The following is a 230,686-nucleotide window of genomic DNA, read 5'->3' on the forward strand; positions in this document are numbered from 1 at the left end:
ACTCACTAAAAAGATTGTGGTTAAGTAAAGATTTAATATAGCCAAAACAATTAATTATTTTTTTAACTAAAATCTCAATATAAAGCTAGCCTATTTAGTCAAAATTTTTTTCAGGATCTTTGTATTAATGTTAGCAATAAATGTTAACGCCAAATTTACTAATGGTTTAGGAAATGTTAAAATTAGTAAGACAAAGAGTTGTTTAACAAAAACTACAGCTTTAGGATTTAAAAAAAATTAGAATAGAGTTTAACCGTATTGAAGTTGTTTGTAAGCCGAGAGTTACTGTTAGGTTTTAGCGAGAATATTACCGATGGTTACGATTATGGATATGACACCGAAACAACTTTATAAAAAAATGAATTATGCTTAAATATAAATAGGCAGAATTATGGTATGTAGGCATATACAAAATTAACACTAGAAAAAATCATAAAATTAAATCATAATGTTATTGGAAATTGGCGATTTGTAATTAATATTCCAGAATTGGAAATATAAATGAATCTCAAGAAATCTTTTTAAAGGATAAAATCGCTCAGCTTTATTTTGATTTATCAAAAGGAGAAGGTTATGAGTTTTATTCTAATAAGGGCAGTTTTCCCGACCGTTTTGAAATTGTATTTCAAAAAAACACTGACTTTAAAAACCAATGACTTATACTTCCGTAATCACCAACACGTTTTTTGTAAAGTATTTAAATAGTGTAAATAGTTTAACTGTTATAAATTTACAAAGCCAAACAGTTTTGGAGTTAAACAATGTATCTCGACATGATTTAGAGTCGGGTATATCTTTCTATAATTTTTTATGTAATACTTATGTGGTTTTTCTACAAACAAAAAACTATGGTGTTATTACAAAAAAATAATTATTAATTGAAATATTTCAAATGATGTTTCAGACTTCTTTATTTTGAGTAGACTATATCTTTTGTAAACACGAATTATTTAAATCAGTATGTTTGTTTTTTTAAAAACATTTACTTTTCTTTTTAAAATAGAAAGTAAAATACTACAATAAATAGATGAAATGACAATTTTTAACGATTAAGTGTATTAAAATTAGTTAAAATGCTATTTTGTATCGATTTTTCCTAAATCTACTTAAATACTTTCCTAACTTTACAAAAGCAAAAGGTAGCTATTGTAGTGATACATAATTTATCTTCCAAATCACCCCAAACATCTATTTATTATGAAACATATTTTCTATAAAAATTATAAAGTAATAATTGCGGTTTTATTATTTCAATTAATTTCAATTAGTGAACATTTAATCGCTCAAGAAAACAGTATTTTAGGTCATGTAAATATGTCTTTGGTAGAAAATACGGTGACATCAAAATCGACTATCGTTAAAAAAAATACTTCTTCAGGCTTTCAAAAAATAAGAGTAGAATTTAGAGGTTTAGAAGGTGTTTATATAAGAAGAGAGTTGCTTTTAGGTTTTAGTGAAAAAACAACCGATGAGTACGATTATGGGTATGATGCAACTGTTATAAAAACCTATCAAGACGATTTAAATTTAGACTTAAATGGGGTTAATATGAGTATACAAGCTTATTGCCAATTAACTAATGATAAATTAATAAAGTTCAACCATTATTCTTCAGGAGACCATACTTTCGCAATTAAAGTAATTGAACTAGAGAATATAGATGAAGATCAACAAATATTTATTAAGGATAATCAAACAGGACAACATTTCGATTTATCTTCTGGAGAGGCCTATGAGTTTGTTTCATCTAAAGGTTCTTTTACGGAACGCTTTGAACTAGCTTTTCAAGTAGAGTCTACAACAACCTTAAACACAAACGAGGTGGCTTACAATTCTAAAAATATGTATTTCCAAAATCCAACAAATACGTTTTACGCTAAACAATTAAAAACTATGGTTAAAAAATTAGTTTTAGTAAACTTACAAGGTCAAAAAGTGTTGGAATTAAACAATGTGTCTCAAGATACTTTAGAAGCGGGAATTTCGTTAAATAATATGTCGCCTAATACATATGCGGTTATGCTTCAAACCGATAACCAAGAGGTTTTAACCAAGAAGTTTGTAATAAATTAGCACAAAATCAACCTTTAAAATATTTTAAAAGCCATTACTTAAGTTTTGGCTTTTTTTAATGCTTATAATTTCAGTTTAAATGCTTAAATTCGCGCATCGAAACGAAAAATGTATAAATGAGCATGAAATTTGCTGAATATAAAGGACTTGACCTGCCAAAAGTATCCGAAGAAATTCTTAACTATTGGCAAGAAAATAACATATTTGAAAAAAGTGTAACCACCAGAGAAGGCAATGAAACATTTGTGTTTTTCGAAGGGCCACCATCGGCAAACGGTTTACCTGGTGTACACCACGTGTTAGCACGCGCTATAAAAGATATTTTTCCACGATATAAAACCATGAAAGGGTACCAAGTAAAGCGTAAAGCTGGTTGGGATACGCATGGTTTACCTATTGAGCTTGGTGTAGAAAAAGAGTTAGGTATTACTAAGGAAGATATTGGTAAAACTATTTCTGTTGAAGATTATAATGCCGCATGCCGTAAAGCGGTAATGCGCTACACCGATGTTTGGAACGATCTTACTCAAAAAATGGGGTATTGGGTAGATATGGACGATCCATACATTACCTACGAACCTAAATACATGGAATCTGTTTGGTGGTTATTAAAACAGATTTACAATAAAAGTTTATTATACAAAGGTTATACTATACAACCATATTCTCCAAAAGCAGGAACCGGTTTAAGTTCGCATGAGTTAAACCAACCAGGAACATATCAAGATGTAACCGATACCACAATTGTTGCGCAGTTTAAGGCTGTTGCCGAAACGCTGCCAGACTTTTTACAAAACGAAGGCGATATACATTTCTTAGCTTGGACCACCACACCTTGGACATTGCCAAGTAACACAGCGTTAACCGTTGGTCCAAAAATAGATTATGTTTTAGTTGAAACATACAATCAATATACTTTCGAGCCAATCAATGTAGTTTTAGCTAAAAAATTGGTGAACTATCAGTTTTCTGGAAAGTTTAATCGTGTTGAAAATAAATCTGAATTATTAGCATATAAATCTGGCGACAAAAAAATTCCATACTTCGTTGTAAAGGAATTTGTTGGTAAAGATTTAGTTGGTATAAAATATGAGCAATTAATGCCGTATGTTTTACCAAACGATAATCCAGAAAATGCATTTAGAGTTATAGCTGGAGATTTTGTAACTACCGAAGATGGTACAGGTATTGTACACACCGCACCAACCTTTGGTGCCGACGATGCTTTGGTGGCAAAACAAGCAACACCAGAAGTACCGCCAATGCTTGTAAAAGATGAAAACGGAAACTTAGTGCCGCTTGTAAATTTACAAGGTAAATTCCGTCCAGAGTTAGGCGATTTAGCTGGTAAATACGTTAAAAACGAATATTATAACGATGGCGAAGCTCCAGAGCGTTCGGTAGATGTTGAAATTGCCATTACATTAAAAGAAGAAAACAAAGCCTTTAAGGTTGAAAAATATAAACACAGCTACCCTAATTGTTGGCGAACCGATAAACCAATTCTTTATTATCCTTTAGATTCTTGGTTTATAAAAGTTACCGACATAAAGGATAGAATGTATGAGCTTAACGAAACCATAAACTGGAAACCAAAAGCAACAGGAACAGGTCGTTTTGGTAATTGGCTAGCCAATGCTAACGATTGGAACTTGTCGCGCTCTCGCTACTGGGGAATTCCGTTACCAATTTGGAGAACCGAAGATGGTAAAGAAGAAATTTGTATAGGTTCGGTGGAAGAACTTAAAGCAGAAATGCACCGTGCCGTTGAGGCAGGCGTTCTTGAAAAAGATATTTTTGAAGATTTTGAAGTTGGAAACAATTCCGAAGAAAATTATGCAAAACTAGATTTACATAAAAATATAGTTGATGGCATAGTTTTAGTGTCTCCAACGGGCCAAAAAATGTTCCGCGAAAGCGATTTAATAGATGTTTGGTTCGATTCTGGTTCAATGCCCTACGCACAATGGCATTACCCATTCGAGAATAAAGATTTAGTTGATGGTGGCGTATCGTATCCTGCCGATTTTATCGCCGAAGGTGTCGATCAAACTCGTGGATGGTTTTACACACTTCACGCTATTGGAACCATGGTTTTCGATTCTGTAGCCTACAAAAATGTAGTTTCTAACGGGTTAGTTTTAGATAAAAACGGACAAAAAATGTCGAAACGTTTAGGTAATGCTGTCGATCCGTTTGAAACTTTAGGTAACTACGGTGCCGATGCTACACGTTGGTACATGATTAGTAACGCTAATCCTTGGGATAATTTAAAATTTGATATTGATGGTGTAGAGGAAGTAAAGCGTAAATTCTTCGGAACACTTTATAATACGTATTCGTTCTTCTCGTTATATACAAATCTAGATGGTTTTAGTTATGCTGAAGCTGATATTTCGTTTGAAGATCGCCCGGAGTTAGACCGTTGGATTTTATCAGAATTACATACCTTAATTAAGAAAGTAGACGAATATTATGCCGACTATGAACCAACTAAAGCGGCTAGAGCAATTTCAGACTTTACGCAAGATAATTTAAGTAATTGGTTTGTACGTTTAAGTAGAAGACGTTTCTGGAAAGGCGATTACCAACAAGATAAAATTTCGGCCTACCAAACATTATATACATGTATGGAAACCATAGCGAAACTTGGGGCGCCAATTGCACCTTTCTTTATGGATAAATTGTATTTAGATTTAAATGCAGTAACTAAAAAAGAAGGTTTCGAGAGTGTACACTTAGCTAATTTCCCAGTTTACAACGAAGCTTTTGTAGATAAAAGTTTAGAGCGTAAAATGGAAAATGCTCAAATAATATCATCGTTAGTATTATCGCTACGAGCAAAAGAAAAAATAAAAGTACGCCAACCACTGCAAAAAATTATGATTCCGGTGGTAAGCGAGCAACAAAAAGAAGAAATTTTAGCCGTATCTAATTTAATAAAACACGAGGTAAATGTAAAAGAAATTGAACTTTTAGATGATGCTTCAGATATATTAGTAAAACAAATAAAACCAAACTTTAAAGTACTTGGTCCACGCTTTGGAAAGGACATGAAAGCTGTTGCAGCTAAAGTAATTAACTTTTCTTCTGAAGATATTAACAAAATTGAGCAAAACGGTAATATTGAGGTTGATATTAATGGAAAAAATATTACTTTAGAACGCGGAGATGTAGAAATTACATCTCAAGATATTGAAGGCTGGTTAGTTGCAAATGAAGGTGCTTTAACAGTAGCGCTAGATGTAACAATAACCGACCATTTACGTAAAGAAGGTATTGCAAGAGAATTAGTAAACCGAATTCAAAATTTACGTAAAGATTCTGGTTTTGAAGTTACCGATAGAATTGATGTAGTGCTTCAAAAGGACGATAACATTGTAAATGCTATTGAAACCAATATCGAATATATTAAAACAGAAACATTAACCGAACAATTAGAAATAAAAGACCAAATTAAAAATGGTATAGAAATTGCTTTTGATGATGTAAATACCAGATTGTTTATTCAAAAACATTAACATTATGAGCTCAGATACAAACGTTAGATATTCCGATAAAGATTTAGCCGAATTTAAAGTATTAATTCAAGAAAAAATTAATAAAGCACAACACGATTTAGATCTTATTAAAAGTGCTTACATGAACGACCATAATAATGGTACCGATGATACATCGCCTACCTTTAAAGCGTTCGACGAAGGTAGCGAGGTAATGAGCAAGGAATCGAATTCGCAATTAGCTATTCGTCAAGAAAAATTTATTCGCGACTTAAAAAATGCCTTAATCCGTATAGAGAATAAAACCTATGGTATTTGTCGTGTAACCGGTAAATTAATAAACAAAAAACGCTTAGAGTTAGTACCGCATGCTACTTTAAGTATTGAAGCAAAAAACATGCAAAAATAGGTTGCATTAATTTAAATTAAACAAAACGTCTCTACCTTAAATTTTAGGCCAGAGACGTTTTTTGTTTCATGTTTTCTTAACATGACTCTTAACAGGTTTTAACTCCAAAATATGTCTTTAAAAAAATCTATTTTATTTATTATTTGCGTTTTACTTATCGATCAATTAAGTAAAATTTATATAAAAACAAACTTTGCACTTTACGAAAATGTAGAGGTTTTTACTTGGTTTAAAATATATTTTATAGAAAACGATGGAATGGCTTGGGGTACTAAAATTAGTGATTTCACTACTTTAATTTCCGACAGAACAGCCAAAGTTATTTTAACCGTGTTTCGTATTGTGGCCATTTTTGGTATTGGTTATTGGCTTGTTTCGGCTATAAAAAAACAAAGTCCTAAAATACTTGTTGTGGCTATTGTTTTAATATTTGCTGGTGCCTTAGGTAATATTATTGATTCGGTATTTTATGGTGTTTTGTTCGACGACAGTTTAAACCAAGTGGCGGCGTTTTTACCAGAAGCTGGCGGTTACGACACCTTCTTACATGGTAAAGTGGTCGATATGTTGTATTTCCCGTTAATAGAGGTAGATTTACCACAGTGGTTACCAATTTATGGAGGTAAGCGTTTTAATTTTTTCGAGCCTGTTTTTAATATTGCCGATGTAGCCATTAGTACAGGGTTTATAATGCTTATTGTGTTTAATAAAAAAGCCTTTGCTAAATAAATTTACGTGAGTATTTTCTTCTAATATTTTAATTCTTATATTTAGTTTTTAAATATTACTAAATGAAAATTAAAGTCCTGTTCTCGCTTTTTGTTATTTCCCTTTTTTCAACCGTTGTATTTTCTCAAAACACTTTCGATATTGTTTTTCCGCAGCAAGATCGCGACAAAATATGTCAACAGTGTTTTCAAATTTTTAGGCAAAAACCAAAAGAAGTTCAGTTTTCTATAAAGCGAGATAAAAACAGTTTATATTTTCATGTTAACGATAAAAACTGGTTTAATACATTGTTTAAAAATGCAGGCGATGGTATTGCTATCGATGTAGTTACTAAAAATCGCTATAATTGCGAAAATCCAAATATTGAAAGCACTCAAATTAAAGGCGTTTTACAGCGCCCAAAATATGCTAATAAACTTCGTTCAGAATTAAAACCATACGGCGAAAACGACTATCGTGTGCATGTTGGTAGAGTGCCAGAAAATTTAATAAACGACCAGTTAGAGTATAACATCCTATTTTTAAGCAATAAAAATTTATGTAATTACTACGTTATTTATAACCTAGAATCGTATCCTTGGGATTTGCTCGATATGGGCATGTATTTAGACTCCTTAACTTACGATACCAAAAAAATTAAGCCAACTAGCGAGTCTGAGTTTGTTATAAAAAATAAAACTTTAAAGTTTAAAATTCCATTCGAAAAAAATAAATCGGAGTACTCTCAAGCAGATATAAAACCTATTTACGATTCGCTTAGGTTAACCGATTTTAATATTAAAACCATCAATATTAAGGCCTACGCATCGGTTGAGGGTAGTTTAGAACGAAATATCGAATTGCAAGAACAGCGAGCCAATAGTATTGTTAGTGCGCTGCAAACATTTCAAAAGCCAACCATACAAACCACAGTATCTTCTTCGGAAAATTGGGTAGAATTTTTAAATGATATAAAAGGTACATCGCATGAAGGTTTAGGTAAGCTGAGTAAAAATGAAGTGAAAGCAAAACTTGTTGGAAGCTTATCGAACACCTTAGAGCCTATTTTACAAAACCACCGAAAAGCAGTTTTAGAGCTTGAATTAGAAAAGAAAGATAAATACAAAAACATGTCGGCTAACGAGCTGTTAACTAAATTTAATTCTGCAGTGCAGTCCGACGAATTAGAAAAGGCTTTGGAAATTCAAAATTCAATTTTCAAGAAATTAAATAGTAAAGAAATTTCACCCGACTTTTTACGAAAAATGGAAATTCCAAAACAAGCCAAATTCGCTAAAATATTTAATAAAAACTCTGCAATTCGATTTTTAGATAATGTTAGGCAAGGTTTAATTGTTTACAACGAACTTCAAGAATTAGAAAAATTAGTGCCTAAAAACGGAGAGGTAAAATATAATTTAACGGCGCTTACCATAAAATTATGGCGCTATAATGCTATAAAAATTGAAGAAAGTAAATTAAAAACTCAAATTAATAACCTTAAAAATTATGGTATCGATGCGAGCTTAATTACTAGAATGTTGGTGAATTACAACATTATTTTAGCCGAAAACTTTATGAGGCAACGCCAGTACGATGAAAAGGATAAATCGGTGGAGTTTATAAATGCAAACTATAAATATTTCCCTTTATCCGATTACGATTATTTAAGTTTAGCACAGTTTTTTAGTTATTATGCCAATACCAGTTTGGCCGTTACTTTGCTAGAAGAAAAGGCCAAAAGCATCGAGATAGACGAAGATTTACTGTTTTACTATTTAAACCTCACTTTAATAAATAAAGAGTTAACTAAAACGCCAGAATACAGAACCATTATGCTAAACGCTATAAACATGAATAAGCAGCGCTATTGCAAATTATTTAATGCTATAGAAAAAGGTGGTGTAACATTCCAGATGTTAGAAGACGAATATTTAAGAACAACCTATTGCGAAAATTGTAATGACTAAAATTTGTAGGTTTTGTTTGGTGTAACACAATAATTTAATTGAATATCACTTTCAAAAACATCGGTAATTTCTGTTTCGGCTTCAAAAAAGGATAAACCAATTTTAATAGTGTCTGGGCGGCATTTACTTAAAAACCTGTCGTAAAAGCCTTTGCCATAACCCACACGATTACCTTTTAAATCGAAGGCTAAAAGCGGGATAAAAACCACATCAATTTTATCATTACTAATTTCAAAACCATCAATAGGTTCAGGAATATTATAAGCGTTTTTTTTAATTCTGGTATTGTCGGTGAGTAAAAAATGCGTCATTTCGTAAGTTTCAAAATCACTTTTAGAAATCACTATATTTTTGTCTTTACCAGAAAGGATGTTCAAAATATAATCGGTATTTACTTCGTTTTGTTCTTCAATAGTTAAAAAAATATGATAACATGATGCGTTCCAAACGGGTAGTTTTAAAAGCTGATTAGCAACAGAAATACTTAAGGCATCTACATCTTTTTCAGATAGTTGTTGTCTTTTAGCTCTGTATGTTTTTCGCAGTTCGGCTTTTTTCATTTTACTTCAGCATGGTTGAAATATGAAACAAAGCATCGCCTTGATATACAATTGGCGATTCGTTTACATTAATAATATAACCAGTGTTTGACGCTCTTACAAAGTAGTTAAGCTTTCCGTATGGGTCTGTAATGTTGCCAATAATGTCATCTTTTTGTACTAAAGAACCAACAGGAATTGAGGCTTTAAACATGCCAGAGTATTTGGCGCGTTGCCATTTACTATCTATTATAAAAATGCACTCGGTTTTTGGTTTTGTAGCCTTGAAGGTAGTTTGAAGCATGCCTAAATGTTTTAAAATACGTTTAGAGCCATTTACACCAGAGTGAGTTACAATATCATCAAAATGAAACGATTTACCACCTTCGAAAAGCAATAAAGGTTTGCCTAATTTATTACAAGTACTTCTAAAGGATTTTGATAAGTTGCTTGAATATAAAACAAAAGGCGCTCCGAAAATTTTGGCAAGTTCGTCTAGATTGGTTTTATGTTTCGAGTAGCGTAATTGAGGTGCATTGAACCTGCCAGATCCGCCTGTATGGAAATCTATAATTAAATCGGCATGAGGAATAATGTCTTTTACTAATTTGTAAGCCACACGACTTGCTAACGAACCCGATTTACTTCCTGGAAATACTCGGTTTAAGTCACGTCCATCGGGAAATTCTCGCTTTAAGTTAATAAAACCAAAAATATTAATAACAGGCATGCAAATTATAGTGCCTATTTTGGGTTTATTTATACCTTTTGCAATAAGTTGTCGAATAATTTCGGTGCCATTAACCTCATCGCCATGTATGCCAGCTGTAAATAAAACAGTTGGCCCTGGTTTTTTAGCACGCTCAATTATTACAGGCACATTTACGGCACCCGAGGTGTGTAAATTAGCAACATCAAAATTAACTTCTTTACTTTCTCCGGGATAAATATTTTCTCCTAAAATAGATAGAACATTGTCTTTTTTTAACCGCATTTATTTTCTGTTTCTTTCTATAAAAGTAATAATAGCTTTGGCAATGTTTTTTCCTGTAGCGCCCTCAATACCTTCTAAACCGGGTGTTGAGTTAACTTCAAGAAGTAATGGCCCACGTTCCGATTGTAACATATCTACACCACAAATAGGCAGTTTTAAGGCACGAGCAGCATTCATGGCTACTTTTAATTCTTCGTGGCTTAGTTTTACTATTTGTGCCGAACCACCACGGTGTAAGTTAGAGCGAAACTCGCCTTCTTTACCTTGGCGTTTCATGGCGCCAACTACTTGGCCATCTACAACTAAAGCGCGTAAATCGGCACCTTTGGCTTCAGAAATATACTCTTGAACTAAAGCACGAGCTTGTAAGCCGTTAAAGGCTTCCAGAACAGATTCTGCTGCATTTTTAGTTTCAGCTAAAACAACACCCAAACCTTGAGTGCCTTCTAAAAGTTTTATAATTACAGGAGCACCACCAACATGCGATAGTACTTTTTCTACATCTCGAGAGTAATTAGTAAAAACAGTTTTAGGCATACCAATACCAGCTTTAGATAAACGTTGAAAACTGCGAAGTTTATCGCGCGAACGTATTATAGCATCACTAGTAACCGAGGTGAAAACACCCATCATTTCAAATTGCCTAACCACAGCGCAACCAAAAAAGGTAACCGAAGTTCCAATTCTTGGAATAATAGCATCAACGTAATCTAGATATCTATCTTTATAATAAATGGTTGGTTTTTCTTTTTCAATAATTATGTCGCATTTTAATGGATCTATTACTTCAATAAGATGACCGCGTTTTTCGCCTTCTTCAACCAAACGGTTTGTAGAGTATAAGTTTGTGTTTCTAGATAGTATTACTATGTTCATTCTGTGTGGTTTTAAACGAAATGTTTTCTAAATCAACATCCACTAAAAATTTATGTTTTAAAAATTCTCTGCCAATTAAAACAGGAAAGCGCATATCCTCGCGCGTGCTTAAAGTTAAGTTAATCTTATATGTTTTACCAAAAAATATAACTTCAGATTTTACTTTATAACGATTTTCTTTGTAGCCATTACTACTTTTTACATTGGTATTAGTAAAGGTATCAAAAACTATTTCGCTTTTACCAAAGTTTTGGTGCACATCGCTTTTGAACATACAGCGCAGGCTGTTATTTTCTTCAATTATACGCGAGCAATGAATGGCCGATGTATATGCACCGGTATCTATTTTTACGTTTATGCCGAAAAGTTCTAATTTTGGAAAGTCAACTTTGTCAACTCTTCCTATAATTTTTTTACTCATTTTTTAATGTTAAAAAAGTGGCGCAAGTTAACAAATTACACCTTTTAAATATCTATTTTTTTAATAGATATTTAAGAAAGAAAATTAGTGATAATATTTTAAATATTTACCTTTACAGTAATGGATGTTCCTGCTTTAGAAATACAACTAAAAACCTTACCAAATGCACCTGGAGTTTATCAATATTTTGATAAAGAAGGTACTATTGTTTATGTAGGTAAAGCTAAAAATTTAAAAAAGCGAGTAAGCTCATATTTTACAAAAACGCATGATAGTGGAAAAACCCGAGTTTTAGTAAAAAAAATTGCTAACATAAAGCATATTGTTGTTGAAACAGAAACAGATGCCTTATTGCTTGAAAACAACTTGATTAAAAAGCACAAACCTAGGTATAATGTACTTTTAAAAGATGATAAATCTTACCCGTGGATTTGTGTTAAAAACGAACGTTTTCCTAGAGTTTTTTCTACGCGTCGCGTGTTTAAAAATGGAGGCGATTATTTTGGGCCATATACAAGCGTTAAAACAGTACATACTTTACTCGATTTAATTCGTGGTTTATTTTCGTTGCGAACTTGCAATTACGATTTACATGAAGAAAAAATACGGTCAGGAAAGTACAAGGTATGTTTAGAATATCATTTAGGAAATTGTAAAGGGGCTTGCGAAGGTTTAGAGAGTGAAAAGCATTATAACGAAAATATAAAGGCCATAAAGCAAATTTTAAAAGGAAATTTTAAAGATTCCTTATCAAAGTTTAAAGAGCAAATGATGGAACTTGCAGAAAACATGCAGTTTGAAGAAGCCCAGAAAATAAAAGAAAAAGTTGAGGTTTTAGAAAATTACCAAGCCAAATCTACCATTGTAAACCCTAAAATTAGTAATGTAGATGTTTTTAGTGTAATAAGCGACGAGAGTTATGGTTATATTAATTTTTTACAACTCTCTTATGGATCTATAATTCGTTCGCATACACTTGAAATTAAGAAAAAACTTGATGAAACTGATAAGGAATTATTAGAGTTAGCAATAACCGAAATTAGGCAACGTTTCCACTCTAAATCTAAAGAAATTTATGTGCCTTTTTCGGTAGATATTGGTGAAGGTATTAAAGTTACCGTGCCGCAATTGGGCGATAAAAAGCATATTTTAGATTTATCTATTCGAAATGCCAAGTATTTTAGAATGGAGCGTTTTAAACAAATTAAAATTGTTGATCCAGATAGGCACGCCAACCGCATTATGGCCCAAATGAAAGCCGATTTACGTTTACACGAAGAACCCCGACATATTGAGTGTTTTGATAATTCAAATATTCAAGGAACCAACCCTGTGGCAGCTTGCGTAGTGTTTAAAAATGGTAAGCCAAGTAAAAAAGATTACCGTCATTTTAATATAAAAACGGTTGAGGGTCCAGACGATTTTGCTTCTATGGAAGAAGTTGTATATCGCCGTTACAAACGTTTGTTAGATGAAGAGCAGCCTTTACCACAACTTATAATTATTGATGGCGGAAAAGGGCAACTATCGTCAGCATTAAAAAGTTTAGATGCTTTAAATTTAAGAGGAAAAATTGCCATAATCGGAATTGCTAAGCGTTTAGAAGAATTATTTTACCCAAACGATCCAATTCCGTTATATTTAGATAAAAAAAGCGAAACACTAAAAATAATTCAACAATTACGAAACGAAGCACACCGTTTTGGTATAGAGCATCACCGTAATCGTAGAAGTAAAAGTGCATTAAATACCGAATTAGAAACTATAAATGGTGTAGGCGAAAAAACAGTTGTAGAGTTACTCAAACATTTTAAATCGGCTAAACGAGTTGCAAATGCAAAACTTGATGAGTTAGAAGATGTTGTTGGAGCATCTAGAGCAGAAAAAATTTATAATTATTATCACAACAATTAAATTGTTTTAGTTGAGTTAAAAATAAACACAATCATCTTATTTTGAATTTAAAACACATTGTATTAGCCTTGTTATTGCTTGTTTCAGTTTCCGCGAAAGCTCAAGACAATAATATAGAAAAAAACGAGCCAAAAGTAGGTTTGGTTTTAAGTGGTGGTGGCGCAAAAGGGCTTGCTCATATTGGTGTTTTAAAAGTAATTGATAGTTTAGGTGTAAAAGTAGATTATGTGGCGGGAACAAGTATGGGCGCTATTATTGGCTCATTGTATGCTGCCGGTTATACCGCAAAACAGCTCGATTCTGTGTTTCATGAAGTAGATTTTGATAATATTTTAAATGATAATTTACCAAGAAACGTTAAATCCTTTCATGAGCGTGAAAATGCCGAACGCTATGCGGTAAAATTACCTTTTAATAAGTTTAAAATTAATTTGCCTTCGGCCTTATCACGTGGTCATAACACCTATAATTTACTATCTAAACTCATGTTACCTTTATGCGAAACCGAAGATTTTAGTAAGCTTCCTATTCCGTTTTTCTGCGTTGCTACAAATGTTGAGACAGGGATGCCTGTTTTTTTAGAAAAGGGAAATTTACCCTTGTCTGTTTTGGCAAGTGCGGCTTTACCTTCGGTATTTAAGCCAGTTTTTATTAACAACGAAATGCTCATTGATGGAGGTGTTGTTAATAATTATCCTATTGATGAATTACGAGCAAAAGGAATGGATATAATAATTGGAGTTGATGTTCAAGATGGTTTAATGGATAGGCAGGAATTAACTTCTGGCCTGGATATATTATTACAAATCAACAATTTTAGAACGATAAATGATATGAAATCTAAAGTTGGAAAAACCGATATTTATATAAAACCAAATATTAAAGATTACACCGTTGTTTCGTTCGATGAAGGTAATAGTATTATGGAAGCTGGCAACGAAGCTGCAATACAACAAATTGAAGCATTAAAAGCATTGCCTTTAAAAAAGCCTAGAGCTGTTGCTAAAAAGCCTTTAAAGTGTTTGGATAGTATTGTAATTAAAAATGTTAGCATTGAAGGTTTAAATAATTATACCCGATCGTACGTAACGGGTAAATTAATGATAAAGAGTAAAGAAAAAATTAGCTACAATCAATTTGAAAATGGCTTAAACAACCTTGAAGCTACCAATAATTTTGATGGATTTGAGTATAGCTTAAAAAAAGCAGATGATAATGTAAGCTATAACTTAAATACCAAGTTAAAAGAATCTCAGGTAAATACCTTTTTAAAATTAGGAGTGCATTTCGATAATTTATACAAAAGTGCTGCCCTAATTAACTTAACAAAAAAGCGTTTACTGTTTAATAATGATGTTGTTTCGTTCGATTTTATTGTGGGAGATAACGTGCGTTATAATTTCGATTATTTAATCGATAAAGGTTTTTATTGGAGCGTTGGTTTAAAATCGCGTTACAATCAATTTAAAAAAACAATAAGCGCGCAGTTATTGCTTGATGATGACGAAATTTCGAACGCTGGATTAAATAAATTAAATGTAAAATTACAAGATTTTACAAGTCAGTTTTATGTGCAAACCCTAGTTTATCGCGATTTTGCTTTTGGCATGGGAGCCGAACATAAACGATTAGAAATTACCTCCGAAACTATTGCCGACGAAGCATCGGAAGACGACTTTCATTTCGAAAACTCCGATTATTTTAGTGTTTTCGGACATTTAAAATTCGATTCTTACGATAATAAATATTTTCCAAAGCGTGGTGTTTATTTTAATGGCGATTTGCATGTGTACTTGTTTGGGTCTAGTTTTATTCAGGAATTCGAAAATTTTTCCATTGCTAAAGCCGATATGGGTTATGCCTTTAGCCCAACAAAACACTTAGCTTTTAATATTGAAGCCCAAGGCGGATTTAAAATTGGAAGCGATGCTATTAAAACGCTCGATTTTGCGCTTGGTGGTTATGGAAATAACCTAATAAATAACTTTACACCATTTTTAGGTTACGATTTTATTTCGCTTCCAGGAAATAGTTTTGTAAAATCTACCCTAACGGCCGATTTTGAGGTGTTCAAAAAGCATCATATAACGCTTGAAGGAAATTGGGCAAACATTGAAGATAATATTTTTGAAACTGGTGAATGGTTTACTGCACCAGATTATAGTGGTTATGCCATTGGTTATGCTATAGATAGCTTTTTGGGACCATTACAAATTAAATACAGTTTTACGCCAGAGTTGAGTGAGAGTATTTGGTATTTTAGTATCGGGTTTTGGTTTTAGATAATGGCTAATTTTGGTATTATGAAATTTGTTATAGTATGATGATACAATTCAAAAAAATCACTTTTATTTCTGCCCTTTCAAAATAAACGGAAACCTTTATAATGTGCTTGTTTTTACTTATCTTTATAAGACCAACAATTAAATAAGTTATCCATTACCTAATTCGGGATTACTTTCAATATTTAATTTATTAAAATTATTAGAAGCTATGCCTTTTTACCACAAATTAGGAAGCATTCCTGCTAAACGCCACACCCAATTTAGAAAACCAGATGGCAGTTTATATTACGAGCAATTATTTGGTGCTATTGGTTTCGATGGTATGTCCACAAATTCGTACCACGAGCAACGCCCAACAATGGTTAAAAATATTGTAAAACAATATAGTGTAGCTCCAAAAATTGCTAAAAGTAACAATATACAGTCTTACCGTTTTCACGGGTTTAAAGTGGCTCCAGAAAACGATTATCTCGATAGCCGAAAAACCATTTTAGTAAATAGCGATTGCGCCATAATATTGGCAGCACCAAAACAATTAACCCAAAATTACTTTTATAAAAACACCGATGCCGACGAGCTAATTTTTATACATAAAGGCAGCGGTAAATTACGTACCCATTTAGGGAATCTCGATTTTAAATTCGGCGATTATTTGCTTGTTCCGCGAGGTGTTATTTATAAAATAGATTTCAATACTTCAGAAAATAGGTTGTTTATAGTAGAGTCGCGGCATCCCATTTACACGCCAAAAAGGTATCGAAATTGGTTTGGACAAATGCTAGAGCATGCACCATTTTGCGAGCGCGATATGCGTCGTCCGCAAGAGCTCGAAACCCATAACGAAATCGGCGATTTTTTAATAAAGGTTAAAAAGCAGGACGACATTATCGAAATGGTTTACGCATCACATCTGTTCGATGTTGTGGGTTACGATGGTTACAACTATCCGTATGCCTTGTCCATTCACGATTTTGAGCCCATAACTGGCCGCATTCACCAGCCGCCTCCAGTGCATCAAACCTTCGAAACCAATGCCTTTGTAGTGTGCAGTTTTGTACCGCGTTTGTACGATTATCATCCGCAAAGTATTCCTGCACCTTACAACCACAGTAATATCGATAGTGATGAAGTGCTGTACTATGTTGCTGGCGATTTTATGAGCCGAAACAATGTTGAAGCAGGACATATATCATTACATCCGGCAGGAATTCCGCATGGGCCACATCCCGGAGCCACCGAGCGTAGCATAGGTAAAACCAAAACAGAGGAACTTGCCGTAATGGTGGACACCTTTAAACCGCTAAAAGTAACCGAGGAAGCCATTAAAATTGCTGACGATACGTATTACCAATCGTGGTTATAGGCCTCACCTAATCCCTCCCAAGTAGGGAACTAAAAAACGTTCATTAAAATAATTTTTAGAAGCTATTTCCTGCTTTCGGCAGTCGCTCTTTTCAAGGAGCTCCAACAAATGCCTCAATCAGGGCTAAGCTTATTTGCGAAGGACATAGCTTCATTCAAAATAAAAGGTAAATTAAGTACTCTTTTTCCTCCCAGTTAAGAGTCTCTCCCCTTTGGGGAGATTAAGAGGGGCAAATTATGAGTAAAACAGAAATAAAATCAGTAAACTACGGACTAGAAAAAATTTTCGAAGGAGCACAAGATTTTCTGCCACTTCTTGGCACCGATTATGTCGAATTTTACGTTGGCAATGCCAAACAAGCAGCACACTTTTACAAAACAGCTTTTGGGTTTCAATCGTATGCTTATCGCGGATTAGAAACGGGCTCTCGAGATCAAGTGAGCTACGTATTAAAACAAGATAAAATTAAATTGGTGCTTACTACGCCACTTAACAGTAAATCACCTATAAATAATCATATTGTAAAACACGGCGATGGTGTAAAAGTTGTAGCGCTTTGGGTTGATGATGCTAGAAGTGCCTACGAAGAAACGGTGAAACGCGGAGCAAAATCATATCAAAAACCAAAAGTAGAAACCGACGAATATGGCGAAGTTATTCGTGCCGGCATTTACACTTATGGTGAAACCATACATATGTTCGTTGAACGCAAAAATTACAAAGGCACTTTTTTACCAGGTTTCCAGGCTTGGGAAAGCGATTATAATCCGCCATCGGCAGGATTAAAATATATCGATCATATGGTTGGTAATGTAGGTTGGGGACAAATGAATACTTGGGTAAAATGGTACGAAGATGTAATGGGTTTCGAGAATTTTTTGTCCTTCGACGATAAGCAAATTCACACCGAATATTCTGCACTTATGAGTAAGGTGATGAGTAATGGTAACGGACGCATAAAATTCCCAATTAACGAACCTGCAAAAGGTAAAAAGAAGTCTCAAATAGAAGAATATCTCGATTTTTATGAAGGCGCAGGTGTACAACATATAGCAGTGGCAACCGACGATATTGTTAAAACAGTAAGCCAATTACGCCAACGAGGTGTCGAGTTTTTATCGCATCCGCCAAAGGCTTATTACGATGCCGTTCCTGGGCGTTTAGAAGCATTTAGTCATGAGCTTCGCGAAGATATAGAAACCTTAAAAAACCTGGGTATTATGATTGATGCCGACGAAGAAGGCTATTTATTGCAAATATTTACCAAACCAGTTGAAGATCGTCCAACCTTGTTTTTCGAAATTATTCAGCGCATGGGTGCCAAAGGGTTTGGCGCAGGAAATTTTAAAGCACTGTTCGAGTCTATTGAACGCGAACAAGCCAAACGAGGCACCTTGTAAAATATTAGATTATAAAATTAAAAGCATAAGTTTTGCTAGCTACTTTAAATATTGAATTTAGAACTAAATATAGGGGGTGTATTTATTGTTAAATCGCATGAAGGAAACGTTAAGACTTTCTATAATAAAAAAGTAGTGTGAAGAAATTTTATATTTTTGGAATGGTAATTGTAATTTTTAAATACACAATAAAGCGTTTTAAAAAAAGTTACAAAATAAATAGCCCATTATACCATGAAAAATTTATTGCTATTAATATTTACAATTGTGGTTTTGCCTGCAGTTAATGCCCAAGAACCAGCTTTCGAAACTGGCGAATGGTTTAAATTTAAAATGAGTTACAGCGGCTGGATGAAAGCTGGAAATGCAACCTTAAAGGTAAACCAAACAAAGTTAAACAATAAAGAGGTGTTTCATGTAGTTGGCAAAGGTTGGACCACTGGAATGATTAAATGGGTATTTAAGGTTGAAGATAGGTATGAAAGCTATTTCGATAAAGAAAGTTTAGTGCCATACAAGTTTGTTAGGAAAATAGATGAAGGTGGCCACACTAAAGATATTGTAATAAATTTCGACCAAGAAAAAAACAAAGCGCATGTAAATAATATAAAACACAAAACCAAAAAAGTGTTCGATACAGAGCCTAATATTCAAGACATGGTATCTACGTTTTACTACCTGCGAAATAAACTAGATACCAAGGTTATGAAACCTGGCGATGAGGTGCGTATTGATATGTTTTTCGACGAAGAAAATTACGGTTTTAAGCTTAAATATTTAGGTGAAGAAACTATTGAAACCGAGTTTGGCGATATAGAGTCTTTAAAGTTTCGTCCGTATGTAATGGCGGGTCGTGTTTTTAAAGAAGAAGAAAGTTTAACACTGTGGGTGTCTAAAGATAAAAATAAGTTACCTTTGCGTATCAAAGCCGATTTAGCCGTAGGTTCTTTACGAGCCGATTTAGAAGCTTTTAAAGGCTTAAAACATCCGTTTAAAATAGTTGTTAATAATTAAAGGCCTTGAACTCCAAAATAAACGATCAACTTAAAGAAAAATACGATAGTATAAACCAAGATGTCGATACGCATCTTGAAGGTTTGTTACATAGTAAACCTATTAACTATTGGGACTATATTCAAACCGATGCGCTGTTAAGTCTTCAAGTGCAACGTACTGTTTTTCCAGACGAGAATGTATTCATAATGTATCATCAAATTTCCGAACTTTTGTTCAAAATGATACTTAGTGAAATAGAACAGTTGGCTAAAACCGAGCACATTTCAGTTGATGTTTTTACCGATAAAATAATGCGTGTAAGTCGTTATTTCGATGTGCTTACCTCGTCATTTAGCATCATGAAAGACGGTATGGATGTAGAGCAATACAATAAGTTTAGAACCACATTAACACCTGCTAGTGGGTTTCAAAGCGCGCAATACCGTAAAATTGAATTTGCTTCAACCGAGTTAATAAACCTTATTGATAACCGTTTTAGAAAAACAATAAACAAAAATTCTTCGTACGAACATGCTTTCGAGCATTTGTATTGGCAAGCCGCTGGTAAGGATTTTAAAACCGGTAAAAAAACCTATACTTTAACAGCTTTTGAAGCGCGTTATAAAGAGGAATTTATTAGATTTACTAAGTTTTATCAATTTAATAATTTGTATTCTAAATTTAAATCGCTTCCGCCAGAAGCCAGAGAATATAAACCATTAATTGACGCCATGAGGCATTACGATTATACTGTAAATATAAAGTGGGTTATGGCACATTATACTACAGCAAATCACTATTTAAACATTGGCGGAAAAACAGCCGAAGCTACTGGTGGTAGCGAGTGGGTAAAATACATGCATCCTAAATATCAAAAACGAATATTTTTTCCAGATTTATGGACAGAAAACGAAATAGCAACGTGGGGAACAGATTTGTAGTATTAATAATTGCAGTATGTTGTTTTATAGGTTGTAAAAATGAAGTTGAAAAACCTGAAACCGAAAACAACGAATTAGCTGTTGTAGAAAAACCAGTAGAGCCAAAAGAATTTGGCTTTAAATTAAACGATTACATTGTAAAACGCGATACCGTGCGTAAAGGCGATACCTTTGGAATAATATTGGATAGAAACCATGTTGATTATCCGAAAATATTTCAAATTGCCGAAAAAGCTAAAGATACTTTCGATATTAGAAAACTTCAACTTGGTAAACCTTATACCTTATTGTGTGCCAAAGATTCTATAGAAACACCACAAGCCTTTATTTATCAGCCAAATAAAGAAGATTATGTGGTTATTAATTTTAAAGATTCTATACATGCTTTTAAAAGTAGTAAACCAATAACGTATGTTGAAAAGGTAGTTACGGGAGTAATTAATAGTAGTATTTCCGAAACTTTAGACGAGCAAGGAGTAAGTGCGGTTTTAACCAATATGTTGGCCGATAATATTTATGCTTGGACCATCGATTTTCGTAGATTACAAAAAGGCGATCGCTTTAAAGTTATTTATATGGATAAGTACATCGATGATAGTATTTATACGGGTGTTCACGATGTTAAAGCAGCTTATTTTGAGCATAACCATGAGCCATTTTATGCATTTCAATTTGAAACAGATTCTGTAAAAGGTATTATTGATTATTTTAACGAAGAAGCCAAAAATTTACGTCGTGCTTTTTTAAAGTCGCCAATAGAATTTGGAAGAATTTCTTCAAGGTATAATTTAAGGCGTCGTATAGCCTATTACGGAAATAAAATTCGTCCGCATAAAGGAACCGATTTTGCTGCAGCTGTAGGTACACCTATTCGAGCTACAGCCAACGGAACCGTAACCGAATCTACCCGTCGTGGTGGTAATGGAAAGTATGTAAAAATTAGGCATAATGCAACCTTCGAAACCCAGTATTTACACATGAGTAAACGCTTAGTAAAAGTGGGACAATTTGTAAAGCAAGGCGATGTTATTGGTTTGGTAGGTATGACTGGAAATACAGGAGGACCGCATGTGTGTTACCGTTTTTGGGTAAATGGCAGACAGGTCGATCCGTTTAAGCAAAAACTACCAGAATCGAAACCAATTTCCGATTCTTTAAAAGCGAAATATTTAGATTTTATAAAGCCTATAAAATATAAACTTGATAATATATTTTTTGAGCCCGAAATTGACGAACAGCCAGATCAACCTGTAATAACGCAAGCAAACTCATAAAAAACAATGGCATTACCAACCGTAAACCCAACTACAACAGACGCCTGGAGTAAACTTCAAGCGCACTTCGAAGATTTAAAAAACACGCACATGAAAGATTTATTTGCTCAAGATGCAGAACGAGCAAATAAAAATTCTATTACATGGGACGATTTTTATCTGGATTTTTCGAAAAATAGAATAACCGACGAAACACTAAAGCTTTTACTAGAATTGGCCGAAGAGGTAAAACTAAAAGAAGCAATTACAAGTCAGTTTTCGGGTGAAAAAATTAATCAAACAGAAGGAAGAGCCGTACTACATACCGCATTACGTGCACCTAAAGACGCTCAGTTTTTTGTTGACGGCGAAAATGTAATGCCAGAGGTTTACGACGTACAAGAAAAAATAGAAGGTTTTACAAACAAGGTGGTATCTGGCGAATTAAAAGGTTTTACAGGTAAATCATTTACGCATATTGTAAATATAGGTATTGGCGGATCGGATTTAGGACCGGCCATGGTTGTTGACGCGCTTCAGTATTACAAAAACCAACTAACTACGTATTTTGTTAGTAATGTAGATGGCGATCATGTAAACGAGGTTATAAAAAAGTTAGATCCAGAAACTACGCTTTTTGTAGTGGTTTCTAAAACCTTTACTACTCAAGAAACCCTTTCTAATGCTAATACTTTAAAGTCGTGGTTTTTACAATCGGCTACCGAAGCAGATATTGCGAAGCATTTCGTAGCAGTATCAACAAATCTTGAAAAAGTAAAAGATTTTGGTATCGACGCCAATAATATTTTCCCAATGTGGGATTGGGTTGGCGGTCGTTTCTCGTTGTGGAGTGCTGTAGGTTTATCTATTAGTTTGGCTGTTGGGTACGAAAATTATAGTAACTTATTATTAGGGGCTCATAAAATGGACGAGCATTTTAAGACTTCTAGTTTCGATAATAATATTCCGGTAATTTTAGCTTTAATAAGTGTTTGGTATAACAACTTTTTTGGAGCCGAAACCGAAGCTATTATTCCATATTCGCAGTATTTAAACCAGTTTGCAACATATTTGCAGCAAGGTATTATGGAAAGTAATGGTAAAAGTGTAGATAGAAATGGAAATGCTATAGATTACCAAACAGGAACAATTATTTGGGGCGAACCAGGAACAAATTCTCAGCACGCATTCTTTCAGTTAATACACCAAGGAACCAAGTTAATTCCGGCCGATTTTATTGGTTTTGTTGAGTCGTTACATGGCAATACCGATCATCACGATAAATTAACGTCGAACTTTTTAGCTCAAACCGAAGCACTGCTTAATGGTAAAACGGAAGCTGAGGTGGTGGCAGAAGGCACGCAAGAATCTATAATTCCGTTTAAAATATTTCAAGGAAATAAACCAACCAATACCATTTTTATAAATAAACTAACACCCGAAAGTTTAGGGAAACTTATTGCGATGTACGAACATAAAATATTTGTACAAGGAATTGTTTGGAATATATTTAGCTACGATCAATTTGGAGTGGAGTTAGGAAAGCAGTTAGCGAATAAAATTTTACAAGAATTTAACACTTCAGAAGTGAAGCCTCACGATTCGTCAACTCAAAATTTGTTGAAGCATTATAAGCGTTTTAAATAAAACGTTGCATATTTTTTACTAAAAAACTTACAAAGCTCATTATTTTTCATATAAATAGTGGGCTTTTTTTTGGTCGAATAGTTATTTTCTTAACGGTTTGTTAATATTGAATGACATATAATGCGTATTTTTGCACCGACTAATTTCGAAAATAAATAATTAATTCTTTTTTTAAAATTATGAGAAAATTCACTCAAAATTTATTAATAGCTGTAGCTTTATTGTTTGGTGCGGTTGTTATGGCACAAAGTACTATAACAGGTACGGTCTTGGAAGCTGGAACAGATATTCCTTTACCAGGTGCAAACGTTATTGAAAAAGGAACCACAAACGGAGTTGTAACAGACTTTGATGGTAACTTTTCAATAAAAACAAACGGTTCTTCAGGAGAGCTTGTTATTTCTTATGTAGGTTACACAACTAAAACTGTAGCTTATACAAATGGTGCCTTAGGGAACATTTACTTAGAGTCTAGCCAAGTAGGTCTAGAAGAAGTTCAAATTATTGCTTCTGTAGCAGTAGACAGAAAAACACCTGTTGCGGTATCTACAGTAAAAGCTGCAGATATTGAGCTTAAATTAGGTTCACAAGAATTTCCTGAAATTTTAAATTCAACACCTGGTATTTATACAACTAAAGCAGGTGGTGGTTATGGAGATGCCAGTGTTAGAATTAGAGGTTTTCAGTCTGAAAACGTTGCGGTAATGATAAACGGTATTCCTGTTAACGATATGGAAAATGGTGCAGTATACTGGTCTAACTGGGCTGGTTTAGGTGATGTAACATCTTCTATGCAGGTTCAAAGAGGGTTAGGAGCTTCAAAAGTAGCTGTGCCTTCTATTGGTGGTACTATTAACGTTATTACTAAAACTTCTGATGTTGAGCAAGGTGGTAATGTGTTTACTTCGGTTGGTAACGATGGTTATCAAAAATACGGGTTTACTTATTCAACTGGTTTATCAGAAAAAGGTTTTGCAGCAACAGTAAACGCAGCAAGAACACAAGGAGATGGTTACGTAGATGGTACAGAGTTTAGTGGGGTTTCTTACTTTTTAAACTTAACTCAAGAAATTAATGACCAACACGAATTATCTTTTACACTTTTTGGCGCTACACAACGTCACGGACAAAGACAAAACAGACAGTCTCTAGCTACATTTAGAGAAAACGAAAGAGGTAGAAAATATAATGCAGATTGGGGTTATAAAAATGGTCAAGTAACACATCAAGAAGACAATTTTTATAACAAACCTAATATGTCATTAAACCATTATTGGGATTTAAATGAGAAAACTACATTATCTACCGTGGCTTATGCATCTATAGGTTCCGGCGGTGGCGGCGGTTATTTTAGTAATGATAGCAGTAATGTTGATTTAACTACAGATGAAACGGCCGATGAACCTGCAGGTTACAGTGATTATAGAATCGGACAATACGGTCCTATAGATTTTGATAGAATTGTTGATGAAAACATAGAACAAGGTGCTAACGGATCGTCATATGTATTAAGAGCTTCTATTAACAGTCATAACTGGTACGGTGTGTTATCTACTTTAAAAACAGATATTACAGACGACTTAGTATTTTTAGGAGGTTTAGATTTTAGAAATTATAAAGGTATTCATTACACAGAATTAACAGATTTACTTGGTGGTCAATACTGGTCGGATGTTAATAGTGACGGTGAAAATAATAACGTAAACGCATCAACACCTATTTCTAAAGTTGGAGATAAAATTTCTTACAATAATGATGGTTTAGTTGGTTGGTTCGGGCTTTTTGGTCAATTAGAGTATGATGTTAATGAAGATTTTAATACATATCTTTCATTAGCAGCTTCTAACACAGGCTATAAAAGAGTAGATTACTTTAACTATTTAGATAGTGACCCTTTACAAGAAACAGACCGTTATAATTTTATAGGTTATAGTGTTAAAGGTGGTGGAAATTATAGATTGGATAACAATCATAATGTATTTGTGAATGTTGGTTATTTTGAAAAAGCACCAGATTTTGATGCTGTTTTTCAAAACTTTGATAATGAACATATTAACGAGGATGCCGAAAACCAAAAAATCTTAAGTTTTGAATTAGGTTATGGTTACCGTAGCGAGAAGTTATCGGCAAATGTTAATTTATATAGAACAACTTGGAAAGATAGAACTGAAACTGTAAGCTTTACACAGCCAGATGGGTCAAATGCATTCGCTAACATTTTAGGTGTAAATGCAATTCACCAAGGTTTAGAAATAGACTTTAAATATAAAGCTACAGATAAATTAAATATTACTGGTATGGCATCTTTTGGAGATTGGAGATGGGATAGTAATGTAACTGGTGTACAAATACTAGATGACGCTCAAGAAGTTGTAGAAACTGTAGATCTTTATATTAAAGACTTGAAAGTTGGTGATGCAGCGCAAACAACTTTAGCATTAGGTGCAAACTATAGTGTTGGACCAAAAACTAAATTGATAGTTGACTATAATTATTTCGGTAATTTATATGCTGATTTTAATCCAAGTGATAGAGACGATGAAACTATACCTCAAGCATTCAAGTTACCAGATTATGGTTTATTCGATGCTATTGTAACTCATAGCTTCGATTTCGGATTTTTCGATGCAACACTTACAGCAAGAATGAATAATATTTTAGATACAGAATATTTTACAGATGCTTTTGATGCTGAAGACGCTAGTGGTGTATCTGGTTTCTACGGTTTTGGTAGAACATTTACTTTAGGAGCAAAACTTAAATTTTAAAAAAACTTTGAAAATGAAAAAAATAATTTATTGCTTAACAATTTTAGGAGCAGCTTTATTAGTAAGTTGTGATCCTTTAGAAGACGTTAATGAAGAAGTAAGTTCAGGTGAAATAGCTGGTATAGATTATATTAAATCAACAGGTGAAGTTTATACTTTTACAGAAGATGATTATGAGCTTTACGAGACAGAATTAGATTATGAAACTTATTTCGAATCTCAAGACGTTGCAGATGAAATAATCCCTGGTTTCCTTGCAAATAAATATCCATTGTTAGGACAAGGTTCTTTGGTAAATGTTACTTATAATTTATTTAGCCCAACGGATTATGAAGTAATGACAACCACAGATACATTATCTAATATTGGTTACATTGAAGATTATTTATTTGATAATTTTCAAACTTCATCTAACGGTACATTTGTTGAGTTAACATACAACTCTGAAGTTGTAGGTTATACTTTTGAAGCTGGAGATTATGAAACAATAGGACAAGAATTGAGCGCATTATACCCAGGTCCAGCTGCTAACGTTGCTAGTTATGGTAATTTCGATAGAAGAAGCACTAGCTCAAATTATTGGTCTGATGAAATGATTCTTGATGCAATGAATGTAGTATTTGGAGATAGCTATTCAGTTGGACAAATAGTAACAGTAACCTTCGATATGTACGATGGTTCTTCTGGTACAGAATCAATTACTGGAAAATACAACGGATACGAGTTTTTAGATTTTGGTAGTGTTGTTGAAATTGAATCTCAAGGAACCGCTTATGTGTTTTCTTCATCTGATTATGACGCTGTTGTTGCTGCATTAGGAGCTACTTATCCCGATGCTACAGGAAGTATGGCAAGTTATGGTAATTTTGAAAGAAGAACCACTAACAGTGCTTATTGGACAGATGACATGATTCTTGAAGCTATTAACGTAGTGTTACCAGCAGGAGACGAAGGTGATATTTATATTGTTAGCTACGCCATTTATGATGGAGGTTCTGGTACAGAAACTGTGCCAGTAGCATACGAATCTGGGGCTTATGTAAGCACCGAAATTGAAGTTGTTCCTACAATAGTAGAAAACACCGAAATTATTGCTAAAAATAATAATGAATGGGCATTACCTTATACCTTTACCGATGCAGATTACGAACTTTTAAGTCAATCTTATGGTAATTTCGATAGTGGGTCTGTTTATAAATTAGATATTTTCTTAAAATCTTTATATCCTTACGCTGCGTCAGGAGATGCTGCTAGCGTAGCCTATGAATACTATAGTGGTGGTACTTCTACTAAATACGGTACTAGTGTATTCGATGGTGTTAGCTGGACACTTACTCCAGAGGTTCTCGAAACAACTTTCCAGTATGGTTTCGAAGATGGTGTTTGGGTTCCAGATAATACAATCCCTTATACGTTACTAAATGCAGATTACGAATATATGGCTTCAGCTCTTGAAGATAATTCTGATTTTGATGGGCTTTTAGGAACGTTAGTTGACTATCATGATTACGATTACAATTGGTCTGATGATCAAATTGTTTTTTCTCTATTAATATTAGCAGAGCATTTATTTCCAAATGCAGAAGAAGGTCAGAAAGTACAGTTTACTTATTTAGTTTACGATAATGGACTTAATACATTATCTACTGTTGTGATTCTAACCGATGGTGTTTGGATTGAAAAAGTAGACTAATTTAAACTTATAATTAAACAAAAAACCGTTACCTTAATATAGGTAGCGGTTTTTTTCTCTTTATATAAATTTGGGATTATGAAATATTTTTATCTAATAGTTGTAATGCTTTTATTGGTGAGTTGCGGATCGGATGACTCCGTAACCGTGAACCCACCTGTGGCTGTTAATGATACTGTAACAGTTACAGAAAATCAATCGGTAAATATATATGCGTTAGAAAACGATGACTTAAAAAGTAACGCATCTATTAACAGGTACGATGATGAGTCTGTAAATGGAGGAACTATTTATTTAGCACAAAATGGTTATTTTGTTTATACACCAGAAACAGGTTTTGTAGGTACAGATACTTTTACATATACTATTTGCGATATTTTAAGTACACCTAATTGTTCTACAGCTACAATTACTATTACAGTAACAGATGAAGGCGACGCTATTGCGGCCGATGATACTTACGAAGTAGTTGAAACTAATGCCGTTACTTTTGATGTAAGAGAAAATGATGCATTATTAGACGGAGCAGAGTTGACCTCAATCGATTCGAGCCAAACCAATGGTACAGTAGTTTTAAATAGCGATTTAACCATTACCTATACGGCAAATAATGGGTTTTCGGGTAACGATACGTTTACTTATTCCTTATGCGATAACGATTTAACGCCAACATGCGTTACGGGAACTGTTAAAATTACAGTAATTGATGAAGGAAATCCTGAAGTATTGGATGATGCTTTTAATATTGGTGAAAATTCAAGTGCAACAATATTAAATGTTTTATCAAATGATGTTGTCATTGATGATGCTGAAATCGATTCAATAGATTCCACTTCAACCTCGGGAATAGTGGTGTTAAATACAGATGGAACTATTAGTTATACGCCTGCGGCGAATTTTACAGGTGAAGATTCTTTTACCTATACGCTTTGCGATGACGATGCAACACCAACATGTTTAACAGCTACGGTTAACCTTAATGTAATAACACCAATTGCTTTTAATGTTCCAGCTACTTTGACGGATTATTATCAAGGTGTAGTATTTACAGCTGATGGCGATATTATGATGAGCGAGTTAGAAAGATTAACCGGAAATAAGCACACAACAGTTTTAGTTTATACAGATAGACATGACTATTTATATGATGCCGACGAGGATATGAGCAATACCGACAATGTTATTTTAATGTACACCGGCGAGAGTAGATACTGGCGAGAATATCAATCACCATTAAATTCGTATACGCCGCAAACTTTTAATACCGAGCATATTTATCCGCAATCCAAATTTGAAGGTGGTGAAGGTGGCGATGAAAAAGATGAATTAGTAAAAGCCGATTTACATCATTTACGTGTTGCAGACGCATCAATAAATAGCCAACGTAGTAATCATCCATATGGAGAAGGTGATGGTAGTTCAACATATAATTCATATAATAGCGAGTGGTTTCCTGGTGACGATTGGAAAGGCGATGTTGCTAGAATGATTATGTATGTTAATATGTATCACGGCGAAGATTTTTCGAAAGTAGGTTCATTAGAGTTATTCTTAAAATGGAATGCAGAAGATCCTGTTTCAGATTTTGAAAAACAACGTAACAACGTTATTTACGGTGCTCAAGGAAACCGTAATCCGTTTATCGATAATCCGTATTTAGCAACCTTAATTTGGGGTGGCGATGCGGCCGAAAATACTTGGGAGTAAAATATTAAAACGAAATACGTCTATTTTAGGTAGTCAAAAACGCAACTTAGTTTTTAAGTTGCGTTTTTTTTGTTTGTTCAAAACTCATTACAAGTTCCTGTAAAAAAAGCCGAAATTCTACGTATTTTTATAAACTCGTTTTTTCAAACACAAGCTATACAAATCAATTTATAAATTTTAAGGAATGTACTTAATTTTCGATACAGAAACTACCGGATTACCTAAACGTTGGGATGCACCCATTACCGATGTAGATAACTGGCCAAGGTGTATACAAATTGCATGGCAATTACACGATGCCATGGGTAATTGTATCGAAAGTCAAGATTATTTAGTGCAACCAGAAGGTTTTAATATTCCTTACGATGCCGAAAAAATTCATGGTATTTCTACCGAATTGGCGGCCGAACAAGGCGTGCCGTTATCCGAAGTTCTAGAAAAATTTAATGTAGCATTAAGTAAAACCAAATTTGTAGTTGGGCAAAACGTAAAGTTCGATTTAAACATTATGGGTGCCGAATTTGTGCGCGAAAATGTAACAAATTCATTACAAGAATTACCCGTGCTGGATACCTGTACCGAACATACGGCTCAACTTTGTAAAATTCCGGGTGGTCGCTATGGTAAATTTAAATTGCCAACATTAACCGAGTTGCACGAGTTTTTATTTAACCAGCCTTTTGCCGAAGCGCATAACGCAACCGCCGATGTTGAGGCTACAACACGTTGTTTTTTAGAACTTATTCGTCTTGAAGAATACACTAAAGAACAGCTAGATGTAGAACCCGATTATTTTAAAAATTTCAAGGAAGCCAATCCGCAAGAAATTCAACTCATTGGTTTAAAGCACATCAATCTTAAAAAGGAAAGTGCTAAAATTAGAGCGAAGCTTCTAAAAAATGAAGGGACTCAAATTTCATCGGAAGAAATAAAGCAAAATATATCCGATTTAAAAGATGTAGATTTTGTACATCTTCATAACCATTCTCAATTTTCGGTATTACAATCTACCATGGGTGTGGCCGATATTATTGCTGCAGCGGGAGAGCATAATATGCCTGCAGTTGCTTTGACCGATCATGCTAACATGATGGGGGCATTTCATTTTATAAATGCAGCAAACAAATACAACAAGGGTATACAGGACAAAAAAAAGGCAGCTGAAGAGAATGGGGAAGATTTTACTCTTAATGAAGTGAAACCTATAATAGGATGTGAGTTTTTTGTTTGCGAAAACCATACCGATAAAACAAGAAAAGACAATGGCTATCAAATTGTTTTATTAGCAAAAAATAAAAACGGCTACCATAATCTTGCCAAATTATCGTCGCACGCTTTCGTAGATGGGTTCTATTATTTACCTAGAATCGATAAAAAACTTATTGAGCAATATAAAGAAGATTTAATTGTGCTTACAGGAAACTTATATGGTGAAGTGCCTAGTAAAGTTTTAAACATAGGTGAAAACCAAGCCGAAGAGGCTTTGCTATGGTGGAAAGATCAATTTGGTGACGACTTGTATATTGAAATAATGCGCCATAATCAAGAAGACGAAAACCGTGTTAATACCGTTTTAATTGAGTTTTCTAAAAAGCATAACGTAAAACTAGTTGCTACAAATAATACATATTATTGTAAAAAAGAAGATGCTAACGCTCACGATATTTTACTCTGCGTTAAAGATGGTGAAAAACAAGCCACACCAATTGGCCGTGGTCGTGGTTATCGTTATGGTTTGCCAAATCAAGATTATTACTTTAAGTCTTCAGAAGAAATGAAAATCTTATTTAAAGATGTTCCTGAAGCAATAATCAATATAAAAGAAATAACAGATAAAGTTGAAGCTTTTCAGTTAGCGCGCGACGTATTATTACCCGCTTTCGATATTCCGGAACAATTTAAACACGAAGAAGATTTAGTTGATGGAGGAAAACGTGGAGAAAATGCCTATTTAAAACATTTAGTTTACGAAGGAGCTAAAAAACGCTATGGAGAACCACTTTCGGAAGAGGTGACGGAACGTTTAGATTTTGAGTTAGATGTAATTGAAAAAACAGGATATCCTGGGTATTTTTTAATTGTAGAAGATTTTATTCGAGAAGCCAGAAATATGGATGTTTCGGTAGGTCCTGGAAGAGGTTCTGCTGCAGGTTCGGTTGCGGCGTATTGTTTATGGATTACAAATATAGATCCCATGAAGTACGATTTACTTTTTGAGCGTTTCTTAAATCCAGACCGTATTAGTATGCCCGATATTGATATCGATTTTGATGACGAAGGCCGAAGCAGGGTTATGGACTACGTTATTGAAAAATACGGTGCCAACCAAGTTGCGCAAATTATAACCTACGGTACAATGGCTGCCAAGTCTAGTATTCGCGATACGGCACGTGTGCTTGATTTGCCCTTGTTTGATGCAGATAGAATTGCAAAGCTAATCCCGAATATGTCTAAACTAAATAAGATTTTTGGTTTAGATGAAAAGGCGCTTGCCCAGAAATTTAGAGCAGAAGAACTAGAAAAGGTTAATGAGCTTTTAAATATTGCTGAGGGGTCAGATTTACAAGCAGAAACATTAAACTTAGCAAGAACTTTAGAAGGCTCGGTGCGAAATACAGGAATTCATGCCTGTGGTGTTATTATTACTCCCGATGATATAACCAAATTCGTTCCAGTTTCGGTTGCAAAAGATTCCGATTTATACGTAACTCAGTTCGATAACTCGGTAGTTGAGTCTGCAGGACTATTAAAAATGGACTTTTTAGGGTTAAAAACATTAACCTTAATTAAAGACACCGTTAAAATTGTAAAGGCAAAACATAATGTGGAACTCGATCCCGAAAACTTTCCTTTAGATGATGAAGAAACGTATGCATTATTCCAGCGAGGAGAAACAGTTGGTGTGTTCCAGTACGAATCTCCGGGGATGCAAAAACACCTTCGAGATTTAAAACCTACAGTTTTTGAAGATTTAATTGCCATGAATGCTTTGTATCGTCCAGGGCCAATGGAATATATTCCGAGTTTTGTTCGTAGAAAACATGGCGACGAAGAAATTGAATACGATTTACCAGCAATGGAAGAATACTTGAAGGAAACTTATGGTATTACGGTTTACCAAGAGCAGGTAATGTTATTGTCTCAAAAATTAGCAGATTTCTCAAAAGGTGAAGCTGATATTTTACGTAAAGCAATGGGTAAAAAGCAAATTGCGGTACTCGATAAAATGAAACCTAAATTTATTGAGCAAGCTAAAGCTAATGGGCATGATGCTAAAGTATTAGAAAAAGTTTGGAAAGATTGGGAGGCCTTTGCAAGTTACGCTTTCAATAAATCACACTCCACATGTTACGCATGGATAGCTTACCAAACCGCTTATCTAAAAGCACATTATCCTGCCGAATATATGGCGGCAGTATTATCTAATAACATGAACGATATCAAAACGATTACCTTCTTTATGGAAGAGTGTAAGCGAATGAAATTAGAGGTTTTAGGGCCAAGTGTTAACGAGAGTTATTATAAATTTTCAGTAAATAATGAAGGCGCAGTGCGGTTTGGTATGGGTGCCATAAAAGGTGTAGGTCATGGTGCAGTAATGACTATTGTAGATAATAGAAAAGAAGACGGACCTTATAAATCTATTTTCGATTTTGCGAAACGTATCGATTTACGAGCTGCGAATAAAAAAGCATTTGAAAATTTAGCCTATGCCGGTGGGTTTGATTGTTTTCAAGAAACACATAGAGCGCAGTACTTCCATAAAGAAACCGATTTAACTTTTTTAGAAATGGTTATTAAGTATGCTCAAAAACATAAGGAAAACGAAAATTCGGCACAGGTAAGTTTGTTTGGTGAAGCAAGCGAAGTACAAATTGCTGAACCAACAATTCCGCCATGTGAAGATTGGGGAACCATGGAAAAACTGTCTAAAGAGCGAGAAGTGGTTGGTATTTATATTTCTGGTCATCCGTTGGATGATTTTAAAACCGAAATGAAAACCTTTTGCAACGCCACTGTTGGTATGTTTAATAATTTAGAACCCTATGTAAATCGCGAACTCGTGTTTGGTGGTGTAGTTACCGATGTGCAACACCGTGTTAGTAAACAAGGTAAGGGTTGGGGTATGTTTACTATTGAAGATTATACCGATAGTTATGAGTTTAGAATTTTTGGAGAAGATTACTTAAAGTTTAGGCATTTTTTAATGATTAATAACTTTGTGTTTGTAAAAGCATTTGTGCGCGAAGGCTGGACCAATAAAGATACTGGTAAAAAAAGTGACCCGCGAATACAGTTTAATAGTTTCCAGCTTTTGCAAGATGTTATGGAGCAGTATGCTAAAAAACTTTCGCTTCAGTTGGATATAAACGATTTAAACGAACAAAAAATTATTGCCTTAAAAGAACTTATTCATCTACATCCCGGAAACCAAGCTTTAACCTTCTTGGTTTACGATGCTAAAGAAAAAATAAAACTGGACATGCCTAGTAGAAGACAAAAAGTAAAAGTGAGTCAAGAATTATTAGACGAATTACAAACAATGGACGTAAAGTTTAAACTTAACTAATAAATTGCGAAAAGCCTGGTTTATGCGCCAAAATTTTAAAGAAAATAGCTCTAAACAATTAAGTTATAAACAAAACAAATAGTTAGTTTGTAAGCTTTAGAGAAAAAATTGACTAATTTTGTGATGTAAAAAGATTTAAAAACATTTAAAAATATATATTATGGCATTAGAAATTACAGATGCAACGTTTGAAGATACAGTTTTAAAAAGTGATAAACCTGTTTTAGTTGACTTTTGGGCTGCTTGGTGTGGACCATGTAGAATGGTTGGACCAATTATTGAAGAAATTAGTGGAGAATACGAAGGTAAAGCTGTTGTTGGTAAGGTAGATGTAGATGCTAACCAAGAATTTGCTGCAAAATATGGCGTGCGTAACATTCCAACAGTTTTGGTTTTTCAAAATGGTGAGGTTGTTGGCAGACAAGTTGGTGTAGCTCCAAAAAATGCTTATACAGAAGCAATAGATTCGTTATTATAATAAATCACTGAAAAAGAAATTTGAAAAAGGTTTACTGTTATGGTAAACCTTTTTTATTTTAGTAAAAATTAAAAATAAAGATGAGTAAACCAATAAAAGTACAAGATGCTATTGATAGCAAATTGTTAGAAGACCGCAAAGTATTTTTGTGGGGTCAAGTAGACGATAAATCGGCAAAGCATGTAATTGATAGATTACTGTATTTAGATGCCCTTGAAACCAAAGATATTACCTTATATATTAACAGTCCTGGTGGTTATGTAACTTCGGGCTTTGCTATGTACGATTGTATAAAATCTTTAAATAGCGATGTTGCTACGGTTTGTACAGGATTGGCAGCGTCGATGGGATCGATTTTATTATCGGTTGGTACGAAAGGAAAGCGTTTTATACAACCACATGCGCGTGTAATGATACATCAACCAAGTGGTGGTGCACGCGGACAAGCCAGTGATATTGAAATTACAGCACAAGAAATTATAAAAACGAAAGAACTTAGTGCTAAAATTTTAGCCGATAATTGTGGGCAAGATTACGATAAGGTGATGAAAGACTTTAATCGAGACCATTGGATGGGTGCCGAGGAATCTTTGGCTTACGGCATTGTTGATGGTATTATTTAAATTTTATTAGTTGAATTTACAAAACGAACTTAATAAAGCAGAAGGTTTTAAAAATTTGGAGCTACTGGCAAAGCAAGTAGTCGAGGGTTTTATTGCCGGTATGCATAAAAGTCCGTTTCATGGGTTTTCTGCGGAATTTGCTGAGCATAAAATTTATAATCAAGGTGAAAGTACCCGCCATATTGATTGGAAGTTATTCGCAAAAACCGACAAGTTGTATACCAAACGCTACGACGATGAAACTAACTTGCGTTGCCATATTATTTTAGATAATAGTAGCTCGATGCATTATCCAAATGTTGAGGTACAGCAACTAGATACGCTTAATAAAGTAGGGTTTTCGGTTTTGTCTGCGGCGGCATTAATGCAAATTTTAAAAAAACAACGCGATGCTGTTGGCTTAAGTGTTTATAGTGATAATTATGATTACTACGCCCCTGAAAAGGGTAGCGAGCGGCATCATCAAATGTTGTTAAATCATTTAAGTGAGACTGTAGTTAATAAATCGGTTAGTAAAACAACAGAAACATATAAATATTTGCATGAAATTGCAGAAAAAATACACAGGCGGTCTTTAATTTTTTTATTTACAGATATGTTTCAAACGCGTGAAGATGAAGCTAAACTATTTGAAGCATTAAGGCATTTAAAATATAACAAACATGAAGTGGTGTTATTTCATGTTTTTGATAGTAATAAAGAGTTAAAATTTGATTTCGATAATAAACCTAAAAAATTTATTGATGTAGAAACTGGTGAACATGTAAATTTATATGCCGATAACATTCGCGAAAGTTACCATACAGCAGTCGAAAATTATTTTACGAACTTAAAGTTAAAGTGCGCGCAATACAGAATAAAATACGTTGAAGCCAATATAAATAAAGGCTTTAACGCTGTTTTAAGTGCTTATATGATTGAAAGGCAAAAATTCGGATAATTTTTTTTAAAAAAAGTTTAAAAAACATTTGACAAATAAAAAAAGGCGTGTATATTTGCATCCGCAATAACGCAACGGTCTGGTAGTTCAGTTGGTTAGAATGTCGCCCTGTCACGGCGAAGGTCGCGGGTTCGAGTCCCGTCCAGACCGCAAATATTGCAAAAAAGCCTTAACACTTCTTAAGGCTTTTTTTGGCAATAAAAAGAAGTTGTGTTGTTCAGTAAGCCAAGTGTTTACTGAAGGTTTAAGTAGTTAAACCAATGGAAAGCTTTCCTTTTTTCTTCATAGAAAATTGGGATGCTTTTTTGTTTTTTGGGCTTTTTTTAAAAATGAGTTTGATGATATTTTTTTTGTTTTACGATGTACTGGTGTAATTCATTAAAAATACTACACTATGTCGTCACACTTTTTAAAACTTTCACTTTTATTGCTTGTTTGTTTTACCAGCTGTAAACAAGCTAACGATTCTAATTTATCTAATCAGCCTGAAATGGCTACTAAAAAATCATTGTTTGGTTTACTTGGCAATGGTAAACAAACGCATGCCTTTCGCGATGCAAGAACCGGAATAGTGGTTAATAGCACCGAGTACCCTAAAAGTTGGCAAGTGATATCGAAACCTATTTATACAATCGACCAGAAGTTACCAGTTTTTTTAACTGAAATTCAAGGCCCAAACAATTTAAAATCGTTTAATACACCAATAAAACTGTTTTTGCATTACCCGAATTACCATACCGAGCAAATGATGCGTCAATATGGTAGAAACTCCAATATGATTCGTCGTATTGTAAGTAGTGAACAAATTATGCACAGCGAAGCTGATAGTCGAATGATTAATATTGGCTTTCAATTGGTTGGTAAAAAACGAATTCCGAGAGCGGAACAGTTTATTAGAAATATGCTAAACAAATCTGGAATGTACCAAACACAGTTTGAACATTATGCTACAGAGTGGACGAATAATAAAGGGCAAAAAGCACTAGTGTCATTGGTTAAAATAGCAATGCAACAACCCCTTTTAAACAACGATTCCATGGTGATGTGGTTTTATAGTTTAGATTATATGTTTGTTGATGAGTCTGAATTTGAAGATACTATTAACCAATTACTCGAAGCTGGAGAAAACACAAAGGATAACCCACAGTGGCAACAATATACTGCACAATTAAATGCTGCTAGAATGCAAAAGGCGCAACAAGACCATCAAATACATATGCGAAATAGACAAGCGGCTTTTAATGCGCATCAACAAAAAATGAAAGGTATTTGGGCGGCGCAAGATGCTAATTATGCCTCGTTTATGAACCGAACATTTGGTAGTGGTAGTAATACGGCTCAAAAACAATTTGTAAACATGATTAACGAACAGGAAATTGTATATAACCCAAATACTGGTAAAAATTACGAAGTAAACGCAGGATCGACAGAATATTGGATGGATAGTGATGGTAATTATATTCGAAACAACGATCTGTTTTATAATCCCAATGGAGATATTAATTTAAATAATAGGGAATGGACTAAAGTCAAGCCTGTATATTAGTTTTATTTGGTTAGTTAATAAAAAAGCATTTTTACCGCACTAGTAATGGTAAAAATGTTTTAGTTACATCTAAAAAAAAACTTGGTATTATTAATGTAATTTTAAAAGAGATTTTAAATCGTAACATCTTCCTCAAACAAATTCTGACTCATATCGTTATAATTTACGTTTTCTTTAATTAGAATATCAATAGGTAGGTATATTTTTTGTTTCGGTTTTTTCGATTTTGATAAGTAGTCCGATATAATTTTAATAGACTCGTAACCTTGTTCGAAAGGTTTTTGAGAAATTAAAAACGATACTGTTTCGCGTTGTAAGCAGGCTACATTTTGTGGTGTATTATCAAAACCAATTAAAGTAAATTTTGCGCTGTTGTTTAGGTTGTTGGCCACAGCAGAAATTCTACTTGAAGGAACAAAAATTCCGGAAATATCGTTGTGCTCTTTTAAAACGTCGTTTACCGATTGAGTTAAATTTAAAGGGTTATTAAAACCATCAACTTTTAAGGTGTGCGTAGCGTGTTCTATTTTGTTTTTAAAAAAATAATCTTGAAAACCTTTTACACGTTTAGAAATGGCATTATTATCTGTTCTGTTTTCTCTGGAAAGAATAATTAAATATTTGTTAGTTGTTGCGCTTAGGTGCATTAATTTACCAGCAATAGTTCCTGCCATAAGTGAGTCTTGCCCAACGTAAGTTAAATTATTATGGTTTTCTACATCAATATTTAAAAATTGATAAGGAATGTTTTGAGTTTCTAATTGTGATACAATTTGGGACGTTTCAGATAAAAACATGGGAACAAAAACGACAGATGAAGGCTGAGTTTTAATTAATTTTTGAAATGCTTTTAAATACGACTTAGGATCGAATTGATTGAAGTTATAAATTGCTAAATTAATGCCAAAACTCTTAATTTCTTCGGCTGCTTTTAAAATGCCAAGATAAGGTGCTTTCCAAAAAGCATCGGTGTCGTTGTAATTAGGAATTAAAACGGCAATCTCGTATTTATTTTTAGAGGCCAGTGCGCTTGCTACTGGGTTAATGCTGTAGTTTCGGCGCTCTAATATTTTTCTAATTTTTTGTTCCGTATGTTTAGAAACACCACCTCTATTATGTAAAACGCGGTCTACCGTGCCTTCCGAAACATTAGCTTCTCTAGCTATGTCTTTAATCCTTACCATGTTAATTAATTAAAACACCTCATTTTTTTTGCAATTTAGTAAAATATTCTATTTCGTCGTGTGCGAACACGAAAACATTTTTTTATATTTGCGTGTTCGCACACGAAAATAAAACTAAACATAATGAGTAAAGTAGTAGTAGTAACAGGAGCAGGAGGTGTATTATGCAGCACCTTAGCCGTAGCCTTATCAAAACAAGGACATAAAATTGCATTATTAGATTTAAATCTTGAAGCCGCACAAGCAGTTGCCAACGAGATAAACAAAATAGGAGGAACAGCCATTGGTGTTAAAGCTAATGTGTTAGAAAAAGAGTCGCTTGAGGCAGCTAAAAACGAAGTTAATTCGGCATTCGGATTATGTGATATTTTGGTGAATGGCGCAGGAGGTAATCATCCGTTAGGTACTACTTCAAATCCGTTTTTTCAGCAAGAAGATTTAAGTAATACTGTTGAAGGTTTTAAAACCTTTTTCGATTTAGATCCTAAAGGAATTGAGTTTGTATTTAACCTAAATTTTATTGGTACGCTTTTACCAACTCAAATATTTGCAAAAGACATGGTTGGTAAAAAAGGTTGTAGCATTTTAAATATTTCGTCTATGAATGCCTACACACCACTTACAAAAATACCAGCGTACAGTGGGGCAAAGGCTGCTGTTTCTAATTTTACACAATGGTTAGCGGTTCACTTTTCGAAAGTAGGAATTCGAGTAAATGCTTTGGCTCCTGGTTTCTTTTTAACCGAACAAAACAGAACTTTATTAACTAATGAAGACGGTTCGTTAACCCAACGCGGACAACAAATAATAGACCAAACACCAATGGGACGCTATGGTGAACCAGATGATTTAATTAGTACAACGCTATATTTATGCGATGAAGCATCGTCGTTTGTTACAGGTGTTGTAATACCTATTGATGGTGGCTTTAGCGCGTATAGTGGTGTGTAATTAACTAAATAAAATATAAATATGGAACAAACATGGCGTTGGTACGGGCCAAACGATCCTGTATCATTATTAGATATTAAACAAGCTGGAGCAACTGGTGTAGTTTCGGCTTTACATCATATTCCAAATGGTGAAGTTTGGACAATTAGCGAAATTGAAAAAAGAAAGCAAACCATTGAAGCCGAAGGGTTAACATGGAGTGTAGTTGAAAGTATTCCGGTTCACGAAAACATTAAAACACGCTCTGGAAATTTTCAAACTTATATTGAAAATTATAAAAAGAGTATTGAAAACTTAGCCAAATGTGGTATTAACATTGTGTGCTATAACTTTATGCCGGTGTTAGATTGGACACGTACCGATTTAGAATTTAAGGTAGAAGACGGCTCGAAAGCACTTCGATTTGATGTTACAGCATTTGCTGCCTTCGAACTTTATCTTTTAAAACGGCCTGGAGCAGAAAGTTTATATTCGAACGAGCAACAGGCAGAAGCAAAAGCTTATATTGAAAAACTTTCAGATTCCGAAAAAACCAAGTTAATTAATAATATTATTGCTGGTTTGCCAGGAGCCGAAGAAGGTTATACTCTAGAGCAATTCCAAAATATTTTAGACACTTATAAAAATATAGACGCCAATAAATTGCGCGAAAATTTAGTGTCTTTTTTAAAGGAAATTATTCCGGTGGCCTCAAATAACGGTATGCTTATGTGTATTCATCCCGACGATCCGCCATATCCAATTTTAGGTCTGCCACGTGTGGTAAGTACCGAAAATGATTATGCTCATTTATTTTCTGAAGTTCCAGATAGAGCAAACGGCATTACCTTTTGTACAGGATCGCTTGGTGTGCGCCCAGATAATAACTTAGTGCAAATTTTTAACCGTTTTGCAGATCGTGTACATTTTATTCATTTAAGAAGTACCAAACGCGACGAAAAAGGCAACTTTTATGAAGCCAATCATTTAGAAGGCGATGTAGATATGTATGGTGTTATTAAATCGGTTTTAGTAGAGGAGCGCAGAAGAAAATCGGAAGGTTTTAAAGATGCGGTAATACCTATCCGTCCCGATCATGGTCACCAAATGCTAGACGATTTAAAGAAAAAAACCAATCCTGGTTATTCTGGAATTGGGCGTTTACGTGGACTTGCAGAACTTAGAGGTCTGGAATATGCGTTACAAAAAGAGTAAAAACATAAGAATACATTAGAAATATTAATATCAAAATCAGTATTAAAACCCATACTATTATAAGGGAATTAATAAATTACAAAGGCTGTAGCAATAGTTTATTACTTCTTTTGTGCTAAAAATAAAAGAGCATTTTTCCTTTTATCGAGTTTCTTCGCTACTTAGGTAAGATTTTTTTATATTTAGCACAAAATAGTCAAACAATACAATCGATTGTATTTTGGTTTTATAAATGATTAATAGGAATATTATTAATGTGTAAATTTCTAATAATAACGTACTAAAAAAAATAAATCAAGATGTCTATTTTAAAAACCAATCAAGCTAAGTTATGAACAATCAGTTTATTCACGATAATTTTCTGCTGGAAAATAAGTATGCCGAAGAATTGTATCACGAGTATTCTAAAAATCAACCTATAATTGATTATCATAATCATTTACCACCTCAAGAAATTTTAGAAGATTCTGTTTATAATAACTTAACAAAGGTTTGGATTAATGGCGACCACTATAAATGGCGTGCCATGAGAACTTTAGGAGTAAAAGAAGAATTCATTACAGGTCATGCTTCCGATAAGGAAAAATTTATGCAATGGGCAAAAACAGTGCCTTACGCTATGCGAAACCCTTTGTATCACTGGACGCATTTGGAGTTAGCGCGTTATTTTGATATTTACGATATTTTAAACGAAAAATCGGCGGATAAAATTTACCAACAAACATCAGAAATGTTAAGCGGCTCTAATTTCAGCTGTCGTAATTTACTTCGTAAAGCAAATGTTGAATTTGTTTGTACTACTGAAGATCCAACCGATACTTTAGTGCATCACCAAGCCTTGGCTAAAAGTGATTTCGAAATTAAAGTAAGTACGGCATTTAGGCCAGACAAAGCCATGTTAATTGAAGCTGATTCTTTTTTTAGTTATTTAAAAGAACTTGGTGAAGCGGCTAATCTGGATATTAATTCCTTTACCGCTTTAAAAGAAGCATTAAAAAATAGAATTGAATTTTTTAATAAAAATGGATGTAAACTATGCGATCATGGTTTAAACCAAATGCCTTTTGAAAACTATACAGAAGCCGAAGTTAATATCATTTTCAATAAAAAGTTAAAAGCCGAAACTTTACTTCCTCAAGAAATTTTAAAGTTTAAAACGGCAATCTTAATGTTTTTATGCGAAACTTATCATGAATATGGTTGGGTGCAACAATTTCATTTAGGGCCATTGCGAAACAATAATAAGCGTATGCATAGCCTGCTTGGTCCGGATACTGGGTGGGATTCTATTGGCGATTATTCGCAAGCTGAAAGTTTATCGGCCTTTCTAAACACTTTAGATAGTAAAGATAAATTATGTAAAACTATACTGTATAATTTAAATCCAGCCGATAACGAAGTTATGGCTACCATGATTGGTAATTTTAACGACGGAAGCATAAAAGGAAAAGTACAATGGGGTTCTGGTTGGTGGTTTCTCGATCAAAAAGATGGCATGACGAAGCAACTAAACACCTTGTCTAACATGAGTTTAATTAGCTGTTTTATTGGAATGTTAACCGATTCTAGGAGCTTTTTATCTTTTCCAAGACACGAGTATTTTAGAAGAATTCTTTGTAATCTTATTGGCGATGAAATAAAACGAGGCGAATTACCAAAAGAAGAAATGCAGTGGATTGGTAAAATAGTGGCAGATATCAGTTATTTTAATGCCAAAGAATATTTTAATTTTTAAAACATAAAACTAATATAAAAACAAGCGCAAGCTAAAAGTAAGTAATGAGTAAAGTTGTAACATTTGGGGAAATCATGTTAAGATTAGCCCCACAAGGATTTTTAAGATTTTCACAAGCGAGTAATTTCGATGTTGTGTATGGTGGTGGCGAATCAAACGTTGCAGTGTCGTTAGCCAATTATGGTGTAGATGTAGATTTTGTAACGCGTTTACCAAAAAACGATATTGGCGAATGTGCCATGATGGAAATGCGCAAACGCGGCGTTGGTGTCGATAAAATAGTTTGGGGTGGCGACCGTTTAGGAATTTATTTTCTTGAAACAGGAGCTGTAAGTAGAGGTAGTAAAGTCGTTTACGACCGCGCACATTCTGCCATTGCAGAGATTGAATCAGGAATGATCGATTGGGATGCTGTTTTCGATGGGGTAGAGTGGTTTCACTGGACGGGTATTACACCAGCTATTTCGCAAGGTGCTGCCGATGTTTGCTTAGAAGCTGTTAAGGCTGCTAGCGAAAAAGGGATTACAATTTCAACCGATTTAAATTACCGTGCTAAACTTTGGAAATACTGCGACGAAGCACATAGAGAAAAAGTTATGACCGAGTTAACAGCATATTGTGATATTATTTTAGGAAATGAAGAAGATGCACACATGCACTTTAACATTCATCCAGAAGGTTTAGATGTACATAAACATGGGCACGACGTAAAAGCTGAAGCTTTCTTATCGGTGTGTAAGCAAATGATGGAGAAATTTCCAAAGGCTAAAAAAGTTATTACAACACTTCGCGGATCTATTTCTGCTTCTCATAACACTTGGGCAGGAGTTTTATATGATGGAAGCAAAATGTACGAAACACGTCAATACCAAATTACTGATATCGTAGATAGAGTAGGTGGTGGCGATTCGTTTATGGGGGGATTAATTTATGGATTATTAAAATACCCAGAAGACGACCAAAACGCCTTAGATTTTGCAGTAGCAGCGTCATGTTTAAAACACACAATTAAAGGTGATGCGAACTTAGCAACTGTTGCCGAAGTTGAAAAACTTATGGGTGGTGACGCTTCAGGTCGTGTAGCAAGATAAAAATAGCATAACAAAATCTGTCTGAAAAATTAGAAATGCACATGTAAATCTAATGGTTTAGACAGATTTTAATAAACTTTATAAAATAAAAATGGCACAATTTTCAAGATTAGAGGTCGCTCAAGTAATGAAAGATACCGGTATGGTACCTTTATTTTTTAACAGCGATATAGAATTAAGTAAAAAAGTATTAAAAGCTTGTTACGATGGTGGCGCACGCTTAATGGAGTTTACCGCACGAGGCGATTTCGCTCACGAAGTGTTTGGAGCATTAGTAAAATATGCCACCAAAGAATTGCCAGGTATGGTAATGGGTGTAGGTTCTGTAACCGATGCCGGAGCAGCTTCATTATACATGGCATTAGGAGCAAACTTTATAGTAACACCTGTTTTACGCGAAGATATAGCAATCGCTTGTAACCGTCGTAAAGTATTATGGTCACCAGGCTGTGGCAGTTTAACAGAAATAGCGAAGGCTGAAGAATTAGGATGCGAAATCGTAAAATTATTCCCAGGTGGTATTTACGGACCAAACTTTGTAAAAGGAGTAAAAGGACCACAACCATGGACAAGCATAATGCCAACCGGAGGAGTATCTCCAACCGAGGAGAACTTAAAAGGCTGGTTTGACGCTGGAGTAACATGTGTAGGTATGGGCTCGCAATTAATTTCAAAAGAAATTGTTGCTAACCAAGATTTCGATACATTAACTAAAAAAGTTGCTAGTGCATTAAGCATTATTAAAAATTTAAGAAGTTAAAAACCAACCAAAACTAAACTAATAATGAGAAACCTGATATTATTTATAACAACTGTTTTTTTGTTTACAAGTTGTGGTCAACTTAACGAAAATCGAACAATAAAATTAGCCCACGGACTCGATGTTAACCACTCGGTTCATAAAGCTATGGTGAAAATGGGCGAAGATTTAGCCAACATATCAGGTGGTAAAATGCAAATTGAAATTTACCCTAGCCAGCAGTTAGGTACCGAACGCGAATGTATCGAGTTGCTACAAATTGGAAGCCTTGATATGACTAAAGTTTCCGTAGGTGTAATGGAGAATTTTGCGCCGAGAATGAAGGTTTTCGGACTCCCATTTTTATTCAGAGATAAAACTCATGTTAATCAAATTTTAGATGGTCCTATTGGTCAAGAATTGTTAGATGAAGGCACACAATATTGGCTTAAAGGTTTAGCTTATTACGATGCTGGAAGCCGCAGTTTTTATACTAAAGATAAACCCGTAAATAATCCCGACGATTTAAAAGGATTAAAAATTCGTGTTATGGAAAGCGTAACTGCCATGAATATGGTAAACAGTTTAGGAGGTTCGGCAACGCCAATTTCTTGGGGCGAATTATACACCTCGTTGCAACAGGGTGTTGTTGATGGTGCAGAAAATAATCCGCCAAGTTTTTATTTATCAAGACACTACGAAGTATGTAAATATTACACCTTAGATGAGCATACAGTGTTACCAGATGTTTTAATTATTGGAACACATATTTGGGACGATTTAAACGAGCAAGAAAAAAAATGGCTTCAAACTGCAGTTAATAACTCGGTAGTTTATCAAAGAAAATTATGGCACGAAGCCGAGCAAGAAGCACTAAACGAAGTGCAAAAGGCTGGTGTAGAAATTATTTATCCAGACAAAACATTGTTTTCTGAAAAAGTAGAAGATGTTTATACCACTGTTAAAAAGGATAAGGATATGTATAGTTTAGTCCAACGTATTAAAAACACTAAATAAGATGGAATTAAGAAAAAAAATAGATAAAATTTTAGGCAATGCCTTAATAGTCATCATGGGTGTGATGGTTATAAATGTACTCTGGCAGGTATTTACCAGATTTGTTATGGGTACACCAAGTTCGTTTACCGACGAGCTAGCACGCTATTTAATGATTTGGTTAGGAATTCTTGGAGCAGCTTATGTTTCTGGTCGTAATATGCATGTGGCAATCGATGTGTTACCTTTACGATCAAGCAGTAAAACGCAAAAAAAAATTAAACTATTAGTTTATGTTTTAATAATTGTATTTGCCTTATTAGCTATGGTAATTGGTGGTTCGCGATTGGTTTATATCACGTATATACTCGATCAATTTTCACCGGCTTTACAAATGCCTTTGGCCGTGGTTTACGCCGCTATTCCTTTAAGTGGTTTATTAATTATTTATTACAAAGTTTCAGACATTAAAAACATTTTATAGCCATGGAATATATACCAATTATTGTTTTAGTATTAAGTTTTGTTGGGTTATTGGCTATAGGTATGCCAGTGGCTTGGAGTATTGCCATTTCATCGGTTTTAACCATGTTAGCGAGTATTCCTGCCTTACCTGCATTTACAACCATATCGCAACGTATGGGAACGGGTTTAGATAGTTTTGCTTTACTCGCCATACCGTTTTTTGTGCTCTCGGGCCAACTTATGAATAAAGGCGGAATTGCCCACCGGTTAATTGCATTTGCCAAAACTCTTGTAGGTTCGTTACCTGGTGGTTTGGCGCTTATAAATGTTATTGGAGCTATGCTTATGGGAGCTATTGCAGGTTCTGCAATGGCATCGGCATCGGCTATGGGGAGTATTTTAGGGCCAGAAATGGAAAAAGAAGGATATTCTAAAGAGTTTGGTGCTGCGGTTAATATTACATCGGCAACCACAGGATTAATTATTCCCCCAAGTAACGTTTTAATTGTTTATTCTTTGGCTAGTGGTGGTGTATCTATCGCGGCATTATTTTTAGCGGGTTATATTCCTGGTATTTTAACGGGTTTATTTTTAATGATTGTGGCCATGTTTTGGGCTAAAAAGAAAAAATATAAACTCGGAGAAAGAAGCTCGATAAAACAAGTGTTTAAAACATTTATTGATGCTGTACCAAGTTTGTTTTTATTAGTAATTGTAATTGGAGGTATTATTACAGGAATTTTTACCGCCACAGAAGCTTCGGCTATTGCGGTTTTATACACCTTGATATTGGGTTTTGCATATAAAGAAATTTCATTTAAATCCTTGCCGGAAATATTATTAGATTCTTCTGCAACTACAGCTATTGTAATGTTGTTAATTGGTGCTTCCATGAGTATGTCTTGGGTTATGTCTTTCGAAAATATTCCACAAAACATTAGCTCACTTTTATTAGGTATAAGCGACAACAAAATCATCATTTTACTTATTATAAACTTACTCCTGTTATTTGTAGGTATTTTTATGGATATGACGCCAGCGGTTCTCATATTTACACCAATATTTTTACCGGTTGTAACCGAGTTGGGTATGGATCCCATTCAATTTGGAATTATTATGGTGCTTAATTTATGTGTTGGGCTTTGTACACCGCCGGTTGGTTCGGTGCTTTTTGTTGGTGTTGGTGTAGCGCAAACAACCATTCAAAAGGTAATAAAACCTTTAATACCGTTGTTTTTAGCCATGATTTTTGCACTGTTTTTAGTAACTTACTTTCCGCAGTTAACTTTATGGTTGCCTAAGTTATTCGGATTGTAATAAGCCATTTTAAATAAGAATACATTTTCTGTAAGAAATAAAAATATAACCGACTTAAGCTTTTAAGTCGGTTTTTTAATATTAATATTATGTTCAAAAATTTAACAAATAAAGGTCTTGCGGTAGCATTATTACAGTTATCGTTTGGAATTAATTACTTTTTTCATGGCGTTGTTAGGTTGCCAAAGCTTAGTAAATTTGTAGCAGGAATGCAGGCTGGTTTTTCCGAAACACTGTTACCAGAACTATTTGTTACGCCATTGGCTTACATTATTCCGTTTGCCGAAATAGCTATTGGTGTCTTATTAATAATTAACAAGTTTGCAAAACAAACGATTATTGCGGCTTTTGTTTTAATGAATATTTTAGTTGTTGGCTCTTGCTTTGCCGAAAATTGGGCTAATGTTGGACTTCAAACAACTTATATTGGATTTTTATTTTTATTGCTTTTCTTTTTAAATGAAAAAGAAGCTTAATTTTAATTCATTCTATATTTTTCGCGGTATGCTTTTGGGCTAATGCCGGCCTTCTTTTTAAATAATCTTGAAAAGTACGGCGGATATTCAAAGCCTAATTCAAAAGCAACTTCGGCTATGGTTTTACTTGGGTTTAGCAACCTATTTTTAGCTTCATCAATTAAATAAAGCTGTAAATGTTCGGTCGATGTTTTTCCGGTTTCCTTTTTAAGTGTGTCGCTTAAATAACGCTGTGAAACCGATAATTTATGCGCGATTTGTTCTATACTTGGAATACCGTTTTCTTGAATTTCACCCGAATCAAAATAAATAGATAGTTGCTTATTAAACTGTTCAAGTAAGTCGTTTGATAGTTCTTTGCGGTTTAAAAACTGCCTTTCGTAAAAGCGATTGGCATATTTTAATAACGTGCTTAACTGCGAAATAATAATGTCTTTACTAAATTCGTCTTGATTGTTTTGGTATTCAATATCAATATTTTCTACAATTGATTCTATTTGTTTTTCTTCCTTTGGTGATAAATGAAGCGCCTCGTTTGCAGCGTAAGAAAAGAAACTATATTTTTTAATTTGATGTGCTAATTCTGTGCCTTTTAAAAAATCTTCATGAAAATTTATTGAAAACCCTTTTTGGTTGTAAACCACACTGTCGTCCCATTGCATCACTTGCCTTGGTGCAATAAAAATTAAAGCACCGTTGGTAAAATCGTATTTGGTTCGTCCATAATTTAAATCGCCTTTTACAATTTTTTTTAAGCTAATAGAATAGCAATCGTTGGTAATAGGAGGTGAACTTTCTTTTGGGCAAGGTAAAAAACCACCGCCCGATGCCGTAAATACACTAAACATAGGATGTTCTGGTCGTGGTAATTCCAGATAATCTAAATAAGCCGATAGTGTTTTAAAATGTTGCATATTAATTTTTAAGTTGGTTTTTAACGGCGATTAATTGTTTGTTATAAGCATCGATTCTGCCATGTGCGGTGCCATCAATTAATAAAATAACTACAAGCATTGCAATAGTTGTAATCATACTTGCTCGCCAAATAGGAGTTTTTAAAAATATAATTAACAAGGCACATGTTGCTATAATTATTGGTATGGTAGTAAACACTACGTTTTTATATTCTTTTAAAGTGCTTTCGGCACGCTCAAGCTCTGCTTCAACAAAAGTAACAGCGTTGTTATTATAGGCTTCTTCAAATTGTTTTATTCTAGATTTGTTGGTGTAAAACAACCCAAGGCCAATAGTTAAAAGTAAGACACCAGCAACTAAGGTTGGTATTATGTAAGCTTTAGCAATTTCGGTTTTTCCTAATTGCCAAAAACCAACACTTGCAATTAGAAATAAAATGGCGAAAATTATAAAAAATCGGGTAGAGAACACTTCGGCTTTTGCCCAATCGGTTGCTATTTTTAAAATATCCATAATTTAAGTTATTGGTTTATTCAAATTTAAACATTCCATTTTATTCTCACAGCGTCTTCAGAAACGCTCCAAAGTTTTTGCATTACAGCTTTGTCTTTGGCGTGTGGTTCTAATTTGCATTCACCAACTGGTCCTGTCCAGTAATTTTTTCCTGTTGGCCCGTAAAACCCTGCTTGATCTAAATCGGGTTCGGTAGCACACATTAATTCTGGGTATGCGCCTTTTTCTGCCGATTGTACCATAGGTGTTAACTTCATAATTTGCCAAACAAAACGAGTTAATAAACTACCGCTGGTTTTAATTAACGATGTGCTTGAAGCCCCAGGGTGACAAGCATACGTTTTTACATTGGTTTTTCCTGCTTGTTTTAATTTATCTTGTAGTTGGTAAGCCGTCATTATTTGCGCTAATTTACTCTGGCTATAGACACCGTTTGGATTATAGTTTTTATCCCAGTTTAAATCGTTGAACTGAATGGTTTTTATTCCTAAGTTATAACCCATACTGCCAACAGTTACAATGCGCCCGTTTGAGGCTTCAATTCTAGGAAAAAGTAATGCTTGTAACAAAAAATTGCTATAATGGTTTACTCCCATTTGGCTTTCTACACCATCAACCGTAAAGGTTTGTTTAGGCACTTGTGCAATGGCAGCATTTAGCATTAAGGCATCTATTTGTGGTACGGTTTTAAGCACTTCTGCAGCGGCTTCTTTTACCGATGCTTGCGATGCTAAATCCATGCGAATATTAGTAACATTAATGGTATTACCAAGTTCGTGTTTTAAGGTGGCTATTGTAGCTTCTGCTTTTTGCACATTACGGTTAAGCATCACTACTTTTGCGCCTTTAGATAGTAATATTTTTGCAGCTTCAAAACCGGTACCGCTGGTTGTACCAGTTATAACAAATGTTTTGCCGTTTAAGTCTTTTATTCTGTTGGGTGTCCACCCTTTTTTTCCAAATTTAGTTGTACTCATCATCTAATGTTTTAATGATTTAAAATAATAGTACAAAGGTAACCTTGGAGTAGATGTTGCGACTTACACAATTTTTCGAATTTTGTATACTTTTTGGTTGTTGCGGCTATTTTACAGCGAATTGCGAGCTGTAAAGTAGCATATTTTAGTAGCAATCACTTTTAATTTGCTGCTTATTTTGGTAATAACTTAAAGGTTTGTTGTTGTATTTTGTAACAATATCTTCAAGCACAGCCAGCACACTTTTGTACATGGCAAGCGAGCCACAAACCATAATAATACCATTGCCATATAAAGTTTTTGCAATGGCTTCAGCATCATTTAAAAGAAGATCTTGAACGTAATGTTTCTCATTTACACGAGATAATGCTAAGGTAAATGAGCTTAATTTTTCAGATGAAATACATCCATCAATTTGATTTTTATAAAGTTGAAATGAAGCCTCGGTGCGCAAACCTAAATACAAATGCGTTGTTGTATTTTTATTTTGATTAAGCATGCCTAAAAAAGGAGCAATTCCGGTACCGTTTGCAATCATTATAACTTTGGAAGCGTTTTTTGGAAAATGAAATGCTGAATTTTTTACCAAACGCGCTTTTATTTTTTCGTTTACTTCTGAAGCAAATAGAAACCCAGAGCCTAAACCGTTTTTATGAAGTTTTACACTTAATTGAATGTTACCATTTACTTTTCCAATAGAATATAACCGTTCGCGATGATCGTTTTTTGGGTAAATAGCAAGCAAATCGCCAGAAGTGAACTTATGATGTGTTTTGGGTTTTAAAGTGAGTAAAAACGTATCGTCGGTATTTGTTTTGGTTTTACTTAAAACCTTTAATTTTTTAAGTTGTTTGGGTTTTGTAGTTAAAACTTGTTCTTCAATTTTAACAGGAATACCAGAAGCATCGCTCCATTGCGAAGTCCATTGGTTAAAAGCTTCAACCGATTTATCGTTAATGGTAAAAATAGGTAAAAGTTGTTGGTGCTTTTGCTGAAGTGTTTTATCAACATCCATCGCAAATTTGCAAAAATCTGGATAAGCCAAAGAGCCCAAACCAACTACCGAAAATTTTAAATTGTCTTTTAAATTTTCAGATTTAAACGTTTTAAAGAATTGATTCGCGTTTGTTGGCGCTTCACCTTGGCCATAAGTTGCGGTTATTATTACCATTTGTTTGGCTTCGGGGAAATTGGTGAAGTTATTCATTTCGGTAATAAATGCGTTTTCCCCTTTAGAAATTAGGGCTTTGTAAAAGGCGTTGGCAAAAGTAAAAGTACTTCCGTTTTCCGAGCCAACAAGAATTATAATATCAGCCTTATCGGATTTATATTTATTTTTTATACGCGTTTTTCGTCGGTTTAAAGTCATCGCGAAGCCCGAATAAATAAAAAACAGAATGTTTATTGAGGCAATAATTAAAATAACCGACCATAAAATACTGCCTTTTCCGGTGTGCAGATTTAAACTTAAGCTGGTAAAAATATTAACTAAGGGTGTTTTAGTTTCACTTAAAACAGTTCCAGTAATTTGATTTATAAGAAGTTCTTTAGTTTTAAGTGTTAGCGTAAAATAATCTTCAACATCTGGAGAAAAAGGAAATTCTATAGCTTTTACTTCGGAAAGTGGCGTGTTTTTAAATACTTCAATTTCAGAAAGTTCAACTTTTGGTGTTTCAGAAATAGCGTCAAAATCAATAGCGTGTTCCGTTTTGTTTTCTGGAAGTAATTGAAATTTATCGAGCGATAAATACACACCAGTTGCTGTAATAATTAAAATAGGAATTAGCAACAAACGCCCTAAAACCACATGCCAATATTGGTTGAAATTATCGTTTACAATTTTGGCAAAAAACTGCTTAATAGCACGTTGGCGTTTTAAAATTAAAACGGTTCCTGTAATGGCAATTAAAAACAATAAAAAGGAGCAAAGCCCAACAAAAAAACGACCAATACTTTTTAAAAATAACGAACGGTGTAAACTGGTTACCCATTGAAAAAACTTTGAAGGTTTAATTTCTTCACCTAAAAATTGAGCGGTTTTTGGGTTAAAATAGCCCTCTAAATTATCGCCATCTTCTGTAAAAACTGATGCGATAACAAAATTGTTATCATCAACTTTTATATCAATAATTTCAGGGTAAGTTGCTTTAAAAATCGCAATGGTTTCAGCAACTGTAATGTTGTTAAGGTTTTCGGTGTTGTAGGGTTGAAGTTGTTCTGAAATAGGTTGAAACCCTAGAATTATCCCTGTTACCGAAGCAAGTATTATAAAAACAAAAGAAGATACAGCCAAGGCTAAATGGCTGTATCTCCAAATGGAAATGGTCATATCTTAATGTTTTAAGACTTATTTTTTGCGTTTGAAGCGATTATGAAGGCTTCAAACTTTATAACGATTTAATTAGGCATCATTCGAATGTAGCGAATAAAGCCTTTGCCTTCGTGTTTTGCTTTAATGTTTGCAGAAGTTAGCTCGAATTGAACATCTTCAACAATGTATTCATCATCTTCAACTGCAGTTTCAAAACGAATACTATATCCAGCATCAATTTTAGAATCTTCAATATTTATAACTTCAATAGCACGCTCGCCACCAGCAATAGTTTCACCAGTAATAGCATCTATATTGTTACGTTTTTTCCCGTAGAATTTCCACCATTCTTCAACGGTGTTAAACCATTCATCATCATCACCTTTTACATATAAGGTTTCGTCGTATTCGCCTTCTGGATTAATAAGCGAAATAACTACGTAAGCACCATGACCTGTATAATTTGTCATTTGAATCATGCACTTGTATTTTGTAGATTCTGATGTTGTAAAAGCGACTAAGCTTAGCAATATTACACTTAAAAGTGTTATATATTTTAATTTCATATTCGTGTATTTTTTAAGATCCTGAAACGCTCAGGATGACTATATTTTAGTTATTTTAAAAAGTCTACAGAAACGTTATTCGCTTTAAGTAATTCGTTTTCTTGAGCTAAATCGAAGGCCGTTTCTTCAAAATTGGTAGTAGCAGTTTTGTTTGCCCCGTTTTTAATTAAATATTTTAAAATTTTATCGTCTTTAGCTTTCATTGCAGCTAAAAGTAAAGCCGTGTTACCTTCACTGTTTTTAGCGTTTATATCTTGATTAAATTCTGAAGCTAATTTAAGTAACTTAAAACTATTTTTTTCGATAGCAAAATGGTACCAAGTGTTACCATTTTTTTGTGGTGTACTTAAGTTGTAACCTAATGTTTTTAAGGTTTCTAATTTTTCAGTGAAATCTTTTTCAGAACGCTTTGAGTAGTTACTAACTAAATAATATGAAAGGTTATTTCCTTTATTATCGGTAGCATTTAAATCGGCCTTGTTTTCAGCTAAAAAAGTAACCACATCAGCTTTGTTAGATCGCACAGCAAGCATAAGTGCAGTTTCGCCGTTTTTGTTTTTTAAGTTGATATCTTTTACGTTTTTATAAAGCGCTTTAACAACACTTAAATCGTTTCTATTAACCGCATTTAAAAATGGCGTATTACCATGTTTGTCTGTAGCGTTAACACTTAAACCTTTACTTATTAAATAGTTTATAACGTTTACATCTTTGCTACGAGCTGCTGCAATGTGTAAAGGAGTTTGGTTGTCGTGGTTTGTAGTATTTGGGTTTAAACCTTGGGCTTCTAAATATTTAAAAACACTAACGTCGTTAAAAGAGCGTCTTTGTCCCATGGCAGCAAAAGTAAAAGCTTGGTCGTTACCTTTTATTCCTTTAGCCATAAGTTTATCTAAAAGTTTGGTGTTACCAGTTCTTGCAACATAGTTAAATGCGCCGTTTCCGTTAGCATCAACATCAGAAAGACTTAAACCTTTTGAAGTAAAGTACTCGGTAAGCTTAAAATCTTCATCTTTAGTAATAGCTAATAATAGGGCATTTGCCCCATCGTGATTAACATCTTCTTTTAAATTTGCGCCTTTGGCTATAAGTAAATCGTAAACTTTTGTGTTTGTTACACCAGTGTTTGCTGCAAAATTTAACGGTGTGTAGTCGTGATCATCTCTAATATCGGTTTTTGCTCCGTTTTCAAGCAAGTAGCTCATAAATTTATCGTTACCACTGTAGGCTGCCCAAAATAAATAGGTTCTGCCATCGTGTGTTAGTTTATTAATGCTATTACCTTCTTGTTGTTGCATAAACACCAAAGTTTCGTAAGGTGCTTTTTGTAAAATAGCATAAACTAAACCATCAAAATGGGCTTGGTTGGCTTCTGTAGGATTATTGCCTTCAGCTATTTTAGTTTTTACTGTTTTTATGGTTGGCTTTGTATCCCAAAATTCGCGTTTTAAAAATATGTTGTCCTGCGAAAAGCTTTGTACAGTTACTAAAAGTAGTAAAGCTAAAAGTGATAATGTTTTTTTCATCTTATTTTTTTACAAATGATTCTATTATTGGATTAATTGTTTCTGCGGAGTTGTAGTTTTCGGCATCGAATAAATATTTATACAATACTTTGTTGTCTACTTTTTCTTCAAGTATTAAATCGGTATTTCTTGAAAATACATCGTCCCATTTGGCACGAACTATTGCCCATTTAGCTTGGTTTTCTTTCCAGTAGTCTTGAGCTGCTTTACACTTGGTATCATCGACTTTTACATAAGTGTTAAAGCCTTTTTCCTGTGCAATAATTACGTCTGGTTTTCCGTCTTCACGAATTACTTTATCGTTGTCTTGGTCGTGAATCCAACCGTTTGCAACAATTTCGTGTCGGTTTCTTCTGGTAGTTACGTTATAATCGCTTCGTTTTGTGTATTCACGACGTGGTAATGGAGCCGATGTTTCGTTTTCCCAATAGCTTTTCCCATCAACATGAACCCAGGTTGAAGAACCTTCGTAGCGCGGACTATCATCAACTTGAAACACTTTTTGAGTCCACTGACCTTTCACGTCATTTTTAGAAAGTTGTACAAAATCCCATTTGTTATCGTGGTTGTACTGGTATAAATTGGTGTTTTGGTATTCCCAATCTTGTCTCCAGTGTTTTACAATATAAGGTTGTGTTGGCGGGCCAACAATTAATAAATGTTGCATAGATATTTTATTATCTTCATCTTCAACAAGTTGCACCCATTCTAAACCTTTATCATGTTTGGTTTTAGATGCTATGTAGGTAGAATCTTCAACATACTCGAAAGTTTCAGCAAAATTAAAATTTACTTCATAACAACCACACATGCTTTTAATAGCATCTTGATCTTGTTTTTTCTTGTTTTGAGCTATTACCGTAGAAACAGATAATAGTGTTAAAGTTAAAATAACTATTTTTTTCATTTTATTTAGATTGGTTTTAAATAACATTTATATATTTGTGACAAATTTAAATAGAATGAGTCTAAATAAAAATAAAATTATAATTTATTTTTTAACTTTTGTAAGTTATTTTGCTGTAGCTCAAAATGAAAAAACAAAAGTAACAGATTCTTTACCAGAAGCTTTAGAAGAAGTTATGGTAACGGCCACTCGAACGGTTAGGCAATTATCTTCGGTTCCTTTACCTGCACAAATTGTATCGAAAGTAGATATTATTCAATCTAACTCCATTAGGTTAAGCGATATTTTAAACGAACAAACCGGATTAATTACCGTTCCAGATTTTGGTGGAGGAGAGGGCATTCAACTTCAAGGTTTAGATTCTCAATACACTTTAATTTTGGTTGATGGTGTACCGCTAATTGGCCGTTCTGCTGGAACTTTAGATATTTCTAGACTTACTGTTGGCAACATAAAACAGATTGAAATTGTAAAAGGAGCATCGTCTAGTTTATATGGTAGCGATGCACTTGGTGGTGTTATTAACATAATTACAGAAAACCCTAAACCAGGTTTTAAAACCGACTTAAATTACAGATTGGGCGCTTTTAATACAAACGATTTAAGTTCTTCAATTAGCTATTCTAAGAAAAAATTGGCAACTAGTTTTTTTGCAAATAGATACAGTAGTTCTGGTTACGATTTCGACGAAACAGATGCTTTAAATACCGTAGAACCTTTTGTTAATTATACTTTAAACGGAAAAATAAATTATCAATTTAACGATAAAACATCGTTAACTACTTCTGGACGTTATTATTATCAAAATCAAGATTATGTCGCTGCTGAAACTATTGCCGGAGAAAGCAACATAAATGAGTGGAATACACATGTAAAACTAAATCATGATTACAATAATAAATGGAGTAGTTACTTAGAGTTTTATGCTTCAAGATATAAAGCCGAAGAATATTTAAATAATAATGATGGTAGCTTATACAGCAATAGTTATTACAATCATTTTTTAGTTCGCCCCGAAATTAGAGCTAATTTTAAACCAACAGCAAAAACAACTTTTACAGGTGGTTTAGGGTTTAGCCATGAAACTTTAGATAGAACTTATTTTACAAGTACCCCAATTTTTAATTCGCCTTACGTGTATTTACAATATGATGGTTATTTAAATGAAAACCTAAATGTAATTCTTGGTGCTCGTTTCGATAGTCATAATAAATACAAATCTCAATTTAGTCCTAAAGCTGCTTTGCGTTATGAAATTAATACAAAACTGGCGGTAAAAGGTTCTGTAGGTTATGGTTATAAAGCGCCAGATTTTAGGCAACTGTATTTCGATTTTACAAACTCAACCGTGGGTTATACGGTTTTAGGATATAACACAGTAACTACAAAAATTCCAGAATTAGAGGAACAAGGAGAAATAGAAAATATTATAGTTCCAATTTCAAATTACGACGATGCGCTTTATCCAGAAAGTTCAATGAGTATAAATTTTGGTGTAGATTATAAGATTGCTTCTTCTTTAAAATTATCTGTAAACATCTTCAGAAATTTAATAGAAAATTTAATAAACACCCAAGTTATAGCAACAAAAACCAACGGCCAAAACGTGTTTAGTTATTATAATGTAAACCAAGTTTACACAAAAGGTGCCGAGTTTAATGCACACTGGAAACCTAACAATAACTTAAAAATTTCAGGAGGTTACCAATTGCTTTATGCAAAAGATAAAGAAGCCGAAGAAGCATTTAAGAATGATGAGGTTTTTGCTAGAAACGAAAGCGGATCTTCTTTTCAGCTACAAGAGTCAGATTATTTTGGGTTGTACAACCGATCAAGACATATGGCGAACCTAAAAGTGTTCTATAATATTCCGAAAATAAATTTAGATGCAAATCTTAGAGCGACTTACCGAAGTAAATATGCTTTATACGACAGTAACGATAATACTTATTTAGATGATTACGATGATTTTGTATCGGGTTATTCGGTTATAGATGTCGCGGTAAATAAAACTTTTTATAAAAATTACACGGTTGGTATTGGTGCAGATAACCTTTTTAATTTCACCGATACTCAAAATATAACCAATATACCAGGACGCATTTTATACGGGAAAATCAACATTAAATTTTAATATATCTTATGAAAACAATTAAATATTTATCACTTTTAGCTTTATTTATAGGGTTTACATCTTGTAGTACAGATGATGAAAATTCTGAACCAGAATTATTAGACACAGAAACTGCTACAGTTAGTAATTTAGCAGCAGTGCAAACGGCAGATTACACTACAACACCTGCAACCATTACAGGCGATTATACTCGTTTTTCTTTTGAAAGCGGAAGCATTGTAACAGACGATAGTTGGGATTTAGCCTTCCGTGGCACAACCATTATTGTAAATGGAGGAACTGCAGTTTCAGATGATGAGCCTGAACGAACTGGAACGGCAGGAGCTTACATTGCAACCGGAACTTTAGATGGTATTACAGAGGTAGATACCTCGTTATTTGTTAGCGATAGCGAAACCGATGGCTTAGCTATAACCACTGGTTCTGGCAATGGTTGGTATAGTTACGATTACTCCACACACATTATATCACCAATTGTAGGTAAAATAATTGTAGTAAGAACGAGCAGTAACACTTATGCAAAAGTTGAAATTTTAAGTTATTATTTAGATAGCGATACCTCTAGCGATTCGCAGTATTACACGTTTAACTATGTGTATCAACCAAACGAGGGAGAAACTACGTTTTAGTTATTTAAATTTGAATTAGTTTTTTTGTAAAGCCCTTCACATAATTTTGTTAAGGGTTTTCTTTTTTCGTCCAATCAAAAAAGTTATTTTGTAAATTGCGGCACTTAAATTCGGGTATTTATGGTTACACTAAAGCAATTGGCAAAAGAATTAAACGTTTCAATCTCCACGGTTTCTAAAGCATTAAACAATAGTGAGGAAATTGGAGAGGCAACAATAAAGCGTGTAAAAGAACTTGCTGAATTGTATAACTATAAACCCAATAAAGTTGCATTGAGTTTAAAGAATAATAAAACTAAAACTATTGGGGTTATTATCCCGAATATACTTAATAGGTTTTTAGCTAAAGTGCTTTTTGGAATAGAGCGTGAAGCTACAAAGCATGGTTATAATATTATCACTTGTATTTCCAATGAATCTTTAGATAAAGAAAAAGATAGTTTACAGCTTTTAGCAAACGGAAGTGTTGATGGATTTATCCTTTCGATGGCCGAAGAAACTCAAGTGAGTAATGAAGTTGACCATTTTAAAAAAACCATTAGTCAAGGTTTACCTATTGTAATGTTCGACAGGGTTGCGCATGATGTTATGTGCGATAAAGTAATAGTTGATGATTTTGATGCTACTTACAATGCAACTCAGTTATTACTTAAAGAACAACGAAAAAAAGTGGTTTTTATAAGTAATATTAACGATTTAAGTGTTGGTAAATTACGCGAACGTGGTTATAACAGGGCAATACTCGAGCATAAAGGACAAGATCCGTTGGTTTTAAAAATTAAAAAGAAGGACGATCATCAAAAGAAAATTAAATCCTTTTTTAAAAAAAACCCAGGAATTGATGCTGTTTTGGCTGCCGATAGCTCATCGGGTATTATTGCTTTGAATACAGCTATAAATTTTGGTTTAAAAGTTCCAAAAGACGTTTCTGTTATTGCCTTTGCTAGTAAATCTGATTCTAATCATACATTACCTAAACTAACCACTATAAGGCAACATGCTAAAACTATTGGTGAAAATGCAGCCCAACTACTAATAAACCGTATGCTTAACAATAATAAAGATGAAGATGTTAAAACTAATATTGTAAAGACAAGTTTAGTTAAAACAAAATCAATAATGTAAACCAAAACTTACATTATCGACAAAAAGCTTTTTTTCACCCTTGTAATTATGTTGTTTGTCTAATAATTTGTAATTTATTAGTAGTTTTAGTATATATTAGCATTAACTAAAGTGAGCGCATTTAAGTTCCCTAAGTTCGGTTTAGAAAAAATTAATCCAAAAGGCAGTTATTGCTTATTCCCTCCTAGTAAAATTTACATAATCGTAAGCTATTTGTGCTTTTCGGTTTATAGTTAATTATTCCATTTATCCCTCAAAAAAACAAGACTTTTTCAAGTCTTCTAGATATGAGTTTTAAAAAATAAAATAGTTAACCTTTAAAATCGAAATTAATATGAAAGCCTTAAGAATTACTTTAATTTTAGCAGCACTTTTTTTAACCATAGCTTCTTGTACAAAACAAGATTTAAACGAAGATGATGTATTACAATCTCCTGAAACCGAAGAAACGCCTTATACAGGAGGTAATGGTTTAGATTAAAACTAATTTTAATCTAATATATAATAGACCTCGATTTGTTATAATCGAGGTTTTTTTATTTAAATCGATAAAAATTAAATACATTTGAGTATTAATTTTTTAATTATAATTGAGAGTTTTAAAGCATATTGTTTTTGTATTTCTATTAAGTACAGTTGTGCTTAATGCGCAAAATTCTCAGGTTTTAAAGCAAATAGAATCTGCTAAATCTAGTATCAATAAAATACCTAAGAGAGACTCTGTAGCCATTGCAGAAATTAATTACAAAATAGGCGAGTTGTATAGAAAATCGTTGTTTAGCGATAGTGCTCTGGTCTATTTTCAAAAGGCCGAAAAAGTTTTTAAAGCCTATAATTTAACCTATAATGTTGCAATTACCTTGTACGGCATTGCTGTTTGCCAGACCTATCATAAAGATTACACAGGGAGCGAAGCTACTTCTATCGAAGTTTTAACACTGTTAAATACTTTAAACGAAACAAACAACGTCAAGCAATATAAATCATATGCTTACAATAATTTAGGGGTTGTTTTCGATGAATTAGATCAGTATGATCAAGCTATAAAATATTACGAAATATCTTTAAATTTAAAAAAACAGTTAAAAGGAGATTATGAACGTAGCATAGGGCTAACATTAAATAATCTGCTTAAAGTTTATAGGCGTTCGGGAAAGTTTAACTTGGCGATAAAAAAATATTTTGAAATTTATAACAATAAAAGTTTAATAAGTAAATATCCGGATGTTTATGGTTTAGCTCTTGGTAATTACGCTAAAACGTTACATTTATCTAAAAATCATAAGGAATTACCGGGGCTTTATTTAAAGGCTTTAAAAATTTTTGACAGTATAAATAACCCCTACAATTCAATTATAATTCATCAGCATTTAGCAGAGTTTTATAATGATATTAATAAAAAGGATTCGGCAAGATTGCATGCTTATAAGGCAAAAAATCTTTCAGAATTATACAATAATGATGATTTACTTAAATCGTTATTTATTATTGCTAGTATTGAAGAGGGAGAAATAGCTAATAAATATTTAAACGAATATATAGAGTTAAGTGATAGCCTACATAAAATAGAGCGATTTAATCGTGATAAACTTGCTAGAATACGTTTTGAAACTGACGAAATTGAAAAGGAAAATCTTAAAAAAGAAAAAGAGGTTAGGTTATTGTTTATAATATCTATTATCGTCATAATAATATCTATTTTATTATATCTTTTTCTAACCATGCGCGAAAAAAACAAGATATTACAATTTAAGCAGTCCCAGCAAGAAAGCAATGAAGAAATTTATAATCTTATGCTTTCTCAAAACGAAAGTATTGAAGAAGCAAGAGCCCAAGAAAAAACAAGAATTTCGCAAGAGTTACATGATGGTGTTTTAGGAAGACTTTTTGGAACTCGGTTAAGTTTAGATAGCTTAAATATGAATACAACTACCGAAGCCATTAAAGCGAGAGAGCAGTATATAAATGAGTTAAAAGATATAGAACACGACATTCGGAAAGTATCACACGAATTAAATACCGATTTTATTTCGGGTTCTGGTTTTATTGATATTATTAAAACATTGGTTGAAACTCAATCTTTAAGTTATAATTTACAGTATATTTTTACCCCAGACGACAGTATTAACTGGGACCAAATAAGTAATAAAACGAAAATACATATTTATAGAATAATACAAGAAGCATTACATAATATTCATAAACATGCTAACGCTACCATTGTGAAAATTAGCTTTAAATTAAAAAAAGATGTAATTTGCATTTCTATTAAAGACAATGGTTTTGGTTTTGATGTAAGCAAAGCTAAATCTGGAATAGGATTAAAAAATATTAACTCCAGAGTCAAGGAAATAAGAGGGAAAATAAACATAAAGTCTCAAAAGGAAGATGGAACGACCTTAGTTTTAGAAGTTCCAATTACGTAATAACCTAGCATGACCGAAAGTATAAAAATATTAATGATAGATGATCATCCCATGATTATTGAAGGATATCAAAACACATTATTATTTACCAAAAAAGAACATCAAGAACTAAAAATAGATATTGCAAACAACTGCGACGAAGCAGTTGCTTTAATCAATAAGTCGGTAAACCAAATACCATATGATGTATTGTTTGTAGATATTAGTTTACCACCATCATCTGATGGTGTTATGAGTTCTGGTGAAGACTTGGCAGAATATGCGAAATCGGTACTTCCAAAAGCTAAAATTGTAGTGTTAACTATGTTTAATGAATCTTTTAGAATCCATAACATAATTAAAACCATAGATCCCGAAGGTTTTTTAATAAAAAGTGATTTAACATCAAGTGAACTGGCAAGTGCTTTTCAGGCCGTTTTAAATAATCCACCATTTTATAGTGGCACCGTAAACCAACATATTAGAAAGTCCTTAACAACAGATATTGTAATTGACGAAAAAAACCGAAAAATACTATATTTACTATCTCAAGGTATAAAAACTAAAAACCTTGCTCAGCATTTAGGTATTTCCTTAAGTGCTATTGAAAAGCGTAAAAAGCATCTTCGTGAAATTTTTGAGGTAGAAGACGGACAAGACGAAACTTTAATAAACAAGGCAAGAAAAACAGGTTTTATATAAACGTGGTTAATTATTTTTATAATTTTTTGTTGTTAAAACCCTTGTAATCATTGAGTTTTATGACTTAACCGTAAATTAAGTGCGGTTTTCCCACATCCAAAATTCGAAAGTTATAGGTATATTTGTATAACAACGCTTCAAAAAAATTAATTAATCCCTCATTTTTTTGTTGATAATAGCAATTTACACAAAACCCTGTGGAGGTGAGAGACCCACAGGGTTTCTTCTTATTAGCTAAATTTTAAAATAAAACAGCCCTGTTTTCCCAAACCAGTCCTATAAATAAGCCGGTGTAAATTACGGCAACAACAAATTTTATGAAGGTAGAAGTTATAAAGCCTAAAAAAGAACCAAATGCGGCGCGTGTTGCCGTTTTCGTGTCGCTTTTATTTAGTAATTCTCCCACTAAAGCACCTAAAAAAGGACCAATAATTATTCCTCCAGGAATAGGGGCAATTAGCCCAACTATTAACCCAATGGTTGTTCCAATTACGCCATATTTACTGCCGCCAAAACGTTTGGTTCCTATGGCAGGAATTATATAATCGAGTATGTAAATAAATAAGGCAATGACACCTGTAATAATTAAAAACGAAGTTTCCAACGTTACGGCATTGGTAAAATGAAGTACTAATAAACCTATCCAACTGGTAACAGGTCCAGGTAAAATGGGTAAAAAGCTACCAATTATGCCTAAAAACATTAATAAACTGCCAATAATAACTAAAGTAATATCCATAAATATTAGGGTTGATTTTGTTTATTTAGACGAATAATCGTGCCAAATGTTACAATTTTAAACTAAAAAATTAGTTTAAACTAAATTTTTAGTTATATTTGTTAACTAAGTTTTTAGTTTAAAAGTTTAAAACACATAAATATGATTCAACTAACGAAGGCAGAAGAGGATATAATGAAAATACTTTGGCAACTTAAAAAAGCCAATGTTAAAGCTATAATTGAAGAGTTTCCAGAACCTAAACCGGCATATAATACCGTTTCAACCATTGTTAGAATTTTAGAAAACAAAGGCGCAGTAGATTACGAAAAGCAAGGTAAAGGACATATTTATTTCCCAATTTTAAAACAACAAGATTACAGTAACCAAACTTTAAACAAATTGGTCGATGGGTATTTTCAAGGGTCATTTAAAAGTATGGTGTCCTTTTTTATGAAGAAAAACGATATAAGCGTAAACGAGCTAGAATCGGTGTTAAAGGAAATTAATAAAAACGATTAATTATGGTATATTATTTACTTCAAACCATAACATTTCAGTTGTGTTTTCTTTTAGTTTACGATGTGTTTTTAAAAAGAGAAACCTTTTTTAACTGGAATCGTGCTTATCTTTTATTCACGACATTGTTATCGGTGTTTTTACCATTTATAAAAATTGAAAGCTTTAAAAAAGCAGTGCCAGAACAGTTTGTTGTGGCTTTACCCGAAGTGTTTTTAGGGCAAACAAATAAAATAATACAACTCGATCCGGTAATTATTAAAGGTGAAACTACAGAGGTTATATCGCTTTTTTCATGGCAAAATCTGTTTTATTTAGGAATGCTTGTAGCTTTGATTTTATTTGTGTTTAAGCTTTATAAAGTCATTTTTTTAATAAAAAGCAATCCTCAAACAAAATACGGTAAGCTAAGTTTGGTTAGTTTATTTAACAGTACTAATGCCTTTTCATTTTTTAATTACGTGTTTTTAGGAGAGCAATTATCGCAGAAAGAAAAAGCCAGTATTTTGCGACACGAAATGGTTCATGTAAACCAAAAACATACACTCGATTTACTGTTTTTCGAGTTGCTTCGCATTGTGTTTTGGTTTAATCCGCTGGTATATATCTATCAAAATAAATTAATAACGCTGCACGAATTTATAGCCGACTCACAAGCGGTAAAGCATCAGGGTAAAAAAGACTATTATCAAAATTTATTAGCGCAAGTATTTCAAACCAAGCGCATATCATTCATCAATCCATTTTATAAACAATCATTAATCAAAAAACGAATCGTTATGTTACAAAAATCAAAATCGAAACAAGTGCACTTATTTAAGTATGCTTTGTTAATTCCGGTTGTTTTAACTATGTTAATTTATTCGGCATGTACAGTGCAAAACGAATTAATTGATCAAAATTTAGAATTAAGCAGTTACACTTATGAGATTAAGATGGGAGAATCGCCAACAGGAGAGAATGCGATTAAATATGAAAAGTATGAAGCCTTTTTAAAAGCAAATTCTAATTATGTAGGTTGGGCAGAACTAAATAGAGAAACCAAAGTGGCGACTTATAGTGTGCATCATAAAGACGAAAAAGTTCCAGAAGGGTTTGGTGAATGGACATTTAATTTTGAAGACGGTAGATCATATATTGTGTTTATGCAAGGCGCAGATAAAGGAGGAGAAATAAATATGAGTGAACTATCGAAACAAGATTATTTAAACGCATTGGATGTTCCATTTTCAGTAATCGATGAAGTTCCTGTATTTCCAGGATGTGAGTACTTGTCAACAAATCAAGAGAAACGAGAATGTGTTTCTAAAAACATTTCAATATATGTTAATAAAAATTTCAACACCAAAATAGCCGATAGTTTACAATTAAAAGGCAGACAGCGTATCAATGTCATTTTTAAGATTGATACCGAAGGTCATGTTACAGATGTACGTTCAAGAGCGCCACATCCAGCTTTAGAAGAAGAAGCAATACGAGTAATTAGTAGCTTACCAAAAATGATTCCTGGTGTACATCAAGGTAAAAAGGTAAATGTGCCTTATAGTTTACCCATAGTTTTTCAGTTGGCTAACGTAGAAGTCGATACGGTTGATGATAAATTAAATGATATAGTTTCTGAAGATATAGAAGTCCCTTTTTCGGTCGTTGAAAATGCTCCTGTATTTCCAGGTTGCGAAACCTTACAAACCAATGAGGAACGTAAAAAATGTATGTCTAAAAAAATCAGTGAATTTGTAGCTCAAAAATTTAATACAGATTTAGGAAACCAATTAGGCTTAACAGGAAGGCAACGCTTAAATGTTATTTTTAAAATAGATGAATTTGGAAGCGTAACTACCGATGACATTAGAGCAAGAGCGCCACATAAAGTATTGGAAGAAGAAGCCATTCGCGTTATAAGTGAACTTCCTAAAATGACTCCTGGAACCCAAAAAGAAAAAACTGTAAAAGTACCATACAGTTTGCCAATTATTTTTACTGTGGACAAAGCCAAAAAAGATGATTAGAATTTCATGTCTATTACTTTTAGTTTTTTTTAAAACCGAAGCACAAACTTCGGTTTTAAATGTTGGAGATAGTCTGTTTGTTTTGGGAAATTATTCAAAAGCAATTCACGCTTACAAATCGCTTTCAAATCAACCCGAAGTTTATGATAAGTTAGCCAAGGCTTACACGGCTATTGGCAATTACGATGACGCGTTAAAGTATTATGAATTGGGAGTAGAAAGCAATCCCCAGAATACGTTGTTAAAATACGATTACGCAAAATTGTTATCAGGTACAAAAAAGTTTAAAGAGGCGAAAAGTATGTTTAGTAGTTTGATAAAAACCGATAGTTTAAACCCAAATTTCCATTACGAATTGGGCTTAGTGCTCGAAAAATTAAACGATTCCACAGCAATAAATGCTTTTAAAACAACCTTTAGTTTAGACAATACACACCAAAAAGCCATTTATGAAATTGCAAAAATGCATTTGCAACAACGCGAGTATGCTCAAGTGGACGAGTATGTTGATAAGGGTTTGGAAAGCTACCAAAACAACGTGAAACTAATAAGCTTGAAAGCACAAAATTACTTTTGGTCTCAAAATTATCATGAGGCTATAGCGTGGTTTGAAAAACTTTTAGATTTAGGAGAAAAATCGGCATTCGTTTATGAAAAAATAAGCTTAAGCTATGCCCAGCATTTTAATTATGAAAAAGCGATTGAATACCGATTAAAAGCTTTAAAATTTAATCCTCATGATGCCACCGCACTTTACGTCATTGGAACCTATTATTTAAATACAAACGATTACGAAAACGCAGAAAAGTTTATTGATGATGCACTGTTTCTTTTAGACAAACCGCTTGATAAAGAATATATGAAGTTAGCAACGGTATTTAACCTACAAAAAAAATATAAAGAGTCCATTGAAACTTTAAAAAAAGCTATAAAAGAAGCTCCCGATAATTACTTTGCACATTTTCAAATGGCTGCAACTCTGGATAGCTACTATGAAGACTATGATGCAAGAATTAAAGTTTATGAAAATTTGCTTAAAAAGTTTTCCGATAAAGGCATGAATCCTTTTATAGAAGACAGAATATCAAAGCTGAAGCAAGAAAAATTTATCAAAGAAGGCGAAAAGAAAGATTGAAAACCGAAAAAAATTGTAAATTTCGGTTTCAATGTAATGTATGAGGTTAATTTTTACTTTTCTTTTAGTTTTTTTACTCACGTCCTGCGATTTTTTTATGGTGAAAAAAACGTCTTCTCAAGATATTTTAAATGAAGAATTAAACGCCTTTAACTGGACCGATGTTGATGAGTATCCGAGCTTTTCGAGCTGCGATTCTATAAAAGTAAAAAGCGATAGAAAAGACTGTTTTCAAAACAGTTTAGCAATTCATATTTGGGAGTTTTTAAAAAAAGAAAAAATAACAGTAACCCAAGATATAACCGATACTATTGTTTTAAATTTTAACTTGTCGAAAACTGGGGTTTTAAAACTCACGGACTCTAAAATGGCGACTGCCACCCGTAAAGAAATCCCTAATATTGAAGCATTAATAACCCAAAGTTTAGATTCGCTTCCAAAAATTTATCCGGCCATAAAACGCGGGCAGCATGTAAATGCAGCCTTTAGTTTACCTATTATAATTAATGTGAATTAAAACCAGGTTGGTATAACATTAAAATACTAAATTAAGCAGTTTAGCTTATTTTTTAAACTGACGCCCTTTCCAGGTATAACCACCAAAAATAGATTTAACGGCCACAAACACATTAAAAAATGAATATACAAAGAAGCTAAAAACAAAATATTTTAAGGTTTGTTTTTTGTTGAAAAACGAAGCGGTTTTTGCAAGTAAAATATAATCGATAATTAATTTCGTAATTACAATTGCAATTAGTAAAAACCAATTAAAACTATTTAAAACGGCAAGTATAATTCCTGTAACAATTAAGGCGTTCATAAGTAAAACAATAATTCCTGTTAGTTTGCCAAACGTATTGTTGTAAGCGCTTGTTTTTGCTGCCCACCTAACATGTTGTGCTACTAAACTGCGCCAACTTTTTTTAGTTGTTGTTTTTACAACGGCATGTTTGCTTTTTAAATAGGCAACGTTTTTATTGTATTCTAACAATTTTTCAAGCATAAAAATATCGTCGCCGCTAGCCATATTTTCGTTGCCTTTAAAGCCATTAACCTCATTAAAAAGCGTTTTTTTGTAAGCAAAATTAGCACCATTGCACAAAAATGGTTTGTTTAAGCCAAATCCGCCAATAGTGGCACCTTGCAAACTAAAAGCATCTAATAATTGAAATTGATTTAAAAACGAGTTTTCGCTTTGGTAACTTACAGGAGCAACCAAGGCATCTGCCGAATGGTTTTGTATAAAGGCATCGAAAGTATCGAGCCAGTATTTTGGGAGTTCGCAGTCGGCATCTGTTGTAACTATCCATTCGTTTTTTGCAAAACTCATGGCTGTAGTAATGGCATCTTTTTTTGGCGCGTTGCTTTTGTGTTTATTCGGAATTAAAATAGCATCGGTGCCACTGCTAACAATAATTTCGACCGAGTTGTCTTCCGAGGCATCATCAACCAAAAAAACTTCAAACAGTAATTTATGATAGTTTAAATTTTCTATCGATTTTAAAAGACGCGGTAAATTTTCAGCTTCATTTCTAAATGGTATAATTATAGAAAATCGTGTTTTTGGAGCAGGTTTTTTCGGCTTAAAAGTTTCTACTTTATTAAAGCCAATAATAAAGCCTCCTATTAAAATTAGGTATCCCAAAGTTATAAAAAGACTCAATACAATCATGCAACGCTGTTTGTTGTTGGTAGTTTAAATTTTAGTACATAAACACTTCCGATAAGGCTTGGTATAACAAAATTAAAAATCCACATTAAACAAACAATGCTTAACACCGTTAACTCGTTAACGTGCACATAAGAAAATAGATAAACGGCAATACTGCCTTTAATAAGTACGTCGAAAATAAAAATTGATGGAATTATTGAACTTAGAAAGTACATGGTTGAAATGATAATCATAGCTTGTAAATAGCCAATGTTTACATGAAAAAGTTGAAGCAGAATATAAAACTGAAACGAAAAAACGGCATAACGCACCAAACTGTAAAAGCCACCTAAAATTAAGTTTTGTTTAGGGAATTTTAAAAAGAGGGATTTTAATTTATAAAACGAAAACCCTTTAATTTTAAACTTTTTGTTTTTTAAACTGAAGATAATCAGGATGGCAGAAACTATAATTATTACCAGAATTAGGCTAAGTTTAAAGTAATTAATTTGTAGCCTAAAGTTACTTGAAAAAACTAAAAAACCTGCAACGCCTATAACTGTTGTAACCAACATTTGTAAACTGTTATGAAGCAGGTTTACCAATAATACTTTTTTTCGATTATTGCCCAAAAAGTACATGGCTTTTGCGCCGTATTCACCAATGCGATTGGGTGTAAAAAGCGATGCTGTTAAACTGCCTAGACTTTGTTCGATGGCATTTTTAAACCTTAGTTTTTTTACGAAACTAACAAGAGTTTGCCACTTTAAAATTTCGAAAAACCAGTTAAAACCACTTAAAACCAAGAAAAAAAAAGCATTTTTTAGACTAAAAACATCGTTTTTTTGTGAAAATCTAATAAATTCTGAAAAACTTAAAGAACTGTTATTTGTGAGTTTTTGGTAAATAAAATAAAAAGCACCAACAACAATGCTTAATTTAATAAGCACAAAAAAGAATTGCTTAGTTTTGTAAGGGAGTTGGCGCATATTTTTTGCAAATTACGCAATTAAATGGCGTTTAAAAACTTGCTGCTTTTTAAGTGGTTGATTTTAAAAAGATAAATGAAAGAACGAATAATTTTAGGTATAGATCCAGGAACAACCATTATGGGTTTTGGTCTTATAAAAGTGGTGGGAAAAAAAATGCATTTTTTACAACTTAACGAGCTCGATTTAAAAAAATACGGCGACCACTACCTAAAGTTGAAACTTATTTTTGAGCGTACTATTGAATTAATTGATACGCATAACCCTGACGAAATTGCTATTGAAGCGCCTTTTTTTGGTAAAAACGTGCAGAGTATGTTAAAACTTGGTCGCGCACAAGGCGTTGCTATGGCTGCAGGATTAAGTCGTGAAATACCTATTACCGAATATTTACCTAAAAAAATAAAAATGGCTATTACTGGTAACGGTAACGCTAGTAAAGAGCAGGTTGCAAAAATGTTACAAAGTATACTAGGACTAAAAACCTTACCCAAAAACCTCGATTCAACCGATGGTTTAGCGGCGGCAGTTTGCCATTTTTATAACTCCGGTCGTGTAGATGTTGGTAAAAGTTACTCGGGTTGGGATGCTTTTGTGAAGCAAAATTCCGATAGAGTTAAAAAATAATGGCCGGAATTTACATTCACATACCGTTTTGTAAACAAGCCTGTTTTTACTGCGATTTTCATTTTTCTACATCACTTAAAAAGAAAGATGAACTTATTGATGCGTTAATATCCGAAATGGAATTACGTTACCCAATTTTAAATAGTGAAGTAGTTGAAACCATTTATTTTGGTGGCGGTACACCATCGATGTTAAGTAACATAGAATTACAAAAAATTATCGATGCGGTTTATACAAGGTTTCAAGTTTGCGAAAACCCAGAAATAACTTTAGAAGCGAATCCAGACGATTTATCGTTGGAGCGCATAAAAACCTTAGCGAAAGAAACTAAAATTAACCGATTAAGCATTGGTATTCAGTCGTTTTTTAACGACGATTTAAAAAGCATGAACAGGGCACATAACGCCACTGAAGCCGAAAAATGTTTAAAAGAAGCGATAAAATATTTCGATAATATAACTATCGATTTAATTTACGGCATTCCTAATATGAGTCTGGAAAAATGGAATGATAACCTAGAGAAAGCATTTAGTTTTGGGGTAAATCATATTTCTAGTTATGCTTTAACTGTAGAGCCAAAAACAGCTTTAGATACTTTTATTGAAAAAGGAAAATACCCACCAATTGATGAAGATTTAGCACTTAAACATTTTAATCATTTAGTTGAAAAAACAACCGAAAAAGGTTTTGTGCATTACGAAATTTCTAATTTTGGTAAACCTGATTTTTTCTCAAAACACAACACGAGTTATTGGTTGGGTAAGCCTTATTTAGGTATTGGCCCTTCGGCGCATTCGTTTTATAACAATCAGCGAAGTTGGAATGTTTCAAACAATGCTAAATACATAAAAAGTATTCAAAATAAAGAGCTGCCTTTATCAACAGAAAACTTAACTAAGCAAGATGCTTTTAATGAGTATGTCATGACAGGTTTACGAACCATTTGGGGTGTTTCATTTAATAAAATTAAAACTGAATTTGGAGATGACTTCCTTCAGCATTTAAAAAAGAATTCCAATAAATTTATTAATCAAGATTTGTTGTATATTGAAGATGGTAAGTTATTAGTTACCCAAAATGGGAAGTTTTTATGCGATGGTATAGCTTCCGAGTTATTTTATTTGTAAATGAGTATAAAAAACTACATAATTTGTAAAAATTGTAACCATCAAATTGATGGTAAATATTGTAGTAATTGTGGAGAGAAAATAGTTGAAGATAAGGATTTCTCAGTTAAAAGTTTGATAAGTCAGGCAGTGAATGGGGTGTTCAATGTCGATTCAAAAGTTTTAAAAAGCTTTTACTATTTGTTTTTTAAACCAGGGAAATTGTCGGTTTTGTATGTACAAGGTTTACGAAAACCGTTTATGAAACCATTTCAAATTTTTATTATAGCGAACATTCTTTTTTTTATTTTACTTAGTAAAGCCGATATTTTACGTATTCCTTCAGAAATTTATTTTGCCGATGTTTTGGGCCAGCAAAAAATACAAACATTAAGTGAAGTACAAGGTGCTTCGGTTCTTGAAATAAAGCAACTTTACGATACTAAATCTATAAATTACTCTAAAAGTTTTGTATTGATTTTAATTCCATTATATGCGTTGGTGTTTTGGTTGTTAAATTTTAAAAAGCGGTATCAATTTGGAAAGCATTTAATTTTTGCAACTCATTTTTTTTCATTTTTCTTAATGTTTTGCATTTTTCTATTGCTAATTCCAATGTCTAAACCAACAAGACTTATTCAAATATTGATATTCTCGATAAATTTTTTATACTTATTATTTGCCATAAAAACGTTTTACAAGGGCACTTGGCTATTGGCTATTTTAAAAGGAATGGCAGCATTGGTTTTAAGTATAGCTTTGGCTGTGGCGTATCGAGGATTAATAAGTAACTTGGCATTTAAACTTTTATATTAACTATGCTAGCAATAATTCAATACAATTCCCGAAAATTAAAAATAGATTTAAAACAACCTAACGATATTTCAATGCCGTTGCGTGCTTCTAAAAAAAACGTAAATGCGTGGTATGTTGACGAACCCAAAATAGAACCTGCAAAAGAAGACGATTTTATAATTAGTGTTGCCGAAGGTGCTAGCGTTAATTTTAATAATATTTCTTTTAATCCGCATGCACATGGTACGCACACCGAAACGGTTGGGCATATTACAAAGGAAGTGCACTCTATAAATAAAAATTTAAAGCAGTTTTTCTTTTTAGCTGAGGTTATTACCGTAGCTCCAGAAACGTTTAACGACGATAGAGTGATCTCGAAAAAACAAATACAATTTGCTTTAGGTAATAAGAAGCGTGATGCTTTGGTAATTCGTACTATTCCTAACACTCGAGATAAATTATCTAGGCAATATTCTAATACTAATTGGCCGTATTTACAAGCCGATGCTGTAGAATTTTTAGTTAAAAAAGGCATTAAACATTTACTAATAGATTTGCCAAGTATTGATAAAGAAAAAGATGGCGGCGAACTTTTAGGGCACAATATTTTTTGGAATACAAAAGGTAAATTACGTTTAGATGCTACAATAACCGAGTTTATTTATGTGTCTAATAAAATTGAAGATGGCGAGTATTTTTTAAACCTGCAAATCGCACCTTTTGAGAATGATGCTACGCCAAGTAAACCCATTTTGTATAAAACTTTAAGCTAATGAAAGCCGTTTTAAAACTAGAAGAATTACTCATGTTTGTTCTGGGTATGTATTTGTTTTCACAATTAAATTTAAGTTGGTGGTGGTTTGTTGGCTTGTTATTAACTCCAGATATTGGCATGTTAGGCTATCTTGTAAACCCTAAAATTGGTGCTTATGCTTACAATGTGTTTCATCATAAAGGCATTGCTATTTTATTCTATTTTTTAGGCGTTTATTTGCAAAACGATATAGTAAAATTAATTGGTGTTATACTTTTTTCGCATTCGTGTTTCGACAGAGTTTTTGGCTACGGATTAAAGTATATTACCGATTTTAAAAACACCCATTTGGGTAAACTTTAAAACTTTATGGAAGCGTTTTTAGGTATAATAATTGGTGTTTTGGTAACTACTGGTGTGGTTACTGTTGTAAAATCTTTTAAAAAGAAGAGTTTAGTAAATTCGCAGTCTACCATTTTAATAGATAAGATTAAAAAGGTATGTAAGTTTATAACTGTTGAAGGTGATTTTGCCGAGATTTATCATTACGAAGATGTTAAAGAACGCTTTTTAAAATTAATAACAAGTAAGAAAAAAGCCTTAGTGGTAATAAACGCCAAGGCGCATGTAGGTTACGATTTGGCTAAAATTAAAATTGAAGCCGAAAATGATAAGAAAAGAATTATTTTGAAGCATTTTCCGCAACCTGAAGTACTTTCAATAGAAACGAATTTAAATTATTACGATAAAAAAGATGGCTACTTTAATAGGTTTGAAGCGACGGATTTAACCGGATTACACAACGAAGCTAAACTTCATATTCAAGAAAAAATACCAGAAAGTGGTTTAATTGAAATAGCACAAAAAGAAGCGCTTGAAACTATTTTACTTATTGAAACCATTGTTGAAACTATTGGTTGGAAACTAGATTATTCATCTTTAGAAATAGATAGCGTAGAACCTAAAAAATTAAAATAATGTTCGAAATATCTACCGATAAAAATAAGTTAGATGTTTCTGTAATTCATCAATTTTTAAGTCAGACTTATTGGGCAAAAGGAAGAACCGTAGCGCAAGTACAAACAACAATAAATAGCTGTTTGTGTTTTGGTGTGTATTTAAATAATGAGCAAATTGGTTTTGCACGCGTTGCAACAGATTATGCGGTTTTCGCTTATATTATGGATGTATTTATACTTCCGGAATATCGTGGTAAAGGCTATTCAAAAAAATTAATGGAAGCCGTTACAACACATAAAACTTTGCAAGAGTGTAAAGTTTGGATGTTAAAAACAAAAGATGCCCATGGTTTATATAAACAATTTGGTTTTACAGATTTAAGTCATCCAGAAAAGCTCATGGAAAAACTATTGTAGCGTATGAATATAGAACAATACAGAGCCTATTGCTTAAATAAAAAAGGGGTTACCGAGCATTTTCCTTTCGATGAAGATGTGTTGGTTTTTAAAGTTTTGGGTAAAATGTTTGCCTTATCGTCGTTAAAAAAATGGGAAGAAGGTTTGCAATCTATAAACTTAAAATGCGATCCAGATTATGCTTTGGAGCTTCGTGCAGAATACGAAGCTATAGAACCAGGTTACCACATGAGTAAAAAACATTGGAACACCATTCAATTACATAAAAACGAAGTGCCTCCGGCTTTAGTAAAAGAACTTATAGATCAATCATATAATTTGGTGGTTAAAAGTTTACCTAAAAAGCTTCAGAAAGAATTAGAAAACTAAATTTTAAAAATAATGAGTGTATTACAAACACTAAAAGACCGCAGTGGCGATTGCTGCGAGTTGTGTAAATCTACAACCGAATTAAGTCAGTATACCATTCCGCCATCGTTAAACGAAAATGTAGATAACGATGTGTTGACCTGTAAAGTCTGTTTAGATCAAATTGAAGAACGTACCGATATGGATGCTAACCACTGGCGCTGTTTAAACGATAGTATGTGGAGCGAACACGTGGCGGTACAAATAATGGCATGGCGTATGTTGCAAAGGTTACGTAATGAAGGTTGGCCAAAAGATTTACTGGACATGATGTATTTAAGCGATGAAGCTTTAGCATTAGCCAGAGCAACGGGCGAAGATAAAGACGAAAGCGAAAAAGTGATACATCGCGATAGTAACGGTGTTATTTTAGATAATGGCGATTCTGTTGTATTAATAAAAGATTTAAAAGTAAAAGGAAGCAGTATGGTTGCTAAACAAGGTACTGCCGTTAGAAATATTCGATTAGATCGTGATAACGCGCAATATATTGAAGGTAAAGTCGATGGGCAACACATTGTAATTATTACCGATTATGTAAAGAAAACCTAATTCTCGTTTTTCTTCTTAAAAAGGTTAAATCCAAACGGAAACATAAAAACCAAAAATAAATAGCGGCCAGTAACCAAGCCATAAATGGTTATGGCTGCTAAAACTACCATTAAAATTACTTTATAACTGTATTTCATTTTCATTAACTAAAAAACAATGTAAACATACAAGTTAAATTTTTTATAATAAAAACATACTAGTTGGTATTTTTTATAACTTTACAGCATGCAGCAAGAATTAAAATCGCAATTAACCAAGCAACAAATTGTACAAGAAGCCTTTACGTTATTCTACGAAAATGGTATTAAATCTACAAGTATAGCCGATGTTATGAAGGCAGCAAAACTTACCAAAGGCGCATTTTATCATCACTATAAAAACAAACAAGAACTGGGTTTAGAGGTAATAGAGCATAAAGTGAGAAAGCGCGTTTACGATGGTATGATTTTACCATTAAGCGATGCAGGAAACCCAATGGAAATTCTTGAGCAAACCTTTTTAAGCAGAATAAAATCTTTTCCGTTTTACGATAAGCAAAATGGTTGCCCCATGAATAATTTTATTAACGAAATTGGGAATTACGAAACCGCGTATCAGTCGGCACTTAAACATATTGTTGAAACTTGGAAAGCTGCTTTAATTACCTTAATAAATCGTGGTAAAAACGAAAAATGTATTAAGCAAAATATTTCTAGCGAAGCCGTAGCGGTGTATTTAATTAGTGCTTTTGAAGGTATTCGCGGTATTCGAAAAGTATATAACGACGATGCCATTTTAAATCAATACATAACGGGATTACAAATTTATTTAGACCAATTGAAACCTTAAAAAATTTTTAAATAAAAACATACCTATTAGAATGTTTTTAAAAATTAATTATATTATCTATGAAAAACAACAGGAGAAATTTTATTAAAAACACAGCAATGCTCGGTGTTGCAGGTGTAACAATGCCTAATTTTACCAATGCTTTAAACCAAAATATCATGCAAGAAGAAAAAAAATCAACAGGTCGCCCAAAGGTGTTATTTTTTGATGTAAACGAAACGTTACTAGATTTAACAGCCATGAAAGAAAACGTTGGAGAAAAACTTAACGGACGTAGCGATTTGTTATCACTTTGGTTTACAACGATGTTACAATATTCGTTGGTAACAACAGTAGGTAGGCAATACAACGACTTCGGAATAATTGGTGCTGCGGCTTTACAAATGGTAGCCGCAAATCATGGTATTAAAATTGGAGAAAAAGAAGCTCAAGAAGCCATTTTAGGTCCGCTACGTTCTATACCACCACATCCAGAAGTAAAAGAAGCATTAAAACAATTAAGAGGTGCCGGTTACAAATTGGTGTCTTTTACAAACTCATCTAACATTGGTGTTAAAACCCAATTTGAAAATGCCGGTTTATTAGATTATTTTGATGAGCGATTAAGTATAGAAGATATGGGAAAATATAAACCACATACCGATGCTTACGATTGGGCAGCACGAAAAATGAAAATAAAATCATCAGAATGTTTAATGGTGGCTGCTCATGGTTGGGATATTGCAGGAGCACTTTGGGCAGGATGGCGTGGTGCTTTTGTTAGCAGACCAGGTGCACAGTTATATTCGTTAGCTCCAAACCCAGAAATTAATGAACCAAATTTAAAGTTAATTGCAGAAAAATTAATCACAATAAAATAATTAACTAATGAAATTACAAGACAAAGTTATTATCGTTACAGGTTCTTCACGAGGAATAGGTAAAGAGGTGGCAATACAATTAGCAAAACATGGTGCTAAAGTTGTTATTAATCACTCTAATAGCGAAGCCGAAGCTCATGAGACTTTAAATAAAATTACAAATGAGAGCGGAGAAGGTATTGTTGTAAAAGCAGATGTAAGCAATAAAGAAGATGTAGAATCTTTGTTTAATGAAACAATTAAGGTTTACGGTAAAGTTGATGTTTTAATAAATAATGCGGGTATAATGTATAATAAGTTATTAAAAGATAACACCCAAGACGATTTTTCTAAATTATTCGATGTTAACGTGCGTGGGGTTTTTAACACTTTGCAAGAAGCTGCAACAAAACTTTCGGATAATGGTATTGTAATTAACTTTTCTTCGAGTACTGTAAAATTAATGTTTCCTAGTTATGCGTTGTATTCGGCTTCAAAAGCAGCTGTAGAGCAAATGACTCGCGTATTTTCTAAAGAAGTTGGTCGAGGCATTTCGGTTAATGCTATTGCTCCTGGAGCTACTGCAACCGACTTATTTTTAAACGGAAAATCGCAAGAAACTATCGATAAATTAAAAAGTATGATTGCTTTTAACCGATTGGCAGAACCAATTGATATCGCACGAGTTGTTGTGTTTTTAGCTAGCAACGACTCTAAGTGGATATCCGGACAAGTTATTGGTGCAAACGGTGCTTTAATTTAACATTATTGGTGATAACCATTAAAATAAAAATAATTTAGAAAGTGAATTAAAAAGCTTAACTTGTTATTAGAGTTTTAATAGTTATTCCTTTTTTATGCTAGAAATACGCCCAACTTGCGAAAATTGTAATAAAAAATTACCATTTGATGCCAAAGATGCGATGATATGTACTTTCGAGTGCACCTTTTGTAAAACCTGCGTAGAAACTGTTTTGCAACATGTTTGCCCTAATTGTGGTGGTGATTTTGTAAAACGACCAATTAGACCTAAACAGTTACTTGAAAAATATCCAATTTCAACAAAAATCGTTTTTAAACCAGTCGATATAGACGCGCATAATAAACTATTGCAACGTCTAAAAATTAACTAGAAGTATCGGCTATAATTTTCCATTCGCCATTTATTTTCTTAAAAACGACCATAAAAAAACCATCGGCATTTCCAACTTCACGTTTTAAATGGAATTCACCTAATACGTAATACGAATTGGTTTCAATTTTGTTAATGGCATTAATTTTAAAACTTAAAGTACCTGTGTGGTCTGCTGTTGGGTACGCACGTTTATAGCGCTCCAAAGTTGCTTCCCAACCATTTACAACACCATTCGCTCCGTAAAATGTAAGCGAATCGCTTTTCCAATAGCCTTCCATAAAACCTTCAATGTCATTTTTAGACCAAGCCAAACGTTGTTTTTTAAGTACTTTATTAATGGCTTTTTTGTCATCTTCTTCTGTTTGAGAAAAACTAAAAAAAGCAGTTAGTAAACAAAAAACTAAGAGAATTTTCTTCATAAATAAGTTTCGTTTTTAAGTTTTATTTGGGTAAAAATATAAAATTTTAGTTTGTTACTCATCGATAATTTTGACAGAAAATTTTTATTCATCTAAAGTAATTTCTATTTATCGATAAAATAGTATTTGTTATCTACTTTGTTTTTATATTTAATTCGAAGTCTGCGACTTATACTCCCTCAAATTTATTATTAACAAGTAAATCACCAAAATTATGGAATTTAAAATTTCTGGTTACAACAATTTTTACAAAGTAAAAGGTCAATTAACTAAAAAAAACGCCTACACTTTTAAGTCTGAATTTAAAACTATTTTCGCTAATTTAGAGTCATTAACTATTAGTATTGAGGATGTTGAGCGTATCGATAAGTATGGTGTTGCTGCTATTTCTCAACTGCATTTTGATGCAATTAAGCAAAATAAAAAACTATCTATTATTGGTTACGGTTGTAAAGATTTATACGAGCATTTTAGCTCAAATTCGGCAGCCTAATTACAAAATTGTTTTCTGTTTTTTATAAAATGCATCGGCTTGTAATTGCATAAGTTCGCGTGCTTTTTTACGTTTGTAATTGTAAAGTTCGTCTTCGTTTTTAATGTCGTTGTATATGCGGTCGTTTATGGCTGTATCTGTTTCTAGCATAATTTCCCGCTGATTCTTATTTTGAAGCACTTGCGTTTTTAATGCGTTTTCTTGGTCTTCGAGTTTAAAATCGTAAGCACCTCGTGGCGACAGTAATTTTGCGAAAATAGGTGAGGTTTCTATAGCTAAAAACAATAGGAATATAAAAAACGAAGGAAGCCAAGGCAATTTATTTAAAGCATTTACTCGTGCCATTAAACCATCGAAATTATTAATTATAGGTTGCGATGTCGTTACTTTGTTGGCATAATCGGTTTCAGCTTGAGCAATTTGGGCTTCAATAGTTTCAATTTTTGCTTTGTTTTCTGTTTTTAGTTGTTGTAAATCTGCTAAAGCAGTATCGTGTTTATCGCGTTTTTCTTTATACACAGGACCTTTACCTAAGCGTTTTGTTCCTGCTATTCCTTCAGCTTCATTTATATAGATGTTGTATAATGCATTTACTTCGGCTTCTTTGCGGTTTATCTGACTTTGTAATGAATCAATATTACTGTTTAAAGCCTCAAGTTTGGGAGTGAATTGTTCAGCTATTTGATTTTTGTTACTTAAGGTCAGAGTATTTTTCTCTTCTAATAACACTTGATTTATTTCTTTTTCAAAAATTTTAAGTTCTAAAGGTTTCGAGATCACTATGGCAATAATTAGTGCTAAAATTATTCTTGGTGTAGCTTGAATTAATTCATCTGTAAAATTGCCATTTTTTTTAATGGTTGAAATGATGTAGCGATCTAAATTAAAAATGAGTAAACCCCAGATTAAGCCAAAAAGTATGGCAGAATATAAATTATCGAAAATAGTAAATAGAGCATAACTAGCGGCAATTGTAGCCATTATTGCAGTAAAGAAAACCGTAGCTCCAATTCCGGCATATTTATTTTGTTCGCCGTTGCTACAGGCACGTAAAATATCGGTATCTGCCCCCGAACAAAGGATGAAGAATTTTTTTAACATAACTTGATTGTGATTTGATTGATGATTGTCTATTAGAACGCTAAAAGTTATGTTTTGTTACAGAAAATTGCAGTTAATAAATTTTTTAAATAAAAAAAGCCCCGAATATTACGGGGCTTTTAAAAAATGTAAAAATTGGCTATTTAATCAGGACTTTTTTGGTTAAGATATTGTTGTTGGATTCTATTTTTATTAAGTATAAACCACTATTTAGGTTTAGATTTATTTTTTCGGATGATATTATGCCTTTTTTAATAAGATTACCAGAGCTACTATATATTGAAAAATCTTTATTAAGTAAGCTAGTAGGAACCATAATATAATCTGTAGCTGGGTTCGGGTAAACCGAAATAATTTCAAATGAGCTACTAGAAGTAGATAATGTAGCAGGGTCGAAGCTATAAAGTTCGTTTCCAGTTGTTCCATTGTCTCCTTCAAAATATAATTTATCATTTAGAACAACAAGATCATCTATATCTTTAATGTTACTATCAACTCTTTCAGAAGTAGAGCCATCTGTTCTAAATAAATATTGAGCGGTGTCGTCGGCTACCTCGCCTGCATAATATAAATAGTCGCCTAAAATGGCATAGTCTGATGGATCGTGATCATTTGATGTGCCTCCGGTGATATTGCTGATATTAGAAATAGCATCGGTATTTGGGTTGTAAGCCCAAAGTTGATCTTCAGAGCTGCCGTTGTCTGCTTCAAAGTACAATATATTATTCCAAGCAAAAAAGTTATTTATTCCGGATAGAGAACTTGCATTTTCAACAGCAACTGTGCCAGTATTTGTGCCATCTGTTTTCCATAAAGCATCGTCTGCTTCAAAAAACACTTCGTTGTTAACAACGGTAAAATTACTAATACTTGAGTCACCTGTATCTTCATCAATATCTTTAATTAAAGTAAATAATCCTGTACTTGGGTTATATTCATAAAGTTCACGACCTATAGTTGGTTCGTCTTCAGAATAGTCCATGTAACATAATAATTTGCTGTTAAAAACTGTAAAGTTTGCTCCTATTACAGCCTCTGTTCCAGTACCATTATTAGCTACTGGTGAAACGTTAGAGCCGTCAAATTGATAGAGTTTATTGCTATCTGTAGTTAATACAAAGTATACTAACCCGCCAGTTTCAATTGGGTTAAATACAAAAGGGTGGCCTGTAGCATTAGTGCCACTTTCTGTACCGTCGGTTGAAAATAATACGTTGCCACTACCACTGTTTGCAGAAAAATAGAGTGTACTGTTGTATTCAAAAAAACCTGTGGGAGAAGAACTAGCAGCTCCGGTATTTAAATCTTTTACAAAGGTAGTTCCTGCTTCGGTACCATCGGTTACCCAAAGTTCTTTTCCAAGGTCTGTTCCACCTGGGGTGTTTGATCCGTTAGAGTCATCGGCAGCAAAATAAATTTTTCCATTAAAGGTATATAGATTTGCTGGAAGTGAACTTGATGTTCCATTATCATTTATTTCTTTAACCTGCGTAATTTGTGCCTGAGTAGCAAAACTTAATGATAATGCTAATAAAGAGAGTAAGTGTTTTTTCATAATTTGTGAGAGTATTAATTAGTAATATTTTGAGTTATTTTTACTTTGGTAATTCTGGTATTAAAGTCCGTCCTTTATTTGAGCTAAGCGTTTCTAAAAAAGCTAATAAAGCATTAATTTCTTCTTTATTTAAGTTTAGTTTTTCAAGGATAGGCGAGTTGTTGGGTATTAGAGAATCTCGTTCTGTTCCTAAGTATTTTTTTTGAATTGGTGCTGGGTTTCCTAAATTGTAAAACTCTACTACATCTAATAAACTTGGAAAATGCCCGTGATGCATCCAAGGTCCGGTTCTCGATATTTCGCGAAGTGTTGGCGTTCTAAATTTACCAATGTCTTCTTTATTTTTTGTAACCACATAGCGTCCAAAATCTTCATTTTTTGTTCCAAAAAGTGTTTGTCCGTCGTTGTGAAACTTATTATCGCTAAAATATGGGGTGTTATGGCAATTTATACAGCGTGCTTTTGTTCGAAACAAATGCAAACCTAAAACCTCTTGGTTTGTTAGTTTAGTAGAATCTCCTAGTACAAATTTGTCGAATCTTGTTTTATAACTATTTACGGTTCGCTCGAAAGTAGCTATGGCTTTTTGAATGCGTAGTAAAGAAACAGAATCGGATCCAAAGGCCGATTTAAAAAGAGGTTTATAACCATTTATGTTCGCTATTTTATCGACCGCAATATTTAGTTTTTCGTTCATTTCTACAGGGTCTGCAATGGGAAAACGTGCTTGGTCTTCTAAACTATTGGCTCGTCCATCCCAAAATAACTCGTGCGCTAATCCTGAATTTATTATTGTCATAGAATTTCTAGCTCCTGTTTGTCTGTCATGACCAAAGGAACGCGTAGAATTATCTGTCCAAGCCAATTCAGGATTATGGCAAGAAGCACAAGCTATTTGCCCGCTAATTGAAAGTCTTGGATCAAAGAACAGTGTTTTTCCGAGTTTTGCTTTTTCTTTAGAATACGGGTTGTTTTCTGGAAATTCTGGTTTATTTAGTGCGCCAATATCTTTAAATGTAGATTTATCTATAGTCTCATCTAAATTTGGTTCTGGCCATAATGTTTGGTCGGTACTACTGTAAACCTCTCTTAATTTTGAAATTGAATTATATGTTAATTCTGGTTTGTTAGCATGACTATCTATAAAATACAATGCACCAAATATTACAACTGCAATTACTAAAAAGATAATTGTTTTTAATTTATAATTCATAAACAGATATGCAATTAGCGTTAGTTAAATCTTCTGGGTCTGTGTAGCTATTATTGCTATAAATTCGGTATTCTGCAGATACTGTTCCACCAAAAACAGCATCATTAGTGGCCTTTAATGTAAATTTTAGTTCAAATAAATCGTCGCTTATTTCTTCGTAAGTTCCCTCACCAGAAATGGCAATGGAATGTGTGTTTCCGTTGTTAGCAGAAATACTAATAAATTGTGGGATAATTAAAATACTGCCCTTATTAGTACTATTACCATTTTCTGGAAAAAATTCGATAGCTGGACTTACATTAAATCCGGGAGAGTCTGCTGTAGATGTAAGCTCATTACTAAACCAGCGTTTTAAATTAAAAGAGTTTGTTGTTATTGTTGTAGGCGTTCCAAACCCTATTTGAAAAGCATGATGATAAATATCATCCGAGGTGTCTGTTGTACCATTATCGCTGTAAAGAACTGCATTGGGGTGTGTTGCATCAACAACCACTGGATATGTAAAAGCGAAGAAATAGCCCCATTCGCAAACACCATCCTCGTCAAAATCATTCCAAACCTCGCCGTAAGTTCTATGGAAAGTATCATTTAGATTGTAAAAATTTGAAGCTGTAAAAACAGCGTTATTGCGTACTGTAGCAATAGGTTTTACTATTTGTAAAATGGAGTTCCCAGAAACTGTGTAATTATCTGTGTCAATTAAAGTGATTATAGACTCGTAGTAAATATCATCGTTTTGTATATTTTTATCTAAAGTTATTTTGTAAGTAATGTATGTTTTATCTTCAGCAATAAATTCAGTTGTAAGTGTATATTCAAAACCATTTAAAAACTCGAATATTGAATCTGTATCAATTTCAGATTCAATAAAACCGTTAGGGAAATTTACGTTAAAAGTTATCTCTTCGCCTTGTTTGCCAGTAATTTCAATTCGGTTGGTTTCTATTGTGTAATAGGTTTCAATATCTTCAAGGTTTATTGTAAAGGTGTCGTTTGGAGAGGTGTTATTTAGGTTTCCAATATTTATACTATTGTTTGAAGCGCTTTCTAGAGTAAAATTTATAGTTTGGTATTCTGTCCAGCGTTCGTTAAAAGTTACATAAATAGTATCTGTTAGTTGTGTGCCGCTAAAGCTTACTTGGTTTTCTGGAAACACGTTAAAAGCATCTTCACTTCCAGAGGAAGCGACACTAAAATTAACTGTAACGGTTTCGGCTAATGCCTCTGAAGATAGTGTAACAGGAATTTTTACAGGTGCAATAGAGTTGTTTGTGTAGTTAGAAACAGGAATTAAAGCACTGCTTACAGATGGATACTCTAAGGGTTCGTTATTACTATTTACTAAAAAATTAAATCTAACAGATGGTTCTGAAAACGAATTGTCTTGATTGTCATCGTTAGTACAAGAAATAACTGTTAGTAAAAGTACTAGAATTTTAATGTTTTGTTTAATACGATGCATTTTGTTGTAAATTTTCGTTAAGGTCTATATTATCTTGCGGAATAGGTAAAATGAATTTATTCGATGGATAATCGAGATTACAGGTTTGTGAAAGACATCCATCATTTCTTACTATATCTTGTTGATTTCTTGATAAATCGAATAAATAGTGGCTTTCAAAACAGAACTCTTTTCTACGTTCTTCAAGTAAAAGTTCTTCTAGGTTATCTGTAGAAGTTATTAAGGATGCTTTAGCGCGTTCACGAATTACGTTTATATCGTTTTTTGCATCTTCTAAATTTTCTAAACCTATGGAAGCTTCAGCTCTAATTAGGTATAATTCACTTAGTCTTAAACCAACAAAAGCTGCATTGTCTTGAAATTTTTTCGTGAAGTAATAATTTACATCTTCAAGCTCGTTATCTATTAACGTGGCTAGCGGTTGTTCTAGAAATAACTCTTTTCTTATGTCTGTGGTTTCAAACAGATTTAGCAAATCTTCTGAAGCTACATATTTTTCGTAATCTGAATCTGAAGTATATCCGTAAAAAGCCGACATTGAACCTCCAACATTATCACCACTATCTCTGGGTACCGAAAATTCTAATAAAATTTCAGAAACTGGCGTGTCTGTTTTTTCCCATTCTGAAATATAGTTTTCACTAGAAACTAGAGAAAATCCAGAGTTTAATATGACATCGTTAGCCATATCGTAGGCGTTTTGCCAATCTTGTTTAGTTAAATATACCCTAGCAAGAAATGCTTTCGTGTTATATAGGTTAAAATAGGAATACTCTGGACCGTCTAGAATATAGGCTTCATTATAAAAGCTTAAAGCTTCGGTTAAATCTTTAATTATAAGTGTGTAGGTAACAAAAGCAGTTTCTCTAGATGGGTAAGTAATACCGTTTGTTAATGTTGTGGTATTATAAACTATTCCTAAATGGCTTGCATCTGCTGTATAACTATAGTTTTGAGCGTAAATTTGTGCTAGTAAAAAATGACAATAAGCTCTTATAGTTAGCGCTTGTGCTTTAATTTGATTTATTTCTTCACTTGTAGCATCTGTTAAAGCTTCAACAAATTCTAAAATTAAATTTGTTTGGTTTATTATGTTGTAGCAGTCATCGTAAACAGATTCTAAATCACTGTCTTGGGCTAAGTCTTGAAAGTTGTAAACATTTTCTAGATTTACCGGGGCGCTTAACTCTCCTAAGCTACTCGTGCTTAAACTTGGTGAGAATTTTAAGTTTCCAGATTGCAGATCGACATATATTGCGAAATATTCACTTCGTACTGTTGATTCTAAACTTGAATATGTGCCTAGCAAAGCTTCAAGAACACTATCTTTGGTAGAAAGTTGTTCGCTTATCGAGGTTTGTGATCCTGGTTCTTGCTCTAAAAAGTTACTACAACTTTGTACTAGACAAATTATTATTAAACCAACAGCAAGACATAATTGTTTCATATATTTATACTGTTTCATATCTTAAAATTTTCCGTTTATGCCCATAGAAATTGTTCTGGCTTGTGGGTAGTTAAATTTAAATTCTCTAATTCCGTTTCTATCATAGGGGCTTTTATCTTCATACCAGTAGCCAACATTTGAAACATCTAAGAAAACCGATAAGTTGTTTAAAAATTTAACGCTATTTAGAGGGAAGTTATAGGTTAAATTAATGTTGCTTAATTTTAAATAGGTGTTATCGTATAAATATTTACTGTAGTTAGATATGGTTGGGTTATTATTTGTAACTATTGGTTGCAAGGCAATGTCGCCTTGGTTTCTCCAATAATCGTAGGCGTTTACAGAGAGGTTTCTGTTTGAAGTATTGCTATATTTAGCAATGAGCTCGTCTTCAACAAGAAAATCACCACCTATTTGAAACGAGCCACGAATTGATAAGCTAAGATTTTTAAATTTAAAGCTATTATTAAAACCACCATAAGCATCTGGTTGAGTGTCTCCTATAGGTTCCCAATCTGCGCTATCAAATAAATTATTGTATGTAACAGCATCGTAAACTTGACCGTCTTTTTCTAGTAAATCTCTTCCTGTTCCAGGGTCAATGCCTACCCAATTAATTCCCCAGATTGTAGTCGTGCTGTAGCCTACTTTTTGAGCTAGTGCGCGTTCGGCTGTAGAGTACTGGCTTCCTAATCCTTTTAATTCGGTAACCTTACTTGTTAAAGTTGAAATATTAAAAGATGTATTCCAGTTAAATTCTTCAGATTGAATCCAATTTACCTTGGTTGAAAGTTCTAAACCTTTATTATACATACTGGCAGCATTTAACTGCAATGATGAATAACCTGTTTCTGAGGGTATATTTCTTGAGGTGATTAAATCTGAAATGGCATCATAATAGTACTCGAGTGATACTTGTACGCTGTTTAGAAAATTAAAATCTATACCAGCATTAAACTTTGTGTTTTTTTCCCAGCTTAAAGAGCCATTGGGGGCGGTAGAAGTTGTTGCTTCATCTAAATTATTGTAGCCGTTAACATAAGTGTTGTAAAGGCCTTTTGAGCGATACGATCCAATTCTAGAATTACCAGTTGTACCGTAACTAGTTTTTATTTTTAAAAAGTTAATAAAGTTACTGTTAAAGTTGTTTTCGTTACTTATAATCCAACTAATTCCAACACCTCCGTTGTATGCTACATCGGTATCGCTACCAAAAACAGAGCTTTCATCTCTTCTAATATTACCAAGAAAATAATAGCGCTTTTTGTAATTGTAGTTTATTTGCGATAATATAGAAACTCTAGAGTTGTAACTAATATCAGAATCGTATGTTTGATTATCTGTTGTTTCATCGTCTGTTGTTGTTATATCGTCATCTTGCACGGCATTGGTAACTGCGTTTATTACATTCGGGTTAACAAAACCGCGTCCAGAAGCATAATCAAAGTTGGCTTTATCTTCAGATAACTCAAAACCTATTAAACCATCAATATTGTGGCTGTTATTAAATTGTTTGTTATATAGTAGCTGCCCTTGCCAATTCCATTTTGTTGAGTTTCTATTATTTATAACGCGTCTTCCGTAGTTCGGATAACTCACGCCATTTAATGTAAATGTTCCACTATATTGTCCGCTTTCGTTTTCTCCCGAGAAATAGCGATCTTGTTCTTTATCGGTATAATTTAATCCAAAAAGTGTAGAGATTTTTAAGTTATTATTTATTGGGTAAGCTAAGTTAATGCTTCCTAAAACACCGTATGTGTCTGTTGTATTGGTGTTTTGGTTTATTGCAGCTAGTGGGTTTCCAAGTCCGGTTACACCAACAGAACTATAGGAGCCGTCATCATTATACGGAGATAAAGTTGGAATGAAAGCATAGTTGTAATAAATATTTGGCGCATTTTTTTTAACATAACTCGGATTTAAAGATAAACCAACATGTAAGTCGTTTATATGGTAATTTATGTTTATACCTGCGTTTAATTGTTTACTGTTGTTGCCTTTTTGAGGCTCTTCGATATCTAGGTAGGTAAGGCTAGTTCTAAAATTAAATTTGCCATTACCGCCAGCTGCAGCAAAATTATATTTATTGTAAACTCCTGTGTTATTTAGCAAGCTAAACCAATCTGTGTCTACACCGTTATAAGGAACAGTGCTTGAGCCAGTGTTTGTTAAATATTCGTTACGAAGCTCGTTGTATTGTTCGCCATTTAAATATTGAATTTGGTTTATGGCACTAGATATACCTACTTGTGTAGCAAAGTTGAATTTAGTTTGTCCTTTTTGTCCCTTTTTAGTGGTTATAATTATAACTCCGTTGGCGCCATCTGCACCATATATACTTACAGCTGCGGCATCTTTAAGTACGTTTATGCTTTCTATATTTTCGGCAGATATTTGGGATAAAGGATTAGCTAGAGTTTCTGTATAAGTACCACTGCCGTCAAAAAAACTACTATCTATTGTGGATTCCTCACTCATTATTACACCATCAACAATAATTAAAGGTTGTGTTGAAGTGCCTAAAACAGCATCAGATAACGGAGTTAAACTACCCTGCCCGCGTATATTAATTGAGACCGGGCCACCTATTCCTGAAGTATTTTCTACTAATACACCAGCAAGTTGACCTTCAATCATTTTATCTATACTTTCTGAGGCTTGGTTTGTTGCTATATCTCTAGATTGTAGCGTTGAAATACTACCAACAACTTCTTCTTTTAATTGTTTTGTTCCGTACGATGAGGTTATAATAACTTCATTTAATCCAGAATAATCTTCTTCTAAAGTTATATTAAAATAGCTATTGGTTTTTACAGGAATTTCTAGGTCTTTATAACCTAAAAACGACACTAACAAAGCCATGTTGTTAATGTCGTTTCCTTTTAAGGCGTATGTGAACTCTCCATTTTCATTAGTTACTGCTCCAATTGCAGTGCCTTTAATTAAAACGGTGGCGCCTAAAAGAGGTTCGTTAGTCGCTTTACTTAAAACTTTCCCTTTAATAAGGCGTTCTTCTTTTTTTATTAACGACGATGTGTGTTTTTTAATTTTAGCTGTTGTTAATAAAACTTGATTGTCTTGTATGATATATTGGATTTTTGAGCTTTTAAAAAGTATATCCAATATTGTATTTATAGATGCGTTTTTTACACGAATACTAGCTTTTTTTTCTACATCAATTTTTGAAGTATTATAAATAATCCGAAAACTACTTTGGTTTTCAATAGACTTAAATATAGTGGTAAGAGGTACATCTTTGTAATTTAAATTAATAGTGTTGTTCTGTGAATTAGCAACAGTATTAAACACCATTAATAGTATAAAAATAAGCGATTTATAAATTGAAAGGGTTGGTTTTATTCTCATAAAATATAGCTAGTTTTAGCTTTTAGTTTGTTATTTCTATAGTAGTGTTATTCTTTCTGTTAAAATTAAAAGGTGTGTCATACTTTAATAAATTCAAGAAGTGCTCTATACTCGAAGTTTTAAAGTTTATAGTTCCAGAAAATTTTTCTGTAGCAAGTTGTTTGTTCTTGTTTATTATTTTAACTCCATAAGCACGCTCTAGTTTTATGGTTAAGTCTTTAAATGTTTGATTTTTAAAAACTAAGTCGCCATAAACCCAAGCTATATAAGGTGAAATATCGGTTGCTGTTGTTGTGAATTTGTTGCTATTAATATTTAAACTAGATTTTTCGTTGGGTTTTAGTAATGTGCTGTTTTTAGGGTTGTTGTTTTGAGTAAGCTTTACAGAGCCTTCAACAAGTTCGCAATGCGTGGTTAAATCGTCTGGATAAGCACTTAGGTTAAAGGTTGTACCTAGAACATTTACGTTTACAGATTGCGTATTCACTTTAAAAGGACGTTTAGTGTCTTTAGTAACCTTAAAAAAGGCTTCACCTGTTAAAAAAACTTGCCTAGGGTCGTTTAAGTTAAACTGAGTAGGATATTTAAACTCGGTACCAGCATTTAAGTGCACAATAGTTCCGTCTGATAGTGTTAGCTTAAAGGTTTTTCCATAGGGTACTTTAATAGTGTTGTACGTTAATGTTGTTTTAGTATTATTTGGGGTGTATACTATTTCGTTAGCATTTTGCTGTCCTATAATTTCACCATTTTCATTTACAATAGTTTTGTTTTGATCTGTTTGAATTAAATTGATGTCACCATTTTCATTTTCAATAACGATACTATTTGTAACCGTGTTTGTATTTGTTAAAATAGTTTTTATAATAAAGGTTATGCCAAGAAATACTATTAAAACTGCAGCATATTTAAGGTAGTTGAATCGCTTTTTCTTTTCAAGAGATTTAATTTCATTTTTGATGTCTTGAAAATTATTTTGGTCTGACAGTAAACTAGAATTAGTCTGGGTAAGAAGCCAAGTTTTTTTTAGTTCTATAAATTTTGCTTTGTTTTCTTCTGAAGTTTCAATCCAATTAAAAATAATTTCAACCTCCTTTTCTGAAGCTTGGTTGTCCAGATATTTATATATTAATTCTAAAATCATTTTACGCAAAGTTTCGTTTGTTGAAATTGTTAAAAGGAAAATGATAAATTCATCCTTTCTTTTTCGGGTTTGTAGTTAGTACCCGCTGGAAGATAAATACCCTATTGTATTCGTAAGTTTTTTGTTAAAAAAGTAAAAAAGCGATTAATATTGAAGGTAAATAATCTGAAAGTTTTGTTTTTAAAATGTTTAAAGCTTTTGTTATATGTGCTTCAACAGTTTTTATACTAATATTAAGTTCTAGGGCTATTTCTTTATTTTTTTTGTTCTCAAACCTTTTTTTTATGAAGATTTCTTGAGTTTTATCTGGAAGTTCGTAAACAGATTGAGTAATTAAATTTTCAAGCTCTGTTAGCGACATAGTGTCGAATTTCATAGCGTTTAAAACTTCAATATTTAGTTGTTTTTCCTTGTCGTTTAACGTTTGATTTTTATATTTTTCTTTTACTTTTTGATGGCGTATGGCGTTTAAGCATTTAGATTTTGAATAAGTATATAAAAAAGATTTAATACCATTTAAGCTATCTATTTTTTCTTTATTAAGCCACAGATTAACAAAAGCTTCTTGTGTAATATTCTTAGCTTCGTTTTCATTATATACAAATTGTATGCAAAAGCCAACGATGTGGTTGTAGTACTTGTTAAAAAAGTGTTCGAACGTACGTTCGTTACCAGATTTAAATTGTTTTAAAAGTAATATGTCATCATCTGTTCTATGCATTGTCTACCGGTAGGACAAAAGTAGTGAATTTTTGTTATTTAGAATGATTTTTAATAATGAAATTATTTTCTACTTCGAATACTCTCAATAATTACTGTTAATAAAATTAAACTACCTCCTATATAGGTGTTTATATTGGGTTTTTCGTTTAAAAATATAAAGGCGAGTATTATTCCGAATATAGGTTGTAGGCTGCTAATTATACTAGCGGTACTTACCGAAAAATGTTTAAAACTGCTAACAAGCATGGTGTGGCCAATAGCTGTTGTAATTAATGCAAGCATTATTAAATACGGATATTGCGTACTTATATTTTGGGTGTCGAATAAAAATACTACTGGAAATAATACAATGCTAATTACTACCAATTGGTTAAACATAATGCTTTTTCCTGAGTATTTTGATATCAGTTTTTTTGAAATTATGTTTCGTAAAGCATAAATCAATGCCGACAGCAAACCAAACAGAATGGCTTCAAAGTAAGTGTTTTCTATACTAAATTCTGGTGATAGAATATATAAACCTAAAAGCACAATTAAACTTAAAAGTATATATACAGGATCGAATTTAACTTTTATAAAAATAGGTTCTATTAGTGCGGTTATCATTGGGTAAGTAAATAACGATAACATGCCAATAGCAACGTTTGATAATTTTAAGGCATAAAAATAAGTTATTAAATGTCCTGCAAAAAATAATGCGCTAATAACAAGAGTTACATAATCTTTTTTCGAGCCTAACTTTAAATTTACTTTTTTAATAGAGTAAAAAATAAAAAGGCAGAGGCTTGCAAGAATACAGCGAGACCATATTATTACAGGTGGATCTAGGTTTATAAATTTTCCTAACGGACCAGAGGTGCTTAAAAGCAGAGTTGATAATAATAGAAAAAGTAAATTTTGATAGTTTGTATTTTTCATTGAAGTTCTGCTTTGCGTTAGCGATAGAAACGGATAGCTTTTGGCGAGCGGCCGCTTTGAGCCAAAACTAGTAGTGTATAGCGCGACCCCGCCTGATCCCGAAAGCTATCGGGAGGGGTAACGCCCAAATTTTATTTATTTAATGCTGTAAAATATTTATAGAAATACGGTATGGTTTCTATGCCTTTTAGGTAATTCCAAACTCCAAAATGCTCGTTAGGCGAGTGTATGGCGTCGCTGTCTAACCCAAAGCCCATTAAAATGGTTTTGCTTTTTAGTTCTTGCTCGAAAAGCGATACAATAGGTATACTACCACCGCTACGCTGAGGTATTGGGATTTTTCCGAAGGTTTGTTGGTAGGCTTTACTTGCGGCTTGGTAACCTATGCTATTTATTGGTGTTACATAACCTTGTCCGCCATGGTGTGGTGTTACTTTTACTTTTACTGCATTTGGAGCGATGCTTTCGAAGTGTTTTTGAAATAATTCTGTGATTTCTTCCCAGTTTTGATTAGGAACCAAGCGCATGGATATTTTTGCATAAGCTTTACTTGCAATTACGGTTTTGGCACCTTCACCTGTGTAGCCACCCCAAATACCATTAACATCTAGGGTTGGACGAATGGAGTTGCGCTCGTTGGTGCTGTAACCGGTTTCGCCGTAAACAGCCTCAATGTTTAAAGCCTTTTTATAGTTTTCTAAAGAAAAAGGCGCTTTTGCCATTTCTGCGCGTTCGGCATCGCTTAGGTTTTCAACTTTATCGTAAAAGCCAGGAATGGTTATATGGTTGTTTTCGTCGTGTAACGAAGCAATCATTTTAGTTAATATATTTATTGGGTTGGCAACTGCGCCGCCGTAAAGCCCTGAATGTAAATCTCTGTTTGGTCCTGTAACTTCAACTTCAACGTAACTAAGTCCGCGTAATCCCGTTGTTATTGATGGTACATCGTTAGCAATCATGCCTGTATCGGAAATTAAAATAACATCGTTTTTTAACTTCTCCTGGTTGTTTTTTACAAAAGTTGCTAGGTTTGCACTGCCTACTTCTTCTTCACCCTCAATCATAAACTTTACGTTGCACGGTAGCTCGTTATTTACGGTCATAAACTCTAAAGCTTTTACATGCATGTACATTTGGCCTTTATCGTCGCAGGCCCCGCGTGCAAAAATTGCACCTTCGGGGTGTAGTTCGGTTTTTTTAATAACGGGTTCAAAAGGCGGAGAATCCCATAAATTTATTGGATCTGGTGGTTGTACGTCGTAATGTCCGTAAACCAAAACAGTTGGTAGGTTTGGATCTATTGTTTTTTCGCCATAAATAATAGGAAATCCATCGGTTTCGCAAATTTCTACAGTGTCGCAACCGGCTTTTTCGAGACTAGTTTTTACAACATTGGCCGTTTTTAAAACGTCATTTTTATAGGCAGAGTCTGCGCTAATAGACGGTATTTTTAAAAGTTCGATTATTTCGTTTAAAAAGCGCTCTTTATGTTCAGTAATGTAGCTTTGTATGTTTTGCATAATTAAATTAAGAAGATTGTTTTCAAAAGTATTAAAAAAAGTATGTTTTTAATGATTATAGGTTTGCAATTTAAAAATCTTGATTATATTTGCATCCCGATTATTGATAGTAATCGGAAATACATAATGCGGGCGTGGTGGAATTGGTAGACACGCTAGACTTAGGATCTAGTGCCGCGAGGTGTGAGAGTTCGAGTCTCTCCGCCCGCACGATTAAAAAAGTTAAAACCTCTGACAGTTAATTTGTTAGAGGTTTTTTGTTTTTAATCTAGGCAACTATTAGGCAACAAATTGATTATAATGTTAATTGGTAAAAAACTATCTTTATAAAAATTATCAGTCTAGTTTTATGGAAACATCAAAATATTTAAACAGTAAAGAAACCAAAAAAAGATTGAAAATCTCATCTTGTGAATTGATGCATATGCGTGTGGAAGGAAAAATCAAATACTTTAAAAAGGGAAATGCTTATTTTTATAAAAATGAATAAATAAATTATGTCTGTATATTTTCACGCAAACTTTAATCTTAATAGAAATATTTTATCAGGAATATTGAAAAGATTAATTCAAGAACCTAAATTAAATGATGCTCAAATAGCTGAACAATTTGAATACAAAGCACCTTTTACCAAACGTTATAAATCTTGGCTTAGAAAATGTGGAATTCTTGAAAATTCACGAGAAGTAAGTAAGATTAACTAAGGATGGAGAAGAAATTTATTCGAAAGATTCTGAACTGAATAAATTAGATACTTTAAATTTTATGTATAACTTCTTGGTACATAGTCAAGAAAATGCTGAAGTTTGGATTTTTTTTCATCATACATTTTTACCAAATAATAAGAAATTTACTAAACAGAATTATCAGAAGCGATTTCGATGAAATTAATGCCTCATAATCCAAGTCATTTAGCTAAAAATGCTCCAATGATTAAAGTAATAACAAAAGTTTTAATTGACAGTTATATTTCTAAATCAGCATTTGGACAACTTGATTAAATTAGAAAATGGAGTGTTTTATCGAAATGATGTCTAAAGCATAAAGTTATAAGCCATTTTTGAGTTTTTCTAATTCTAAATATCTTTTGTCATCTTTTTTACTTATGGGAGGCCATATTGCTAAACTCATTTCTAATTCAAAATATTTTTTCCCTCTCTGATTAAAAGAATACTTATTAGTATCTGTAATATCAAGACTTCTTATTTCCTTTAAATATTTTTCATAAAATATTTCTTTAGATTTTTCATATCCTAAATTAGACAAAACACCTTCTTTTTTTAGAATTTCAATTAAAATATTCAATAAGGCTTGATATCCAACTGTTGTGTGTAGGATATTTGTTGGGATATTATTTTTATCAAAATCCCAACATGAAATGCCTTTTTTGCTAAAAGTGTTTCTTACTTCATGAAAAAAGAAAAATAATATATCAGAGATAACAGAATCTTTATCATTTGAGTAATAGTTTCTAAAAGGTAATACTTTGGTTGAGCCAGGACTTCTATTTAATAAATCCTTTCTTTTCTTGTATCTATCATTTTCAGATTCACGTAAATTTTCAGAGATTAAACTAACAATTGATTTTACCATTGTAGCTTGTGAAAGAGGAGGTGTGTTGTTTTTGCTATATGAGCCTCCATAGAGCTTTATTCTTTTGTAAAAGGGGGAGCTTGAATGACCATTTAGGCTTAAAACAATTTCTAATGCTGTTTTTTGCGGGGTATCGTCAGTGTCAAGTCCAAAAAGACTATAAACTAAACTTTGAGAAACTCGTTTTTGCGTTCTATTTATAGTTGAAAAAATCATAGCTTGATACTCTAAGGTCTTGTCAATAAAGAAAGTTACTACTAACTCAATTTTGAGTAAATCATTTAATCTTTCTTGAAAATAAATTAATCTATCATTAAGGTTTTTATTTTCGCTTCCTCTTAAAGTTTTTATGAGTGTATCTATATCATTTTTAAGTCTACTTATTGCCACCTCAATACCTCTAACTCTGTGTTGTCCATCTATTATAGATATGTAAACATCGCCTCCATCCTTTTCAATTTCTTTAAAAACCTTTTTATCTAATACAACTTTAACCCTATCTTCATCAACTGAATATTCTTCAATTACTTCTTTAGGTATATGTAAAACTATGTTTGTAGGGAATGTTGCGTCAGGGTCATTTACTAAAAAGTCGGCTATTTTTTGAACTCTTGAATTTTCAATATTTCTTTGTATTTGTTGATTATAAATTGGCTCTTCTTGTTCATCATACCCAACAATTAACCGTTCTGTATATTTTGTAAACTTGAAAATATTTTCTATTGAATAAACTCCAATTAGAAAATCTTGCTTGTTTTGTCTAACAGGCATGGCATTAATAAATCCTAGATTTTCTATTACTTCCATTTCTTACCGTGTTTTTCTTTGCTTTCTCCTCTAATAAACTCGCTATATGTAGGTTCTTCTTGATAGTTATCCCACCATAACTTAAGACCTATTAAAGAACCAATCAATGATAAAATCAACGGGATTACAAAGTGCTTTTCAATTTTTAACCAAATTGTAGCAATTATCAATAATATGAATAATAGAATTAGTCCAATAATTGAAACTAATTTAGATTTTAATTCATATTTATTTTCTAATAAGTCAATATTTCTAAATATTGTATCAACACAACCTGCAAAATAAATTGAAATGTAAAAAGTGGTTAAATTAATCGGTATTTCGTCAGTTTGTATTGGTTCACCTAATAGCAACGAGAGCAATACGGGTAACCATATTCCAGCTGTACCTATAATAACAACAGCAATCCAAAAATATTTAGTCTTAAGTAATTTAAAATTGAATAAATCCATTTATTTGGTGTTAAAAATCTCGCCAAATTCAAACTCTTTGATATTAGTTATTGCTTGTCGAGGGTTTATAGTTTCCATAGAGCGATTAATTTTTGTTCTTTGCTTTTCTCCAGCTCCTAAAAACTTACTAATTGACTTCCAATTATTACCATCTTTTATTGACATCAAAAACGCTGATTGACACATGGAAGAAAAATCGAATGTTGGTTGGTTAAATTCTTCAATACCTTGTGAAACTAACATTACTGCTACTCCTTGAGAGCGTATTTCTCTAAGTAGCTTTTCAAGTATTTCTTGCGATTTCTTTTCTTTAAATACATTATGAGCTTCATCGATTAATAAGACATAACGTAAACCGCTATAATCCTCCTCGATGGGTGTCTTATCCATATTCATAAATGTATTATATAGATAATAAATTACAAGAAAAGTAGCCGTAAAACGGACTTCTTTACTTAAATCTCCTGAAAGACTTAAATAATAGTTAGAATTTATAAAATCCCCATACTTTTTATTGTCAAAAAGGTCTATTTCAGTTAAACCTATTAGAATTTGAGTTAACGATGTTGGCTTATCTCCAGCAATCTCGTAAACGTTTTCTAAAACCTCTTTTAATGTAGGATAAGATCCGTCATTTCTGTTTTCAAATGCCGACATAGTAGCATCTTTTAAATGCTGTTTTTGTACATTCCCTAAATTAGCATACTTCGTAATTATATCTACAAATCTTCCAATCCCAACAATTTTGTTCTTTTCATTTATATTATCAATAAACGATAAAGGATTTACTGGAAATGACTCCTGTGGTGTATCTATTAAAGTTGCATTAGTAGTTTTGAAAAAACTTTTGAAATCTGAATTAGATTTATCACTTTCATTTAAGCCTTTAAAATCCAGATATAAAAAATTAACTTTTCCTTTAGTTTCCTGTACGATACGTTCTAATATTTTTCTTGAAAAATATGATTTACCAGTTCCAGAATTTCCTGCTACTGCAATATGACAATTACCGTAAATAGAGGTGTTGTTAGGCGTAAAGAAAATATCTTTTTTCTTATCAGTTTCTCCAACTAAAATTTTAATAGGTTTTAAATAGCTTTCTTTTTCATTCAATGAAGAGTTATTATTTTTAATAAACTCAAACGAATTTTCTCCCTCATTCATTGCATCAATCCCAATTTCTATATTGTCCAATAAAAATTCAATGCCTGAGAAATTTTGGTTATCCTCAAAAAACTTACTTATTAATTCCAATCCTTGGTCAATATGCATTTTTAGATACTTTCTAATGTTCGTATCGTCTTTATGTATTTGATAGCGTTGACAAATTAACGCAATGTAATAATCTCTATAATTACCAAATAAAGTATGGTCTTTATACTCTTTTCCTCCAAATGCTTGTAAATCCTTTTCTAAATCAAGACTATATCCTTTACTTAAAGAATAAGCTAAGGCTATACGAGAAATATGATTTTCTGAACCTAAACCAATTCTTTGAGTTAAAGATTTTACTAAAGGTTCGTTTTCTGGTGATGTACTTATATTAAACTGCATCTTGATAATCTTTTTCAAATACGTCAAACAATTCTTCTTTATTTTCTACTTCCTCAAAAGTAGATTGTTCATTGTCAGTATTTTTTATTAGGAAAGTTTTACTAATACTAGGTAATAAAACATTGAATTCATCTCTTGTCATTTCTTTTTTCAGTAATGGAAAAATTATAACTTGATTAGAAACTTTTGGATAAAAATGCTTAACAATGCTATTAGAATGGTCGATATCAAATTTCTGCATCGGAGAATCAATGAATACAGGAAAATCAATATTTGATTCATCTACAAGACCTTTTAATAAGGCAGTAGCATACATTTGTTGTTCTCCTTTAGAAAGTGAATCTTTGTTTATTTCTTTACCTCTTGCATCTATTAAATTAATTTCAATATCATCTCCGAGAATTTCAACTTGAACATCACTTACAAAACTTCTTTTGTGTAATAAAATATCTAAGCCCTCTTTAATTCTTCTTGATAGACTATGCTTCTTCTCAATTTTAAAATCAGCAATAAATTTTTTAAGGTATTTAATAGACTTTTCAACCTCATCACTGATATCTTGTTTTCCTTTTGATACTTTAAGTTTATCCGAAATTCTTTTAATCTCCTTTTTGGATTGAATTTTAGTATCGTTATTAGTAGCAATTTCCTGTTCTAATACACCAACGTTTCTTAAAATGTCATCGTATTGCTTTTCTAAACTTGATTTTCTTTCCCTATCGGCTTTTACAAGTGGGTTTTCTGACTTTTCTTCCGCCAGCTTAATTTTTTTATTAATATCATTTAATTCATTCTTAGACCTTAGGTATTCGGAATTTATACGGTTAAAAGTTTCTTTAAAAGATAGTCGGATGTTATTAATAAATTGATTTAATTTCGCTTTTTCAGTTTCAGACAAATTATGTATTACTTCACTCTGAACATTAGAATTAATTTCTTTAGTAGAGTCTCCACCAAGATGTTTATAGATTAAATCTTTTAAATTATCAATGTAATATTCTTGAACTTTATAATTAATCACAAGGTTATCTGGATGAGGAATTTTAATCAAGTCATTAATAATATTATCAGCGACCTGCTCAACTCTGTCATCATTAAATTTTTGACTAATAATATCACGTTCCAAAATTACCTGTTCTAAAACTTCTGTGAGTAAGTTTCCTGTAATAGCAAAAGGTATTATTTCGTAGTGGTTTTTCAGTTCTGTATTTAAAATAGCTACTTGTTTTTCTAAATCTTCCTTTCTGTCTTTTAACTCGTTAAGTTGTTCAACAGTAATTACGCTACCTTGCTTTATTAGTTTTTCTTGCAACTTGTTAATTTCATACTTCATACCAGATGCTTCCTCTTCCAAGTTGTTGATTTCATCTTGAACTTCTTTAATTCTATCATCGGCTATTTCTGAATCTGTTTTAAGTCGTTTTAATTCAGCTTTTTCTTTTGCATTTGCAGTCTCAGACTTTAACTTATCTAGGTATTGTTCTAAATCTTCTTTAAGACTTTGATACTGTTTTATCCCCAAAACTTCTGAATAAGCACGGCTTAATTTTTGTCTTTGTTCAGCAGTATGAATTTCAGCAAGTGAAACAATTTTTTCTGCATCAAAAAAGAAAAATTTTGCTATTTCTTTGGGCATAATAAAATCTCGAATAAAATGCTCTGCCCCAACATCTTTGACTAACTCACTTTCGTAACCATCGATTAATATATCTAAATCTTCTTCTTTATTGCCTTCAGTATAATAAGTTCTAGTAATTTTTAATTCATTACAAGTAACGTCTGGAATAGTAGTTATGTTGGAAAATGTAACGGAAACAGAAAATTTTGTTTTACCTTCAAATTCAGCCTGTCTATTTAAACTGCTTTTAATATACTGCCTGTAATTTCCATTGTTCTCAATCTCTTTTTTGTATATATCATCGACATCACTCATTTGTCGTCCATACAAGGACCAGACTAAAGACATTAAAAAAGTTGTCTTTCCAAAACCATTTTTACCACTAACAATAATTATATTTTCATTATCTGTTACAGATAAATCTATAAGATTTCTGTCCTTGTAAATTCTGAAATTATTTAACTCAATAGATTTTATTATCATTATGCTGAAATAAATTGTTTGTATCTATTCTCAATATCTTCAATAAGACCCCTTCTTTTCATCATAATAGTTTTTGCTTTTTCAAGCTTTAATAAATCTTGAATTAGGTTAAACTGTTTTTTGTCATTTTCACAAGCAGACAATAAAATTTCTTCTTCTTTTTTGATAAGTTCGTTATGTTCTTTCATATCAAGATTTTTATTAAACACTTTATTGTAAATATCAGAGACTTTATAGTCAAAATACAAATCTCTATACCAGGTCACTTGTATAGCAATAAGTTCTTGATTATTTATTAGCTCTATTTCGATACCCATATCATTAATTTTCTTTTGGGCATCAAATACTTTTTCCAAAATTTCGGCTCGGTGTTTAAGTTTAACTACACCCATATCATTTAAAGCTGGCAGTCCATTTCTTCTCAATGGCTCTCTATTTGATAATATGTTTCTTTGGTCTTGAATCCAATCTCTAACATCTCTTAAAGGTATTAACCATTCTTCTCCATTTTCAATTTGCGCTGAAATAGATTTATCTTTTTTAACAACTGTACAAGTCCAACAGCCGAATCTACTTTGTCCACAAGACTTATGTTCTTTATTAGAAACCATAGTTGGACACTCATAGTCATCTGCACTTGCATCAGAATAGATGTTGAATAGTTGGTCTTTTTCAGCTCCCCAAGGAGATTCAAAAGTGTTATTTATATACCAAACCTCTTCTAAATGTAATTCTTTTATTGGAGAATAAATAAAAACATTTTTCTGTAAAGGATGCTTAGTTAATCGTTTACCTTTTATCTCGTGCTTTTTGATTGATTTTGCTCTTGTTGCGCTTTCACTTTTTCTAGTACCAACAAGCACAATGGCTTCTTTGTGGTCATTATCTTCACTGTTAACTATTTCATCTATAAATCTAGATGTAGGCTTAATCTTCAATCTTTCAGTACACCACCTAAAGGCGTTATTAGGTGCTGGATAACCTTTACCTATCAAATTTACCCAAAATGAATCTTCAAGTCTTGGTATTGTCTTCTTAACTTTTATAGGTAGATTATGTTTTATAGCAGCATTCTCAATTTTCATTAAAACCCCATTAACATAATTAGTTATTATAGGATTTTCTACTAGTGTATCGTTACAAACTACCCAAACTTCTCTTTTTAGAAATTTCTCGCTAATTTCGTTCTTAATTTTAAGTAAACTCAACCAAACTAAAGTTAGCATTACAGTTGAATCTTTACCTCCACTAAAGCCAATAATCCATGGTCTGTTGTTGTCCTCAATCGTATATTGGTCTATGATCTCTTCAATTATATAGTTGCTTTTCTTCATGGGAATATTAAAGTGGGAAAATACGAATTTTCATAAATTTTTAATATAAAAAAGGCTTTTTTTACCTAATGCTGTTAGAGAATATATTTTTTAAATTAAAAAAAAACAATCAATAACGGTTGCTTTGAAATTCAATATTGAATGTTTATGCTATGAATTAATTATTAACCTCAACGGATGTTAACGAGCGTTTAACGGTGGTTACTTTCGCTACAGGAAGTCTCTTGCTCGCACACATATGTGTAGAATTGTAGAAAACCATTGTGTGATATTTTATGGAAATAGAAAAAATGTGCAATTTTAAACATATATACAGGTTGAATATGCACTTACTTTTGTAGTTCAATTAGTTTATTAGCAATTAAATTTCTAATCTCTGCTTTAAGGTGTGTTCTACTTGTGTTTAAATCTTTGTAGTAAGCATTAAAATGGTTTTTAAAGACATTTCTACTTCTATTTAGTAATTTGTGCCAGTGAATAGGGTTAAGCCTCTCAAGATGTTTATTTAGCCTTCGTTTATTTATTTTTGGTGTTGTAAAACTGTCGATTATTAAAATATCGTCAAACTCTTTTAAAATTACATTTTTCAAATTGTTGTATCGTTGAGGTTGCAATAAATCTTCTATTGTGTAAATGTCCAGCCTATTTATATACTTTTTACGATTACTTTTTATTTCAAATCTCAATGTATTTTTGTTACAGTTTTTGGGGAATTGTATTCCTTTAGCGTACATCTTTACCATTTTATAAACATTAGCTGCTCCTCTTTTGTTGGAGGAATGGCTAAACTTGCAATAAATATATTTTCTATCTGTTCTGAATTCATTTAAACCATGATAAATAGTATATGCCAGCAAATCTTTAACGCATATAAGTTCATCAGGTATAATAATATTTAATCCAAATTCAATATTTATTACTTCTAGATACTTGGTTTCTAACTTAAAAAGCGTACTGAATTGTTTTAATATTTCGATACAGTCTTTAACTGAAAAGTCATTAGCATTATGGATGTTTGAGTTAAAGAAATAATGAGGTTTAAAACGAATGTACAACACATGTTCGGTTAGCTCAAATAGTATTCCATTAAATTGCTTTGTGTTTCTGGTTTTAATTGTTTCGTTGTCAAAGAGTAGAAATTCATTTTTTGAATAGAAGTATAACAATGGGTTGTTCCATAATCTCACTATTGTTTTACTATCAGTGACTTTTATTTTGATGTAGTCAATCATAGCCTATTTTTTAAGTGTTACAAAAGAATTTTCTATTTCTTGACGTTTGTAGTAAACGCGAGAGCCCATTTGATGTGCTGTTAGAATGCCTTTTTTTGTGTAATTATGTACGGTTGATAAATCAACTGAGAGTAATTTGCTTACCTCATTTCGGGTTAGGTATTCTGTAGGTGTTTTTGGTTCGAAGTGTTTTTTGATTTCTTCTAATTCCGCTTTAACACCGTCAATAATTATTTGTTGTAATTGTTCGGGAGTAATTTGAATAAATTGTATCTGTTGCATAATTTTAATGTTTGCAACAAATGGAGCTTAGGTTTTTTTTAGGGAGTCCCTAAAAGATAACAGTCTCTTAATTCGTATTAATTTTAAAACCCAATTTAATAAGGTTTTCTCTTGCGATATCAAGCTTTTTGTGGTTGTTTAAAGGATTATTTTTTTGGTTTGCATTATTATTAATTATTGGGTTTAAATAGCTTTGCAATGTTTGTTGACTTTCACCAGTAATTAGGCTTAGTGCTTTAGCAAGTGAGTTTGTCGATAAGTTGAATGGCTCTTTTTTTGCCAGAAAATCAATTATTCCTAATTCATTTAAATAAATTACTTTGTCAGTTATTTTCTGAGAACTTTCAGAATTGTCCTGGTTTAAATAGGGAGATTGTTCATCGCTAGTGATTGTTTTAAAAAACGTTTTAAGACTTAATGCTTTTTCGGCATCACCAATTGGGTCATTAACAAAGTGGTAAAAAGGTTCCATTATGTCCATAGAGAAGTCAAAGGGTATGTTTTGCTTTTTTGAAATTAAATTTTCACATCTTGGGATTAAAACTCTAAAAAGCTCTTCAATATATGTCCAAGTATCCATACTTTCGCAATACTCATTAGGTACAACACTTTTTTTGCCTTTTTGATTACGTTCAATCTTTGAGTTAATAATTGTTAGAATATAAAAGACTAAATAAAATTTAAAGGTGTTTAATAAGATTTCATCATCTTTAATTTCTTTAAGTTTATTTTTTAATTCGGCATCAACTTCATAAGGTATGTCTTCGTAGTTGTAATAGAACAATGCTACAAGTTTGTAGACTTCTAAATAAAATGATTGTAAATTATTGATTTGTACATTAAACTTTCTAGTAAGCATTTCATGGTAAAATTTGTAAATGCCTTTATTGAATTCATATTGGACTAAGTCGTTAAGAGTTAGTTTTTTGAGTGGAATATTTTTAGTCATTTTAAATCGACTTGTGAATTAGAGTTAAATTAGATTGGTTCTCCTTTTGGGGAGATTGTAGCGTGAAATAATCGGCAATTTGTTGAGCAAAATCGAATGAGTTTTTTCCTATATATCCGTAAAATGTTTTTTCGCTGCTATGTGCTGTTATTTGCATTATTAAAGGTGTAGGAAGCTTCCCGTATAGGTTGGTAGCAAATGAGCGCCTGCAAATATGAGATGAAACTAACTCCCACTTTTCATAAATACCTTCTTCATGTCTTTTCGTTGTTGGGTTTAATTTTTTTCCGCGAGTGGATGTTTTTATATTAGAAAGTTTACAAACTTCTTTGATGTAATCGTTAAATCTTTGTAATGAAATTTTATGAGGCAAACCATTCTCGATAATTTTTTGTGTATTCGGTAATACTGGTATAGTAACACTTTTGCCTGTTTTTTGTTGAACTAGTTCGATGACTTTTAAATTATTTCTGGTAACAAAGTTACTTTCGTTTATTTTAAGTAAATCACTTCCTCTTTGTCCAATATTACAACCCAGTAATAGCCATTTTTTTGCATTTTGCAAATAAGGCAAAGAAATCTTAGTATTTGTTATTTGTTCAATTTCATTTTCGGTCAGATATATGACGAATTCATTTTTGGTTCTAAACCCTGAAACTTTTGAAAGTTGTTTGTTTGTTCTTATGTCATTCGTTTCTGCGTCTAGGCAGATAGATTTTAAATTGCCGAGCATTCTTCCTGTGTAGCCAATTGAATAGTTTTTAGTTTCTGTCATCCATTTCAAAAACTTATCTTTAAAACCTAAGTTTATGTCACTAATTAACAATGGGGTTCCCCCTTGAAATTCAGAGATAATACCAGCTAACCTTTTGTAATCATTAATTCTGCTTTTTCCCAATCCAATTCCTCCTTTGGAATTCTTTCTTAAATGAGCTGTACTTAAGTAATGATGAATATATTCAGTAATAATGTTGAGGTCTGTTTTTTGTTTTCCTTGGTTAAAGTGTTTGTCTATTTTATCACTTAGCCAATCTCCGTTAATTGTAAAGCCTTTGGAGTAGTCAATGTTATACTCAGAATGAATGTAGGTTTTTAATTTTTGTAAGTCAGTTATTAAATTTTTATTGTAGGCGGAATTTTGCTTAGGAAGATGAGTGCTTTTGCTCCAATCATTTGGATTTATAACAAACCCAGTTTTTCTTTTAGGGGTATTACCTCTAGATATAGAAAAACGAATGTAAATAGGTGTTTCTTTTGATTTTCCTTGGATAAAGTATTTTATGGTTGCCATATGTAAGTGTTTGATGGTAAATATAATTATTTAGGCAACATTTAGGCAACATATCTGCAATTAATTACAATAGTATTAAATCTATTTAAATATGTTTACTTTTTTAAATGTTCTTTAATACCTTGTTTTTGTTGGCTTTTTTGTTGTTTTATAAAGGGTGGTCTTTTTATTCTTATTGACAGGGTTTTGCGCTCTCCGCCCGCACGAAACGAGTAAGACTCTTCATTTAACATGGAGAGTCTTTTTTTATATAAAAGAACTTTGAAACTAGAAGTCTATCTCCAACTTTTGGTTTACGCCTAAGTTAATATGTTACAATGGTTATTTTAGGCTAGTATTAAATGCTAAATTTCTTGAAGTTGCTAAGTTTTTAGTTTACTCTCGATGTAATTAATAAAGACAAAAAACATAATAATAACTTAATTTTTTAATAACAAACTACCTGTATGGAACCAATAGTTTTGTTTTTTTAAAAACAACTATTTTTTTTACAGTGGATCAAGACGAAATACTTTTCAATTGTGTTAAAAACAATAATCAGCAAGCTTTAGAGCAGCTGTTTCAAAAGTATTATTTTAACTTGTGTTTGTTTTCTAAGCAATATGTAGAAAGTCCAGATTTGGCCGAAGAGGTTGTTGCCGATATGTTTTTAAAAATATGGCAAAACCGAAAAACGCTTCACATAAAAACATCTTTAAAAGCATATTTGTTTGTATCTACTAAAAACTTGTCTATTAACGTAGTAAATAAAGAAAAAGCCAATACTTTAAAACTACAAACTACTAAAGAAACCAATAATTTTTCTCATTTAAGTACAGATCAAGGCTTACATTATAATGAAGTAAAAAACCAGATAGATAAAATTATTGAAGAGTTACCGCAACAGCGTAAAATAATATTTAAACTGAATAGAATAGACGGTTTAAAATACAAAGAAATTGCCGATAAACTTGGTATCTCGGTAAGCACAGTGCAAAAACAAATGCTTGAAGCTATGAAGCATGTTGCCCAATATGAATCGCAATTTATTACTTGCGTACTTCCGTTCTGTTTTTGTTTTCTTGATGTTTAGATAACCATTTGTTAACAGATTACAATGGTAGATTAATGCGTTTATTTAGGTCTTAATAGTAAAAGACCATAACACATGAACGACGATACTTTTTATGAAATTGCGCTTAAAAATTTAGCAAATGCGGCTTCTGCTAAAGATAAGGCTTTACTTGAGCGTTATTTGCAAGATGCAAGTTATGTAGCAAAATATAAGGCGTTACAAGCGGTGCAGGTTTACAATACATCATCGGCGGCGTATAACGAATTTAATCTTAAACGCGGTCTCGAAAAATTACGCCAAAAAATTAAAGAAGACGAAAAGCGTAAATTCCTAATTAACAAAAAGGCTCTAGCTATTGCTGCTTCTTTTGCAATTTTATTAAGTGTTGGGCTGTGGTTTAACAAGCTGTACATTTCTAAAACGGCTGTTAATTATATAATTGCTTCCAGTTTAAAAGGGCAACGTACACAAATAACATTACCAGATAGTTCTACAGTGTTTTTAAATGCAGGTGCACAACTACGTTATCCAGAAAAATTTACCACCAATCAACGCGAAGTGTTTTTAACGGGCGAAGCGTTTTTTAAAGTAAAACGAAACGAAAGCAAACCCTTTATGGTTAACTCTGGTAATTTTAAAACTACCGTTTTAGGTACCTCGTTTAATGTAAACAATACAAACCCTACTAGTTTTAGTGTGGTTGTAAAAACAGGAAAAGTTAAGGTAGAAAATACCAAAACTAATAACCAGTTTATACTGGTGAAAAACACTCAAGTAGTGTTTAATAAAGCTTTAAATACATTGGAAAAATCTAGCATTAACGCAGATTACGCAACCAATTGGCATAAAAACATATTACATTTTAATGCCATTACGCTGCAAGAAGCATTTGGCAAAATAGAAACATGGTATAATGTTAATATACAATGCAATTCCAAAACACTATTAAATAAAAAAATACGCGCAGTTTATAACGATAAGCCTTTAGAAGAAGTACTAAAAAGTTTAGAGTTTATGGTAGGGCTGCAATACACTATAGAAAACAACACTGTAACAATTAAATAAATTATAAGAATAAACACGAACACAAAAAAAACTGGAGTTGCGTCACCAACTCCAGCTCATTAGATCTTTTAAAAAATCCTTTTTACTAAAAAAGTAATTACTAAATTATGAAATTAAATTTATATCAAAAAAGAAAATTATTTCCCACACAATTTTTGGTGCTATTTATGTTAATAATCACGTTTTTTTGTGTGTCTACACAACGTGTAATAGCCCAAAACAATCTAGAAACAACAACAACATTAAACGTAAAAAATGTTACGCTTAATGCGATTTTTAATCAATTAGAGCAAAAAACACCATATCAATTTAGTTATTCTAATGCTATTTTAAATAATAAAAATGTTTTTACGTATAGTTTTACCAATCAAAAACTAAAAACAATTTTAGATAAAATATGTAAAGATGTTCAAATAAACTATTTAGTAAATGGCACAAATATTACTTTAAGCGGCGTTACAAAAGTTAAAGTTAGCGGTAAAGTAAAAGACAGTCAAGGTATGCCTATTGGAGGGGTAAATGTAATTTTAAAAGGTACCAACACTGGTGCTTTAACAGATTTTGATGGCAATTACACACTACAAGTTCCAGAAAATGGCACTTTAGTTTTTTCGTTTATGGGCATGCTTACTGTAGAAGAAAATATTACTAAAAATAAAGCTGTTTATAATATTACCATGCAAGAAGATATTATAGCTATCGATGAGGTAGTTATAACTGCTTTAAATATTACGCGCGAAGAAAAATCTCTAGGCTATTCCGTTGCCAAAATAGAAAGCGATGAATTAACCAAAACCGTTTCAGGAAACTGGTTAAACAGTTTAAATGGTAAAGTGGCAGGCTTAACATTTACATCGGCAAACTCTGGACCTAGCAGTTCTATTAGAGTGAGTTTACGCGGCGATCAATCTTTAAACTATGGTAGTAACGAAGCGCTTTTTGTAATAGATGGTGTGCCAGTTAATTCTGGAACCACAGCAACCAGCAGCGTTAGTAATTATGCACAAGCCGATGCTCCTGTAGATTACGGCGATGGCATGAGCGATATTAATCCAGACGACATTGAGTCTGTTTCGATTTTAAAAGGTCCAGCTGCTGCAGCATTATACGGTTCACGTGCGGCAAATGGCGCTATTATGATAACCACTAAATCTGGCCGAAAAAATAAAGGTTTAGGCATTACGGTAAATTCTTCAATAACTTTTGAGCAAGCAGGGTTTTTTCCAGATTTTCAAACCCAATTTGGTAATGGGTCTGATATGGGAGCTAATGAATACTCACTTTGGGAACTTACCCCAGAAATGGCACCAGATGGAATAGAACAGGCTAGACATTATTCGCGTTATACCTTTGGTGAAGCGTTTGATGCCAACGAGCTTCGTTATTTGTATGCTTCTAAAAATTGGGACGATAACACGTTTACAAAATTACCATGGGTATATCAAGACGATTGGTACACAGGCTTGTTTCAAACGGGAATTACAACAAATAACACCGTTAGTATTAATGGTAATAATGGTAACGGAACATCTACACGTTTTTCGGTAACCGATTTTAAAAATGAATGGATTTTACCAAACACTGGTTTTAAGCGTAACACGGTTTCCTTAGCTATAAATACACCAGTTTCAGACCATATTAAATTAACTGCAAAAGTAAATTACAATAAAAAAACAAGCGATAACATGCCGGTAAGTGGTTATGATGAAACCAACCCAATGTACGCTTTGGTTTGGGGGTTTAACGTAAACAGTATTCAAGATTGGAAAGGCGAATATTTTAATGGTCGTTACAATTATGCCAATTGGAATGCAGGTGGCGAAAACGGTATGGGGCTTGTGTTTCCATCGGCAAATTCGTTTAACCCGTACCGCACACTTTACGAAGCATTAAACACACAAGATAAAAATCGTGTTTTTGGTAGCATTGGTTTAACCTTTAATATTTTAAAAGGCTTAACCTTAGATTTGCGCTCGGGATTAGATTGGTCTGATGAGTTTAGAACCCAACGAAAACCGCACTACACTGCTGGTTACCAAAACGGATTTTACAGAGAGCAAACCGTTAGAGTGTTAGAGAATAACAACGATTTTATGTTGCGTTACAATAACACATTTAGTAATGGGCGTTTAGGTTTTTCTGCTATGGCTGGTGGTAATAATCGTATTAACGAGTATTATAATAACAAGATTACATTAAGTGAGTTAGGAGAAGAAGGTATTTACCACGCCACAAATGTGCCAACAGGTGTAAATCCAGATCCTTACAACTACAGAAGCGAAAAAACAGTAAATAGTCTTTATGGTTTAGTGTCATTAAGTTGGGACGATGCTTATTTTTTAGATGTTACAGGACGTAACGATTGGTCTAGTACATTGGCAAGAGGTAACTGGTCGTATTTTTACCCATCGGTTTCAGCTAGTGCATTATTAGATAAAACATTCAACTTAAAAAAACACGCGCCTTGGGTCGATATGTTAAAAGCACGCGTGTCTTGGGCAAATGTAGGTAACGATACTTCGGCCTATTCTTTAGATCAAGTATACAGTACAACATCTTTTTCAGGAGGTTATGTGTTGCCTGGAACCATACCGAATCCATTAATTCAACCAGAAAATGTAGAAAGTTGGGAGGCAGGTATTGAAGCTAAATTATTTAAAAATAGAGTGTCTTTCGATGTTACTGCTTATCATTCTTCAACCACAAATCAAATCGTTTCGGTAGATGTAGATCAAATTACTGGTGCTACTGGAATGACCATAAATGCAGGTGAAATTTCTAATAAAGGTTTAGAGGTTTCAGCAAATTTTGTGCCCGTAAAAACCAAGGATTTTAAATGGGATTTTGATGTGACCTGGTCTAAAAATATTAATAAACTAGTGAGCTTACAAGATGGTTGGGATGCTTCGGTACCATTACAAACAGATATGGGAACAACCATAGGAAGCAGAACTTATGTTTACTCTTATGTAGGCGAAGAAATGCATGTTTTGTACGGACGTGGTTTTCAAAAAGCTCCAGAAGGTGCAACTTATGTAGATGAAAATGGCGAAACTCAAGATGCATCGGGCATGCATATTGTAAACTCCGAAGGGTATCCAGTGTTAGATAATTCTCCTGAAACCCGAATTGGAAATGTAAATCCAGATTGGCGTGCTGGTATGGTACAGCGTTTTAAATATAAAAACTTAATGCTATCAGCTACATTTGCAGGTCAGTTAGGTGGTAATGCCTTTTCTGTAACAAACTTTGCGTTGTCTTATCAAGGTAAACTTAATAATTCAATAGAAGGACGCTACGATGGTCTTGTACATAATGGTGTTAATGCTGTTGAAAATACCGATGGAACCATTTCTTATACCAAAAACACTACGGTAACAAACAGTATTCAAACCTATTACAATACCTACGTTTGGAACCGTAATAATACAGAAATGAACACTTTCGATACCTCATATTTAAAACTAAGAGAGTTGCGCTTAGATTATCAATTACCTGCAAAATTATTAAGTAAAATAGAGGTGTTTAATGGTATAAGTTTTGGGGCTTACGCTACTAATCTTTTTATGATTACAGATTTCCCACAGTACGATCCAGATACAGGTATGCTTAACGGTTCTAATATTTATAAAGGTATTGAGGCCATGACTTTCCCGATGACAAGAACTTACGGACTTAACGTTAAACTTTCATTCTAAAAAACAGTTATGAATTATTTAAAGAAAATATTAACTATAGGCTTAATTAGTTTGGTGTTAGCCTGTACATCAGATTTTGAAGAAATAAACACCAATCCAAACCGTACCAATGTGGGCGATATTCAAGCTAGCGGTATGTTCGAACCGTTATTATACAATGGTATTAATGCTTGGCAATACTACACTTGGTTTTGGAATAACGAGTTAATACAATTTACGGCCTTTACCGGTGGAACTACAAGACAAGAACACCGCTATTTTATTGGTGATCAAGACTGGCAAAATGTTTGGAATACCTATGCCCGCTATACCAACAATGCGCTGCATATGTACGATTTAAGTGTGGCCGAAAACGATGAGTCTTTACAGGCAATCGCCTTAACATTAAAGGTGTTGTATATGTCCAATTTATCCGACATGTATGGTGATGTACCTTACTCTGAAGCATTTCAAGTGCGCGAAGGAGGTACAGCCGAACCTAAGTTTGATTCTCAAAAAGAGGTTTACCTACAAATGTTTAACGATTTAGAAACCGCTAACAGTTTGTATGCCGAAAACCCTGTGTTTATTAAACCTGCTTTAGATGGCATGTATGGTGGCAATATGGAGCAATGGAAAAAATTTAACAATGCGTTATATCTGCGTTTATTATGTCGTGTAAGTGGCAGAGCAGAAATGAATACCGCAGCTCTAATAACCAAGATAATTAATAACCCAAGTGAATATCCAATATTCGAATCGAATGCAGACAACGCTACGGTTCAGTTTTCTGGAGCAGACCCATATCGTAGTGAGTTTGCTAACACTAACGAAAACGGATTTACAAGTTCTGGAAGAAAATTAACAGAACAGCTTATTAAAATGACGGTTATAACCGACGATTTTGGAAATCAAACTTATGAAGATCCACGATTAGCCATTTATGGTAAAAAAAATCCGAATTATTTAGTTAATGGGGAAAACCTATGGAAAGGTACTGTAGCAGGTTGTACAGAAGCTGAACAAAGCGAAGTTGATGCTGGAACATCTTGGTTAAATACTGCTGTATTTTGTAGAGCCGAAACGCCTGCAAGCTATATGGATTTTGCTGAAGTACAATTTATTTTGGCCGAAGCGGCTTTAAAAGGGAATATTCCTGGTGGTGAGGAACAAGCTAAAGAATATTATGAAAGCGCCGTTACAGCTTCTATTGAAAAATGGGCAGAATTAGGTGTGTTTAGTGAAGTGCCTGTAGAAATTTCAGAAGAACAAATAAACACGTTTTTAACTTCAGAGTTAGCCTCATGGGATGCAGCAACAAATAAAGAAGCGCTAATTGCAAACCAAAAATATTTAGCATTGTTTTGGATAGGTATGGAAGCTTACCATGAATACCGTCGTACTGGATATCCAGAGTTAACCATTGGTCGTGGGGCTGTATTTAACGATTACATTTTGCCTACCCGTTTTGCATATCCAAATACAACAATGGCAACTAATAATGCTAATGCGCAAGAGGCTTTAACCCGTATGAATGGTGAAAATGATATGAAAACACCTGTTTGGTGGAGTCTACAAGCCATTGAAAGCGGAAACTAAAATCAACCAAAAAAATAAAAAAATGAATACAATATTTAAAATAGATGCAGCCAAAATGTTGAGGTTGTTTACCATATTATCAGTGTTATTCCTTGCGTTTTCATGTAATGAAGACGAAGATATTGCAAGTGAACCCTATTTTACCATTGAAGAGAACCCAACAGGACTTGTGGCCGATGTTAACGGATTAACACAAAGTTATGTGGTGCGCTCTAACCGATCTTGGGAAGTTGTTGCCCAAAGTGAAGGCGATTGGGTAAAGGCTTTTCCTAATAAAGGAGATGATGATGGTATTTTCAAATTTATTATTGAAGAAAACAATACATTCGATCCTAGGGTTATGAATTTTGCTTTCATAGTTAATGGTAAAGAACAACCGGCTTTATTTAGAGTAGAACAAGAAGCTAATATTCCGTTTATAACTATTCAAAATGCCGAAGAAGGTATTAGTTTTACTTCTGCCGGAGCCGATTTTCAAATAAACTTAAGCACTAATGTAGACTGGACCTACCAAATAACAAATGGGGACTGGATTAATGAAATAGAAACCACAGAAACAGCCATAAAACTTTCAGCAGAAAAAAATATAGGAACGGAGCGAACAGCTATTTTAACCGTAAGTTCGGCAGACCATCCATCCTTAAGTAAAAGTATTAATATCACTCAATTAGATGGAAGTATTGTTTTAGAAGAACATTTCGATTGGTTAACCTACGGAAGTACTATTTTTTACACCACATCTGGCGAAAAACGTATGGATTCTTGGATTGATGAAGAGCTAGATAGAGGCTGGACAAGTACACCAAATACAAATTCAAGCAATCAGCAAGTGGTGTACGCCAGAACAGGTTTTGTAAAACTTGGAAAAACAGGTTACGGTGGCGATTTAATTTCTCCAAAATTTTTAAGTCTAGACGAAGAAACCAATGTTAAGGTTACATTTAAAGCAGTGCCTTACCAAACCAAGGCCGGAACCCAAGACGATAATATTTTAAATATTGGGGTGGTTGGCCCAGGTACTACAAGTGTAGATGCATTTACTGTAAGTAATTGGCCAGATTACGATACCGATCCAGATTGTACTGCAATTTGGGAAGATGCAGCGTCAACGTATACTTTCACAATTACTGGAGCAACAAGCCAAACACAATTAAGGTTACTTGGTGGCGATTTTGCGCTGGTAGGTGTGGGTAAAGGTAAAAACCGCATTTTCTTAGATGATATTAAAGTAGAAATTATACCATAAATACAGTTGATATGTTAATAAAGAATAATTTTTATTCATTAATATGTGTTGCTTCAAATGTTAGAATCTATGCTTTTTTGTTTTTGGCTTGTGTTTTTTTATCGAGCTGCACTAGCGATTCTACAATTGAAGACGATAACAGTATTTTAGAGCAAAATCCTATTGGTTATTATGCCGTTGCTACAGGTATTAGTGTTAACTATAGTGATGTAAGCAGTTATGTGAATAGTGGTTTTACGTTTCTTAATCCCACACAAGTAAATAAAAATAGAGAAGCGATAGGAGGAAGTTCGTACACAGAAGTTTACGGGTTTAATGTGCCTGAAGCTAATAGAGCAAGAGGTATAAGATGGAACAGTGGTGATGAAACTACTAATGAATGGCGACCACAAGGAATAACAGGTTTTAAAAAAAATGGAGTTAGATACCTTTTAATTACTTGGTACGGGCGTGAAGGCTCAGATCATAAAGGTTCTCGCATTACCTTACTAGATATTAGTCCGAGTTCAAGCACTTATCTTAAATACAGGCATATACTGTTAGTGCATTCTTCGGTTCCATCTTCTGTTAGCGAATACACACAATACAATACTTATGCACCTTTAAATATTCATGCCGGTGGTATCGCTTATTATAATGATAAAGTATATATCGCAAGCACAAATTTAGGTATGAGAGTATTCGATTTAAACAAGATAATAGAAGTATCAACAGGGGCGGATACAAGTACAAAATGTGGACAGGATACGAGTGGAAATTTATATGCCTTTAATTACAGGTATATTTTACCTCAAATAGAATATTATGATATTAATGGTGGGGCAAATCCATTTTCAACAATTCAAGTAAATGATGAAGGTAATGCCCTTTGGACGGCCCAATATTCTTCAGGGAGCTCGAGCTCTAGTGTTGTTCCTAAAGTTTATGGTTTCCCAATGGATTCTGGAGGAACAGTTCTTAATTCCGGAATTGAAGAAATAATTCCTAAAAATTCACTGTTTGACGATGATCATGCACATGGAATGCAAGGTATTTTTAGAAAAGGAAACAGAACTTGGTTGTCCTGCTCGGGTTCTCCATCAGAGTCTTATGGTTCAAAAGCAAGACTAGCAAGATATACAGATGGAGCTTCAAATACTGTGCGTTATCGCTGGCCATATGGCTCGGAATCTTTGTATTATGAAGCAGAGTACGATTATTTGTGGAGTTTAACAGAATGGGAGCCTAATGCTGGTGCAGATAATGGTAGTGAAGTAAATCGCTGCATTTTTGCGGTTCATTTTTCCGAATATGAGTAGGTTTTTTACCTGATGAAAAAATAATTTAAAGATTTTAATTAAATAATGAACAATCAATCAAGAAGAAAATTTATAAAGCTAAGCGGTTTAACAACAATTGCAAGTGTAAGCGGTTTAGGATTTACTTTATTTAATTGCGCGAGTGATGATGAGGTATTAATCGATGAGAATAACGACTTAAACATTTCAGGTGTATCAATACCATCGTCGTTAAATGTAAGTAGAGAAGGAGAAACCACATTAACAGGAAAAGGGTTTAAAGTTGGAGATACAATAGAGTTTGTATCTTCAACTGCTTCGCTAACTTTTTTAGGAACGGTAGTTGAAATTACAGAAAACACATTCACGTTTACCATTCCTGCTAATTTTGAATCTGGAAATTATACACTTAGTGTTTTACGTAATACCAACAGCTTGCTTTTAGGTAATATTTTGTGTAACGTAATTGCTAATACCAACATTCCCGATGTTGCCGGTAAAAACATAAAAGGTGTGGTTTATAGCAATGGAGAGGGTATAGCAAATGTTACGGTATCCGATGGTTACGAGGTTACTGTTACCGATGCTCAAGGGCGTTATTATTTAGAGTCGCAAAAACAAACAGGGTTTGTTTTTATTTCTGTTCCTGGAAATTATGAGGTTACAAATGTTGGTAGTGCACCTCAATTTTTTAAACGCATAAGCAATAGTGTTGAAACAATCGAGCAAAAAGATTTCTCTCTTATTCAAGTAGATAATAACAATCACGTTGTGTTGCCTTTAGCCGATTGGCATTTGGCTAACAGAAATAACGATTTAGAGCAGTTTAATACAAAAGTATTGCCCGATATTAATAGCACTATAGAAAAATATACAGCCAACGGCACCAAAGTGTATGCTTTAACTTTAGGCGATTTAACTTGGGATGCATATTGGTACGATAACAATTTTGGACTAAATGAATATGTGCCATACATGAATAAGGTAAACGCACCTGTGTTCAATCTTATTGGTAATCACGATAACGATCCTTATTATGCTAACGATTGGGAAGCCGAAAATAAATACCGAGACATTATTGGGCCTACATACTATTCGTTTAACTTAGGGAAGGTGCACTACGTGGTTTTAGATAGCGTAGAATATGTTAATTCTGGAGGCTCGCAAGGCACTATTGGTAGCCGTAACTACAACGAGAAACTAACCAACGATCAAATAGAATGGTTAAAAAAAGATTTAGCAACCATAACCGATAAAAGTACGCCAATTGTTTTGGCAATGCATACCCCATTATATAAAAATCCAACGGTTGATGCAGGTGGAAATCAAATAAATTCTACCGATTTATCTAACGCCAATATACTTGTAAATGTGCTGGCCGATTTTTCTACAGTACACGTTCTATCTGGGCATGCGCATGTTAATTATTCTGTAGAAGAAGAGCAAAATATCATGGAGCATAACACAGCTGCTTTGTGCGCTACTTGGTGGTGGACCGGCAAAAGTGGATATGCTAACAATCATATATGTAAAGACGGAAGCCCTGGCGGATATGGCATTTGGCAGATAAATAATACAGATATACAATGGCGTTTTAAAGGGATTGGTTACAATGAAGATTATCAGTTTAGAACCTACGATGTTAATAGCATTCATATTACAGCTGCTAATTATGCGCCAAATGCAAGCGACGCAGATATAGAAAGTTATGCCGATGCATACGCAAGCCCAAGTGCCAATAACGAGGTGTTAATTAATGTTTGGGGTTACGATTCGCAATGGAAAATTGAAGTTTCAGAAAACAACCAATCCTTGCCTGTAACACGTGTAAATGCTAAAGACCCGTTACATATTATTTCGTACGAAGTACTGCGTTTAAATGCTGGAGCAACACCAACAAGTGCTTTTGTTACCAATACTACCGCTCACATTTTTAAAGTAACGGCAGCTGCAGCAAATTCAACTTTAATAATAAAAGTAACAGACAGATTTGGTAATGTTTACACCGAAAATATGGTAAGACCCAAAGCACTCACTTTAAATATGGTTTAAAATATATAACATGAAAATTTCAAAAATAAAACTATTAATAACAACTGTGATTTTTGGTGTTACAGTAATGCAAACAATAGCTCAAAATAAAGTTACGGGTTATGTGTTTCATGATGCCAATAGCAACGGAAAAAAAGAAACCAACGAAAAAGGTATTGAAAGCATTGCAGTAACCAACGGTAAGGAAGTCGTGCTTACAAATGCAAAAGGTGTTTACCAGTTACCTTTAACTAACGATGCTATAATTTCGGTTATAAAACCAAGCAATTACAAAGTGGCTGTAAACGCTAATAACTTGCCTCAGTTTTTTTACATTCATAAACCTAAAGGTTCACCTAAATTAAAATTTAAAGGTGTTGAGGCTACTGGAAAATTACCACGCAACGTAAATTTTCCTTTAATAGCTTCTGAAGAAAATGAGGTGTTTACGGCTCTAATTTTTGGAGACCCACAACCTTATACACAACAACAAGTAGATTATTTTGCAAAGGGTATTGTTGAAGAAGTAGCTAATATTAAAAATATACCTTTTGGTTTAAGTTTGGGCGATTTAGTTGGTAACGATTTAAGTTTGTTTAATCCGTATATAAAAGCCACCAAAAAAGCAGGTATTCCTTGGTATAATGTATTAGGAAATCATGATCTTAATTTTGATGTTGAAACCGATGCACTTTCCGATGAAACTTACGAGGCTCATTTTGGGCCTGCAAATTATGCATTTAACTATGGTAAAGTTCACTTTATAATTATTGATAATGTATTGTACCCAGACCCGCGAAAAGAATCAAAATATTGGGGCGGTTTTAGAGAAGATCAATTTCAATTTTTAGAAAACGATTTAAAGTACGTACCAAAAGATCATTTAATTATTTTGGCCATGCATATTCCATTAAGCGAACCAGATGATAATGATACTTTTAATGACGAGCATCGCCAAAGGTTATTCAATTTATTAAAGCCATTTTCAAATACCTTGTCATTATCGGCACACACGCATATTCAGCGTCAAGATTTTTTTACTAACGCCCAAGGTTGGCCACAAGAGAAACCACACCATCATTATAATGTAGGAACTACTAGCGGCGATTGGTACTCGGGTAAATTAGACGCCAATAAAGTGCCTACTTCAACCATGCGCGATGGCACTCCTAAAGGTTATGCATTTATAAACTTTAATGGAAATAGCTACAGTGTAGACTATAAAGTGGCGGGTAAGCCTAAAACTCATCAAATGGAAATATTTGCTCCTAAAGTTGTGGCAAAAGATAAGAAAACTAAAGCAGCAATTTATGTGAATTTTTTTATGGGAAGCCCAAGCGATGAGGTGTTATATAAAATTGATGGTGGTGAATGGAATGCTATGAAATACACCACAGAACCGGACCCATCGTATGTGTCTCAGATTATTAATTGGGATGAGTCTGAAACGTTAATACCAGGTAAGCGCGCGTCAAATGCTATTGATTGTACGCATCTCTGGAAAGGTAAAATTTTAACAAAATTAAGTGCAGGCACACATACGATTGAGGTTAAGGCAACAGATATGTTTGGTAAAACGCATTACGGTAGTAAAACGTATCGTGTAGAGCAATCTAACTTCTAAAAAAAATATTATAAATGAAGATTTTAAATTATATCGTAGTTTTTCTAGTCGTTTTTGCTTGCAAAGAGCAACAAGAAAAAGTTTCAAAAGAGCACATAGATCAAGGTGAAAAAGTAGAAGTTCAAGGGCACAGAGGAGAGCGCGGGCATAGTCCCGAAAACACATTAATTGGTTTTAAAAATGCCATTTTAAAAGGTGTTGATGTTATTGAGCTAGATGTTGTCATATCAAAAGATAAAAAAGTGGTAGTATCTCACGAGCCTTACATGTCATCGCTTTACGTTTTAACGCCGCAAGGAGATAGTATTTCAAAAGCTGAAGAGAAGCAGTACAATTTATATCAAATGACCTACGATAGTATTAAAACATTCGAAGTGGGTTTAAAAGGAAATATTAAGTTTCCAGAGCAAAAGCGCATTAAAGCATATAAGCCATTATTAAGTGAGGTTGTTGATAGTATTGAAGCTTTTGTTAGTGCTCATAAACTAGCGCCTGTGGGATATAATATTGAAATTAAATCGGTGCCATCTCAATATGAAGTTTACCAGCCAAAACCTGGTGTTATGGTAGATTTAGTTATGCAAATTTTAAATACTAAAACCATAGCAGGCAAATGGAATATACAGTCTTTTGATCCTGCAATTTTAAACGAAATGCACGAAAAATATCCCGATGTAACTCTCGCTTATTTAGTAAGCAAAGGTGATTTTAAAGAGAATTTAAAGTTATTAAATTTTACGCCTAATATTTACAGCCCTAATTATAAATTAATAAAAGCAAAAACTGTAGTAGATGCTATTAAAGCCAAAAACATGAAACTAATTCCTTGGACGGTTAATGATTCTATAGCTATTGGTAAGCAAATACATTTTGGTGTAGATGGTATTATTACAGATTATCCAGAAAAAGTATTATCCCAAATTACTGAATGATAATTTTTATTTAGTAATGATTAAGTTAAGTTATTGATTTTAAGTTTCTCAGATTGAATCAAGTCGAAAGGACTCTTCATTTTAAATGGAGAGTTTTTTTTGTTTTAAAGCATAAAAAATTCTTGATACTTTTTAAAAATAAGAAGAAATTTTACTGAAATTTTAAGGCTTTGTTGTGCTATATTTAATAATTTGTTCTTTTTTGTTATTAAGCGGCCTTAATATTGGTTTTAAGCAATTAAGCTATTAATTTTACGCATAAATTAAATAAACCACAAATGGCTAAACTATTTTTAGTAGAAGGACAAATACAAAACTACGCTTGGGGAGGTACACAATACATACCTAATTTATTGGATGTTAAAACCAATGGCGAACAATGTGCCGAATATTGGTTAGGCGCGCACAGTAAAGCACCATCAACAATAAAAACTGCTGAAGGAGATAAAACGTTAGACACTTATATTGCTAATAATTTAAATTCGGTATTAGGCGATAACATTGCCAATGCTTTTGGTCGCTTACCGTTTTTGTTTAAGGTTTTAGATGTACGCGATATGTTATCTATACAAGTGCATCCTACAAAAGTTGAAGCCGAAAAAGGGTTTAAAAAAGAAAATGAAGCTGGTATACCTTTAACTGCAAAACACCGTAATTATAAAGACGATAACCACAAGCCAGAAATAATGGTAGCTTTAAGTGAGTTTTGGTTATTACACGGTTTTTTAACTGAAGCCAAATTAAAAGCGGTTTTAGAGTCTGTTCCAGAATTTAAACATTTAATATCTGTTTTTGAAGCTGAAGGCTATTTCGGTTTGTATAAAACGGTTATGGAAGAATCGCAAGAAGAAACCAACAAAGTACTACAGCCATTAGTTGATAGAATTTTACCATTATACAAAGCAGGAAAGTTAGAAAAACAATCGCCAGATTATTGGGCTGCCAAAGCAGTAGATTCTGCCGATGATGCTTCGGTTTTAGATAAAGGTATTTACTCCATTTATTTTTTCAATATTGTAAAAGCAAATAAAGGCGAAGCGGTGTTTCAAGATGCTGGTATTCCTCATGCTTATTTAGAAGGGCAAAATATGGAGCTTATGGCAAATTCAGATAACGTGTTGCGTGGTGGTTTAACACCAAAACATGTAGATGTGCCAGAATTATTAAAACACGTGGCTTTTAACGAAACGGTTCCTAACGTTATGCAAGGCGATTTACAGGCCGATGGAATAGAACGTATTTATAAATCGCCAGCACCCGATTTCCAATTAAGTTTAATTTCTTTAGAATCTTCAAACACTTACAAAAACACCTCAAAAACAGCCGAAATTATTATTGTAATTGAAGGTGAGGCTGAAGTAAACGAAGAAGAAACTACAGTTAGTTTAGCTAAGGGGCAAGCCGCTTTTTTAGCAGCAACAAGTCAATATACAATTCAAACAAAATCGAACGCAATTATATATAAAGCAACTGCACCACAATCGTAGTTGTTAAAATCATTGTAAAAACTATTAATATTAGTTTAATACGTACTAAAAGCGACTGCTTTTAACATAAAAAACCTTAGTTTTGTGAGGTTAATTGTTATAACACCATTAAACTAGAACATTTAAAATAATGAACAAGAAATTAGATCAACAAGCAGCAGATAATATACGAGCACTTGCCGTTGCTATGGTAGAAAAAGCAAATTCTGGACACCCGGGAGGACCAATGGGTGGCGCAGATTTTATGCACATTTTATATTCGGAGTTTTTTAATTACGATCCTTCTGATATGGAATGGCCATTTAGAGATCGCTTTTTTATGGATGCAGGGCATTTATCTACATTAATGTATGCACAATATTATTTATTGGGTAATTACTCAAAAGAAGATGTTTCTAATTTCAGACAATGGGGTTCAATTACTCCAGGTCACCCAGAGGTCGATGTAAAACGTGGTATAGAAAACACGTCGGGGCCACTAGGTCAAGGACACACAATGGGTGTTGGTGCAGCTATTGCTACTAAGTTTTTAGCAGCACGTTTTGGCGATTGGATTAACCATAAAGTGTATGGTTTTATTTCCGATGGTGGTATTCAAGAAGAAATATCGCAAGGTGCAGGTAGAATTGCAGGACATTTAGGTTTAAGCAATTTTATTATGTTCTTCGATTCTAACGATATTCAATTATCAACGTCTACAGACGAAGTAACTACCGAAGATACAGCCATGAAGTATGAAGCTTGGGGCTGGAAAGTAGTAACTATTGATGGTCACGACCACGATGCTATTCGTAAAGCATTAAAAGATGCAAATAACGAAACCGAGAAACCAACTTTAATTATTGGTAAAACCATAATGGGTAAAGGGTGTGTAACTTCAAATGGCGATATGTACGAAGGTCATTGCGAATTACACGGTAAGCCAATTGGAGCAACCGGAGCCGATTACCATAAAACATTAGAAAATTTAGGTGCTGATGCTGAAAAACCTTTCGATATTTTTAGTGATGTTGAAGCGTTTTACAGAGATTTAATCGTAGAAAAAACAAAACAAGCAGCAGCTAAAAAAGCTGAAATAGCTGCTTGGAAACAAGATAATACAGAATTAGCAGATAAATTAGACTTTTTCTTATCTGGAAAATTACCTGAATTAGATTTTGCTTCAATAGAGCATAAAGCTGGTTTAGCAACCAGAGCAGCATCATCAAATGTGTTAGCTTATTTAGCTGAAAATGTAGAAAACATGATTGTGTCTTCTGCAGATTTATCAAATTCAGATAAAACAGATGGTTTCTTAAAGAAAACGTCTGCATTACAAAAGGGCGATTTTAGCGGTTCGTTTTTACAAGCTGGTGTTGCCGAATTAACTATGGCTTGTATAGCCAACGGTATTGCGTTACACGGTGGTGTAATTCCTGTTGTGGCAACCTTCTTTGTGTTCTCAGATTACATGAAACCAGCCATTCGTTTAAGTGCAATTCAAGAATTACCAGTAAAATACGTTTGGACGCATGATGCCTTCCGTGTAGGCGAGGATGGACCAACGCACCAGCCAATTGAGCAAGAAGCTCAAATTCGTTTATTAGAAAAAATGCAAAACCATAGCCATAAACAAAGTTTCTTAGCCTTACGTCCTGCAGATTCTGCAGAAACTAGCGTAGCTTGGAAAATGGCTTTAGAAAATACAGATACACCTTCTGGTTTAATTTTATCGCGTCAAGGTATAAAAGATGTTCCTGCTGAAGGTTCTCGTTACGAAGCTGCATTAACTGCCGAAAAAGGAGGTTATTTGGTAAAAGAAGTTGAAAATCCAGATATTGTTCTTGTGGCTAACGGATCGGAAGTTTCTACTTTAATTGCGGCTGCCGAAATTTTAGAAGCAGACCATAACTTAAAAGTGAGTATTGCTTCTGTAATTTCTGAAGGTTTATTTAAGCAACAACCTAAAGATTATCAAAATAGTGTTATTCCTAAAAACAAACCACTATTTGGTTTAACTGCTGGTTTACCTGTAAATTTAGAAGGTTTAGTTGGCGATGCAGGAAAAGTGTTTGGTTTAGAGCATTTTGGTTATTCTGCACCAGCCTCTGTACTTGATGATAAATTTGGATTTACCGGAGAGAAAGTAAGCAAAGAAGTATTAGCGTATTTACAAACAAAATAAAACATTAAACTATGAAATTTTTTATTGATACTGCCAATTTAGATGAAATCGCAGAAGCACAAGCTTTAGGTGTATTAGATGGTGTTACAACAAACCCATCTTTAATGGCTAAAGAAGGTATTACTGGCGAAGAAAATATAATAAACCACTACAAAAAAATATGTGAAATTGTTGAAGGTGACGTAAGTGCCGAAGTAATTTCGACAGATTTTGATGGTATGGTAAAAGAAGGTGAGGCTTTAGCGGCTTTAAACTCACAAATAGTTGTGAAATTACCTTTAATTGCCGATGGTATTAAAGCGTGTAAATATTTCTCAGATAAAGGAATAAAAACCAACGTAACATTAGTGTTTTCTGCTGGTCAAGCTTTATTAGCAGCTAAGGCAGGAGCAACTTATGTATCTCCGTTTTTAGGTCGTTTAGATGATATTTCTACAGATGGTTTAAACCTAATTGCAGAAATTCGTCAGATTTACGATAACTACGGTTTCGGTACCCAAATTTTAGCGGCATCAATTCGTCACACAATGCACGTAATCGATTGTGCTAAGTTAGGAAGCGATGTTATGACTGGGCCATTAAAATCAATTACTGGTTTATTAAAGCACCCATTAACCGATATTGGTTTAGCTAAATTTTTAGAAGATTACAAAAAAGGAAACTCTTAAAAATAAGTTTTTTTAAAATAAAATTAAAAGCTTCTCTTATTATTAGAGAAGCTTTTTTTATTAATTCCTGTAACATTAGCGGCGTAAGTTCGTCTATTTGTTAACGACTTAAATATTATTACTAACTTTGTATATCCTTATAAACTTAACGGTAGCCAAATGAATATTAACGACAACATAGATTCACCTTTAAAGCTAAATATAAGCTTTAATAAGCTTTTAGAGCAGTATGAAGTGTTGTCTAAAAGTGAAAACGAGCTTACTAATATTAAGGCTAAAAAGGTTTTAAAAATAGCGAAACAATTTCCTGAATTACGTACAGGAATAACAGATATTAATGTTTTAAAGGAAAGAGAGCGCGAAATAGAATTTTTACTTCAAGATACGTTTAGTCCTTTATTAACGCATAATGAAATTAAAACGGCTTCAATACCATTTCATGATTTTATATTTAATGCTTCAGAACGTTTTAAGAATATTATAAAAATAGCAGGAGACGATTTTCAGCTTCAAATTAAAAATATGGCTGAAGAAGATTCGTATATCATGTCTTGTGCTGTTATTTTAAATTATTTATTTGGTTACGAGCTAAACTTTAAGCGTCCAATTTATTATCAAATTCCAGATGAAAAAGGGATAATTCGATATTATAAAATTTTATATAATGCCGATTTTTGTGAAATAGAACCAACCAACAATGCGCCTAAAATAACGCAAGAAGATTATGACGAGCTTATCGATAATTTCGATAATATAGAACTTTGGAAAGAAAAATTTCCGCCACAAAGCTATAGTTTTAAAGGCTTTGTAATTTCTAATATTTTCGATGTTACTGCCGATCAATCTATTTCGAATATCAAATCTACATTAATAGGTGTCGATAAGCGAAATAGTAAAACCTTTATGGATGGTTTTCAAGATATTTTCAGGTCATTACTAGGTTTAAACAGTATAAAAGTTGGTTTTTCAATTTATTTAGAAGAAGAAAAAACCTTCGAACGTGTTTATGGCGAAGGTATGGAAAGTTTTTTATTAGCTAATTCAGATTCCGAAGCTTGTAATAGCGTGTTATGCGATTGGTCTTATAATAGATTGATAAATGAAAAAAAGTTTTTTTCAATTTCAAATATTGATGAAGCCTTAAAAAAGTCTAAGGCACCACAAGTTAAATCGTTACATAATCAAGGTGTAAAAAGTGCCATTTTTGCGCCAATAGCTAATGAGGGCGAATTAATGGGGATTTTAGAAATTGTTTCTCCAGAACCCAAGGTTTTAAATAGTATTAATGCTAATAAATTGCACGATATAATGCCATTTATAGTATCTGCGGTAGAGCGTTCTAAAGTTGAAGAAGAAAACTTAATTGAAGCTATTATTCAACAAGAATGTACTTCTATACATCCAAGTGTAGCTTGGAAATTTAAAAAAGCGGCACATAAATTTTTAAAAGAAAGTATAACTAATACAGTTGGTAAACCAAGTTTTAGTAAAATAAGTTTTGATAATGTTTATCCGTTATTCGGGCAAATAGATGTAAAAGGTTCATCGGAAGCTAGAAATTTTGCTACCCAAAAAGATTTAGCTCTGCAACTAACTTTGGTTAGTAAAATATTAGATGCTATTCCAGAAAATGAAAAATTACCTATTTTCGAGCAGCTTCTGTTTGAAATTGAAAATTTTAACACGGAAATAAAAACAGATTTTAAAGTTGATACAGAACAACAGTTAACACGGTTTTTTAAGGATGAAATTGAACCTTTATTCATGTATTTTCTAGAAAAAAGAACTTTTGCTAAAGCAGAAATTGAAGATTATTTTAGTAAAGTAGATAGCAATTTAGGTGTTATTTATTACTACAGAAAAAATTACGACGATACTATTGCGCTTATTAACAAAAACATGTCTGCAATTATAGATAATAAGCAAAAAGAAGCGCAAAAGATGTATCCTCACTTTTTCGAGCGTTTTAAAACTGATGGTGTTGAGCACAATATGTACATTGGAGAATCTATAACTAAAGAAGACAGTTTTAATAAAATTTATCTTTACAATTTAAGATTGTGGCAATTACAAGCTATGTACGACATGGAAAATAGTTTTTACCAAAACCAAAACGAATATCCGTTAAGTTTAGATGTCGCTTCTATGATTTTGGTGTTTAATCAACCATTATCTATACGATTTAGAATGGACGAAAAGCAATTTGATGTAGATGGTACATACAATGCACGTTACGAAGTTGTAAAAAAACGTGTAGACAAAGCCTACATTAAAGGTACAAACGAACGTGTTACTGCTAAAGGAAAAATGAGTATTGTTTATTCTCAAAAAGAAGATGAAATAGAATACTTAAAATATATTCGTTTTATGCAATCTAAAAACTTATTTGCAAACGATGTTGAGGTTTTAGAACTTGAAGATTTACAAGGCGTAACAGGTTTAAAAGCTATAAGAGTAAGTATGAATTACCAAAAAACCAATGGCGATACAGTGTTTTATACTTATGAAGACTTAATGAACGAGATAAAAGCTTAATTTACTTTTTTTGTACCATAAAAGTAGAGGGAATGCTTATCAATTTCAATATCAAAAACTTCTTCAATAGTTTTTTTAATTTCTTGAACTCTAGGATCGCAAAATTCTAATACTTTTCCAGAATCTGTAAGAATCACATGGTCATGTTGTCTGTTAAAATAAGATTTTTCGTATTGCGAAGTGCCATTTCCAAATTGGTGTTTTCTAATTAATTTGGCTTCTATTAACAGTTCTATGGTGTTATATAATGTAGCGCGACTAACTCTATATTTTTTTTCCTTCATTTTAATATACAGTTCATCTACACCAAAGTGAATTTGTGTATTGTAAATTTCCTCTAAAATTTCAAAGCGCTCTGGAGTTTTTCTATGTTTATTTTTCTCTAGAAAATCTGTAAATACTTTTTTTACAGTTAATTGTGTGTTATGTTGTGAGTTCATAATAGTTATTAATCGATATTATTAAAACTTAATACCGATGCCATTTCAAGTTCAAACAGTGTTCCTTTAACTAAATCTTCTAAGTCTAAAATATTTTTCTCAGATGATTTGAATATAAACTTTACGTAATTAGTATTAGCTTTAATTTGTTTCGGAATTTCACATTTACAATTTTTACAAGCACACCCTTTTTTCGCAGAATTTATTGTTGGAATTAGGTTAGCTACGTCTTCATAGGTTAATATTATACTAACCTCTCCTAAAAATAATTGAATTTTTTCAGAAGAATAACCGGTTTTGTTAGGGTTATCTTTAATTAAATAAGTTGCGCCAATAGCATTTCGGTATACAGGGTCTAAAAATAGCATGTAATTATTTTGTGTAAATATGCAAACAATTTTTATTTAGAATAAATAAAAATAAATGTATTTTTGTGTTTCATTTAAAACAAAAAAAAATGAAAAAAATAGGATTATTTTACGGCTCAGACACTGGTGTTACCGATGATATAACAAGAGATTTTGTAACGTTTTGGGAAGATGATAACTTAGAGGTTATGGAAATAGGTGATGCTAGCGTAGATGATTTTAATGAATATGACACCCTTATTTTAGGTTTATCGACATGGTATGATGGCGATTTACAAAGTGATTGGGAAGATTTTTTCGACGATTTTCAAACCATAGATTTTACAGGTAAAACGGTAGCTATTTATGGTTTAGGAGACCAAATAGGATATGCAGAATACTTTATAGATGGTGTTGGTATATTGGCTAAAATTATTATTGAAAAAGGAGGAACTGTTGTAGGTTATTGGCCAACGGAAGGCTATCGCCATACCGATTCGGTTGCGTTAATTGAAGATAACGAAGATATGTTTTACGGTTTAGCACTCGATCATGATAACGAATCTCAGCTTACAGACGAACGTTTAAAGGCTTGGATAATTCAAATTAAAAAAGAATTCAACCAAGTTTTGCAAGAAGCTTAACAACTACTTTTTATAATTTCTGCCATACCAAAGTAAACCACCAGTAACAGGAAGAGATGCAATAGTTAAACTCACCAAAAAGGCTATAATTTTGCCAACAATTCCACCAATGGCGCCTACGTGAATGTCGTAATTCATGCGTAAAATTTTATCGGGAACTTTGGCATCTTTATATTTTCCGTAAATGGCAGGAGTTTCAATTTCTTCTAGCGTATTTTGGTCGAAGAATCTGTAATCGGAGTTGTAGTATAAACCTTTACTATTAGCTACTTCAATATAAATACTTGTGGTGTCACTTTCAGGGTAGTGTAATTCGTAGCTTACTGATTCAGGCGACTCTTTTCTTAACTTTTCAATTAAAAAGTCTATAGGCTTAACAGCATAAGTATCGGAGGAAGAATTACTCACATTTTCAGGGATAATAAATGCAGGCACTTTATCGCCTCCGGTAGACATGTAAACTACATATTTTAACCAGTTATATGAAATTACACTTCCTGTAAAGGCAATAACAAATGCAAAAATGGCAATGTAAAAGCCAACAACGGTGTGTAAATCGAAATTTTTACGTTTCCATCGGGTTGTTTTTTTCCAATCGAAAGTAACACGTTGCTTTAAGTTTTTGCGTTTTTTGGGCCACCATAAAATAAAACCAGAAATAATAATTAATAAGAATATTAAAATAGAAACGCCAACTATATTTTCGCCAATATTTTTAGGAAACCATAAACGCATATGTCCTTTTAAAATAAATGCGAAAAACCCAGATAGATGGTCATCTGCTTGAATTACTTCTCCTGAGTACGGATTTAAAAATACACTTTGGTAAAATTCAGGTTCGCCATCATAAAAAATAACTTCAACAGCTTCGTTAGGTTGTTTAAAAATAGTACCATGAACCGTATTATTAGGGAAAATACTTAATGCAATAGTTTTTGCTTCAGTTGGTGTAATAAAAGCTTTGTCTTGCGGCGTAACGTATTTATAATCGTCGTATAAGCTTTCTATTTCGTCGTGAAATGCCCAACAACATCCCGTTAAGGCAACAACAAAAACAATAGCACCAGTTACTAAGCCTAAAATTTTATGTACTTGAAATACGGTTTTTTTAAATCCCATGGTTAAAAGTGTAAAGGCAACCTTTAAAGATTGCCTTTTATTTTTTGGTGAAAGTTAAAATTTATAAGTAAAAGTACCAAGTAAAACACGTTGTTGTTGTGGTGTAATAGTACTCCAGCCCGAATAGTAAGTCTCGTCGGTTAAATTATTTCCTTTAATACTAATTCTAAATGTATCATTTTCGTAATAGGCAGATGCATTAAATATGGTGTAACCTGGAATATAAAAACTTCCTGTTGCAGCTTTGTATGCAACCATAGTATCATATTCTGTTTGGCCATTAAAACCAGCACCTATACCAAAGTTTTTAAAGAATTTGTAATCTGCCCAAAAGTTATAAGTGATTTCTGGACCAGATTCACCATAGCGGCTACCTTCTAAATAAGTAGCAGAAGGAGAATTGGTAATTTCGGAATCGTTATAACTAAAACCTGTATGAATGTTTAAACCAGCAACTGGGTTGGTGTTAACTTCTAACTCTATACCTTGGCTATTAATTTCTAGATCCTGTGTTTGAGTGGCCCAAAAATATTTATTATCGACAGTAATGTTGTAATAACTTAAAGTAGCTTCTAGTTTGTTATTAAATAAGCTTGATTTTGCACCAACTTCAAATTGGTCTGCTTGTTCTACGTCGTACGACTGTAAAAACGTTTCTCCTGTAGAAAAATCAGTCATATATTGTGGGTCAACGTAAGAGAAACCGTTTTGGTAGTTTGCAAATATTGACAGTTCATCCATAATAGGTTGAAAAACAATTCCAAATTTTGGAGAAAGTGTAGTATCAGTATATTCAGTTTCATCATCAGAAGCATCATTTCTATCTCCTTGATAATCGAATCTATCAAAACGGACACTAGCCATAACAGATAAAGAAGGTAAGATGTTTATAACATCAGAGATGTAAGCTCCAAATATATTTTGACGAACATCACTATTTAAAAATCCTAGCCCAGATAAAGCAGCACTAAGGTTTTCTTCGTTAATTTCTGGCTCGCCAAAAACTAAGTCTCCGTTTATATTTATTGTATGTAAATAGCCCCAGTTTGAGCTATTGTCTGTTATTTTGTAATCTAAATAATCAGCGCCAACTAATAATTTGTTTTGTATGTCTCCAATTTTAAATGTACCGGTAAAGTTTTGTTGTAAGTTTAATGTTTTAGTTTTTGAATTTGTATCTTGTGCATATAAACTAAAATATTCGGTTCCTACTGGAGCAGTAGGATCTGTCCAATCGGCAACGTTCCATAAATACGTATAATAACCTAAAGATTTGGCTGTATTACCAGAGATTAATGTTTGAGAAGACCAGCTATCTGATAATTTCCAAGCTACTTCACCGCGATAATTTTGTGTTACGTTGGTAATTGTAACATCGTTACTTGTAAACGATAATTCCTCGTTATACCCTAATTCTTCAATAGAGTTAAATGCTAATGGCCCGTAACGGTTTAAGAATAGAAAGGTTTCGTTGGTTTGCTCGTTTTGAGAGGCTTCGTACGAGAAGTTAAGCGTTAAATTGTTGTTTACTCTATATGAAATAGATGGTGCTACAAACACTGATTTTTTTAAACCAGCATCTTGAAAACTATGTTGTTGTTGGAATCCGCCATTGAAGCGTAACGATAATTTATCGTTTGGGCTAATATTTACATCGGCATTTAGTTTGGCAAAATCGTAAGAACCACCAGAAACAGTTACTTCGCCACCTGTACCGCTGTAAGGCTTTTTAGTAATAATGTTTATTAAACCACCGTAAGATGTAACTGTACTTCCAAATAAAGTTCCAGAAGGGCCTTTAATAACTTCTACACGCTCTACATTCGATGGATTTATAAATCCATTAGTAATACCAGCAACACCATTTACTAATTGCGGTTGCACAGCAAAACCACGGCTAGAGTAGTAACCTGCACCGTCACCACTTCTACCTGTAGACGACCATAGTTTTGTAATACCAGCAGCGTTTTTTAAAGCTTCTTCAAAAGTATTAACCGATTGCGATATAAGTAATTGGTTTGTAATGGTGTTGTAAACTTGTGAGTTTTCAATATTTTTTAATGGCATTTTAGATACGTATGCGCTTTGCTTTCTTGAGAATTTGTTTTGGCGTTCGGTATCTATTACAACTTCTTGTAAGAGTTCATTTCCTTCAAAAAGGGCAATGTCGCCAATATTAAAATCGTCATTGTTTATGGTAAAATCAATTTCTTTAGTTTTAAAACCAATAAAAGAAACGATTAAAGTGTAATCTCCATTTTCAAGATTCGAAATTTTAAACACACCATTTTCATCTGTTTGTGCACCTTTGGTAGTGTTTTTTACAATGGCGTTCACACCTAATAAGCTAGTTTGATAATTGTCGGTAACCGTACCTTGAACAGAATAATCCTGAGAGAACCCTTTAAATGTTAATAATAACAAAAGGGTGATAATAAATTTTGATTTCATTTATTTAGACTAATTATAGATTGTTTTATTCGGCAAAAGTATGTGCTAAGAATTAAACAAACAAATTATTTGTAATTATTCTAAATAAAGGTGTTGTTAAATAACAATTTTGTAGCTTATAGTTAACATAACGTATTATTTACGTTGGCGTTTTTGTTGTAAAGCAAGGAAGTTGTAGTAGAATTATCGGGTAAAACATCATTAAGTCTGGCGTTGTTTCCTTTTAAAGCCACACCAAAAGATATTACAGAAACAATCATTCCTATCATAAAAATGGTGTATGTAATTCTTAATATTCGGTATTTTCGCTCTAAAACTTTACCTAAAAAATAGAGGTCTTTGGTTAGGGAGCTATAAACGTAATTTTTGTCTTTAAGCAATTCCTTTACGGCCCAATCGTATTCTTCTAAGCTCATTTTATGAAAATTACCAAAAAAGGTTAAATTAACTTTTTTGTTAGCAACATCCTCTTTGGTAAACTCTCCACTTGTAATATTAGGTCGTGTAGCAATTATAGAAAGCACCATAGATATTACACATGATAGCGTAAAGATTGCAGTTGGATATATTAAATAAGGATTAGAGTCTAATTTTGAAATTAAATTAGCTAACACTAACGAAATTATAATGGCATTTACAGAAAGTAAAATGTTTGCTTTAGTATCTGCAATATCACTAAGTTTAATGTGGTTTCTTAACGCAACACGATAAAAAGTTTGAATACCACGTTCTGGACTTTCGTTTTTATATTGCGCTTTATATTTTGCTTTTAACTCTTCGGTTTTAAGCTTTGTTTTTCTTTTCTTTTTAGATTTTATAAGGCTAGCTAAATTTTTCTCTTTTCTAGGTTGCCAGTTTTTTAAAGCATAATCGGTATAAAACTCATGCTTTTTTGTTAGTACATCTATATTCTCGTTTTCCCATTCAATAGGTGTATAATTTTTTATGCCTTGTAACTCTAACTCTTTTCTTAAAAACTCACTAGCTTCGGTAAAATATTTTTTACCAAAGTGCGATGCATCTGCATCACGAATTATTTTATCGAGCTCTGTTTTTGGAGAATCTTTAAACTTGGTAGCCATTATGCAGTTGTTAACTGCTGTAATGGTTTCTTGGTTTACACCTTCTTCTTTTAAAAAAGCAGTAGCAATTTTCACACTTTCTTCTTCATGATTATCTATAGATTTAGTGTAACCTGTATCGTGAAGTAAGACCGCTAGTTGTAATATTTCGGCATCGGTGGCGTTAATATCTGTGTTTTCAATAATTTCTCTAACACTTCTTAAAACACGTTCGGTATGGGTGTAATTATGATATAAAAAACTGTTGTCTAATTCATTTTTTAGTAAATCAAATACAAATTTTTCAGTTTTTTCAATGAGTTCTAACATAGAGATAAGTTCGCTTTTAAAGACACAAATTACTAAAATTTATGCGTATTTTTGGTATTTTATATGTAAAGATTTTGGTCGTAAGGATATTCACTAACTAACGACTTAATCTATTTTGAATTGTTTAAAAAAATCATAAAATTTCATTTTTATAATGCTAACATGGAAAGATATTATTAATTTTTCGGTAAACGGAAATTTAAAACCAGATAAATGTATTGAAAAATCTGAAGCCGAATGGCAAAGTCAATTAACACCAGAACAATATAGAATTACCCGACTAAAAGGAACCGAAAGGCCGCATAGCGGAGATATGTGTACAAGTCATGAAGCTGGTATTTACAGCTGCATTTGTTGTGGTACATTACTATTCGATTCTACTATAAAGTTTAGCTCAGGTACCGGTTGGCCTAGTTTTACCCAACCAATAAAAGAAAATGCCGTTAAATACGAAAAAGATTCGAGCTTAGGGATGATTCGAGTTGAAATTATGTGTAACACTTGCGATTCGCATTTGGGACATGTTTTTCCAGATGGGCCAGAACCTAGTGGTCTACGCTATTGTGTAAACTCAGAATCATTACAATTAGAAAAAAAATAAATATGAATAAAAATATAGAAATAGCAACATTTGGCGGTGGCTGCTTTTGGTGTACACAAGCCATGTTTCAAGAACTTATAGGTATAGAAAAAGCAGTATCTGGTTATTCTGGAGGTACTGTGCCAGGGCATCCAACGTATAAAGAAGTTTGTTCAGGTTTAACAGGTCATGCTGAAGTAGTGCAAATTACTTTTGATTCTGATAAAATTTCATATAAAGAATTGACTACTATTTTCATGACAACCCACGACCCTACAACATTAAATAGGCAAGGGGCCGATGTAGGGACGCAGTACCGATCTGTTATTTATTACCATAATGAAACCCAAAAAGAAATTGCTGAGGCTGTTTTAAAAGAAGTAGCTTCTTATTTTGATGATCCAATTGTTACAGAGATAACAGAAGCAAGTACTTTTTATGAAGCCGAAGAATATCATCAAGATTATTACAATAATAATACAACACAAGGTTATTGTAATGCGGTAATTACCCCAAAATTAGCTAAATTTAGAAAGCTTTATGCCTCTAAACTTAAATCGTAATATTTAAGTACAAAACAATTAATCTTTAACCCTCTCTAATGAACATTCAATTCAAGCGACTATTTATAGCTTTAAGTTTAATTCTTTTAAGTGCATGTGCAACCTATAAAACGCAATATAATGGTGACGTTATTTCGGGTAGCTTTAACGAGTCTGATATTGTGTATTCTTTTTACCTAATTGGTGATGCTGGAAATTCACCTATAGGCTCAAAATCTCAAGCAGTTCAAGCTTTAGAGGCTACTTTAAAAGAAGCTTCAAAGGCAAGTACAGTTTTGTTTTTAGGCGATAATATTTACCCTAAAGGCATGCCAGATAAAGATGAGAAAGGCAGAGAATTTGCAGAACATCAATTAAATGTTCAAACCGAAATAGTTAAAGATTTTAAAGGTGATGCTATTTTTATTCCCGGAAATCACGATTGGTACAGTAACGGATTAAAGGGATTAAAACGGCAAGAAAAATATATTGAAGATAAACTTGGCAAAAATACTTTTCTACCTGAAGATGGATGCCCAATTGAAAAAGTTGAAATTTCAGAAGATATAACACTTTTAATTGTAGATACAGAATGGTATTTAGTGAATTGGGACAAACACCCAACAATTAATGATGATTGCGATATAAAAACACGTTCTAAATTTTTAGATGAATTAGAAAGTGAAATTAAAAAGGCTCGAGGTAAAACTACAGTTTTAGCTTTACATCATCCCATGTTTAGTAATGGGCCTCATGGTGGTAAATATTCTGTAAAACAACATTTAAAGCCCATACCTGTTTTAGGAACTTTAAAAAATATAGTGCGTAAAACAAGTGGCGGTTCTCCTGAAGATTTACAGAACAAAAGGTACAACGATTTAAAAAAGCGTGTAGTAACATTAGCTCAAGAAAACGATAAGGTAATTTTTGTATCTGGTCACGAGCACAGTTTACAATATTTGGTTAAAGATAATTTACCACAAATAATTAGTGGAGCCGGATCAAAATCTACACCAACCCGAAACGTTGCAGACGAGTTTTCATCTAGTAACCCAGGTTATGCAAGATTAGATGTGCTTAAAAACGGGGCATCTTTCGTGCGTTTTTATTCTGCTACTAATAAGATTTTATTTCAAACTCAAGTGCATAAAAAAGACAGATCGGATGAAGTTTTCGATTTCGATAGTAATTTCCCAGACCAAGTTTCAGCATCAATATACACGCAGGAAGAAATTGATAAATCTAAATTATACAAGTCCATTTGGGGAGAACGTTATCGCGAAGTTTATGGAACAAACGTAGAAGCACCAACCGTAAATTTAGATACACTTTTTGGCGGTTTAACACCTTTTAGAAAAGGAGGAGGGCATCAATCAAAATCACTTCATTTAAAAGATAAAAATGGGGCGCGTTACGTTATGCGTGCTTTACGTAAAAGTGCGTTAGTTTACCTGCAAGCAACGGTATTTTTAAATCAGTATATAGAAGGGCAGTTTGAAGATACTGCGCCGGCAAATTTAATTCAAGACTTTTTTACAGGGTCGCACCCATATGCTCCATTTGTCACCGCAACATTATCCGATCCTTTAGGAATTTATCATACAAACCCAGTGCTTTATTATGTGCCTAAACAAAACACTTTAGGATTGTTTAATGAAGATTTTGGAGATGAATTATACATGATTGAAGAACATCCTTCTGATGGTCACGACGATATAAAAAGCTTCGGCTATGCAAAAGATATTGTAAGTACAGACGATTTAAGAGAGCATTTAAGAAAAGATGAAAAATATAGCGTAGACGATATTGGATATTTAAGAGCTCGTTTATTTGATATGACTATTGGTGATTGGGATAGGCATACCGACCAATGGCGTTGGGCAGAGTTTGAAATAAGTGATGATGAAGTAGTTTACAAAGCAGTGCCACGAGATCGTGACCAAGTATTTTCTATAATGGGAGATGGTGCATTTATGCAATACGGTACACGTTTTATACCAGCTTTAAAATTAATGGAAGGTTTTAATGATGATATTAGAAGTGTAAAAGGCTTCAACTTTAGCCCATTTGGGTTAGATAATATGTTGCTAAATAAAACCACAAAGCAGCAATGGAACGAACAGGTTGCTTTTATTCAAAAGCATTTAACCGATGAAGTTATCGATGAAGCTTTAAACCAGTTTCCTAAAGAGGTTCAAAATCCAGAAACCTTAGCAAGAATAAAACGTGTTTTAAAAGCTCGACTTAAAAATTTACCAGAAATAGCCAATGCGTATTTTAAAGTACTAAATAAAACAGTGGTAATAACAGGAACCGATAAAGATGATTTTTTCGATATAGAACGTCTGCCAAATGGCGAAACAAAAGTTTCTGCCTATAGAAATATTGATGGAAAAAGAGATAAACAATTTTATGAAAAAACCTTCAATAAAAATGATAATAAAGAAATCTGGATTTATGGGTTAGATGATAAAGATGTTTTTAATGTTTTTGGTGAAGGAAATAAATACATAAAAGTTCGATTAATAGGTGGCCAAAATAAAGATACTTATAATATCGAAAATGGTAAAAACCTTAAGTTTTACGATTATAAATCAAAAGAAAGTATAATTACAACAAACAAAGGAAGCAAGCATTTAACCAATGATTATAATACCAATGTTTACGATTTTACCAAGCCTAAAAATAATACCAATCAAGTGGTGCCTTCAATTGGTTACAATCCAGACGATGGTGTAAAAATAGGAGCGGTAAACACGTATACTACTTATGGGTTTAAACGAAGTCCGTTTACCACACAACATAGTTTTTCTGCGGCTTATTTTTTTGCAACAAGTGGTTTCGATTTAGGTTATAATGCAGAGTTTGCTAATGTTGTAAATAAATGGAATTTAGCCGTCGATACTAGGTTTACAAGCCCTAATTATGCAATAAATTACTTTGGTTACGGTAACAGCACAATCAACCCCGAAGCAGATGAAAACGATGGATTAGACGTAGATTTAGACTATAACCGTGTGAAGTTACAAACATTAGAGTTTGCTCCAGCATTAATTTGGCGTGGCGAATTAGGTGGAAGTTTTAAGCTTGGTTTATCGTACCAAAATATTGAAGTTGAAAAAACAGAAAACCGATTTATTAATTTGTATTTAAACAATAATAACGAGGAAGTAAATGATAGCTTTTTAGGAGCCGAGGTTTCATATCATTTTAAAAATACCGACAACGAAGCTTTTCCAACAATGGGGATGGCTTTTTCTTTTAATGCCGGATATCGTAATAATTTAGATGAAGCAAAAGGATATGGATACATTATTCCAGAATTAAGTTTCGATTATAAATTAGTGCATAGTGGCCAACTTGTGTTGGCAACTAAATCGCGTGCACATTTTAATTTAGGTGATAACTTCGAGTTTTATCAAGCTGCAAATATTGGAGCTAAAACAGGTTTGCGTGGTTATAGAAACGAGCGCTTTTCTGGGAAAACAGCATTTTCACAAAGTTCCGATTTACGCCTGAATTTCAATAAATTTAGAACCGGAATATTACCATTAAGTATTGGTGTTTTTGGTGGTTTTGATGTTGGAAGAGTTTGGGTAGATAACGATTTTGTTTCAACTGTCGCGTACAATTCTAACACTTGGAATACTTCAATTGGAGGTGGTGTGTTTGCTAATTTTTCCGATTTAACAACGCTAAATGTTTCTGCATTTAATAGCGACGATGGTTTACGTTTTGCTTTTGCTTTAGGTTTTGGATTTTAACAATAAAACACATTTTTTCAGCATGTAATTTATGATGTTTATTTTCGTCTAAATAGAAAAATAACTTATTATGAAAAGTAGTTTTAACAACCTTATAAATTCTGAAAAAGTAGTACTTGTCGATTTTTTTGGTACTTGGTGTGGGCCATGTCAAGCCCTTATGCCAATTTTAAAAGATGTTAAAGATGAGGTAGGAGATGATGTGAAAATCGTAAAAATAGACATTGATAAAAACAACGAACTTGCCGTAAATTATCAGGTGAGAAGTGTGCCAACCATGATTTTATTTGTAGATGGAAAACCGCGTTGGAGGCAATCTGGAGTGCTTCAAAAAAACGAAATACTTAACGTTTTAGATGTTCAGGCATCTGTAAAAGTTTAATCGATTTTAATAGTATAAAGTCGACCACCGGTGTCACCATTTTTTTCATCGGTCAATAATAGGGTATTGTTATTTTTATAGCAGATACCCTCTTTTTGTGTTATGGAATTAAATCCAATGGTTTGGTGTTTACCATTAAAAAAATTATCACTGGTAAAGTTGCTAAATAAGTGAATTTTATGTTGGGTTAAAATAGCAATTTCTTTACCATCGTCACGAATATCGGCAGCAGTAACCCAATCGTAATCATTGTCTCCAAAATTATAATTGCCAATTAATTTAGCCTTTTGTTTACCGCTTTTGGCAGGGAGTTTATATACTTTAGTTTTACCATGTTCGTTATTTACACGTGTTTTGGTAAATAAATAGAAGTTATTATTAAAGTAAAAAAAAGCTTCACAATCAAAATACAACTCGCTTTTTTTGGGTGAATAATCGTCTTGGTCTTCGTAAGTAAAAGAAATAGTTTCTATATCAATTTTGTCATCAGAATCTAAATTTGATGCATTTACTTTTAATATTTTTAAATGCTTACGGTCGCTGCCATTATTACCAAAATCACCTATGTAAATATTGCCTTTTTTATCTGATGTAATGTCTTCCCAATCATGGTTTTTTGCATCAATTTTTAATTTCTTTTCAATATCTCCTTCTTCATTAACTAAAAATAAATGCGATTTGTTTCCACTATCGTTAAGCATCCAAATACCATTGTTTTCAATAGTTGTTTCGTTACCAGAAACTTCATTTAAATCTTTTGGTAAATCTACACTTTGGTCTTGGCAGTTTGCCACCAAAACAAATAGAAATAAGTAAGCGTGTTTAAGCATAAAACAAGTTTTAAATGCTAAATTTACAGTGTTTTTTTAACTCTATGAATACATTTAACGTTATTATAATAGGTGGTGGTGCCGCTGGTTTTTTTACTGCAATTAATATTGCTAAGCAAAATCCAGATTTAAAAGTTGCTGTTTTAGAAAAGGCTAAAACGGGATTGCAAAAGGTGAAAATTTCTGGAGGTGGACGTTGTAATGTTACGCATGCAGAATTTATTCCGCAGGAATTAGTAACTAATTATCCTAGAGGAGAAAAGGAGTTACTTGGACCGTTTCATCAGTTCATGACGGGCGATACTATGGCGTGGTTTGAGGAACGCGGTGTTGCGTTAAAAATTGAAGAGGATGGACGTATGTTTCCAGAATCAAATTCGTCTCAAACTATAATAGATTGCTTTTTAAAAGAAGCTGAAAAATATAAGGTTGAGGTTATTTATAGTTCGGGCGTATTAAATGTTGAGAAACAGGATAGTGCTTGGGTGTTACAAACAAAAACTGAAGCATTTTATGCAGAAAAGATAGTAGTTGCTACGGGTAGTAGCGTAAAAATGTGGGATATTTTAAAAACCTTAAATCATACTATTATAAATCCTGTGCCGTCATTGTTTACTTTTAATGTTACCGATAAACGTATAAAAAACATACCTGGGGTTGTGGTACAAAATGTTACAGTTAAAGTATTAAATACAAATTTAGAATCTACTGGGCCACTTTTGGTAACACATGTTGGTTTTAGTGCGCCTTCAATTTTAAAATTATCTGCTTTTGGCGCTGTTGAACTCGCCGAAATGAACTACTATTTTGATATTGAAATTAATTTTATTCAGCAAGAATTTAATCAATGTCTAGATGCGTTAAAGCAATTAAAACAGGAGTTAGCAAAAAAAACGGTGTTTAAATTTGCTCAGTTTGGTATTCCAAAGCGTTTGTGGCAAAAATTAGTTTTAGCTTCAAAAATTGAAGAAAGTAAAACTTGGGCAGATATTAATAAAACTCAACTAGAAAATTTAGCGATACAACTTACAAAAGCAGTGTTTCAAGTAAAAGGAAAAAGCACTTTTAAAGATGAGTTTGTAACTGCTGGTGGTGTAGATTTAAAAGAGGTAAACTTTAAAACTTTTGAAAGTAAGCTTCATAAAAATCTGTTTTTTGCCGGCGAAGTTTTAAATATTGATGCCATAACAGGAGGTTTTAACTTCCAAAATGCTTGGACTAGTGGTTTTATTGTGGCTAGAAGTATAATTTAATAATCACGAGGCTTTAATTAATTAAATAAAGAGTATAAGTGTCCCCTCTAAAAAGAGGGGATTCAGGGGTGTGTAAATTCTCGGTTTTAATTAAGTTTTCCCCAAAGCATATAACAAATCAGAATGTAAAAATTTGTAATCCAAAGTTTTAATAAGTTTTTCAGGACTTATTTTTTTGTACTGTAGAGGTTGCGAATCATTAAAAACAGGAATCGGTTTTCCTAAGCTTTTTCTAGCTTGAATGTAAAATGTTTTTCTTGTTGGGTGATGGTTGGCACAAGCATTAAATGTTTCTCCAAAAACATCAAATTCTATTATTTTAGAAATAATCGCAATACAATCATCGCGTTGAATCATGTTTACAAAACCGTTGGGCTGCGGTATTTCTTTGTCTTTAAACCAATTCCCAGGTTGGCGTTGTCCACCAAATAAGCCAGCAAACCTAATAATTGTGGTTTTAAAAGTTGTGTTATTTCTAAATAAAGCTTCAACTTGTGTAAGTAAGGAATCTATAGTTTCATCGGTTTCTGTGTAAGTTTTATTGCCTCGTGGGTAAACCGATGTGGAACTAATAAAAATCACTTTTTTTACAGAAGACGTTTCAATAGTCTGAACCAAATTTTGGTATGCTTCAAACCGTTTTGATGTTATCATGATAAGTAAAACATCAGTATTTAAAAAATCTTCAAAATCTGGGTTTTCCTCAATGTTTACAATATAGGGAGTTATGCCTTCAGCTTTAAAATCGTTAACTTTTTCTAAAGAAGTTGTCGAGCCTTTAATGTTGTAACCTTTAGCTATAAAGTGTTTTGCTAAAGGAAAACCTAACCAACCACAACCTAAAATGCTATATGTTTTTGTACCCATGCTTTTCTGTAAAAATACGGATAGTTTAATAATTTAAGTTTTATATTGTAAACATAATTTAGCCTAAAATGAAAACTTTTATAGCACTACTGCGAGGTATAAACGTAAGCGGAAAAAATAAAATTCCGATGGCAGATTTGCGTGTATTACTAACAGAATCTGGTTTACAAAATGTACAAACCTATATACAAAGTGGAAATGTGGTTTTTGAATCTTCAGAAGAAAATAATAATATTTTAGAAACTTTAATTAATCAAGCTATTGCCAAAAAGTTTAAGTTTAATGTACCTATTTTAGTGCTTACTCCAAAGGAATTAAGTGTAATTTTTAATAACAGCCCATTTCCGCAAGAGCAAAAAGAAAACAGCTATTTTACATTTTTATTTCAAGCTCCTAATAATAGCTTGATTGAAGAAGTTTCAGAATTAAATTACCCAAACGAAAGTTTTAAAATAACTCCTAATTGCGTTTACTTTTACTCGTCTATTGGTTATGGTAGAGCAAAGTGCAATAATAATTTTTTTGAGCGTAAATTACAGGTTACAGCTACAGTCAGAAATTACAAAACGACCTTAAAATTAATGGACTTATCAAATTAAAAAACTATTGCTTATTTTTGCAAGCAATTTTTTCTGTAAAGAGTCCGTTTCGTGGTAGTTGCACTCATAATTTTTATTGAATGATAGTAGAAGAATTTATAACAAAATCTTACCCAAAAACCATTGAAGAAGGTAAAGTAGCTTGGGAATCGCCAAGTAACATTGCTTTGGTTAAATATTGGGGTAAAAAAGAACACCAAATACCAGCAAATCCCTCCATAAGTTTTACACTTAGTAAGTGCAAAACCATAACTGTTTTAGAGTTTTCTGAAAAAGAAAATAAAACCGATTTTTCGTTTGATGTGTTTTTAAATAATGAGAAAAAAGACGATTTCAAACCAAAAATAGAAACGTTTTTTAAACGGGTTGAAGCGTATTTACCGTTTTTAAAAAACTATCATTTTGTTATAAAAACCGAAAATACATTTCCACATAGTTCGGGCATTGCGTCATCGGCATCAGGAATGAGCGCTTTAGCTTTGTGTTTAACCAGTGTAGATAGAATGCTGAGCAAAAACCATGAGCATCTAAATAAGTCTTTTTTTAATAAAAAGGCGTCGTTTTTAGCGCGTTTGGGTTCTGGTAGCGCTTGCCGAAGTATTGAAGGTAGTTTGGTAACATGGGGAACACACCAAGCTTTTGCAGAAAGTTCCGATTTATACGGTGTTAAATACCCGTTTGAAGTTCATGAAAACTTTAAAAACTACCATGATACTATTTTGTTGGTAGATAAAGGCGAAAAACAAGTTAGTAGCACAGTTGGGCACGGTTTAATGCATAACCACCCATTTGCCGAAGAGCGCTTTAAGCAGGCACATAAAAATTTAAACGATTTGATAGCTGTTTTTAAGTCAGGCGATTTAGATGCATTTATAAAAATTGTAGAAAGTGAAGCTTTAACCCTTCATGCTATGATGATGACTAGCATGCCGTATTTTATTTTAATGAAACCTAATACATTACAAGTAATAAATAAAATATGGGCGTATCGTGAGAAAACAGATTCTAAAGTGTGTTTTACTTTAGATGCTGGGGCGAATGTGCATATGCTTTATCCAGAAAATGAAGCTAAAAATATTAATCAATTTATTAACAATGAGTTGGTTGAGCATTGTCAAAATGGTCAATATATTAATGACAAAATAGGATTGGGAGCAAAATTGTTGTAATTTTGCTAAACTATTTAAGCTTCAAATCATGAAAGGACCATTATTTTATTCTAAAATTTTACTTTTTGGTGAATACGGAATTATTAAAGATTCCAAAGGTTTATCTATACCATATAATTTTTATAATGGTGCTTTAAAAAAGAGCGAAAACCCAAGTGAAACGGCAATAAAATCGAACGAAAGCTTAAAAAAATACGTAGATTATTTAGCAGCAATAAATCCAGAATTAGTTGTTTTTGATATTGAAACACTAAAATCTGATGTTGCAGATGGCATGTATTTCGATTCTTCAATTCCTCAAGGGTATGGTGTTGGTAGTAGCGGAGCGCTAGTAGCTGCGATTTACGATAAATACGCTAAAAATAAAATAACAGTTCTTGAAAATTTAACCAGAGAAAAATTATTAGAATTAAAAGCGATTTTCTCTGAAATGGAATCGTTTTTTCACGGAAAATCGTCTGGTCTCGATCCTTTAAATAGTTATTTAAGCATTCCTATTCTTATAAATTCTAAAGATAATATTGAAGCAACCGGTATTCCTGCACAACAAAATGGTAAAGGTGCTGTGTTTTTAATAGATAGTGGTATCGTTGGCGAAACAGCGCCAATGGTTAGTATTTTTATGGAAAATATGAAGCAAGAAGGTTTCCGTAATATGCTTAAAGATAAATTTATAAAACATACCGATGCTTGTGTTGAAGATTTTTTAAGCGGAAACATAAAATCGTTATTCAGCAATACTAAACAGCTATCAAAAGTGGTGTTAAACCATTTTAAACCAATGATTCCTAAGCAATTTCATGAGCTTTGGAAAAAAGGTTTAGATACCAACGAGTATTACTTAAAACTTTGTGGTTCTGGCGGTGGTGGCTATATATTAGGGTTTACCGAAGATATAGAAAAAGCAAAACAATCTTTATCAAATTATAAACTAGAAGTCGTTTATAATTTTTAATTAAATTTTCTGTCACCCTGAGCGTAGTCGAAGGGTCAAAACATTTTTAACTTCTTTATGCTAAATAGAAGACAGAAACATATTCTACTTAAGTTTTTTAGTATGTTTTCTGTAGTGCGCGGTTACAATATTTTGGTTATTGTAATAGCACAATACTTAACAGCAAATTACATTTTAGCTCACGATTTACCAGTTCGCCAAGTTTTGCTAGATATTAATTTGTTTTTACTTGTGTTAGCCTCGGCAGCAACTATAGCTGGAGGTTACATTATAAATAACTTTTACGACTCCGAGAAAGATTTAATTAACAAGCCAATAAAATCGAAACTAGATAAATTGGTAAGTCAAAATACAAAGTTGTCATTTTACTTTGTACTTAATTTTTTAGCTGTTGTTTTTGCAAGTTATGTGGCATTTAATGCTGTACTCTTTTTTGCATGTTACATATTTGCCATTTGGTTGTATTCGCATAAATTAAAAAAATTACCAATAGTTGGTAATCTAGTGTCTGCAATACTAACTATTTTGCCATTTTTTGCCATATTTATGTATTATAAAAATTACGAAACAGTAATTTTTGTACATGCAACATTTTTGTTTTTAATAATATCTATGCGGGAACTCACAAAAGATTTAGAAAATATAAAAGGCGATTTACTTCAAGATTACCACACCATACCCATTGTTTACGGTGAAAAAGCATCAAAAATAATGCTTACTCTGCTATCTGGTTTAACTTTAGTTCCAACTTATTTGCTGCTTTATAAATATAAAATTGGGTATATGGATTTTTACTTTTATGTCAGTATTTTTTTACTAGTTATTTTTGTTGTAATACTTTGGTACTCAAAAGATAAGTTGCATTATTTAATACTTCATAATATTTTAAAAATTATATTGTTAACAGGAGTTTTTAGTATATTATTAATAGACGTAAGTGTTATTTTAAACAGAATTTAATGGTTTTGGGCGTTTTTACAACTTTTATGAAGTTGTAAACCGCGCTTTCGCAAGTCGCTGTGCAAAATACATTTTGCACGAGCTCCAACAATTGCTCAATCGCTAACGCGAAAAAAATCGTAAATTAAAAAGTCTAAATCGTTAATTTTAAAGTATATCTTTGCACAAAAATTAAAATACTATGAGCAGGAACCAAGGCAGAGGCAGTAATAAAAATACATCAAGAGGTGGAAGCAGTTCTAATAAACGAACTAGTTATTCACGCGGTAATTCACCAATTAAAAATCAAGGTGGTTTTACTAAGCCCTCGAATAGCACAAAACCAAAAGCACCAAAAAAATCTAACCCAGACGAAGTTAGGTTAAATAAATATATTGCCAATTCTGGTATTTGTTCTCGTAGAGAGGCCGATGTGCATATAGCCACAGGCTTAGTAAGTGTAAATGGTAAAGTTGTAACCGAAATGGGTTACAAAGTAAAACCAGGAGACGAGGTGCGTTACGATGGTTCTCGTGTAAACCCAGAACAAAAAGCTTATGTGTTATTAAACAAACCAAAAGGTTTCGCAACTACAAATAGCGAAGGTAAAGGCAGAACAGTAATGGATTTAGTTGCCAATGCTACAAATGCTAATATTAGGCCAATTGGTCGTTTAGGCAGAAATTCTAAAGGCTTAATATTGTTTACTAACGATGAGGCCGTGGTAAAAAAGTTTACCAATTCTAAAAATGGTGTGCCTAGGCTGTTTCATATTGAGTTAGATAAAAATTTAAAACACGAAGATTTTAAAAAGATTCAAACTGGTTTTAAAATCGATGGTTCGCTTATTGAAGTAGAAGAGATTAGCTACATCGATGGATCAAGTAAAAAGGAAATTGGTTTAAAAATAAAAAATACAGGAAATACTATTATCCGAACCATTTTCGAGCATTTTAGTTACGATATAGTAAGTATAGATTGTGTAGCTATAGCACATTTAACTAAAAAGGATATTCCGCGAGGGCATTGGAAGCATTTAACTACTCAAGAGCTTAATAATTTAAAGATGCTTTAGTAAATGTTTTTTAATAGAATTTATATAAGCCTGTAGAGTTGTAAAACTTTGCAGGTTTTTTTGTTGAATAGCTCGAATTTTGTTTTTAACTGCGTTAGGGATAGTAGCAGAAAGCCCACAGTAACCCCATGGTAATTGGGTTGCGAGGACTTGTCGCGTATAGCCCGACCCTTGTGGTAACGCCCAATAACATACGTGTTTAAAATTTTTTTCATTTTTTTTAAAAAAATATTTGCTGTATTAAAAAATAAATTACATTTGCCGCACTTATTAGCTGAACACTTTGAAACCTGTTTCTATGTTCGGGCTTTTGAAAATTAGGAAGTCATATTCAAAAGCAGCTTACAGATTAAGCAACCGAATTTTAAAGCTAACTTCCGTTTCTCCAATTTATGCTGTACAGCATGAGTATGCCTTTGTGCCAACCACACAGAGTCAGTTTCGTATTTGATATTATTTTGTTCTTATTGGCTTAACATGTAGTTAAACTACAATTCTCAATTTTAACATTTTAATAGAATAAATGAATACTAAATATATTGATTTAATCAATCAAACTTTTGATTTTCCTCAAGAGGAATTCGCTTTAAAAAATAAAACATTGGAGTTTCACGGTATTAACCTTATGGAACTTGTCGAGCAATATGGTGCGCCTTTAAAATTTACCTATTTGCCACAAATATCGAACAATATACAACGTGCTAAAAACTGGTTTGCTAAGGCTATTGAAAACAATAATTACGCTGGCAAATACAACTATTGCTATTGTACAAAAAGTTCGCATTTTAAACACGTTTTAAACGAAGCCTTAAAAAACGATATACACATTGAAACCTCGTCGGCTTTCGATATTGATATTGTAGAATCGTTAAAGGCTGAAGGCAAAATTACAGACGATACCTTTGTAATTAGCAATGGTTTTAAACGTGCACAATACGTAACTAATATTGCTAGATTAATAAATAATGGACACAAAAATGCCATTCCTATTATTGATAATTATGAAGAAATAGACTTATTATCTGAAGAAATTAACGATACCTTCAAGGTAGGTATTCGTATTGCTTCGGAAGAAGAACCTAAGTTCGAGTTTTATACTTCACGATTAGGAATTGGCTACAAAAACATTGTACCTTTTTACAAAGAACAAATAAAGGATAATAAAAAGGTTGAGCTTAAAATGCTACACTTTTTTATAAACACAGGCATTCGCGATAACGCGTATTACTGGAACGAACTTACAAAATGTTTAAAGGTTTATACCAGCTTAAAAAAGATTTGCCCAAGTTTAGATAGTTTAAATATTGGCGGTGGTTTTCCTATAAAAAACTCTTTAGCTTTCGAGTTCGATTACGAATATATGGTCGATGAAATTGTAAACCAAATTAAGCTAGTTTGCGATGAAGAAGGCGTAGATGTGCCAAACATTTTTACCGAGTTTGGTAGTTTTACAGTAGGCGAAAGCGGTGGTGCTATTTACGAAGTATTGTACCAAAAGCAACAAAACGATCGTGAAAAATGGAACATGATAAACTCATCTTTCATTACAACATTGCCAGATACCTGGGCTATAAATAAACGTTTTGTTATGTTACCAGTAAACCGTTGGCAAGATAGCTACGAGCGTGTTTTATTAGGTGGTTTAACTTGCGATAGCGACGATTATTACAACAGTGAACAGCACATGAATGCTATTTATTTGCCAAAATATAATAAAGACAAACCGTTATATATTGGTTTTTTTAACACTGGTGCATACCAAGAAACTATTGGTGGTTTTGGTGGTTTACAACACTGCCTAATACCATCGCCTAAACATCTGTTAATAGATAGAGATGAAGCAGGCAACTTACAAACAACATTATTCAGCGAACAACAAAAAAGTGAAGACTTACTTAAAATATTAGGTTATGCAAAATAGAACCTATGCAGGTATTTCAGAAGAATACGCAAAATTAGAGCAAGCGAAAATTGTTTTAATTCCGGTGCCTTACGATGGTACAAGTACATGGCAAAAAGGAGCAGATAAAGGTCCAGAGGCATTTTTAGATGCTTCTGAAAATATGGAACTTTTTGATATTGAAACCAGAACCGAAGTTTATAAACAAGGTGTATTTTTAGCGCCTGCAGTTACCGAAAATAGCTCACCAGAAGCTATGGTTGAAGCTGTGCATGAAGCGACTAAAAAATACATTAAAAAAAATAAATTTGTAACCCTTTTTGGTGGCGAGCATTCTATTTCTATTGGTACAATTCGTGCGTTTAACGAAATGTATAATAACCTAACCGTTTTACAGTTAGATGCTCATGCCGATTTACGCGAAAGTTACGAAGGTTCAATCTGTAACCATGCTTGTGCGGTTTACGAGGCTAGTCAAACTACCAATTTAATTCAGGTGGGTATTCGCTCAATGGATGTTATTGAAACTACCGTTTTAAACGAAGACAAAACCTATTTTGCACACGATATGGCTATTGATGATTCTTGGATGGATTCGGCAATAGACCAAATGACAGATAATGTGTTTATAACTATAGATCTTGATGCTTTCGATCCGTCAATACTACCAAGTACAGGAACTCCAGAACCTGGCGGTTTATTATGGTACGAAACTTTAGATTTTTTAAAGCAAGTATTCGAAGAAAAAAATGTAGTAGGGTTCGATATTGTTGAACTTTGCCCTAATAAAAATGAAAAATCTTCAGATTTTCTTGCAGCAAAACTATATTACAAAATGCTTAGCTATAAGTTTCAAAACGATGATTTTGATGACGATTTCGATAATGCAAACAATAACAAAACAGTAAATAAAACCACTAAATTTAAAGATAACGATGCGTACTAAAGGTCCAATTTCTCAATTTATAGAAAACCACTATTTGCATTTCAATGCAGCAGCTTTGGTTGATGCAGCAAAAGGTTACGAAGCTCAATTAGAAAATGGAGCTAAAATGTTAGTATCGCTTGCAGGTGCTATGAGTACAGCAGAACTAGGTAAAAGTTTCGCAGAAATGATTCGTCAAGATAAAGTTCAAATCATATCATGTACAGGTGCAAATTTAGAAGAAGATATCATGAATTTAGTGGCGCATTCGCATTATAAACGTGTGCCAAACTATCGCGATTTAACACCACAGGAAGAATGGGATTTACTTGAAAAAGGATTAAACCGTGTTACCGATACTTGTATTCCAGAAGAAGAGGCTTTTCGTCGTTTACAAGAGCATATTTTTAAAATTTGGAAAGATGCTGATGATAAAGGTGAGCGTTATTTACCACACGAGTACATGTACAAAATGTTACTTTCTGGTGTGTTAGAGCAGTATTACGAAATAGATTTAAAAGATTCGTGGATGTACGTAGCAGCCGAAAAAAACTTGCCAATTGTTTGCCCAGGTTGGGAAGACAGCACCATGGGGAATATTTTTGCAAGCTACGTTTTAAAGGGCGAGCTTAAAGCAAGTACCATGAAATCGGGTATTGAGTATATGACTTTTTTAGCAGATTGGTATACCGATAATTCAACAAATGGTATTGGTTTCTTTCAAATAGGTGGCGGTATTGCAGGCGATTTTCCTATATGTGTAGTACCAATGTTATACCAAGATATGGAACGTACCGATACACCATTCTGGAGTTATTTTTGCCAAATAAGCGATTCAACAACTAGTTATGGTTCGTATTCGGGAGCTGTACCAAACGAAAAAATAACTTGGGGTAAATTAGATATTGATACGCCAAAATTTATTGTAGAAAGTGATGCAACTATTGTTGCGCCTTTAATTTTTGCTTATCTTTTAGGTCTGTAAATCAGATCAATCTATCTAAATTTTAAAAACATGAAAAATAGAAACGATAACTTAAAACGAGTGATAGTTGATTTTAAGAAACTAACACCAGAAATTTTAGCATTACTTGTTGAAAAATATCCCGATGGTTATGATGATGATCATGTCATTTCGTTTAGAAACCAACATAACGAAATTATTGAAGCCGTAGAGGTTACAACTGCAGATACTAAATATCTGGTTAAAGTAAGTTCTAAACTTGCGGTTACTATGGAAAATTATGATGAAGATGATTATGACGATTTCGAAAGTGACGATCCAGAAGCAGTACAGCCTCCAGATACGGAAGATACAGACGATTAATCACAAATAAATATATTATGAGAACAGCTGTTTTTAAATCTTACGAAAACGGTTATTACAATTTTTGGTTTGAAAATGGAGAAGAATTAGCTTTTGAAGATGTACACCCTAGGGTTTTAAAGCAATTCGATTTAAAAAATGATGAAAGTTTAATAGACAAAGACTTTAAAATAACATTTATTGAAGAAGATGATGGTGATGATGTTATTTATATTGTACAAAGCCTAAAACCACTATAAAAGGTATTTAAAAAAATAAATGTACACCGTAGTTGCTTACCAAGTAGCTAGTGCTATCAATATAAAATCTAGCAAACAACAGTTGCCGTGGCAGCTGTTGTTTCAAGATAGCGACGAACTGTATTATACCAGTTCACCAAATAAATTTATTTACATATTTCAGTATGGCATGGTTAGTTTTTTTAACATGACTAGTACTGAAATAAACCATGCATTGCAAAAACTTAAACCGCAATGCACAAACTATTTTTCAGAAAAATTATCAGATTCGGTAGAAGTTGTTATTAAACCTAACATCTTAAAAGTCGAGTTCGATAATGTTATTTTACCCAATTTAGATGAGGAAATGATTCGTTTAGTTATGTTAAACGCGTCGCAATCTGTGGCTTTAAACCGTTATACCGAAATTACCGAAGAGTTATTAACCGAAACTAATAAACATACCTCATATTTAGAAGCTAACGGTAAGCTTGATATTTCTGGTAACAAGTTAAAGCGTTTTATAGGTAAGGTTTTAAATATTAAAAACAAGATTTCTGAAAATTTATACATTTTCGATTCGCCCGAAATTACTTGGGAAAAAGAAGAACTTAACAGATTAAATCAAGAATTAAAACAAGCCTTCGATTTAAAAGATAGATATCGTGTAATTCACGATCGTATTGAAATTATAAAAGAAAACCTAGAGCTTTTTAAAGATATAATGGACCATAACGAAAGCAGCCGCTTAGAATGGATTATTATTATTTTAATTGTTATTGAGGTTATCGATTTATTTATAGCAAAACTTTCAAATATTATTTAACGACACAGATAGTACATTATAATAACTTAAAATACCAGCAGCTTTAAGGGTAAAGTTGTATTAAGTTAAGCCGAAACTTTGGTAGATTTTTTCCGGTTAAAAACGTGTCACAAAAAAAATCAAATTTTAAATATTATTATGAAAGCAAAATATTCAATTTTAGGTTTAATAGCTATATTCAGCTTTATTTTAACAGGGTTTACCTCTTTAAAAGTTCAAGAAGATACTATTGTTATTACTGCAATTTTTGATGGTAAAGAAGATTATGGGTACAATTTTGTTGCAACAAGCGACGATTTGGAGTATACCGTAACATTCCACAAAATAAGTGATGAAGTTGCAAAAAGCTTCGATTTAAACTCAGATAAATTAATAGGAACCAAGTTTAAAATTACTTACACATCTAAAATGGTTGTAACTAAAGATGAAGATGGTTACGATTATGAAGAAGAGATTAATACCATAAAAAAATTGCAAAAATTGTAATAAAATCTAAAAGCTGCCTTAATTTAAATTAAGGCAGCTTTTTTATAAAACGGTTTTTAATAAATCGTGATACTGTTTGGTAATATGTATACCATTGTGGCCAGCATCTGTAATATAATACAAAGTGGTTTGCTCTGGTTTTATAGTTTGTAATTTTTTGGCATTAGTTTTAGGATTAACCAAAAAATCGCGTGTACCACAAAAAATAGTTATTGGGCAAGATACGGTTTTAAGGTATTCGTAAGATTTAATATCGTATTTCATAATCCATTTTGGTACAGGTGGTGCAATTTCGTCTGCAATTAAAGTCTGCCAAGAATAATAAGGAGCACCTAAAATAAGTTGTTTGGGCTTGTTTTTAGAAGCAACATAACTTGCTAAACCCGAACCAAGCGAAAAACCAAAAACAATAATTTCAGTTTCTTTATAGTCTTTTTTTACAAAATTGTATACCTGTTGTACATCGCTTAAAAGTTCGTTGCTATTGGTGTACGCGCCGTCGCTTTTTCCGTAACCACGATAGTCAACAAAAAGCACATCGTAATTGTTTTCTAGATACAAATGTGCACGTGTTCCCCATTCGTGTATGGCGCCAGCATTACCGTGAAAGTATAAAAGAATGCCTTTAGAATTATTGGCTTTAAATTTTACGGCGTTTAAATTTATATTAGCATCAACCGGAATATTTAATTCTTCAAAGGGTTCTTTAAAGCTATATTTATAATTTTTATCTAAAACTTTAGGGTTGAAGAAAAAGCGTTCTTGTTTAAGATATAGAAATATTAAAGAAGCTACATAAAGTACAACAAGGGTTATAATGAAGCGTTTTAAAAATCTGAAAATTTTATAGAAGTTGATGCTCAATGGGTTTCTTTTTAAAAATTTCGAATAAAAATACGCTAAAAACGATAATATATTCTAAAGCTATAACCCATAAATTTTCAGATTTAACCATGGAGTTTAAATTTAAATAAGCCAAATAGCTTAAAATAATAACAAAACTCCAAACCAATGGAAATTTATATTTAGTAAAAACCGATAAAATTAATAGCATAGCCAAATACCAAGGATGCACTGTTGTCGCTGTAAAATAATAGAATGATAAAGCTATTAACATGGCGCTAATTAGTTGTACAAATGTTTTGTTTTTTCTGAAAAAAGTAATGATTAAAACAAAGATTACTACTAGCAGCGAACTTACTTTTCCTATTATGGCAATTTCGTTGTAACCTCGAAATGCATAACCTATTTCTCGCGCTACGTAATACAAACTGGCATTAAACTCGAAATTACTAAACCATAGCGCTACTGTTTTACTGTAATTATTTATAAATTCTGAAGAATAAAAAGGAACGAAAAGCAAAACTGTTGTAGCTAATACAATGCTGTAAAAAGCGGTTAATTTTAATAGTTTTAAAATTAATGATTTATTAGATGATTTATTGTTTACAAACCACTGAAAAAACAAAGGTAAAAATAACAAAGGGATGAGTTTGGTTGCTATCGAGCATGCAAATATTATGGCTGCTAAAATCCATTTTTTTGAATAAAGCAGGTATAAACTCCAAACTAAGAAGCATATCATAACACCTTCAAAATGCAAGTTTCCTGTGAGTTCTATTATTATAAACGGATTTAAAATAAACCAGAATATGTTATACTCTGGAAGATTTAGTTTTGCTAATAGTTTTTTGCCAAAATGTAAGGTGCCAAAATCTGCAATAATTATTAAAATACGCAAAACTACAACTGAACCTAAAATGCTTTTATTAGCAAATAATGCCGCAATTACAAAGCATAATTGGTTTATTGGTGGATAGTTTGTAAAATGGCTAGCATTTAAGCCGCCCATGCCTTCACGGAGTTCTTGAGCTTGAGCTACTGGAAATTGGTTGTTTTGTATAAAATATTCTACGGTATTTAGGTATGGGTTATAACCTTGAAAAAGCATACGGCCGTCCCAAATAAAACGGTAAAAATCTTGTGATAAGTTTGGAATGGCGAGTATAAACAACGCACGAAAACTAAAAGCGAAAACGGTTAATGCTTTAGTGTTGTGTTTAAAAATGTTTACTATTTTATAAAATAGGTAAAATAATGCCGAGTATAGTGTTACTAGTTTTATATAATCGGTGCGGACTAAATTGTATGCAAACGACCAATAAAATAACATGGAAGCAAGTACTAACAATAACGGAATTTTATAAGTTGTTATAAAGTTTTTGTTTAGTAACATACTTTAATTTTTGTTGTTAGCTGCGTTAGCGATTGCAACGGTTAGCTTTTGGCGAGGCGTGCATCGAGAGCCAAAACTATTAGTGTAAAGCGCGACCTCGAAGCTTCGGGGTAACGCCCAAAAGTGTTACACCTAGATTTATACTTTTGAGGCTAATGATTTAAAAAATACATAGCCAAAACCTACAAATAGCATTAAGTGAAACGGAAATAAACCAAAATCGCCACCTTGATTGCCTACTATAAAGGCGCTATACATGCCAAACCCGAAATAGAGCATAAGTAAACCTTCGAAAATAACGTGAACAGAGAGGTTTTTTTTCATATATTTGTTAGTTTTCCAGTTGTCTTTAAATTTAGTTAAATTGAATTTTGGCGTACGAACGAATTCACTTTTTTTGCCAAAATGACCTTCTAAAACGGCAATAGAATTGTGTAATGAAAAGCCCATGGCAATTGAGAAAAATACGAAAAACATGCCAACGTATTTAAAGAAATTTTTAAACCCAGCGCCATAAATATTTTTGTACATATGCCAATAGCAAACAAAAAATATTACGGTGCTTAACACAAAAAAGCTCATGATGTAAAAGTATGGTTTTAAATGTGCGTATTCGTTTTTTATGTACAACATTGGTATACTTAAAACACCAACAATAAGTACATTTAAAAACATGGTACTGTTTAATAGGTGTAATAAACCATGCACTTTAGTTTTTGTAGAAATATCTGGAGATTTTATTACCCGACCAAGCATTTTTCTGAAGTTTTCAGCGCCACCTTTGTTCCAACGGAACTGTTGTGACCGTGCGGCACTTATTACCACAGGTAATTCTGCAGGAGTTTCTACATCTTCTAAATATTTAAATTTCCAGTTTTTAAGTTGAGCACGGTAGCTTAAATCTAAATCTTCGGTTAATGTGTCTCCTTCCCAATTACCAGCATCTAGAATACATTGTTTACGCCATACACCCGCAGTGCCATTAAAGTTTATAAAATGCCCTTTACTGTTTCGCCCAACTTGCTCTAGAGTAAAATGTGCATCTAAAGCGAAAGCTTGAATTTTTGTAAGCAGTGAGTAATTACGATTTATATGCCCCCAACGCGTTTGCACAACACCAATTTCTTCATTTTTAAAATATGGCATTGTACGTTGCAACCAATCTGTATTTGGTAAAAAATCTGAATCGAAAATGGCAATAAATTCACCTTTTGCAGTTTCTAAACCTTCTTTAAGAGCACCAGCTTTAAAACCTTTCCTGTCGGTTCTGGTAATGTGTTTTATATCTAAACCAGAAGCTTGTAATTTTTCTATATGAGCTTTTGTTGTAACTATGGTTTCGTCTGTAGAGTCGTCTAGTACTTGAATTTCTAGTTTATCTTTTGGATAGTCAATTTCCGCAATGTTATCTAACAGGCGTTCCATAACATACATTTCGTTATAAACGGGAAGTTGTATGGTTACTAGTGGAATTTCGTTTGGGTTAGAAAAGTTAAATTTTTCACAATTATCTTTAGCTTTTTTAGCTCGTAAATAATTAAATAATAAATTTAATTGTGCCAATGCGTACATGAAAATAAGCAATAGCGAGATAGAGTAAATTAGAATAATAATAGATTCTAGAATCATTTTTTAATACTGTATTTAAAAATCCAACCAAGTATTTTTATGCCTGCAAATATAGCACCTTTTATGGTTCCTGAAACTTTAGAGACGCCTATTCTATTACGATAATTTACTGGAATTTCGGTGTATGACAAATTTTGCTTTAATGCTTTAAGTTGCATTTCTACGGTCCAACCATAGGTTTTGTCCTCCATGTTTAAAGCTATAAGTTTATTGTATTTTATAGCTCGAAATGGGCCTAAGTCAGTATATTTTGCGTTAAAAAATAATGACATAAGGTTGGTTGCTAGCCAGTTGCCGAAAATTTGAGGTAAAGTCATAGCGCCTTGTTCCCGAAGTTCTTTAACCCGGGCACCTATTACTAAGTCTATATTTTGGTTGGTTATTGGTTCTACTATTTTAGTTAATTCTTCTGGGTAATCGCTATAATCACCATCTAAAAATACAATAATATCTGGTTTTTCGAATTTATTTGCGATATAATGCAAACCTTTTAGGCAAGCATAGCCATAACCTTTGTTTTTTTCGGTTAAAACTGTAGCGCCTGCCTTTCGTGCATTTGCCTCGGTAGCATCTGTAGAATTATTGCTAACCACAATAATTTCGTTTACATAATCTGGAATGTCTTTAATTACATAGGAAATGGAATCTGCTTCATTATAAGCAGGTATAATTACTGAAATATTAGTTTCCATTATTGAGATCTCTTAAGCTATTTTCCTTTGTAAACGAACTAAAATCTGTCCATTCTTTTATTTTTTTTCCTAAAGAATATTTAGCTGCCGATACTAGTTTTTTATTTTTATACATGAGGCAATAGCCATTTTTTTTGTTGTTTTTAAGTTGGCATTTATGATTCATGTTTCCATTTTTATCATAAAAGACCCACCAATTTATTTTTTGGTTGTTATTGTAATGGCCTTCGCTGGTTTTTGTACCCGCATCGTTATAAAACACCCAAAACTTTGTACGCTTGTTATTTTTATAATGTCCGGCTTCTTTTAAATTTCCATTTTTATAGAAGGTTTTCCAATAGTCTATTTTGTTGTTAGAACTATCTACCCATCCAGCGGATTTTAAATTACCATTATCAAAATATGTTTTTTGATATTGTTTTTGCGCGATTGCAATATTACAAATAAGACTTATAAAAAATAAAAAACGCATTACTTTTGATTAACAAAATTCATTAAATCGACATCATTGCCTAATAAAATGTCGTTAGAATTAATACGACCTTTCAAACTATCGTTTTCTAATTTTAAAACACCTCTTGGGCAAACTGCGCTACAAATACCACAACCAACACAACTTGAGCGTACAATATTCTCGCCTTTTTGGGCATAATGTCTAACATCAATTCCCATTTCGCAACTATTGGAGCAGTTACCGCAAGAAATACATTGTCCGCCATTAGTTGTAATTCTAAATTTTGAAAATAAGCGTTGTTGAAAACCAAGTATTGCAGCCATTGGGCAGCCAAAACGACACCAAGAACGATTACCTAATATTGGATAAAAACCTGTGCCAATAACTCCAGAGAATATAGAACCAATGTAAATACCGTATGCCGATCTTAAAGCGCTGCCTTTAACAAAAAACAAATGATCTGTAGTACTAGTAAAATGCATAACAAGTAATAGGGCAATAACTGAAAATAAACTAATGGCGCCATACTTAGCATCTTTTGCTAATTCTTTACCTTTAAAATACATTACGCCTGCAAAGACTAGAGTTAAAAAGGCAATAACTAAGCTAATAAAAACGCCTTTGGTAAGCCAATATTTGGAGCTATCGGTGCCCAAATAAGAATATACCATTGCCGTAGTCATCACTACAGAAAATACCAGCACTAAATGAATTAGCCATCGCTCTATTTTCCAGGCATATAATTTTTTAGATGATAATTGTCTAAACGAATCACCAGCAGTTTCGGCTAATCCGCCACAACCACAAACCCATGAACAATACCAACGTTTTCCATATTTGTAGGTTAAAAATGGAGTGATTACAAAAATGGATATAATACCAAATAGTAATAAAGCTAAACCAATTGTGCCGTTTGAAATAAAACCTTTAACAGACCATTGATCGAAAATATAATAGTTTAGTGGCCAGATGCTTTTTAAGTCGTAATACGGTAAATCGTTGTTCATTACGTACATGAACTCTGGTATTAAAAAAGCAAAACCTAATTGAAAAAACATAACAGATATAGTTCGTAATTGTTGGTAACGATTATGTCTGTATTTTAAAATAAACTTATAACCAAATGCTAAAATGGCTATGGTGTAAAGTGTCCCATATACAAACCATTGGCTCGGATCTCTACCGCTTAATAATTTACTTAACGGATCGAAAAGTGAAATTAAACCAGTGTTTGCTTCACCATTTTGTCCTAAACCTAAATATTTAGGAAAGAAGTAAAGCACAATATAAAATGAGGTTAAAACAACACCTAAAATCCAGCCACCAATACCACGAGATGAAATTGATTTAAACCAAACACCATCGTTTTTAATACCTTCTAATTTTGTTAAATAGGCCTCACGAGAATAAAAAATAGTTCCTACAGAAATGAGTCCTAACGCTAGCGTTAAAAACAACCCTTTATTTGGGAAATTCGTGTTAAAAAGCGCTAGTGCTAAAATAACGAGACCAATAGAGCCTAAAGCTAAAGCTATTTTTTGGTTGGTGGTTATATTTAATGCATCTGGTTTTGCTAACGACATGCTTGTATTTAATTTATTGCTCATGGTTATGCTATTGTTAATTGGTTATTGTAGGCTTTTAAAATGTCTTTTTCGAATCGTTTGTAAAATTCTGGGTCGAAATTGGCTTCAGCTAAATGGTTCATTACATAGTCAATATCCCGTTTTTCGGTAAGCCATTTATCAAAAGTTTCGTGGCGCATTCTAATACCAAAAGTATTTATGCCTAAAAATTCGTTTGTGTTTTTGTTGTATGCTACGGTAATGCATTTGGTGTCGTCGTCGTGTTTCCAGTGGAAATGAGCTTCGAAGTCTTTTTTACTACGTTCGCTAAACACCCAACCATAGGTTTGGTATTCAATATCCATAAATTTTGCCGAGTTAAACCAATGTCCTGGCTTGTATTCTAGTTTATTTCCGCAAATGGTTTGTGCTAGAGTTTCTCCCATCATTCGGCCGGTGTACCAAACCGCTTCAATAGGTCTGCGATTTCCAATGGCTTCATGCTGTTCGGCGCAATCGCCTATGGCGTAAACATCTTTTATGTTAGTTTCTAAAAAACGGTTTACTTTAACACCACGGCCTACTTCAATTTTAGAATCTTTTAAAAATGAAATATTAGGTGTAACTCCGGCTGTTAGTCCAACAACGTTGCATTCAATTTCTTCACCTGTTTCATCAATAATTATAGATTTTACTTGTCCGTTTTCATCGGCTTTAATTTCTCTTAAATTACTAGAAAGGCGTAAATCGATATGATGATTTTTTATGTGTCTATTAATCATTTCACTTTCACCAGAAGGTAAAACTCCATTCCAGAAACTATCTTCGCGAACTAAAAAGGTAACGGGAATGCTTCGGCTATTTAGCATTTCTGCTAGTTCAATACCAATTAAACCACCACCAACAATTACAGCACGTTTACAAACTTTGTTATTTGGTGCATATGTTTCTAGGTTTTCTAAATCTTGCTTGTGGTACATGCCTAAAACACCTTTGAGGTCTTGCCCTGGCCAACCGAACTTATTTGGTTTACTACCAGTTGCTATTACTAATTTATCGTAAGTAAGCGAATCGCCTTCGGCAAAATGAAGTGTCTTGTTATCGGTGTCTATTTCATTTACATAGCCTTTTTTTAAGTTGATTCTATTTTTCTCCCAAAACCAATTTTCGTAAGGTTGCGTATGTTCAAACTTCATGTGGCCCATATACACATACATTAATGCAGTGCGTGAGAAAAAATATTCGGTTTCTGCAGAAATAATCGTGATTTTTTTATCGGATAGTTTTCTAATATGTCTGGCAAGCGTAACGCCCGAAATGCCGTTACCAATAATTGCGATATGTTCCATTTTTGTGTTTTTGATGAATTTTAGGTCGTTATTAAAGTTAATAACTTAACAGCTAGCATTAATTTAGAAACCTTATAAATTAAGCGCCAAGTGTAAGGTTTAATACTTTTATAGTTCTTAAAATTATTTTAAAATTTTTGTAAGACAACAATTTTAGCTTCGACAGAATGCCTGAATTAAACTGGAAATTATGAGAATTTTAAAATTTATTATTGTATTTGTTATAACATCTTCAGTATATGCTCAAAATGTTGAAAGTTTTTTTAAAGAGACAAATGCTTTTTTGCAAACCTATGTTCAGGATGGTAAAGTGAATTATAAAGCTATTAATAATGATCCTTCTAAATTAAATAGCATTTTAGAACTTGCAAAAAACACATCAATTGATGCAAAAGATGCTAATACTTATCAAGCCTTTTGGATTAACGCTTATAACTTATCGGTTATAAAAGGTATAATAGATGTTTACCCTACAAAATCGCCATTAGATAATGATGGGTTTTTCGATAAAAAAACACACGAATTAGCAGGAAAAAGTATCACTTTAAATGATATAGAGCACAAGTTACTTCGAGCAAAGTTTAAAGATCCTAGATTTCATTTTGTATTAGTTTGTGGCGCAGTAGGTTGTCCGCCATTAATTAATAAGGCTTATTTACCAAATACGCTAAATGCACAATTAGAAGCACAAACTAAATTAGCTATAAACGGTTCGTTTTTAATGGTAAATGTAAAAAAGAAGCGTGTTCAAGCTTCAGAAATAATGAAATGGTATAAAGAAGATTTTACCATGAATGGCACCACCGAAATTGACTTTATAAACAAATACAGAACAGAGGCTGTACCAGCAAACTCAAAAATTAGTTATTTCCCGTATAACTGGACATTAAATCAGCAATAAAAAAAGCAATAAGAAAAAGAAAAAATAAATAAAAAATGAAAAAACTATCAACCTTATTATTAGCATTAAGTATTTCCTTTTTAGGATTTTCTCAAGAGGAAAATGAAACTTCAAAAAGTGTAATTCAAGAATATACACCATCAAAATTATTAAATAAAGGACAGTGGGATATTAAGTTTTTTAACAGCTTGTACACGCAAACAGAGCAAACCGATGCAGGAAGTACTTCTGGTAAAATAGCTAGACAAAACTTTTTTACAAATACCACCGAAATTTATACCGGTGTTAGTAATAACTCAAGAATAAACGTTGGTGTTATTTTTCAAGTACGTGCCAATACTTATAATGGTCAAGGTGCATTTAGTGTGTTTAATTTTGAAAATAATGGTGTAGATGCCAGAAGTGGTGTAACAACTATAGCGCCATCTATACGTGTACAACCAATTGCAAGTGTGCCTAATTTCTCTTTTACAAGTTCATTATATTTTGCTGTATTTGAAGACGAACCAGGTGTTTACCTAGATAAAAGAAGTACATTTTGGGAAACCAAGTTCTTTTACGATAAAACATTTGGTGGCGGCAAATGGCAAATTTTTACAGAAGCAGATTTTGGATTTAACTTTGGTGAAAGTTCAACTGAAGCAGATGCTCTAACAGAAAACCAAGGCGAACGTTTTGCAAATAACAGCATGTTTTTACCTGTAAGTGCTTTTTTAAGTTATTTTCCTTCGGCAAAATCTACAGTATTTGTAAATGCCCAACAAGCGTTTTTAATCGATTTAGGAAACAACTTTTCACAACGTTACACGCAATTAGGTTTAGGTGGGAAATACCAATTAACACAAGCCTTAAATTTAGAGGCATCGTTTGGAAAAATTGTAGCCGGATATAACTTTCAAGGTTTAGGGCAAACATTTAGTGTTGGGTTACGCGCCTTGTTTTAATAATTGCTAAATTGGTGCATAAACAATATGTAAATGCAATATTTAAAATGTAAAGTCCTAGGTGTTATATTATTAATTCTAACGGCTTGTAATGGTCAAGTTGAAAAAATAAACGGCGTAAGTTTTGTTTCTTCCAGAGAATCTATAAACAAGAGCCACACGCTTCCAGTTGTACAAGTAAATGCTAATTACGCGGCTGTAATGCCTTTTGGTTTTATTAGAGATTTAAGTACACCAGAAATTAGGTTTAATGGAGAACGACAATGGTATGGCGAGCGAAAAGCAGGCGTAGAACAATACATAAATGAGTTGCGAAAGCATAGTATAAAAATTATGCTAAAACCACAAATATGGATTGGTCGTGGTGAGTTTACAGGATACATTAAAATGCAAAGCGAAGCCAATTGGAAAACACTCGAAAATTCTTATTCTAAATTTATTTTAGAGTATGCAGTGTTAGCTCAGGCATTAAAAGTCGACATACTTTGTATTGGCACCGAATTACAACAATTTATTGAGCACCGACCTCAGTATTGGGAGCAATTAATAAATGAAATAAAAACGGTTTACAGTGGCAAACTAACTTATGCCGCAAATTGGGACGAGTATAAAACAACGCCATTTTGGGATAAGTTAGATTTTATTGGAATTGATGCTTATTTTCCAGTTAGCGATATGCAAACACCTACAGTTGCAGCTTGCTTGGAAGGTTGGAAACCCCATAAACCAATCATAAAATCGATTTCGGAAAAACACAATAAACCAATTTTGTTTACCGAATTTGGATATAGAAGTGTAGACTTTGCAGGTAAAAAACCATGGGTTTTTAGTAGAAGCATGACAGAAGTTAACTTAGAAGCTCAAGTAAACACCACAAAAGCACTTTTTGAAACTTTTTGGAAAGAAGATTGGTTTGCAGGCGGATTTGTTTGGAAGTGGTTTCATAAACACAACGAAGTTGGTGGCGAAAATAATAACCAGTTTACACCACAAAATAAACCAGCAGAAGCTGTAATTAAACATTATTACAACACCATAAAATGAAAATAATAAAAGCGTTATGTTTATTGGTTTTAGTAGCATCTTGTGCTTCAAATGATGATATAACAGAACAGATTTTAGATTTAACAAGTTATATTGAAAATAAAACCTATGAAACTGGAGCTGTTATAGCTTGCGCCGGAAACGAAAGTGAAACCTCGAATGCGGCGGCTGTTTATTTTTATCCAGAAGGCGATGCCGAAAATTTTATACTTTTTGAAACAGCTTCAAATAACGTTGATCCTAATAATTTTGAAAATTACACCCGTTTACAAGCTGAAGATTTGCCCGTTTTTAATGGCTATTTAAGAAAGTTTGAAAATAATATTACAGTAGAACGTTGGTTTATTGTTTCTTTTGAAATGGATGGCGAAATAAAACTTTCAAATCCAATTCTTATAAAAAACCAATCGCAACCTACTATTTTTTCTAGTGACATTAATATAAATCAAGACACTTCGCAGATGCCGTTGTTTACTTGGGAAGTGAATTCGGAAGCAGATAATGCTATTTTTTTCGAGGTAATCTCAAACACCAACAACGATTTAATTTCGGGCACTTATACTTTCGAAACTCAGTTTCAATATTACAATACATCCAACGTGGTTTTAAATATTACAAATGGCACTCCACCAGATTTAACGTTGGGCGAAACTTACAGCATAACCATTATGGATGTGAGTGAAGATAATTGGATAAACGAATTTTTCATCAATCAATTTACTGTACAATGAAGCAACTATTACTTTTTCTTTTTCTAAGTTTTACCTGCGTTACATTTTCGCAAAACACGGTTGCCGATTTAAAAGTGCAAGGCAATAAAAAATTAAAATCGGGTTTTGTAAAAAAAATATCGAATATAAAACCTGGTGTGGCGTTAGATTCTGCTATTATTGAAAGCGATATTAAGTTATTAAAACGTTTACCGTCAATTGCGCACGCTTATTATCAGGTATTTCCAACAGAAAAAGAAAACGAGTATAATGTGTTTTACAATATAGAGGAGAACTTTACAATTATTCCTTCAGCAAATGTTTATACTACAAACAACGACGAGTTTGCATATCGTTTAGGGCTTTACGAGTTTAATTTGTTCGGACAAAATATTGCTTTTGGAGGGTTTTATCAAAAGGATATTTACGACTCTTATGCAATAAATTTTAGGGCGCCATATTTGTTTTCAAGACAATTAGGCTTAGCTGTAAATTATCAAAACTTAACTACTTTGGAGCCTGTTTTTTTCGAAAGTAACACAGCAGATTATCGTTATAACAATAATTCGTTGGAGGTTTTGGGCTTATATCAATTTAATTTTACCAATAGAATTGAAGCTGGTGTTAATATTTTTAGCGAAGATTATAAATATGTTTCAGGAGCTACTAGTAATGTTGTACCATTGAGTTTAGATGTAGATAAAATACTTTATAAGTTAATTTACGAGTATAACAATTTAAATTACGATTATCAATACGTCGAAGGCTTTAGGAGTGTGTTTAATTTTCAGTATGTGCATTCTCGTGCTGGAGACCGAAAAAAGTTTCCCGATTTTTTAATTGGATGGAACGATTTTATGTACTTTAAACGGGTTGGACAGCGCGGTAATTGGGCAAGTAGGTTTCATATTGGTACTGCAACAAACGACGAAACACCTTTTGCGCCATTTGCAGTAGATAATAATAAAAATTTAAGAGGTGTTGGTAATTTAATTGATAGAGGAACAGCTGCTTTAGTTTTAAACACAGAATACAGACAAACCCTTTACGAAAAAGGGTGGTTTGTTTTACAAGGAAATGCTTTTATTGATGCTGGTACCTGGCGAAACCCTGGTGGCGATTATGGTGATTTTACCGATTCGCAAAATATGCGTTTGTTTCCGGGTGCAGGTTTAAGGTTTATTCATAAAAAAATATTTAATGCCATTTTTAGAATTGATTATGGGGTAGGTTTAACTAAAAATGCCAGCCGTGGTTTTGTGTTTGGTATTGGGCAATATTTTTAGTCTTCTAAAATTAATACCAAATCGTTAGCGTTTACCATAAACCCTGGTTTTAAAACAATTTTTTTAATGGTAGCATCATTATTTGCGGTAATAGTGGTTTCCATTTTCATAGCCTCAATAATAAATAAAGGTTGATTTTTGCTTACTTTTTCACCTTTTTTCACCAAAATAGTAGATAGCATGCCTTGTAATGGCGCACCTATTTGGTTAGGGTCTGTGCTATCAATTTTGGCATTCTCTATTTTCTCTACCTTTATAGAATTATCTTTTATATCAACACTTCGTCCTTGTCCGTTTAATTTAAAATAAACCGTGACAATGCCATCGTTATTGGGCTGTCCTACAGATTCTAGTGTAATTAATAAGCGTTTGCCTTTGTCTAATTCTGCAATAATTTCTTCGCCAATTTCCATGCCATAAAAGAAATTTTTAGTAGGCAAATTCATAAGGTTGTCGTATTTTAAATGCTTGTTGTAAGTGTCTGTAAAAACTTTTGGATAAAGTTGATAAGACAGAAAATCGGTATATTCAATTTTACGACTCAAGTCGTGCTCAAATGTTTTTTTAAAGGTTTCATATTCCTGTTCTAAATCTAGCGGCTGCATATGCTCGTTTGGCCTATCAGTATAAGGCTCTATATCTTTTAAAATAAGTTTTTGAAGCGCTGAAGGGAAACCATTAACAGGTTGACCTAAATCGCCTTTAAAAAAATCGACAACCGACTGCGGAAACGAAATACTTTCGCCTTTTTCTAGAACATCTTGTATGGTGTAATTATTACTAACTAAAAATTGTGCCATATCACCAACTACTTTCGAACTTGGTGTTACCTTAACGATATCTCCAAAAAGCTGATTTACATCGCTGTACATTTGCGTTATTTCGTGAAAACGATCTTCTAACCCAAGAGAACGAGCTTGTGGTTTTAGGTTTGAGTATTGGCCTCCCGGAATTTCGTGTTTAAAAACTTCTCCAGAGCCTGCTTTTAATCCAGATTCGAACGGATAGTAATAGTCGCGAACGGTTTCCCAATAGTTTGAGTATGCGTTTAAAGAATCGATGTTGATATTTGAAGCACGCTCCTGAAATTTCAACATTTCTACCACCGAGTTAAAATTAGGCTGCGATGTTAATCCAGATAACCCTCCAAGAGCAACATCAACAACATCTACACCAGCTTCAATAGCTTTTAAATAAGTGGCCGCTTGAATTGATGAGGTATCGTGAGTGTGTAAATGAATAGGGATATTTAACTCAGCTTTTAATGCTGAAATAAGTTCGTAAGCCGCATAAGGTTTCAATAAGCCAGCCATATCTTTTACACCTAAAATATGTGCTCCTGCATTTTCAATCTCTTTGGCGAGATTAACATAATATTTTAAGTCGTATTTTTTGTTTTCAGGATTTAAAATATCATTTGTATAACAAATAGAACCTTCGGCTAAACCTTTGGTTCTGGTGCGAACATGTTCAATACATGGTGCAAGCGATTTCATCCAGTTTAACGAATCAAAAATTCTAAAAACATCGACTCCATTTTCCCAAGAATGTTCTACAAATTCTCCAATTAAATTATCTGGATAAGCTTTGTACCCTACGCCGTTTGAACCTCGAATAAGCATTTGTAATAACAAATTAGGCATAGCTTTACGAAGTAAACGTAAACGTTCCCAAGGGTTTTCTTGTAAAAAACGTAAGCAAACATCAAAAGTGGCACCGCCCCAGACCTCCATACTAAATATTTCCGGATGATTTTTAGCATAACCTTCGGCAACTTTTAGCATATCATAGGTACGCATACGCGTAGCTAACAAACTTTGGTGCGCATCTCGCATGGTGGTATCAGTAAAGTGAACTTGTTTTTCTTTTTTTAACCATTCGACAAATTTTTCTGGTCCTAGTTCTGTAAGTATGTCTTTAGTGCCTTTCGGGTATCTTGCATTAGTATCAAACTTTGGTACTTTGGGCTTTACAAACGTTTTATTATGCTCTATTTGTTTAACATCTGGATTGCCATTTACAATAACATCGCCAAGGTAAGTAAGTAACTTTGTGGCACGGTTTCTTGGTGCTTTAAACTGGAATAAGTCTGGATTTTGTTTTATAAAGTTTACCGTAATTTTTCCTTGTCTAAAGGTGTCGTGCTTTAAAATATTATCGAGAAACGGCATGTTAGTTTTAACTCCACGAATTCTAAATTCGGCTAAGGCACGACGTATTTTTCTGCTGGCACCATCAAGAGTTCTACCATGTGCCGTTACTTTTACAAGCATCGAATCGAAAAATGGAGATATTTTTGCGCCTTGATAAATACTTCCGGCATCTAATCGAATACCAAATCCAGAAGCACTACGGTAGGCTGTAACACTGCCGTAATCGGGTTTAAAATCGTTTTGAGGATCTTCGGTAGTAATACGACATTGTAATGCATAACCGCTAATTGTTAAGGCTTCTTGACTGGTAATTTTAATTTGCTCATCACTTAGCTTATAACCTCCAGCTATAAAAAGTTGGGTTTTTACTAGGTCGATATTTGTAATAACTTCTGTAACGGTGTGCTCTACTTGAATTCTAGGGTTTACCTCAATAAAATATATAGAGTCATCATCGTCTACTAAAAATTCTACCGTGCCAATATTATTATAATTTACAGCTTTACAAATGGTTAACGCATAATTGTAAAGTGCCTCTTTAGTTTCTTGTTTTAGACCGTACGATGGTGCAAATTCAATTACTTTTTGGTAGCGTCGTTGTACCGAGCAATCTCTTTCAAATAAATGTACGGTGTTGCCATAGTTGTCGGCTACAATTTGAATTTCAATATGTTTTGGGTTTTCAACAAATTTTTCAAGAAATACGGTGTCGTCTCCAAAGGCATTTAATGCTTCTCGTTTACTTTCGGTATAAGCTTTTTTTAATTCTTCTTCGTTACGAATAACTCGCATGCCTCGACCACCACCTCCAGAGGCTGCTTTTAGCATAATAGGGTACTTTATTTTTTTTGCTTCTGCAATGGCGGTTTTAACATCAACTAAAGGTTTAATATTGCTTTTTATTATAGGAATGTTGTTGTTTATGGCTACTTCTTTAGCTGTGATTTTATCTCCTAACGACCTTAAAACAGATACTTTAGGGCCAATAAAAATAATGTTGTTATCGCTACAGGCTTGAGCAAAATTTGAATTTTCAGATAGGAAACCATAACCAGGATGAATGGCATCGACGTTATTATCCAAAGCTATTTTAATAATAGCATTAATGTCTAGATAAGGTTTTAGAGGTTCGTTTTCTTCTCCAATTTGGTACGACTCATCTGCCTTATAGCGGTGTAATGAGTAGCGGTCTTCGAAAGTATAAATGCCAACAGTTTGAACGTTAATTTCGGTACAGGCTCTAAAAATGCGAATAGCAATTTCACCACGATTTGCAACTAAAACTTTTTTAATTTTCATTTAGCAGGTAGGATTATAATTAATAGCGTGCTTTAAAGTACGAATTGTGATACTTATTTTATAATAATTAAGGCTAATTTTTAAACTTAATTTAATAATGTAAAGATTTGTTTTGATTTGTAAACCTTTAGATTTGTATTAAATTAAACACATTATTCATGCGAACCTTTGCAATTGGTGATATTCATGGCGGACTTAAAGCCTTAACACAAGTTTTAAATAAATTAGAAATTAAAGATGACGATACCCTAATTTTTATGGGTGATTATGTAGATGGCTGGAGTGAGTCGGCTCAGGTTATAGATTTATTGATAGATTTATCTCAAACATTTAACTGTATTTTTATAAAAGGAAATCATGATGTTTGGTGCGAACAATGGTTGAGTAGTAAAGAAGTAAATCCAACTTGGTATATTCATGGTGGTAAAGAAACAATGGATAGTTATGAAGGATATTCTGTTGAAAAAAAGAAAGCGCATTTACAGTTTTTCGAAAATTTGAAAATGTACTATATCGATAGTGTGAACCGCTTGTTTTTGCATGCGGGGTTTACATCGATGCACGGTGTGGAAAAAGAAGTGGTTAAAGAAACCTTGTACTATGACAGAACCCTTTGGGAAATGGCGTTAAGCTTAGATAAAAATCTACCTAAAACCAATGTGTCTTACCCAAAACGTTTAGGGCATTATAGCGAAATATTTATTGGGCATACGCCAACCACAAACTTTAATGTAGATGTTCCAATGCATGCTGCTAATGTTTGGAATATAGATACTGGTGCCGCTTTTAAAGGTAAAGTTACAGGCATGAATATTGATACAAAAGTTTTTGTACAAAGCGATAATTTACCTGGTTTATACCCAAATGAACAAGGTAGAAATAAATAGTGCAAAATTACTCTATACTTTTAAACGACTTAATGGCTTGGTTAGGCTCAATAACATTGTATCCTTCCCAAAAAGTAGGGTCGTAATCTGGTAAATAGGTTGGTTTTACATCTGGGTTTTCTTTAAAATTGTTAAAGCTAGATTCGCTTAAAGTGCTATTTTCGAAAACCACTAACTCTCGTTTTTCGCTGTTAGACATTATAAAATGAATGTCTGTCGATATTTCGTTTTGTTTTCTACGACCTTTAGTGTTTTTGTTTTTTTCAATTATTTTAAACGGACGCTTTATACCAAAATTGGTGCCGTCAACAGATTCGGCATATTTTAATTTATAGTTTTTAGCATCATCTTGTTCGTAAATAAACAGACCTTTAAACAGATTTTTTTCATACGAAATACCTAAAAGATTAAAGCTTTTTAATTGCTTCACGTTTTGGTAATCGGCTCGAACAACCGCAAAGTCGTCGGTGTTTATGTATAAAACGCCTTTGTAATCGGCTCCTCGTTTGGGTTTAAAGGTTATTTTGTAAACAAAAGCCTCGTTTAAAAATAAATGATCGACAATTTCAAATTCATATTTATTGGGTTTATAAATAAAATTTAAGTCGGAATCTTCAAAAATAAAACTAGATTCTTGTAAATCGATTAAATCACTTTTTCTATAAGATAAAAATTGCTTTTTTCGGGCTTCTTCTTTCTTTTTTTGAGCTTGCAGAAATGCTTCGGTTTGTTTTTCTTCTTTTGTTGGCTCGTCATTAAAAATAGTAGTATCAATCTCGGTTTTGGTTCCAAATAAACCCGATTTTACTTTAAAATACGAGTCGCGTTTTATTCGTTTTTGTAAAATAGTATTGAGTCTTTCTTCAACACCATCAAAAGAAACAGCGTTGTTTTTATCGTATAAATGCGAGGCTTTAATAATGTCGAGTTTAGCATCATCGATAATATCGCTTGTAGTCGTGTAAAAATCACCTAAAATTTCGGTGTAATCGGCATTTGTATTGGGTAAAATGTTTAAAATACTATCGGCAAATTTTTGATTAAGTTCTGGAATCGTTGTTTTTTTTACATCAACATGTTTTTTCAGCATTTTATTAAAATAGGAAACCCGATAAAACAACCTACTTTTATTAAACGGCGCGCTGTAATTTTGTTCTAAATTTTCATACACCTTTTCAATAATTTCGTCTGCGGTGTAATGTTTATTTGAAACTAAAACTTCATCTAATTCTATAGAACTAGGACTTAAAAGTAAAAGGCTATCCTTAAATTTTAAAACAGGAATGGTTTTGTTTTCATAGCCTAAACAGCTAATCATTAGAGAATCTTGTGGCGATGGATTTTTTTTAAAATGAATTTGAAAAACACCATCGGCATTACTTATTACGCCTAATTTTTTACCAAGTGTAATATTTGCAAACGGAATGGGTTTTTGGCTTACCGAATCGATAAGTCGGGCGTTTATTGAATGTTGTGCAACAACAGAAGTAATTGATAAAGAAAATACGAGAATAAGTAAGTAAGCTTGTTTCATGTTTTTCGATTTGGCTATGAAGATATAGCATTACATGAAAAAGACTTAAAAATTAACATTTTGTTACATGCAGTTTGGTTAATTTTTAACAAATTTTATTTAAGCAATAGATTTTTTGTAGTACTTATGAAGCTCTTCGGCCGATGCGCCTAAATAGCGTTTTATATAAATTTGTAAGAAATGATATTGCAATTTAAAAACACCAACTTTTTTATAAAGTCGCGATGAGGTGGTAAGTTTTTTATTAATTACAACAAAGCTTTTACGTTTATACAATTCGTTTATTAGCATGTTGTCTTCGTAAATAATATAGCTTTCGTCGTAGCCGCCAATAGCGTTAAAAAGTGATTTTGTTATAAATTGACTTTGGTCACCGCCGCGGCATATACGCCACGAAAATTGAGTAAACCATCCAGCTAGTGTGAGCCAGCAATGGTTGCTGTCGAATTGCATTCTAAAACAGCCAGCTTGGTTTCCTTTTTGTATTTCGTTTAATATAAAAACATCAAAATGTGCTGGCGGAAAAGAGTCTGCGTGCAAAAAATAAAGCACTTTACCTATGGCGTTTTGTGCGCCAAAATTCATTTGTTTAGCACGTCCTTTGGTTGAATTAATTATTCTAATATTTGGCAATGCCGATTGGTCGTTGTTTGCAGCAAAATTAATAAACCGGTTAACGCTAGCAATGGTGCCGTCGTTACTGCCGCCATCAACAATTAAAATTTCGGAAACATTTTTTGCTGTCGAATTTTTTAATAAATGCTGAAGTAAAACCGTTATGTTATTTACTTCGTTTAAAACTGGAATAATAATACTAATCATACTTAACTTACGATGTTTTTACGCCAATGGTTTTATTTGTTTAAATTCCAGTTGTAATCTAAGTAGCTTTTTGTTGCATTAGGAGCTATTTTTACTTGGGAATATGTATTTAAAAAATCAATTAAATTAGAGTCGTCGGTTTTAAAATCTTTTGCAAACCATTTAAATATTTTAGATAGTTTTAAGGTGTTTTCCGAAATTTGGTTTTTGGAGCTATCGGTTAAAAACTGTTGGGTAGCGTTGGTTAATTGCTCGTTTAAATTGGAAGTCTTAAAAGCTTGGTTTTGTAATTTCGGACAAGATATTGAGGCACAAACTATGGCGAAATGTATTCTAGGTTCGTCCATTTTTCTTAAAATATTATGCTCAATATCATTTAAGTTAAACCATTTTTCTTCTAATTTCCAAAGACGTTCATCCCACGGATTTTTTATGTCTTTAATACTTTTTACCGGATAATTTCTAAGGATTAAATCAATTGTAAAAGCATTATAAGCATTAATCCAAAAGGCTAATTTTTGGTTTTTAGAAAAACTAGAGAACTCGTTGGTAGAATAAATGGCTTGTAAACTTTTTATGTAATTATTTAATAGTTTTTCGTCTGTTTTAAATCCGTCATAATTAACATTTCCAACAACCGTAACGTGTTTTTGTAATAATGCATCCCAAGCGTTATGAAGATTTAACGGCAGATTGCTTTGGGTAGTTTTCGAAGGTGTTTGTTTTGTGTTATTTTCGGCTGTTTTAAACGAGTCTACTATTATTATTGGTTTATTTGTAAGTGCTGAATCTATAACAGCTTCAGGTGTTTTCTCTATAACTTTGGTTGTTGTTTTTTTTGATGCTTCGGAAGTGCTTTTAGTTCCAGAACAAGCTATAAATATAAGGCCAATACAAATAATAGTTAATTGTTTCATTTTTTTAAAGGATACATTTCTTGGTGTAAAAAATCTTTTGGAAAATTTTCATCGCCTTCAAATCCTAATTCAATATCTCTGCCGTTATGCGGTATGTAATTGGTTTTAAAAATATAGTCCCAAAGGCTTAAGGTTAGTCCGTAATTAACACCATACCTTACATGTTTTGGTAAGTGTTTTACATGATGCCAAATGTGCATTTTAGGATTGTTAAAAACATACTTTAAAACACCGTAATCCCATCCTAAGTTAGCATGGTTTAAGTGCCCAATTGTTATATTAAAAAAGTGAACAATGGCAACATCTTGCGCATCAAAACCACCAATAATAGCTAAAGGAATGTAGAGTATCGATTTATAAACCACAGGTTCCATCCAGTGGTAGCGTAGGTGAGCGGCAAAGCCCATTTCTTTTACACTATGGTGCACTTTATGGAAATTCCATAAAAACTCAAATCGGTGTAATAATCGATGGGTGTTCCATTGCACAAAATCTGAAACTACAAAGAAAATAAATAGGCCTAAGACTTTGGGTAATTGGTCGACATCGAAAAGCTGAAAACTTGAAATGGATAAATTAACTACACTTAAAATATCATTAAAAAAATGAGCAACAGTATTCGATAAAGCTATGAGAATTATAAGATTTAATAGAAAAAAATTAAAGAACATATAAAACGTATCTAACCAGAAATCTTTACGAAATACAGATTGATTTTTACGCCAAGGAAATATAATTTCTAAACCCCAAACTACGAGTGAAATAGCAATAAGGCCGTAAAAATAATTATCCCAATGGTTTATGTTAACTAATTCGTTTTTAAGATAGTTCCAATATCCGGAATATGATTTTTTAATAATGTCGAAATACCTTTCCATGGTTTAGTTTTTTATTTTTAAAAGAGATATTACGCCTAAAATAGGACCTATAGATAATATTACGAAAATGTACTTTATGCTAATGTGTTGCGATAATAAGGCCAGCAGCTGTATGCTTAAAATGGTTAAACTATAACCTATACAGTTTACAATAGTTAAAGCTGTTCCTCGAGTTTTCGCCGATGCATTTTTTGCAACCATTGTAGATAATAACGGGGAATCGATAATGACTACCATGCCCCAAAAAATTAAAAATACCATGACTACTATAACAGAGGAAGTTGATAATATTAAGGGTGATAATAAACAGCAAAAACCAGATAAAGCTAAAGCAACTAATGTCGTAGATTTAGTTGATGTTCTCTCCGAGATATAACCGCCAAAAACACAGGCTAAACTTCCTGAAGCTATAATTACAAACGACCATAATGAAACATTTATTGGAATATTTTGCGAATTGGAGTAGTAGCTTAATATTACAGGAACGAAAGCCCAAAAAGTATAGAGTTCCCACATGTGGCCAAAATAACCAAATGCCGTTTGTCTAAATTTTGTCGATTTAAAAATAGTTGCAAACAATGATAGTTTTATAGATGAGCTCGCAATTCGGTACGGGCCATTAGGAACTAAAAATAGCATTAAAACTCCGCCTAAAGTGGCTAACAGCGAAGTGTAAATAATAACTTGTTTCCAAAGGGCTGCGTCAATTGTGTTGCTTATTATGTGCGGGAACGCGGTGCCCAAAACTAAAGCGCCAACTAAAAAGCTTAACGATTTTCCTAAGCCTGCTTCAAAATAATCTGAAGCTATCTTCATGCCAATAGGATAAATTCCAGCGAGTAAAATACCTATGCTAAAACGTAAGCCAAATAAACTAAACAAAGTATTTTGTGGTAAAGTAATACCCAAGTTTAAAATAGCAGCAAGAAAAGCACAAACAAAAAATACTTTTGACGGCGGAAACCTATCGGCAACATTAAAAATGGCAAATAAAAGTGTGCCAGTTATAAAACCTAATTGTATAGCCGACGTTAAAATGCTTAAGGCGTTACCAGGTAAACCAAACGACTCAATTATTGGGTTAATAACCGCATTGCTTGCAAACCATAACGAGGTACAGCAAAATTGAGCGAACACAATTACGGTTAAAATACGTTTACTATTCATATTAACTTTAAAATTAGCTTAGTACAATGCCAATAATTGGTTTTGAAATTTTAAAAAACCGTGAATGTCTCAATTATTAATACCTTATAACCAAAGAATATAAGCGTATTGCTGTTGCTTGCTAAAGGTGTTTAAAAAGAATTAAATACTTTTTAATAATTCTTTAAATAACAAAATCATGTTAGGTTCTGCCTTGGTAGCATGCGCAATTATATCATCGATGTTTACAGGCTCTAGGTTGTCCGGATCACATTCATCGGTTAAAACCGAAATAGCAGCTACTTTTAAGTTTAAATGATTGGCTACAATAATTTCGGGCACGGTACTCATACCAACAGCATCGGCACCAATAATTTTAAGCATGCGATATTCGGCACGGGTTTCTAACTGCGGACCAACAACACTAGCATAAACACCTTTATGAAGTGTTATATTATGTTTTAAAGCAATGCTTTTAAATTTAGAATTAATCTCGGCATCGTAAGGAGCGCTCATGTCTGTAAATCGTTCACCAAGTTCCGAAACACCTTTAAATGCCAAAGGCGAACTACCTTGAAGATTTATATGGTCGTCTATAACCATTAATTCGCCCTTTTTAAAGTTTAAATTAATAGCTCCAGCTGCATTCGAAACTAAAAGCGTTTTAATGCCTAATTTTTCCATTATTCTTACTGGGAAAGTAACATCTTGCAAAGTGTAACCTTCGTAAACATGAAAACGGCCTTGCATAACAACAACCTTTTTGCCTTCAATGGTTCCATAAATAAGTTTGCCTTTATGAAACTCAACCGTAGCTGTTGGAAAGTTAGGAATATGGTTATAGCTAACTTGAGCAATAATTTCTATTTCATTAATTAATTGCCCTAAACCTGTGCCTAAAATAATACCAATTTCTGGGGAGTCAAATCCTTTTTCTTTTAAGTAGTCAACCGTTTTTTCAATAAATTTAATCATTTAATTGTTGTATTTTTTCCTGTAATATTTTGTTGTTTTTGTAAAATTTCGAGGCGATTAAGTCGTCGTAAGTATCAATGTCGTTTAATGTTTTTAGTGTGCTAAACGTACTATTATTTTGGGTTAAAGTTTTAAGTGTTTCGTTTAAAAGTGATGGCTGACTCCAAGGTTTGTTGCTAAATACTTCAGGAATAAGTTTAGATAAACCAATCAGGTAATAGCCACCGTCTTCAGCAGGTCCAAAAACCGCATCCTTAGTTTTTAAGGCTTCGAAAGCTTCATTAATTTCGGTTTCACTAATGTCTGGTAAATCCGACCCAATTAATACAATATTTTCGTAACCAGCATTAAAACCATCCTTAAAAGCATTAAGCATGCGATCGCCTAAATTAGCACCATTTTGAATGGTTTTAATATGATTGCCCCAGGTGTTTTCTTCAACGTTGTTCGAAAAATATATGCGCTTGCTGTAAGGAACCTGGTTGGCAACTTTTTCGGTAATTTTTAAAAGTTCGGTATATACTTCGAAAGCTCCATAATCGCCAATAGTTTTAGCGAGTCTAGTTTTTACAGTGCCTAATGTTTTGTTTTTAACAAATACTATTAAAAGGGTATTAGTCATAAATTTTTGTGCCTTTTGTTAACCATTTACTCCATGGTTTTGAGAATGTATGAATATTATCGGTTTCTACTTCTTTCGAGTCGTAAACTGGATTTCCTTTGTTTTTCCATTCAAAAATACCGCCATATAAGTTGTGAACGTTGGTATAGCCAGCCTTTTTTAGTTTTTCGCCAATGTCTTCCGATCGAATGCCAATAGAACAATAAACTATTATTTTAGCATCTTTATCTGGAAGATTTCCTGAAATCGAATCTACATTAAAAAAGTCGTAACCTACGCAAATGGCATTTTTTATATGACTTGTTTTAAACTCTTTAGGTTCTCTAGAGTCTAGCAGTGTAAAGGTTGCGGTTTCCGATTTTAATGAATCGACCGATATGTACGGAATACTGTTCGTGTTTTCTTTTTTTAGTAATGCTTTTAGTTTTTTTTGACTAAAACTGTACATCGTAAAAAAAAGAAGGCATAATGTTACATAAATTCTCATGTTCTGTTAGTTGAATGAATCTTTTTAACCTTACAATACAATTGGTTTTCCTTGTAATTGTTGTTCCATTTCTGGTAAAATTTCCATGTTATCCCAAATACCGTTTGCTATTGTTTTTGCATAAGATTCAGGAAGAATGCCATTACGCATTAACTTATTTGTAAAATTATAGTTGTATGCTAACTTACGGAAATTTATATGAAATGGTTTTACGCTATCGTCTAAAATAGCATACCAAACTTCGGTGTTTCCATCGTTGGCAGGCATACCAATTACGCCGGGGTTTATCCAATGTTTATTGGCTTTTTTATCTAAAAAAGGTAAACCAGAATGGCCAGCAATTATGGTGTCGCTTTTTGTAGCTTTAAAAACTTCTTGTTTTATCTGCCATGGCGTAGATTTAAAAATGTATTCTGAAATATTTGAAAATGAACCATGAACCACAAAAAAAGTAGAGTCGTTATAGTTAAATTGAATATGATCGGGAAGCGTTGCTAAATAGTTTAAAGCAGAGTGTGAAACTTGACTTTTAGCATAAGGATACCATTGTTGCGATAAATTATCGCATCGCGAACCAGACTTAAAATCGCAACCACAATCGTCTTCATTATTTATTAATTGTACTTCAATGTTACCTAAAATACTCTGTGCTTTCCAATTTTTAAATGTTTGAATAGTTTCTTCGGGTTGAGCACAATAACCAACAATATCGCCAGTGCAAATACAGTTTTCTGAAGGAATTTCTTCATGTTTTGCAACATCAATTAAAGCTTCTAAAGCTTGAAGATTACTATAAACACCTCCAAAAATTAAAAGTTTACCTGTTAAGCTTCCTAAGTCTTTTACTTTTTTATCCATGATGGTATTAAGTATAAAATAATACAACTAGAAATACCCCAAATATTTACCCAAAGTAAATCGGCATATTTTCCTGTTGTAAAAATTAAACTAGTCGGAAAACTTTTAAAAACTAACAAGAAACCAAAAATAACACCAGTAATTACACTTAAAAAGAAACTCATTTTAGGCACGTCTTTTTTCCAAAATATAAAAACAGGAGTTAAGCCAATAACCATGGTTCCAGAAATGGTTGTAGCCGATAAAATTTCGGCATCTAAAAAAACGGGTAAAGTACCAAGTATGGCAACGGCAATCATAACCGCGCGACCAAAGGTTAAACTGTTTTTTGCACCCAAATCTAAAACCAAGAGTTTAGAAAAGGATGAGAATGTAGAGTCTAAGGTTGATGCTGCCGAGGTAATCATTATAAAATTAATAACGAGTAATACTAATACCCCAAAAAATTTCCCAACCTGTACAGCGGCTTGCCCACTAAAACCTTGTTCCTTTGCAAAAACACCAATTATACTAAACAAAATAATACATAATGCGCCTAACACACTTGCCCATAAAAAACTCTTTCGAGTCACTTTTGGAGAACTTATAAACGCACGATCGGTTAACACTGGATCATGAAACGGATAGCTAAACGACTGAATTATAGCTGCAAAAAATAAATTTAAACCTAAGTCGAAGCTCCATGTGCCAGATTGTAGTACGTTGGAAACGTTAAAGTCTTCTACCGAAAAAATATTCCAAAGAATAATGCAGAGTAAAATGCCAAACAACACCATTTGAATCACATCGGTAAAAATAGAACTACTTAATCCGCCTTTTACAGCGTACGATAAAGTTAAAAAGGTAAAAACAACTATGGCCCAATAATAATTGGAGCTTCCTGTTTCGCCAAAATAACTCCCAATTACCATGGTATTACTCCAAACTTCATTAAACAACCTAAAGGCTATTAAAAGTGAAAAAATCGTCATGGCACTTTTGCCAAATTTAGAGATTAAAAAATGATGGATGCTTTCATATTTACCGTTAACCCTAATTTTATAAAGCACAACTCCGGCAACTGCAAAGGATAAGTAGTAGCCAGCATAAGCAACACCACCCACTAAACCATAACTTAGTCCAAGGTTGGCTGCAATGGTTATACTTTTTGCGAAAATCCAGGAAATAATAAGGCTTCCCGTTAACATTAAGGTGTTTGGGGCTTTGTTTTTATGTGTTGCCTTAAAAAATTCGTCTGTAGTTTTTGCTAAAGGCGATAAAAAAAAGAAAATAAGGCTAGATGAAATTACCAGTAGCCATTGCCAATTTATTACACTCATATATTTTTAATTATTCCACCAAACTGGCACATTAATACTATTGTTGTTTGTTGCAGATGCGGCCTCTGCATAATTTTCAGAATTTAACGCTTCTTCTTCTGCAGGATAAGGCATTCTTACCGGGATAAGGTTGTTATTTAAACTTGCAGAAATAGTTTTTAACTGCGGGTAACCTGTGCGTCTATATTCTATCCAGCCTTCGTAACCGTTAATTACATTTGCGATCCATTTTTGTGTAATAATTTGTTCTAACGGATTAGAATCAATGGCATTGTAAGCCGCTGTTCCGGTAAGGTAAGTTGCTGGTAATTCGGTGTTCCAGTATTCAAAAGCTAAAGCAACACCGTTTTCGTAAAGGGTTTGAGCATCTGCAGAAATGAGTCCTTTTTCGGCAGCTTCAGCTAAAGCAAATTGTACTTCCCAAGCAGTAATAAAATTAGCGTCTAGTGTTGAAGTGTCTTCTCTAAAAGCGGTGCTTGCTAAGGAGTAATCGGCTAAAGCAATAGAGGTTGAAGAAGCATCAATACCGTTTAAAAGTCCGTTGAAAGCATTGGAATCTGAATTAGAAAAAGGTCTAAATAAGCTGCTTATTCTAGGATCGTTAAGGTCGTTTAAAATGTTCTCCATGGTTTCAGATAATACAAAATTATTAAAATCACCAACTCGAAGTTGTGCCAATCTAAAGCTATTTGGATCTGTGTTTGTAAAGTTGAAAATAGCATTTTCGGAATTTGTAATGATGTAATTAGCCTCATTAAAAAGCGTTTGTAATTCTGCTGAAACATCCGTTTTATCCGAAATACGAACAAGGTGTTTTATTTTTAATGCATTTGCAAACTTTATCCAAGATTGAAGATTGCCGTTAAACAAAATATCGCCTTCCAGTGGGATAACGTCGCTGTAAGATTCAATAGCAGCAATGCCTTTAGTTAAATTATCTAAAATACCATTTTTGTTTAAGTAGATTGCTTCTTGCGTGTCGTAAGCAGGATTTACAGTGCCTTCAATACCATTAAAAGCTTCAAAATAGGGCACATCGCCAAATAAATCGGTTAATCCTGCAGCCATATAAGCTTTCAAAATAAGTGCAGGACCTTCGTAAACAGCATAGGTTTCTATGGTTCTCGATTGGTTTAAAATGATTTCGTTATCTCTTAAATTAGTATAAAACACAGGCCACGGATTACCACCTAGTTGAGGTGATTTTAAATCGTGGCGATCAAAAAGATTAAAATCTAAAGCCGTTCGATGTTGTGCTAACAAATCGCCGGCGACAAACCCTTCGTAGCTCATGTTTTCTCCAAAGTCGTAAATTACTTGTCGTAATAGCAAACTTGGTTGAACTGTGCTTGGGGCGTTTGGGTTGGTGTTTATTTCCTCAAAGTTTTTAGTGCAACTGGTAATTACCAAAAGACAAAACATGGAAAGTATATATTGTAAAATTTTCATTGTTGATAATTTAAAAGTTAAATCCGGCTTTAAAACCAATACTTCTTGTGGTTGCGTAACTCATATCTTCTACACCATTTACAAAGCCGTTACCTTGTACAGCAAGTTGCTCGGGATCGAAATGTGGGTTTTCGGTTATCGCAAAAAGGTTGTTGCCAACTAAGCTTAGTTTTACATCCATACCTTCTTTTAGCCCAAAAAAGCCATTGTTTAAATTAAATGTATAACCAACGGCAAATTGTCTTAATTTTAAAAATGAAGCGTCGTAAACATTGTTTTCTTCATGGTTACGATCGTAAAATTGGCGGTAATAACTTTCGGCGGTAATAGCAACTGTATTTGGTTCGCCTGTGTTTATATTTACACCTTCTGCTATAATGCCTTCTGTTGGCCTGTAGCTGGTTTCTACAAGTTGACCACCAACATTACCAAGAGCGCTTGTTCGCGATACTATTTCACCACCCTGTCTCCAATCGAAAAGAAAATTAAGATTCCAGTTTTTATAGGTGAAATTGTTATTCCAACCAAGTATGAAATCAGGATTATAGTTGCCTAATTTCTTTAGGTTGTTATCGGCAATGTAATTACCGTTATCGTCTATAACAAAATCGCCATCGTCGTTACGTTGGTAGCCAGTTCCGTAAAAATCACCTATGCGTCCGCCTTCTTCTACTTGAAACCAAACGGTTTGGTTCGCACTGTCGTAAATTCTACTGTATGCTAGAGTTAGTCGGCCATCCGCTTGCGGTAAATCTTGAATTACAGATCGGTTCGATGCAAAATTTAGGGTGCTATTCCAACTAAAATTATCGTTTTGAATTGGTGAGAAGCCCAGGATAATTTCAACACCTTGTGTGTTTACTTTTCCTCCGTTAACCACTTGCTGATTGTAACCAGACGAAATGGCAATAGGCAATGAGATAATCTGGTCGGTAGTTGTGGCGTTGTAATAGGTAAAATCGAATCGTAACTTATTATTAAAAAATCGTAAATCGGTACCTAATTCGTACGAAGTAATATGTTCTGGTTTTAAGTTAGAATTAGAAATAAAATCTTGGTTGCTAAATGTTGGTTGACTATCGAAAGGGGTTTGCGAGACAAAGGCACTAGAGGTTTGATAAGCGCTAGTGTCGTTACCAACTTGAGCAATACTGGCTCTAAATTTAGCGAAAGAAATAGATTCTGGAAACTCAAAAATATTCGATAAAATTAAACCTGAAGAAATTGACGGATAGAAAAAGGAGCTATTATCTGCCGAAAATGGCGTCGCCAATGCACTCGACCAATCGTTACGTGCTGTAATATCTAAAAATAGAAAATCTTTATATCCTAATTTAGCAATTCCGTAAAGTGAGTTTATTCGTTTTTCGCTTTTAAATTGAAAGACCTCAATAGGTGAAGCTGCGTTATTTAGGTTGAAAATTCCGGGTTGTGCTAAACTTACCGTTTGCGATTGTTTGTTTGATGCGGTTTGATTTAAGCGATTACCGCCAAAATAAACATCGACCGAAACATCGCTAAAATTATTTTTATAGTTGAGTAAAAAATCGGTGTTTACTTCTCTAAACATAACATCGTGTTCGGCATAAGCACCATTTTGAAAACGATTGCTACTATATGCACGACGTAATGTTCTGGTTTCACTACTATAATCTAACCCAGAACGAACGGTAAGACTTAATTTTGGTGAGATATTTTGTTTTAAAGCGAGATTACCAAAAACTCTATCGCGATTAAAAGCGTTGGTGTTTTCGTTAAGGATAAAATACGGATTATCGAAAAATGTATAGTTAAACGAATATTGTTGAACATCTTCTAATCCAGGTTGCCAATAATTTTTAAGGTTGTTAATGTTTAATGATCGTGGTCCCCAAGCAACTAAAGAATAATTGGCATTTTCGCTACCATATCCGTTCGATGGTCTGTTATCGCTACTAGAATTAATATAACTTATTGCGGCGTTAACCTCGGTTTTTTCGGTTGGTTTAAAGTTAAGCTTGGTGTTAATGGTTTGTCTATCTAAATTAACACCAGGAATAATAGCTTCACTTCTTAAATCGGTGAAAGATAGTCTGTAATTACCTGTTTCGAATCCATTAGCAATAGACAGATTGTTTATAGTTGTAATTCCAGTTTGATAAAATTCTTTTAAATTATCTGGTTGCGAAACAAAAGGTGTCGCTGTAATATCTAAATCTGAATATAAAGCGGTATCTCCACCACGTACAACAGTACCGTTTGCAAGTTGTACAGGACTATCGAATTGCGGAATAAGCAAGCCGCTGTCTAAACGTGGTCCCCAAGAATAGGTAATGTTGTCGTTAATACCACCACCAAGACCATCAACATATTCAAATTGTCCGGAGTTTCCTTGTCCGTAACTATTTTGAAAATCGGGAAGTTTAAAAGCTGTATCAACAAAAATAGACGTGTTGTAGCTAATACCAAGTCCTTTAGCATTGATTCCATTTTTGGTTTCAATAACAATGACACCATTTGATGCTCTTGTGCCATAAAGCGCCGCAGCACTTGGTCCTTTTAAAACGGTAACCGATGAAATATCGTCTGGATTTACTTCCATGGCGCCATTTCCAAAGTCAATTTCTTGAAAACCAGCTGCAGCTTCGTTAGTAAAGTTAAAAACAGTTTCGTTATTAATTGGAACGCCATCGACCACAAAAAGCGGATTGTTGTTAGAAAATGATGCCTCGCCTCGTATAGTGATTTTAGACGACGAACCTATTCCGGTTGCACCTTGTGTAACGGTTACACCAGCAAGCTTACCTTGTAAATTATCTAGAAAATTTACCGTTTTTACTGTAGTTAGTTTTTTAGAACTTATGGCTTGTACAGCGTAACCCAATTCTTTGGTGTCGCGCTCTAAACCTAAAGCAGTAACAACAACTTCGTCGAGAGCTGAAGAATCTTCTAAAAAAGATATATTAATTGTTGTTTGTTCGCCAACAATAACGGTTTCAGTTTTATATCCTAGAAACGAAAAAATAAGTTGGTCTTGTTTGTTAGAAACAACGATGCTGTACGTACCATCATCATTAGTTGTTGTTCCTTTTCCGCTAGAACTTATAATATTCGCAAACGGAACCGGTTGTTGGGTATTGGCATCTGTAACTATACCAGAAACAGTAATTTGTGCATTGCCAAAAAAACACAGCATTGTTATAATGCAAGTGTAAAAGTACTTCATATATTGCTTCCACTAACGTGGATTATTATTAGTTTTTTAGTTTGAATTAAGGAGGTTTTTATTGGTTTTAAAATTGTTTAGTTGGAAAGTATAACAGGAGAGCCTTTGTTAAACAGTTTGCTTACACCAAATAGGCTATGGTGCATTTTGTTTGGTGAGAAAATGTGTTTTGTAAGCCTTACGAGCTTAGAAAATAATCGTTTTAAAGATTTGGGTAACAGTCTGGATGATTTTAAGGCCATTATAATATCCTCTGAAGAATCAATATCAGACAAGGGTTCTAAAAGTGAAAACTCCAGATTTTTAGATGTTAAATCGCAAATGAAATTTTGCTTGAGTGTTTTTGTTTCCCAAGGTAAGGCTGCAAAGGATTCTTTATCAAAATCCTTTTTATTAAAACTCATTAAATAAAAGCCGCCATCTGTTGATGGCCCTAAAACGCAAGATTTGTTTTGAAGGCGACTTGAAGCTTTTTTAAGAATTCGTGTATTGATGTGCGGAATGTCGCTACCAATGGTGATAACATTTTGAAAGCCTTTCTCAAAAACTGAAGCTATGGCATTCGAAAATCGCTCGCCAAAGTTTATGCCGTTTTGTTGGCTTTCTGGAAAATGAAAATATGGTAGCCCGGTTTTTTGTACTGTTTTAAGTGTTTTGGCCTCAATAATATTAAAAAATTCCGCAGAAGTTATCACCTTAGTGTGTAATAACTTTTTAGCAGAGTTAGTAAAAATTAATATGGCCGTTCGTTGTTTCATTTATATTAAGCTACGCTTCCTTGGCAACTACTTCCTGCTCCAGCAGTACAGCCGTAACAGTGTTGCGAAATTACAATTTTTCTTCCTTCTAGTAGTTCTTCGTTATATTCGGATATATGTTTGACTTTGCTATTAATCGGCAACGCCAACATTTGATTAAAATCGCAATCGTATAAATAGCCATCCCAACTTATAGAAAGGGTGTTGGTACACATAACATTTGCAACAGCAGAAGGGTTGTAAGCTTCGACGAGTTGATACATGTAGTCTTCGTAATTTTCAGATGCAATAAGAAAATCTAAAAATCGAGCTATTGGTAAATTGGTAATGGCAAACAAGTTATGAAATTGAATGCTAAAATCGTCCATTAAAGCCTTTTTAAAATCTTTTTCCATTGAAGCTTGGTCGCCAGGTAAAAATGCACCCGACGGATTGTAAACCAAATCTAATCGTAAATCGCTACCAGGCATACCATATCCTACGACATTAAGTTCTTGCAATGCTTTAATAGATTTGTCGAAAACGCCATTACCGCGCTGTTTGTCGGTTTTTCCACGAGTCCAATGCGGCATAGAACTTACGACATGAACATTATGCTTTTTAAAAAACTGAGGTAAATCGTAATATTTTTTGTTAGCTCGAATAATGGTAAGGTTGGAGCGCACAATAAAGTCTTTAATACCGGCTTTGGCAGCTTCTTCTACAAACCATCTAAAATCAGGATTCATTTCTGGAGCGCCTCCTGTTAAATCTAAAGTATGTGCGCCTGTGTTTTTAATAACGTCTAGGCATTGCTGCATAGTTTCTTTCGTCATTATTTCCTTTCGGTCTGGACCAGCATCAACGTGGCAATGGTCGCAAACTTGGTTGCACATATAGCCAACATTAATTTGTAATATTTCTAGTTTTTTTGCTTTAAGCGGAAACTGATTGGTTTCGGCAATCTTATCTTTAAACGTTGGTAGTTCGCCACTTTTAAAAATACCATTCGATAAAATTTCTAACTGTCTGTTACTTTGTGCTAAGTCGCTTTCGCGTTTTTTTAGGGATTTGGTTACCATTAAATCGTTATCTTGTTTTGTGTATCTACGAAATTAGCTGGTTATAAGTTTTATAATTTACCCATCTAATTTGTTTACTTTGTTCATCATTTGAACCCCATGAACTAAAGTTGCTCCGCTTTTAATGGCTGCACCTACATGTATAGCTTCCATCATTTCCTCTTTGGTTACGCCACGTTGTAAGCCATCTTTGGTATAAGCATCAATGCAATACGGGCATTGTTCGGTATGAGCAACGGCTAAAGCTATAAGCGATTTTTCGCGAGCAGTTAAGGCGCCTTCTTCAAATACTTTGCCGTAGTACTCGAAAAATTTGTTGCCAAGTTCCTCGCTCCAATCTGTAATTTTTCCAAATTTTCTTAAGTCCGCGGGGTCGTAATATGTTTTTGACATTTTCGAAATATTTTTTACTAAATATAAAAATGTATATGACAATAGGTCGCAAAGTTTAAAAATTCTTAACAAAAAGGTTCGATTTTATATCGAACCTTTTTTATTTGCTTGTTATTTAAGTGTTTATGTGTTGGGCTAATTTCTTAATAAACTTCTGGAAATTACAATTTTTTGAATTTCACTGGTGCCTTCGTAAATCTGGGTAATTTTAGCATCTCGCATTAATCGTTCTACGTGGTATTCTTTTACAAAACCATTACCACCATGAATTTGCACAGCTTCAACTGTATGTTCCATGGCAACTTTGCTGGCGTATAATTTAGCCATGGCGCTCGATGTATCGTAGCTTGTACCTTGGTCTTTATCGAAAGCAGATTTCATAACTAACATTCTGGCGGCTTCAATATCGGTATACATATCGGCCAATTTAAAAGCAATGGCTTGATGATTACTTATTTCGGTGCCAAAAGCTTTACGTTCCTTGCTGTATTTTAAGGCTAATTCGTAAGCTCCCGAAGCAATACCTAAAGCTTGTGCGGCAATACCAATGCGTCCTCCAGATAATGTTTTCATGGCAAATTTAAATCCAAAACCATCATCTCCAATTCTATTTTCTTTAGGTACTTTTACATCGTTAAATTGTAGGGTATGGGTATCGCTTCCGCGGATTCCTAGCTTGTCTTCTTTTGGACCAACATGGAAACCTTCCATGCTTTTTTCAACAATAAATACGTTAATTCCTTTGTGACCTTTATCTTTATCGGTTTGGGCAATAACTAAATAAATATCGGCTCTTCCGCCATTTGTAATCCAGTTTTTAGTGCCGTTTATTACGTAATGGTCGCCATTATCTATTGCTGTTGTTTTTTGCGAAGTCGCATCGCTTCCAGCTTCGGGCTCGCTTAAACAGAAGGCGCCAACATATTCTCCTGTCGCTAATTTGGTTAAATATTTTTGCTTTTGTGCTTCGGTGCCATAAGCTTCTAACCCATAACAAACCAACGAGTTGTTTACCGAAACAATTACAGAAGCAGAAGCATCTATTTTCGATAATTCTTCCATAATTAATACATACGAAATCGTATCCATTCCACTGCCGCCGTATTTTGGGTCTACCATTATGCCTAAAAAACCAAGGTCCCCCATTTTTTTTACCAACGCCGATGGGAATTCTTGTTTGTTGTCTCGTTCTATAACTCCTGGTAGTAACTCGGTTTGTGCAAAATCGCGAGCCGCATCGCGTATTAATTTATGTTCTTCGGTAAGTTTAAAATTCATTTTTCGTAATATTTCGTTTAGTTTATTAGGGATTTTTTTCAAATATAGTTTTTTGATGTGAATTTGTCAATGAGAATATCTTTTTTACTAGTTTTTTGACTGGAGAAATAAACTATTGATTTTTCAAAATTTATCTCTCTTAAAAATAACACAAAATTAATCTTAAAGATTTTTAGTTTTTTATATTTGTTACCTTACAATTAAATCGTTTTGTTATGACACAGCTTTAGCTACAATTTATTTTCAATTCAGTCTTCCCCGAATATAAATTTTAGTTTAAACCAAGTCATAATTATAACAATGAAAACATTACTTAAAAAGTACGAGAATAAGGAACCCGAAATCGTTTTTAACTGGAAAGACGCCGAAACCGAAGCCGAAGGATGGGTGGTAATAAACTCTTTACGAGGTGGAGCAGCTGGTGGAGGAACACGCATGCGATTGGGGCTGGATGTTAACGAAGTTTTATCGTTAGCAAAAACCATGGAAATTAAATTCACCGTTTCTGGTCCTGCAATTGGAGGTGCAAAATCGGGTATAAATTTTAATCCACAAGATCCAAGAAAAAAAGGCGTATTAGAGCGCTGGTATAAAGTGGTTTCTCCCTTATTGAAAAGTTATTACGGTACGGGTGGCGATTTAAATGTAGACGAAATTCACGAAGTTATTCCAATAACCGAACAAAGTGGTGTTTGGCACCCGCAAGAAGGTGTTTTTAACGGACATTTTAAACCTACTGAAGCCGATAAAATAAATCGCATTGGTCAATTACGTCATGGAGTTATCAAAGTTATTGAAAACCCAGAATTTTCACCTAATGTGGCAAGAAAATATACGGTAGCCGATATGATAACTGGTTATGGTGTTGCCGAAGCCGTAAAGCAATATTATAGTATTTATGGTGGGAATATAGTAGGTAAACGAGCTGTGATTCAAGGGTTTGGAAATGTTGGTTCGGCAGCAGCTTTTTATTTGTCGCAAATGGGAGCTAAAATAGTTGGAATTATTGATGTAGTTGGTGGTTTAATAAATGAAGATGGATTTTCGTTCGAAGAAATAACCGAACTATTTTTAAATAAGTCAGGAAATACATTAAATGCTGAAAATTTAATACCTTTCGACGAAATTAATGAGAAAATTTGGGGATTAAATACCGAAATTTTTGCACCTTGTGCAGCATCTCGATTAATTACAAAACATCAAATAAATACAATGATAAATAGTGGGTTAGAAGTAGTTTCTTGCGGAGCAAATGTACCGTTTGCCGATAAAGAAATTTTCTTTGGCCCTATTATGGAATATACCGACGATCGTGTAAGTTTAATTCCCGATTTTATATCAAATTGCGGAATGGCTAGAGTTTTTGCTTATTTTATGGAACGTAAAGTACAAATGACAGACGAGGCTATTTTTAACGATACCTCTAGCATTATAAAATCGGCGTTACAGAATATTCACAAAAAAAATAAATTAAAATCAAAAATAAGTGCAACAGCTTTCGAAATTGCACTAAACCAACTTATTTAAATTTTTCACTATGTTAAAATATTTTTTAGGAAGTAGTCCAAAGTGGTTTAAATTGACCATGATTAGTTTTTTAATTTTCAACGTATTTTCGTTTTACGTTTTAGGTAAAACTGTAACCTCGTGGTTGTTTATAGCCGAATTTATTTTCACCTTAGCTATGGCTTTAAAGTGTTATCCGTTGCAATCGGGTGGTTTGTTGGCTATCGAGGTTATTGCACTTGGTTTAACATCACCACATAATGCCTACCACGAAGTAGACCAAAACTTAGAAGTAGTTTTACTTTTAGTGTTTATGGTGGCAGGTATTTACTTTATGAAACCGCTATTAATGTTTATTTTTAGTAAAGTGTTTACTAAAATAAAGTCAAAAATAGTACTATCGCTTTTATTCGTATTTTTATCAGCAATACTCTCAGCATTTTTAGATGCTTTAACCGTTACTGCAGTTTTAATTAGTGTGGCGGTAGGTTTTTATGGTGTTTATCATAAAATACATTCTAGTGAGGAAGATTTAAATAAAAGTGGTATAAAGGATAGACAGGAGTTAAGTGGGGAAACTTTAGAGCAATTCCGTAGTTTTTTACGTAGTTTAATAATGCATGGAGTAGTCGGTACTGCATTAGGTGGTGTATGTACACTAGTAGGAGAGCCTCAAAACTTACTTATTGGAGAACGAATGGGGTGGGATTTTATTCAGTTCTTTTTACAAATGGCACCAATAACTATCCCCGTTTTATTCGCTGGTTTATTAACGACGGTAGTTTTAGAACTTACAGGTAGTTTTGGGTTTGGTGCAAAATTACCTCTGGTAGTAGCCGATATTATAGAGAATTATACAGTAAAACAAGATGAAAATCGTTCTGATAAAGAAAAATATGCCTTAATTGTTCAAGGTGTTGCTGCTGTTTTATTAATTATTGGTTTGGCTTTACATATTGCTCCAGTTGGTTTTATTGGTTTAGCATTAATAATATTCCAAACCGCGTTTATTGGTATTATTGATGAGCATCAACTTGGACATGCTTTCGAAGAAGCATTGCCATTTACAGGTTTGTTAGTAGTGTTCTTTGTAATTGTAGCGATGATTCACGATCAGCACTTGTTTAGTCCAATTATACACTGGGCTTTAGAGCAGGATCCGGCATCACAACCAGGGTTGTTTTATATTGCTAACGGGGTTTTATCGGCCATTAGTGATAACGTATTTGTTGCTACAGTTTATATAGGTGAAGTACAAGAAGCATTTAAAAGTGGTGTGATAGATAGAGAACATTTTGAGAAATTAGCAATTGCAATAAACACCGGTACAAACTTACCTAGTGTAGCAACACCAAATGGTCAAGCAGCATTTTTGTTTTTATTAACATCTGCTTTAGCACCATTAATTAATCTATCTTATGGTAAAATGGTTAAAATGGCTTTACCTTATACTATTGTTTTAGGCGGATTAGGATATTTAATGGTAAAATTTGTTCTAGTATAATTTTATTAATAATTTTCCGTTACCAAATTAAGTAATTTATAACCTATGATTATACAAGAAGTTCAAGATGGTGCAGAAGCACTAGCTGATGGAGAATCGGTAGAGAAAACCCTCTCGATAATAGAATTAATAAGTAGCGGAGGCGTTGGTGGCCAAATAATTATCGCTATTTTATTTTTACTTTTAGTAGTGGCAATTTATATTTATTTTGAACGCATTTTCGCAATAAAAGCAGCGTCAAATGTCGATGCGAATTTTATGAACCAAATAAAAGATCATGTAAGTAATGGTAAAATTGATTCTGCTCAAATGCTTTGTGCGCAAGTAAATACTCCAGTTTCTCGTCTAATAGCTAAAGGTATTTCTAGAATTGGTAAACCTTTGGCAGATATTAATACGGCCATTGAAAATGCCGGAAGATTAGAAATTTACGGTCTTGAAAAAAACGTAAGTATTTTAGCAACCATTTCTGGTGCAGCTCCAATGATAGGGTTTTTAGGAACAGTTACTGGTATGATTCTTGCAATTTTCGAATTAGCTAATGCCGGTGGTACTATTGAAATGGATGTGCTTGCTGGTGGTTTGTACACCGCTATGACGACTACTGTTGCTGGTTTAATAGTTGGTATTGTTGCTTATATGGCTTATAACCACTTGGTGGTTAGAACCGATAAAGTAGTGTATCAAATGGAAGCGAATTCGTTAGAATTTTTAGATCTGTTAAACGAACCAACATAGTATGAATTTTAGAGGTAGAAATAAAGTAACACCAGAATTCAATATGTCTTCTATGACAGATATTGTATTCTTGTTACTTATCTTTTTTATGATTGCTTCAACGTTGGTAACTACAAATGCTATCGATATTATTTTACCAAAAGCTAGTGGTAAAACCGAAAACAAACGCTCTGTTTCGGTAAGTATAAAAAAAGATTTAACATACTATATAGATCAAAAACGTGTAGGTGAAAGTGTTCTTGAAAATCAGTTGTTATCTGTATTGTCTAGTCAAGAACAACCAACCATTGTATTAAGGGCCGAAAAATCGGTGCCTGTGGAAAATGTGGTGAAGGTTATGGATATTGCTAATCGCAATAAATTCAAAGTCATTTTAGCCGTACAACCTAATTAATGGGTTTCAAACAGTATAGATAAAAGTATGAAGTACTTTAGAACAAAACATGAACGCAATTCGGCCAAATTAACAGCTTTAATTACTGTTATTTTGCTGTTGTTGTTATTTGTTGTGGGTACAACTTATATGGATCCTCCAGAGGAATACGGTGTAGCTGTAAATTTTGGAACAAGTAACTTTGGTAGTGGTACAGTGCAGCCAAAAGCACCTATTAAATCGGTGCCAAAGGAAATAAATGAGCCGCCACAACCTGATGTTATAAAATCTGAGCCTGCCGCAGCACCTTCTGAAGTAAAAGAAAATGTTTTAACGGCAGATAATGCTGAAGAAATTGCAATTAAAAAGCAAAAAGAAGCTCAGGCTAAAGCAAAGGCTGAGGCCGATGCAAAAGCAAAAGCGGAAGCTGAACGTATAGCCAAAGAAAAGCGCGAACAAGAAGAAAAAAAGAAAAAACTTGATGCCTTAATTGGGGGTGTAAGTAAATCTGATGGTACAAGTTCTGGTAGTGAAGGCGACGATAATAAGGTTGGAGATAAAGGCCAATTAGATGGTGACCCTTATGCGCCAAGTTATTTTGGAGGACAAGGCACCGGAAGTGGTGGTGTAGGGTATGGATTAAATGGACGCGGAAGAGCAACTTTTAAAACTCAAAAACAAGATTGTAACGAATCGGGTAGAGTAGTGGTTAAAATTACTGTTAACCAAAATGGTAATGTAGTATCTGCCGAACCTGGTGTAAAAGGAACTACAAATACAGCATCTTGTTTATTAAAACCTGCGAAAGAAATAGCACTTTCACATAAATGGCCAGCAAATTCTAATGCGCCGGCAAAACAAATAGGTTTTGTTACGGTAAACTTCAAATTAGGTCAGTAACTACATGACGTATCAAGAAACCCTTAATTGGATGTTTGCTCAACTACCGATGTATCAAAAACAAGGGAAAACAGCTTTTAAAAAAGATTTAACCAATACCATAAAATTAGCAAAACATTTAAATAACCCTGAAAAAAGGTTTAAATCTATTCATGTTGCTGGCACTAATGGTAAAGGGTCCACAAGCCATATGTTAGCATCTATTTTACAAGAAGCTGGCTATAAGGTTGGATTGTATACTTCACCTCATTTAAAAGATTTTCGAGAACGTATTAAAATTAACGGACAAGTTGTTAGCAAGCAATTTGTAATGGGTTTTATAAGACGAAATAGAGCTTTTTTTGAAGAAAATAAACTTTCCTTTTTTGAAATGACGGTTGGTATGGCTTTCGACTATTTTGCGAAGCAAAAAGTAGATATTGCCGTAGTTGAAGTTGGTATGGGAGGTCGATTAGATTCTACAAATATTATAACTCCAGAAGTTTCGGTAATTACCAATATTGGTCTCGATCATACACAGTTTTTAGGAACTACCTTAAAAGAAATAGCGGGGGAAAAAGGAGGAATAATTAAACCTAATGTGCCAGTTGTTGTTGGAGAAACCCAGAGTGAAACAACGCCTGTGTTTAAATTGTTAGCGGATAACAATAACGCTTCAATTATGTTTGCTGATGATTGCGTGACTGAAACTTTTGAATCTGACTTAAAAGGAACCTATCAAGAGAAAAATAAAAAAACAGTTGTTTGTACAGTTAGAGAACTTCTAGCTTTAGGTTATTCTATTTCAAAAGAAAATTTAAGGTCAGGGTTTTTAAGAACAATCAAAAATACAGGTTTAATGGGGAGATGGCAAATACTGCAAGAAGACCCTAAAGTGATTTGCGATACTGGTCATAATAAGGAAGGCTTAGTATATGTGATAAATCAATTGAACAATGAAACTTTTAATAAGTTGCATATAGTTTTTGGAGTTGTAAATGATAAAGATTTAAAGCCGATATTGCCTTTACTGCCAAAAGAAGCGACTTATTATTTTTGTAAGCCAGAAATTTCTCGTGGATTAAATGAAAAAGTGCTGCAAAAAATATTTAAAGATAACGACCTGCACGGCAGAACATATGAATCTGTAAATGAGTCTTATAAATCTGCATTAAAAGCAGCTAATGTAAATGATTTGATTTTTGTTGGAGGTAGTACTTTTGTTGTTGCAGAAATAATTTAAAAATTTTTTCAAAAAAGTTTTTGCAGTATTAAAAACTAGTTTATATTTGCACACCTAATTATAAGGGCGCGTAGCTCAGTTGGTTCAGAGCACTTGGTTTACACCCAAGGGGTCAGGGGTTCGAATCCCTTCGCGCCCACAAAAAAAGCTTCCGAAAATGGAAGCTTTTTTTATTTCCTCAAATTTTCTGTTTTTTAATTTAATTGTGTTTTCTTATTTTAGTATAAATCACTATTACCATGCCAACCAGTTTTATTAAAGCATCTTATAAAGAAATTTTTCAATCTTACGATAACAGACCTTCTGTAGAGAAGCATATTAATAAGTTGATAGAGTTAGATCCTTATTTACCTTACAATTCAACGTTTTTTTGCATAACCAATACTCAGGAACTTACTTTTGAATATGTGAGTAAAAATTTAACAGCTTGTTTAGGGCTGGATAGGGAAACTCTTAAAGCCGGTGGAATGAATATGTTTTGGAAACGTATGCATCCAGACGATTTGGAACAATGGTTAAACGCTTTAAATCATTTAATGGAGTTTACACTTTCTGAAATAGCTACTGAAGATCGCGAGAAAATGAGCTATACATGGAATTATAGGTTAAAAAATGCAAAAGGTGAATATGTGAATATTATTCAGAATACAACACCTTTAGAGTTTGATGCGTTTAATAAACCTATTATTGGCTTAGCTCATTATACTGTTTTAGATAGTAATATTTATATGGAGATTTGTGCTTCGGCAAAAATGCTTAATGCAAAAAATGAATACGAAACTAAATACTTTAGTAATTTTTCTAAAAAATTACTTTCTGACGGTGTTAGTAATAGAGAACGTGACGTTATCAGGTTGTTAATTTTAAAGCATACGAGTAAGGAAATAGCTATTAAGCTTGGTATTAGCCATAATACAGTGGATACTCATAGAAGAAATATAATGAAAAAACTTAATGTGTCTTCTACAGGAGAACTTGTGGGTTTATTAAAAGTAAATAAGTACTTTATATAAAAAAATGGCTTAAATACTCAATTTGAGTATTGCGTAGTTAAAATGTTTAAAAGATATTTGTATTGCTATTAATTATAGTTCTTAGGGAGAATTTTTTTGAAGTGCCTGTTTAATTTTTTAATTGAACAGGCATTCGTTCTTTTATAAAAGGTCTAAAATACGTTCTAAAGCCATTCCTCTAGAGCCTTTAATAAGTATAGTGGAAGGTTTTAGTTTATTAAAGTTAAATACTAATTTAAAGTCATTGAAAGATTTAAATTTTGGATATATAGATTCTGTTTTGAAAAAGTTCTCACCTATAAAAATAACATAATCTATATTTAAATTTGATGCTAAATTCGCAATATTTTGATGCTCTATTTCTGCTTCATTACCTAATTCAAACATATCACCTAATATAGCCATGGTTTTACCCTTTTGTTTCTCAAAATTTAAAAGGGCAGCATGCATACTACTTGGATTAGCATTATATGCGTCTAAAATGATTTTATGATTATCCTTTTGAATAATTTGAGATCTGTTATTATTAGGAATATAGTTTTCAATGGCTTGTTTAATGTTGTTATTTGATACGTTAAAATGTTTGCCAATGGTTATGGCCGCTGCTATATTATTGAAGTTGTAGTCTCCAATTAACCGACTGTTTATTTTAAGACTTTCAAATCTACATGAAACAAAAGGGTTAGCCTCAATAAATTCAATGTTTACTAGGGCATTGGTTTTACCAAAAGTTATGGTATTTGCAGTTTTTGTTTTTTCAACTTGAATAGCATCATTAGAATTAACAAAAACAGTTTTATTATTTTTAATTAAATAAGCATACATTTCACTTTTTCCTTTTATAACACCATCAACGCCTCCAAAACCTTCTAAATGAGCTTTTCCAAAGTTGGTTATATAGCCGTAGTCGGGTTTTGTAATGTTGCAAAGAAACTCTATTTCTTTTTGATGATTGGCGCCCATTTCAACAATACCCATTTCGGTACTTTTATTCATAGATAATAACGTAAGCGGCACACCGATGTGATTGTTTAAGTTTCCGGTCGTTGCTGTAGTGCTGTATTTTTGTTTTAAAACAATATTAATTAACTCCTTAGTTGTAGTTTTACCATTGCTGCCTGTCAAGGCTATTATAGGAATCTTTAAATAGTTTCTGTGGTATGTGGCAAGGGCTTGAAGTGTTTGTAGGGTATTGTTTACCAAAATGCACTTATCAGAAATATTATATTCAGCCTCATCAATTATTGCGAATTTTGCTCCTAAACTTAGGGCTTTTGCGGCATAAATATTGCCATTAAAATTGTCGCCTTTAAGGGCGAAAAACATATCGTTTGTTGTTATTTTTCGAGTGTCTGTGCTTGCAGAATTACAAGTTAAAAATAATTGATGAAGTTTAGCTATTTCCAAGTTTGTTGATCTTTTGTTGAATTAAAAGTATAAAAAAAGTCCTAACAATTTGTTAGGACTTTAAAATTTTATTTAAACTAAAATTTAATTTTTTGTTTTATTTTTTCCTTTGCTTTTAGAGCCTACACGAGACATAGCACATCTGAATCCAATATAATCTGTTGCCATATCTTGTGGGAAGAAACGACGTTGAGCAGGGTCTAACCAATACTCTCTATCTTTCCATGAGCCTCCTTTGTAAACTCTTACTTCATCATTAATTAATGAGTTACGGCCATTAGCTTTGTCGTTTTCTCTAATTAATTCACCATTTTCAATACGTGTGTTGTGACGTGGAGCATTATACATTTCACTTGTTTTGCCCTCATCTTCAAAATTACCAAATTCTCTTGATGATCGTCTGTCACCATCTCTAAAGTTAATTTCATTACTTTTATCGAAGTTAGTGCGTAAATAAGTTTCGTTTTCATCAATAGGAACTTGTAAAATTTCACCAGGTAAATTTCTAGCAATTACTTTTCCATTAGAAAGCGTATCGTAAACAATATCATCGGTAGTAATAACTTTTACTGTACCATCTTCATTTAGAGCGTTTTTAGTATAAACGTTACCACGATAGTAGTTAAAGTCGTTAAATTCATCATCAACAATTGGTCTGTAAACATCTGCAACCCATTCAGCAACATTACCAGCCATATCATATAATCCAAAATCGTTTGGTTCATAAGACTTAACTGCGTTTGTTATATCTGCGCCATCATCAGACCAGCCTGCTATACCGCCATAGTCTCCTTTTCCTTGTTTGAAATTTGCCATTTGGTCTCCACGAATTTTACGTTTTCCAGATCGAGTATATTGACCATCCCAAGGATATTTTTTACGACCTCGGTACATGTTATAGCTTCTTAATTCACTTAAACCTAATGCTGCATATTCCCATTCGGTTTCGGTTGGGAGTCTGTATTTTGGTGCAAATAAACCTGTCTCGCGAGTTGCGTATATATTTGATTCGTTGCCATCAGCATCAGTGCGAACATAGCGTTTATTTTTGCGTTCGTCGTTTATTATTTCTTCGTTACCTCCATAAGTCATGGTAGGCGCGTTTATATAAGTGTCTGTGCTAAACGTTTGGTCAGAATTGACATCGGTTACTTTGGCATCACGCTTTAAAAACCCTGCTTGTTCCAAGTTATATTCGTTAACACGGTCTGAACGCCAATTAGCGAATTCAACAGCTTGAATCCAGCTTACACCAACTACTGGATATTCACCATAACCTGGGTGACGTAAGTAGTTTTCTGTCATTACTTCGTTAAATCCTAAACGGTTTCTCCAAACTAATGTATCTGGTAAGGCTCCTTCGTAAATGGCTTTAAAGTGATCTTCAGATGGTGGATAGACGCGTTTAATCCAATCTAAGTATTCCATGTACATAGCATTGGTAACTTCGGTTTCGTCCATATAAAAAGATTGAACATGTTGCTGATTAGGACTGTTATTCCAATCATGCATTACATCGTCTTGAACTTGCCCTTTGGTAAAAGTTCCTCCTTCTATAAAGACTAAACCCGGCGCCGTTTCCTGCTCTTTGAAATCAGAGTTGTACTGAAACCCACCTTTTTTATCGTTAATAGCCCATCCAGTTGCGCGAGAACTATTTTTTGAGCTGGAAGATTTTTTACAACTTGTTGCGAATATAGTAATTGCCATAACTACTATAATCTTGAATGCCATTACTTTTTTCATATCCATACGTTTAAGTAAGCTAATATTATTTTTGGTGCTGCAATATAGCAATTTAACCTAACAAACCAAGTTATTTTATGCATTTTATCCAAAAAATTATGTATTTCACCTTGTTTTTTATACACTACAACGATGATTTTACTGTTTTTTGTCGTTGTTTTGTGTTGTATAAACGACGGTTTTACTAATTTATTATTGTATTTTTGAACTTGTTTAAAAATTGTTGCGAATTTAATACTAACGTATTTCTAAACGCGTTTATTTATTAATGAAAAAGAGAATTTTTATTGTGTTGCTTCTTTTAACAGGAGTAATTTATAGTCAACAAAAAAAATATACTATTACTTGGGGTGAAAATAAAACACTTACAGGCGATAGTTTTGTTAAAGAATTTCCGGGTTTTAACGAAGCGAATTTTTCGTTTAGTTTTAATGAAGGTTTGTTTTTTGTAGATCAATGGGAAACCAATTCGTTAATAAATGAAGCTTCAGTTTCTGTAACTCAGGTAATTTATGCATCTATTTCTAAAACCGAATTAAAAGATCTTAACGAGCAACTAATTCCAACTAAATTAAAATTTACTTTAAAAAATGCAAATGCTAGAACTAAGCATTATGCTTATTTTCAAATCTCGCCTATAATTAAAGATGGTAAAGGCAACTTTAAAAAAGTTATCTCATTTCAATTAAATTATAGTTTAGGTGCTACAGGTAGATCTAGCTTTAATAAAAGCTTTAGTGATTTTAAAGGCTTGTCTAATTCTGTGCTTAACTCGGGAGAATGGTATAAGTTTTATGTGGATACTACAGGGGTTTTTAAGTTGTCTCGTAGTTTTTTACAGCGTTTAGGGGTTAATGTAAATAGTGTAGATCCTCGAACTATTAAACTTTACGGTTATGGCGGAGCCATGGTCCCTTATGCTAATGCTACCGAATATCCTACCGATGTACCCGAGAATGCTATTAAGTTTGTTGGAGAAGAAGACGGCAGCTTCGATAGTAGCGATTACATTTTATTTTATGCAAAAGGACCAAACGGTTATAACAGTGAAAGCCAAACGCACATTAATTGCTATAACGATAAAACCTATTATTATATTAATGTTAGTTCGGGGAACGGTAAACGCATGTCGCAAATGGCGCAGCCAATCGAAACACCTAGCTTAATTATAGATACGTTCGAAGATTATCAATATCATGAAACAGACGATTATAACCTAGTTTCCGTAGGAAGGCGCTGGTTTGGAGATAGGTTTGATGTTGAAACAAGTAAAACCTTCGAGTTCGATTTTCCAGGTTTAGTAACCACAACTCCGATACAATTTTCTGTAAAAGTTGCTGCCGTATCCTCAAGTACTAGTAGCATGGAGGTGTCTTTAAATGGAAGTTCAATTACTAATTTGTCGCTTTCGCAAATATCGTCTCCTATTTTAGCAAGTGGAGCTTCATATAATAGTAGCTTTACTGTTAATTCTTCAACAGTTTCGGTAACCTTAAATTATGATAAAGGAAGTAATCCTAGTGCTGTAGGTTATCTCGATTATATTTCAATCAAGGCACTACGAAATCTCGCATTCAACGGTAAACAATTTCAGTTTGAAAATAGTGCTGTAGTTTCAAATTCTGGAGTCGGGCAATACAATATATCTAATGCTAATCAAGTTTCAGAAATTTGGGAAATAACAGATTTATATAATGTAACTACTGTAAGTAATTCCGAAAATAGCTCAGATTTTAGTTTTCTTTCAACCCTTGGTAGTTTAAAAACATTTGTAGCTGTTGCACCTCAAGATTATTATGAACCTAGTTTTGATTCTGATACTCGTGTTGTAAATCAAAATTTAAAAGGCACCATATTTAACAATAACTCTGGTGTATTCCAAGATATAGATTATATAATAATTGCACCGTTAAATATGTTAAGTCAAGCCCAACGATTGGCAACAATAAACGAAACGCAATATGGCTTAAATGTTAAGGTGATTAATTTAAATGAAATTTACACCGAGTTTAGCACCGGTAATCCAGATGTTGGCGCTATTCGAAATTTTGTAAAATATGTTTATAACAATGCTAGTACAATAGAAAACAGATTAAAATATCTGTGTCTATTTGGCGATAGTTCATACGATTACAAAGACCGCGTTTCTAACAATACAAATATTGTCCCGTCGTGGCATGCTTATAATAGTTTTAGCTTAACAAATTCATTTATTTCTGATGATTTTTACGGTTTAATGGACGAGAATGAAGGTAATTTAGCCACAAGCGATAAGTTAGATATTGCTACAGGTAGAATACTTGCAGATACGCCACAAAGAGCGGTTGAACTGGTTGATAAAATAGAAAATTATTATAGTAAAGAAGCTTTTGGAGGCTGGCGAAATAATTATGTGGTAATTTCGGATGATGTAGATGAAGATTGGGAAGGCCTTTTACAAGAAACTACCGATAATATTGGAGATTTAGTTTCCGAAGAAAAACCTTTTATTAACGTAACTAAAATTCACTCCGATGCTTTTCAGCAAGAAACATCGGCAGGAGGAGAACGCTACCCCGAAGTTACCACCGAAATTGCTAACGCTATCGAAAACGGTGCTTTAGTTGTAAATTATTTTGGACACGGTGGTGAAGACGGGCTTGCAAGCGAGCTGCTGTTGCAAAAGCCCGATATAAATAGTCTTCGTAATTCGTTTAAGTACAATTGTTTTGTAACGGTAACTTGCGAATTTACACGTTTCGATAATCCACATCGTGAAACGGCTGGAGAGTTTACCTATTGGAATGCCGATGCCGGGGCCATTGGTTTAATTACAACTACACGTCAAATATTTGTGAGTTTTGCAATAAACTTTAATAACACTTTAGGGCAATATTTGTTTTCTTATAACGATGATGATGAATATGGCGATTATGAATATCCGTCAATTGCAGAAGCTTTACGTTTAGCAAAAATCGATCCTGCAGTAACCAGTGCCAGCCAAAAAAGACTCATATTTTTTATTGGCGATCCAGCAATGAAGCTGGCCTTTCCTCAGCCAAATATTCGACTAACAAAAATTAACGATGTGCCTATTGCGCAAACAACCGATACTTTAAAAGCCTTAAGTTATGTTAAGTTGGCTGGAGAAGTTACCGATTTGTCTGGTAACTTATTGAATAATTATAATGGTACATTATCAACAACCATTTTCGATAAAGGAATAGAGCGAGAAACCTTAGCGAACGACGGCACTAGATTAAACGGAGAATTAGTTAAATTAGATTTTACAACCTTAGGAGAAATTATTTTTAGAGGACAAGCTGTTGTTACCAATGGCGAATTTGAATTCGATTTTATTGTACCAAAAGATATTGGAATTCCAGTAGGTTATGGTAAAGTAAGCTTTTATGCAAAAAATGAAGCCTTAACCGAAGATCAAACAGGAGCTAGCGTAAACACGGTGCGTATTGGCGGCTTAAACGAAAATGCACCCGAAGACAACACAGGGCCATTAATAAGTTTGTTTATGAACGATGACAGCTTTGTTTCTGGCGGTATAACAAACGAGAGTCCTACATTATTAGTTAAGTTAGAAGATTTAAACGGAATTAATACAGCAAGTGGTGTTGGCCACGATATAAAAGCTGTTTTAGATGGCGATGAAACCAACCCTTATATATTAAATAGTTATTATCAAACCGATGTAAACGATTATACAAAAGGCAAAATTGCTTATGCGTTTCGAGATTTAGAACCCGGTTTACACACTTTAACTATTACCGCTTGGGATGTTTATAATAATTCATCAACCGCAGAAATTCAATTTATTGTTTTCGACGAGAACGAGCAGTTGGTCGTAAATAATGTGCTAAATTATCCAAATCCATTCGTAAATTACACAGAATTTTGGTTTAACCACAATAGTTCGCAGGCTTTAGACGTTTCTATACAAATATTTACCGTTTCGGGTAAACTTGTGCGAACATTAAATGGTCAAACCACAAGTACTTTGTCTCGAGATATAGTTTGGGATGGTCGCGACGATTTTGGCGATAAAATTGGAAAAGGCGTGTATATTTATAAATTAAAAGTGCATTCAAACCTATTAAATAAAACAGTTGAAAAAATTGAAAAACTTGTTATACTCTAATAAAAACATATATTTGTTAACTAAACCTACATTTATGAAGAATCAAATACTACTTTTCTTATCGTTTGTTTTTGTGGTTAATACGAATAGTTTTGCCCAAGAAACTACAGAAATAGTACCTTACGAAAACGATTCACGAGTAATAACCACAGGTATTCCTTTTGTACTTATAGCGTCCGATGCGCGCGCAGCCAGTTTAGGGGATATGGGGGTTGCTACCAGCGTTGATGCTTTTTCTCAAGCATGGAACCCATCAAAATATGCATTTTCCGAGACCCAATCAGGCGTTGGTGTTAGTTATACGCCTTATTTAAGTAAACTGGTTAACGATATTTTCTTAGGGAATTTAACCTATTTTAATCGTTTCGACGAACGAAGTGCTTTTTCGGCAAGTTTAAAGTACTTTTCTTTAGGTGATATTGAGTTTGTAAACGACGAGTTTTCCGAAGCATTAGTACAAAGACCAAACGAATTTTCAATCGATGCAGGATACGGTTTAAGATTGTCCGATCAGTTTGCAATGTCTGTAGCTATGCGTTTTTTAGTTTCAGATTTACGATTGGATGATGGTAGCGGAAACACCGATGGTGCGAGCACTTTTGGTGTCGATATTTCTGGATATTATCAAGGTGAAGAAGAAGCTTATAATAGTTTTAATGGTAGATGGCGCGGTGGTTTCGCTATCCAAAACATTGGACCAAAATTTAAATATACCGAAGGCGGACAAGAAAATTTTCAACCAACAACCCTGCGTTTAGGAGGTGGTTTCGATTTTATTTTCGACGATTATAATAAAATTGCAGTTACTGCCGAAGTTACAAAGCTTTTAGTGCCAACACCACCAAAATACGGTGTAGAATATGTATTTGATGATTTAAATGGAAATGGAACTTACGAAGAAGATGAAGACGATCTAATTAGTGAAACCGAAAACGTTATTTATCAAGGTCAATCAAACGATGTTGGTTTCTTATCAGGGATTTTTCAATCTTTTGGCGATGCACCAGGTGGTTTTAGTGAAGAATTAAACGAGTTTACTTGGGCATTAAGTGCCGAATATCAATACCAAGATTCTTTTGCGTTTAGAGCTGGTTATTTTAATGAGGCCGAAGACAAAGGAGCACGTAAATTTTTAGCATTAGGAGCTGGTTTTAAGGCAAATATTGTAAATATAGACTTGTCGTATTTATTCTCTGCCTCGAAAGTTCAAAGTCCGTTAGAGGGTACTTTGCGTTTTTCATTAAGCTTCAACATTGGTGAGGGGGCTTATGTAGAGTATTAAAAATCTTAACATATAAATGAAATAAAAAAACTATTGTCTTTGGCAGTAGTTTTTTATTTAAACAAGATTATAAGTACATTTGAGTATGAAGGAAATATCAATAGAATCTAAATTATTTATTTTCGATAATTTAGAGGCGCTTCCCGAGCAAGTTTATAAGTTAATGCTTAAAGCTGTGGAAGCCAGAAAAAAAGCCTATGCACCTTACTCTCAATTTCATGTTGGTGCTGCTTTGTTGTTAGATAATGGCGAAATTATTTTAGGAAATAATCAAGAAAACGCATCTTATCCGTCCGGCTTATGTGCCGAACGTACTGCAATTTATTATGCAGGCGCACAATTTCCAGAGGCTAAAATACTTCAAATGGCAATTTCGGCAGGTTCATTAAAAAAAGAAACCACAGTGCCAATTCCACCATGTGGGGCTTGTAGACAAGCTATAGCAGAATATGAAATCAAACAAAAAACACCCATAGAAATATATTTTATGGGACATTTTGGTAAGGTTGTAAAATCGAATTCTTTAGAAAATTTATTGCCTTTAATGTTTAATAAAGAGGCATTATAATAAAATGAAGCAAAAAATTACGATTTTCGGTTTTTTCATTAATAACTAAAGTGTTACTTTTGTTACCCGCTTGTTAAAGTTTTAAAAGCAAGTAGTATTTTACTTTATAAATTAAATTAAATGCAAAAAGTCACAAAAGAGGTTTACCTTAAATGGTATGAAGACATGTTATTCTGGAGAAAGTTTGAAGACAAACTAGCTGCAGTTTATATCCAACAAAAAGTAAGAGGGTTTCTTCACTTGTACAACGGTCAAGAAGCGGTATTAGCAGGAGCTTTGCACGCTATGGATTTAACAAAGGATAAAATGATAACCGCTTACCGTAATCACGTTCAGCCTATAGGTATGGGAGTAGATCCTAAACGTGTAATGGCAGAATTATACGGTAAAGTAACTGGAACCTCGAAGGGAATGGGTGGTTCTATGCACATTTTCTCTAAAGAACATCGTTTTTATGGTGGTCATGGTATTGTTGGTGGTCAAATTCCTTTAGGGGCTGGTATTGCATTTGGTGATAAATACCATGGTGTGGATGGTGTAACACTGTGTTGCTTTGGTGACGGTGCTGCACGTCAAGGTTCTTTACACGAAAGTTTTAACTTAGCAATGCTTTGGAATTTACCAGTAGTATTTGTTTGTGAAAACAACGGTTATGCCATGGGAACATCGGTTGAAAGAACTGCAAATCACGAAGAAATTTGGAAGCTTGGTTTAGGTTACGAAATGCCTTGCGGACCTGTAGATGGTATGAATCCTGTTAAGGTTGCCGAAGCTTTTGATGAAGCAATTACGCGTGCTCGAACAGGTGGCGGACCAACTTTCTTAGAATTAAAAACCTACCGTTACAGAGGGCATTCAATGTCTGATGCACAACACTACAGAACAAAAGAAGAAGTAGAGGAATACAAAAAAATAGATCCTATTACTCAAGTTAAAGATATTTTACTTAAAAAGAAATACGCTACCGAAGAGGAAATTAAGGTTATAGATAAACGTGTAAAAGATCGCGTTGCTGAATGCGAGAAGTTTGCCGAAGAATCGCCATTCCCAGAAGTGCAACAATTATACGATGTTGTTTACGAACAAGAAGATTATCCATTTATAAAACATAAACTATAAGCAATGGCAGTAGTAGTAAATATGCCGCGTTTAAGCGACACGATGGAAGAAGGAACCGTGGCAACTTGGTTGAAAAAAGTTGGCGATAAGGTTGAAGAAGGAGATATTTTAGCAGAAATTGAAACAGATAAAGCTACCATGGAGTTTGAGTCTTTTAACGAAGGAACATTACTTCATATTGGTGTGCAAGAAGGTGAAACTACAAAAGTAGATGAACTTTTAGCAATAATAGGTGAAGCAGGTGAAGATATATCTGGTTTACTAAATGGAGGTAGTGCTCCAGTTGAGGCTCCTGTAGAAGCACCAGCGAGTGCAGAAGCAGCACCAGCCGCCGAAGCTCCTGCTCAAGAATTACCTGAAGGTGTTGTAGTTGTTACTATGCCACGTTTAAGTGATACTATGGAAGAAGGAACCGTTGCTACTTGGTTGAAAAAAGTTGGTGATACGGTTGAAGAAGGCGATATTTTAGCAGAAATAGAAACAGATAAAGCTACTATGGAATTCGAATCATTCCAATCAGGTACTTTATTAGAAATAGGTTTACAAGAAGGAGAATCGGCAAAAGTTGATTCTTTATTAGCAATAATTGGTCCTGCAGGAACAGATGTTTCTGGAGTAGCATCAGGTTTCTCTGCACCAGCAGCAAAAACTGAAGCAGCACCAAAGGCCGAAGCTCCAAAAGCTGCGGCACCGGCTGCAGCAAAAACGGAAGCTAAACCAAGTGCACCAAAACCAACGCCAGTTACAGCAAACGGACGTATTTTTGTTTCGCCATTAGCTAAAAAGTTAGCTGAAGAAAAAGGTATTAACTTAACAAAAGTTCAAGGTACTGGTGAAAACGGACGTATCGTTAAACGCGATATCGAAAATTACGAACCTGCAGCTGCAGTATCAGAAAGTGCTGCTGTTACTAGTTTTGCTGTTGCCGGAGAAGAAAAAACGGAAGAAGTTAAAAACTCTTCAATGCGTAAAGCTATTGCTAAGTCGTTAGGTAAATCTAAATTTACTGCACCACACTTCTATTTAAATATTGAAGTAGATATGGATAACGCTATTGCTTCTCGTAAAACAATAAACGCGATTCCAGATACAAAAGTGTCTTTTAACGATATGGTTGTAAAAGCTTGTGCTATGGCACTTGTAAAACACCCACAAGTAAATACTACTTGGGACGATAATGTAACTAAATTCCATAGTCATATTCACGTTGGTGTTGCAGTTGCAGTAGACGATGGTTTAGTTGTGCCAGTAATAAAACACACAAATGCGTTAAGCTTAACTCAAATTGGAGGATCTGTTCGTGACTTAGCTGGTAAAGCAAGAAACAAAAAAATTAAGCCAGATGAAATGTCTGGAAGTACATTTACAGTTTCTAACTTAGGAATGTTTGGTATTCAGAGTTTTACATCTATTATCAATCAGCCAAACTCAGCAATTTTATCGGTTGGAGCAATTGTACAAAAACCAGTTGTAAAAGATGGGCAAATAGTTGTAGGTAATACTATGATGTTAACCTTAGCATGCGACCACAGAACGGTTGATGGTGCAGTAGGTGCACAGTTTTTACAAACTTTAAAAACATTTATTGAGAACCCAGTAACTATGATTGCTTAGTTATTAAGTACTTTTTAATTTATAAAACAAAACCTGAGTCATTTATTTGATTCAGGTTTTTTTATCTTTATAACAGAAAATTATTTTAAAATGAAACATATTTTGTCGGTATTTAGCATTCTTATTTTGCTTAGTTGCTCCACATCAAAGGGACTTCAAGTTAAAAAAGATGCAGTTGAAGCAAGTTTAACATATTTAGCTTCCAATGAGTTAAACGGAAGGCAAACCGGAACACCCGGTATTGAAAAAGCGGCAACTTATATAGAATCTATTTTTAAAGATTATAAAGTGTCTACTTATTTCGAAACCTATCGAGATAGCTTTCAGCTTAAAGATATTACAGGTTATAATATAGTTGGATATTTAGAAGGAAACGACCCTAAATTAAAAGATGAATTTGTAATTCTAGGCGCACATTACGATCACATTGGAACTGCAAAAACTGTAGATGGAGATAGTATTGCTAACGGAGCTAACGATGATGCTTCAGGAACTGTGGCGGTTTTAGAATGGGCAAAATATTTCGCGAAAGCAAAAAACAATAAACGCAGTATTTTATTTACGCTTTATTCGGCCGAAGAAATGGGCTTAAAGGGCTCTGCACATTTAGCCAAAGTTTTAAAAGAACAAAATTTAAACTTATATACCATGATAAATTTTGAAATGATTGGTGTGCCAAGAACTTTTGGTAATAAATTAAGTTATTTAACAGGTTATAAAAAATCGAATATCGCTGAGAAATTAAATGCTTATGCAGGTGAATCTCTAGTCGGGTTTTTGCCGCAGGCTAAAAAGTTTAATCTGTTTAAACGTTCAGATAATTTTCCGTTTTTCAATGAGTTTAATGTGCCTGCTCATGCCATTTCGACCTTTGATTTTACCAATTTTGATTATTATCATCATGTTGACGACGAAGCTGAAAACATGGACTTTACTCACATAACCAACTTTATAAATAAAATGATTCCTGCACTTGAAGGCATGATTAATGCACCTTCAAAAGAAATAAAACTAAACGATGAGTAAAAACATAATTATTACAGGAACTAGTCGAGGTATTGGTTTCGAATTAGTTAAGCAATTTGCAAAAGCAGGTCATCATGTGTTAGCGCTTTCGAGGAATGAAAAAACTGTTCAAGATTTAAAACTTCAAAATGTAACTGCTTTTTCGTTCGATTTATCCGATGTTGAAGCCTATAAAAAAATAGAAGATTTTATATCTAAAAACTGGCAACAAGTCGATGCTTTAATAAATAATGCGGGAGCTTTGGTTAATAAACCATTTTCAGAATTAACAATGAAAGATTATGAGACTGTATACAAAACCAATGTATTTGGGGTTGCCGAATTAACTCGTGTAGTTTTACCATTTATGAAAGCGAATAGTCATGTGGTAGCCATAAGTTCTATGGGCGGCGTACAAGGCAGTTTAAAATTTCCTGGTTTAGCTGCTTACAGCTCAAGTAAAGGCGCTGTTATTACTTTAACAGAGTTACTTGCCGAAGAGTATAAAGATTCTGGTATCGCATTTAATGTACTTGCTTTGGGTGCCGTACAAACCGAAATGTTAGAAGAAGCGTTTCCAGGTTACCAAGCGCCAACAACGGCTCAAGAAATGGCAGATTATATCTTTAATTTTTCACTTACAGGACAAAAATACTATAATGGGAAACTGTTGCAAGTTTCAAATTCTACGCCTTGATTTATGAGCAAATACAAATGCATAATTTTCGATTGCGATGGTATTTTAGTCGATAGCGAAATTGTTAGCAATCAAGTTTTAGTTGATATGGCTAACGAACATGGAGCAAACATCGATTTAGAATATGCGTTTAAACATTTTAAAGGCAGTTTTATTGAAGCTTGTACCGAAAAAATAGAAACACTAGCAACAAAACCACTACTAAATAATTTTATAGATGAGTATAGAAAACGAAGCTTTGAAGCTTTTAAACAAAACATGAAACCAGTTAATGGTATTAAAGATGTACTAGAAAATTTACAGTTGCCTTTCTGTGTAGCATCCAGCGGGCCAGAAGATAAAATAAAACTCAATTTAGGTTTAACGGGCTTATTACCATTTTTTGAAGATCGCATTTTTAGTTGTTACGCTATTAATAAATGGAAACCTGATCCGTCTGTGTTTTTATGGGCAGCAGAAACCATGGGGTTTAAACCTAGCGAATGTTTAGTTATAGAAGATAGCTTATCTGGTGTAACTGCTGCAATAAATGGCGGTTTTGATGTGTTTGGTTATACCGAGCGCGATTACAAAAATGCTTTGCCAACCAAAGCCACAAAAACCTTTAGTAATATGGTAGAATTACTAAACTTAATTTCATAGAATTAATTGCAGTCTAAATTAATACATTATATACCAGAGGAAGCTTTGTCAAAAGTTTTAAAGTTATTAGATCATGATAATTTAGTGATTAAAGTAAAAGGCGAACGTAAAACCAAACATGGCGATTATAGGGCTTTACCTAACGGAAAACATCAAATTACAATAAATGCTAACTTAAATGAATACAGGTTTTTAATTACTTTAATTCATGAAATTGCTCATTTTGAAGCTTTTCAAAATTATGGTAGACAGATAAAACCACATGGATTGGAGTGGAAGCGCACGTTTCAGCATTTAATGTTGCCCTTTTTAAACCCAGAAATTTTTCCAAATCATTTACTTCCGCTTTTAGCAAATCATTTTAAAAATCCAAAAGCATCAAGCGATACAGATGTTAAATTAGCTTTATCATTAAAACAATACGATGTACCAAATAATAAAACTTATATATTTGAAGTTGCGCCAAATACCATTTTCAAAATTTATAATGGTAAAATGTTTAAAATGCTTAAAAAACGAGTTAAACGTTACGAATGTGTTGAGATTGAAACAGGAAAATTGTATCTTTTCAATCCGAATGCAGAAGTAGAAGTAATAAAGAATAAATAAACATAAAATAACTAAAATACTTTAAAATGAACAAAAATTATTATGCCATCCTAATGGCAGGTGGAGTTGGCTCTAGGTTTTGGCCGGTGAGTACTCAGGATTTTCCAAAACAATTTCACGATATGTTAGGTACTGGCGATACTTTAATTCAAAAAACATTTCAAAGACTTTCACATTTAATTCCAAAAGAAAACATATACATTTTAACCAACGAGCGTTATAACGATTTGGTTTTAGAGCAACTTCCAGAGGTTACACAAAAGCAAGTGGTTTTAGAACCTGCAATGCGTAATACAGCGCCTTGTATTTTGTACGCTTCATTAAAAATTCAAAAGGAAAATCCAGATGCGGTTATGATTGTTGCACCAAGCGACCATTGGATTGAAGATGAAGCAACATTCTCAAAAAACGTAGAACAAGCATTCGAGTTTTGTTCCGATAACGATGCGTTAATGACCTTAGGTATTCAACCAACTTTTCCAAATACAGGTTATGGTTATATTGAATTTGATAAAGCTGCCACTAACGATATAAAATCAGTAAATCAGTTTAGAGAAAAACCAGATTACGAAACGGCAAAATCGTTTATAGATCAAGGAAATTTTTTATGGAATGCCGGGATATTTATGTGGAGTGCTAAAAGTGTGGTGAAAGCTTTTGAAAGTAATCAACCAGAACTGTACAAGCATTTTGAAGCTGGAATTTCAGTTTATAATACCGAAGCTGAAGCAGCTTTTATAAAAGAAAATTACCCGTTAGCAGAAAACATTTCTGTAGATTATGCCATCATGGAAAAATCGAAAAATGTTTATGTAATTGCTGCTGAATTCGATTGGAACGATCTTGGTACTTGGGGGAGCTTATACGATAAATTAGGAGCTTCAGATAATGGAAATGCTGTAGTAAATGCAAGAACTTTAGTTGAAGATGCTCAAGGAAATATGATTCGTACTAAAAACGATAAAATTGTAGTTATCGATGGGTTAAATGATTATATTGTTGTAGATAAAGAAGAGGTTTTACTTATTTATCCTAAATCGAAAGAGCAAGATATTAAAAAAGTACTCCAAAAAGTAAAAGACAAGTTTGGAGAGCAATACGGTTAAAATAATATGAGTGACGAAAATAAATTTAATTTCTCTGAAGAAGAAGTTAAAAAGGAGCAAACGGTAGAACAAAGCAAAGAAGCTGTTAAAAAAGACGCTCAAGGTTTATTAAAGAGTATAAAAACCTTTTTTAGCGAGCTGCTAGATTTTCGAGACGATACCGATAGAGATGCAACCATTGCTGCTATTAAAGGAGATATTCCATTTAAAGGCGCTACTGCTTGGATTTTAGTCTGTTCTATTTTTGTCGCTTCTATTGGTTTAAATGCCAATTCAACAGCTGTTGTTATTGGAGCCATGTTAATTTCGCCACTAATGGGACCAATTTTAGGGGTGGGACTTTCTATTGCAATTAACGATATTGATACATTAAGGCGCTCGTTAATAAATTTAGCAATAATGATTGTGCTAAGTTTATTAACAGCGTTTTTATTTTTTAGGTTTTTCCCTTTAAGCGAAGATACTTCGGAGCTTTTAGGAAGGGTTAAACCAGATATTCGCGATGTACTAATTGCCTTTTTTGGTGGTTCGGCGCTAATTATTGCGAGAACAAAAAAAGGAACTATTGCTTCTGTAATATTTGGTGTTGCAATTGCCACGGCTTTAATGCCACCACTTTGTACCGCAGGTTATGGTTTAGCTAAAGCTAATTGGGAATATTTTGGGCAAGCCATGTATTTGTTTACAATAAACACCATTTTTATTGCCCTTGCTACCTTTTTAGTGCTGAAAATTTTGCGTTTTCCAATGCTTAAATACGCAAATTCTAAAAAGCGTAAACGTATAGCGCAATTAGCTACGTTAATAGCTGTACTTGTTATGATACCCGCTTCTTTTACCTTTTTTAGTGTTTATAAAGAAAGTACATTTAACCGAGATGCTATAAAATTTATTGACGCAGAATTAGGGGCTTTACCGCATGCCGAATACATTAAAAAGAATACAACCTATAAATATGGAGAAGATAGCGACGGTTTAATAGAATTAAATTCATTTGGTTTAGATGAAATTCCAGAAAGTACTATGAGTTTATTGCGCACGCGATTAGCAGAGTATCCAGCATTGGTAAAAGAAAACACAAAATTGGTTTTTAACCAAAATAGGAACTCTTCTGTAGATGGTTATAATACCATGAAACAACTCAGGTTAAGAGATTCGTTAGACTTGTTATCGCAACAGGATAAAATAGTTTATTTAGAAAATAGAGTTAAAGCTTTAGAACGACTAGAGGAAAATTATATTCCGTTTGAAGCTTTGACAAAAGAAGTTAAAATAAACTACGAAACTATTGAAGAGTTCTCGTATGCTAATGTGATAAATTCTAATTTCACAAAAACCGATACTTTAAAGGTGTTTTCTGTTAAATGGATAGATTCTTTAGCAAAAGAACCGGTTAGAATAAAGGATAAAGAAAAATTAGAAAAATGGCTTAAATTAAAGCTTAATTTAGATACTTTAGTGGTTAAAAGAATAAATTAAGAATTCTCATCTAAATACATTTTACGAACCTTTTTAAATAAATTTGAAGAATATACAAAATCGGTAACCGAGGCGTTATCCGTTTTAAATATAGTGTCTTTTGAGCCTTCCCATTCTTTTAATCCGTTTTTTAGGAATACAATTTTCTCGCCTATTTCCATAACTGAGTTCATATCGTGTGAATTAATCACCGTAGTAATTTGATATTCGTCGGTAATTTCTTGAATTAAATTGTCGATAACGATTGCTGTTTTCGGATCTAAACCAGAGTTTGGTTCATCACAAAATAGATATTTAGGGTTATTAACTATCGCACGAGCAATGGCAACACGTTTTTGCATACCACCAGAAGCTTCACTAGGCATTTTGTTGTGAGCATCAGGAAGATTAACACGTTTTAAAACAAAATTTACACGATCTTCCATTTCACTTTTACTTTGTTTTGTAAACATTTTTAAAGGAAACATCACGTTTTCAGCAATCGTCATAGAATCGAATAAAGCACTACCTTGAAAAACCATACCTATTCTAGCTCTTAAATTTCGTTTTTCGTCGTCGTTTAAATTAGAAAATACATCACCATCATAAGAAATACTGCCAGATTCGTAACTAAATAAACCTAATAAGCATTTTAAAAAAACGGTTTTACCAGAGCCACTTTGCCCTATAATAAGGTTGGTTTTTCCTTTGTCGAAAGTAGTTGTAATACCTTTTAAAATATGAGCATCACCAAACGATTTATGTAAATTTTCAACTTCTATCATTAGCCTAACATCATATCGGTTAATAAATAATTAAGTAAAATTATAACCACCGATGTCCATACAAACGAGGTTGTACTCGCTTTGCCAACTTCAAGGGCCCCCCCTTTCATATAAAATCCATAATATGAAGGTATGGTGGCTAAAACAATAGCAAAAATAAAAGTTTTTATAAAAGCGTATGTAATATGAAATGTTTCAAAGTCGGTTTGAATACCAGTAATATAATCAGCCAATGAAGAATAGCCACCATAAACACATGCGGCCATACCACCTAAAATTCCTAAAAACATGGCAATACTAATTACAAAAGGGTAAAGAAGTAAAGCAATAAATTTAGGGAAAACAAGATAATTTAATGCGTTAATACCCATAACCTCTAGGGCATCAATTTGCTCGGTAACTCGCATGGTTCCTATGCTCGATGTTATAAAAGATCCCACTTTACCTGCCATTATTATTGAAATAAAAGTGGGAGCAAATTCTAAAATTACCGATTGTCTGGTAGCGAAACCAACTAAGTATTTAGGTATTAACGGGCTATCAATATTTAAAGCGGTTTGTATGGTAACAACGCCACCAACAAAAAAAGCAATAAAAGAAACAATACCTAATGAGCCAATAATTAAATCGTCAATATCTTTTAAAACGAGCTGCTTCATAACGCCCCATTTGGTGGGTTTGCGAAACATTTCGGCAATCATTAAAAAATAAGCTCCTATATTCTTTAAGTAGGTCATACTAAATATTAATAATGCTAAAGTAAAAAAACTTATGCGTATTTAACCTTAATTTTAAATTAAGATATTTTAAATATGTATTTTTGATGCAGAAAAATCATGTCATGTTTAAAAAAATATTTATTACATTACTAACTGTAATTGCTAGCTTTTCCACGAAAGCGCAAACTGTAAATTCAACTCAAAAACCTAAACTTGTTGTGGGCATTGTAGTAGACCAAATGCGCTATGATTACCTAACTCGGTTTTATAATAAGTTTGGAGAAGGTGGTTTTAAACGTATGATGAATGAAGGGTTTAATTGTAAAAACCATCATTTTAACTACATTCCAACAAAAACTGGTCCCGGACATGCTTCGGTTTATACGGGAACGACGCCAAAGTACCACGGTGTAATTGGTAATGATTGGTATGACAAATACGAACAAAAAATGGTGTATTGTGCCGAAGACGATTCGGTGCAGTCCGTAGGTACAACTTCTAGCGATGGTAAAATGTCGCCTCATAGAATGCAAACAACTACTTTTTCAGACGAAAACAGATTATTCACCCAAATGAAAGGTAAAACGATTGGAGTTTCTATTAAAGATAGAGGCGCTATTTTGCCGGCAGGACATACTGCAAATGCAGCTTATTGGTTTAGAGGTAAAAGCGAAGGCAAGTTTATTTCTAGTACGTATTATATTAACGATTTACCAGAATGGGTTAAAGATTTTAATGCTTCAAAAGCGGTTAAATCATATTTAAAAGAGTGGAATACACTACAAAATATTGAAACATATACCGAAAGTGGGGCCGATTTAAATGAGTTTGAAGGTGGTTTTAGAGGTAAAGAAACAGCAACATTTCCATACGATTTAAAGAAACTTAGTAAAATTAACGGCGGGTTCGATATTTTAAAAGCTACACCTTACGGAAATAGTGTGGTAATAGATTTTGCCATTGCTGCGCTTAAAGGCGAAAATTTAGGAAAAGATACCATTACAGATGTGTTAACCGTTAGCTTTTCTAGTACCGATTATGTGGGACATAATTTTGGAGTAAACTCTAAGGAAGTTGAAGATACTTATATTCGTTTAGATAAAGATTTAGAACGTTTTTTTAAAACCTTAGATGCTCAAGTTGGTGAAGGCGAATATACCGTGTTTTTATCTGCCGATCATGGTGCAGTCGATGTGCCTTCGTACTTACAAGATGTAAATATTCCAGCTGGATATTTAAACAATAAAGAAACCAAAGCTAAGTTCTCGGCTTTTTTAATGGATACTTTTGGAGTTGATAATTTAATTGAAAACATTAGCAACGATCAAATATTTTTAAATCATAATGCTGTAAAAGACTTAAATAAAACACTTGCCGAAGTTGAAGCAGCTATTGTTAACGAACTTATTACATATAAAAACGTTTATAAAGTTTATGCTGCAACTACTATGCATAATAACGATTTTACATCTGGTATGGAAGAGTTATTGCAAAAGGGTTATAGCCAAAAACGCTCTGGTGATGTGTTAATAATACCTAGTCCTAATTATATCTCTTATAGCAAAACAGGTTCTACTCATGGTAGTGGTTATAAGTACGATACTCATGTGCCATTATTATTGTTTGGTAAAGGAATAAAACATGGTGAAACATTGCAAAAAACGGTTATTCCAGATATTGCACCTACTATGTCGGCTTTATTGGGCATCAGTTTTCCTAACGGAGCAACAGGACAGCCTTTAGAATTTGTGTTAGATTAATGAATAAAAGAACGTTATATTCTGTAATAGCCATTGTTTTAGTTCTTTGTGTTTATGGTTACGAGCATTTTTTAAAAGAAGAAGATAAAGCTGAAACTATTTTTGAAGGCACTAAAGCAAAACAAAATACAAACGAGTATTTTTTGCCAACAAGCACAACAGGGCAAATAGTACATCATAACGGATATTCATTATCGTATAATGAAGCTCATGAACAAGCAGAATGGGTGGCGTACGAATTAAAAAAGGAGCATTTAGCCAATACTAATTTTAAGCGTCCTTATTTCGAAATAGATGAAGCCGTAAAAACAACAGCTGCGCATTGGAGAAATTATAAAAATTCGGGTTACGATCGCGGACATCTTTGTCCTGCAGGCGATAGAAAGTATAGTAAAGCGGCTCACGACGAAACATTTTTAACTAGTAATATAAGTCCGCAAGAGCACGAATTTAATGCCGGAATTTGGAATACTTTAGAACAAAAAGTGCGCCATTGGGCTAGTAAATACAATGGTGTTTTTGTTGTTGCAGGAGGTGTATTAAAAGGCAATATGAAAACCATAGGTAGCGAAAATGTGTCGGTACCCAATACGTTTTTTAAAGTGTTAATTGATAACAATACAGGCAATACTAAAATGATTGCTTTTTTATTACCACACGAAAATTCAAGAAAGCCCTTATATGAATTTGTTGTTTCTGTTGATGACATTGAAGCCTTAACAGGTATAGATTTTTTTCCAGAATTAGATGATGATATAGAAAATAAACTTGAAGCTTCAAGCAGTTATAAAGGTTGGAGTTTTTAGGGTTATAAGTATCGTGCTGAGCGAAGTCGAAGTATAACTTACCTAACATCGATTATGACCCTGTAACAATTCCATTTAAATTGCTTTATAAGTAGTTGCAATTTACAATTAAGTCTTTCTCTTAATGCTTTTGAGTTACAATGTAGTAAGCACGTCCTTTAATATTACAACAGGCTTTATGCTTTGTGCTATCAGTAATTAATCCATAAGGGGCTATACAGCCTTTTGTAGCCATTGTTTTTTTAAATTCTATAATTTTAGGTTCGGGCTTTAACTTTATTACAAAGAAAGTTCCTAGACCAATTAAAACTATAAGTGTTAAAGATTTCATTTATTTTAATTTTTTAAGCATGCCGTTCCAGCGTAAGTTTCTGATAAATTTTCCTTCTTCGTTATTTACTAAAAATTCAGGTTTCTCTTTTAAAGCTTTAAAATATCCAGATATATAATCAAGAAATAACCTTAAACTCCCTTTTTTATAAGCTAATTTTAAAGCTGAAATTAGTGTAATTATAAAACCATAGCGCATTTTGTACATGGCTTCTCCTTGTAAATATTTTGATGCTTTATTATAACTAACGCCAGTTGGCTTTAAATGTTTTACATGAAGTGTATCATCAGTAAAAATTTCCCAACCGTAGTATTTAGCCAAAAGCTCATCTACAGTGTCCCAGCCCATAGAAGGTTTTAGTTTACCAATATCTAAAAAGCATTGTTTTCTGTAAGCCTTTAAAGCACCACGAATATGGTCTTTACGGGTTAGGTTCTCTAAAACCCAATGGTTATTTTTTTCAATGTAACAAAAACCCGCAGCCATTCCTAATTTAGAATTATTTAAAAAATGATTAGCAATAGATTCCAAATAATTTTCTGGGAAAATGAGGTCGGCATCGAACTTACATAGCACATCATAATCATCGTTTATAACATTAAAACCTTTGTAAAAGGCTTTAATAATTTTACTTCCTGGTAAGTGTTTATTGGACGATTTGGAATTTATTAATGTAATCCAATCGTGTTTTTGGCAATAACTTTCAATAATGCGCTGTGAATCGTCGGTAGAATTATCATTAACCACAACAACTTGTTTTGGTCTAAGGGTTTGTTTAACCAAAGATTCTAGGGTTAAACCTATAACATCTTGCTCGTTATGTGCGGGAATTATTACTGAAAAGGTCAAAGTTTAAATTTTAAAGTTAAACTCTTTCGGCGTAAACAATGTAATATCTGGGAGTAAACCATCTTAAAAAGGGACGAATACCAATTTTTTTTGTGGGATTGGTCCATTTTTTAGAGTCTATAATTTTCCACCCCGTTTTTTCTAAAAGCCAATCGAATTGCCAATCTTCAAACTCATGGTAATGTCTGTCCCATTTATCTGTTTTACTTTTGTATGCTGAAGAAAACCATAGTTTTAATGGAACGCTAGCTATTAATTTATTTGTTTTTATAGATTTTAAAACTGTAAAAGGAGAAAGTAAATGTTCAAAAATTTCGAAAGCTGTGACAACTTCGGCTTCAGAATTTTTAATTGATGACGTGTCAAGATCTAAATCTTCCCCTTTGGTGTTTTCAACTTTATAACCTTGATTTTTCATAATCTTAGAAAACGGATTTTCAACTCCTAAGTCTAGAATAGATTCTCTGGTGTCAATATGTTTTTCTAAAAATTCTAAAGTATGTTTAAAACGTTTATTAGGAAATGTTTTTTCGTACATTTTTTTACTTCCGCGTAAGCGATAAATTAATATTTGTAAACAATAGCGTTTATGTGCATACCAGCACCTACGCTTGCAAATATAATAACATCGCCAGCATTTAATTCATGGTTTTCTAATTGATTTCGTTTAACTAAATCTAATAATGTAGGTATAGTTGCTACAGAGCTATTTCCTAATTTATGAATACTCATTGGCATAACATGTTCTGGAGCTTCTAGGTTGTAAAGTTTATAGAAACGCTCTAAAATGGCTTCATCCATTTTTTCGTTAGCTTGATGTATAAATATTTTTTTTACTTCAGAGATAGAAACACCACTGTTATCTAAACACGTTTTCATTGCTTGTGGCACGTTTGTTAAGGCGAACTCGTATATTTTTCGTCCATCCATTTTCATGTAACGCGTATCGTTAACAGTCTCTTGTTTATTAGATTTACCAAAGTATAAATAATAGGCTTCATCATAAGTGAAACTGGCTGTTTCGTGAGCTAAAATACCACCATCATTATCTGTTGCTTCAATAATAGTTGCACCGGCACCATCAGAAAAAATCATGGCATCTCTATCGTGTTTGTCTACAACTCTAGAAAGTGTTTCTGTGCCAATTACTAAACAGCGTTTTGCCATGCCCGATTTAATGTAGGCTTTGGCTTGTATAACACCTTCTACCCAACCTGGGCAACCAAAAAGAATATCGATGGCAACACATTTTGGGTTTTTTATTCGCAAACTGTGTTTAATTCTAGAGGCTAAAGAAGGTAGTAAATCGCTTTGAATAGTGTTGTGTTTAACATCTCCAAAATTGTGAGCGACAATAATATAATCTATTGTTTCTGGGTCTAGATTAGCATCTTCTATGGCTTTTTCAGCCGCAAAGAAACCTAAATCACTAGAATTTAAATGGTTTTTGGCATACCTGCGTTCGCTAATACCTGTAATAGCTTTAAATTTTTTTACAATGATTTCGTTAGGGTGTTTTATGGTAGAGCCATCAGTATTTAAAAATTCATGTTGATGAAAATTTTCGTTTTTTTCAACAGTGCTTGGTATGTAGCTCCCGGTGCCTGTAATTTTAATATTCATAGAACTAAAAATGCCTTATTTATGTAGCCTTGCAATGTAAAGGCTTTTAGTAAAAAGACATTTTTAATTTTATAATTTATTACGATGTTCAAAGGTTAATTTTAAGCCTCAATATAATCTTCAATTGGCGTACATGAGCATATTAAATTACGGTCACCAAAGGCATCGTCAACACGACGTACACTTGGCCAAAACTTATTGTTTTTTACGTAGTTTAACGGAAATGCAGCTTTTTCTCTTGTATAAGGTAAATCCCATTCGTTGGCTGTAATCATCTCTAAAGTATGAGGTGCATTTTTTAATACGTTGTTTTGGTTCTCTTTTGATACAGAATCGATTTCATTTTTAATTGAAATCATAGCATCACAAAAACGATCTAATTCTGGTTTATTCTCGCTTTCAGTAGGTTCTATCATTAAAGTGCCAGCCACAGGAAAAGAAACTGTTGGCGCATGAAAGCCATAATCCATTAAGCGTTTCGCAATATCAGAAACCTCAATGCCGTTAGCTTTAAAAGGACGACAATCAACAATCATTTCGTGAGCAGCTCTACCACGTTCACCAGAATATAAAGTATCAAAACTTCCTTCTAAACGTTTCTTAATATAATTAGCATTTAGTATGGCAATTTTAGTAGATTCTGTTAAGCCTTCTGCTCCTAACATTTTAATATATCCATACGATATTAAACATACTAACGATGAGCCAAAAGGAGCACCAGAAATTGCAGAAATTGCTTTTTTTCCTCCAGTTTTAACTATTGGGTTTCCTGGTAAAAACGGAACCAATTGTTTGGCTACACAAATAGGTCCAACGCCAGGGCCACCACCACCGTGTGGAATTGCAAATGTTTTATGTAAATTTAAATGACAAACATCGGCACCAATTTGCCCAGGATTTGTTAAGCCAACTTGTGCGTTCATGTTAGCGCCGTCCATATATACTTGTCCGCCGTTGTCGTGAATAATTTTAGTAATTTCTTTAATAGCCGATTCGTAAACCCCATGAGTAGAAGGGTAAGTTACCATTAAACAGGATAGATTATCTTTGTGTAATTCGGCTTTTTCACGTAAATCATCAACATCAATATTTCCTTTTTCTGTAGATTTTGTTACAACAACTTTCATTCCTGCCATAACTGCACTAGCAGGGTTAGTACCATGCGCTGATGATGGAATCAAACATATGTTTCTATGATGATCGCCACGCGATTCATGGTAAGCTTTTATAACCATTAAACCAGCAAACTCACCTTGTGCACCAGAGTTTGGTTGTAAAGATGTTGCTGCAAAACCTGTAATTTCGGTAAGTTGGTCTTCTAGTTCTTTTAAAACCGTTAAATAACCTTTGGCTTGTTTGGCTGGTACAAAAGGGTGAATGTTAGCCCATTTAAAAATACTTAGTGGTAGCATTTCTGAAGCCGCGTTAAGCTTCATAGTACATGAACCTAAGGATATCATCGATTGATTTAAAGCTAAATCTTTGCGCTCTAAAAATTTAATGTAACGCATTAATTCGGTTTCAGAATGATAAGTGTTAAATACTTCTGAAGTTAAGAAACTAGAATTACGTAGAAGGTTGTTATCAATATTATTTCTTTCTTCTATATCGTTTATTTTAATTGTTTTTTTATCGGCAGCTTCGGCAAAAACTGAAACTATGTAATTTAAATCACGAATAGAAGTGGTTTCGTTAATTGAAATTGTTACCGTTTCTTTATCTGGATAATAAAAATTAACTTTCTTTTTGGTAGCTGTTTTTTTAATGGTTTTAGCCTTTGCTTTTATTTTAAGGGTATCAAAATACGAGGTGTTTTCTTGTTCATAACCTAAATCATTTAAAGCATTTTCTAAAGCGACAGCTTTCCTGTGTACACTGTTTGCAATAAATTTTAAACCTTTAGGTCCGTGGTAAACAGCATACATACTTGCCATAACAGCTAGCAAAACTTGGGCTGTACAAATATTTGAGGTGGCTTTATCGCGTTTAATATGTTGTTCGCGTGTTTGCAAAGCCATACGCAAAGCACGATTGTCGTTAACATCCTTTGTAACTCCAATAATTCGTCCAGGAATTTCTCGTTTATAAGCTTCTTTGGTGGCAAAATAAGCAGCGTGTGGACCACCATATCCCATAGGTATTCCAAATCGTTGCGTAGTACCAACAACTACATCTGCGCCAAATTTACCAGGCGATTCAAGTTTTACTAAACTTAATATATCGGCAGCAACGGCTACCTTAATATTATTACTGTTTGCTTTTTCTAAAAAGGATTTTATATCTGTAACTTGACCGTGTTTTCCAGGATATTGAAGTAGGGCGCCAAAGAATTCTTCAGAAAAAAGAAATTCACTTTCTCTACCAATAACCAATTCTATACCAATTGGTAACGCTCTTGTTTGTAAAAGCGATAAGGTTTGTGGTAAAACATCTTCAGAAACAAAAAACTTATTAATACCTGCTTTTTTTTGATCGCGTGCCCTAACAGCAAAAAGTAAGCTCATGGCTTCTGCTGCAGCGGTACTTTCATCAAGTAAAGAAGCATTTGCTATTTCCATTCCAGTTAATTCAATAACCATGGTTTGAAAATTTAAAAGGGCTTCTAAACGACCTTGAGCAATTTCGGCCTGGTAAGGTGTGTAAGCCGTGTACCAACCTGGGTTTTCTAGAATATTTCGTTGTATAACTGCAGGTAAAATAGTAGGGTGGTAACCTAAACCTATGTATGTTTTGTATGCTTTGTTTTTTTTAGAAAGTTCATGAATATGTAACAAATATTCATGCTCTGTCATGGGCTCGTCTAAATCTAATTCTTTTTTAAGTCGGATGTCGTCTGGAATAGTTTCATAAATTAACTGGTCTAACGAGTCAACACCAATAGTTTCTAACATTAATTTTTGGTCGTTATCACGCGGACCAATATGGCGAAGAGCAAAAGCATTTGTATTCATTAAAGTGAATTTGATATATTTTTCGCAAAAATAAACAATAAAATGCGTGTTTTGTTGCAAATAATGTAAAGTTTTCAACCATTTAAAAACCTTATCAACACTTTGGTTATTTTTGTGGTATGCAAATGTTAAAACGGATACTTAATTTTTATTTAAATAGTAGCATTCACGTAGGTTTGTCGGTAGTTTCCTTGGCTTGTGTTACTTTTTTAAACTATAGTATTTTAATAGACTTTAACATGTTGTTTTTTTTGTTTTTTTCTACCATTACTGGCTATAATTTTGTGAAGTTTTATGGTATAGCAAAATTTCATCATCGTAGTTTGGCACCATGGCTAAAATACATACAAATATTTTCGTTTTTCTGCTTTGTTTTTTTGTGCTTTTTTGCCTACCAATTACAAACTAAAACCTTAATGTATATTTTGGGGTTTGGTGTGGTTACTTTTTTATATGCTATACCGTTTTTGCCTAAACATATTTTTGTTGATAGTAAGCAAAATTTAAGAAGTATTAGCGGATTAAAAATTTACTTAATAGCCTTAATTTGGAGTGGTGTTACGGTAGTTTTACCCTTAATTGAAGCAGATTACACTTTAAATGCCGATGTTGTTTTATCGGTTATACAACGGTTTATTTTTATTGTAGTTTTAATGTTACCGTTCGAGATTCGCGATTTGCGTTATGATAGTTTAAAACTTTCGACAGTGCCACAAAAAATTGGTGTTAAAACCACAAAATTGATGGGTGTTTTTTTGTTGTTTGTGTTTTTTTTGATTGAGTTTTTTAAAGATGAAGCCACACATTTAAAATTGCTTACTCTGGCCTTGGTTTGTTTTTTAACTGGAGGATTTGTTGTAGGCTCGAAAATTTACCAAGGAAAATATTATAGCGCATTTTGGGTTGAAGCTATACCCGTATATTGGTTAATTATTTTACTAATACTTTGTTAGCTCTTTTTTAAATTTCATTTCTAACGCTTCTCGCTCTTTTGGCTTAAGGCAATCTGTATTTGAAGACTTTACCACCTTAGTAAGTTTTTTGTTTCTTTTGTAATATTTTTGAGTCACATTACAATACATAAGACGAACGCTTAATTTAAATTTTTCCCAAGGGCTTGCCTCATCATACTGTGCTTTATCACAGATATGTTTTGCTTCGTCACAGCTTATAAAAAATACACTTTTCTTCATGTTTTATAACCAATTTTTTTCTAAGCAATCTGCCATTGCAGTTCTTGCTCTATGGATAATAACCCAAAGGTTAGACGCTGTTATATTCAATTCATTACAAATAACTTCTGTTTCGTAATTTAAAATGGTTTTCATTTTAAAAACGTCTGCTTGTTTTTGTGGTAGTTTGCTTAAGCAGTTGTGAATAGCATTACCAAGTTCTGCATTTTGTAAAGTGTCTTCAGCGGTTTTGTCAAAAGGATCGGCAACTCGTTCTTCTAACCAATCGCCTTCACTTTCTGCATCGTCACTATAACCAATTCTTACTTCAGCTTTTCCTTTGTTGGAATTAATTTTTCTGTAATAATCTATAATTTTTCGTTTTAAAATAGATATTAGCCAAGTACGCTCACTAGCATCTCCTTTAAAATTTTTCATAGATTTTAATCCAGCCAAAAAAGTTTCGGAAACTAAATCTTGCGCCATTTCTCGATCGTTTACTCGCGAGATGGTATAGTTGAATAAGTAATCGGAGTACAAATCGATCCACTTATTAGGGTTAATTTCATGTTTTGGCATCCTAGGGAGTTTTCTTTTTTCAAAAATAGAATAAAAAAATTAAACTTCTATCGTCTTTTAATTAATAGCTCGCCCCGTTTTTAATAAATAGCTAATGTATAAATGGTAAGTGGCAATAAGCATTGGTACTACAATAAATGAAATGATTGATAGAATAATTATATCGTCATTATTTTTAAGCTTATATGAAATACCCATTGAAATAAAACTTATTAGAACGGCTAACCAGTAGTTGTTAAGATGCTTTTTAGCTTTAGTAGGCAATCTGTTTGTTTTAAGTGCAAATATTAATGTAAAAATGAGTTGTATTGGCCCTAATAATATTTGAGCGTATAAACCATAGATATAATAGTAATATGTTAGGTAAGGAACTATTGTAATAAGGTAAAAGAAGCAGTTTATATAATACAAGGTTTTCATAGTTTTATTTCGTTTGGTTAGATTTTCGTCGGCCTCTAAAAAATAAAAAGAGGTTTAGAAATAGCATGACGCCAAGATAAATGGTGAAGCCTCCTATTTTTTTGCTTAATAACTCCATTAATGTTTGGCTTGTTATTGGATTTTGACTGTAATAGTGAATTTCCATAATAAATAACGCGAAACCTATGTTAATTAAATAAAAGCCAGTTTCAAAAAGTTTGTTGGTGGCCAAAGCAATGGTTTCTTTTTCTTTAAAAATGTCTATCATAAATATTTTGCTGTTTTTAAAGAGAATTTTCGATACAAAAATGGTTAGTGCAATTACAATTGGTAAATAAATAACGTACCCGATTATTAGTTTTGATTGTTCCATGTTGTTAAATTTTAATGTTTGATTTGTTTAAATAAATAATCCAGAAAATATTATTAAAATGAAGTGTTGCAAGAACTAGTAAAATAAGCCCCATGTTTTTGGTTAATGAATTTATAAGATCGACTACATTTGATACATTTTGCCAGAGTGAAATTGAAAAAATGGTGTAGCCTATGTTTACCAAATAATAGCCTATTAACAGTAAATTATTTACTTGTTTTGCGAATGTTGCGTTTTGAAGTATTTTAAAAAGAAATACAGTACCGTTTTTATAAAATACCCAACCTGTTTTTATAGTCACGACAGATATCGTTGGTAAAAAAATGCTATATGCGAGTATGTTATAATTCATTCTATTGTTTTTAAACTTTCAGTAAATATTGAAAGTTAGTTTTAAATTTTTTTATTTAAATAGTTTTAGTAACGATTTTGTAAGCCAGTTTTGATTTTGGTTTACTACTTTATTAATCATTAAATCCATTGTATCTGTTAGTTCGTGTAACGCTTGGGTTTGTTTAATTAGCTCTTTGGTGTTTTCATTACCATCATCTTTAATCGATGATACTTCTTTTAGTACTTTTATTACGGGTTTAATTTCTCGTCGACTGCGCTCTTTTGCCACAATTCTGGCTAATTCTTGCACATCTTTTTCGGTTGAAAAATATTCTTTTCTTTCGCCAGGTATAATTTCTTTGGTAACAATTCCCCAATCCATAAGCTGTCTTAAATTCATGCTGGTGTTACCGCGAGATATTTTAAGTTCTTCCATAATATCTTCCATTGATAATGGTTTGGTTGAAATAAATAACAACGCTTGAATTTGAGCCATGGCCTTGTTAATTCCCCAAAGCGAACCTAAACTTCCCCAAGTGCTTATAAATTTTTCTTTGCCTTCTTTGTAATTCATACGCCAAATATATAAAACATTTTAAACTTTCAAAAATTATTGAAAGTTTATTTTGATTTTAATGTCGATGTTTTTTGCATCGACATTAAATAATTTTATTTTTCAATTAACCCAGCGCGCTTCAATAAAGCTTCTGGCTCAGGTTCTTTTCCGCGAAAGCGTTTGTATAAAACCATAGGATCTTCTGTGCCGCCTTGCGACAAAACATTGTCTTTAAATTTTGTAGCAACTGTTTTACTAAATATGCCTACTTCTTTAAAATACTCAAAGGCATCGGCATCTAAAACTTCGGCCCATTTATAGCTGTAATATCCAGATGAATAACCGCCTTGAAAAATATGTGAGAACGATGTACTCATACAATTTTCGGCCACATCTGGATATAATTGTGTGTTTTTAAAAGCCTCTAACTCGTGTGCTTTAACAGAGCTAATGTTTTCTGGCGATTCACCAGCATGCCAACTCATATCTAACAAACCAAAACTTATTTGTCGTAAGGTTTGCATGCCTTCGTTGAATGTGGCCGATGCTTTTATTTTTTCAATTAAATCCATTGGGATAACTTCGCCAGTTTCGTAATGGGTAGCAAATAACTCAAGAGCTTCTTTTTCGAAACACCAGTTTTCTAACACTTGGCTTGGTAATTCTACAAAATCCCAGAATACGCTTGTGCCCGATAAACTTGGGTAAGTTGTGTTTGCAAGCATACCATGTAAGGCATGTCCAAACTCATGGAACAACGTGGTTACTTCGTTAAAAGTTAACAACGACGGCTTGTTTTTTGTAGGTTTTGTAAAATTACAAACTATAGATATGTGTGGGCGATCGTTTTTACCATCCTTTTTATATTGGGGCTTGTAAACGGTCATCCACGCGCCACCACGTTTTCCTTCTCTTGGGAAAAAATCGGCATAAAAAATGGAAATGTAATTGCCTTCAGTATCTGTTACCTTGTAGGTTAAAACGTCGTTGTGATATTTATCGATGTCGTTTATTTCTTCAAATTGGAGCCCAAATAGTTTATTGGCAATTGTAAATACACCATTAATTACATTTTCTAGTTTGAAGTATGGTTTAAGCTTCTCGTCATCTAAATCAAATAATTTTTGTTTTAGTTTTTCTGAGTAATAAGATGCATCCCATTTTTGTAATTGGTCTATTCCATCTAATTCTTTTGCGAATTCGGTGAGTTTATCAAATTCTTGTTTGGCTGCTGGTTTTGCTTTTTCTAATAAATCGTTTAAAAATGTGGTTACGGTTTCTGGGTTTTTAGCCATACGCTCTTCTAATACAAAGTGAGCATGAGTTTTATATCCTAATAAATTAGCACGTTTATGGCGAAGTTTTACAATTTTTAAAACGATATCTTGATTGTCTAATTCATCATTATTAAAACCTTTTGATGCAAATGCTAGCGAGAGTTTTTTTCGTAATTCTCGGTTTTTTGCGTAGGTCATAAATGGTACATAACTTGGATATTGCAAAGTAATAATCCAGCCCTCTTTTTCTTTTTGTTCGGCTGTTTGTTTAGCGTCCTCAATGGCACTTTCTGGAAGTCCATCTAAATCAGCTTCGTTGGTAATGTGTAATTCGTATTTATTGGTTTCGGCCAGAACATTTTCGCCAAATTTTAAGCTTAGTTGGCTTAATTCTTTGTCTATTTCACGAAGTTCTTGCTTCTTCTCGTCAGGTAAATTGGCGCCATTACGTGAAAAGCCTTTGTATTTTTTGTCCAATAGCGTTTGCTGTTCAGTAGTTAAATTTAAGCTGTCTTTGGCATTATAAACGGCTTTTACACGCTTAAATAAGGCTTCGTTTAGTGTTACATCGTTACTAAATTCTGACAATAAAGGCGATACTTCTTGAGCTATTTTTTGTATTTCTTCATTAGTTTCGGCAGAATTTAAATTAAAAAATATACTAGAAATTCTGTTTAATTGTTCACCTGAAAAATCTAAAGCTTCAATGGTGTTTTTAAAAGTTGGGGTTGCGGGATTATTGGTAATTCCGTCTATCTCCATTTTAGCATCTTCTATACCTTTTTTAAAAGCTTCGAGGTAAAAACTGTTTTCAATTTTAGAGAAAGGTGCTGTATTATATTTTGTGGAAAATTTTTGATTTAATAAGTTTTTTGCCATTTTGTTTAAAATATGTTAAAAAAATGATTTTATTATGAATGCATAATAATTTTTTCGTATAATTGCGCACAGCAATTTAAAGAGTGACTAACTCTTGAGAATTATTGTTAATAGCTAAGCAAAGCCTTGAAGAAATTCAAGGCTTTTTTTATTTTAAGTTTTTAGCTGATTCTTGAACTTTTATTTTTAAGCCTTCTTTATAGGCTACAACCTTGTCTAATATGTATTTATCGTGCGATCCAATAATTTGAGCTGCTAATATGCCTGCATTTTTTGCACCGTTTAAGGCAACTGTAGCCACAGGAACACCTCCAGGCATTTGTAAAATTGATAAAACAGAATCCCAACCATCAATAGAATTACTGCTTTTTACAGGAACACCAATTACAGGTAAAGGAGAAAGTGAGGCTACCATGCCAGGTAAATGTGCAGCTCCGCCAGCACCAGCAACTATTACATTAATTCCTCTTGTGTGAGCGTTTTTACTGTAATCGAATAATTTTTCTGGAGTACGATGTGCCGAAACAATATCAACTTCTACTTCAATATCGAAACCTTTTAAGATGTCTATCGCATCTTGCATAACAGGAAGGTCGCTTTTGCTTCCCATAATTACGCCTACTTTACTCATAAATATATGTTTTTGTCAGGTTAAGCCCGCAGTCCAGTAGTTATTGTGAGCACTTAGGCTAACCTTATTTATTCACTTATTACTTTAATTTTCTTTTTTACTTCTTCTGCAATTTTACGGGCTTCATTTAAATCTTCATCAACTATCGTTACATGTCCCATTTTTCTAAACGGACGTGTTTGTTTTTTACCGTAAATATGCGGAGTAACACCGTCCATTTTCATGATAGCTTCAATGTTTTCGTATATAACATTGCCAGTGTAACCTTCGGCGCCAACTAAGTTTACCATAACGCCTCCAACTTTGCTATCGGTTCTTCCTAGTGGTAAATTTAAAATGGCACGTATGTGTTGCTCGAACTGCGAGGTGTAACTAGCCTCAATAGTTTGGTGTCCTGAATTATGTGGTCTTGGAGCGACTTCATTAATTAAAATTTGGTCGTTTTCTGTTTGAAACATTTCAACAGCCAATAAGCCAACGTGGTTAAAAGCTTCCGATACTTTTAAAGCGACTTCGGTGGCTTTTTTAGCAACAGCTTCATCAATTCTTGCCGGACAAATTACATATTCTACTTGGTTGGCTTCTGGGTGAAATTCCATTTCTACAACTGGGAAAGTTTTAATTTCGCCACTTGAGTTTCTTGCTACAATTACAGCTAATTCATTTTTAAAAGGAATAAGTTCTTCTGCTAAACATTCGCCACTTGGTAAACCTTTTAAGTCGTCTAGTTTTCTAACCACTTTTACGCCATTTCCGTCGTAACCAAATTGGGCGGCTTTCCAAACAAAAGGCATCGCTAAACCGCCGTTATTAATGGCGTCTTCAATTTCAGATAAATATGCAAATCGTGTAAAGGGAGCCGTTGGTAAATTGTGGTCTATGTAAAACAATTTTTGTTTGGCTTTGTTTTGTATGGTGCGTAAGGTTTTTGAGGCTGGATATACTTTAATACCTTCTTTTTCTAAAGTTTCTAGAGCGTCTACGTTTACATTTTCAATCTCAATGGTAAGCACATCTACTTGTTTTCCAAAGTTGTAAACGGCATCGTAATCCATTAAATTTCCTAAATGAAACTCATCGCAAGCAATTTTGCTTGGAGCATCGTTGCTTGCCTCTAAAACACAAGTGTAAATATCAAATTTCCGGGTGTTGTAAAGCAGCATTTTTCCTAGTTGTCCGCCTCCTAAAATTCCTAATTTAAAATCTGAAGAAAAGTAATTTGTCATGTGTAAATGCTAAAAACTCGTTTTTTGATACGCAAAAATACATTTAAAATATTAAATTAGTGATTAAAACAGCTACCAAAAAAAGCGGTAAAAGTCAATCTATCTAACTATATTTGCCACTTTAAAACCATTTTGTGTGATAAAGCTACACGACAAATATTTTAAACCTTTTATTTCGGCGGCCGAAATAGATAAGGTAATGCAAAAACTTGCCGATGATATTTTAAGAGACGTAGGCGACGAAATACCTGTTTTTGTAGGTATTTTAAATGGGTCGTTTATGGTGGTTAGCGATTTTGTAAAGAAATATAAAAACCCATGCGAGGTTACTTTTATAAAATTGGCCTCTTATGAAGGTGTTAAATCTACCGAAGATATTCAACGTTTAATTGGTTTAACTCAAGACTTAACAGGAAGAACAGTTGTTGTACTTGAAGATATTATTGATACTGGAAATACACTTGCAGAAGTACACCGTATCTTTAAAAAAGAAGCCGTGAAATCTCTTAAAATCGCGACTTTATTTTATAAACCAGAAGCTTACAAAAAAGATTTTAAACTACATTACGTGGGTATGGAAATTCCTAACAAATTTATAGTTGGCTATGGCTTAGACTATGATGGTTTAGGAAGAAATTTACCTGAAGTATATCAAATAAAAGAAACACAACACATGACAAATTTAGTGCTATTTGGTCCTCCAGGAGCAGGCAAAGGAACCCAAGCTAACTTTTTAAAAGAGAAATATAATTTAGTACATATTTCTACTGGCGATGTTTTTAGATATAACATTAAAAACGAAACGGCTTTAGGTATGTTAGCAAAGTCTTATATGGATAAAGGTGAATTAGTTCCAGACCAAGTAACTATTGATATGTTGAATGCTGAAGTTGAAAAAAATGCACAAGCAAATGGATTTATTTTCGACGGATTTCCAAGAACTAATGCTCAAGCCGAAGCGTTAGATAATTTAATGGATAATAAAGATTCTCAAATTAATGCGATGATCGCGCTTGAGGTTGATGATGAAATTTTAGTTGGACGTTTATTAAAACGTGGTGAAACTAGTGGAAGACCAGACGATGCCGATGAGTCTATAATTAGAAATCGTATTAAGGAATATTACGATAAAACGGCTATTTTAAAAGATTTTTATTCTGCACAAGATAAATATTATGGCGTTGATGGCGTTGGGAGTATTGAAGATATTACCAAACGTTTAAGCGACGTTATTGATTGTTTATAGAGGTAGTATTTCCACGAAAGTGGAAATCTCTTTATTAAATTATATACATTTCAATTAAAAAGATTCTCGATTTCGCGAGAATGACAAAATTATGACTGAAGGAAACTTTGTAGACTACGTAAAAATGTATGTAAGTTCGGGTAATGGCGGAAAAGGTTCTGCGCATTTACACCGTGAAAAATACATTACAAAAGGAGGACCCGATGGAGGTGATGGTGGTCGTGGTGGTCATGTTATTGTACGAGGTAGAGCGAATCTTTGGACATTATTGCACTTAAAATTTAAAAAACATACCAGAGCAGGACACGGCGAACATGGTAGTAGTGGCCGTAGCTTTGGTTCCGATGGTGAAGATGCTTACATCGATGTGCCTTTAGGAACTGTAATTAGAGATACCGAAACCAACGAAATACTTTTTGAAATTACCGACGATGGTGAAGAAAAAATATTAGCCCGTGGTGGTAAAGGTGGTTTAGGAAACTGGCATTTTAAAAGCTCGACAAACCAAACGCCGCGTTATGCCCAACCTGGGTTGCCCATGGAAGAGAAGTTTGTAACCATGGAGCTTAAGGTACTTGCCGATGTTGGTTTAGTTGGTTTTCCAAATGCTGGTAAATCTACATTATTGTCGGTGTTAACTGCCGCAAAACCTAAAATTGCAGATTACGAGTTTACTACTTTAAAACCTAATTTGGGGATTGTAAAATATCGTGATTTCCAAACCTTTGTAATGGCAGATATTCCTGGTATTATTGAAGGTGCGGCAGAAGGTAAAGGTTTAGGTCACTATTTTTTACGCCACATTGAAAGAAACTCTATTTTGTTATTTTTAATTCCATCGGATGCTCCAGATATTAGAAAACAATACGATATTCTGCTCGATGAGCTTAAGCGTTACAATCCAGAAATGCTTGATAAAGAACGCATGATTGCCATATCGAAAAGTGATATGTTAGATGATGAGTTACAAGCAGAATTAAAAACCGAATTAGATAACGAATTGCCAATTCCATATATGTTTATTTCTTCGGTGGCTCAAAAAGGAATAACAGAGCTAAAAGATACGCTTTGGAGAATGTTAAACGCTTAGTTAACAGTTTTTTGGGTGTCGTTATTTTTCTTAAAATTTAGGAGTATTTAGTAGTAATATCGAATAAAATTCTTACTTTATGTAACAAAGTAAGATGCTTTTATACTTATCGATATCTATTGTTAACTAAATCCAGAATATTTAATGAAATCAAATCGTCAATTACTCGTTGTTTTTACACTTTTACTTTGTACTTTTTTTGCAAAAGCACAAGACATAACAGGCCCTTGGAAGGGCACGTTAAAAGTTCAAGGTATGGAAATGCCCTTAATTTTTAATATTTCTCAAGAGAATAATGTTTTAAAATCTACTATGGATAGTCCGTCTC

The 230,686-nt window shown here is 33.2% G+C and carries 201 protein-coding genes and 3 tRNA genes (1 of these 204 cut by a window edge); 119 read left to right on the top strand and 85 right to left on the bottom strand.

All coding sequences use genetic code 11. The annotated features are described in order from the left end of the window. Positions 1 to 1,197 precede the first annotated feature (1,197 nt). From PW52_RS00010 to PW52_RS00030, 5 genes are all read left to right on the top strand, one after another. Positions 1,198 to 2,073: a T9SS type A sorting domain-containing protein gene (locus PW52_RS00010; RefSeq protein WP_044630881.1), complete on the top strand. Its 876-nt coding sequence runs from the start codon at positions 1,198 to 1,200 to the stop codon at positions 2,071 to 2,073. Between the two features lie 116 nt (positions 2,074 to 2,189). Next, on the top strand, positions 2,190 to 5,594 hold the full coding sequence (ileS, locus tag PW52_RS00015) for an isoleucine--tRNA ligase (protein WP_044630882.1): 3,405 nt from the start codon (positions 2,190 to 2,192) through the stop codon (positions 5,592 to 5,594). A 4-nt stretch (positions 5,595 to 5,598) separates the two neighbouring features. Beyond that, positions 5,599 to 5,982 (top strand): TraR/DksA family transcriptional regulator, encoded by a 384-nt coding sequence (locus PW52_RS00020; protein WP_044630883.1) that lies wholly within the window; start codon positions 5,599 to 5,601, stop codon positions 5,980 to 5,982. Positions 5,983 to 6,093: 111 nt separating this feature from the next. Continuing rightward, complete coding sequence (locus PW52_RS00025) at positions 6,094 to 6,711, top strand: lipoprotein signal peptidase (RefSeq protein ID WP_044630884.1); 618 nt, start codon at positions 6,094 to 6,096, stop codon at positions 6,709 to 6,711. A 62-nt stretch (positions 6,712 to 6,773) separates the two neighbouring features. Further along, positions 6,774 to 8,660, top strand: coding sequence for a hypothetical protein (locus PW52_RS00030; RefSeq protein ID WP_044630885.1), 1,887 nt, complete (start codon positions 6,774 to 6,776; stop codon positions 8,658 to 8,660). On the opposite strand, the gene PW52_RS00035 is transcribed toward PW52_RS00030, so the two are convergent. The 4 genes from PW52_RS00035 to PW52_RS00050 are packed head-to-tail and all read right to left on the bottom strand — an operon-like array spanning position 8,657 to position 11,490. After that, positions 8,657 to 9,220: a 5-formyltetrahydrofolate cyclo-ligase gene (locus tag PW52_RS00035; RefSeq protein ID WP_044630886.1), complete on the bottom strand. Its 564-nt coding sequence runs from the start codon at positions 9,218 to 9,220 to the stop codon at positions 8,657 to 8,659. The two genes, PW52_RS00030 and PW52_RS00035, sit on opposite strands and share 4 nt — an antisense overlap. 1 nt (position 9,221) lies before the next feature. Next, complete coding sequence (locus PW52_RS00040) at positions 9,222 to 10,193, bottom strand: succinylglutamate desuccinylase/aspartoacylase family protein (RefSeq protein ID WP_044630887.1); 972 nt, start codon at positions 10,191 to 10,193, stop codon at positions 9,222 to 9,224. Beyond that, complete coding sequence (rimK, locus tag PW52_RS00045; RefSeq protein WP_044630888.1) at positions 10,194 to 11,069, bottom strand: 30S ribosomal protein S6--L-glutamate ligase; 876 nt, start codon at positions 11,067 to 11,069, stop codon at positions 10,194 to 10,196. Next, complete coding sequence (locus PW52_RS00050; RefSeq protein WP_044630889.1) at positions 11,047 to 11,490, bottom strand: ATP-dependent zinc protease family protein; 444 nt, start codon at positions 11,488 to 11,490, stop codon at positions 11,047 to 11,049. Before PW52_RS00050 ends, rimK begins: the two co-directional genes overlap by 23 nt. Before the next feature lie 120 nt (positions 11,491 to 11,610). Here PW52_RS00050 and uvrC point away from each other — a divergent pair, with 120 nt between their 5' ends. The 17 genes from uvrC to PW52_RS00135 all read left to right on the top strand — a co-directional run bounded on the left by uvrC (position 11,611) and on the right by PW52_RS00135 (position 37,614). After that, the gene (gene uvrC / locus PW52_RS00055; RefSeq protein WP_044630890.1) at positions 11,611 to 13,404 is read left to right on the top strand and encodes an excinuclease ABC subunit UvrC; all 1,794 of its coding nucleotides are present in this window, start codon (positions 11,611 to 11,613) and stop codon (positions 13,402 to 13,404) included. A gap of 41 nt (positions 13,405 to 13,445) precedes the next feature. Then, positions 13,446 to 15,686: a patatin-like phospholipase family protein gene (locus PW52_RS00060; protein ID WP_240475127.1), complete on the top strand. Its 2,241-nt coding sequence runs from the start codon at positions 13,446 to 13,448 to the stop codon at positions 15,684 to 15,686. A 211-nt stretch (positions 15,687 to 15,897) separates the two neighbouring features. Then, complete coding sequence (locus PW52_RS00065) at positions 15,898 to 17,052, top strand: homogentisate 1,2-dioxygenase (RefSeq protein WP_044630891.1); 1,155 nt, start codon at positions 15,898 to 15,900, stop codon at positions 17,050 to 17,052. Positions 17,053 to 17,288: 236 nt separating this feature from the next. Next, positions 17,289 to 18,452, top strand: coding sequence for a 4-hydroxyphenylpyruvate dioxygenase (gene hppD / locus PW52_RS00070; protein WP_044630892.1), 1,164 nt, complete (start codon positions 17,289 to 17,291; stop codon positions 18,450 to 18,452). 234 nt (positions 18,453 to 18,686) lie between these two features. Next, on the top strand, positions 18,687 to 19,466 hold the full coding sequence (locus PW52_RS00075) for a DUF3108 domain-containing protein (RefSeq protein WP_044630893.1): 780 nt from the start codon (positions 18,687 to 18,689) through the stop codon (positions 19,464 to 19,466). Positions 19,467 to 19,471: 5 nt separating this feature from the next. Next, the gene (locus PW52_RS00080; protein WP_044630894.1) at positions 19,472 to 20,389 is read left to right on the top strand and encodes a tryptophan 2,3-dioxygenase family protein; all 918 of its coding nucleotides are present in this window, start codon (positions 19,472 to 19,474) and stop codon (positions 20,387 to 20,389) included. Next, positions 20,347 to 21,663 carry a M23 family metallopeptidase gene (locus PW52_RS00085; RefSeq protein WP_044630895.1) on the top strand — a complete coding sequence of 439 codons (1,317 nt, stop codon included), beginning with the start codon at positions 20,347 to 20,349 and terminating at the stop codon, positions 21,661 to 21,663. Before PW52_RS00080 ends, PW52_RS00085 begins: the two co-directional genes overlap by 43 nt. Positions 21,664 to 21,669: 6 nt before the next feature. After that, complete coding sequence (gene pgi, locus PW52_RS00090; RefSeq protein WP_044630896.1) at positions 21,670 to 23,289, top strand: glucose-6-phosphate isomerase; 1,620 nt, start codon at positions 21,670 to 21,672, stop codon at positions 23,287 to 23,289. Between the two features lie 179 nt (positions 23,290 to 23,468). After that, a complete protein-coding gene (locus tag PW52_RS00095) occupies positions 23,469 to 26,057 on the top strand; it encodes a TonB-dependent receptor (RefSeq protein ID WP_044630897.1) in 2,589 nt (862 codons plus the stop codon). 13 nt (positions 26,058 to 26,070) lie between these two features. Beyond that, positions 26,071 to 27,750 (top strand): hypothetical protein, encoded by a 1,680-nt coding sequence (locus PW52_RS00100; protein ID WP_044630898.1) that lies wholly within the window; start codon positions 26,071 to 26,073, stop codon positions 27,748 to 27,750. 78 nt (positions 27,751 to 27,828) lie between these two features. After that, on the top strand, positions 27,829 to 29,457 hold the full coding sequence (locus PW52_RS00105) for an Ig-like domain-containing protein (protein WP_044630899.1): 1,629 nt from the start codon (positions 27,829 to 27,831) through the stop codon (positions 29,455 to 29,457). Positions 29,458 to 29,641: 184 nt separating this feature from the next. Continuing rightward, positions 29,642 to 34,027, top strand: a complete 4,386-nt coding sequence (gene dnaE, locus PW52_RS00110) for a DNA polymerase III subunit alpha (protein ID WP_044630900.1) — start codon at positions 29,642 to 29,644, stop codon at positions 34,025 to 34,027. A 160-nt stretch (positions 34,028 to 34,187) separates the two neighbouring features. After that, positions 34,188 to 34,505 carry a thioredoxin gene (gene trxA, locus PW52_RS00115; RefSeq protein WP_044625275.1) on the top strand — a complete coding sequence of 106 codons (318 nt, stop codon included), beginning with the start codon at positions 34,188 to 34,190 and terminating at the stop codon, positions 34,503 to 34,505. An 80-nt stretch (positions 34,506 to 34,585) separates the two neighbouring features. Next, a complete protein-coding gene (locus tag PW52_RS00120; RefSeq protein ID WP_044630901.1) occupies positions 34,586 to 35,128 on the top strand; it encodes a ClpP family protease in 543 nt (180 codons plus the stop codon). A gap of 10 nt (positions 35,129 to 35,138) precedes the next feature. Beyond that, a complete protein-coding gene (locus PW52_RS00125) occupies positions 35,139 to 36,068 on the top strand; it encodes a DUF58 domain-containing protein (RefSeq protein WP_044630902.1) in 930 nt (309 codons plus the stop codon). A 76-nt stretch (positions 36,069 to 36,144) separates the two neighbouring features. Continuing rightward, a tRNA-Asp gene (locus PW52_RS00130) sits at positions 36,145 to 36,218 on the top strand. Between the two features lie 244 nt (positions 36,219 to 36,462). Continuing rightward, positions 36,463 to 37,614 (top strand): hypothetical protein, encoded by a 1,152-nt coding sequence (locus tag PW52_RS00135; protein WP_044630903.1) that lies wholly within the window; start codon positions 36,463 to 36,465, stop codon positions 37,612 to 37,614. Positions 37,615 to 37,727: 113 nt separating this feature from the next. On the opposite strand, the gene PW52_RS00140 is transcribed toward PW52_RS00135, so the two are convergent. Further along, positions 37,728 to 38,798, bottom strand: a complete 1,071-nt coding sequence (locus PW52_RS00140; RefSeq protein WP_044630904.1) for a substrate-binding domain-containing protein — start codon at positions 38,796 to 38,798, stop codon at positions 37,728 to 37,730. A 60-nt stretch (positions 38,799 to 38,858) separates the two neighbouring features. Between PW52_RS00140 and PW52_RS00145 the strand changes: the two genes are divergently transcribed. The 9 genes from PW52_RS00145 (at position 38,859) to PW52_RS00185 (ending at position 47,762) form a co-directional block, all read left to right on the top strand. Further along, positions 38,859 to 39,749, top strand: coding sequence for an SDR family oxidoreductase (locus tag PW52_RS00145; protein ID WP_316930108.1), 891 nt, complete (start codon positions 38,859 to 38,861; stop codon positions 39,747 to 39,749). 21 nt (positions 39,750 to 39,770) lie between these two features. After that, positions 39,771 to 40,943 carry a mannonate dehydratase gene (uxuA, locus tag PW52_RS00150; protein WP_044630906.1) on the top strand — a complete coding sequence of 391 codons (1,173 nt, stop codon included), beginning with the start codon at positions 39,771 to 39,773 and terminating at the stop codon, positions 40,941 to 40,943. Between the two features lie 331 nt (positions 40,944 to 41,274). Beyond that, positions 41,275 to 42,678: a glucuronate isomerase gene (gene uxaC / locus PW52_RS00155; protein ID WP_044630907.1), complete on the top strand. Its 1,404-nt coding sequence runs from the start codon at positions 41,275 to 41,277 to the stop codon at positions 42,676 to 42,678. 44 nt (positions 42,679 to 42,722) lie between these two features. After that, positions 42,723 to 43,769, top strand: coding sequence for a sugar kinase (locus tag PW52_RS00160; protein WP_044630908.1), 1,047 nt, complete (start codon positions 42,723 to 42,725; stop codon positions 43,767 to 43,769). A gap of 91 nt (positions 43,770 to 43,860) precedes the next feature. Next, entirely contained in the window at positions 43,861 to 44,529 is a 669-nt protein-coding gene (locus PW52_RS00165) for a bifunctional 4-hydroxy-2-oxoglutarate aldolase/2-dehydro-3-deoxy-phosphogluconate aldolase (protein WP_044630909.1), read from the top strand. A gap of 24 nt (positions 44,530 to 44,553) precedes the next feature. Continuing rightward, the gene (locus tag PW52_RS00170; protein ID WP_044630910.1) at positions 44,554 to 45,525 is read left to right on the top strand and encodes a TRAP transporter substrate-binding protein; all 972 of its coding nucleotides are present in this window, start codon (positions 44,554 to 44,556) and stop codon (positions 45,523 to 45,525) included. 1 nt (position 45,526) lies between these two features. Then, entirely contained in the window at positions 45,527 to 45,988 is a 462-nt protein-coding gene (locus PW52_RS00175; protein ID WP_044630911.1) for a TRAP transporter small permease, read from the top strand. Positions 45,989 to 45,990: 2 nt separating this feature from the next. Continuing rightward, on the top strand, positions 45,991 to 47,286 hold the full coding sequence (locus PW52_RS00180) for a TRAP transporter large permease (protein ID WP_044630912.1): 1,296 nt from the start codon (positions 45,991 to 45,993) through the stop codon (positions 47,284 to 47,286). An 89-nt stretch (positions 47,287 to 47,375) separates the two neighbouring features. After that, positions 47,376 to 47,762, top strand: a complete 387-nt coding sequence (locus PW52_RS00185) for a MauE/DoxX family redox-associated membrane protein (protein ID WP_044630913.1) — start codon at positions 47,376 to 47,378, stop codon at positions 47,760 to 47,762. A gap of 2 nt (positions 47,763 to 47,764) precedes the next feature. Here the strand turns inward: PW52_RS00185 and PW52_RS00190 are convergent, their stop codons facing one another. The 7 genes from PW52_RS00190 to PW52_RS00220 form a co-directional block, all read right to left on the bottom strand. Continuing rightward, complete coding sequence (locus tag PW52_RS00190; RefSeq protein ID WP_044630914.1) at positions 47,765 to 48,676, bottom strand: helix-turn-helix domain-containing protein; 912 nt, start codon at positions 48,674 to 48,676, stop codon at positions 47,765 to 47,767. A gap of 1 nt (position 48,677) precedes the next feature. After that, on the bottom strand, positions 48,678 to 49,190 hold the full coding sequence (locus PW52_RS00195; RefSeq protein WP_044630915.1) for a hypothetical protein: 513 nt from the start codon (positions 49,188 to 49,190) through the stop codon (positions 48,678 to 48,680). A gap of 26 nt (positions 49,191 to 49,216) precedes the next feature. After that, positions 49,217 to 50,167, bottom strand: coding sequence for an SDR family oxidoreductase (locus PW52_RS00200; RefSeq protein WP_044630916.1), 951 nt, complete (start codon positions 50,165 to 50,167; stop codon positions 49,217 to 49,219). A 145-nt stretch (positions 50,168 to 50,312) separates the two neighbouring features. After that, entirely contained in the window at positions 50,313 to 52,496 is a 2,184-nt protein-coding gene (locus PW52_RS00205; RefSeq protein ID WP_044630917.1) for a PepSY domain-containing protein, read from the bottom strand. A 68-nt stretch (positions 52,497 to 52,564) separates the two neighbouring features. Beyond that, positions 52,565 to 53,044, bottom strand: coding sequence for a DUF2271 domain-containing protein (locus tag PW52_RS00210; RefSeq protein ID WP_044630918.1), 480 nt, complete (start codon positions 53,042 to 53,044; stop codon positions 52,565 to 52,567). Positions 53,045 to 53,094: 50 nt separating this feature from the next. Beyond that, the gene (locus PW52_RS00215) at positions 53,095 to 54,570 is read right to left on the bottom strand and encodes an ankyrin repeat domain-containing protein (protein ID WP_044630919.1); all 1,476 of its coding nucleotides are present in this window, start codon (positions 54,568 to 54,570) and stop codon (positions 53,095 to 53,097) included. A 1-nt stretch (position 54,571) separates the two neighbouring features. Continuing rightward, the gene (locus tag PW52_RS00220; RefSeq protein ID WP_044631269.1) at positions 54,572 to 55,477 is read right to left on the bottom strand and encodes a DUF6607 family protein; all 906 of its coding nucleotides are present in this window, start codon (positions 55,475 to 55,477) and stop codon (positions 54,572 to 54,574) included. Between the two features lie 55 nt (positions 55,478 to 55,532). Here PW52_RS00220 and PW52_RS00225 point away from each other — a divergent pair, with 55 nt between their 5' ends. The 6 genes from PW52_RS00225 to PW52_RS00245 all read left to right on the top strand — a co-directional run bounded on the left by PW52_RS00225 (position 55,533) and on the right by PW52_RS00245 (position 62,472). Beyond that, positions 55,533 to 57,611 carry a TonB-dependent receptor plug domain-containing protein gene (locus PW52_RS00225; RefSeq protein ID WP_044631270.1) on the top strand — a complete coding sequence of 693 codons (2,079 nt, stop codon included), beginning with the start codon at positions 55,533 to 55,535 and terminating at the stop codon, positions 57,609 to 57,611. 8 nt (positions 57,612 to 57,619) lie between these two features. Continuing rightward, on the top strand, positions 57,620 to 58,240 hold the full coding sequence (locus PW52_RS00230; RefSeq protein ID WP_044630920.1) for an HmuY family protein: 621 nt from the start codon (positions 57,620 to 57,622) through the stop codon (positions 58,238 to 58,240). A 120-nt stretch (positions 58,241 to 58,360) separates the two neighbouring features. Beyond that, a complete protein-coding gene (locus PW52_RS00235; protein ID WP_044630921.1) occupies positions 58,361 to 59,365 on the top strand; it encodes a LacI family DNA-binding transcriptional regulator in 1,005 nt (334 codons plus the stop codon). Positions 59,366 to 59,699: 334 nt separating this feature from the next. Beyond that, positions 59,700 to 59,846, top strand: a complete 147-nt coding sequence (locus tag PW52_RS17480) for a hypothetical protein (protein ID WP_165586734.1) — start codon at positions 59,700 to 59,702, stop codon at positions 59,844 to 59,846. A 109-nt stretch (positions 59,847 to 59,955) separates the two neighbouring features. Further along, on the top strand, positions 59,956 to 61,791 hold the full coding sequence (locus tag PW52_RS00240) for a tetratricopeptide repeat-containing sensor histidine kinase (RefSeq protein WP_052823298.1): 1,836 nt from the start codon (positions 59,956 to 59,958) through the stop codon (positions 61,789 to 61,791). A gap of 9 nt (positions 61,792 to 61,800) precedes the next feature. Continuing rightward, positions 61,801 to 62,472 (top strand): response regulator transcription factor, encoded by a 672-nt coding sequence (locus tag PW52_RS00245; protein WP_044630922.1) that lies wholly within the window; start codon positions 61,801 to 61,803, stop codon positions 62,470 to 62,472. A 241-nt stretch (positions 62,473 to 62,713) separates the two neighbouring features. Here PW52_RS00245 and PW52_RS00250 read toward each other — a convergent pair whose 3' ends face one another. Beyond that, positions 62,714 to 63,211: a DUF456 domain-containing protein gene (locus PW52_RS00250; protein WP_044630923.1), complete on the bottom strand. Its 498-nt coding sequence runs from the start codon at positions 63,209 to 63,211 to the stop codon at positions 62,714 to 62,716. 141 nt (positions 63,212 to 63,352) lie between these two features. Between PW52_RS00250 and PW52_RS00255 the strand changes: the two genes are divergently transcribed. Genes PW52_RS00255 through PW52_RS00270 form a run of 4 tightly spaced genes read left to right on the top strand, consistent with a single transcriptional unit; the run spans position 63,353 to position 67,370 of the window. Then, on the top strand, positions 63,353 to 63,712 hold the full coding sequence (locus tag PW52_RS00255) for a BlaI/MecI/CopY family transcriptional regulator (RefSeq protein ID WP_044630924.1): 360 nt from the start codon (positions 63,353 to 63,355) through the stop codon (positions 63,710 to 63,712). A 2-nt stretch (positions 63,713 to 63,714) separates the two neighbouring features. Then, on the top strand, positions 63,715 to 65,718 hold the full coding sequence (locus tag PW52_RS00260) for a M56 family metallopeptidase (RefSeq protein WP_165586735.1): 2,004 nt from the start codon (positions 63,715 to 63,717) through the stop codon (positions 65,716 to 65,718). After that, a complete protein-coding gene (locus PW52_RS00265; RefSeq protein WP_044630925.1) occupies positions 65,711 to 66,853 on the top strand; it encodes a tetratricopeptide repeat protein in 1,143 nt (380 codons plus the stop codon). Before PW52_RS00260 ends, PW52_RS00265 begins: the two co-directional genes overlap by 8 nt. A gap of 40 nt (positions 66,854 to 66,893) precedes the next feature. After that, positions 66,894 to 67,370 carry a hypothetical protein gene (locus tag PW52_RS00270; RefSeq protein ID WP_044630926.1) on the top strand — a complete coding sequence of 159 codons (477 nt, stop codon included), beginning with the start codon at positions 66,894 to 66,896 and terminating at the stop codon, positions 67,368 to 67,370. A 45-nt stretch (positions 67,371 to 67,415) separates the two neighbouring features. Here the strand turns inward: PW52_RS00270 and PW52_RS00275 are convergent, their stop codons facing one another. Next, on the bottom strand, positions 67,416 to 68,498 hold the full coding sequence (locus PW52_RS00275) for a glycosyltransferase family 2 protein (protein WP_240475128.1): 1,083 nt from the start codon (positions 68,496 to 68,498) through the stop codon (positions 67,416 to 67,418). Positions 68,499 to 68,521: 23 nt separating this feature from the next. Continuing rightward, complete coding sequence (locus PW52_RS00280) at positions 68,522 to 69,493, bottom strand: lysylphosphatidylglycerol synthase domain-containing protein (protein WP_044630928.1); 972 nt, start codon at positions 69,491 to 69,493, stop codon at positions 68,522 to 68,524. Between the two features lie 75 nt (positions 69,494 to 69,568). On the opposite strand from PW52_RS00280, the gene ruvC reads away from it, so the two are divergent. Genes ruvC through PW52_RS00325 form a run of 9 tightly spaced genes read left to right on the top strand, consistent with a single transcriptional unit; the run spans position 69,569 to position 75,111 of the window. Continuing rightward, positions 69,569 to 70,120, top strand: a complete 552-nt coding sequence (ruvC, locus tag PW52_RS00285) for a crossover junction endodeoxyribonuclease RuvC (protein WP_044630929.1) — start codon at positions 69,569 to 69,571, stop codon at positions 70,118 to 70,120. Further along, positions 70,120 to 71,247: a radical SAM family heme chaperone HemW gene (gene hemW / locus PW52_RS00290; RefSeq protein WP_044630930.1), complete on the top strand. Its 1,128-nt coding sequence runs from the start codon at positions 70,120 to 70,122 to the stop codon at positions 71,245 to 71,247. The genes ruvC and hemW overlap by 1 nt, the downstream gene beginning before the upstream one ends. Continuing rightward, positions 71,248 to 72,042, top strand: a complete 795-nt coding sequence (locus tag PW52_RS00295; RefSeq protein ID WP_044630931.1) for a DUF3667 domain-containing protein — start codon at positions 71,248 to 71,250, stop codon at positions 72,040 to 72,042. A 2-nt stretch (positions 72,043 to 72,044) separates the two neighbouring features. Continuing rightward, positions 72,045 to 72,794: a cyclase family protein gene (locus tag PW52_RS00300; protein WP_044630932.1), complete on the top strand. Its 750-nt coding sequence runs from the start codon at positions 72,045 to 72,047 to the stop codon at positions 72,792 to 72,794. Next, positions 72,794 to 73,138 carry a DUF4260 domain-containing protein gene (locus PW52_RS00305; protein WP_044630933.1) on the top strand — a complete coding sequence of 115 codons (345 nt, stop codon included), beginning with the start codon at positions 72,794 to 72,796 and terminating at the stop codon, positions 73,136 to 73,138. The genes PW52_RS00300 and PW52_RS00305 overlap by 1 nt, the downstream gene beginning before the upstream one ends. Before the next feature lie 6 nt (positions 73,139 to 73,144). Then, the gene (locus tag PW52_RS00310) at positions 73,145 to 73,753 is read left to right on the top strand and encodes a DUF4230 domain-containing protein (RefSeq protein ID WP_044630934.1); all 609 of its coding nucleotides are present in this window, start codon (positions 73,145 to 73,147) and stop codon (positions 73,751 to 73,753) included. After that, complete coding sequence (locus PW52_RS00315; protein WP_044630935.1) at positions 73,753 to 74,151, top strand: GNAT family N-acetyltransferase; 399 nt, start codon at positions 73,753 to 73,755, stop codon at positions 74,149 to 74,151. The genes PW52_RS00310 and PW52_RS00315 overlap by 1 nt, the downstream gene beginning before the upstream one ends. A 3-nt stretch (positions 74,152 to 74,154) precedes the next feature. Then, complete coding sequence (locus PW52_RS00320; RefSeq protein WP_044630936.1) at positions 74,155 to 74,520, top strand: MmcQ/YjbR family DNA-binding protein; 366 nt, start codon at positions 74,155 to 74,157, stop codon at positions 74,518 to 74,520. Between the two features lie 12 nt (positions 74,521 to 74,532). Further along, the gene (locus tag PW52_RS00325; RefSeq protein ID WP_044630937.1) at positions 74,533 to 75,111 is read left to right on the top strand and encodes a PhnA domain-containing protein; all 579 of its coding nucleotides are present in this window, start codon (positions 74,533 to 74,535) and stop codon (positions 75,109 to 75,111) included. Here the strand turns inward: PW52_RS00325 and PW52_RS17485 are convergent. Further along, entirely contained in the window at positions 75,108 to 75,248 is a 141-nt protein-coding gene (locus tag PW52_RS17485) for a hypothetical protein (RefSeq protein WP_044630938.1), read from the bottom strand. The genes PW52_RS00325 and PW52_RS17485 overlap by 4 nt on opposite strands. Positions 75,249 to 75,336: 88 nt before the next feature. On the opposite strand from PW52_RS17485, the gene PW52_RS00335 reads away from it, so the two are divergent. The 4 genes from PW52_RS00335 (at position 75,337) to PW52_RS00350 (ending at position 77,911) form a co-directional block, all read left to right on the top strand. Further along, the gene (locus PW52_RS00335; protein ID WP_044630939.1) at positions 75,337 to 75,939 is read left to right on the top strand and encodes a TetR/AcrR family transcriptional regulator; all 603 of its coding nucleotides are present in this window, start codon (positions 75,337 to 75,339) and stop codon (positions 75,937 to 75,939) included. Positions 75,940 to 75,998: 59 nt separating this feature from the next. After that, positions 75,999 to 76,799 carry a haloacid dehalogenase type II gene (locus PW52_RS00340; protein ID WP_044630940.1) on the top strand — a complete coding sequence of 267 codons (801 nt, stop codon included), beginning with the start codon at positions 75,999 to 76,001 and terminating at the stop codon, positions 76,797 to 76,799. A gap of 7 nt (positions 76,800 to 76,806) precedes the next feature. Then, positions 76,807 to 77,541: an SDR family oxidoreductase gene (locus PW52_RS00345; protein WP_044630941.1), complete on the top strand. Its 735-nt coding sequence runs from the start codon at positions 76,807 to 76,809 to the stop codon at positions 77,539 to 77,541. A gap of 94 nt (positions 77,542 to 77,635) precedes the next feature. Further along, positions 77,636 to 77,911, top strand: coding sequence for a DUF1272 domain-containing protein (locus tag PW52_RS00350; protein WP_044630942.1), 276 nt, complete (start codon positions 77,636 to 77,638; stop codon positions 77,909 to 77,911). Here the strand turns inward: PW52_RS00350 and PW52_RS00355 are convergent. Beyond that, positions 77,904 to 78,332 (bottom strand): YybH family protein, encoded by a 429-nt coding sequence (locus PW52_RS00355; RefSeq protein ID WP_044630943.1) that lies wholly within the window; start codon positions 78,330 to 78,332, stop codon positions 77,904 to 77,906. The two genes, PW52_RS00350 and PW52_RS00355, sit on opposite strands and share 8 nt — an antisense overlap. A gap of 214 nt (positions 78,333 to 78,546) precedes the next feature. Here PW52_RS00355 and PW52_RS00360 point away from each other — a divergent pair, with 214 nt between their 5' ends. Then, complete coding sequence (locus PW52_RS00360) at positions 78,547 to 78,825, top strand: hypothetical protein (RefSeq protein ID WP_044630944.1); 279 nt, start codon at positions 78,547 to 78,549, stop codon at positions 78,823 to 78,825. Here the strand turns inward: PW52_RS00360 and PW52_RS00365 are convergent, their stop codons facing one another. The 10 genes from PW52_RS00365 to PW52_RS00410 form a co-directional block, all read right to left on the bottom strand. Then, positions 78,826 to 79,926: a DUF4407 domain-containing protein gene (locus tag PW52_RS00365; protein WP_044630945.1), complete on the bottom strand. Its 1,101-nt coding sequence runs from the start codon at positions 79,924 to 79,926 to the stop codon at positions 78,826 to 78,828. A gap of 139 nt (positions 79,927 to 80,065) precedes the next feature. After that, entirely contained in the window at positions 80,066 to 81,481 is a 1,416-nt protein-coding gene (locus PW52_RS00370; RefSeq protein WP_044630946.1) for a T9SS type A sorting domain-containing protein, read from the bottom strand. A 40-nt stretch (positions 81,482 to 81,521) separates the two neighbouring features. Beyond that, positions 81,522 to 82,694, bottom strand: coding sequence for a cytochrome-c peroxidase (locus PW52_RS00375; RefSeq protein WP_044630947.1), 1,173 nt, complete (start codon positions 82,692 to 82,694; stop codon positions 81,522 to 81,524). After that, positions 82,684 to 84,156 (bottom strand): hypothetical protein, encoded by a 1,473-nt coding sequence (locus PW52_RS00380; RefSeq protein ID WP_044630948.1) that lies wholly within the window; start codon positions 84,154 to 84,156, stop codon positions 82,684 to 82,686. The genes PW52_RS00375 and PW52_RS00380 overlap by 11 nt, the downstream gene beginning before the upstream one ends. After that, positions 84,143 to 85,621 (bottom strand): RagB/SusD family nutrient uptake outer membrane protein, encoded by a 1,479-nt coding sequence (locus tag PW52_RS00385; protein ID WP_044630949.1) that lies wholly within the window; start codon positions 85,619 to 85,621, stop codon positions 84,143 to 84,145. Before PW52_RS00385 ends, PW52_RS00380 begins: the two co-directional genes overlap by 14 nt. Before the next feature lie 3 nt (positions 85,622 to 85,624). Next, the gene (locus tag PW52_RS00390; RefSeq protein WP_052823299.1) at positions 85,625 to 88,972 is read right to left on the bottom strand and encodes a SusC/RagA family TonB-linked outer membrane protein; all 3,348 of its coding nucleotides are present in this window, start codon (positions 88,970 to 88,972) and stop codon (positions 85,625 to 85,627) included. Positions 88,973 to 88,994: 22 nt separating this feature from the next. Then, entirely contained in the window at positions 88,995 to 90,116 is a 1,122-nt protein-coding gene (locus tag PW52_RS00395) for a FecR family protein (protein WP_044630950.1), read from the bottom strand. Between the two features lie 124 nt (positions 90,117 to 90,240). After that, positions 90,241 to 90,837, bottom strand: coding sequence for an RNA polymerase sigma-70 factor (locus tag PW52_RS00400; protein ID WP_044630951.1), 597 nt, complete (start codon positions 90,835 to 90,837; stop codon positions 90,241 to 90,243). 62 nt (positions 90,838 to 90,899) lie between these two features. Further along, positions 90,900 to 91,757, bottom strand: a complete 858-nt coding sequence (locus tag PW52_RS00405; protein WP_044630952.1) for a DMT family transporter — start codon at positions 91,755 to 91,757, stop codon at positions 90,900 to 90,902. Positions 91,758 to 91,888: 131 nt separating this feature from the next. Beyond that, on the bottom strand, positions 91,889 to 93,277 hold the full coding sequence (locus tag PW52_RS00410; RefSeq protein ID WP_044630953.1) for a dipeptidase: 1,389 nt from the start codon (positions 93,275 to 93,277) through the stop codon (positions 91,889 to 91,891). A gap of 128 nt (positions 93,278 to 93,405) precedes the next feature. Here PW52_RS00410 and PW52_RS00415 point away from each other — a divergent pair. Both PW52_RS00415 and PW52_RS00420 read left to right on the top strand, forming a co-directional pair. Further along, positions 93,406 to 93,487, top strand: a tRNA-Leu gene (locus tag PW52_RS00415). 287 nt (positions 93,488 to 93,774) lie between these two features. Continuing rightward, positions 93,775 to 93,981, top strand: coding sequence for a hypothetical protein (locus tag PW52_RS00420; protein WP_044630954.1), 207 nt, complete (start codon positions 93,775 to 93,777; stop codon positions 93,979 to 93,981). A gap of 343 nt (positions 93,982 to 94,324) precedes the next feature. Here the strand turns inward: PW52_RS00420 and PW52_RS00425 are convergent, their stop codons facing one another. From PW52_RS00425 to PW52_RS00465, 9 genes are all read right to left on the bottom strand, one after another. Further along, positions 94,325 to 95,677: a DGQHR domain-containing protein gene (locus PW52_RS00425; RefSeq protein ID WP_044630955.1), complete on the bottom strand. Its 1,353-nt coding sequence runs from the start codon at positions 95,675 to 95,677 to the stop codon at positions 94,325 to 94,327. Continuing rightward, a complete protein-coding gene (locus PW52_RS00430; RefSeq protein WP_044630956.1) occupies positions 95,668 to 96,129 on the bottom strand; it encodes a hypothetical protein in 462 nt (153 codons plus the stop codon). Before PW52_RS00430 ends, PW52_RS00425 begins: the two co-directional genes overlap by 10 nt. Next, positions 96,130 to 97,683 carry a DndE family protein gene (locus PW52_RS00435; protein ID WP_044630957.1) on the bottom strand — a complete coding sequence of 518 codons (1,554 nt, stop codon included), beginning with the start codon at positions 97,681 to 97,683 and terminating at the stop codon, positions 96,130 to 96,132. Continuing rightward, positions 97,673 to 99,784 carry a DNA sulfur modification protein DndD gene (gene dndD, locus PW52_RS00440; protein ID WP_044630958.1) on the bottom strand — a complete coding sequence of 704 codons (2,112 nt, stop codon included), beginning with the start codon at positions 99,782 to 99,784 and terminating at the stop codon, positions 97,673 to 97,675. The genes PW52_RS00435 and dndD overlap by 11 nt, the downstream gene beginning before the upstream one ends. Continuing rightward, a complete protein-coding gene (dndC, locus tag PW52_RS00445; protein ID WP_044630959.1) occupies positions 99,784 to 101,118 on the bottom strand; it encodes a DNA phosphorothioation system sulfurtransferase DndC in 1,335 nt (444 codons plus the stop codon). The genes dndD and dndC overlap by 1 nt, the downstream gene beginning before the upstream one ends. 329 nt (positions 101,119 to 101,447) lie before the next feature. After that, positions 101,448 to 102,350 (bottom strand): hypothetical protein, encoded by a 903-nt coding sequence (locus PW52_RS00450; RefSeq protein ID WP_044630960.1) that lies wholly within the window; start codon positions 102,348 to 102,350, stop codon positions 101,448 to 101,450. A gap of 3 nt (positions 102,351 to 102,353) precedes the next feature. Continuing rightward, positions 102,354 to 102,632: a helix-turn-helix domain-containing protein gene (locus PW52_RS00455; RefSeq protein WP_044630961.1), complete on the bottom strand. Its 279-nt coding sequence runs from the start codon at positions 102,630 to 102,632 to the stop codon at positions 102,354 to 102,356. Positions 102,633 to 102,699: 67 nt separating this feature from the next. Further along, the gene (locus PW52_RS00460) at positions 102,700 to 103,581 is read right to left on the bottom strand and encodes a hypothetical protein (RefSeq protein ID WP_044630962.1); all 882 of its coding nucleotides are present in this window, start codon (positions 103,579 to 103,581) and stop codon (positions 102,700 to 102,702) included. Position 103,582: 1 nt separating this feature from the next. After that, the gene (locus tag PW52_RS00465; protein ID WP_044630963.1) at positions 103,583 to 104,872 is read right to left on the bottom strand and encodes a tyrosine-type recombinase/integrase; all 1,290 of its coding nucleotides are present in this window, start codon (positions 104,870 to 104,872) and stop codon (positions 103,583 to 103,585) included. A 493-nt stretch (positions 104,873 to 105,365) separates the two neighbouring features. On the opposite strand from PW52_RS00465, the gene PW52_RS00470 reads away from it, so the two are divergent. From PW52_RS00470 to PW52_RS00530, 13 genes are all read left to right on the top strand, one after another. Beyond that, on the top strand, positions 105,366 to 105,944 hold the full coding sequence (locus tag PW52_RS00470; RefSeq protein WP_044630964.1) for an RNA polymerase sigma-70 factor: 579 nt from the start codon (positions 105,366 to 105,368) through the stop codon (positions 105,942 to 105,944). Between the two features lie 75 nt (positions 105,945 to 106,019). Further along, positions 106,020 to 106,991 carry a FecR family protein gene (locus tag PW52_RS00475; RefSeq protein WP_044630965.1) on the top strand — a complete coding sequence of 324 codons (972 nt, stop codon included), beginning with the start codon at positions 106,020 to 106,022 and terminating at the stop codon, positions 106,989 to 106,991. A gap of 191 nt (positions 106,992 to 107,182) precedes the next feature. Continuing rightward, positions 107,183 to 110,689 carry a SusC/RagA family TonB-linked outer membrane protein gene (locus tag PW52_RS00480; protein WP_165586736.1) on the top strand — a complete coding sequence of 1,169 codons (3,507 nt, stop codon included), beginning with the start codon at positions 107,183 to 107,185 and terminating at the stop codon, positions 110,687 to 110,689. 9 nt (positions 110,690 to 110,698) lie between these two features. Beyond that, complete coding sequence (locus tag PW52_RS00485; RefSeq protein ID WP_044630967.1) at positions 110,699 to 112,267, top strand: SusD/RagB family nutrient-binding outer membrane lipoprotein; 1,569 nt, start codon at positions 110,699 to 110,701, stop codon at positions 112,265 to 112,267. A 22-nt stretch (positions 112,268 to 112,289) separates the two neighbouring features. Then, positions 112,290 to 113,513 (top strand): BACON domain-containing protein, encoded by a 1,224-nt coding sequence (locus PW52_RS16965; RefSeq protein ID WP_131453954.1) that lies wholly within the window; start codon positions 112,290 to 112,292, stop codon positions 113,511 to 113,513. A gap of 11 nt (positions 113,514 to 113,524) precedes the next feature. Continuing rightward, entirely contained in the window at positions 113,525 to 114,811 is a 1,287-nt protein-coding gene (locus tag PW52_RS00495) for a hypothetical protein (protein WP_131453955.1), read from the top strand. A gap of 45 nt (positions 114,812 to 114,856) precedes the next feature. Continuing rightward, the gene (locus tag PW52_RS00500; RefSeq protein ID WP_044630968.1) at positions 114,857 to 116,842 is read left to right on the top strand and encodes a calcineurin-like phosphoesterase C-terminal domain-containing protein; all 1,986 of its coding nucleotides are present in this window, start codon (positions 114,857 to 114,859) and stop codon (positions 116,840 to 116,842) included. A 10-nt stretch (positions 116,843 to 116,852) separates the two neighbouring features. After that, on the top strand, positions 116,853 to 118,445 hold the full coding sequence (locus PW52_RS00505) for a calcineurin-like phosphoesterase C-terminal domain-containing protein (RefSeq protein WP_044630969.1): 1,593 nt from the start codon (positions 116,853 to 116,855) through the stop codon (positions 118,443 to 118,445). A 14-nt stretch (positions 118,446 to 118,459) separates the two neighbouring features. Then, the gene (locus tag PW52_RS00510; protein WP_044630970.1) at positions 118,460 to 119,377 is read left to right on the top strand and encodes a glycerophosphodiester phosphodiesterase family protein; all 918 of its coding nucleotides are present in this window, start codon (positions 118,460 to 118,462) and stop codon (positions 119,375 to 119,377) included. A 278-nt stretch (positions 119,378 to 119,655) separates the two neighbouring features. Continuing rightward, positions 119,656 to 120,864 carry a mannose-6-phosphate isomerase, class I gene (manA, locus tag PW52_RS00515; RefSeq protein ID WP_044630971.1) on the top strand — a complete coding sequence of 403 codons (1,209 nt, stop codon included), beginning with the start codon at positions 119,656 to 119,658 and terminating at the stop codon, positions 120,862 to 120,864. Positions 120,865 to 120,994: 130 nt separating this feature from the next. Continuing rightward, complete coding sequence (locus PW52_RS00520; RefSeq protein WP_044630972.1) at positions 120,995 to 123,028, top strand: transketolase family protein; 2,034 nt, start codon at positions 120,995 to 120,997, stop codon at positions 123,026 to 123,028. An 11-nt stretch (positions 123,029 to 123,039) separates the two neighbouring features. Further along, on the top strand, positions 123,040 to 123,696 hold the full coding sequence (fsa, locus tag PW52_RS00525; RefSeq protein WP_044630973.1) for a fructose-6-phosphate aldolase: 657 nt from the start codon (positions 123,040 to 123,042) through the stop codon (positions 123,694 to 123,696). Between the two features lie 159 nt (positions 123,697 to 123,855). After that, positions 123,856 to 126,231, top strand: a complete 2,376-nt coding sequence (locus PW52_RS00530; RefSeq protein WP_044630974.1) for a GAF domain-containing protein — start codon at positions 123,856 to 123,858, stop codon at positions 126,229 to 126,231. Here PW52_RS00530 and PW52_RS00535 read toward each other — a convergent pair. Together PW52_RS00535 and PW52_RS00540 are read right to left on the bottom strand one after the other, a co-directional pair. After that, a complete protein-coding gene (locus PW52_RS00535) occupies positions 126,228 to 126,671 on the bottom strand; it encodes a Fur family transcriptional regulator (protein WP_044630975.1) in 444 nt (147 codons plus the stop codon). The two genes, PW52_RS00530 and PW52_RS00535, sit on opposite strands and share 4 nt — an antisense overlap. An 8-nt stretch (positions 126,672 to 126,679) precedes the next feature. Beyond that, positions 126,680 to 127,039 (bottom strand): hypothetical protein, encoded by a 360-nt coding sequence (locus tag PW52_RS00540; protein WP_044630976.1) that lies wholly within the window; start codon positions 127,037 to 127,039, stop codon positions 126,680 to 126,682. An 89-nt stretch (positions 127,040 to 127,128) separates the two neighbouring features. Here PW52_RS00540 and PW52_RS00545 point away from each other — a divergent pair, with 89 nt between their 5' ends. Beyond that, positions 127,129 to 127,662, top strand: a complete 534-nt coding sequence (locus PW52_RS00545) for a flavodoxin (RefSeq protein ID WP_044630977.1) — start codon at positions 127,129 to 127,131, stop codon at positions 127,660 to 127,662. Positions 127,663 to 127,665: 3 nt separating this feature from the next. Here PW52_RS00545 and PW52_RS00550 read toward each other — a convergent pair whose 3' ends face one another. The 3 genes from PW52_RS00550 to PW52_RS00560 all read right to left on the bottom strand — a co-directional run bounded on the left by PW52_RS00550 (position 127,666) and on the right by PW52_RS00560 (position 132,623). Next, positions 127,666 to 128,781 carry a PepSY-associated TM helix domain-containing protein gene (locus PW52_RS00550; RefSeq protein ID WP_044630978.1) on the bottom strand — a complete coding sequence of 372 codons (1,116 nt, stop codon included), beginning with the start codon at positions 128,779 to 128,781 and terminating at the stop codon, positions 127,666 to 127,668. A gap of 54 nt (positions 128,782 to 128,835) precedes the next feature. After that, positions 128,836 to 131,232, bottom strand: a complete 2,397-nt coding sequence (locus tag PW52_RS00555) for a TonB-dependent receptor (protein WP_044630979.1) — start codon at positions 131,230 to 131,232, stop codon at positions 128,836 to 128,838. Between the two features lie 122 nt (positions 131,233 to 131,354). After that, positions 131,355 to 132,623: a Pycsar system effector family protein gene (locus PW52_RS00560; RefSeq protein WP_044630980.1), complete on the bottom strand. Its 1,269-nt coding sequence runs from the start codon at positions 132,621 to 132,623 to the stop codon at positions 131,355 to 131,357. A gap of 154 nt (positions 132,624 to 132,777) precedes the next feature. On the opposite strand from PW52_RS00560, the gene msrB reads away from it, so the two are divergent. The 4 genes from msrB (at position 132,778) to trxA (PW52_RS00580) (ending at position 137,891) form a co-directional block, all read left to right on the top strand. Continuing rightward, a complete protein-coding gene (gene msrB / locus PW52_RS00565; RefSeq protein ID WP_044630981.1) occupies positions 132,778 to 133,224 on the top strand; it encodes a peptide-methionine (R)-S-oxide reductase MsrB in 447 nt (148 codons plus the stop codon). A 2-nt stretch (positions 133,225 to 133,226) separates the two neighbouring features. Then, positions 133,227 to 133,766 carry a peptide-methionine (S)-S-oxide reductase MsrA gene (msrA, locus tag PW52_RS00570; protein WP_044630982.1) on the top strand — a complete coding sequence of 180 codons (540 nt, stop codon included), beginning with the start codon at positions 133,227 to 133,229 and terminating at the stop codon, positions 133,764 to 133,766. 38 nt (positions 133,767 to 133,804) lie between these two features. Continuing rightward, positions 133,805 to 137,509 carry a metallophosphoesterase gene (locus PW52_RS00575; RefSeq protein ID WP_044630983.1) on the top strand — a complete coding sequence of 1,235 codons (3,705 nt, stop codon included), beginning with the start codon at positions 133,805 to 133,807 and terminating at the stop codon, positions 137,507 to 137,509. 70 nt (positions 137,510 to 137,579) lie between these two features. Next, positions 137,580 to 137,891, top strand: a complete 312-nt coding sequence (gene trxA / locus PW52_RS00580) for a thioredoxin (RefSeq protein WP_044630984.1) — start codon at positions 137,580 to 137,582, stop codon at positions 137,889 to 137,891. Here trxA (PW52_RS00580) and PW52_RS00585 read toward each other — a convergent pair. Further along, positions 137,888 to 138,721, bottom strand: coding sequence for a hypothetical protein (locus PW52_RS00585; RefSeq protein ID WP_044630985.1), 834 nt, complete (start codon positions 138,719 to 138,721; stop codon positions 137,888 to 137,890). The genes trxA (PW52_RS00580) and PW52_RS00585 overlap by 4 nt on opposite strands. Positions 138,722 to 138,765: 44 nt before the next feature. On the opposite strand from PW52_RS00585, the gene PW52_RS00590 reads away from it, so the two are divergent. After that, positions 138,766 to 139,974, top strand: coding sequence for a BaiN/RdsA family NAD(P)/FAD-dependent oxidoreductase (locus PW52_RS00590; RefSeq protein ID WP_044630986.1), 1,209 nt, complete (start codon positions 138,766 to 138,768; stop codon positions 139,972 to 139,974). 90 nt (positions 139,975 to 140,064) lie between these two features. On the opposite strand, the gene PW52_RS00595 is transcribed toward PW52_RS00590, so the two are convergent. Next, positions 140,065 to 140,841: an NAD(P)-binding domain-containing protein gene (locus tag PW52_RS00595; RefSeq protein WP_044630987.1), complete on the bottom strand. Its 777-nt coding sequence runs from the start codon at positions 140,839 to 140,841 to the stop codon at positions 140,065 to 140,067. 68 nt (positions 140,842 to 140,909) lie between these two features. Between PW52_RS00595 and PW52_RS00600 the strand changes: the two genes are divergently transcribed. The 12 genes from PW52_RS00600 to PW52_RS00655 all read left to right on the top strand — a co-directional run bounded on the left by PW52_RS00600 (position 140,910) and on the right by PW52_RS00655 (position 151,260). Then, a complete protein-coding gene (locus tag PW52_RS00600) occupies positions 140,910 to 141,440 on the top strand; it encodes a DUF1697 domain-containing protein (RefSeq protein WP_044630988.1) in 531 nt (176 codons plus the stop codon). Positions 141,441 to 141,520: 80 nt separating this feature from the next. After that, positions 141,521 to 142,609 (top strand): diphosphomevalonate/mevalonate 3,5-bisphosphate decarboxylase family protein, encoded by a 1,089-nt coding sequence (locus tag PW52_RS00605; RefSeq protein ID WP_044630989.1) that lies wholly within the window; start codon positions 141,521 to 141,523, stop codon positions 142,607 to 142,609. A 28-nt stretch (positions 142,610 to 142,637) separates the two neighbouring features. Continuing rightward, positions 142,638 to 143,564, top strand: a complete 927-nt coding sequence (locus PW52_RS00610; RefSeq protein ID WP_044630990.1) for a mevalonate kinase family protein — start codon at positions 142,638 to 142,640, stop codon at positions 143,562 to 143,564. A 57-nt stretch (positions 143,565 to 143,621) separates the two neighbouring features. After that, positions 143,622 to 144,524, top strand: coding sequence for a geranylgeranylglycerol-phosphate geranylgeranyltransferase (locus PW52_RS00615; RefSeq protein ID WP_044630991.1), 903 nt, complete (start codon positions 143,622 to 143,624; stop codon positions 144,522 to 144,524). Positions 144,525 to 144,705: 181 nt separating this feature from the next. Further along, positions 144,706 to 145,578, top strand: a complete 873-nt coding sequence (locus tag PW52_RS00620) for a pseudouridine synthase (protein ID WP_044630992.1) — start codon at positions 144,706 to 144,708, stop codon at positions 145,576 to 145,578. Positions 145,579 to 146,101: 523 nt separating this feature from the next. Further along, a complete protein-coding gene (locus PW52_RS00625) occupies positions 146,102 to 147,499 on the top strand; it encodes an arginine decarboxylase (RefSeq protein ID WP_044630993.1) in 1,398 nt (465 codons plus the stop codon). After that, positions 147,489 to 148,424 carry an agmatinase gene (gene speB, locus PW52_RS00630; protein ID WP_044630994.1) on the top strand — a complete coding sequence of 312 codons (936 nt, stop codon included), beginning with the start codon at positions 147,489 to 147,491 and terminating at the stop codon, positions 148,422 to 148,424. Before PW52_RS00625 ends, speB begins: the two co-directional genes overlap by 11 nt. After that, on the top strand, positions 148,414 to 149,388 hold the full coding sequence (locus PW52_RS00635; protein WP_044630995.1) for a deoxyhypusine synthase family protein: 975 nt from the start codon (positions 148,414 to 148,416) through the stop codon (positions 149,386 to 149,388). The genes speB and PW52_RS00635 overlap by 11 nt, the downstream gene beginning before the upstream one ends. A gap of 30 nt (positions 149,389 to 149,418) precedes the next feature. Continuing rightward, positions 149,419 to 149,730 (top strand): hypothetical protein, encoded by a 312-nt coding sequence (locus PW52_RS00640; protein ID WP_044630996.1) that lies wholly within the window; start codon positions 149,419 to 149,421, stop codon positions 149,728 to 149,730. Between the two features lie 17 nt (positions 149,731 to 149,747). After that, the gene (locus PW52_RS00645) at positions 149,748 to 149,969 is read left to right on the top strand and encodes a hypothetical protein (RefSeq protein WP_044630997.1); all 222 of its coding nucleotides are present in this window, start codon (positions 149,748 to 149,750) and stop codon (positions 149,967 to 149,969) included. 19 nt (positions 149,970 to 149,988) lie between these two features. Beyond that, complete coding sequence (locus tag PW52_RS00650) at positions 149,989 to 150,774, top strand: RMD1 family protein (RefSeq protein WP_044630998.1); 786 nt, start codon at positions 149,989 to 149,991, stop codon at positions 150,772 to 150,774. Between the two features lie 138 nt (positions 150,775 to 150,912). Then, positions 150,913 to 151,260 (top strand): hypothetical protein, encoded by a 348-nt coding sequence (locus tag PW52_RS00655; RefSeq protein ID WP_131453956.1) that lies wholly within the window; start codon positions 150,913 to 150,915, stop codon positions 151,258 to 151,260. 42 nt (positions 151,261 to 151,302) lie between these two features. Here the strand turns inward: PW52_RS00655 and PW52_RS00660 are convergent, their stop codons facing one another. The 7 genes from PW52_RS00660 to PW52_RS00690 form a co-directional block, all read right to left on the bottom strand. Then, entirely contained in the window at positions 151,303 to 152,124 is an 822-nt protein-coding gene (locus PW52_RS00660; protein WP_052823302.1) for an alpha/beta hydrolase, read from the bottom strand. Continuing rightward, a complete protein-coding gene (locus tag PW52_RS00665) occupies positions 152,105 to 153,496 on the bottom strand; it encodes a mannosyltransferase (protein WP_044631000.1) in 1,392 nt (463 codons plus the stop codon). The genes PW52_RS00660 and PW52_RS00665 overlap by 20 nt, the downstream gene beginning before the upstream one ends. Positions 153,497 to 153,634: 138 nt before the next feature. Then, complete coding sequence (locus tag PW52_RS00670) at positions 153,635 to 155,125, bottom strand: cellulose synthase family protein (RefSeq protein WP_044631001.1); 1,491 nt, start codon at positions 155,123 to 155,125, stop codon at positions 153,635 to 153,637. Continuing rightward, the gene (locus tag PW52_RS00675) at positions 155,122 to 155,817 is read right to left on the bottom strand and encodes a glycosyltransferase family 2 protein (RefSeq protein WP_044631002.1); all 696 of its coding nucleotides are present in this window, start codon (positions 155,815 to 155,817) and stop codon (positions 155,122 to 155,124) included. Before PW52_RS00675 ends, PW52_RS00670 begins: the two co-directional genes overlap by 4 nt. Then, complete coding sequence (locus tag PW52_RS00680) at positions 155,807 to 156,289, bottom strand: toxin-antitoxin system YwqK family antitoxin (RefSeq protein ID WP_044631003.1); 483 nt, start codon at positions 156,287 to 156,289, stop codon at positions 155,807 to 155,809. Before PW52_RS00680 ends, PW52_RS00675 begins: the two co-directional genes overlap by 11 nt. After that, positions 156,289 to 157,878, bottom strand: a complete 1,590-nt coding sequence (locus PW52_RS00685; protein ID WP_044631004.1) for a 4Fe-4S binding protein — start codon at positions 157,876 to 157,878, stop codon at positions 156,289 to 156,291. Before PW52_RS00685 ends, PW52_RS00680 begins: the two co-directional genes overlap by 1 nt. Before the next feature lie 2 nt (positions 157,879 to 157,880). Beyond that, complete coding sequence (locus PW52_RS00690) at positions 157,881 to 159,185, bottom strand: NAD(P)/FAD-dependent oxidoreductase (protein WP_044631005.1); 1,305 nt, start codon at positions 159,183 to 159,185, stop codon at positions 157,881 to 157,883. A 190-nt stretch (positions 159,186 to 159,375) separates the two neighbouring features. On the opposite strand from PW52_RS00690, the gene PW52_RS00695 reads away from it, so the two are divergent. The 5 genes from PW52_RS00695 to PW52_RS00715 are packed head-to-tail and all read left to right on the top strand — an operon-like array spanning position 159,376 to position 164,070. Beyond that, complete coding sequence (locus PW52_RS00695; protein ID WP_044631006.1) at positions 159,376 to 160,086, top strand: DUF547 domain-containing protein; 711 nt, start codon at positions 159,376 to 159,378, stop codon at positions 160,084 to 160,086. A 35-nt stretch (positions 160,087 to 160,121) separates the two neighbouring features. Beyond that, complete coding sequence (locus tag PW52_RS00700) at positions 160,122 to 161,030, top strand: hypothetical protein (RefSeq protein ID WP_044631007.1); 909 nt, start codon at positions 160,122 to 160,124, stop codon at positions 161,028 to 161,030. Positions 161,031 to 161,063: 33 nt separating this feature from the next. Next, on the top strand, positions 161,064 to 162,074 hold the full coding sequence (locus PW52_RS00705; RefSeq protein ID WP_044631008.1) for a glycoside hydrolase family 113: 1,011 nt from the start codon (positions 161,064 to 161,066) through the stop codon (positions 162,072 to 162,074). Then, the gene (locus PW52_RS00710) at positions 162,071 to 162,805 is read left to right on the top strand and encodes a hypothetical protein (RefSeq protein ID WP_044631009.1); all 735 of its coding nucleotides are present in this window, start codon (positions 162,071 to 162,073) and stop codon (positions 162,803 to 162,805) included. The genes PW52_RS00705 and PW52_RS00710 overlap by 4 nt, the downstream gene beginning before the upstream one ends. Next, positions 162,802 to 164,070 (top strand): POTRA domain-containing protein, encoded by a 1,269-nt coding sequence (locus tag PW52_RS00715; RefSeq protein ID WP_044631010.1) that lies wholly within the window; start codon positions 162,802 to 162,804, stop codon positions 164,068 to 164,070. The genes PW52_RS00710 and PW52_RS00715 overlap by 4 nt, the downstream gene beginning before the upstream one ends. Here PW52_RS00715 and PW52_RS00720 read toward each other — a convergent pair. Beyond that, complete coding sequence (locus tag PW52_RS00720) at positions 164,067 to 167,522, bottom strand: pyruvate carboxylase (protein WP_044631011.1); 3,456 nt, start codon at positions 167,520 to 167,522, stop codon at positions 164,067 to 164,069. The genes PW52_RS00715 and PW52_RS00720 overlap by 4 nt on opposite strands. Before the next feature lie 158 nt (positions 167,523 to 167,680). Here PW52_RS00720 and PW52_RS00725 point away from each other — a divergent pair, with 158 nt between their 5' ends. Further along, positions 167,681 to 168,409: a metallophosphoesterase family protein gene (locus PW52_RS00725; RefSeq protein WP_044631012.1), complete on the top strand. Its 729-nt coding sequence runs from the start codon at positions 167,681 to 167,683 to the stop codon at positions 168,407 to 168,409. Between the two features lie 7 nt (positions 168,410 to 168,416). Here the strand turns inward: PW52_RS00725 and PW52_RS00730 are convergent, their stop codons facing one another. From PW52_RS00730 to PW52_RS00805, 16 genes are all read right to left on the bottom strand, one after another. Further along, entirely contained in the window at positions 168,417 to 169,943 is a 1,527-nt protein-coding gene (locus PW52_RS00730; protein ID WP_044631013.1) for a carboxypeptidase-like regulatory domain-containing protein, read from the bottom strand. A 99-nt stretch (positions 169,944 to 170,042) separates the two neighbouring features. Continuing rightward, positions 170,043 to 170,765: a TIGR04283 family arsenosugar biosynthesis glycosyltransferase gene (locus tag PW52_RS00735; RefSeq protein ID WP_044631014.1), complete on the bottom strand. Its 723-nt coding sequence runs from the start codon at positions 170,763 to 170,765 to the stop codon at positions 170,043 to 170,045. 32 nt (positions 170,766 to 170,797) lie between these two features. Next, complete coding sequence (locus PW52_RS00740; RefSeq protein WP_082050791.1) at positions 170,798 to 171,682, bottom strand: DUF547 domain-containing protein; 885 nt, start codon at positions 171,680 to 171,682, stop codon at positions 170,798 to 170,800. Next, on the bottom strand, positions 171,679 to 172,560 hold the full coding sequence (locus tag PW52_RS00745; RefSeq protein ID WP_044631015.1) for a sterol desaturase family protein: 882 nt from the start codon (positions 172,558 to 172,560) through the stop codon (positions 171,679 to 171,681). The genes PW52_RS00740 and PW52_RS00745 overlap by 4 nt, the downstream gene beginning before the upstream one ends. Before the next feature lie 3 nt (positions 172,561 to 172,563). Next, positions 172,564 to 173,727 (bottom strand): MFS transporter, encoded by a 1,164-nt coding sequence (locus PW52_RS00750; RefSeq protein WP_044631016.1) that lies wholly within the window; start codon positions 173,725 to 173,727, stop codon positions 172,564 to 172,566. Between the two features lie 141 nt (positions 173,728 to 173,868). Beyond that, positions 173,869 to 174,681, bottom strand: a complete 813-nt coding sequence (locus PW52_RS00755; RefSeq protein WP_044631017.1) for a purine-nucleoside phosphorylase — start codon at positions 174,679 to 174,681, stop codon at positions 173,869 to 173,871. After that, positions 174,674 to 175,303 carry a TIGR04282 family arsenosugar biosynthesis glycosyltransferase gene (locus tag PW52_RS00760; RefSeq protein WP_044631018.1) on the bottom strand — a complete coding sequence of 210 codons (630 nt, stop codon included), beginning with the start codon at positions 175,301 to 175,303 and terminating at the stop codon, positions 174,674 to 174,676. The genes PW52_RS00755 and PW52_RS00760 overlap by 8 nt, the downstream gene beginning before the upstream one ends. Next, positions 175,296 to 175,790 carry a rhodanese-like domain-containing protein gene (locus PW52_RS00765; RefSeq protein ID WP_044631019.1) on the bottom strand — a complete coding sequence of 165 codons (495 nt, stop codon included), beginning with the start codon at positions 175,788 to 175,790 and terminating at the stop codon, positions 175,296 to 175,298. The genes PW52_RS00760 and PW52_RS00765 overlap by 8 nt, the downstream gene beginning before the upstream one ends. 30 nt (positions 175,791 to 175,820) lie before the next feature. After that, positions 175,821 to 176,648, bottom strand: coding sequence for a metallophosphoesterase family protein (locus PW52_RS00770; RefSeq protein WP_044631020.1), 828 nt, complete (start codon positions 176,646 to 176,648; stop codon positions 175,821 to 175,823). Continuing rightward, positions 176,633 to 177,967 (bottom strand): sodium:solute symporter family transporter, encoded by a 1,335-nt coding sequence (locus PW52_RS00775; protein ID WP_044631021.1) that lies wholly within the window; start codon positions 177,965 to 177,967, stop codon positions 176,633 to 176,635. Before PW52_RS00775 ends, PW52_RS00770 begins: the two co-directional genes overlap by 16 nt. Before the next feature lie 6 nt (positions 177,968 to 177,973). Beyond that, positions 177,974 to 179,416, bottom strand: a complete 1,443-nt coding sequence (locus PW52_RS00780; protein ID WP_044631278.1) for a SusD/RagB family nutrient-binding outer membrane lipoprotein — start codon at positions 179,414 to 179,416, stop codon at positions 177,974 to 177,976. A gap of 10 nt (positions 179,417 to 179,426) precedes the next feature. After that, complete coding sequence (locus PW52_RS00785) at positions 179,427 to 182,621, bottom strand: SusC/RagA family TonB-linked outer membrane protein (protein WP_044631022.1); 3,195 nt, start codon at positions 182,619 to 182,621, stop codon at positions 179,427 to 179,429. Positions 182,622 to 182,698: 77 nt separating this feature from the next. Next, the gene (locus PW52_RS00790) at positions 182,699 to 183,379 is read right to left on the bottom strand and encodes a TIGR04282 family arsenosugar biosynthesis glycosyltransferase (RefSeq protein ID WP_044631023.1); all 681 of its coding nucleotides are present in this window, start codon (positions 183,377 to 183,379) and stop codon (positions 182,699 to 182,701) included. A gap of 5 nt (positions 183,380 to 183,384) precedes the next feature. Next, positions 183,385 to 184,440 (bottom strand): arsenosugar biosynthesis radical SAM (seleno)protein ArsS, encoded by a 1,056-nt coding sequence (gene arsS / locus PW52_RS00795; protein ID WP_044631024.1) that lies wholly within the window; start codon positions 184,438 to 184,440, stop codon positions 183,385 to 183,387. Between the two features lie 57 nt (positions 184,441 to 184,497). Then, complete coding sequence (locus PW52_RS00800; RefSeq protein ID WP_044631025.1) at positions 184,498 to 184,833, bottom strand: arsenosugar biosynthesis-associated peroxidase-like protein; 336 nt, start codon at positions 184,831 to 184,833, stop codon at positions 184,498 to 184,500. 135 nt (positions 184,834 to 184,968) lie between these two features. After that, positions 184,969 to 186,111: an acyl-CoA dehydrogenase gene (locus tag PW52_RS00805; protein WP_044631279.1), complete on the bottom strand. Its 1,143-nt coding sequence runs from the start codon at positions 186,109 to 186,111 to the stop codon at positions 184,969 to 184,971. Positions 186,112 to 186,411: 300 nt separating this feature from the next. On the opposite strand from PW52_RS00805, the gene PW52_RS00810 reads away from it, so the two are divergent. From PW52_RS00810 to PW52_RS00845, 8 genes are all read left to right on the top strand, one after another. Next, complete coding sequence (locus PW52_RS00810; RefSeq protein ID WP_044631026.1) at positions 186,412 to 187,638, top strand: Glu/Leu/Phe/Val dehydrogenase dimerization domain-containing protein; 1,227 nt, start codon at positions 186,412 to 186,414, stop codon at positions 187,636 to 187,638. 10 nt (positions 187,639 to 187,648) lie between these two features. Further along, complete coding sequence (gene nhaB / locus PW52_RS00815) at positions 187,649 to 189,121, top strand: sodium/proton antiporter NhaB (protein WP_044631027.1); 1,473 nt, start codon at positions 187,649 to 187,651, stop codon at positions 189,119 to 189,121. Positions 189,122 to 189,166: 45 nt separating this feature from the next. After that, positions 189,167 to 189,859: a MotA/TolQ/ExbB proton channel family protein gene (locus PW52_RS00820; protein WP_044631028.1), complete on the top strand. Its 693-nt coding sequence runs from the start codon at positions 189,167 to 189,169 to the stop codon at positions 189,857 to 189,859. Between the two features lies 1 nt (position 189,860). After that, positions 189,861 to 190,253: an ExbD/TolR family protein gene (locus tag PW52_RS00825; protein WP_044631029.1), complete on the top strand. Its 393-nt coding sequence runs from the start codon at positions 189,861 to 189,863 to the stop codon at positions 190,251 to 190,253. Between the two features lie 27 nt (positions 190,254 to 190,280). After that, on the top strand, positions 190,281 to 191,132 hold the full coding sequence (locus tag PW52_RS00830; RefSeq protein ID WP_044631030.1) for an energy transducer TonB: 852 nt from the start codon (positions 190,281 to 190,283) through the stop codon (positions 191,130 to 191,132). A gap of 4 nt (positions 191,133 to 191,136) precedes the next feature. Continuing rightward, positions 191,137 to 192,354: a bifunctional folylpolyglutamate synthase/dihydrofolate synthase gene (locus PW52_RS00835; protein ID WP_044631031.1), complete on the top strand. Its 1,218-nt coding sequence runs from the start codon at positions 191,137 to 191,139 to the stop codon at positions 192,352 to 192,354. A gap of 64 nt (positions 192,355 to 192,418) precedes the next feature. Then, a tRNA-Val gene (locus PW52_RS00840) sits at positions 192,419 to 192,493 on the top strand. 100 nt (positions 192,494 to 192,593) lie between these two features. Further along, positions 192,594 to 193,367: a LuxR C-terminal-related transcriptional regulator gene (locus tag PW52_RS00845; protein ID WP_044631032.1), complete on the top strand. Its 774-nt coding sequence runs from the start codon at positions 192,594 to 192,596 to the stop codon at positions 193,365 to 193,367. 141 nt (positions 193,368 to 193,508) lie between these two features. Here PW52_RS00845 and PW52_RS00850 read toward each other — a convergent pair whose 3' ends face one another. Both PW52_RS00850 and gldJ read right to left on the bottom strand, forming a co-directional pair. After that, on the bottom strand, positions 193,509 to 194,774 hold the full coding sequence (locus tag PW52_RS00850; RefSeq protein WP_044631033.1) for a UDP-N-acetylmuramoyl-tripeptide--D-alanyl-D-alanine ligase: 1,266 nt from the start codon (positions 194,772 to 194,774) through the stop codon (positions 193,509 to 193,511). An 84-nt stretch (positions 194,775 to 194,858) separates the two neighbouring features. Continuing rightward, the gene (gene gldJ / locus PW52_RS00855; protein WP_205618104.1) at positions 194,859 to 196,526 is read right to left on the bottom strand and encodes a gliding motility lipoprotein GldJ; all 1,668 of its coding nucleotides are present in this window, start codon (positions 196,524 to 196,526) and stop codon (positions 194,859 to 194,861) included. A 262-nt stretch (positions 196,527 to 196,788) separates the two neighbouring features. On the opposite strand from gldJ, the gene porU reads away from it, so the two are divergent. From porU to PW52_RS00910, 11 genes are all read left to right on the top strand, one after another. Then, positions 196,789 to 200,652 (top strand): type IX secretion system sortase PorU, encoded by a 3,864-nt coding sequence (porU, locus tag PW52_RS00860; protein WP_044631034.1) that lies wholly within the window; start codon positions 196,789 to 196,791, stop codon positions 200,650 to 200,652. 34 nt (positions 200,653 to 200,686) lie between these two features. Then, positions 200,687 to 201,934, top strand: coding sequence for a type IX secretion system outer membrane channel protein PorV (porV, locus tag PW52_RS00865; RefSeq protein WP_044631035.1), 1,248 nt, complete (start codon positions 200,687 to 200,689; stop codon positions 201,932 to 201,934). Positions 201,935 to 202,019: 85 nt separating this feature from the next. Then, positions 202,020 to 202,502, top strand: coding sequence for a cytidine deaminase (gene cdd, locus PW52_RS00870; RefSeq protein WP_044631036.1), 483 nt, complete (start codon positions 202,020 to 202,022; stop codon positions 202,500 to 202,502). A gap of 120 nt (positions 202,503 to 202,622) precedes the next feature. Beyond that, positions 202,623 to 203,621, top strand: coding sequence for a pyruvate dehydrogenase (acetyl-transferring) E1 component subunit alpha (pdhA, locus tag PW52_RS00875; protein WP_044631037.1), 999 nt, complete (start codon positions 202,623 to 202,625; stop codon positions 203,619 to 203,621). Between the two features lie 3 nt (positions 203,622 to 203,624). Next, entirely contained in the window at positions 203,625 to 205,235 is a 1,611-nt protein-coding gene (locus PW52_RS00880) for a pyruvate dehydrogenase complex dihydrolipoamide acetyltransferase (RefSeq protein ID WP_044631038.1), read from the top strand. Between the two features lie 90 nt (positions 205,236 to 205,325). Beyond that, entirely contained in the window at positions 205,326 to 206,261 is a 936-nt protein-coding gene (locus PW52_RS00885; protein WP_044631039.1) for a M28 family metallopeptidase, read from the top strand. Further along, positions 206,254 to 206,937, top strand: coding sequence for an SDR family NAD(P)-dependent oxidoreductase (locus PW52_RS00890; RefSeq protein ID WP_044631040.1), 684 nt, complete (start codon positions 206,254 to 206,256; stop codon positions 206,935 to 206,937). The genes PW52_RS00885 and PW52_RS00890 overlap by 8 nt, the downstream gene beginning before the upstream one ends. Before the next feature lie 3 nt (positions 206,938 to 206,940). Beyond that, positions 206,941 to 207,579 (top strand): HAD family hydrolase, encoded by a 639-nt coding sequence (locus tag PW52_RS00895; RefSeq protein ID WP_044631041.1) that lies wholly within the window; start codon positions 206,941 to 206,943, stop codon positions 207,577 to 207,579. Positions 207,580 to 207,585: 6 nt separating this feature from the next. After that, the gene (locus tag PW52_RS00900; protein WP_044631042.1) at positions 207,586 to 208,188 is read left to right on the top strand and encodes a SprT-like domain-containing protein; all 603 of its coding nucleotides are present in this window, start codon (positions 207,586 to 207,588) and stop codon (positions 208,186 to 208,188) included. 26 nt (positions 208,189 to 208,214) lie between these two features. Beyond that, a complete protein-coding gene (locus tag PW52_RS00905; RefSeq protein WP_044631043.1) occupies positions 208,215 to 209,294 on the top strand; it encodes a mannose-1-phosphate guanylyltransferase in 1,080 nt (359 codons plus the stop codon). A 6-nt stretch (positions 209,295 to 209,300) separates the two neighbouring features. Continuing rightward, a complete protein-coding gene (locus tag PW52_RS00910; protein WP_044631044.1) occupies positions 209,301 to 210,773 on the top strand; it encodes a DUF389 domain-containing protein in 1,473 nt (490 codons plus the stop codon). Here PW52_RS00910 and PW52_RS00915 read toward each other — a convergent pair. Together PW52_RS00915 and PW52_RS00920 are read right to left on the bottom strand one after the other, a co-directional pair. Beyond that, on the bottom strand, positions 210,770 to 211,537 hold the full coding sequence (locus PW52_RS00915) for an ABC transporter ATP-binding protein (RefSeq protein ID WP_044631045.1): 768 nt from the start codon (positions 211,535 to 211,537) through the stop codon (positions 210,770 to 210,772). The two genes, PW52_RS00910 and PW52_RS00915, sit on opposite strands and share 4 nt — an antisense overlap. Further along, entirely contained in the window at positions 211,537 to 212,274 is a 738-nt protein-coding gene (locus PW52_RS00920; protein WP_044631046.1) for an MlaE family ABC transporter permease, read from the bottom strand. Before PW52_RS00920 ends, PW52_RS00915 begins: the two co-directional genes overlap by 1 nt. A gap of 86 nt (positions 212,275 to 212,360) precedes the next feature. On the opposite strand from PW52_RS00920, the gene pafA reads away from it, so the two are divergent. Both pafA and PW52_RS00930 read left to right on the top strand, forming a co-directional pair. Continuing rightward, positions 212,361 to 214,016: an alkaline phosphatase PafA gene (pafA, locus tag PW52_RS00925; protein WP_394331354.1), complete on the top strand. Its 1,656-nt coding sequence runs from the start codon at positions 212,361 to 212,363 to the stop codon at positions 214,014 to 214,016. Beyond that, positions 214,016 to 214,822, top strand: a complete 807-nt coding sequence (locus tag PW52_RS00930) for a DNA/RNA non-specific endonuclease (protein WP_044631048.1) — start codon at positions 214,016 to 214,018, stop codon at positions 214,820 to 214,822. The genes pafA and PW52_RS00930 overlap by 1 nt, the downstream gene beginning before the upstream one ends. A 121-nt stretch (positions 214,823 to 214,943) precedes the next feature. Here PW52_RS00930 and PW52_RS00935 read toward each other — a convergent pair whose 3' ends face one another. The 5 genes from PW52_RS00935 to gcvP all read right to left on the bottom strand — a co-directional run bounded on the left by PW52_RS00935 (position 214,944) and on the right by gcvP (position 220,576). Then, complete coding sequence (locus PW52_RS00935) at positions 214,944 to 215,153, bottom strand: hypothetical protein (RefSeq protein WP_044631049.1); 210 nt, start codon at positions 215,151 to 215,153, stop codon at positions 214,944 to 214,946. After that, the gene (locus tag PW52_RS00940; RefSeq protein ID WP_044631050.1) at positions 215,154 to 216,002 is read right to left on the bottom strand and encodes a glycosyltransferase family 2 protein; all 849 of its coding nucleotides are present in this window, start codon (positions 216,000 to 216,002) and stop codon (positions 215,154 to 215,156) included. A gap of 16 nt (positions 216,003 to 216,018) precedes the next feature. Continuing rightward, a complete protein-coding gene (locus PW52_RS00945; RefSeq protein WP_044631051.1) occupies positions 216,019 to 216,540 on the bottom strand; it encodes a class I SAM-dependent methyltransferase in 522 nt (173 codons plus the stop codon). Between the two features lie 26 nt (positions 216,541 to 216,566). Continuing rightward, a complete protein-coding gene (locus tag PW52_RS00950) occupies positions 216,567 to 217,625 on the bottom strand; it encodes a 3-oxoacyl-ACP synthase III family protein (RefSeq protein ID WP_044631052.1) in 1,059 nt (352 codons plus the stop codon). Between the two features lie 101 nt (positions 217,626 to 217,726). After that, entirely contained in the window at positions 217,727 to 220,576 is a 2,850-nt protein-coding gene (gene gcvP / locus PW52_RS00955) for an aminomethyl-transferring glycine dehydrogenase (RefSeq protein WP_044631053.1), read from the bottom strand. Between the two features lie 416 nt (positions 220,577 to 220,992). Here gcvP and PW52_RS17660 point away from each other — a divergent pair, with 416 nt between their 5' ends. Further along, positions 220,993 to 221,529 carry a hypothetical protein gene (locus tag PW52_RS17660; protein ID WP_240475130.1) on the top strand — a complete coding sequence of 179 codons (537 nt, stop codon included), beginning with the start codon at positions 220,993 to 220,995 and terminating at the stop codon, positions 221,527 to 221,529. On the opposite strand, the gene PW52_RS00965 is transcribed toward PW52_RS17660, so the two are convergent. From PW52_RS00965 to PW52_RS01005, 9 genes are all read right to left on the bottom strand, one after another. Beyond that, positions 221,515 to 221,769, bottom strand: a complete 255-nt coding sequence (locus tag PW52_RS00965; protein ID WP_044631055.1) for a hypothetical protein — start codon at positions 221,767 to 221,769, stop codon at positions 221,515 to 221,517. The genes PW52_RS17660 and PW52_RS00965 overlap by 15 nt on opposite strands. A 3-nt stretch (positions 221,770 to 221,772) precedes the next feature. Next, positions 221,773 to 222,327: a sigma-70 family RNA polymerase sigma factor gene (locus PW52_RS00970; protein WP_044631056.1), complete on the bottom strand. Its 555-nt coding sequence runs from the start codon at positions 222,325 to 222,327 to the stop codon at positions 221,773 to 221,775. Between the two features lie 57 nt (positions 222,328 to 222,384). After that, positions 222,385 to 222,747 (bottom strand): hypothetical protein, encoded by a 363-nt coding sequence (locus PW52_RS17460; protein WP_131453957.1) that lies wholly within the window; start codon positions 222,745 to 222,747, stop codon positions 222,385 to 222,387. A gap of 4 nt (positions 222,748 to 222,751) precedes the next feature. Next, positions 222,752 to 223,120, bottom strand: coding sequence for a hypothetical protein (locus tag PW52_RS00980; protein ID WP_044631058.1), 369 nt, complete (start codon positions 223,118 to 223,120; stop codon positions 222,752 to 222,754). 4 nt (positions 223,121 to 223,124) lie between these two features. Then, positions 223,125 to 223,472, bottom strand: coding sequence for a hypothetical protein (locus tag PW52_RS00985; RefSeq protein ID WP_044631059.1), 348 nt, complete (start codon positions 223,470 to 223,472; stop codon positions 223,125 to 223,127). Positions 223,473 to 223,523: 51 nt separating this feature from the next. After that, positions 223,524 to 224,027 carry a GbsR/MarR family transcriptional regulator gene (locus tag PW52_RS00990; protein ID WP_044631060.1) on the bottom strand — a complete coding sequence of 168 codons (504 nt, stop codon included), beginning with the start codon at positions 224,025 to 224,027 and terminating at the stop codon, positions 223,524 to 223,526. A 95-nt stretch (positions 224,028 to 224,122) separates the two neighbouring features. Beyond that, on the bottom strand, positions 224,123 to 226,165 hold the full coding sequence (locus tag PW52_RS00995) for a M3 family metallopeptidase (RefSeq protein ID WP_044631061.1): 2,043 nt from the start codon (positions 226,163 to 226,165) through the stop codon (positions 224,123 to 224,125). Between the two features lie 148 nt (positions 226,166 to 226,313). Beyond that, complete coding sequence (gene purE / locus PW52_RS01000; RefSeq protein ID WP_044631062.1) at positions 226,314 to 226,796, bottom strand: 5-(carboxyamino)imidazole ribonucleotide mutase; 483 nt, start codon at positions 226,794 to 226,796, stop codon at positions 226,314 to 226,316. 68 nt (positions 226,797 to 226,864) lie between these two features. Continuing rightward, on the bottom strand, positions 226,865 to 228,022 hold the full coding sequence (locus PW52_RS01005) for a 5-(carboxyamino)imidazole ribonucleotide synthase (RefSeq protein WP_044631063.1): 1,158 nt from the start codon (positions 228,020 to 228,022) through the stop codon (positions 226,865 to 226,867). 136 nt (positions 228,023 to 228,158) lie between these two features. Between PW52_RS01005 and PW52_RS17305 the strand changes: the two genes are divergently transcribed. From PW52_RS17305 to PW52_RS01020, 3 genes are all read left to right on the top strand, one after another. Further along, positions 228,159 to 229,268 carry an adenylate kinase gene (locus PW52_RS17305; RefSeq protein ID WP_082050792.1) on the top strand — a complete coding sequence of 370 codons (1,110 nt, stop codon included), beginning with the start codon at positions 228,159 to 228,161 and terminating at the stop codon, positions 229,266 to 229,268. A 91-nt stretch (positions 229,269 to 229,359) separates the two neighbouring features. After that, a complete protein-coding gene (obgE, locus tag PW52_RS01015; RefSeq protein ID WP_044631064.1) occupies positions 229,360 to 230,358 on the top strand; it encodes a GTPase ObgE in 999 nt (332 codons plus the stop codon). A 144-nt stretch (positions 230,359 to 230,502) separates the two neighbouring features. Continuing rightward, positions 230,503 to 230,686 carry the start of a S9 family peptidase gene (locus PW52_RS01020; protein ID WP_044631065.1) on the top strand. It continues 2,117 nt past the right edge of the window, so 184 of the gene's 2,301 nt are visible here — the first part of the coding sequence; the start codon lies at positions 230,503 to 230,505; its stop codon lies beyond the right edge, outside the window.

Origin of the sequence: Neotamlana sedimentorum (assembly GCF_000943565.1) — a bacterium.
In the GTDB taxonomy this organism is placed as follows: Bacteria; Bacteroidota; Bacteroidia; order Flavobacteriales; family Flavobacteriaceae; genus Neotamlana; species Neotamlana sedimentorum.

Bases quoted from the DNA above. Each gene is read 5' to 3' on its own strand.
- PW52_RS00685 (WP_044631004.1), bottom strand. From the start codon at position 157,878: ATGAGCAATAAATTAAATACAAGCATGTCGTTAGCAAAACCAGATGCA.
- PW52_RS00560 (WP_044630980.1), bottom strand. From the start codon at position 132,623: ATGTTAGAACTCATTGAAAAAACTGAAAAATTTGTATTTGATTTACTA.
- pgi (WP_044630896.1), top strand. From the start codon at position 21,670: ATGGCATTACCAACCGTAAACCCAACTACAACAGACGCCTGGAGTAAA.
- PW52_RS00140 (WP_044630904.1), bottom strand. From the start codon at position 38,798: ATGGTAAGGATTAAAGACATAGCTAGAGAAGCTAATGTTTCGGAAGGC.
- PW52_RS00190 (WP_044630914.1), bottom strand. From the start codon at position 48,676: ATGCAACATTTTAAAACACTATCGGCTTATTTAGATTATCTGGAATTA.
- PW52_RS00460 (WP_044630962.1), bottom strand. From the start codon at position 103,581: ATGACTAAAAATATTCCACTCAAAAAACTAACTCTTAACGACTTAGTC.
- PW52_RS00765 (WP_044631019.1), bottom strand. From the start codon at position 175,790: ATGAGAATTTATGTAACATTATGCCTTCTTTTTTTTACGATGTACAGT.
- PW52_RS00410 (WP_044630953.1), bottom strand. From the start codon at position 93,277: ATGCAAAACATACAAAGCTACATTACTGAACATAAAGAGCGCTTTTTA.
- PW52_RS00390 (WP_052823299.1), bottom strand. From the start codon at position 88,972: ATGAGAATAAAACCAACCCTTTCAATTTATAAATCGCTTATTTTTATA.
- uxuA (WP_044630906.1), top strand. From the start codon at position 39,771: ATGGAACAAACATGGCGTTGGTACGGGCCAAACGATCCTGTATCATTA.
- PW52_RS00945 (WP_044631051.1), bottom strand. From the start codon at position 216,540: ATGTACGAAAAAACATTTCCTAATAAACGTTTTAAACATACTTTAGAA.
- PW52_RS00725 (WP_044631012.1), top strand. From the start codon at position 167,681: ATGCGAACCTTTGCAATTGGTGATATTCATGGCGGACTTAAAGCCTTA.
- PW52_RS00895 (WP_044631041.1), top strand. From the start codon at position 206,941: ATGAGCAAATACAAATGCATAATTTTCGATTGCGATGGTATTTTAGTC.
- PW52_RS00620 (WP_044630992.1), top strand. From the start codon at position 144,706: ATGAGCAGGAACCAAGGCAGAGGCAGTAATAAAAATACATCAAGAGGT.
- PW52_RS00405 (WP_044630952.1), bottom strand. From the start codon at position 91,757: ATGAAAAATACAAACTATCAAAATTTACTTTTTCTATTATTATCAACT.
- PW52_RS00995 (WP_044631061.1), bottom strand. From the start codon at position 226,165: ATGGCAAAAAACTTATTAAATCAAAAATTTTCCACAAAATATAATACA.
- PW52_RS00265 (WP_044630925.1), top strand. From the start codon at position 65,711: ATGATTAGAATTTCATGTCTATTACTTTTAGTTTTTTTTAAAACCGAA.
- PW52_RS00350 (WP_044630942.1), top strand. From the start codon at position 77,636: ATGCTAGAAATACGCCCAACTTGCGAAAATTGTAATAAAAAATTACCA.
- msrB (WP_044630981.1), top strand. From the start codon at position 132,778: ATGCTAACATGGAAAGATATTATTAATTTTTCGGTAAACGGAAATTTA.
- PW52_RS00475 (WP_044630965.1), top strand. From the start codon at position 106,020: ATGAACGACGATACTTTTTATGAAATTGCGCTTAAAAATTTAGCAAAT.
- PW52_RS00690 (WP_044631005.1), bottom strand. From the start codon at position 159,185: ATGGAACATATCGCAATTATTGGTAACGGCATTTCGGGCGTTACGCTT.
- PW52_RS00420 (WP_044630954.1), top strand. From the start codon at position 93,775: ATGTCTGTATATTTTCACGCAAACTTTAATCTTAATAGAAATATTTTA.
- uvrC (WP_044630890.1), top strand. From the start codon at position 11,611: ATGGATGTTCCTGCTTTAGAAATACAACTAAAAACCTTACCAAATGCA.
- PW52_RS00510 (WP_044630970.1), top strand. From the start codon at position 118,460: ATGAAGATTTTAAATTATATCGTAGTTTTTCTAGTCGTTTTTGCTTGC.
- PW52_RS00640 (WP_044630996.1), top strand. From the start codon at position 149,419: ATGAAAAATAGAAACGATAACTTAAAACGAGTGATAGTTGATTTTAAG.
- PW52_RS00205 (WP_044630917.1), bottom strand. From the start codon at position 52,496: ATGACCATTTCCATTTGGAGATACAGCCATTTAGCCTTGGCTGTATCT.
- PW52_RS00910 (WP_044631044.1), top strand. From the start codon at position 209,301: ATGAGTGACGAAAATAAATTTAATTTCTCTGAAGAAGAAGTTAAAAAG.
- PW52_RS00615 (WP_044630991.1), top strand. From the start codon at position 143,622: ATGCTAAATAGAAGACAGAAACATATTCTACTTAAGTTTTTTAGTATG.
- PW52_RS00450 (WP_044630960.1), bottom strand. From the start codon at position 102,350: ATGATTGACTACATCAAAATAAAAGTCACTGATAGTAAAACAATAGTG.
- dndD (WP_044630958.1), bottom strand. From the start codon at position 99,784: ATGATAATAAAATCTATTGAGTTAAATAATTTCAGAATTTACAAGGAC.
- pdhA (WP_044631037.1), top strand. From the start codon at position 202,623: ATGCAAAAAGTCACAAAAGAGGTTTACCTTAAATGGTATGAAGACATG.
- PW52_RS00375 (WP_044630947.1), bottom strand. From the start codon at position 82,694: ATGAATTATAAATTAAAAACAATTATCTTTTTAGTAATTGCAGTTGTA.
- PW52_RS00500 (WP_044630968.1), top strand. From the start codon at position 114,857: ATGAACAATCAATCAAGAAGAAAATTTATAAAGCTAAGCGGTTTAACA.
- PW52_RS00545 (WP_044630977.1), top strand. From the start codon at position 127,129: ATGAAAAAAATAGGATTATTTTACGGCTCAGACACTGGTGTTACCGAT.
- PW52_RS00555 (WP_044630979.1), bottom strand. From the start codon at position 131,232: ATGAAATCAAAATTTATTATCACCCTTTTGTTATTATTAACATTTAAA.
- PW52_RS00050 (WP_044630889.1), bottom strand. From the start codon at position 11,490: ATGAGTAAAAAAATTATAGGAAGAGTTGACAAAGTTGACTTTCCAAAA.
- PW52_RS00310 (WP_044630934.1), top strand. From the start codon at position 73,145: ATGGAAGCGTTTTTAGGTATAATAATTGGTGTTTTGGTAACTACTGGT.
- PW52_RS00530 (WP_044630974.1), top strand. From the start codon at position 123,856: ATGAATATTAACGACAACATAGATTCACCTTTAAAGCTAAATATAAGC.
- PW52_RS00030 (WP_044630885.1), top strand. From the start codon at position 6,774: ATGAAAATTAAAGTCCTGTTCTCGCTTTTTGTTATTTCCCTTTTTTCA.
- PW52_RS00320 (WP_044630936.1), top strand. From the start codon at position 74,155: ATGAATATAGAACAATACAGAGCCTATTGCTTAAATAAAAAAGGGGTT.
- porV (WP_044631035.1), top strand. From the start codon at position 200,687: ATGAAGAATCAAATACTACTTTTCTTATCGTTTGTTTTTGTGGTTAAT.
- PW52_RS00195 (WP_044630915.1), bottom strand. From the start codon at position 49,190: ATGGATATTTTAAAAATAGCAACCGATTGGGCAAAAGCCGAAGTGTTC.
- PW52_RS00025 (WP_044630884.1), top strand. From the start codon at position 6,094: ATGTCTTTAAAAAAATCTATTTTATTTATTATTTGCGTTTTACTTATC.
- PW52_RS00105 (WP_044630899.1), top strand. From the start codon at position 27,829: ATGAAATATTTTTATCTAATAGTTGTAATGCTTTTATTGGTGAGTTGC.
- PW52_RS00605 (WP_044630989.1), top strand. From the start codon at position 141,521: ATGATAGTAGAAGAATTTATAACAAAATCTTACCCAAAAACCATTGAA.
- msrA (WP_044630982.1), top strand. From the start codon at position 133,227: ATGAATAAAAATATAGAAATAGCAACATTTGGCGGTGGCTGCTTTTGG.
- PW52_RS00215 (WP_044630919.1), bottom strand. From the start codon at position 54,570: ATGAAAAAAACATTATCACTTTTAGCTTTACTACTTTTAGTAACTGTA.
- PW52_RS00600 (WP_044630988.1), top strand. From the start codon at position 140,910: ATGAAAACTTTTATAGCACTACTGCGAGGTATAAACGTAAGCGGAAAA.
- PW52_RS00165 (WP_044630909.1), top strand. From the start codon at position 43,861: ATGGCACAATTTTCAAGATTAGAGGTCGCTCAAGTAATGAAAGATACC.
- PW52_RS00930 (WP_044631048.1), top strand. From the start codon at position 214,016: ATGAATAAAAGAACGTTATATTCTGTAATAGCCATTGTTTTAGTTCTT.
- manA (WP_044630971.1), top strand. From the start codon at position 119,656: ATGGCTAAACTATTTTTAGTAGAAGGACAAATACAAAACTACGCTTGG.
- PW52_RS00430 (WP_044630956.1), bottom strand. From the start codon at position 96,129: ATGGATTTATTCAATTTTAAATTACTTAAGACTAAATATTTTTGGATT.
- PW52_RS00770 (WP_044631020.1), bottom strand. From the start codon at position 176,648: ATGGATAAAAAAGTAAAAGACTTAGGAAGCTTAACAGGTAAACTTTTA.
- PW52_RS00805 (WP_044631279.1), bottom strand. From the start codon at position 186,111: ATGAATTTTAAACTTACCGAAGAACATAAATTAATACGCGATGCGGCT.
- ruvC (WP_044630929.1), top strand. From the start codon at position 69,569: ATGAAAGAACGAATAATTTTAGGTATAGATCCAGGAACAACCATTATG.
- PW52_RS00655 (WP_131453956.1), top strand. From the start codon at position 150,913: ATGAAAGCAAAATATTCAATTTTAGGTTTAATAGCTATATTCAGCTTT.
- PW52_RS00315 (WP_044630935.1), top strand. From the start codon at position 73,753: ATGTTCGAAATATCTACCGATAAAAATAAGTTAGATGTTTCTGTAATT.
- PW52_RS00625 (WP_044630993.1), top strand. From the start codon at position 146,102: ATGAATACTAAATATATTGATTTAATCAATCAAACTTTTGATTTTCCT.
- PW52_RS00735 (WP_044631014.1), bottom strand. From the start codon at position 170,765: ATGATTAGTATTATTATTCCAGTTTTAAACGAAGTAAATAACATAACG.
- uxaC (WP_044630907.1), top strand. From the start codon at position 41,275: ATGAACAATCAGTTTATTCACGATAATTTTCTGCTGGAAAATAAGTAT.
- PW52_RS00820 (WP_044631028.1), top strand. From the start codon at position 189,167: ATGATTATACAAGAAGTTCAAGATGGTGCAGAAGCACTAGCTGATGGA.
- PW52_RS00800 (WP_044631025.1), bottom strand. From the start codon at position 184,833: ATGTCAAAAACATATTACGACCCCGCGGACTTAAGAAAATTTGGAAAA.
- PW52_RS00435 (WP_044630957.1), bottom strand. From the start codon at position 97,683: ATGCAGTTTAATATAAGTACATCACCAGAAAACGAACCTTTAGTAAAA.
- PW52_RS00935 (WP_044631049.1), bottom strand. From the start codon at position 215,153: ATGAAATCTTTAACACTTATAGTTTTAATTGGTCTAGGAACTTTCTTT.
- pafA (WP_394331354.1), top strand. From the start codon at position 212,361: ATGCAGAAAAATCATGTCATGTTTAAAAAAATATTTATTACATTACTA.
- PW52_RS00185 (WP_044630913.1), top strand. From the start codon at position 47,376: ATGTTCAAAAATTTAACAAATAAAGGTCTTGCGGTAGCATTATTACAG.
- PW52_RS00645 (WP_044630997.1), top strand. From the start codon at position 149,748: ATGAGAACAGCTGTTTTTAAATCTTACGAAAACGGTTATTACAATTTT.
- PW52_RS00670 (WP_044631001.1), bottom strand. From the start codon at position 155,125: ATGATTCTAGAATCTATTATTATTCTAATTTACTCTATCTCGCTATTG.
- PW52_RS00825 (WP_044631029.1), top strand. From the start codon at position 189,861: ATGAATTTTAGAGGTAGAAATAAAGTAACACCAGAATTCAATATGTCT.
- PW52_RS00760 (WP_044631018.1), bottom strand. From the start codon at position 175,303: ATGACTAATACCCTTTTAATAGTATTTGTTAAAAACAAAACATTAGGC.
- PW52_RS00425 (WP_044630955.1), bottom strand. From the start codon at position 95,677: ATGGAAGTAATAGAAAATCTAGGATTTATTAATGCCATGCCTGTTAGA.
- ileS (WP_044630882.1), top strand. From the start codon at position 2,190: ATGAGCATGAAATTTGCTGAATATAAAGGACTTGACCTGCCAAAAGTA.
- PW52_RS00355 (WP_044630943.1), bottom strand. From the start codon at position 78,332: ATGAAGAAAATTCTCTTAGTTTTTTGTTTACTAACTGCTTTTTTTAGT.
- PW52_RS00905 (WP_044631043.1), top strand. From the start codon at position 208,215: ATGAACAAAAATTATTATGCCATCCTAATGGCAGGTGGAGTTGGCTCT.
- PW52_RS00305 (WP_044630933.1), top strand. From the start codon at position 72,794: ATGAAAGCCGTTTTAAAACTAGAAGAATTACTCATGTTTGTTCTGGGT.
- PW52_RS00675 (WP_044631002.1), bottom strand. From the start codon at position 155,817: ATGGAAACTAATATTTCAGTAATTATACCTGCTTATAATGAAGCAGAT.
- cdd (WP_044631036.1), top strand. From the start codon at position 202,020: ATGAAGGAAATATCAATAGAATCTAAATTATTTATTTTCGATAATTTA.
- PW52_RS00785 (WP_044631022.1), bottom strand. From the start codon at position 182,621: ATGAAGTACTTTTACACTTGCATTATAACAATGCTGTGTTTTTTTGGC.
- PW52_RS00270 (WP_044630926.1), top strand. From the start codon at position 66,894: ATGAGGTTAATTTTTACTTTTCTTTTAGTTTTTTTACTCACGTCCTGC.
- PW52_RS00345 (WP_044630941.1), top strand. From the start codon at position 76,807: ATGAAATTACAAGACAAAGTTATTATCGTTACAGGTTCTTCACGAGGA.
- PW52_RS00340 (WP_044630940.1), top strand. From the start codon at position 75,999: ATGAAAAACAACAGGAGAAATTTTATTAAAAACACAGCAATGCTCGGT.
- obgE (WP_044631064.1), top strand. From the start codon at position 229,360: ATGACTGAAGGAAACTTTGTAGACTACGTAAAAATGTATGTAAGTTCG.
- PW52_RS00705 (WP_044631008.1), top strand. From the start codon at position 161,064: ATGCAATATTTAAAATGTAAAGTCCTAGGTGTTATATTATTAATTCTA.
- PW52_RS17660 (WP_240475130.1), top strand. From the start codon at position 220,993: ATGTATATTTTGGGGTTTGGTGTGGTTACTTTTTTATATGCTATACCG.
- PW52_RS00300 (WP_044630932.1), top strand. From the start codon at position 72,045: ATGCTAGCAATAATTCAATACAATTCCCGAAAATTAAAAATAGATTTA.
- PW52_RS00040 (WP_044630887.1), bottom strand. From the start codon at position 10,193: ATGCGGTTAAAAAAAGACAATGTTCTATCTATTTTAGGAGAAAATATT.
- PW52_RS00590 (WP_044630986.1), top strand. From the start codon at position 138,766: ATGAATACATTTAACGTTATTATAATAGGTGGTGGTGCCGCTGGTTTT.
- PW52_RS00890 (WP_044631040.1), top strand. From the start codon at position 206,254: ATGAGTAAAAACATAATTATTACAGGAACTAGTCGAGGTATTGGTTTC.
- PW52_RS16965 (WP_131453954.1), top strand. From the start codon at position 112,290: ATGAATACAATATTTAAAATAGATGCAGCCAAAATGTTGAGGTTGTTT.
- PW52_RS00665 (WP_044631000.1), bottom strand. From the start codon at position 153,496: ATGTTACTAAACAAAAACTTTATAACAACTTATAAAATTCCGTTATTG.
- PW52_RS00170 (WP_044630910.1), top strand. From the start codon at position 44,554: ATGAGAAACCTGATATTATTTATAACAACTGTTTTTTTGTTTACAAGT.
- arsS (WP_044631024.1), bottom strand. From the start codon at position 184,440: ATGGTAACCAAATCCCTAAAAAAACGCGAAAGCGACTTAGCACAAAGT.
- PW52_RS00075 (WP_044630893.1), top strand. From the start codon at position 18,687: ATGAAAAATTTATTGCTATTAATATTTACAATTGTGGTTTTGCCTGCA.
- PW52_RS00035 (WP_044630886.1), bottom strand. From the start codon at position 9,220: ATGAAAAAAGCCGAACTGCGAAAAACATACAGAGCTAAAAGACAACAA.
- PW52_RS00010 (WP_044630881.1), top strand. From the start codon at position 1,198: ATGAAACATATTTTCTATAAAAATTATAAAGTAATAATTGCGGTTTTA.
- PW52_RS00695 (WP_044631006.1), top strand. From the start codon at position 159,376: ATGAGAATTTTAAAATTTATTATTGTATTTGTTATAACATCTTCAGTA.
- PW52_RS00965 (WP_044631055.1), bottom strand. From the start codon at position 221,769: ATGAAGAAAAGTGTATTTTTTATAAGCTGTGACGAAGCAAAACATATC.
- PW52_RS00715 (WP_044631010.1), top strand. From the start codon at position 162,802: ATGAAGCAACTATTACTTTTTCTTTTTCTAAGTTTTACCTGCGTTACA.
- hppD (WP_044630892.1), top strand. From the start codon at position 17,289: ATGAGTAAAACAGAAATAAAATCAGTAAACTACGGACTAGAAAAAATT.
- gcvP (WP_044631053.1), bottom strand. From the start codon at position 220,576: ATGAATACAAATGCTTTTGCTCTTCGCCATATTGGTCCGCGTGATAAC.
- PW52_RS00650 (WP_044630998.1), top strand. From the start codon at position 149,989: ATGTACACCGTAGTTGCTTACCAAGTAGCTAGTGCTATCAATATAAAA.
- PW52_RS00365 (WP_044630945.1), bottom strand. From the start codon at position 79,926: ATGTTAAAAAAATTCTTCATCCTTTGTTCGGGGGCAGATACCGATATT.
- trxA (WP_044625275.1), top strand. From the start codon at position 34,188: ATGGCATTAGAAATTACAGATGCAACGTTTGAAGATACAGTTTTAAAA.
- PW52_RS00740 (WP_082050791.1), bottom strand. From the start codon at position 171,682: ATGAAACAATTAACTATTATTTGTATTGGCCTTATATTTATAGCTTGT.
- PW52_RS00755 (WP_044631017.1), bottom strand. From the start codon at position 174,681: ATGATTAAATTTATTGAAAAAACGGTTGACTACTTAAAAGAAAAAGGA.
- PW52_RS00465 (WP_044630963.1), bottom strand. From the start codon at position 104,872: ATGGCAACCATAAAATACTTTATCCAAGGAAAATCAAAAGAAACACCT.
- gldJ (WP_205618104.1), bottom strand. From the start codon at position 196,526: ATGGATATGAAAAAAGTAATGGCATTCAAGATTATAGTAGTTATGGCA.
- PW52_RS00095 (WP_044630897.1), top strand. From the start codon at position 23,469: ATGAGAAAATTCACTCAAAATTTATTAATAGCTGTAGCTTTATTGTTT.
- PW52_RS17460 (WP_131453957.1), bottom strand. From the start codon at position 222,747: ATGAAAACCTTGTATTATATAAACTGCTTCTTTTACCTTATTACAATA.
- dndC (WP_044630959.1), bottom strand. From the start codon at position 101,118: ATGAAGAAAAGCAACTATATAATTGAAGAGATCATAGACCAATATACG.
- PW52_RS00585 (WP_044630985.1), bottom strand. From the start codon at position 138,721: ATGCTTAAACACGCTTACTTATTTCTATTTGTTTTGGTGGCAAACTGC.
- hemW (WP_044630930.1), top strand. From the start codon at position 70,120: ATGGCCGGAATTTACATTCACATACCGTTTTGTAAACAAGCCTGTTTT.
- PW52_RS00230 (WP_044630920.1), top strand. From the start codon at position 57,620: ATGAAAACAATTAAATATTTATCACTTTTAGCTTTATTTATAGGGTTT.
- PW52_RS17485 (WP_044630938.1), bottom strand. From the start codon at position 75,248: ATGAAATACAGTTATAAAGTAATTTTAATGGTAGTTTTAGCAGCCATA.
- PW52_RS00135 (WP_044630903.1), top strand. From the start codon at position 36,463: ATGTCGTCACACTTTTTAAAACTTTCACTTTTATTGCTTGTTTGTTTT.
- trxA (WP_044630984.1), top strand. From the start codon at position 137,580: ATGAAAAGTAGTTTTAACAACCTTATAAATTCTGAAAAAGTAGTACTT.
- PW52_RS00485 (WP_044630967.1), top strand. From the start codon at position 110,699: ATGAATTATTTAAAGAAAATATTAACTATAGGCTTAATTAGTTTGGTG.
- PW52_RS00495 (WP_131453955.1), top strand. From the start codon at position 113,525: ATGTTAATAAAGAATAATTTTTATTCATTAATATGTGTTGCTTCAAAT.
- PW52_RS00370 (WP_044630946.1), bottom strand. From the start codon at position 81,481: ATGAAAAAACACTTACTCTCTTTATTAGCATTATCATTAAGTTTTGCT.
- PW52_RS00455 (WP_044630961.1), bottom strand. From the start codon at position 102,632: ATGCAACAGATACAATTTATTCAAATTACTCCCGAACAATTACAACAA.
- PW52_RS00360 (WP_044630944.1), top strand. From the start codon at position 78,547: ATGGAATTTAAAATTTCTGGTTACAACAATTTTTACAAAGTAAAAGGT.
- PW52_RS00020 (WP_044630883.1), top strand. From the start codon at position 5,599: ATGAGCTCAGATACAAACGTTAGATATTCCGATAAAGATTTAGCCGAA.
- purE (WP_044631062.1), bottom strand. From the start codon at position 226,796: ATGAGTAAAGTAGGCGTAATTATGGGAAGCAAAAGCGACCTTCCTGTT.
- PW52_RS00250 (WP_044630923.1), bottom strand. From the start codon at position 63,211: ATGGATATTACTTTAGTTATTATTGGCAGTTTATTAATGTTTTTAGGC.
- PW52_RS00335 (WP_044630939.1), top strand. From the start codon at position 75,337: ATGCAGCAAGAATTAAAATCGCAATTAACCAAGCAACAAATTGTACAA.
- PW52_RS00535 (WP_044630975.1), bottom strand. From the start codon at position 126,671: ATGAACTCACAACATAACACACAATTAACTGTAAAAAAAGTATTTACA.
- PW52_RS00400 (WP_044630951.1), bottom strand. From the start codon at position 90,837: ATGCATAGAACAGATGATGACATATTACTTTTAAAACAATTTAAATCT.
- PW52_RS00380 (WP_044630948.1), bottom strand. From the start codon at position 84,156: ATGCATCGTATTAAACAAAACATTAAAATTCTAGTACTTTTACTAACA.
- PW52_RS00750 (WP_044631016.1), bottom strand. From the start codon at position 173,727: ATGAATAGTAAACGTATTTTAACCGTAATTGTGTTCGCTCAATTTTGC.
- PW52_RS00780 (WP_044631278.1), bottom strand. From the start codon at position 179,416: ATGAAAATTTTACAATATATACTTTCCATGTTTTGTCTTTTGGTAATT.
- PW52_RS00260 (WP_165586735.1), top strand. From the start codon at position 63,715: ATGGTATATTATTTACTTCAAACCATAACATTTCAGTTGTGTTTTCTT.
- PW52_RS00845 (WP_044631032.1), top strand. From the start codon at position 192,594: ATGCCAACCAGTTTTATTAAAGCATCTTATAAAGAAATTTTTCAATCT.
- PW52_RS00225 (WP_044631270.1), top strand. From the start codon at position 55,533: ATGAGTCTAAATAAAAATAAAATTATAATTTATTTTTTAACTTTTGTA.
- PW52_RS00830 (WP_044631030.1), top strand. From the start codon at position 190,281: ATGAAGTACTTTAGAACAAAACATGAACGCAATTCGGCCAAATTAACA.
- PW52_RS00280 (WP_044630928.1), bottom strand. From the start codon at position 69,493: ATGCGCCAACTCCCTTACAAAACTAAGCAATTCTTTTTTGTGCTTATT.
- PW52_RS00255 (WP_044630924.1), top strand. From the start codon at position 63,353: ATGATTCAACTAACGAAGGCAGAAGAGGATATAATGAAAATACTTTGG.
- PW52_RS00065 (WP_044630891.1), top strand. From the start codon at position 15,898: ATGCCTTTTTACCACAAATTAGGAAGCATTCCTGCTAAACGCCACACC.
- PW52_RS00745 (WP_044631015.1), bottom strand. From the start codon at position 172,560: ATGGAAAGGTATTTCGACATTATTAAAAAATCATATTCCGGATATTGG.
- rimK (WP_044630888.1), bottom strand. From the start codon at position 11,069: ATGAACATAGTAATACTATCTAGAAACACAAACTTATACTCTACAAAC.
- PW52_RS00635 (WP_044630995.1), top strand. From the start codon at position 148,414: ATGCGTACTAAAGGTCCAATTTCTCAATTTATAGAAAACCACTATTTG.
- PW52_RS00700 (WP_044631007.1), top strand. From the start codon at position 160,122: ATGAAAAAACTATCAACCTTATTATTAGCATTAAGTATTTCCTTTTTA.
- PW52_RS00235 (WP_044630921.1), top strand. From the start codon at position 58,361: ATGGTTACACTAAAGCAATTGGCAAAAGAATTAAACGTTTCAATCTCC.
- PW52_RS00985 (WP_044631059.1), bottom strand. From the start codon at position 223,472: ATGAATTATAACATACTCGCATATAGCATTTTTTTACCAACGATATCT.
- PW52_RS00245 (WP_044630922.1), top strand. From the start codon at position 61,801: ATGACCGAAAGTATAAAAATATTAATGATAGATGATCATCCCATGATT.
- PW52_RS00880 (WP_044631038.1), top strand. From the start codon at position 203,625: ATGGCAGTAGTAGTAAATATGCCGCGTTTAAGCGACACGATGGAAGAA.
- PW52_RS00085 (WP_044630895.1), top strand. From the start codon at position 20,347: ATGGACAGAAAACGAAATAGCAACGTGGGGAACAGATTTGTAGTATTA.
- PW52_RS00395 (WP_044630950.1), bottom strand. From the start codon at position 90,116: ATGATTTTAGAATTAATATATAAATATCTGGACAACCAAGCTTCAGAA.
- PW52_RS00790 (WP_044631023.1), bottom strand. From the start codon at position 183,379: ATGAAACAACGAACGGCCATATTAATTTTTACTAACTCTGCTAAAAAG.
- PW52_RS00950 (WP_044631052.1), bottom strand. From the start codon at position 217,625: ATGAATATTAAAATTACAGGCACCGGGAGCTACATACCAAGCACTGTT.
- PW52_RS00775 (WP_044631021.1), bottom strand. From the start codon at position 177,967: ATGAGTGTAATAAATTGGCAATGGCTACTGGTAATTTCATCTAGCCTT.
- PW52_RS00220 (WP_044631269.1), bottom strand. From the start codon at position 55,477: ATGAAAAAAATAGTTATTTTAACTTTAACACTATTATCTGTTTCTACG.
- PW52_RS00120 (WP_044630901.1), top strand. From the start codon at position 34,586: ATGAGTAAACCAATAAAAGTACAAGATGCTATTGATAGCAAATTGTTA.
- PW52_RS01005 (WP_044631063.1), bottom strand. From the start codon at position 228,022: ATGACAAATTACTTTTCTTCAGATTTTAAATTAGGAATTTTAGGAGGC.
- speB (WP_044630994.1), top strand. From the start codon at position 147,489: ATGCAAAATAGAACCTATGCAGGTATTTCAGAAGAATACGCAAAATTA.
- PW52_RS00920 (WP_044631046.1), bottom strand. From the start codon at position 212,274: ATGACCTACTTAAAGAATATAGGAGCTTATTTTTTAATGATTGCCGAA.
- PW52_RS00325 (WP_044630937.1), top strand. From the start codon at position 74,533: ATGAGTGTATTACAAACACTAAAAGACCGCAGTGGCGATTGCTGCGAG.
- nhaB (WP_044631027.1), top strand. From the start codon at position 187,649: ATGTTAAAATATTTTTTAGGAAGTAGTCCAAAGTGGTTTAAATTGACC.
- PW52_RS00160 (WP_044630908.1), top strand. From the start codon at position 42,723: ATGAGTAAAGTTGTAACATTTGGGGAAATCATGTTAAGATTAGCCCCA.
- PW52_RS00575 (WP_044630983.1), top strand. From the start codon at position 133,805: ATGAACATTCAATTCAAGCGACTATTTATAGCTTTAAGTTTAATTCTT.
- PW52_RS00210 (WP_044630918.1), bottom strand. From the start codon at position 53,044: ATGAAATTAAAATATATAACACTTTTAAGTGTAATATTGCTAAGCTTA.
- PW52_RS00505 (WP_044630969.1), top strand. From the start codon at position 116,853: ATGAAAATTTCAAAAATAAAACTATTAATAACAACTGTGATTTTTGGT.
- PW52_RS00915 (WP_044631045.1), bottom strand. From the start codon at position 211,537: ATGATAGAAGTTGAAAATTTACATAAATCGTTTGGTGATGCTCATATT.
- PW52_RS00100 (WP_044630898.1), top strand. From the start codon at position 26,071: ATGAAAAAAATAATTTATTGCTTAACAATTTTAGGAGCAGCTTTATTA.
- PW52_RS17480 (WP_165586734.1), top strand. From the start codon at position 59,700: ATGAAAGCCTTAAGAATTACTTTAATTTTAGCAGCACTTTTTTTAACC.
- PW52_RS00540 (WP_044630976.1), bottom strand. From the start codon at position 127,039: ATGCTATTTTTAGACCCTGTATACCGAAATGCTATTGGCGCAACTTAT.
- dnaE (WP_044630900.1), top strand. From the start codon at position 29,642: ATGTACTTAATTTTCGATACAGAAACTACCGGATTACCTAAACGTTGG.
- PW52_RS00885 (WP_044631039.1), top strand. From the start codon at position 205,326: ATGAAACATATTTTGTCGGTATTTAGCATTCTTATTTTGCTTAGTTGC.
- PW52_RS00385 (WP_044630949.1), bottom strand. From the start codon at position 85,621: ATGAAACAGTATAAATATATGAAACAATTATGTCTTGCTGTTGGTTTA.
- PW52_RS00980 (WP_044631058.1), bottom strand. From the start codon at position 223,120: ATGGAACAATCAAAACTAATAATCGGGTACGTTATTTATTTACCAATT.
- PW52_RS00710 (WP_044631009.1), top strand. From the start codon at position 162,071: ATGAAAATAATAAAAGCGTTATGTTTATTGGTTTTAGTAGCATCTTGT.
- PW52_RS00610 (WP_044630990.1), top strand. From the start codon at position 142,638: ATGAAAGGACCATTATTTTATTCTAAAATTTTACTTTTTGGTGAATAC.
- fsa (WP_044630973.1), top strand. From the start codon at position 123,040: ATGAAATTTTTTATTGATACTGCCAATTTAGATGAAATCGCAGAAGCA.
- PW52_RS00720 (WP_044631011.1), bottom strand. From the start codon at position 167,522: ATGAAAATTAAAAAAGTTTTAGTTGCAAATCGTGGTGAAATTGCTATT.
- PW52_RS00680 (WP_044631003.1), bottom strand. From the start codon at position 156,289: ATGCGTTTTTTATTTTTTATAAGTCTTATTTGTAATATTGCAATCGCG.
- PW52_RS00180 (WP_044630912.1), top strand. From the start codon at position 45,991: ATGGAATATATACCAATTATTGTTTTAGTATTAAGTTTTGTTGGGTTA.
- PW52_RS00970 (WP_044631056.1), bottom strand. From the start codon at position 222,327: ATGCCAAAACATGAAATTAACCCTAATAAGTGGATCGATTTGTACTCC.
- PW52_RS00810 (WP_044631026.1), top strand. From the start codon at position 186,412: ATGAAAACATTACTTAAAAAGTACGAGAATAAGGAACCCGAAATCGTT.
- PW52_RS00730 (WP_044631013.1), bottom strand. From the start codon at position 169,943: ATGAAACAAGCTTACTTACTTATTCTCGTATTTTCTTTATCAATTACT.
- PW52_RS00200 (WP_044630916.1), bottom strand. From the start codon at position 50,167: ATGAGTACAACTAAATTTGGAAAAAAAGGGTGGACACCCAACAGAATA.
- PW52_RS00520 (WP_044630972.1), top strand. From the start codon at position 120,995: ATGAACAAGAAATTAGATCAACAAGCAGCAGATAATATACGAGCACTT.
- PW52_RS00835 (WP_044631031.1), top strand. From the start codon at position 191,137: ATGACGTATCAAGAAACCCTTAATTGGATGTTTGCTCAACTACCGATG.
- PW52_RS00595 (WP_044630987.1), bottom strand. From the start codon at position 140,841: ATGGGTACAAAAACATATAGCATTTTAGGTTGTGGTTGGTTAGGTTTT.
- PW52_RS00990 (WP_044631060.1), bottom strand. From the start codon at position 224,027: ATGAATTACAAAGAAGGCAAAGAAAAATTTATAAGCACTTGGGGAAGT.
- PW52_RS00550 (WP_044630978.1), bottom strand. From the start codon at position 128,781: ATGGGATTTAAAAAAACCGTATTTCAAGTACATAAAATTTTAGGCTTA.
- PW52_RS00295 (WP_044630931.1), top strand. From the start codon at position 71,248: ATGAGTATAAAAAACTACATAATTTGTAAAAATTGTAACCATCAAATT.
- PW52_RS00175 (WP_044630911.1), top strand. From the start codon at position 45,527: ATGGAATTAAGAAAAAAAATAGATAAAATTTTAGGCAATGCCTTAATA.
- porU (WP_044631034.1), top strand. From the start codon at position 196,789: ATGAAAAAGAGAATTTTTATTGTGTTGCTTCTTTTAACAGGAGTAATT.